The organism is Variovorax jilinensis, from assembly GCF_030316885.1.
In the GTDB taxonomy this organism is placed as follows: domain Bacteria; phylum Pseudomonadota; class Gammaproteobacteria; order Burkholderiales; family Burkholderiaceae_C; genus Variovorax; species Variovorax jilinensis.
Genome location: NZ_JASZYQ010000004.1, coordinates 111,416 through 337,305, shown reverse-complemented (window position 1 = coordinate 337,305; position 225,890 = coordinate 111,416). Strand labels below are relative to the sequence as shown.

The following is a 225,890-nucleotide window of genomic DNA, read 5'->3' as shown; positions in this document are numbered from 1 at the left end:
GGGCATGCGCAGCGCCGAGCGCTATCCGGGCCTGTTCGTCGAAGCCACGCAGTCGACGCCGGTCGGCGGCATCGTCGGTCCGGTGCGCTCGAGCGCCGGCTTCCACATCCTCAAGCTGCTCGCCAAGTCGCAGCCTGGCACAACCGACGCGGTGGTGCAGCAGTTCCAGGTGCGCCACATCCTGCTGCGCAACGATCCCAAGCGCACCACTGCCGAGGCCGTCGCCCAGCTGACCGAATACAAGAAGCGCATCCAGGCCGGCAACGCCGACTTCGCGGGGCTGGCGCGCGACAACTCCCAGGACGGCAGCGCCAAGCAGGGCGGCGACCTCGGCTGGTCGCGTCCCGGCATGTTCGTGCCTGAGTTCGAGGAAGCCGTGGAGCGGCTCGGGCCCGGCGAGATCAGCGACCCGGTGGTGTCACGCTTCGGCGTCCACCTGATCCAGGTCACGGGCCGGCGCGAGGCCCCGCTGAGCCAGGCCGAACAGCGCGAAGCCGCGCGCGCCGTGCTGCGCGAGAAACGGGTCGAACAAGCCACCGATACCTGGTCCCAGGAAGTGCGCACCCGCGCCTACGTCGAATACCGCGAGGCGCCGCAGTTCTGAGCATGACGGGCGAGACGCCTTGAAGCACATCGCGCGCAAGCGTTTCGGCCAGCACTTCCTGACCGACGGCGGCATCATCGACGCCATCGTGCGCGAGATCGCGCCCAAGCCCGGCGATGCGATGGTCGAGATCGGTCCTGGCCTCGCGGCGCTCACGCAGCCGCTGGTCGAGCGACTCGGCCGGCTGACCGTGATCGAGCTCGACCGCGACCTGGCCCAGCGCCTGCGCGGCCACGGTCAGCTCGACGTGATCGAATCCGACGTGCTCAAGGTCGATTTCGCCGCCCTGGCAACCCAGGCCACCGGCCCGCTGCGCATCGTCGGCAACCTGCCCTACAACATCTCGACCCCGATCCTGTTCCATCTGCTGGGCTTTGCGCACCTCGTGGCCGACCAGCACTTCATGCTGCAGAAGGAAGTGATCGACCGCATGGTCGCCAGGCCGGCGACCTCCGACTACAGCCGGCTCAGCGTCATGCTGCAGTGGCGCTATGCCATGGACAACGTGCTGTTCGTGCCGCCCGAGAGCTTCGATCCGCCGCCGCGGGTCGACAGCGCCGTCGTGCGCATGGTGCCGTTGGCCGAGCCGCCGGTGGTCGATGCCGCGCGCCTCGGCGAGATCGTGCAGGTGGCCTTCAGCCAGCGCCGCAAGCTGCTGCGCCACACGCTCGGCAAATGGCTCGACGAGCACGCATTCGCAGGCAGCTTCGACACGCAGCGCCGCGCCGAGGAGGTGCCGGTGGCCGAATACGTAGCCCTCGCCCAATCCGTCCCGCAATAAAAAAAAGCCCGCCAAAGGCAGGGCTTCGTTCGTGAAACACCGAGGAACCGGCTTCGCCGGGCCTCAGGTGTTGCCCCCGGCAGGGGGTGGGCGGCTACGCGAAGTGAGCCAACCTGGGGGCGAGCCTATGCCGCCGCGAGCCAGTAGCCGGCGTTGAAGGGGCTGCTCATGCGCAGCGCCAGCGGCGACACATCGACCAGTTTGTCGGTCGGCATCTTTTCGGCTGCCGGATCGGCGTTCGGGACTTCGATGCCGGCGGCCGGCGTGGCGATGTCCTGCTGAGCCTCGTTCGCCCGTTCTGCTTGGCTGGTGTGTGCAGAACGGGCTACAGAAAAGAATAGAAGCACCGGAACGGTATCTTCCTGTCTCCCCAGTAGTCGGAAGCGTCGCGGAAGATGTCGAGCAGTTGCTCGCGGGCTTCCTTGTCGAACTTCGCATTCGCCGGGATCTGTTCGAGCACGATGACGAAACCGGGTTGCGGACCCGACTTGTGCAGCGGGTCGGTCATGCAGTCGTACAGCGCATCGAAGTTCTTGCCGAAGTGCTGCGGAAAGGTGAACTGCTGGGCGATCAGGTCGAGCACGTCCTGCTTGCTCTGGGCGTTGCCCAGGTTCGCGTAGAGGAAGTGCTGACCGGCTGCGTGCGCCGCCTCCTGCAGGTCATTCACGCGGAAGGCGCGAATCGACTGCACGATGTTGGGTCGTACGGCACGAAGGGATAAGGTCATCTCCGCTGGTCTTTCCATGGTTGTCGTCATCATTTCTTCGGTGCGCCGGGGGGCGCTGCTCCAATCCGTCTGCTCGCTGCGGCTCATGGCACGATGCGCCTGAAACTCGCGTAGTGATCCGCCGTATACCAGCACGCGGACGGGGTGCTTGCTTCGCCTCCGCAGACGATGCGCTTCGCGCCCCGGTCGCGCGAACCGGGCGTATCGACCGTGTACTCTCGATAGTGGCCTCGCCGTTCCGGAGGCAGCAGGCGTTCGCGGTTGCCGAACACCGAGCCGTCTTTTCCATGCCGGAATGGACCACCGTTCAAAATGGCCCCGTAGGTTCGCTGGCCCTGAATTGGAAGTTCGGCCAACGCGACCGTTTCCTGCGCCGGTTTGCCGGCACGTGCACCGAACCATTCGCGAGCCTGGACTCCAGTCGCCAGAGCCGCAAGCAGGGCGCCGGTCAGCGCTAACTTGGAAGCATGGGACGAGATCGAGGCGTAAGCCGCCATGGGGCACCAGAAGGAAAAAGCGGGGGACCGAACTGCGTGCCTCCCGAGGTTTTCTTTCGAAATTCCTGGGGTTAACCCGCAAATTCAAGCCCGCAAGTGTGCACCAGGGGCGCGCAAATAGCAAGCACCTGCTCAATCTTTGAGCAGGTGAGAGGGTCAAGCATCGCCAAAGAAGTTAGCGATTGCTTTCCTTGCCTTGCTTATCTTTCGGCGTTTGCGTCTGCGACTGTGAGAGCCGTCATATTCACGATCCGGCGCACCGTGGCGCTCGGCGTAAGGATGTGCACCGGTTTGGCCGCTCCGAGCAGCACGGGGCCGATCGCGATGTTGCCGCCCGCAGCCGTCTTGAGCAGGTTGTAGGAGATATTGGCAGCGTCGATGTTCGGGAACACCAGCAGGTTGGCATTGCCCGCCAGCGCGCTGTGCGGCATCACCTGAGCCCGCTGCTTGCCGTCGAGCGCCACGTCGCCGTGCATCTCGCCATCGACCTCCAGCCAGGGTGCCTGTTCGCGCAGCAGATCGAGGGTGCGTCGCATCTTGATCGCGCTGGGCTCGTTGCTGCTGCCAAAGTTCGAATGCGACAGCAGGGCCGCCTTGGGCTTGAGGCCGAAACGCATCATTTCCTCGGCCGCCATGGTCGTGATCTCGGTCAGTTCCTCGGGCGTCGGGTCGTAGTTGACGTGCGTGTCGACCAGGAACACCTGGCGATCCGGCAGCAACAGGCCGTTCATGCAGGCGTAGATCGGCACGTCCTGCGGCGTGCTCGGGCAGCCACCGGGGCGTCGGCCGATGACCTGGTCGATGTAGTGCAGGTGGATTGCGGTCGTGCCCCAGGTGCCGCAGATCAGGCCGTCGACGTCGCCCTTGTGCAGCAGCATCGCGCCGATCAGCGTGAGCCGCCGGCGCATCTCGATCTTGGCCGTCTGGACCGTGGTGCCCTTGCGCTCGGTCATGCGGTGATAGGTCTGCCAGAAGTCGCGGTAGCGATGGTCCTGCTCGACGTTGACGATGTCGTAGTCGAGTTCCTCCTTGAGCCGCAGGCCGAATTTCTCGATGCGCTGCGCGATGACCGACGGGCGCCCGATCAGGGTCGGCCGGGCGATGCCTTCGTCGACCACGATCTGGGCCGCGCGCAGCACGCGCTCCTCTTCGCCTTCGCTGTAGGCGACGCGCTTCTTCGGTGCCCGTTTCGCGGCATCGAAGATGGGCTTCATCATCGTGCCCGAGGTGTAGACGAAGGTCTGCAGCTTGTCGCGGTAGGCGTCGAGATCGGTGATCGGACGCAGCGCGACGCCGCTCTCGGCCGCCGCCTTGGCGACCGCGGGCGCGATCTTCATCATGAGCCGCGGATCGAAGGGCTTCGGGATCAGGTATTCGGGCCCGAAGCTGAGCTTCTCGCCCGCATAGGCCGCGGCCACGCGCTCGCTCTGCTCGGCCTGCGCGAGTTCGGCGATGGCATGCACCGCCGCCACTTCCATCTCGTCGGTGATGGTGGTGGCACCGCAGTCGAGCGCGCCGCGGAAGATGTAGGGGAAGCACAGGACGTTGTTGACCTGGTTCGGATAGTCGGTGCGGCCGGTGGCCATGACGACGTCGTCGCGCACTGCATGCGCATCCTCGGGCGCGATCTCGGGGCTCGGATTGGCGAGCGCGAAGATCACGGGCCTGGCCGCCATCTTGGCGACCATCGCCGGCTTCAGCACGCCGCCGGCCGACAGGCCCAGGAACACGTCGGCGCCTTCGATGATGTCGTTCAGCGTGCGCGCCTCGGTCGGCTGCATGTACTGGCGCTTGTCGTCGTCCATCAGCTCGGTGCGGCCTTCGTAGACCACGCCGGCAAGGTCGGTCACATAGACGTTCTCGCGCTTCAGGCCGACCTTGAGCAGCAGGTTCAGGCAGGCCAGCGCCGCAGCGCCGGCACCCGAAGTGACGAGCTTGACCGCCCCGATGTCCTTGCCGACCACCTTGAGGCCGTTGAGCATGGCCGCGGCCACCGTGATGGCGGTGCCGTGCTGATCGTCGTGGAAGACGGGGATCTTCATGCGCTTGCGCAGTTCGCGCTCGACGTAGAAGCAATCGGGGGCCTTGATGTCCTCGAGGTTGATGGCACCGAAGGTGGGTTCGAGCGCGGCGATCACCTCGACCAGCTTGACCGGATCCTTCTCGTCGATCTCGATGTCGAAGACGTCGACGCCCGCGAACTTCTTGAACAGCACGCCCTTGCCTTCCATCACCGGCTTGGAGGCCAGCGGCCCGATGTCGCCGAGGCCGAGCACCGCGGTGCCGTTGGTGATGACGCCGACCAGGTTGCCGCGCGCGGTGTACTTGAAGGCGTTGACCGGGTCCTTGACGATCTCCTCGCAGGGTGCGGCGACGCCGGGCGAATAGGCCAGGGCGAGATCGCGCTGGTTGACCATCTGCTTGGTGGCGGCGATCGAGATCTTGCCCGGCACCGGATGCTCGTGGTACTCGAGCGCCGCGCGGCGGAGTTCGGCGCGCTTGTCTTCGGGCGTGGGGATCTGCGAAGTCGAATCGGACATTGGGCCAGGCCTCCTGTAACGCTTCTTGTAAAGGGCGCCGATTGTAGACCCCGGTCGCACAGTGCCCGTGCACGCGGCCGGGGCCCGTCGGGCGGTACGGATCTCTTTTTGCGTCGAGTTGCCGACGGCTGTTCCTATCTCTTCTTTCTCCTATTCAAATTAGTAGTAGTAGTAGGCATCGGCCGTTTCTGTGGACTGTGGCCTTAAGCGCTTGTGTGACAAGGACTTGCGTCATCCCGATGGCTGTGCGCAGTCCTGCTTCGGTGCTGTCGCGCGCAGGCGAACAACTTCCGAGACGTCGCACGAGCTGTGGATAACTGCACTCTTGTGCCGGAACTGTCCCCAGGGTTGTGCTTTGACAGGGACGAAAAAACCGGTCATTGCGTCGCGGACCCTGTGGCAATATCCCGGCCACACCAACACCCGGCGAGGAGCGACCATGGCGCTGATGGATTTCATCAAGAAGCAGTTCATCGACATCATCCAGTGGACCGAGACCGATGACGGCACGTTGGCCTGGCGCTTTCCGATGGCGGACATGGAGATCCAGAACGGTGGTTCGCTCACGGTGCGCGAATCGCAGATTGCGCTGTTCGTCAACGAAGGCCAGGTCGCCGATGTGTTCGGCCCGGGCATGTACAAGCTGACGACCCAGACGCTGCCGGTGCTGACCGCGCTGCGGAACTGGGACAAGCTCTTCGAGTCGCCTTTCAAGAGCGATGTCTATTTCTTCAGCACGCGCCAGCAGATCGACCAGAAATGGGGAACGCCGCAGCCGATCACGGTGCGCGACAAGGATTTCGGCGCCGTGCGGCTGCGCGCGTTCGGCAACTACAGCTACCGCGTCGCCGACGCCAGGCTGTTCCAGACCGAGATATCGGGCACGCGCGAGATCTATACCGTGGCCGACCTCGACGGGCAGCTGCGCGGCCTGCTGCTGCAGAACATCAGCAATGCGATCGCCGCGAGCGGCGTGCCATTCCTCGACCTGGCGGCCAACCAGATCCAGTTTGCCGAGGCGCTGGCCACGCAGCTGGTGCCCGAGTTCTCGAAGATCGGGATCAAGCTCGAGAACATCACGGTGCAGAACGTGTCGCTGCCCGAGGAACTGCAGAAGATCCTCGATCAGAAGATCGGCATGGGCATGGTCGGCAACGACATGGGCAAGTTCATGCAGTACCAGACCGCGCAGGCGATTCCGAAGTTCGCCGAGGGCGGAGGCGGTGGCAGCGGCATCGCGGGCGATGCGATGGGTCTCGGCGCCGGCGTCGCGCTGGGCCAGGTGCTGGCGCAGAACCTGTCGCAGGGCCTGCAGGCGCAGCCCGCCGCGGCGCAGCAGCAGCCGACGGTCGCGGTGGTGAATCCGGCCGACGTCATGACCACGCTCGAGAAGCTCGGCGAGCTCAAGTCCAAGGGCATCCTCACGCAGGAAGAGTTCGACGCCAAGAAGGCGGAGTTGCTGAAAAAGCTCGTGTGACGGCGCTGGCCGTGCCATTCAGCGCACCGGCACGCCATGGCTGAGGCCGGCGCCCAGCGCAGCTACCGCGCGCCCTGTCCGGGCTGCGGCGCGCCGGTCGAATTCCGCTCGGCGCAGTCGGCCTACGCGGTCTGTCCCTATTGCCAGAGCACGGTGGCGCGCCAGGGCGAGACGCTGGCGCGCATCGGCAAGATGGCCGAACTGTTCGACGACTTCAGCCCGCTGCAGCTTTTTGCATCGGGCCGGATCGACGACCAGCCCTTCACCCTGGTCGGCCGGCTGCAGTACAGCTATCCCGGCGGACGCTGGACCGAATGGATCGCCGCGCTCGACGGCGAGCGCAGCGGCATCCTGAGCGAGGACAACGGCGCCTACGTCTTCGCGCTGCCGTTCGTGCCGCAACGCCCGGCACCGCCGGCCGGTGAACTGCGGGTTGGCGCCACCACGGCCTTCAACGGCATCGGCTATACGGTGGCGTCGAGCGAGCAGGTGGCGCTGGTGTCGGCGCAGGGCGAACTGCCGCGGCTGCCCGAGCTGGGCCGGCCCTTCGCGGTGGTCGAACTGCGCAACGACCAGGGCGAGGTGCTGAGCCTCGACTACGACACCAGCCCGCCCGGCGCCTGGCTCGGGCGCTCGGTACGGCTCGAGGACCTGCAGCTCACGGGCCTGCGCGACGAATCGGCCAAGGAAGAAAAGGGCCGCAGCTTCAATTGCCCGAACTGCGGCTCTCCGGTGACGGTGAACCTGGCCGACAGCCGGAGCATCACCTGCCCCGCGTGCAACAGCATCATCGATCTCACGCAGGGCATCGGTGGCGAACTGCGCCATGCCGAGCAGCACGAGCCGGTGCGGCCGCTGATCGCGCTCGGCAGCATCGGCCAGCTGCAGGGCGCCGAGTGGCAGGTGGTGGGCTTCCAGCACCGCATGGGCGTGGCGCCGGGCGACGACGAGCATTTCGGCTGGAGCGAATACCTGCTGTTCAACAAGAAGCGCGGCTTCAGCTTCCTGGTCGATGCCGAGGACGGCTGGAGCCTGGTCAAGCCCACCACGGGCGCGCCCACGATGGCCGAGAACGGCCTGCGCGCGAGCTACCTGGGCAAGACCTACCAGCAGCAGTACGCCTACGACGCCGAGACCGACTACGTGGCGGGCGAGTTCTACTGGCAGGTCGAGCGGGGACAGAAGAGCTTCAACCGCGACTTCGCCAACGGTGCGGCGCTGCTGTCGATGGAGCGCACGGCCACCGAGCTGAGCTGGTCGTCGGGCAACCGCATCGACAGCGCCACGGTCGCGGCGGCCTTCAGGCTCGATGCGCGCAAGGACATGTTCAAGCGGAGCGACGTGCTGCCCGTGAGCGCGGCCTCGAGCCTGGGTTGCGGCACCATCGTGCTGATCGTGGTGGTGATCGTCGTGCTGCTGATCATCCTGAGCACCTGCAGCAGCCGGGGCGGCACCGGCGGCTCGCGCAGCTCGGGCGGCTCCTATGGCGGCTATTCGAGTGGCGGCGGCCACAAGTGATGTTTTTTTGCGGAGGTTCTCATCATGGGAATTGAATGGTTGAAGCCCGACGTGATCCTCGGATCGCTGCTCTACGCGGTGATCGGCGTGGCCGTCTTCTGGCTGGCGTTCCTGATCATCGACAAGCTCACGCCCTATGACCTGTGGCAGGAGATCGTCGAGAAGCAGAACATGGCGCTCGGGCTGGTCGTGGCCGCGATGAGCCTGGGCATCTGCATCATCGTCGCCGCGGCCATCCATTGAAGGAGGGGGCGGCCTTGTCCGCGCTTCCCGCCGGGCGCAGCGGCGCGCAGCCGATGGCGGTCGCGCTGCTCGCGAGCGTGTTCGTGGTCGCGGCCTGCGGGCTGGTCTACGAGCTCTGTGCCGCGTCGCTCAGTTCGTACCTGCTGGGCGATTCGGTGCTGCAGTTCAGCACCGTGATCGGCACCTACCTGTTCGCGATGGGCGTCGGCTCCTGGCTGTCGCGCTATTTCGAGCGCCAGCTGCCCGCGCACTTCCTGCGCATCGAGCTGATGGTGGCGCTGATCGGCGGCGCGCTGCCGGCGCTGCTGTTCATCGCCAATGCCTACGTGCCGGGTGCGTTCCGGCTGCTGCTCTACGGGATGGTGCTGGTGGTGGGCACGCTGGTGGGACTCGAGATCCCGCTGGTGATGCGCATCCTGCGGCGCGACGTGGCGCTCAAGGATCTGGTGTCGCAGGTCCTGACCTTCGACTACCTGGGCGCGCTCGCGGTATCGATCGCATTCCCGCTGCTGCTGGTGCCGCAGCTCGGCATGATCCGCACCGGCCTGCTGTTCGGGCTGATGAATGCCGCCGTGGCCGCGTGGGCGCTGTGGATCTTCCGCCACGAGCTGCGGCGCGCAGGCGCACATGCGCTGGCCTGCGCGCTGGTCCTGCTGGTGCTGCTCGCGGCCTTCGTGGGCGCAGACCGCATCACGACGCTGGCCGAGGACCGCTTCTACCAGGACCGCGTGGTCTTCAGCGAAAGCTCGCCCTACCAGCGCATCGTGGTCACGCGCGGCCACGGCGGCCACAGGCTCTATCTCAACGGCAACCTGCAGTTCGCCGAGCGTGACGAGTACCGCTACCACGAGGCACTGGTGCACCCCGTCATGGCGGCCCACGGCGCGCCGCGCCGGGTGGCGGTGCTCGGCGGCGGCGACGGCATGGCGGTGCGCGAGATCCTCAGGTACCCCTCGGTCGAGCGTGTGACGCTGGTCGAGCTCGATCCGAACATGACGCGGCTCTTCGCCAGCCACGAGACGCTGGCAGCGCTCAATGGCCATTCGCTCTCATCCCCGAAGCTGCAGGTCGTCAATGCCGACGCCTTCACCTGGCTGCAGCAGACCGAGGAGGTCTTCGATGTCATCGTGGTCGACTTCCCGGACCCGACCAACTTCGCGATCGGCAAGCTCTACACCAGCGCCTTCTATGCGCTGCTCGAGCAGCGGCTCGCGGCCAGCGGCTACGCGGTGATCCAGACCACCTCGCCGCTGATCGCGCGAAAGAGCTTCTGGACCGTGGTGTCGACCATCGAATCCGTCGGCCTCAAGGCGACGCCCTATCACGCGCATGTGCCGAGCTTCGGCGAATGGGGCTTCATCGTCGCGAGCCGGCGGCCGTTCCGCATGCCCGATGCGCTGCCCGCGGGCCTGCGCTTCCTGACGCTCGAGGGCCTGCCGCCGCTGTTCGATTTCCCGCGCGACATGGCGCGGGTGCCGACCGAGGTGAATCGTCTTTCGAACCAGGTGCTGGTCACGACCTACGAGCAAGAGTGGGGGCGATGAGGCGGCGCGAGTTCCTTGCAGCGCCGGTGGCGGCCACCGCTGCACTGCTCGCCGGCTGCGAGGCCAGGCACGAGATCGCGGGCGGCTTCACGGGCATCGACATGGCACGTGGCCATGCCTTGCGCGATGGGGCGCCGAAGCGCGGCGATGCGTCACCGCCGGTGCAGCGGCGCACCCGGGTCGTGATCGCGGGCGGCGGTGTCGCCGGGCTGGCGGCCGCGCGGGCACTGCGGCTCTCGGGCATCGAGGACTTCGTGCTGCTCGAGCTCGAGGACGAAGCCGGCGGCAACAGCCGCGCCGGCGTGCTGCAGGGGATTGCCTGCCCGCTCGGTGCGCACTACCTGCCCCTGCCCGGAGACTCGGCCCACGAGGTGCAGGACCTGCTCGAGGAACTGGGACTGCGACGGCGGGTGGCCGGCCGCTGGCAATACGACGAGCGGCACCTGTGCCACAGCCCCCAGGAGCGCCTGTTCTTCGAGGGCAGCTGGCAGGAGGGCCTGCTGCCGGTGCAGGGGGTGGCGCCGGCCACGCTGCAGCAGTACCGTCGCTTCGCCGAGCGCGTCGAAGCCCTGCGGCGCGAGGCCCGCTTCGCGATCCCGACACTGCGCGCCGTGCCGGCGCCCACCCTGCTGGCGCTCGATGCCCAGAGCTTCGATGCCTGGCTGCAGCGCGAAGGCTTCGACGATGCGCAGCTGCGCTGGTACCTCGACTACTGCTGCCGCGACGACTACGGCGCCGGCCTCGCGCAGGTCTCGGCCTGGGCCGGCATCCACTACTTCGCGAGCCGGCACGGCTTCCATGCGCCCGGCCATGGCGAACCCGACGGCGAAGGCGTGCTGACCTGGCCCGAGGGCAACGGCTGGCTCACGCGGCGGCTCGCGCAGCCGCTGGGTGATCGGCTGCGTGGCGGGCAGGTCGTGACGCGCATCGCAGAGACCCGCGACGGCGTCGAGGTCGAGGCCTTCGACGGCGCCACGGGCGCCCGGGTGCGCTGGCAGGCCGAGCGCTGCATCGTCGCGCTGCCGGTCTTCATCGCGGCGCGCGTGGTCCAGAACCCGCCCGAGGCGTTGCGCCGCGCCGCGGCCGCGATCGGCTACGCACCCTGGCTGGTCGCCAACGTGCACCTGCGCGCGCCGCTGGCCGACCGGCCCGGTGCCGCGCCGGCCTGGGACAACGTGGTCCATGGCAGTCGGGGACTCGGCTACGTGGATGCCGGCCACCAGTCGCTCGATCCGACGCCGCGCGCGACGGTGCTGAGCTGGTACCGCCCGCTCGGCCCCAGCCAATGGGACGTCGGAGACGGCCGCCGCCGCCTGCTCGACCAGCCCTGGACCACCTGGCGCGACGAGCTGCTGGCCGAATTCGCGGCGCCGCATCCGGACCTGGCCGAGCTCGCGACCCGCATCGACATCACGCGCTACGGCCATGCGATGGCCATTCCCGCGCCGGGATGGCTCGCGCGCACGGGGACGCCCGCCGCGGTGCGCGCGGGCCGCCTGGCCTTCGCCCATGCCGACTGGTCGGGCTATTCGATCTTCGAGGAGGCCTTCACGCGCGGGCACCTCGCGGCGGCTGCGGGCTGAGGCCGAGGCGTGGTCAGGCGCGCATCAGCGCCTCGATCTCGTCGGCATCGACCGGAACGCCGCGCGAGATCAGCTCGCAGCCGTCTGCGGTGACGATCGCGTCGTCCTCGATCCGGATGCCGATGTTGTGGAACTGCTCGGGCACGCCCGGGCCTGGGCGCACGTAGATGCCGGGCTCGATCGTCAGCACCATGCCCGGATGCAGGATGCGGCTCGGCCGGTTCTGGATCAGCTCGTTCGAGAGCGGGTCGCGGCGCTCGCTGACCTCGCCGACCTGCGAAGGCTCCACATAGCTGCCGCAGTCGTGCACGTCCATGCCGAGCCAGTGGCCCGTGCGATGCATGTAGAAGGGGAAGTAGGCCCTCTTCTCGATCACGTCCTCGACGCTGCCCACCTTGTCGGCGTCGAGCAGGCCGAGGTCGAGCATGCCCTGCGAGAGCACGCGCACCGTGGCCTCGTGCGGATCGGTGAAGCGGGCGCCGGCGTGCGTCGCGGCCACCGCGGCGTCCTGGCTGGCCAGCACCAGGTCGTAGAGCGCGCGCTGCGGGCCCGTGAAGCGGCCATTGGCGGGGAAGGTGCGCGTGATGTCGCTGGCGTAGCCGTCGAGCTCGCAGCCGGCGTCGATCAGCACCAGCTCGCCGTCGCGCACCGGTGCCGCGTCGGCGCGGTAGTGCAGCACGCAGGCGTTGGCGCCGGCCGCGACGATCGAGCCGTAGGCCGGGTACTGCGAGCCGCCGAGGCGGAACTCGTGCAGCAGCTCGGCATCGAGGTGGTATTCGCGAACCTCCCGGCCCTCGCGCAGCATGCGGGCGCTCATCTGCATCGCGCGGATGTGGGCGCGGGCGCTGATCTGCGCCGCGCGCCGCATCACGTTCTGCTCGTGCGCGTCCTTGACGAGGCGCATCTCGTCGAGCGGCCCGCAGACGTCGCGCTGCTCGTCGGGACACAGCGCGCCGTAGCGCACGCGTGCGCGCACCGAGGACAGCCAGCCGTCGATGCGCGACTCCAGCCCTTTGTGCGTGGCGAAGGGGTACCAGACCACGCGCTTGTTCTCGAGCAGGCGCGGCAGGCGGGTGTCCAGCTCGTCGATCGAATAGGCGTCGTCGACGCCGAGCGCGGCCGGCGCGGCGTCGGGGCCGAGCCGGTAGCCGTCCCAGATTTCGCGCTCAAGGTCCTTGGGTGCGCAGAACAGGGTCGAGCGTCCGTCACCCGAAAGCACCAGCCAGGCATTCGGCTCGGTGAAGCCGGTCAGGTAGTGGAAGTAGCTGTCGTGCCGGTAAAGGAAGTCGCTGTCCCGGTTGCGCTGCCGCTCCGGCGCGGTCGGAATGATGGCGATGCTATCGGCGCCTATATAAGTGGAAAGAGCTACTCGACGGGAGGCTTGATGATTTGCGGTCATAACGTCACTATTCGATACCGATGTAAGTGAACCCATAGGGAAGCGGAAAACACAAGGAAAGCGTTTGCAAGAAGAGTTGTCACGTAGGACGCATCCCACGTACAAACGCACAACTTGTTATTTTGGAGGTGTTTTTTGTTGAATGTTCCTTATAAATGCCGGATTCTGCTGCTTGTTGCCGCAGCTGCCCTCACTGCGTGTGGGGGTGGAGGCGGCGGAGGCGGCGGCGGCAACCTGGCTGCCCTGGGGGCTGCTGCAGGCGCAGGCACTGGCGCGGCCGGCTCTTCCGGGAGCGCCGACGGTGCCTCCAACCAGGCGCCGGCAACCGGCGGGTCCGGCACCACCACCGCCCCGCCAGTTGCGGGCGACGTGGTCGACACCGGGGGCAGCGTCTCGGTGCCTGGCTACCAGGCCATGGCGACGCAGCTGAACAAGGCGGCGGGCATCGAGTACCGCTATGGCAAGGGGACCGCCGCGGCGGGGACGTCGACGACCTATGCCGGTCCGGCGGCCAACAAATACCCGGCCAGCTCGCGCTTCACCAACATGGTCTGGCAGGTCGGCTCGTACGACGGCAGCAGCGAGGGCGACTACTCCACCACCATGGGCCAGGTGTCCTGGCTACCCGACAACCCGACCCAGTACCTGGGCGTGTCGACGTTCGAATTGCTGGCGCAGCGCAGCAACACCTTCTCGGAGTCGCCGCAGCTCAGCTGGGTGCTCGCCCCCGGTCTGGACGATCCGGCCACGAAGGCCTCGTACCGGTCGCTGATCCCGGCCGGCGTGCAGACCAACCCGGTGGCGATGGGCCGCTGCTACGGGCGCCTGACGTGGTGCGCGCAGACGATCATGGCCTTCCAGAACGGTCTGCTCGCCACCACCGGCAGCAACACGGCCGACAACCGCACCACCGCGCAACTGGGCGCCGGCAAGGTGCCGACCGCGGTGGCCGTCACCAACGGTGGTGAGTTCGCGCTGGTCACGGTGTGGGACACGGTGAACCTCAAGGGCCAGGTCGCGCTGGTCGCTCTGGCCGGCGGCTGCAAGCATTGCCCCCCGGGTGGCTCGTACTGGGGCGAGTGGACCTCGATCGTGCCCGGCCTGCCGAACCTGGGCAACATCGCGTTCATGAAGGTCATCGGCTACGTGGACCTGCCGGACATGATCGCGCCGACCGAGATCTCGGTCACCACCGGGATGGACAACGAGCAACTCCAGCGGGTGTACCCGCCGGGCCGTTGTGCCGATCCCTTCACTTCGCACGAGCAGCTGCCGCTGACCGTCGAGGCCAACCGCCAGACCTTCATGGCCGGGGCCTGCAACTACAACACCAATGCCCACGGCGGGGTGGCGGTGGTGCTGTCGAAGTCGGAGGGGAAGGTCGCGTTCGTGAACCTGAAGCCGCTGTTCGACTACTACCAGTCGATGTACTTCGGCACCAGCGCGAACTTCCAGAAGACCCTGACGGTGGGCCAGGAGCCTGCCCAGTGGCCGCTCACCTTCGAGCAGGCGCCGGCGCAGAAGCCGACCGTGATCAAGACGATCGTGCTTGCCGACAAGAAGCGCCCGACGGCGGTGAAGGCGGCGCTGTATTCGACCCAGCGTGCCTGGGTGGCGACCGAGGACGGCACGCTGCAGATCTACAGCCTGGGCAACTACGCGTCGAATGGTTCGGCGGTGCCGGGCGACATCGCGCTCACGGGCTCGGTGCCGATCGGGAAGAACCCGACGGCGCTGGCCTACGTGAAGCACGATCCCGCCGAGCGAACGGTGACGTTGAACAACAACGTGATCGTGGTCTCGCGCGGCGACAAGAAGATCCAGTGGGTGCACTTCAACGCCGACCGCAACAGCGGCTCGATCCGGCGCGAGTTCCAGGACTCGCGGCTCAAGGATCCGGTGTGGGCCGAGGACGCGGACAACCACGGGACCGAATCGTTCGTGCTGACGGTGGCCGACTACGAGGGCAGGCAGGTGTTGAACTACCGCTATGGGCCAATCACCTTCTTGACCAATACCGGCACCAACAACGCCTGCGCATCGCCTTGCGGCATGGCCCAGTCCTTCGAGTTCGGGGGCGCCTATGCGTTGCCAGGCAAGGCCTACCAGATAACGGGCGCCAACGTGCCCTGACCTGATCGCTCCGGGCAGCGATACGAGACGGCCCGCTTCATGCGGGCCGTTCTTCGTTCAGCGCCGTCAGGCGCTGCGGGGTGCCCACGTCGGTCCAGCGGCCCTCGTAGAGCTCGGCGCCGATGCGGCCCTGCCGCATGGCGGCGCGAAGCAGGGGCGCCAGGGGCGCCTTCTGCCCCGCCGCGTTGCCTGGCGGGATCTCGCAGTCGGGAGCGGAGAACAAGGCCGCACGGTAGAGACCGATGGTCGAGAAGGTGTACTTCACGTCGCCATCGCCGACGCCGTCGGCCAGAGCCAGTGCGGCGGATGAAATGCCGAAATCGCCGTTCGGGTTGTGCGCCGGATTCGGCACCAGCCACAGGTGCGCCAGCAGGCCGCCTGCCACGAAGCGATCGACCGACTGCTGCGTGAACGCGAAGTCCGGTGCGAACACATCGCCTGCCACGACCCAGAACATGTCGCCCAAGGCGGGAAGCGCCCGCACGATGCCGCCAGCGGTTTCGAGGGCGCCGCCGAAGTCGCGCCCTTCGTGCGAGTAGCGGATTGCGGACTGGCCATGACGGGAGCCGAAGCGCGTCTCGATCTGGTCGCCCAGCCACGCAGTGTTGACCACCACCTCCGTGAAGCCGCCGGCCGCGAGCGCCTCCATCGGCCACTGCATCAGAGGCTTTCGGTGCACCTCGAGCAGTGGCTTGGGCGTGTGGTCGGTCAGCGGGCGCATGCGCTCGCCGCGGCCGGCCGCCAGGATCATGGCCTTGACGGGACGGGTCATGGGACTGCGGCCCCGATGCGCCCGCGCTGCAGTTCCTGGTGCTCGGCAGCGCCCGGCATGAACAGTGCCACGAGCGCATCCATCAGCGTTCGCGCGCGCGTCGAGTGATCGGCGCCGAAATTGCACACGTACACGTCCAGCGTGGCGCCGCGCTGCTCGGGCCAGGTGTGGACGCACAGATGCGACTCGGCCAGCAGCACGGTGGCGGTCACGCCGCCGGCGCCGCGCGGCGTGGCGGGAAAGGCATGGCACAGCCGGCCCACCACCTGCAGTCCCGCGGCCCGGGCCTGCGCGGCGCAGGCCGCAGCCAGCGCTTCGGCATCGACCAGCCAGCGGCTGTCGCAGTGGCAATCGTGGAGATCGGCGGTGAGATGGAGGCCGTGCATCGAGCGGCACTCTAGCAGCCCGGGCGCGCCCTTTCCGGGGCCGGGCCGACCCGCCCGTTAAAATGCCGGGTTCCCCCTAACCAGCCCCCAGAAAGCCACAGATGGCCAACCAAGCCTTGATGGCCAACGCGATCCGCGCGTTGGCAATGGATGCCGTTCAACAAGCCAATTCGGGGCATCCCGGCGCGCCCATGGGCATGGCCGACATGGCGGTCGCGCTGTGGGGTGACCATCTGAAGCACAACCCGGCCGATCCGCACTGGTTCGATCGCGACCGTTTCGTGCTGTCGAACGGCCATGCCTCGATGCTGCTTTACTCGGTGCTGCACCTGACGGGCTACGCGCTGCCGATCGAGGAGCTCAAGCACTTCCGCCAGCTCGGCAGCAAGACCGCGGGTCACCCCGAAGTCCATCACACGCCGGGTGTCGAGACCACCACCGGTCCGCTGGGTCAGGGCATCACGAACGCGGTCGGCTTCGCGCTGGCCGAGAAGCTGCTCGCGGCCGAATTCAACCGCAAGGGCCACGAGATCGTCGATCACCACACCTACGCCTTCCTCGGCGACGGCTGCCTGATGGAAGGCATCAGCCACGAAGCGGCTGCGCTGGCCGGCGCCTGGAAGCTCAGCAAGCTGATCGCGCTGTACGACGACAACGGCATCTCCATCGATGGACAGGTCAAGCCCTGGTTCATCGACAACACGGCCGAACGCTTCAAGTCCTACGACTGGAACGTGATCGGCCCGATCGACGGCAACGACGCCAAGGACGTGTCGAAGGCCATCGCCAAGGCGAAGAAGCAGGGCGACAAGCCGACGCTGATCATCTGCAAGACGCAGATCGGCAAGGGCAGCCCGCACCGCGCCGGCACTGCCAAGGCCCACGGCGAACCGCTCGGTGCCGACGAGATCGTGCTCACGCGCGCCGCGCTGAACTGGCCCTACGCGCCCTTCGAGATCCCGGCCGAGGTCTATGCCGACTGGGACGCCAAGGCAGCGGGCGCCAAGGCCGAAGCCGAGTGGGACACGCGCTTCGCCGCCTATGGCCAGGCCTTCCCCGCGCTGGCGGCCGAGTTCACGCGCCGCATGAAGGGCGAACTGCCCAAGGACTTCCACCAGGTCGCCTTCGACACCGTGGTCGCGGCCCACACCAAGGCCGAGACCGTGGCCTCGCGCAAGGCCTCGCAACTGGCGCTCGAAGCCTTCACCGCGGCGCTGCCCGAGATGCTCGGCGGCAGCGCCGACCTGACCGGCTCCAATCTCACCAACACCAAGAGCACGCCCGCACTGCGCTTCGATGCCAAGACCGGCGAGGTCGTCCTGAGCGCACCGGTGGCGCAGCCGCAGCAGGGCGCCGAGGACGAATCGAAGCCCGCCAGCACCACCGATGGCGCGGAGCCGCAGCACGGCAGCATCGGCCGCCACATCAACTACGGCGTGCGCGAGTTCGGCATGGCCGCGATCATGAACGGCATCTCGCTGCACGGCGGCTACATCCCCTACGGCGGCACCTTCCTCACCTTCAGCGACTACAGCCGCAACGCGATCCGCATGGCCGCGCTCATGAAGCAGCGCGTGGTGCATGTGTTCACGCACGATTCCATCGGGCTCGGCGAGGACGGCCCGACGCACCAGTCGATCGAGCACGCGGCCTCGCTGCGCCTGATCCCGAACCTCGACGTCTGGCGGCCCGGCGACACCGCCGAGACCGCGGTGGCCTGGGCCGTCGCGCTGCAGAACGCCGACCGCCCGACCGCGCTGCTGCTGTCGCGCCAGAACATCGCCTATGCACCCAAGAAGGACCTGAGCGACATCAGCAAGGGCGCCTACGTTCTGTCCGAGCCCGAGACCGTGGGCCTCAAGAACAAGAAGGTCAAGGCGGTCATCATCGCCACCGGCTCGGAAGTTCAGCTCGCGCTCAAGGCGCAGGAGCTGCTCGCCGGGAAGAAGATCGGCGTGCGCGTGGTCTCCATGCCCTCCACCACCACCTTCGACCGCCAGGACGTGGCCTACAAGAAGAGCGTGCTTCCCAAGGGCGTGCCGCGCGTCGCGGTCGAGATGGGCTGCACCGCGGGCTGGTGGAAGTACGGCGTCGCCGCGGTGGTCGGCATCGACACCTATGGCGAGTCGGCGCCCGCGCCCGCGCTGTTCAAGCATTTCGGATTCACGGCAGAGAACCTTGCTGCCACGGTCGAAGCGGCGCTCGAGCGCTGAAGTCCCGACCGCGTCGCCTTCCCAGTAGTTTTCAACCATCCAGGAGCATCAAGACATGGCTATCAAACTCGGCATCAACGGCTTCGGTCGCATCGGTCGCAACGTGCTGCGCGCGGCGGTGCAGAACTTCAAGAACGACATCGAGATCGTCGCGATCAACGACCTGCTCGAGCCCGACTACCTGGCCTACATGCTGCAGTACGACTCCGTGCACGGCCGCTTCCAGGGCGAGGTCACGGTCGAAGGCAACACGCTGATCGTCAACGGCAAGAAGATCCGCCTGACGCAGGAGCGTGACCCCTCCAAGCTCAACTGGAGCGACGTCGGCGCCGACATCGTGCTCGAATCGACCGGCCTGTTCCTGACCAAGGAGACGGCGCAGAAGCACATCGACGCCGGCGCGAAGAAGGTGCTGCTGTCGGCTCCGAGCAAGGACGACACGCCGATGTTCGTCTACGGCGTGAACGACAAGAAGTACGCGGGCGAAGCGATCATCAGCAACGCCAGCTGCACCACCAACTGCCTGGCGCCGCTGGCCAAGGTGCTCAACGACAAGTGGGGCATCAAGCGCGGCCTGATGACCACCGTGCATGCCGCCACCGCCACGCAGAAGACGGTCGACGGCCCGAGCAACAAGGACTGGCGCGGCGGCCGCGGCATCCTGGAAAACATCATTCCTTCGAGCACCGGCGCCGCCAAGGCCGTGGGCGTGGTGATCCCCGAGCTCAACAAGAAGCTCACGGGGATGAGCTTCCGGGTGCCGACCTCCGACGTGTCGGTGGTCGACCTCACGGTCGAACTGGTCAAGGAAGCGACCTACAAGGAAATCTGCGCCGAGATGAAGGCCCAGAGCGAAGGCGCGCTCAAGGGCGTGCTGGGCTACACGGAAGACAAGGTGGTGGCCACCGACTTCCGCGGTGACCCGCGCACCTCGATCTTCGACGCCGAGGCCGGCATCGCCCTCGACGGCACCTTCGTGAAGCTCGTGAGCTGGTACGACAACGAATGGGGCTACTCGAACAAGTGCCTCGAGATGGTCCGCGTGATGGCGAAGTAATCGCCGTTTTCGCAACCGTGCATCGAACGCGCCCTCGGGCGCGTTTTTTCATGGGCCCGCGCTTCGCTGCGCGGCATGATGGCGGGCATGGACCCGTTCGATTCCCCGCACCTCGGACCGCTCGTGCTGCGCTTGCTTCCGGGCGATGACCTGCGCGGCGCGCTCGAGGCCGCGGTGGCGGCCCGGGGCCTTGCCGCTTCCTTCGTGCTGGCCGGCATCGGCAGCCTGCGCCCGGCCCGGATCCGGCTGGCCGGCGCCGAGGAGGTGCGGGTCGTCGACGATGACTGCGAACTGCTCACGCTGTCGGGCAGCGTGGGCACCGACGCCTCGCACCTGCACATGAGCGTCGCCGATGCGCAGGGGCGCGTGCTGGGCGGCCACGTGGGCTACGGCAGCATCGTGCGCACGACGGCCGAGGTGGCGCTGCTGCCGTTGCCCGACGTGAGTTTCTCGCGCGAGCACGACCCGGCCACCGGCTGGGCCGAGCTCGTCGTCAGGCCGGTTCCAGCACGTGGATCAGGCGGCTCTCGGTCCAGTCCTTGACCTTGGCGCCGTAGGCCGCCATGTGCGGCGCCGCCGCATGGGCCTGCAGGTCGGCCAGCGTCTCCCACTTCTCGACCACGACGAAGGTGTCTTCGCCGAAGCTGCCGCGCGAGGCCGGCATGCCGGCCGCGTCGATGGTCGCCGTGTATTCGATGCAGCCCTTCTCGGCCAGCACCGCGGGACGGTTGGCGCGGTAGGCCTCGAGGATCTGGGCGCGCTGGCCCGGCTTAGCGGTGATGACGGCGACGACGTGGATCATGAAATGATGTCTCCTTGGGAATGGAGCACCGAATTTAAGAGCAAAGCGGCCGCCCCGCCTGTCGCTTGGGCGCCGGGGCGCCCCTACATCGCCTGCGGCACCTGGACCATCCAGCCGATGCCGAAGCGGTCGGTCAGCATGCCGAAGGCCGGCGACCAGAAGGTCTTGCCGAGCGGCATCGTGACCGAGCCGCCCGCGGCCAGCGCGTCGAACAGGCGCCGCGCGTCGGCCTCGTCGGCCGCCTGCAGCGACAGCGTGAAGCCCTTGAACACGGGCTCGCCCTTGGCAAAGCCGTCGGAAGCCATCACGAGCGATTCGCCGACCGTGAAGGCCGCGTGCATGACCTTCTCCTCCGAGCCCGGGGCGAGCATGCCCGGCGGCGGCGGCTCGGGGCTTTCCTTGTTGCGCATGAGCATGGTCACCTTCGCGCCGATGGCCTGGCGGTAGAAGTCGAGCGCCTCCTCGCAGCGGCCGTCGAAGAACAGATAGGGCTGGATCAGCATGGCATCTCCTTGTCGTGCAGTTCGTGCAATGGGTGGAATTCGGAGGACGGGCGGAAAAGAGATCAGAGCTGGGCCGGAACGGCGCTCATGTCCATGTATGCGAGCTCCCACAGGTGGCCGTCGAGGTCCTGGAAACCGTGCTGGTACATGAAGCCGTGGTCCTGCGCCTTGTTGGGCGTGCTGCCGCCGGCGGCAACGGCCTTGGCGACCTGCGCATCGACCTCGGCCCGGCTCCCGCACGACAGGCACAGCAGCACCTCGGTGGTCCGGGTGGCGTCGGCGATGGGCTTGGGCGTGAAGGTCTTGAAGAAGCTCTCGACCAGCAGCATCACGTAGATGTCGTCGCTGACGATCATGCAGGTGGCATTGCTGTTGGTGAACTGCGGATTGAACTTGTAGCCCAGGTGCGTGAAGAAGGCGACCGAGCGGTCGAGATCTTTCACCGGGAGGTTGACGTAGATCTGCGTGGCCATCGAGGGGTGCTCCTTTGGAAACAAGTTGTGTACAACGTCCACAAGACAATAGCAGAGACAATGGACGCTGTCCACATGAACTCACCGCCGTCGATGAACAGCCCGTCCCCGCCGCGCCCGCGCAGCACCTACCGACACGGCGACCTGCACCGCGCCCTGCTCGATGCCGGCGTCGAACTCGCGCGCCAGGGCGGACCGGACGCCGTGGTGCTGCGGGAGGCCACGCGTCGGGCCGGCGTGGTGCCGAACGCCGCCTACCGGCATTTCGAGAGCCGCGAGGCGCTGCTCGGCGCGGTGCGGGCCGAGGCCCTCGTCGCGGTCGCGCGGGCCATGGAGGCCGAGCTCGACACCGTCGACCCCGGGCTCGACGCCCCGGCCCTGGCGCGTGCCGGCGTGCGCGCGGTCGGCACCGGCTACCTGCGTTTCGCCCAGGCCGAGACCGGCCTGTTCCGAACGGCCTTCTCGCGCCGCGCCGAGACGGCCGGGGCCAATGCCGAAACCGGGGCAGACGGGGGTGCCGCGCTGGAGCGAATCGCGGTGGCTGGCTGCGCCGATGATGCCGATGCCGGCCCGCATCCCTTCGCGCTCCTGGGCGCCGCGCTCGACCGGCTGGTGGAAGCGGGTGTGATGCCGGCGCCCCGGCGCCCGGGCGCGGAGTACCTGGCCTGGTCGGCGGTGCATGGCATGGCGCTGCTGGTGATCGAAGGCCCGCTGCGCGGGCGCCCGCAGCCCGAGATCGACGCGCTCGGGCAGCGCCTGCTCGACATGGTCGAGCAAGGCCTGTGATTTCCCTAGTCGTTCTTGTACTTAAGTACTCAATCCGCTAAGTTCGAACGCCGTCCGGAGCCGACTCGAATGGCGATGCTGATCCTCATGACCCCCACGGGCCTCACCACGCAGCTACCGGTTTCCGAGCCCGGCATGGCGATCGGCCGCGCCGAGCGCAACCACGTGGTGCTGGCCTCGCCGCGGGTCAGCCGCTTCCACGCCCGCCTCGACACCGACGGCCCGCTCGTCATCCTGCGCGACCTCGGCAGCCGCAACGGCACCTTCGTCAACGGCAAGCGCATCGAATCGCAGGTGCTGGTCAATGGCGACAACATCGACATCGCGGGTTACTGGATGCGCTTCCTCGCCCCCGAGCAGGAGATCGTCACGGACGAAGAAATGCGCCTGCTGAGCGAGCGCGGCGGCATCGCCTGAGCCCGCCGGCCCGGTAAACGCGCTGCCTTGGCCTGCGCCGCCGCAGGTCGGTTCCGGCCTTGACATCCGCTGCCACGGCCTGATCTCATCGATCCGGAGCGCCAATCCGCTGCTGCTTTCCGCCCCTGCCCGCCTCCCGTGCTGTCCCACTTCCATCCCGCCGTCGGCCGCTGGTTCGCCGCCGCCTTTCCTCACGGCCCGACCGAGGCCCAGGCCGCGGCCTGGCCCGCAATCGCGGCCGGGCGCAGCACGCTGGTGGCGGCGCCCACGGGATCGGGCAAGACGCTGACCGCCTTCCTGGCCGCCATCGACGGCCTGGTGCGCCAGGGACTGGCGCCCGGCGGGCTGCCCGACGAGACCACGGTGGTCTACGTCTCGCCGCTCAAGGCGCTGTCGAACGACATTGGTCTCAACCTGCAGGCGCCGCTCGCGGGCATCCGGCGCGAACTGGCCGCGCTGGGCCTGCCCGACGTCGACATCCGGACCGCCGTGCGCACCGGCGACACGCCCGCGCACGAGCGCCGCCAGAGCCTTCGCGAGCCGCCCCACATCCTGGTCAGCACGCCCGAGTCGCTGTACGTGCTGCTGGGTTCGGAATCGGGCCGCAGGATGCTCGCCAACGTGCGCACCGTGATCGTCGACGAAATCCACGCCATCGTCGGCAGCAAGCGCGGCAGCCACCTCGCGCTCTCGCTCGAGCGGTTGCAGGCGCTGTGCGGGCGGCCGCTGGTGCGCATCGGCGTCTCGGCGACGCAGAAGCCGATCGACGAGATCGCGCGCTTCCTGGTCGGCGCCGGCGCGGTCACGGGCGGCGTAGCCGATTGCGCGATCGTCGACATCGGCTACGCCAGGCAGCGCGACCTCGCGCTCGAGCTGCCGCCCACGCCGCTGGCGGCCGTGATGTCCAACGCGCAGTGGGAGCAGGTCTATGCGCGCGTGGCGGCGCTGGTGCACGAGCACCGCACCACGCTGCTGTTCGTCAACACGCGCCGGATGGCCGAGCGCGCGGCCCGCCACCTGGGCGAGATCCTCGGCAAGGAGGTGGTCGCGGCGCATCACGGCAGCCTCGCCAAGGAAAGCCGGCTCGAGGCCGAGCGGCGCCTCAAGCGCGGCGAGCTCAAGGTGCTGGTGGCCACGGCTTCGCTCGAGCTGGGACTGGACATCGGCGATGTCGACCTGGTCTGCCAGTTCGGCTCGCCGCGCTCGATCGCCACCTTCCTGCAGCGCGCGGGGCGTTCGGGCCATGCGGTGGGCGGCGTGCCGAAGGCGCGTCTCTTCCCGCAGTCGCGCGACGAGCTGGTCGAATGCGCGGCGCTGCTCGACAGCGTCGGCCGCGGCGAGCTCGATGCGCTGCACGTGCTGCCGGCGCCGCTCGACGTGCTGGCGCAGCAGATCGTCGCCGAGACCGCCTGCCGCGAGTGGGACGAGGACGCCCTGTTCGCGCTGATGCGCCGCGCCTGGCCCTACGCGCAGCTCGGTCGCGAGGATTTCGCCGCTGTGGTGCGCATGCTGTCCGAGGGCTTCACCACGCGCCAGGGCCCGCGTGCAGGCTACGTGCACCGCGATGCGGTCCATCACCTGCTGCGCGAGCGCCGCGGTGCGCGCATGACGGCGCTGACCTCGGGCGGCACCATCCCCGAGACCGGCGACTACACCGTGATGCTCGAGCCGCAGGCGCACAGGATCGGCACGGTCAACGAGGACTTCGCGGTCGAGAGCCTGGCCGGCGACGTCTTCCAGCTCGGCAATGCGAGCTACCGCATCCTGCGCATCGAGCCCGGCCGCGTGCGGGTCGAAGACGCCCAGGGCGCGGCGCCCAACATCCCGTTCTGGCTCGGCGAGGCGCCCGGACGCAGCGACGAGCTGTCGTTCGCCGTGTCGCGGTTGCGCGAGGAGGTCGAGCGGGACGTGACGGCGCGCGGCGTCGATGGCGCAGTCGACGCGCTCGTGCGGCGGCTTTCCCTTTCGCCCGAGGCTGCGCGCCAGCTGGTCGAGCACCTGGCGCGGGCGCTGCGCGTGCTGGGTGCGCTGCCGACGCAGCGGCGCATCGTGCTCGAACGCTTCTTCGATGCTTCCGGCGGCATGCAGCTGGTGATCCATTCGCCCTACGGCAGCCGGCTCAACCGCGCCTGGGGACTGGCGCTGCGCAAGCGCTTCTGCCGCCAGTTCAATTTCGAGCTGCAGGCAGCGGCCACCGAGGACGCGATCGTGCTGTCGCTGTCGACCAGCCACAGCTTTCCGCTCGACGAGGTGATGCGCTATCTGCATTCGAGCAGTGCGCTCGACGTGCTGGTGCAGGCACTGCTCGACGCGCCGCTGTTCGGCGTGCGCTGGCGCTGGAACGCCACCACCGCGCTGGCGTTGCCGCGCTTCACGGGCGGCCGCAAGGTGCCGCCGCAACTGCAGCGCATGAAGTCGGAAGACCTGCTCGCGGCCGTGTTCCCGGACCAGGTCGCCTGCGCCGAGAACCTCGCCGGCGCGCGCGAGATTCCCGACCATCCGCTGGTGGCCCAGACGCTGCAGGACTGCCTCTACGAGGCGATGGATGCCGAAGGCTGGCTGCGGCTGTTGCGCCGGCTCGAGGCCGGCGAGGTCGAGTTCCTCGCGCGCGACCTGCCGGCGCCCTCGCCGCTCGCGGCCGAGGCGCTCGACGCGCGGCCCTATGCCTTCCTCGACGATGCGCCACTCGAGGAGCGCCGCACCCAGGCCGTGCAGAACCGCCGCTATGTCGATCCCGAGAGCGCGGACGACCTCGGCCGCCTCGATGCCGACGCGATCGCGAGCGTGCGCGAGGAGGCCTGGCCGCGTGTGCGCCATGCCGACGAGATGCACGAGGCGATGGCCATGCTCGGCGTCGTCACCGATGCAGAGGCCGCGGCGCATGCAGGCTGGAGCGACTGGCTGGCGCAACTGGCCTCGGCTGGCCGCGCGACGCGGCTGGTGCCCGCACCTGCCGGCACATCGTCGACGCCCAAACCGCCCGGCGCGACCAACCCCGGCCTGTGGGTCATCGCCGAACGTCTCTCGGCGCTGCGGCAACTGCACCCCGCGGCGGCATTGAAACCGCCGATCGAGCCGGTGCCCGATGCGGCGCGGCCGCCCACCGGCCCCGACGATGCGCTGCGCGACCTGCTGCGCGCGCGCCTGGGCGGGCTCGGTCCGGTGACCTCCGATGCGCTCGCCGCGCAGCTGCGGCTGCCGCGAGCGCCGATCGACGCCGCGCTGGCGGCGCTGCAGGCCGAGGGCTCGGTGCTGCAGGGCCGCTTCACGCCCGGCACCGAAGCCATCGAATGGTGCGAGCGGCACCTGCTCGCGCGCATCCATCGCTACACGCTGAAGCGGCTGCGGCGCGAGATCGAGCCCGTGGAGCCGCGCGATTTCGCACGCTTCCTGTTCGAGTGGCAGCACGTGGCACCCGAAAGCCGCGTGAGCGGGCCCGAGGCGCTGGCAGGCATCCTCGCGCAGCTCGAGGGCTACGAGGCGCCCGCCGCGCTCTGGGAGGCCGAGCTGCTGCCTGCGCGGGTGCGTGACTACGCGCCGGCCTGGCTCGACGAGCTCTGCACCGCCGGGCGCACGCTGTGGACGCGACTGCGGCCCGCGGCCGAGGGTGCCGGCCGGGCCGCCGCGACGACCTCGCTGCGCTCGACGCCGATCCTGCTGCTGCCGAGGCGCAACGCTGCGTTCTGGAGCGCGCTGGCGCCGGCACCGGTCGACGACGCCGGCCTCGGCAGCAAGGCGCGCCGGGTCGCCGCTTTCCTGGCCGACCATGGCGCTTCCTTCTTCGACGACATCGCGGGCGGCACGCATCTGCTCGGCACCGAAGTCGAGGACGCGCTGAGCGAACTGGTCATGCGCGGCCGCGCGCATTGCGATTCCTACGCGGGGCTGCGCGCGCTGCTGATCCCGCCGTCGAAGCGAGCGTCGCCCCATGGCCGTCGCCACCGCCGCAGCGCGCTGTTCGGCATCGAGGACGCGGGCCGCTGGTCGCCGGTGCGCGTGCGTGCGCCTGCGGCTGCCGATGGCGCCGAGGCGCCCGCCGCGAACGTGGCCGCCGTTGCAGCCGTTGCCGCCGCCGGCACCGAAGCCGTCGAACAGGTCGCGCGCATCCTGTTGCGCCGCTATGGCGTGGTCTGCTGGCGCCTGATGGAGCGCGAGGCGGCCTGGCTGCCGCCCTGGCGCGAGCTGGTCCGTGTGCTGCGCCGGCTCGAGGCCCGCGGAGAGATTCGTGGCGGCCGCTTCATCGCGGGCGTGGCGGGCGAGCAGTTCGCGCTGCCCGAGGCCATCGGCCTGATGCGCGAGCTGCGGCGACGTCCGCTCGACGGGTCGTTGCTGTGCCTCTCGGCCGCGGATCCGGCCAACCTGCTCGGCACGCTGCTGGTCGGCCCGAGGGTGACGCGCGTCGCGGGCGCGCGCGTGCTGTTCCGCGATGGCCTGCCGATCGCCACCTTGGCCGCGGGCGAGACCACGCTGCTGGAGCCGCTGGCGCCCGAGGCGGCGCAGGCGGCGGCACGGGCGCTGCAGGGCGGATCGTCGCTGCGCCTGCCGGCTGCGGCGGACGATCCGCTCGCGGCCTCCTCCGGCGTGCGGGCCTGACGAGGGCGCCGGCCTCAGGCCATGGCGGCTTCGTGCGCGAGGACCGGCGCTGCAGGCGCGCGCTCCGAAGCATCGGCGATCAGCCCGAACAGGTCCTTCGGGTCCGCCATCCGGGGCACCAGCTGCAGGCGCTCGCCGATGCCGAACTCGAGCGCCGCGGCCTGCAGGAAGCACAAGGTCGAATAGTCCTCGAGCGCGAAGCCGACCGAATCGAAGACCGTGACCTGTGCGGCATCGCGACGCCCCGGATGGTCGCCACGCAGCACGCGCCACAGCTCGGTCGCGGGGGAGTCGGGCGGCAGCTGCTGCAGCTCGCCCTCGATCCGGGTCTGCGGCGCGTACTCGACGAACACCGCAGCATCGCGCAGCACCTGGGCATGCAGTTCGGTCTTGCCGGGGCAGTCGCCGCCGATGGCGTTGAGGTGCATGCCTGCTTCGATCATCTCGGGCGCGAGGATGGTCGCGAGCCGCTTGTCGGCCGTCGCGGTGGTCACGATGTCGGCGCCGCGCACGGCTTCGGCCGTGCTGCCGCAGACGATCGTCTCGAGGCCTTGCGCACGCCATGGCTGCAGGTTGCGCAGCAGCCGGGCCGTGGCGCCGGTGTCGGTGTCGAACAGGCGCAGCGTTCGTATGCCGAGCATCTGGTGGAAGGCCACGGCCTGGAACTCGCTCTGCGCGCCGTTGCCGATCAGCGCCATGCTGCGGCTGTCGCGGCGCGCCAGTGCGCGCGCGGCCAATGCCGAGGTGGCGGCGGTGCGGATCGCGGTCGCCAGGGCCATCTCGGCCAGCAGCAGCGGCGCGCCGGTCGCGACATCGGCCAGCAGGCCGAAGGCCATCACGGTCGGCAGGCCGGACCGCGGATTCGACGGATGCCCGTTGACGTACTTGAATGCATACAGCGTCGGGTCGGCGATCGGCATCAGCTCGATCACGCCGTCCTTCGAATGGCTCGCGATCCGCGCGCACTTGTCGAAGGCCGGCCAGCGCATGAAGTCCTGCCCGATGCGCTGCGCGACCTCCGCGATGCACGCGGCGAGGCCCTTGCGTGCGACCAGGCACGCCACGTCCCGCGCGCCGAGGTGGAGGGTCGATGAGGCTGGGCGGTTCTGCATGGCGGCACCTGCGTGAATGGGGACGAACGATCGGAGCGACCGGCATCTAGTCTGTGCCCGCCGTGCGCCAGTCGGAAGCGCCAACACTGCGGCGAAACGCGGTGGCAACTGTCGAAACGACAGGGCAAACTGGCGATATGGACATCGACGACCTCGACCATCGGCTGATCGCCTTGCTGCGCCGCGATGCCCGCCTGCCGGTCGCGACGCTGGCGCAGAAGCTCGCGGTCTCGCGCGGCACGGTCGGCAATCGCCTGCGCAAGCTCGAGGATGCGGGCGTGATCGTCGGCTACACCGTGCAGCTGCGGCCCGACGCGCGCGCCGACGAGATCCGCGCCTGGATGGGAATCCAGGTCGAGGGCAACCAGACCCGTGGCGTGATCGCGAGCCTGCTCGGCGAGCCCGGCGTCGCCGCCCTGCACGACACCAACGGCCGCTGGGACCTGCTCGCGGAACTGCGCGCAGGCTCGATGGCCGAGCTGTCGCAGGTGCTGGAGCGGATCCGGCTGCTGAAGGGAATCCGGGGCACCGAGACCAGCATCCACCTCGCGACGTACCGGTAGGGCCGGCGCGCTGCGCGCCGCGCCAGCAGAAACCCGCCTCGCTGCCTATGATCGACGGCTGTCCAGCGCCAGGAGCCTCGCACCGCCATGAGCATTCCCACCACCCGCCTCGGCCGCACCGGCCTCACTGTCTCGAAGCTCGCGCTCGGCACCATGACCTTCGGCTTGCAGACCGACGAGGCCGTGTCCCATCGGATCCTCGACTGCGCGGCAGAGGGCGGCATCAACTTCCTCGATACGGCCGACGTCTATCCGCTCGGCGGCACGGTCGAGACAGCGGGCCGCACCGAGGAGATCATCGGCCGCTGGCTGCGCGCCAAGGGTTCGAGCCGGCGCGCCGACTTCATCATCGCGACCAAGGCCGCCAACAAGGTCGGCCCCCACAGCTGGGACCAGGGCAACTCGCGCAAGCACCTGCTCGACGCCATCGACGCCTCGCTCGAGCGGCTGCAGACCGACCACGTCGACCTCTACCAGCTGCACCACGACGATCCCCACACGCCACTCGACGAGAGCCTCGAGGCGCTCGATGTCATCGTGCGCTCGGGGCGCGCGCGCTACATCGGGGTGTCGAACTTCCTCTCGTACCGGCTGGCGCGGGCCATCGGCCGGGCCGAGCTGCGCCGGCTCACGCAGCTGGTCAGCGTGCAGCCGCGCTACAGCCTGCTGTTCCGCGAGATCGAGCGCGAGCTGCTGCCGCTCGCGGCCGAGGAAGGGCTGGGCGTGATCCCCTACAACCCGCTCGCAGGTGGCCTGCTGACCGGCAAGTACAAGGCCGAGGCCAAGCCCGGCGACAACTCACGCTTCACGCTCGGCACGGCCGGCGCCATGTACCAGGACCGCTACTGGAACGACCGCAGCTTTGCCGCCGTGGCGCAGCTGCAGGCGCTGGCCGACGAGGCCGGGGTCGCGCTGTCGACGCTCGCGGTGGCCTGGGTGATGGCGAATCCGCTCATCACGGCGCCGCTGCTCGGCGCCAGTCGCCCCGAGCAGCTCGACGCCACGCTGGCGGCGGCCGAGTACGTGCTCGATGCGGGGCTCAAGGAAAAGCTGGACGCGCTCACGGCGGAGTTCCGCAAGGGCGACGCTCCGAGGTAGGCGTCACCCCCGAGGCGCCTGCGGCGCCTCCCCCTCCAGGGGGCGATACCAGCGGCCCGGCAAAGCCGGTGCCGCGGTATCCCTGGAAGGAAGTCGGTCCGATCAGGCCGGCCGCTTGGGTGCTACGGCTTCGAATGCCTCTGTCTTGCGCCGCGCGTAGCGCTGCGCCAGCACCGCGCAGACCATCAGCTGCATCTGGTGGAACAGCATCAGCGGCAGCACGATGGCGCCGACGGCATGCGTGGCGAACAGCACCTGCGCCATCGGGATGCCGCTGGCCAGGCTCTTCTTGGAGCCGCAGAACACGATCGTGATCTCGTCCTCCTTGTCGAAGCCGAGGGCGCGCGCGCCCCAGGTCGTGAGTACCAGCGCGAGCGCCAGCAGCACGGCACAGACCACCAGCAGGCCGATCAGGGCGCTGATCGGCACCTGCTTCCACAGGCCCTGGATGACGGCCGCGCTGAAGGCCGTGTAGACCACCAGCAGGATCGAGCCGCGATCGACCAGCGTGAGCACCGAGGCGCGGCGCTTGACCCAGGCGCCGATCCATGGGCGCAGCAGGTGGCCCACGATGAAGGGCACCATGAGCTGCAGCACGATGCGGCCGATGGCATCGAACGAGGCGCCCGCTCCGCCCTGCGGCAGCACGATCAGATTGACCAGCGGCGGCGTGATGAAGACCCCCAGCATGGTCGAGGCCGAGGCACTGCACACGGCGGCCGGGATGTTGCCGCGCGCCATCGAAGTGAAGGCGATGGCCGACTGCACGGTGGCCGGCAGCACGCAGAGGAACAGCACGCCCGTATAGAGCTCCGGCGTGACCAGCGGCGACAGCACGGGCTTGAGCGCCAGCCCCAGCAGCGGGAACATCACGAAGGTGGCGCCGAACACCAGCAGATGCAGTCGCCAGTGCGTGATGCCGCCTAGCACCGCCTCGCGCGAGAGCTTGGCGCCATGCAGGAAGAACAGCAGGCCGATCGCCACCGTCGTGAGGCGCTCGAAGAATTGTCCGGTGACGCCGCTTGCCGGCCACAGGCTGGCCAGCACGACCGTGGTGACCAGTGCCAGGGTGAAGTTGTCGGGGAGGTAGCGTGAACGTGCCATGGGCGCTGATTGGACGCCTTCGGCATTCAAAAGAGAAATGGATTTATCTGATAGATATATCATTTCGACGCATGAATGTGAGCCTGCGCCAGCTGCGTGTCTTCCGTGCCATCGCCGAGGGGCGCAACTTCAGCCGCGCGGGCGACGAGGTCGGCCTCAGTCAGCCGGCCGTGAGTCGGGCGGTGATCGAGCTCGAGACCCAGCTCGGCCTCAAGCTGCTCGACCGCACCACTCGCGAGGTGGTGCTGACCGAGGCCGGCCAGTCGCTGGCGCTGCGCCTCGACCGCGTGCTCGACGAGCTCGACCAGGCCCTGGCCGAGGTCCACGGCATGGCTGGTGCGCGGCGCGGAAAGGTGCGGGTGGCGAGCAGCCCGACGCTGTCGGCCAACCTGATGCCGGCCTGCATCGCCGAATGCGCGCGCCGAGAGCCCGAGATCGAACTGGTGCTGCTCGACCGCATCCAGCAGGACGTGCTCGACAGCGTGCGTGCGGGCGAGGTCGACTTCGGCGTCGTGGTCGAGCCGCCCTCGGTCGACGACCTGCATTGCGAGGCCATCCTCGACGATCCCTTCTGCCTCGTGCTGCCGCCCGGCCACCGGCTCGACGGGCGCGCCTCGGTGCGCTGGTCGGCGCTGGACGGCGAGGCCCTGGTGCTGCTCGATCACGCCTCGGGCAGTCGGCGCCTGATCGACGAGGCGCTGGCCGCGCACGGCGCGCGCTGCGTGGTGCGCCAGCAGGTGGGCCACCCGACCACCGTTTTCCGGATGGTCGAGCAGGGCATCGGCATCAGCGTGATGCCGGCCCTCGCGATGCCGCCGGGCGGGCTGGCGCCGCTGGCGATGCGCCCGCTCGTGCCGAGGGTGCAGCGTTCGATCATGCTCGTGCATCGGCGCAACCGGGCGCCCGCGCCGCTGGCGCAGCGGGTCTGGGCGCTGATCGCGGAGATGGCTCAGTCGTAGGAGACGGTCATGATCGAAGCGCCGTCCGGGCGCACGGTCGGAGCCGCGACCGCGAGCCGGCCTCCGGTCGAGCCGAGCAGGCAGCCGCCCGCAGGTGCGCGCTCGACATCGATGCAGCGCAGGTCGACGGGAAATCCGCCCGGACCTTCGGCGTGCACCTGGGCGCTGGGGCTCTGGCCGTGGGGGTCCGAGAACATCACTTCGACGCCCCGCGCCGAGTCTTCATGGCGCACCGGCAACGTCGAAGCAGCCAGAGCGACGCCATGGGGCGAGGCCACGATGCTGCCCTTGAAACGGAGGGTGCCTCGGCTGGCTTCCGCTTCACCGACCGCGGCCACCGAAAGAACCGCGATCAGTGCGCAACCCGCCAGGCGGGCGAGGAGCGGGTGAATTCGTCGTGCATTTCTTTCCATCTCGATTTCCTCATGAAACCGTTGTCGAGGCAGGCCGAAATGGCTCGCCAAACAACGTTCGGCTTCACTTGGACACGATATCGAGAGCAGGAAATCTTTTACTGATCATCGTCAGCGCATTGCGAATTTGCTCGCCCGGCGGCCGACCGAAGGCCTCAACCCTCGATCGACGCCCGCTCGAGCGGCCGGTCCTCGCGCCCGTCCGGGTGGCGCGCGAAACGCGACGGATCGCGCCCGTGCACCGGAGCCTCGTCGGCAAAGGGCCAGCCACCGAACTGGGTGCGGCGGTAGTCGGCCATCGCCTGTGCGATCTCGGCCTGGGTGTTCATCACGAACGGGCCGTACTGGGCGACCGGTTCGCCGATCGGACGGCCCTGCAGCACCAGGAACTCGGCGGTCTCGTCGCCGTTGACGAGCTCGACCGCGGCATCGGCGCGCAGCTCGATCGCGGCGTGCCGGTCGATCGTCTGGCCGGCGACGCCGACCGAGCGGCCCTTGAAGAAGTAGAGGCTGCGCCGCGTGTCCGGCCCGCTGGCGGCCGGCAGCGTCCAGCGCGCGCCGGGCGCCATGCGGAGGGTCCAGATCGCGAGGTCGGCTTCGGGCTGCGAGGCCCAGGAATCCGGCGGTGGCGCGAGCGGGCCGCCCGCACCCGGTTCGCCGTCGATCGGCCCGATCCGACCCGCGACGCTGGCGACCTCGGTCTGGCGGCCTTCGGCATCGGTGGCCGTGAAGTGCGGCATGTCCTCGGACCAGAACATCGTGAAGTGCGGATCGGCCATCTTGCTGCGCGCGGGCAGGTTGAGCCAGATCTGGAACAGCTCGAGCGGATTCGGCGCCGCGGCGTCGAGCAGCGGGAACATTTCGGAATGCACGATGCCCTTGCCGGCGGTCAGCCACTGCACGTCGCCGCCGCCGAAGCGCGCGGTCGCGCCGAGCGAATCCGAGTGGTCGATGAGGCCCTTGCGCACCACGGTCACGGTCTCGAAGCCGCGGTGCGGGTGGCCCGGAAAGCCCGGGACGGTACGGCCGTGGTACATGCTCCAGCCGTCCTTGCGGCTGAAGTCCTGGCCCAGGTCGCGGCCCGCGAGCGGGCTGTCCGGCCCCATCTGCGCGTTGGCGCGCGGATAGGCGTCGTCGTGGTAGACGCAGAACAGGAAGGGGTCGATGGTGGCCCAGGGGAAGCCCAGGGCCTGGATCTGCACGATGGGGCTGGAAGCGTTCATGGTGGTGGCACTTTCGTTGGGGCCCGCGATCGGAGGGCCGATCCGTGACATATGAGGCCTCGGGGCATCAACGCAAGCTTTCGGCCTACACACCGCGGGCGTCACTTTGCTCAGACTCGCGGCTTCGTTCAACCAGAAACTGGATACCCGGGATGGATCGCTCATTCGACGCCGAAGTCGCCACCCTGCGCAGCGTGGCGGCCACCGCGAGCGGAACGCGCCTGCTCGCGCACGAGCGGATCGTGGGCGCGTTCCGCGAACAGCTGCAAGGCGCCGGGCCGGGGCCCAGTGAGGCGGAACTCGAGAGCTTTGCGCGCCTGGTGGTCGTCGAACGCGCGCTGATGAAGGAACTCGGTACGGCCGTCGTGATGGCGGCCCGAAGCGGCGTCAGTGATGGTGACCGTGCTCGCCATGCACATGGCGATGCGCAATCTCTTCCGCGCTAGCGGCACGCACGCCGGTCACGGTCAGGCTGAACTTCAGCGACTTCCCGGCCAGCGGATGGTTGCCGTCGAGCAGCACCTGCGGCCCCTTGATCTTGACCACCGTGAACACGTGGGCCTCGCCCTGGTCGTCGCGCCCCTCGAGCTGGCCGCCGACCTTCACGCCGGGCGGGAACTCGCTCTTCGGGATGGTGCGCAGCAATGCTTCGTCGCGCGCGCCGAAGGCGTCCTCGGGCGCCAGGTGGATGGTGGCCTGGAAGCCCTGCTCCTTGCCTTCGAGCGCTGCCTCGATCTTCGGAAAGGTGTTGTCGTAGCCGCCGTGCAGATAGACCATGGGGCTCTTGCCCTCGTCGAGGAGCTGGTTCGTGACCGCATCGGCCACCTTGAAGCGGAGCGTGACCGCGGTGTCTTTCTGGATTTTCATGGCGACGACGATCCTACACCGCGTCGCCCGGGCCTGTATATTCATCCAGCCCCATGTCCGCCCTTCCCTCGCCCACCCACGGCAGCGATCCGCTCGCGGTCTCTGTGCGCTCGCTGTGCGCCTTCGCGGCCAAGGCCGGTGACCTGGACCTGCGCTTCGTGCCGGTGCCGAGCGCGCAGGAAGGCCAGGCCGGCCACCGCGCCGTACAGGCCCGCCGCAACCTCGACTACGAGAGCGAGGTGTCGCTCTCCACGCGCTTCGGCCGCCTGACGGTGCGCGGCCGCGTCGACGGCTGGGACCCGCGTCGACGCCGCGTCGAGGAGATCAAGACCTTCCGCGGCGACTTCGCGCGCATCAAGGCCAACCATCGCGCGCTGCACTGGGCGCAGGCGCGCAGCTATGCCTGGATGCTGTGCGAGCGCGACGGGCTCGAGAGCGTCGAGGTCGCGCTGGTCTACTACGACCTCGACGAGGAAAAGGAAACGGTGCTCGCGCAGAGCTGGACGTCGGACGAACTGAAGCAGCATTTCGACACCCTCTGCAACGGCTACCTGGCCTGGGCCGAGCAGGAGGCACGCCATCGCAGTGCGGTCGACGCCGCGCTGGCGCTGCTGTCGTTCCCGCACGGCGAGTTCCGGCCCGGCCAGCGGGCGCTCGCGCAGGCGGTCTACCGTTCGGCGATGTCGGGCCGCCCGCTGCTCGCGCAGGCGCCCACGGGCATCGGCAAGACGGTGGCGACCCTGTTCCCCCTGCTCAAGGCGCGGCCCGCGCGGCCGCTGGACAAGATCTTCTTTCTCACCGCCAAGACCTCGGGCCGGGCGGTCGCGCTCGGCGCGCTGCGCGGCCTGGGGCGCGCGCAGGCGCCGCTGCGCGTGCTCGAGCTGGCCGCGCGCGAGAAGGTCTGCGAGAACCCGGGCCGGGCCTGCAACGGCGACGACTGCCCGCTAGCCCGAGGCTTCTACGACCGGTTGCCGGCCGCCCGCAGCGAGGCGGTAGCCGCGGCCTGGCTCGACCGCGAGGCGGTGCGCGGCATCGCGCTCGCGCACGGCGTCTGCCCCTACTTCCTGTCGCAGGAGCTGGTGCGCTGGAGCGATGTCGTGGTGGCCGACTACAACTACTACTTCGACGGCAGCGCCTTCCTCTGGGCCCTCGCGAAGGACGAGGAATGGCGCGTCGCGCTGCTGGTCGACGAGGCCCACAACCTGCTCGAGCGCGCGCGCGGCATGTACTCGGCCGGGCTCGATGCGGGCGCTCTCGACGCCGTGCGCGCGAAGGCGCCGGCCGCCATCCGCAAGGCGCTGGCCGTGCTCGATCGCGAATGGCGCACGCTGCAGCGCGACCAGGTCGCGGCCTATCTGCCGCTCACGCAGATTCCGGAGCGCTTCGCGCGCGCGCTGCAGGATGCGGTCGCGGTCCTGGCCGAGCATTTCGCGGCCCGGCCGGACGAGCCGCCGGGCGCGCTGCAGCAGTGCTTCTTCGATCTGCTGCAGTTCGCCCGGCTGGCCGACAGCTTCGGCCAGCATTCGGTGTTCGAGGCCACGCTCGGCGCCGACGGTGCGCGCGCGCTCGCGATCCGCAACCTGGTGCCGGCGCCGTTCCTGCAGTCGCGCTTCGCCGACGCGGCCTCGGCGGCCTGCTTCTCGGGCACGCTCGCGCCGTTCGACTTCTACCGCGACACGCTGGGCCTGCCTGACGACACGGCCACGCTCGACGTCGGCTCGCCGTTCCACAGCGACCAACTCGCGGTGCGTGTGGCGATGGACCTGTCGACGCGCTTTCGCGATCGCGACCGCTCGCTCGCCGCATTGGTCGACATCGTCGGGGCCCGGTACGCGGAGCGGCCCGGCAACTACCTGGCGTTCTTCGGCAGCTTCGACTACCTGGCCAGCGCCGCGGCCGCGTTTGCGGCGCGGCACCCCGGCGTGCCGGCGTGGTCGCAATCGCGCGGCATGCGCGAGCCCGAGCGCGAGGCCTTCCTCGCGCGCTTCGTGGCGGGCGGCCGGGGCGTGGGCTTCGCGGTGCTCGGCGGTGCCTTCGGCGAGGGCATCGACCTGCCCGGCGACCGGCTCGTGGGTGCCTTCGTTGCCAGCCTCGGACTGCCGCAGCACAACGAGCCCAACGAGGTGATGCGCGAACGCATGGAGGCGCTGTTCGGCGACGGCTATGCGTACACCTACGTCTATCCCGGGCTGCAGAAGGTGGTGCAGGCGGCCGGTCGCGTGATCCGGAGCGAAACCGATGCAGGCGTGCTCTATCTGCTCGACGACCGCTTCGCGCGCCGGGAAATCCGGGCGCTGCTGCCTGCGTGGTGGCGGGTCGAGCCGGTGTTCGCGCTCGCGCCCTCGAACCTTGCCGCCGCCTAGAAGGCGGGCCCGCGCGTGGCCGCGCTGCGGCCGATCTTGCGCAGCCGCGCCGAGAGCTGGACCTGCGTCTCGAGCTCCCGCTGCCACAGCTCGTAGCCGGCGTCGCTCGGATGCAGGCGATCGCGCGCCGAGAGCCGCGCGGGATGGCGCGCGAAGGGATCGTCTGCGCGGGCGAGGTACAGCGACACATGGCGCGCGCCGTTGGCCTGCGCCACCTCGGCGACCAGCGCCTGCAGCCGCCGGGCGCGCCAGCTCATCCACCAGTTCCAGGGCGGCAGCAGGAAGCGCAGGTTGCCGAGGTTGCCGGGTGGCATGAACACCACCAGGTCGGAGCAGACCCGTGCGCGCTGCGCCACCCGTTGCAGCGCCGCGCGCAGGCGGGCGTCGCCGGTCGGCCGCAACGCGTCGGCTGCGCCGCCAAGCACCAGCACGGCGTCGAAGCGCTCGTCGTCGTCGAAGCGTGCCGCCATGTCCTCGAAGCGGGCGCCGGGCGTGGCGCGGTTGACCACCGTGAGCGTGGGATTGGCGCGCGACAGCAGGCCCGGCAGGCTGCATCCGGGGCTGCTGGCGCCACTGCCGGCCGCGGTGCTGTCGCCCACCACCAGCAGGCGTGCGCCCTCCGGGCTGGCCTGGCGCTCGAAGGGATGGCTGCGGTGCGCCAGGCGGCCCGCATGGCGCAGCCGCAGGGCCGCATAGCCCGCGGTGGCGGCCGCGAAGGCGGCCAGGACGCTCAGGCCTGCACAGGCCGTGATGTGCTTTTGCTTCACGCTCGCTCCTCGAGATGTCTCGAGTCTGAAGGTACCGGATCGCGCGCGCCGCAGGAAGCGGCCGAACAGCCAGTGTGCGGCGCGCAGGCCACGGCCGACGCGCGCCGGCCGCCGCTTCCTACCGCTGGGGCCGGTTGGGGGCTCGACAACCGCGATTCATCTTGAAGAAGGAGTACCGCCATGCCAAGAGGTGACAAGTCTTCCTACACCGACAAGCAGAAGCGCACCGCCCGGCACATCGAGCAGGGCTACGAGCAGCGCGGCGTCGGCAAGGGCGAGGCCGAGCGGCGCGCCTGGGCGACCGTGAATGCCGAGACCGGCGGCGGCAAGAAGAGCGGATCGGGCCGTGGCAATGCCGAGAGCCACGCGCCGGCGCACAAGGGTGGCACGCAGGGCGGTGCGGCTTCGGCGTCGCGATCCGCGGCCGAGCGCTCCGCCTCGGCGAAGAAGGCGGCCGCGACGCGCAAGCGCAACGCGGAAGGACGCGGCTGATAGAGGCCCCGGCTTGCGTCAGAATGCGCTGCCCTTCTCCATTTGCAGCGCCCCATGAATCTGGCCGACTCCTTTGCGGACGTGTCCCGCTTCGTCGCGATCCGCCGCGACATCCACGCCCACCCCGAACTGGGCTTCGAGGAGCACCGCACCTCGCAGAAGGTGGCAGCCCTGCTGGAGGAATGGGGCATCGAGGTGCACCGCGGCATCGCGGGCACCGGCCTGGTGGGCGTACTGCGCCGCGGCAACGGCGCGCGCACCATCGGCCTGCGCGCCGACATGGACGCGCTGCCGCTGCACGAGGCCAACGAATTCGCCCACAAGTCCACCCACGCGGGCCGCATGCACGCCTGCGGCCATGACGGCCACACGACGATGCTGCTGGCCGCGGCCTGGCACCTGTCTCAGCCCGGCGTGGCCTTCGACGGCACGGTTCACTTCATCTTCCAGCCGGCCGAGGAGATGGGCAAGGCGGGCGCCAAGAAGATGATCCAGGACGGCCTGTTCGAGCGCTTCCCGTGCGACGCGGTGTTCGCCCTGCACAACTTCCCGGTGGGCGATGTCGGCCGCTTCGCGCTCAACGAAGGCGCGCTCATGGCGTCGAGCAACACCTACAGGATCACGCTGCGCGGCCGCGGCACGCACGCATCGATGCCGCACACCGGCATCGATCCGGTTGCTGCGGTGGTCACGCTCGCGCAGCAGCTGCAGACCCTCGTGCCGCGCACCATCGCCAGCACGGAGCGCGCGCTGCTCGCGGTCACGCAGCTGCAGGGCTCCGACGCGCCCAACGTGATCCCCGACGCGGCCAGCGTCGGTGGCACGGTGCGCACCTTCTCGATCGACGCGCTCGACAAGATCGAGGCCCGGCTGCGCACCGTGGCCGAAGGCGTGGCCGCGGCCCACGAGTGCACGGCCGAGGTGAGCTTCACGCGCGCCTCGCCACCGGTCGTCAACCACCAGGCCGAGGCCCGCTTCGCCGCCGAAGTGATGCGCGAGGTGGTGGGTGCCGACATGGTCACCGACGACTTCCCGGCCGTGATGGGGGCGGAGGACTTCGCCCACATGCTGCTGGCGCGGCCCGGCTGCTATGCCTTCCTGGGCAACGGCGACGGCGACCATCGGCTCGACGGCCACGGCCCGGGGCCGTGCATCATCCACAACACCTCCTTCGACTTCAACGACCAGATCATCCCGATCGGCGCCAGCTACTTCGTGAAGCTCGTGGAGCGCTGGCTGCCGGTGGGCGGTCGCTGAAGCCGCCGACGTCCGACTCCCCGACTCTTCCCCAAACCAGGAAAACCGCAGATGAAGCCCTCGTTCACCCGACGTTCCATGGCCGCCGCGGCCGGCCTGCTGGCGCTCGGCGCCGCGCTGCCGGCGCGGGCGCAGCAGCGCGTGATCCGCATCGTCGTGCCCTTCGGCACCGGCGCCGTGCAGGACACGGTGGCGCGCGCGTTCAACAACGAGCTCGGTGCGGCGCTCGACGCGTCGGTGATCGTCGAGAACCGGGCCGGCGCCGGCGGCACCGTCGGGGCGGCCATCGTCGCCAAGGCGCCGCCCGATGGCAACACGCTGGTGCTCGCGGCCGCCAGCCACCACATCGCGGGCTTCCTCTACGGCAAGCTGCCCTACGACCCGCTGAAGGATTTCGTCGGCGTGGCCAACATCGGCAACGCCGGCTACGTGCTGGCGGTGGCCAGCGACCTGAACGTCGCGAGCGCGGCCGACTTCATCAAGCTGGTGAAGGCCAACCCGGGCAAGTACAACTACGCCTCGGCCGGCAACGGCAGCGCCACCCACCTCGCGATGGCCTCCTTTCTCGCCAAGGCCGGCCTCGAGATGACGCACATCCCGACCAAGTCGACCGGCGAGGCGGTCAACGAGGTGCTCGCGGGCCGGGTGCAGGCGGTGATCTCGTCGAGCATCGGCGTGATGGGCTTCCAGAACGACCCGCGCATGAAGCTGCTGGCCTCCACCGGCGAAGCGCGCAGCCCCTTTTTGCCGGCGCTGCCCACCGTGGCGGAGAGCGGCCTGCCGGGCTACGCCTTCGATTCCTGGATCGGCCTGCTGGCGCCGGCGGGCACGCCGAAGGCGGAGGTCGAGCGCCTCAACGCCGCGACCCACAAGGTCATGGCCGACCCGGCGATCCAGGAGCGTTTCAAGCGCCTGGGGGTCGAGCCGCGCAGCCAGAGTCCCGAGGCCTTCCAGAAGCTGCTGCGGGCTGACTGGGACGCGATGGGCGTGGTGGTGAAGGCGTCGGGCGCGAAGGTCGATTGAGGCGTCGGGCCGCGGCACGGCCGCACCTGCCTATCCGGGCGGGAGCGGCGCGAGGCTGCGCAGGTACAGGTGGAGCGCCTTCATGTCGGTGTCGCTCAGCTGGCCCAGCGAGCCGAACGGCATCACGCGCAACGGCGTCCCGTCGGGCCGCCTGCCACTCCTGAACATCGCCGCAAAGGCCTCGGGGTCGGCATAGGGCGCCATCCCCGAGCGCTCGCCGGGCGTGAGGTTGGCCGCAGCCGGCCAGTCGGGCGGGCCGCCCGGGATCTTGCCGCCCGCGAGCCTCGGGCCGTGGCAGCCCAGGCACATGTTCGCGACATAGGCGCCGTGCGCCAGCGTCACGCCTTCGGGCACCCCCTTCTCGGGCGGCCGCGTGTGGTCGATCTTCGCGGCCGCGTCCTTGATGAGGCCGAAGCCGTAGAGCGCGCGCACCGGCAGCGGCAGCTCGATCACCGGACCGCCGCCCGGCGCCGGCGGCATGTGCCGCAGCCAGGCGACCAGGGCCGCGAGATCGTCGTCGGTGAATCGGTTGTAGTCCTCGCTCGGCATCACCATGAGCGCCCGGCCGCCGCGATCGACGCCGTGGCGGATCGCGCGTTCCCAGTCGGCCGCCGTGTAGCCCGCGACCACGTTGCCGGGCCCCGGGCTGATGTTGGGGCCGGCCAGCCGCATGCCGTTGCCTTCGGCGACGAAGACCCGGCCGCCGCCGCCCGCGCCATGGCAGTCGGCACAGCCGCGCGAGGCGAACAGGTAGCGGCCGCGTTCGATCGCGGCCGGGTCGTCGCGAAAGCCGACGCCCTGGACCGCGACATCGACCGTGCGCCGCATCTTCTGGCGCGCCAGTTGGTCACCCGCGAGCAGCGCAGCCGCGACCAGCGCGACCCCGGCCACCAGCAGCACGGCGATGCGAACCAGCCAGCGGCGGGCGGGGGATGGTGTGGCGGGCATGCGGACTCCTTCTCGGAACGCGGGGCGACGCGGATTGTGACCGCGCCGGGCGCCCGCCGGAAGGCCCGTCAGTCCGCCGCCGGTTCCTCGCCCGCCGGCGCGGGCCAGTTCAGCAGCTCGGCCAGCCGCCGCACGATCCAGCGCGCCTCGGGCGCGGACACGCCGGATTCGGCGCTGCACAGCCCGGCCTGGATGCGCCGCAGGATCTCGTCCTCGGACGGCACCTCGACGTGGTGCAGCAGCTGGGCATGCTGCACCAGGTGGTTCGCGAGGTCCTCGCAGACCTCGTAGCGCGTGCGCACCGTCGCCAGCGGCTCGGACAGCCGGCCGCGGGCATCGGTGTAGACCGCGAAGAACGAGGGCGGGATGTCGATCTGGTAGTCGTCGGACATGGTGTCGGAATCGAGGCGCCCATGAAAAACGCGCCCGCAGGCGCGTCTTCGGCAAGAGGGACGCACGACAGCGCGCCCTCGATGCGGGGAGAGCCGGTCAGCCGCCCTTCTTGGCGCGCTTGCCGGGGTTCTTCTTGCTGCGCGTCGCGGTGCCGCGCTCCAGGCTGACCTTCTGGCCGCCACCCGACTTGGGGACGTTGTAGCCGGCCATCGGAACGGGCTTGGGGGTGGCAATGCGGTCTGCCTCGGTGCGGATTTTCTTGGGCATGGAAAGCTCAGTGGATAAAAAAACGAAGGACGTGATTAGGCCACATCGTCGAGCAGCCGTACCTTGACGGTCTTGCCCTTGACGCGGCCGGTGGAAAGCCGGTGGGCGGCTTCGCGCGCAATGCGCCGCTCGACCGCCACGTAGGTGGAGAATTCGTTGACGTTGATCTTGCCGACCTGCTCCTTGGAGAAGCCGGCTTCGCCGGTCAGCGCGCCCAGCACGTCGCCGGCGCGGATCTTCTCCTTGCGCCCGCCGACGATCTGCAGCGTCGCCATCGGCGGCTGCAGCGGGCCGGCGGCGTCGGGCGTGAGTTCGGCCAGCGGATGCCATTCGGATTCGCGGCCCTGCAGCTGCTCGATCTTGCCGACGCTGCCCATCTCGTCCATCGACGCGAGATTGAGCGCCAGGCCTTCCGCGTCGCCGCGGCCGGTGCGGCCGATGCGGTGGATGTGGACCTCGGAGTCGGGCGTCACGTCGACGTTGATCACCGCCTCCAGGTCGGCGATGTCGAGGCCGCGCGCCGCGACGTCGGTCGCCACCAGCACCGAGCAGCTGCGGTTCGCGAACTGCACCAGCACCTGGTCGCGCTCGCGCTGCTCGAGCTCGCCGAACAGGGCCAGCGCGCTGAAGCCCTGGGCCTGCAGCACCTGAACCAGGTCGCGGCACTGCTGCTTGGTGTTGCAGAACGCCAGCGTGCTCTGCGGGCGGAAGTGGTTCAGCAGCAGGCTCACCGCATGCAGGCGCTCGGTGTTCGTCACCTGGTACCAGCGCTGGCGGATCTTGCCGTGATCGTGCTGGGATTGCACCGTGATCTGCTGCGGGTCCTTCATGAACTGCGCGCTCAGCCTGGCGATGCCTTCGGGGTACGTGGCCGAGAACAGCAGCGTCTGGCGCTCCTTCGGGCACAGCCGCGCGACCTTGGCGATGTCGTCGAAGAACCCCATGTCGAGCATCCGGTCGGCCTCGTCGAGCACCAGCGTGTTGAGCGCCGACAGGTCGAGGCTGCCGCGATCGAGGTGGTCCATGATGCGGCCCGGCGTGCCGACCACGATGTGCGCGCCGTGCTCGAGGCTGGCCAGCTGGCCGCGCAACGCGACGCCGCCGCAGAGCGTGACCACCTTGATGTTCTCTTCGGCCCGCGCCAGGCGGCGGATCTCGGTCGTGACCTGGTCGGCCAGCTCGCGCGTGGGGCACAGAACCATCGCCTGCACCGCGAATCGACGGGCATTGAGGTTGGCCAGCAGCGCCAGCGCGAAGGCGGCGGTCTTGCCGCTGCCGGTCTTGGCCTGGGCGATCAGGTCCCGCCCGAGCAGCGCCACCGGCAGACTGGCCGCCTGGATCGGCGTCATCTGCAGGTAGCCCAGCTGCTTCAGGTTCGCGAGCGCCTGCGGCGAAAGCGCAAGCGTGGCGAAGTCGGTGGCGGAACCGGTCACGTCGCGGGTCAGCGGCGCTGCGAGTTGTTGCCGCCGACCGGCGGCGGGCCGCGACGTTCCAGATGGCGGAACGTGATGCGGCCCTTGGTCAGGTCGTAGGGCGACAGCTCGAGCGACACCTTGTCACCCGCCAGGATGCGGATGTGGTGCTTGCGCATCTTGCCGCCGCTGTAGGCGATGAGCTGATGGCCGTTGTCGAGCGTGACGCGGTAGCGCGAGTCGGGCAGCACTTCGGTCACTGCGCCGTTCATTTCGATCAGTTCTTCCTTGGGCATGAATTACCTTTTGAATGGATTGACGTGATTGGATAGGAAATCGGTGTGCCTGATCAAGCGGCGCAAGGCGCGCGCGAGCTGCTGCGTTCGCGGATGAAGCCCAGGCCCTGGTCGACCGCGTAGCGGACGGCGGCGGCATGGCTCGCGAAACTCGGTGTGAAACGCATCACGCGGTCGTGCGTGCCGCTGCCGCGGCCGGAGCGGATCGAGACCGAAGCCGAGAAGCGGCCGTCGTCGAGATCCTTGATGAGCGGCGAGACAAGGTACTTGCCCACTGCGATGCTGTGTTGAATGATGTCCATCGAAAGCCTTCGCGCCCCGCGACGCCGCGAAACGCTTCATATGAGTTTGAGAAAAACGAGCGCGGGCCGGCCGGAACATGGCGCCCACCGGAGCGGACAGCGCGCTGTTCGCTTCAACAAAGTACGAAGGCAGTGGTGGCAAACATGGGCGCCGGGTCTGGCGCTCCAACACACTGTGGAAGCCGGCTTGACTGGTAGGGCCCGAACCTCTTGGAAGGTCATCAGGCCGGCCGGCAAAAGACGAAAGTGCTTCGTCGTTGAATCGAAACGAACCCCGGATTATATGCGATCTGGCATGACAGTTGCTATTTCGGCTTCATGACACCCCGCGCGACATCGCGGGCTTGAATGCGGGCCGCTTGCGGCGCACCATGTCGACACCATCGTTTCGAGGCGCGCGGCCATGAAAGAAGATTTCCGTTCCGCCATTCGGCCGGTGTTGCCACGCCCGGCCGCCCGCTGGCGCCTCGCGCTGGTGGCTGCGCTGGCGGCCGTGCCGGGTTTCCTGTCCCCCGCCTGGGCCGCGCCTGCCGCAACCGCTGCAACCGCTGCCGCCCCCGCCGCCACGCCCGCCCTCCTCGATGTCGCCGCGGCCGAGGCCCGGGTCCAGGCCTTGCAGCGCGCCGGTGATGCAGTGGTCGCGGTGCAGGTGACGGCCACCGAGGGCGCGACCTCGGCCGAGAACCTGGGCCGGCTGCGCATGGGCTCGGGCGTGGTCATCGGCGAGGACGGCCTGATCCTCACCATCGGCTACCTGCTGCTCGAGGCCGAGACCATCGAGGTGCTGACACCGGACGATCGCCGCCTGCCGGCGCGCCAGGTGGCCTATGACCTCGCCACCGGCTTCGGCCTGATCCGCCCGCTGGTGCCGCTGATCGGCATCGAGCCGGTGCCGCTGGCCGGCGTGGCCGCGCTGACACCGGGCGAACCGCTGCTGGCGGCCTTCGCGGGCCGCGGCGGCACCGAGGTCGGCTTCACGCGCCTGGTGGCCGTGCGGCCCTTCTCGGGCAACTGGGAATACCACATCGACGTCGCCCTGTTCACGAGCCCGCCGATCGCCAACCACAGCGGCGCGCCGCTCTTCAACCGCGACGGCGAGCTGGTCGGCATCGGCAGCCTGCTGGTGCGCGAGGCCGGCGGCCCGAACCGCGCGCTGCCGGGCAACATGTTCGTGCCGGTCGAGCTGCTGCAGCCGGTGCTGGCCGAGATGCAGGCGACCGGGCGCACCCGCGCCAGCGCGCGGCCATGGCTCGGTCTGTCCTCGTTCGAGCGGGACGGCCATGTGCAGATCGTGCGGGTCGACCGCTGGGGCCCCTCGCTCGAGGCCGGACTGCAGCCCGGGGACGTGGTGCTGGCGGTCGACGGTGTCGAGGTCGGCACGCTCGAGGCCTTCTACAAGCAGCTCTGGCGGCGGCCGCTTGCCGACGCCGAGATCGAACTCACGGTGCGGCAGGGCCCCGAGGTGCGACGCATCAAGGTCCATGCGATCGACCGCATGGGGACGCTGCGCAAGCCCGAGGGCATCTAGGGCCCGTGCGGGCCCTATCGGATGCCGAGCATCGCGCGGTTGGCGGCGCTGTCGACGCCGCCGGCCGCGAAATCGTCGAAGGCCCGCTCGGCCACGCGGATGATGTGGCTGGCGATGAATTCCGCGCCTTCGCGCGCGCCGTCCTCGGGATGCTTGATGCAGCATTCCCACTCGAGCACCGCCCAGCCGGGGAAGTCGTAGGCCGCCAGCTTCGAGAAGATGGCGCCGAAGTCGACCTGGCCGTCGCCGAGAGAGCGGAACCGGCCGGCGCGGTCGATCCAGTTCTGGAAGCCGCCGTAGACGCCCTGCTTGCCGGTCGGATTGAACTCGGCATCCTTCACGTGGAAGATCTTGATGCGCTCGTGGTAGTGGTCGATGTAGCTCAGGTAGTCGAGCTGCTGCAGCACGAAGTGGCTCGGGTCGTACAGCAGGCAGGCGCGCGGATGGTTGCCCACGCGCTCGAGGAACATCTCGTAGGTGACGCCGTCGTGCAGGTCCTCGCCCGGGTGGATCTCGTAGCAGACGTCGACGCCGGCATCGTCGAAGGCGTCGAGGATCGGCTTCCAGCGCCGGGCCAGCTCGTCGAAGGCCTCCTGGATCAGGCCTCGCGGGCGGGGCGGCCACGAGTACAGGTAAGGCCATGCCAGGGCCCCCGAGAAGGTGGCGTGCGCGGTCAGCCCCAGGTTCTGCGACGCCCTGGCCGCGTAGCGCAGCTGCTGCACCGCCCATTGCTGGCGTCTTGCGGGGTCGTTGCGCACCTCGGGCGCCGCGAAGCCGTCGAAACCCGCGTCGTAGGCCGGATGCACCGCCACCAGCTGGCCCTGCAGATGGGTCGACAGCTCGGTGATCTCCAGGCCGTGGGCCGCCAGCGTGCCCTTGACCTCGTCGCAATAGGTCCTGCTTTCGGCGGCCTTCTTCAGGTCGAAGACGCGCGCGTCCCAGCTCGGTATCTGCACGCCCTTGTAGCCCAGGCCTGCCGCCCAGCCCGCGATGGCGTCGAGCGAATCGAAGGGCGCCGCGTCGCCCGTGAACTGGGCCAGGAAGATGGCCGGACCCTTGATCGTCTTCATGTGCTGTCTCCGCGTCGTGAGGGAAGGAAGGAAGGCGATGCTATCGCGGCGTGCCGTCCGACGTGGGGGCGCTTCGCGGGCGCAGTGCGCGCGGGCCGCGAAGGCGACACAATGACTTAGCCACTCACCATCGGTGCGATGCGTCGCGCGGAGCTCCCAGCCTCATGTCACAAACCGTTTCCGGACGTCTCAAGATCGGCCTGTCGGCCTGTTTCTCGCACGCCGATCCGGCGCGCTCGCTGTTTACCAACAAGACCCTGCAGTACGTCGAGCAGTCGATCGCGCACTGGCTGATGTCGGCCGGCGCGATGGTGGTGATGGTGCCCTGCCCGACCGGCGCCACCGCGCGCGGCGACACCAAGCTGTCGCACTACGCCGAGTGGCTCGACGGCGTCGTGATGCACGGCGGTGCTGATGTCTGGCCCGGCAGCTATGGCGAGGTGCCGCTCAAGGACGCCTGGGTCGGCGACCGCATCCGCGACCTCTACGACCTGGCGCTGGTGGAAGCCTTCGAGCAGGCCGGCAAGCCGATCTTCGGCGTCTGCCGCGGGCTGCAGCTGATCAACGTGGCCTTCGGCGGCACGCTGTACCAGGACATCGAGGCCCAGCACCCGAACGCGCTGCGCCATCGCGACGCCGTCACCTACGACCAGAACTTCCACGAGGTCAGCATCACGCCGGGCTCGCGGCTGTCGAAGCTCTACCCCGGCATGGAGAGCGCGCGTGTCAACAGCATCCACCACCAGGGCGTGAAAGACCTGGCACCGGGCTTCGAGGTCGATGCGTGGAGCATCCCCGACCGCATTCCCGAGGCGATCCGGCGCAAGGCCGATCGTGGCCGCAGCTACATCGCGGCCACGCAGTGGCATCCGGAGTTCCACACCTACGGCGCCACCGACACGGTCGACGACACCGCCATCCTGCAGGACTTCCTGTGGGCCTGCGCGACCGCCAAGGTCAGCCCCAAGGGGCCGCTGCGCAGCGCGCCGGGGCGCATCCGCAACCGCGCGGCGCGGCTGTTGCGGCAGGCGTTGCTGATGCGCTGAGGCCGGGGTTCGGTTCGGGGCGGCCTCAGCCGCAGCAGCCGAAGTGGCCTTCGCGGTAGAACGGCGCCAGGTCTTCGGCCAGCGCCCGCGCGGTGGCCAGCCAGGCGGCCGGTGCGCCGTTCGCGGCCAGCGCGGCGCGCATGCGGGCCAGCAGCTCGGCGTTCGATGCGGGCTCGTCGATGCCCTGCACGCGACCGCCGTCGACCACGCAGCGCCCGCCCACGAACACCTGCGCGACGTGGGTGCCGCTGGCGCGGGCCAGCAGCAGATCCAGCGGGTCGATGTCCGGGAACAGGGCGTCGTCGTCGAGCGCGTCCCAGTCGAGCACCAGCAGGTCGGCCTGCTCGCCCACCGCGATGCGGCCGCCGCGGGCCTCGCCGCCGCGCACGGCGCGCGGCCCGTGCTGCGCTGCGAAGGCCCACAGCTGCGCGCGGCTCATCGTGGTGTCGAAGCCCCGGCCGCGATGCAGCGCATGGGCCAGCCGCATCTCGCGCAACGCGTCGTCGTCGTCGTCGAAGGCGCCGCCATCGAGCCCCATCGCGATCCGGCAGCCCTGCGCCAGCATCTCGGGCACCGGCGCGATGCCCGACTTGAGGCCGAGGTTGGAACTGGTGTTGACCGCGATCGTCACGCCGCGCTCGGCCAGCAGTGCGAGCTCGTCGGGCCGCGCCCACGCGCAGTGCGCGAGCGTGAGCCGCGGGCTCAGCAGGCCGATGGCGTCGAGGAAGCGCAGCATGCCGCCCGGATGCTCGGCGTCGGCCCACTGGCGCTGGTAGCGGGTCTCGAGGCAGTGCATGTGGATGGGCCGGCCGCTGTCGGCGGAGGCCCGTGCGATCGCCTCGAGCAGCGGCGTGCTGCACCACTGCACCGCGGTCGGCCCGTACTGGACCGTGACCTGATCCCCGAGCCCGGCATCGCGCACCGCATCGGCGACCTCGTCCACCAGCGCGAGCTGCTGCGCCGGCGCCACCGGCCTGACCGCCAGCCGCCCCGCCACAGCTTCGCGGATGCCGGGACGCAGCGCGTTCAGCACCCGCGCGTCATCGGCATAGCCGAGCCCGTGCCGATCGCGCAGCGCGATCGCGAAGCCGATGCGCACGCCGACGTCTTGCGCCGCGCGGGCCACGGCCAGCGCTTCGTCGGCATAGCCCATGCCGCCCTGCACGCGCGTGTAGTGGACCATCAGGTTGGCGACGCCGCGCCGCACCGAGCGCGCGAACGAGGTTGCCGCGCACAGGTACGGGTCCATGCCCGGCAGCACGCCCTGGAACGGCAGCCAGCCTTCGAGCGGCTGGCCGTAGGAGCCCAGCGTCGCGGTGCGGAAGGTGCGCGCGTGGTCGTGCGCATTCGAAAGTGCGGGCAGCACCAGCTGCCGCGGCCCGGGCGCCGCACCGGCCAGCGGCGCGATGGCGCCGATGCGGCCGTCGTCGTCGATCCCGATGCGCACGTCGGCGCGCGCGGCCTCGGAGCCGGGATCGGCGAGCAGCCAGGCGCAGGCCAGCTCGCGGGCGGCTGCCATCAACGGCTCTGGTTGCGCGTGTTCGTGACGCCGGCGTCGATGGTGCCGAACACCGTGACGCCACTGCCGCCGGTGCCGGCAGAGCTGCCGTTGGCACTGTTTGCGCCGCCCGAGGCGCAGCCCGCGAGGAGGCCGAGGCTGCTGGCGAAAAGAATGGCGATCAGCGTCTTCATCGGGATCTCCTTCATGCGCTCAGGTGCTTGCCGACGATGCCGGCGAGCTCGAACATCGTGACCTGGTCCTTGCCGAACACCGGCTTGAGCTTGGCGTCGGCATTGATCGCGCGCTTGTTGGTCGCGTCCTGCAGGCCGTTGGCCTTGATGTAGTCCCACAGCTTCTTGATGACCTCGGTGCGCGGCACGGGATCGGTGCCGATCACCGCGGCCAGCGCGTCGCTGGGCTTGAGGCCCGCGGCGGGCTTGCGCGGCGCCTTGGGCTTGGCCTCGGCCGTCTTCTTGGCCGCCACCTTCTTGGCTGCGGGCGTCTTCTTCGCCGCGGCCTTCTTGGCGGCCGGCGCGGCCTTCGCGAAGGTCTTGCGCGGCGGGAACTTGCTCGCGCGCGGCTCGAACTCGAACGTCACCTTGCCCTCTTCCGCGTTCCAGGCCAGGAAGGCCTTGAACGGCCGGCGCGTGCGCATCGACACGAACTTGTCGAGCAGGTCGGTCTTGCCGGTCGCCAGCAGCTTCTCGACCTGGGCGCGCTCGACCGGCTGCTGCAGGATGATCTTGCCGGTCTTGAAGGTGCAGCTCGGGGTCGGCTGCGCGTTGGTCGGCACCGATTTCTCGCAGACGTAGTTGCTGCCGTGCTCGAACACCGGCGCGCCGCAGATCGGGCACGGTCCCACCGTGTCCTGGTCGCCGAAATCGACGATCTCGCCGGTGTCGGCGTTCTTGTCGTCGCCGAAGTCGAACTCGAGCTTCCAGTTCTTCGCCTCGTCGTCGAATTTCAGCACGATCTCGGAGGTGAAGGGCCAGCCGGCCTTGGAGCGGAAGCCCTCGAGCGGGCCGATGTGCTTGTCGCGCAGCAGCGCCTCGGCCTCGGCCACCTCGAAGGTGCGGCCCGCCGGCGACTTGCCGAACGAGAAGCCGCAGGGTTCCTGGTTCGCCTTGCCGGTGCAGGTGTAGCGGCGGTAGTTCTCCTTCACGACGCCGCCGCAGTTGGGGCACGGCGTGGCGAGCGTCGCGTAGTCGCCGGGCACCGTGTCGCGGTCGTATTCCTTCGCCTTCTTGACGATGTGCTCGGTCATCTCGGCGATCTCGCGCATGAAGGCCTCGCGGCTCAGCTTGCCGTGCTCCATCTGCGCGAGCTTGTATTCCCACTCGCCCGTGAGCTCGGCCTTCGACAGTTCCTCGACGCCGAGGCCGCGCAGCAGCGTCATGAGCTGGAAGGCCTTGGCGGTCGGGATCAGCTCGCGGCCCTCGCGGATCATGTACTTCTCGGCCAGCAGGCCTTCGATCGTGGCCGCGCGCGTGGCGGGGGTGCCGAGGCCCTTCTCCTGCATGGCTTCGCGCAGCTCGTCGTCGTCGATGGTCTTGCCCGCGCCTTCCATGGCGCCGAGCAGCGTGGCTTCGGAGTAGCGCGCCGGCGGTCGGGTCTTGAGTCCCTTGAGGTCGACCGACTCGGCCTTGACCACCTCGCCGGGCCGGACCGGCACCAGGCGCTTGCCGTCCTTGTCCTCTTCCTTCTCGTCGTCCTGTGCTTCCTTGCCCCAGATCGCGAGCCAGCCGGCCTTGACCAGCACCTTGCCGTCGGTGCGGAACGGGTACTTCCGGCCGCCCTGCTCCACCGTGCTGATGCGGGTCGTGACCTGGTATTCGGCACTCGGGAAGAACACCGACATGAAGCGCCGCACGACGAAGTCATAGAGCTTCTGCTCGGCATCCGAGAGGCCGCTGGGCGCCTGCAGCGTCGGGATGATCGCGAAGTGATCGCTGACCTTGGCGTTGTCGAAGATGCGCTTGGAGGGCTTGACGTAGTTGTTGTCCACCGCCTGCTGCGCGAAGGGCGCCAGGTGCTTCATGCCGCTCGTGGCGAGCATCTGCATGGTGTCCTTGACCACCGGCAGGTAGTCCTCGGGCAGCGCGCGCGAATCGGTCCGCGGATAGGTCAGCGCCTTGTGGCGCTCGTAGAGGCTCTGCGCGAGCGCCAGCGTGGTCTTGGCGCTGAAGCCGAAGCGGCCGTTGGCCTCGCGCTGCAGCGAGGTCAGGTCGAACAGCAGCGGCGAGGCGCTGGTCGTGGGCTTGCTTTCCTCGGTGACCGTGGCGGGCTTGCCGCGTGCCGCCTCGGCGATCTCGCGCGCGGCGCGCTCGTTCCAGACGCGGTCGGCGCGCTGCTCGGGATCGGGCACGCCGTCGGGGCCGGGAGGCGGCTTCTTCCAGTCGGGATCGAACCACTTGCCGGGATACTCGCCGGCCTCGGCGGCAAAGCTGCCGTGCACTTCCCAGTAGTCGCGGCTCACGAACTTGCGGATCTTCTCCTCGCGCTCGACCACCACCGACAGCGTCGGCGTCTGCACCCGGCCCACGGTGGTCAGGAAGAAGCCGCCGTCGCGCGAGTTGAAGGCGGTCATGGCGCGCGTGCCGTTGATGCCGACCAGCCAGTCGGCCTCCGAGCGCGAGCGCGCGGCATCGGCCAGGCCCTGCATCTGGGCTTCGGTGCGCAGCGCATCGAAGCCCTCGCGGATCGCCTGCGGCGTCATCGACTGCAGCCACAGCCGCTTCACCGGCTTGCCCAGCGGCGCCTTGCCGCCCGCGTACTGCTCGATCAGGCGGAAGATCAGCTCGCCCTCGCGGCCCGCGTCGCAGGCGTTCACGAGTTGCGTCACGTCCTTGCGCTTGGCCTGCTTCACGACCGCGTTGAGCCGGGTCTTGGTCTTGTCGACCGGCTTGAGGTCGAAGCGCGGCGGAATCACGGGCAGGTTCGCGAAGCTCCACTTGCCGCGCTTGACGTCGAATTCCTCGGGCGCCTGGATCTCGACCAGGTGGCCCACGGCGCTGGTCACGACGTACTTCTCGTTCTCGAAGTGTTCGTCGTGCTTGTCGAACTTGCCTGCCACGGGCGTGAGCGCGCGCACGATGTCCTGCGCCACCGACGGTTTCTCTGCAATCACCAACGTTTTCATCTACCTGTCCTATTCATTCAGTTCACTTGCCCCGCTGCGACTTCGCTGCGCAGCCGCGGCGTGGGGCCCAGGCCGCCGCCGGGCCGCCCCAAGGCGGCCTGCACCCCCTCGGGGGGGCAGCGACCACACGCAGTGAGGGAGCGTGGGGGCTACATCCTTACAATCTGGCGCTTCGCGTGCGTACGCGCACGCGCATGCGTACATATTCAAACTAACAGACTTCGGCGATGCCTTCCAAATCCCCTTCTTCCGGCGGCCGCCGAATCCAGACGCGGCGCTCCAGCGTCCATGGCAACGGCGTCTTTGCCGTGCAGGATATTGCAGAGGGCGAAACGCTCATCGAATACAAGGGCGAGGTCATCAACTGGGAAGAGGCGCTGCGCCGCCATCCGCACGATCCCTCGCAGCCGCATCACACCTTCTACTTCCACATCGACGAAGACCGTGTGATCGACGGCAACGTCAACGGCAACGCGGCGCGCTGGATCAACCACTCGTGCGACCCGAGCTGCGAGGCCGACGAGCAGGGCGGACGCATCTTCATCAAGGCGCTGCGCAACATTGCGGCCGGCGAAGAGCTCAGCTACGACTACGGCCTGGTCATCGACGAGCCCTATACCAAGAAGCTCAAGGCCGACTTCCCGTGCTGGTGCGGCTCCGCCGACTGCCGCGGCACGCTGCTCGCGCCGCCCGACGAAAAGGAAGACAGGAAGTCGAAGAAGGCAAGGAAGAGGAAGGACAAGCAGAAGGCCAAGGACAAGGCCAAGGCCAAGGCCGGCAAGAAGGACAAGTCCGGGTCCGGAAAGAAAAAGAAGAAGGCCGACAAGGCCACAGCCGGCGGGCACTGAAGCCATGGCGGCACCCTGGTTCGAGGACGAGATCGGGCAGAGCCTGGCCGCACTGCTGCCCGGCTTTCGCATCGAGGTTGCAGCCGAGACGGACTCCACCAACACCGAACTGATGCGCCGTGCGCGCGACGGGCTGGACACCCCCGTGCTGCTCGTGGCCGAGCGCCAGACCGCCGGCCGCGGCCGGCTCGGCCGCCCCTGGCAGAGCATGCAGAAAGACGGCGAGCCGGCCTCGCTGACTTTCTCTCTCGGTCTGCCTCTGGCGCCACGCGACTGGTCCGGCCTCTCGCTCGCGGTCGGCGTCAGCGTGGCCGAGAGCCTCGATGCCGGGCGCGCCATCGGTCTCGGCCTCAAATGGCCGAACGACCTCTGGGTGCAAGACCGCAAGCTTGGCGGCATCCTGATCGAGACCGCTCTGCTGCGCCCCGACGTGGTCGAGCGCTATCTCGTGATCGGCATCGGCATCAACGTCGGCCCGCGCGAAGCGGCCGGCCTCGGCACGGCGCCGGCCTGGCTCAAGGAATGGCAGCCCGAGGCCACGCCGGGCCAGGTGCTGCACCTGATCGCGGCGCCGCTGGTGCGCGACGTGCTGCAGTTCGAAGAGCGCGGCTTCGTTCCCTTTGCGGCCCGCTTCGCCGAGCGCGACGTGCTGCGCGGGCGCGAGGTGCGCCTGAGCGACGGCACCGAGGGCCGCTGCGAAGGCGTCGGCTGGGGCGGTGAGCTGCAGGTCGCCACGGCCGACGGCAGCCGCATGATCAGCAGCGCCGAGGTCAGCGTGCGGCCCGCGAGTCCGATTCGATGAGCGCGCGCCGGGTCCTGGTCCTGCTGCTGGTCGTCAATCTCGGCTATTTCGCCTGGTCGCGCGGCGGCCTCGCGATGTTCGGGCTCGAGCCCGCGCGCCTGACCGAGACCGAGCCGCAGCGCCTCCAGCAGCAGGTGCGGCCGCAGATGCTGCGCATCCAGCAGAACCCGCAGCCCAGGCCGTAGGCCTGCCGCTTCGGCGGCCCTACCCCGCTGCACCACCGAGCGGATGCGGCGAGGCGTCGATGCGCACCGTCACCAGCGTGCCCGGCGGCTGCTGGCCCGGATGCGCGTCCTCGAGGCGAACGGTCGCGAAGTGCTGGCGAGCGATCTCGCGCACGATCGGCAGCCCCAGGCCGGAACCGTCGGCCTCGTTGCCGAGCACGCGGTAGAAGGGTTCGAAGACCAGCTCGCGCTCGTGCATCGCGATGCCCGGGCCGTTGTCCTCGACCTGCAGCACCAGCACGTGGCCGAAGCGGTCGACCAGCACCCGCGCCGTGATCACGCCGGGCCGCTCGGGCACCGAGGACGTGTAGTTGAGCGCGTTGTCGACCAGGTTGCGCACCAGTTCCTTCAGCAGGGTCGGATTGCCCTCGAACACCACGCCGGGCGCGCCCGCCTCGGCGCCCTCGTAGCCGAGGTCGATGCGCTTGTCGATCGCGCGCGGCACGGCCTCGCGCACCACCTCGATCGTGAGCCGCGCGAGGTCGCAGGGCTGGCGCCCGATGTTGGCGCCGCTGCCCTCCGCACGTGCCAGCGACAGCAGCTGGTTCACCGTGTGCGTGGCCCGCACGCTGGCGCGCCCGATCTGCTTGAGCGACTGCTTCAGCTCGTCGGCATTGGCGCCCTCTCGCTGCGCGAGGTCGGCCTGCATGCGCAGCCCTGCGAGCGGCGTCTTGAGTTGGTGCGCGGCATCGGCCAGGAAGCGCTTCTGGGTGCCGATCGAATCGTTGAGCTTGTCGAGCAGCTCGTTGACGGACAGCACCAGCGGCACCACCTCGAGCGGCACCGCCGATTCGTCGAGCGGGCTCAGGTCGCCGGGCTTGCGCTCGCGGATGCGCGCCTCCACCACCGACAGCGGCTTGATGCCGCGCACCAGCGCCAGCCAGATCAGCAGCACTGCCAGCGGCAGGATGGCGAACTGCGGCAGCAGCACGCCCTTGATGATCTCGGTCGCCAGCACCGACTGCTTCTCGCGCGTCTCGGCCACCTGCAGCAGCGCGGGTGCGGCGTCGGGCGAACTGCCCGCGACCCAGAGCGAGGCCACGCGCACCTTGTGGCCATGCATCTGGCCGTCGCGCAGGCTCACGATGCCGGGCGTGCTGGGGTCGTCGGCGAGCGGCATCGGAATCTCGGGTTCGCCGCTCAGCAGCGTGCCGTTCCCGTCCAGCAGCTGGTAGTAGACCTGGTCGACATCGTCGCTGCCGAGGATCTCGCGCGCCGGCTGTGGCAGCGCGAGCTTGGTGCGGCCGTTCTCGAGGTCGATCAGCCGCGCCAGCGTCTGGATGTTGGATTCGAGCGCGCGGTCGAAGGGCGCGTTCGCGATGCCCTGCGCCACCAGCCACGTGACGCCGATGCTGACCGGCACCAGCAGCAGCAGCGGCGTGAGCATCCAGTCGAGGATCTCGCCGAACAGGGAGCGCTGGGCGCGCTGGAAGAGCTTGACCAAGCCTGGTGCCGCAGTCGGCGCGCGCGCCTACGAAGGAATCTTCTCGAGGCAGTAGCCGAGGCCGCGCACGGTGGCGATGCGCACCGGTCCCTTCTCGATCTTCTTGCGCAGGCGATGGATGTAGACCTCGATCGCGTTGAGGCTGACCTCCTCGCCCCATTCGCACAGGCGCTCGACCAGCTGGTCCTTGCTGACCAGCCTGCCCGCGCGCTGCAGCAGCACCTCGAGCAGGCCGAGCTCGCGCGCCGACAGCTCGACCATCTTGCCGTCGATGGTCGCCACCCTGCCCGCCTGGTCGTAGACCAGCGGTCCGTGCTTGATCGCGTTGCTGGTGCCACCCATGCCGCGCCGCGTGAGGGCACGCACGCGCGCCTCCAGCTCCTGCAGCGAGAAGGGCTTGGCCATGTAGTCGTCGGCGCCGTAGTCGAGGCCCTTGACGCGTTCCTCGACGCTGTCGGCCGCGGTCAGCACCAGCACCGGCAGCTGCGAGCCGCGCGCGCGCAGGCGCTTCAGGATCTCCAGGCCGTGCAGGTTGGGCAGGCCGAGGTCGAGGATCAGCAGGTCGAATTCGCTGTTGGTCATCAGGGCCGCGTCGGCCTGGTTGCCGGTGGCCACGTGGTCGACCGCCGAGCCCGAGGTGCGCAGGCTGCGCAGCAGCGCATCGGCCAGCACCTGGTCGTCTTCCGCAATCAGTATTCGCATCTTGAGTTCACCCCCAGCCTCGCTCACTTCGTGTAGCTCGGGCGCCCCCTTCCGGGGGCAATCCCAGCGGCCCGGCGGAGTCGGATCCGCGGGGTTTCTGGACTTGTTCGTGACAAGTCGCGTCGGATTCTAGGCTGCGGCGTAGGCTTCCAGACCGATCGTTACCACGGTGGCGATCTCGGCGCCGACGCTGGCGCGGAACTCGTCCTCGGCCTGCGCCACGGCCTGGCGGAAGGCCTCGAGCCACGCCAGGCCGTCGGCCGTGAACAGCACGCGGCGCGCGCGCGCATCGAGCGGGTCGGGCCCGCGCGTGACCAGGCCCCAGGCCTCGCACTGGTCGACCAGCGTGCCCATCGCCTGCTTGGTCATGCCGGCGCGTTCGGCCAGCTCGGTCAGCCGCGAGCCCTCGCGCGCGAGGTGCCGCGTGATGTGGATGTGGGCGGCGCTGACCTGGGCGCGGGCGGCCAGGTTCGACAGCGCCAGTGGCACGTCGGCGTCGTGCGCCATGAGCGCCAGCACGCGCTCGTCGAAGCGGCGCATCGCGTGGCCCAGCAGGCGCCCGAGGTGGGTCTGGCGCCAGGCATCGGAGTGAAGTTCCATCGCGCCATATGGTAAGGCAAACTGACCAAAATGAGGCTTCCGCTTTCGATATCCGCCGCTAAACTACTGTTCAAGCATCCAGCCTGTGATTAAAAGCAGAACATGATGCGGCTTCCGCAACCCATTGATTTTCCAGGAGTTCTCGACATGGACGCACTCGTCAAAGGCACCAGCATCTCGGTCCCCAACAGCGAAAAGGCCAAGGCCCTGCAGGCCGCCCTGGCCCAGATCGAAAAGCAGTTCGGCAAGGGCACGATCATGCGGCTCGGCGAGGGCGAGGCCCTGGAAGACATCCAGGTGGTCTCCACCGGCTCGCTGGGCCTCGATATCGCGCTCGGCGTCGGCGGCCTGCCGCGCGGCCGCGTGATCGAGATCTACGGCCCCGAATCCTCGGGCAAGACCACGCTCACGCTGCAGGTCATCGCCGAGATGCAGCGCCAGGCCGGCACCTGCGCCTTCGTCGACGCCGAACACGCGCTCGACGTGCAGTACGCCCAGAAGCTCGGCGTCAACCTGTCCGACCTCCTGATCAGCCAGCCCGACACCGGCGAGCAGGCGCTCGAGATCGTCGATTCGCTGGTGCGCTCGGGCGCGGTCGACCTGATCGTGGTCGACTCGGTCGCCGCGCTCACGCCCAAGGCCGAAATCGAAGGCGAGATGGGTGATTCGCTGCCCGGCCTGCAGGCCCGCCTGATGAGCCAGGCGCTGCGCAAGCTCACGGCCACGATCAAGAAGACCAACTGCATGGTCATCTTCATCAACCAGATCCGCATGAAGATCGGCGTCATGTTCGGCTCGCCCGAAACCACCACCGGCGGCAACGCGCTGAAGTTCTACGCCTCGGTGCGCCTGGACATCCGCCGCATCGGCACCATCAAGAAGGGCGACGAGGCCATCGGCAACGAGACCAAGGTCAAGGTGGTCAAGAACAAGGTCAGCCCACCCTTCAAGACGGCCGAATTCGACATCCTGTTCGGTGAAGGCATCAGCCGCGAGGGCGAGATCATCGACATGGGCGTCAACGCCAGGATCCTCGACAAGTCCGGCGCCTGGTACGCCTACAACGGCGAGAAGATCGGCCAGGGCCGTGACAACGCACGCGAGTTCCTGCGCGAGAACCCCGAGCTGGCGCGCGAGATCGAGAACAAGGTGCGCGAATCGCTGGGCATTCCGCTGCTGGCCGAATCGGCCGAAGGCGCTGCGGTCGCCGGCGACAAGCCCGAGAAGGCCGACAAGCCCGAAAAGGCGGAGAAGGCCGACAAGGCCGACAAGAAGTAAACGGCGCCCATGGCCTTCGGTGCGCCATCGCTCAAGGGGCGGGCGCTGCGCCTCCTGAGCCAGCGCGAGCATTCCCGCGCCGAGCTCGAGCGCAAGCTCAGGAAGTACGAGGAAGAGCCCGGCACCCTGGCGCGCGCGCTCGACGAACTGGCCGCCAAGGATTTCATCAGCGAGGCGAGGGTGGTGCAGTCCGTGCTGCACCAGCGCGCCGCGCGCATGGGCGCCGCGCGCGTGCGCCAGGAACTGCTGCACAAGGGCATCGCGCCCGAGGCGGTCGCCGAGGCGGTGGCCGGACTGCAGGGCAGCGAATTCGAACGTGCCCTCGAGGTCTGGAAGCGCCGCTTCGGCGCCGCGCCGCAGGATGCGACCGAGCGCGCCCGCCAGGTGCGCTTCCTGATGGCGCGCGGATTTGCCGGCGGCGTGGTGGCCAAGGTCCTGCGCCATCAGCCCGGCGATTGAGCCTCCCACGCCGGCGCCGACCCCAGCCGGCCCGCGACTACAGGTTCAGCATCAGCTTCAGGTTCTGGACCGCGGCGCCGCTGGCGCCCTTGCCCAGGTTGTCGAGCCGTGCGATCACCACCGCGTGACGATGGTCTTCATTGGGGAAGACGCGGATCTCGAGCACGTTGGTGTCGTTCAGTGCGGTCGGCTCGAGCTTGCCGTCTTCCGTCGGCGGCAGCACCTTCACGAACTGCTCGGGCGTGTTGCTCCTGGCGTAGTGGGCCGCGAGCGCGTCGTGCAGCTGGGCGGCGGTCGGGCGGTCGGGCAGGTCGTCGAGGTGCAGCGGCAGCTGCACCAGCATGCCCTGGCGGAAGTTGCCCACCGCGGGGATGAAGACCGGGCGCCGCGTGAGCCCGGTGTATTTCATGATCTCGGGGATGTGCTTGTGCTTGAGGCCGAGTGCGTAGGTCTCGAAGGCCGGTGCGGCGCCTTTTTCGTAGTCCTCGATCATGGTCCGGCCGCCGCCCGAGTAGCCGCTGACCGAGGGCAGGGCGATCGGAAAGCCCGGCGGCAGCAGGCCGGCGTCGACCAGCGGACGCACGATCGCGATCGCGCCGGTGGCATAGCAGCCGGGGTTGGCGACGCGGTCGGCACGGGCCACGGCCTCCTTGTGGCCGGCCGCGAGTTCAGGAAAACCGAACACCCAGCCGGGCGCCGTGCGGTGCGCGGTCGAGGCGTCGATGATCTTGGGGCGCCTGCCTTCGAGCTGGTCGATCAGCGCCACCGATTCGCGCGCCGCATCGTCGTGCAGGCACAGCACCACCAGGTCGACGCCGGCCATCAGCTCGCGCTTGGCGGCCGTGTCCTTGCGCAGCTCGGGCGCGATGCTCACGAGTTCGATCTGCGGCATCGTCTGGAGCCGCTCGCGGATTTGCAAGCCGGTGGTGCCGGCCTCGCCATCGATGAAGACCTTGGGCATGTGGAAGCCTCTTGTGCCTTGGGAGTAAATACGTATTGACCACAAATGCGGGTCTAACGTTGGTGCGGCGCACCATGATACAGTTCCCTGCTGTCCGCCGCCCCCGCCCCTCCAGGCGCCGTGGCCCGTGGACAACATCCAGTTCCCCCGGATTCCTCCCGATTCCTTCTCTTCTCTAAACCTCGTTCGAGAGACACCCTCATGAAGATTCACGAGTACCAAGGCAAGGAAATCCTTGCCAAGTTCGGCGTGCCGGTGCCGCGCGGCATTCCCGCGTACACGGTCCAGGAAGCGGTCGAAGCCGCGCAAAAGCTCGGCGGCCCGGTGTGGGTGGTCAAGGCCCAGATCCACGCGGGCGGCCGCGGCAAGGGCGGCGGCGTCAAGGTCGCCAAGACCATCGACGACGTCAAGAAGCTTGCCGGCGACATCCTCGGCATGCAGCTCAAGACGCACCAGACCGGCCCCGAAGGCCAGAAGGTCCGTCGCCTCTACATCGAGGACGGCGCCGACATCCAGAAGGAATACTACGTCTCGGCCGTCACCGACCGCGCGACGCAGAAGGTCGCCTTCATCGCTTCGAGCGAAGGCGGCATGGACATCGAGGAAGTGGCCCACTCCACGCCCGAGAAGATCGTCACCGAGTTCATCGATCCGCTGACCGGCCTCGGCGACGCCCAGGCCAAGAAGATCGCCGACGCGATCGGCATCCCCGCCGACTCCACCGCCCAGGCCGTGGACGTCTTCAAGAAGCTCTACGCCTGCTACATGGAAACGGACGCCTCGCTGGTCGAGATCAATCCGCTCAACCGCGACAGCAAGGGCAACATCATGGCGCTCGACGCCAAGTTCAACTTCGACAGCAACGCGCTGTACCGCCACCCCGAGATCGTCGCGCTGCGTGACCTCGACGAGGAAGACGCGGCCGAAGTCGAGGCCAGCAAGTTCGACCTCGCCTACATCAGCCTGGACGGCAACATCGGCTGCCTGGTGAACGGCGCCGGCCTGGCCATGGCGACCATGGACACCATCAAGCTGTTCGGCGGCGAGCCGGCCAACTTCCTCGACGTGGGCGGCGGCGCCACCCCCGAGAAGGTGACCGAGGCCTTCAAGATCATGCTGAAGAACAAGAACGTCGAGGCCATCCTCGTCAACATCTTCGGCGGCATCATGAAGTGCGACACCATCGCCACCGGCGTGATCGCGGCCTGCAAGGCCGTGAACCTACAGGTGCCGCTGGTGGTGCGCATGAAGGGCACCAACGAAGTCGAGGGCAAGAAGCTGCTGGCCGACTCGGGCCTGCCGATCATCAGCGCGGACACCATGGCGGAAGCCGCCCAGAAGGTCGTTGCGGCCGTCGCCAAGTAAGGAATCAGTCATGTCGATCTACATCAACAAAGACACCAAGGTCATCACGCAAGGCATCACCGGCAAGACCGGGCAGTTCCACACCGAGAAGTGCCAGGAATACGCGAACGGCAAGAACGCCTTCGTGGCCGGCGTGAACCCGAAGAAGGCCGGCGAGTCGATCTTCAACATCCCGATCTACGGCTCGGTCAAGGAAGCCGCCGCGCAGACCGGCGCCACCGTGTCGGTCATCTACGTGCCGCCGCCCGGCGCCGCCGCCGCCATCTGGGAAGCCGTCGAGGCCGACCTCGACATGGCGATCTGCATCACCGAAGGCATCCCCGTGCGCGACATGCTCGACGTGCGCAACAAGATGCGCGCCAAGGAAGCCGCGGGCGGCAAGAAGACGCTGCTGCTGGGCCCGAACTGCCCCGGCCTCATCACGCCCGACGAGATCAAGATCGGCATCATGCCCGGCCACATCCACCGCAAGGGCCGCATCGGCGTGGTCAGCCGCTCGGGCACGCTCACGTACGAAGCCGTGGCTCAGCTCACCGAGATCGGCCTCGGCCAGTCGACCGCGGTCGGCATCGGCGGCGACCCGATCAACGGCCTGAAGCACATCGACGTCATGAAGGCCTTCAACGAAGACCCCGACACCGATGCCGTGATCATGATCGGCGAGATCGGCGGCCCCGACGAGGCCGAAGCGGCCCGCTGGTGCAAGGCCAACATGAAGAAGCCGATCGTCGGTTTCATCGCCGGCGTCACCGCGCCTCCGGGCAAGCGCATGGGCCACGCCGGCGCGCTGATCTCGGGCGGTGCCGACACGGCCGATGCCAAGCTGGCCATCATGGAAGAAAGCGGCTTCACCGTGACGCGCAACTTCTCGGAACTTGCCAAGCGCCTCAAGGCACTGCTGTAAGAAGTCGCTAAGCTTCCTCTCGCTGGACCACACAAGAAGAAAGCGCCCGCAACCTCGTTGCGGGCGCTTTTTCAATCAAATAACAGTGGAATAAGAGACATGGAATTCCTTCAGACCACGGACTTCTGGATCGGTCTGCTCAAGATCGTCTGGATCAACATCATCCTGTCGGGCGACAACGCGGTCGTCATCGCCATGGCCGCGCGCTCGCTGCCGCCGCACCAGCAGCGCACGGCGGTGCTGTTCGGCTCGGGCGCGGCGGTGGTGCTGCGCATCGTCCTCACGGTGGTGGCGGCCAAGCTGCTGGCCTTGCCTTATCTGCAAATCGTCGGCGGCCTGCTGCTGCTGTGGATCGGCACCCAGCTGCTGCAGGGCGAAGAGGAGGGCGACGGCGAGGACAAGGCCTACGGCAGCATGACGGCCGCCGTGCGGACCATCCTGCTGGCCGACCTCGTGATGAGCCTGGACAACGTCATCGCGGTCGCCGCGGCGGCGCAGGGCAGCATGGTGCTGCTGATCCTCGGCCTGGCCATCAGCATCCCGCTCGTCATCTTCGGCAGCACGCTCATGATCAAGCTCATGGAGCGCTTCCCGATCATCGTCATGCTCGGCGCGGCCCTGATCGGCTGGGTGGCCGGGGAAACGATCGTCAGCGACACCATCCTGCGCGATATGCTCGTGGCCAATCCGTGGCTGCATTACGCAGCGGCGGCGGCAGGTGCGTTGTTCGTCGTGGCGATCGGAAAATGGCTGCAGAAGCGTTCCACCAGCCATTCCGGCGCTCCCGGCTGAACCGCGACACCAACCCTGAACCTCATCCATGGCGAATCCCGGCTCCTCCGTTTCCCTCGACACCGGCGTGCTGACGTGGGATTTCGCCGCGCTGACCGATCCGGGCCGGATCCGCGCCAACAACGAGGACACGATCGCCTTCGAGCCTTCGCTCGGCCTGGTATTGCTGGCCGACGGCATGGGCGGCTACAACGGCGGCGAGGTCGCGAGCGGCATGGCGATCGCGCTGCTGCAGGCTAGTTTCGGCCGCTGGCTCGCGCACGCGGGACCGTACGCGCACCCGAAGGCGATCAAGCGCGCGCTGCAGGCCGGCACCGACGAGGCCAACGCGGCCATCCTCGAGGCCGGTGTCGCGAACGTTCAGCTGCAGGGCATGGGAACCACGCTGGTGCTGTCGGCCTTCGGCTCGCAACGGGCGATCGTGGGGCACATCGGCGACTCCCGCTGCTACCGCCTGCGCGACGAGAAGCTCGAACTGCTCACGCGCGACCATTCGCTCCTGCAGGAGCAGCTGGACGCCGGCGTCATCACGCTGGAGGAGGCGGCGCTGTCGCCGCACCGCAACCTGGTCACGCGCGCGCTGGGCATCGAACGCCAGGTCGAACTCGAGATGCACGAACACGACGTCCGGGCGGACGACCTGTTCCTTCTGTGTTCCGACGGGCTTTCCGAGATGGTGTCCGACGCGCAGATTTTCACGCTTTTGTTACAAGATATCGGCTTGCCTGATAAAGCAACACTTTTGGTTGCAACTGCGAACGACAATGGCGGCCGAGATAACATTTCGGTTGTCTTGGCGCGTGCGGGCCGGCGAAAGTCCGCCGATACGGCCGGATAAACAGGGCTGTGGAAACCAATCTGCAAGGGCCACGACGTGAAAAACAGAACGGGATCGAGGAGCAAGACATGCCGAAACTGATCGTGTCGATCGACGGCGTCGTCATCAAGGACGTCACCCTGGCCAAGGACCGCACCACGCTCGGGCGCCGGCCCTACAACGACATCGTTGTCGACAATCTCGCCATCAGCGGCGAGCACGCCGTGCTGCACATGATCGGCGGCGATGTCTACCTCGAAGACCTCAACAGCACCAACGGCACCTACGTCAACGGCCGCGCCATCAAGAAGCAGGCGCTCGAGCAGAACGACGTGATCGAGGTCGGCAAGTACAAGATCCGGTTCCTGGCGGGCAGCCTGGCCAACACCGAGACCCTCATGCCCTCGCGCGCCCCGGCGCCTCCGCCCTCGGGCCCGATCCCGCTGTCTTCCGCGCCCACGGTGCAATCGCCGCTGGGCGGCGGCACGGCCGGGGCGGCCGTCATGCGGGTGCTGGCAGGCTCGGGCGTCGGCCGCGAGTTGTCGCTGCAGAAGGTGGTCACGACCATCGGCAAGCCCGGCCTCGCGGTCGCCGCGGTCACGCGCCGGCTGCACGGCTACGTGGTGGCCCCGATCGACGGCGAGACCCTGCTCAACGGCGAGCCGCTCGGCAGCGAAGCCGTGGCGCTGCAGGACGGCGACACGCTCGAGCTCGGCGGCACGCGCATGCAGTTCGTCATCGGCTGATCGCACGGCGGCCCTGAAGCCCCTGCGGCGCCTTTCCGCGCGCTGACCCGGATGAACGCCCTGCGACGCCACGGCGCGCGCATCGCCATCACGCTGTTGCCGGTCGCCATCGCGATCGCCCACGTGCTGGGCATCTGGCAACTGCCTTTCATCGAGCGGCTCGACCGCTTCGTCTACGACGTGCGGCTGCGCGCCACCATGCCCGAGACGCTCGATCCGCGCATCGTGATCGTCGACATCGACGATGCCAGCCTCGAGCAGCTGGGCCAGTGGCCCTGGAGCCGCGACCAGCTCGCGCGCCTGACCACCGAGATCATGGAGCGCCAGCAGGCGAGGGTGCTCGGCTTCGACGTGCTGTTCGTCGAAGCCGACCGCAGTTCGGGCCTGGCCGCGCTGCGCCAATGGATCGCCGGCCCGCTGCGCGACCAGCCCGGCCTGGCCGAGAAGGTCGAGCGGCTGGCGCCCGAACTGGACCACGACGGCGCCTTCGCGCGCGCGCTCGCGGGGCGGGACGTGGCGCTCGGCTTCTTCTTCACGCGCAGCGCCGTGCCGCGGTCCATCGGCCAGCTGCCGGCGCCGGTGCTCGCGGCCGGCAGCTTTCCCGACGGCCGCACGTATGCCACCCATTGGAACGGCTTCGCCGGCAGCATTCCGGACCTGGCCCGCGCGGCGCCCCTGAGCGGTTTCCTCAACGTGGTGCTGGACCGCGATCTCGACGGCGTGGTGCGCTCGGTGCCGCTGATCGCGCGCTACCAGGGCGCGGCTGCCGAGCCGGGTTACTACGAATCGCTGGCGCTGGCGGTGCACCGCGTCGCCACCGACCTCCTGCGCGTGGTGCCGGTGTTCGCGCCGCCGGGCCCGCTTCCCGGGGCGCCGCCGCTCGAGGCCCTCATGCTGTCGAACGACAGCGGCAGCGCCCGGCTGCGGATTCCGCTCGACGAGCTGGCGAGCGTGCTGGTGCCCTATCGGGGCGCGGGCGGTCCGGCCGGCGGCTCGTTCCGGTACGTGGCGGCCGCCGACGTGCTGCGCGGGGCGCTCGCGCCCGGCGAACTCAAGGGTCGGATCGTGCTGGTCGGCGCCACCGCGCCGGGCCTGCAGGACCTGCGCGCCACCCCGGTCGGCACCAACTTTCCTGGAGTGGAAGTGCACGCCAACATCATCTCCGGGCTACTGGATTCGCGGATTCCGGGCGTGCCGGACTATGCCGTGGGCTACGAGCTCGTGATGCTCGTGGTGGCCGGGCTGGCGCTGGCCGTCTTCCTGTCGATGAGCCGCGCGCCGCGCGCGGTGGCCGTCACGCTGCTGATCTGCGCCGGGCTGATCGGCCTCAACAGCTGGCTCTACCTGAGCGCCGGCCTGGTGCTGCCGCTGGCCGGGTCGCTGGTCACGGTGGCGCTGGCCTTCGTGCTCAACATGAGCTGGGGCTATTTCGTCGAGGCACGCGCGAGCCGCGGGCTGGCGCGCCTGTTCGGCACCTACGTGCCGCCGCAGCTGGTCAAGGAAATGCTGGCCGACCCGGGCCGCTACAGCATGCGCGCCCAGAACCGCGAGCTCACGGTGATGTTCTGCGACATGCGCGGCTTTACCCGGATGGCCGAGCAGATGGCGCCGGGCGACCTGCAGGATTTCCTCAACACCTTCTTCAGCCGGCTCAGCGAGATCATCAGCGCCCACCGCGGCACGGTCGACAAGTACATGGGCGATTGCGTCATGGCCTTCTGGGGTGCGCCGGTCGAGGCCGACGACCATGCCGAGATGGCGGTGCGCGCTGCCATCGAGATGGTCGCGGCGGTCGAGGCCCTGAACCGCAGCCACGGCCAGCGCGGGCTGCCGCAGGTCAAGGTCGGCATCGGCATCAACACCGGCCTGATGAGCGTGGGCGACATGGGCTCCGCGGTGCGCCGCAGCTACACCGTGGTCGGCGACGCCGTGAACTTGGCCTCGCGGCTCGAGGGGCTGGGCGTGCACTACGGTGTGGAGATCGTCGCCAGCGCCTCGACCCGCGCCGCGGCGCGCAGCCTTGCCTGGCAGGAGCTCGACAGCGTGGGCGTGCAGGGCAAGGCCCGCACGGTGCGCATCTTCACGCCGGTCGGCCCGAAGGAGCAGACGGACCCGCGGACGCTCGACACGCTCCTGCGTTGGGAGGAGGTGCTTGTAGCCTATCGCCGACAAGACTGGTTACAAGCTCAGGCTATGCTGGCGCCCCTGATGGCTGCAGATGCGGAAAAAGTCCTTTACCGGCTGTACGCGCAGCGTTTAGCCTCGATGTCATTGACGCCTGAAGACTCCCAATGGGACGGCGCCACCCGGTTCGATTCCAAGTAGTGGCCCGCGGGCTGGAAAGTCAAAAGGTCTAGCGAAATGCAGGTGCGCGTGTTGGGGTGCTCAGGCGCCATCGCCAAGGACTGCCGCACGACCTCTTTCCTGGTCGACAGCGACCTGCTGGTCGACGCCGGCACCGGCGTCGGCGACCTCAGCCTCGACGAGATGGCCGGCATCGACGACGTGCTGCTCACTCACTCCCACCTCGACCACATCGCGGCACTGCCCCTGATGCTCGACGCCATCGCGAGCCGCCGCACCCGTCCGCTGCGCGTGCATGCGCTGTGCGCCACCATCGAGGCGCTGCGCGCCCATGTGTTCAACAACGTCATCTGGCCCGATTTCTCGAGCATCCCCAGCGTCGATTCGCCTTTCGTGCGCTTTCACAAGGTGGAGGTGGGCCAGCAGTTGCAACTGGGCACCCGCGCCCTCAAGCATGTCGAGGTGCTGCCCGCCGTGCACACCGTTCCGGCCTGCGGCTACGCCGTGCGTTCGGTGGCCGGCACCCGCCACTGGGTCTTCAGCGGCGACACCGAGCGCAACGCGCCCTTCTGGGAGCGCGTGAACCAGATCGACGTCGCCATGCTGGTGATCGAGACCGCCTTCAGCGACCGCGAGCAGGCGCTGGCGCAGCGCAGCCTGCATCTTTCACCCGCCACCCTGGCCGGAGAGCTGGCGCGGATCGCCCCGGGGCGGGACTATCCCATCTACATCACCCACACCAAGCCCGCCGAGACCGGGGAGATCATGAGCCAGATCGGCGGCGTGGTGGATGCGGCCGCGGTCGGCAGCGACGGCGCCCGGCGGCTGGACATTCGGTGGCTGCAGGCGGCGGGCGTGCTCCACATCTGACAGGGTGGGGCAGGGTGGTGACAAAAACGTCACCCCGCGTCGGGGCCGGGCAACAGTTTGTGTCACACGGTGTAACGCGAACGTGAACAAATGCACGAGGAAACGCTGGCACGGAGGCAAAACCAGGGTGGCACAGATGCTGCGGTTACATGAGCGCACCGGGGGCCTTCCTCGGGCCCCTCAACCAACCTGGAGTAAGCAAATGAACCGTCGGAACATCGCACGCAACGTGCAAAAGGGCTTCACCCTCATCGAACTGATGATCGTTGTGGCGATCATTGGTATCTTGGCCGCGATCGCGATTCCGCAGTACCAGACGTACATCGCCAAGTCGCAAGTGGCTCGCGCCATGGGCGAAACCGGCGCTCTGAAGACCGCCTACGAAGACTGCCTGAACAATGGAAAAGAAGCCGCGAATGCTTGCGATCTCGGCGCCACCAGCTCGGGCATCCTCACCTTCACCGCTCCGTTCACCTCGACGGCTGGCACCGCTCTCACCGCTCCCGTCGTGAACACGGCTGCGCTGACCACCACCGGCACGATCGCCGCACGCTTCGATGGCCAAGCGGCTGCGACTCTGAAGGGCGCCAATGCCACGATCACCTGGACCCGTAGTGCAGAAGGCAGCTGGATCTGCACGACGACCGCCGAGGCCAAGTACCGTCCCGCAGGCTGCGGCGCAGCAGCAGGCGGCGGCGGCGGCGGCAGCACCCCGGCCGGTTCCTAAGCCCTCTTGGCTCACACGAAAAGCCGCCTCCGGGCGGCTTTTCTTTTAGCTCAATGATGATCCTGCCGTGGGCGATTGGTGCGAAGCGATAAAGCTCAACATCTGAATCGCATCAGAATTAGTTCCAAACTGCAATCGCATATACAACGCCAATCGCGTCATTTGATGCACTAATGATCGACGAATTTCTATGAGCCGCGACAAGTTAATGCAGGCATCTCTGGCGTTGTTGGCCCTGTGCTTGCCAATGCTCCCGGCAATTGTGGCTGCTCATTTGCTCGGCTTTTATCGGCCTCTCTTCTGGTTGGAGTTTCTTGTTCTCTCGGCGCTTGTTGTTCGTCGAAATGCGTCTCTCTTTTGTGCCGTTCTCGCGCTGATCTGGATTGGTGACTTTCTGTTTGGGTTTGCCCAGATTAATTTGTCGCCAAACTACTCAGACGTGCTGGATCTCCTCACCTACTTGCCCTATGCAAACAAGGGTTGGTTGATCGGGGGCGCGGCGATCATTGTCGGATTGATTGCTTGGGGCGCCCTCTGTGTTTTTGTCTTCAAGCGCGTAGTCAATCGTCAGTTTTTGTTCATATGGTTGGTCCTGATTCTCGGTCTTGCCGTCTCCGTGCCGCGCCTCACGGGTTTTGAGCATGAGCGGCAAAGACTCTATCTGATTCAAGGGCAAAAGCTTGCGGGTTCATGGCTCATGGATACCGCTTTCATGCGCAACTCGCTGGGTTTTTACAATGAAGGCTATGCCCCGGATATTGGTCAGTTTCGACCCATAGCGCCGAGCGACTCGGCCGTCGCGACGCTTCTTAGTGGCAATCCACTTCCAGAGCGCCTTCTCGTCGTCGTCGTCGAATCGTGGGGCATGCCGACGCGAGACGACGAAATGCAGTTCTGGTTTGACATGTGGAAGCAGCCGGGAATCGAGTTGCTGCACCGGGGTGCCGTCAAATACCAGGGCGCCACCATGACTGCTGAATTTCGTGAGCTGTGCGGCTTTGTGCCGCTGAGCCTCAGAATCGACGATGTGCCAAACGGCGCAAACTGCCTTCCGCATAAATTGCGCGAACAGGGCTACCAGACCTCGGCATTTCATGGCGCGTCGGGCAAGATGTATCGCCGCGAAAGATGGTATCCCCAAATCGGTTTCAATAGCACCAAATTCATGTCCGATCTGAATGGGCGAGGTCGATGGTGCCAGAATGTCCCGGGAGTCTGCGACTACAGCATTGCAGACGAAGTCGTCGATTCGGCAACTGGAGAGAAGAAGGCGTTTACTTACTGGATGACATTGAATTCGCACACTCCATACAGTTTGGCAGACCTCAGTGAGCCGTCGGTCAAGGACGAAGTGTGCGGTGCTTTGAAGTTAAAGGAAGAGCGTTGCGATCACTCTGCATTGCTTTTTGATTTCATGCGATCGCTCCAGAAATCGCTTCGCCGCGAATCGGCAAATGGATTGACGGTGCTGCTGGTGGGAGACCACACGCCCAAATTCCTGAAAGGCAATGGACGCGACGAGTTCGAAGAGGATCGCGTTCCGTATTTGATTTTTCGTGTGAAGAATGAAGGCGGTGTCCCTTCACATTGAACGGCGTCAAGAAGTGGCTTTGCATGCCTTCTTGTAAAAATTTTTACCTCCCTCGTTGACGTGCATCGGATTCAAAATGATCAATCAGCGGCTCATCAAAGGTTTTACGCTCATCGAATTGATGATTGTTGTCGCAATCATCGGAATACTTGCGGCGATTGCCGTGCCTCAGTACCAGATCTATATCGGCAGGTCACAGGTCACTCGGGCCATTGCCGAGTCCGGGGCGCTCCGGCCCGCAGTCGAATCGTGCCTCCTCGAGGGCAAGACAGCCGTCGGTTCCGGCGTGGGCGAGTGCGACCCCCTGGCGACGGGCTCGCTTCTGCTGACCGGAAGCTCGCAGACAGGGGCTGTCCTTCCCGCGAATACCGGGGTTCCTCAAGTTCTCAATCCGATGACCGAGACGACGACGATCACGGCAACCTTCGGCGATCAAGCCCTGCATGACCTGAGACTCGCAGGTTCGAACACCGTCACCTGGACGCGCACATCAGACGGCTCCTGGACTTGCTCCAGCACGATCGAGGCGCGCTACGCACGCAGTGACTGCCCCGCGCCGTAACAGGCCATGAGCTGCTGGGGCGAAATCTAAAGAAGTAGCCCATGCATGGAAAACTGCTCATATTGAGAGCCGAGCACCGACGAAAGGGTTGGCGTCGCTGACGAGCGGTTACCACTTTTGGCGCACGGCGGTGACAATTTGTGACGTCCACTGGTAGGACTAAAGGGCATCGAAGTGCAAAAGAACAGATCTCAGCGCCGTCATACAAGCGGTTTCACGTTGGTCGAACTGATGGTCGCGGTGTCCATCATTGCGATCCTCGCGGCTGTCGCAATCCCGAGCTACAGCGACTACGTGCGACGAGGCCAGGTCGTCGAGGCAACGAATGCCTTGTCCGTCATGCGCGCCGACATGGAGCGGCACTTCCAGGACAACCGCACCTACAAGAAGGTCGGAACCTTCGTCCCGGCCTGTTCCACTGATCTCGCTGCTGCCAAGCGCACCTTCGGCAATTTCGTGCTGAGCTGCGATGGCGATGAGGCGCTGGGCGACACCACATACACGATCACCGCAGCCGGCAGCGGGCCAGTGGCGGGTGCTTCCTACACGATCGACCAGAGCAACGTCCGCGCGACCAAGGGCGTGCCCAACGGGTCGGGCTGGACCAGCGAATGCGCAACTTCCTGGATCATCAAGAAGGGGCAGGCGTGCTGACCCAGCCCCGTTCATCAAGGCGGCGCAGAGTCCGCGGCTTCACCATCGTTGAACTGATGGTTACCATCGCTCTCTTGAGCCTGTTGATGGCGGTCGCGGCGCCCTCGCTGTTCGCCTGGGTCCGCAACGCGAAGATCCGGACGGTCGCCGAGGGCCTGCAGAACGGTTTGCGGGTGGCACAGAACGAATCGCTGCGCCGCAGCCGGCAGGTTGTGTTCTCGCTCACCGACAGCAAGCTCGGCCCCACGGCTACCGCGGCCGACGCCAAGGCCGACGGCAACCATTGGGTGATCTTCGCGCTGCCTTCCATGGGCGCCGACGACAGCAGCGACGGCTTCGTCGAGGCCGGCGTGCTCACCGATGTCGCCTCGGGCGTGAAGATCAGCGGCCCGGGCGCCATCTGCTTCAACTCGGTCGGCAGGCTGATCGCCAACGAGGCCCAGACCCTCACGGACGTGACCGGCGGCGAGACCTGCGCCATCGACACGCCTCGCACCTACAACATCTCGCTCGACAGCGACGCCGATCGCAAGATGCGCGTCATCGTGTCTCCGGGTGGCCAGGTTCGCATGTGCGATCCGAACAAGGACATCACCAAGTTTTCGGATGGGTGCCCCCCATGAACAAGACTCAGCAATCAGGCATGCCCGCAAGCGGCCAGCGTGGCGTGGCAATGATCGAGGTGCTCATATCGGTCCTGCTCTTCTCCTTGGGCATCCTCGGGCTCATTGGTTTGCAGGCGCGCGCCGTGAGCCTGTCCGTCGATGCCGAAGACCGGAACCGCGCGGCGCTGCTCGCCAACGAAATCGTGACGCAGATGTGGCTGCACAAGACGGTGTCGTTGGACGAAGACATCACGAAACCTTGGGAGGACCGCGTCAAGGACCCCAAGACTGGCGGGCTGCCCAGTGGAAATCCGACGATCACGGTGACTGGAAAACAGGCTGACATCGAGATCAAGTGGTCGGCGCCGAACCAGGACGGCAAGGAAAGCCAACTGACCACGCGGGTGGTGCTGCCATGAAGAATCGTATGCCTCATCTCGCTTCGCAGCGCGGCCTGACGCTGGTCGAGTTGCTCGTGGCAATGGTCATTGGCCTGGTCGTCACGCTCGCAGTCACCAGCGTGGTCGTCATGGGCGAACAGCACAAGCGCACCACCACCGGCACCAATGACGCCAACCAGTCCGGCAACTACCTGGCCTATGTGTTCGACCGCGCCATTCGCAGTGCGGGCTCGGGCTTCGCCCAGGCCTGGAACCTTGGCGCCTTCGGCTGCACGCTGATCGTCGACAGAAACGGCAAACAGATTCTGCCGCGCGCGGATGCCTTTCCCGCGCCCTTCGCCTCGGTGCCTCAGACGCTCCAACTGGCCCCGTTGCTGATCGATCGCCCCGCCGAAGGCTCCGACGTCGTGATCGCGATGAGCGGCAATGCCGCATCGGGTGACATCGGCAGGCCGATCCGCTCGTCCGCTGGTGCGGACAACGTCCTGCGCATGAGCAACACGATCGGCTTGTCGGAGGGCGACATCGGGATCATCAGCCGCGAAGGCGTCGCGGATTGCCTGATCGAGCAGGTCAAGGGTGACGGCGCCGTCTTTGCCGATGCCGTGGGCAACGAAACCCTGCCGCTGGGTGGCCTCTACTACTCGACCGGCAGCGAGGCGCACTCGTTGACGGACCTGATCGACGGCGGCGGTGCCTACTTCACCACGCTGGGCCGGGCGGGCGCCAACAACGTCCAGTTCCAGATGTTCAGCGTCAACACGAGCCATGCGCTGGTGAGCTACGACCTGATGCTGACTTCGGGTGCGGTTGCGGATCCCGTGGCCGATCTCGACAAGAAGAACCAGCAGATGGTGTCCGACGGCGTGATCGAGATGCGCGCCCTGTACGGAATCGACTCCACCGGCGACGGCGTGTTCGACTCCTGGGTCGCGCCCTCGGGCGAATATGCCATCGACAAGATGATGGCGTCGCCGGCCAAGATGCGCCAGGTGATCGCGGTGCGCGTGGCAATGGTCGTTCGGAGCGGCACCTTCGAAAAGGAACCGATCTCTCCCGAAGGCATCGTGCTGTTCGGCGACCTTGCCGAAGCCCTGCACATCACGGTGCCGATCGATGACACGGGCAAGCACTTCCGCCATCGCGTCGTCGAAACCACGATCCCTCTTCGCAACATGCTGTTGCTTCCCCCATCATGAAGTCTCGTCAATTCGCCTCGCGAGGCCGCGAACGCGGCATCGTCCTGCTGTTCTGCCTGATCGTGCTGGTGATCCTGCTGGCCGGCGGTGTCGCGGTGGTGCGCTCGATGAACAGTTCGCTGTCGAGCGCCGGCAACATCGCCTTCAAGCGCGACCTGGTCAACCAGGGCGAGCAGGCGGTCGCCAAGGTGATGGCGCAGTTCGACGGCACCGGCATCCTTGCGAACGCGGCCGCATCGGCGGCGAACTCGAAGACCAACAACTACAGCGCCGTGACGCTGGAGACCAACGAACGCGGCGTTCCCCTCGCACTGCTGAGCAACAGCAAGTTCGATGCGGTGGGCACCTCGGCCAACGACATCGTCAACGACACGGCCAAGGTGACGATCCGCTACGTGATCGACCGGCTGTGCAATGCCGCGTCGACCTCGGCCACATTGGGCCAGGCGGGCTGTGTGTTTCCACCCTCCGCCAGCGAAGTACGCGGCGGCAGCAGCCAGGAGATGGGGACGCGCATTCCGCCGCCGCCTTCTTCCGTGTATCGCCTCAGCATGCGGGTCACGGGCCCGCGGGACACGCAGGTCTTCCTGCAGACCTCCTTTGCCAAACCAGACTGAACCACAAGCCGGGCTCGCCATGAACAACAACAACTTGCGCAACCTTGCACGCACCGCGCGCACCTGGGTCGCCGCCGGCGGCCTGCTGGCGCTGCAGACCGTCGCGATGGCAGCCACCAACCTGGCGGACGAGCCGGTGTTCGCCACCTCGCAGGTGCCGGGCAACCTGGCGCTCGCGCTGTCGGTGGAATGGCCCACGGCATCGCGCACGGCGCATGTGGGCGACTATTCGCGCAACAGCACGTTCCTGGGCTATTTCGATCCGAACAAGTGCTACGACTACGTCGTGAAGGACCCGGTGGCCAACAGCCGCTTCGAGCCGGTCTCGAAGACCGCCGACCACACCTGCGGTGGCAAGTGGAGCGGCAACTTCCTGAACTGGGCGGCTACGGCCACGATCGACCCGTTTCGCTGGGCAATGACCGGCGGGCGCCGCATCATCGATGGCCCCACCAAGGATGATGTCAGGACCGAAACCGTCCTTCAAAAGGGCTGGCATTCCGGACAGGGCCTTTTCCCCGATCGAACGGTGCCGAACAGCGAGATCGCAGGCGCCACGCCTTTCACCAACGCCAGCAAGCTCAACGTGTCGGTCAACGGCCGCGGCTTCGGCATGCGCCTGTCGACTTCGACAGGGTCGATGAAGGCAGAGTATTTCAACAGCTTCCCCAACCAGACCGGCACGCCGGTCGTCGTCGAAAACGACAACGCGGATCACAGTTGGGGCGAGGCGAGTCCGGCTCCCGGTGTCAATCAGAACTTCTCGTCCCGCTACACCGGCACCTACGTGGCACCGGTCACGGGCACGTACAGCTTCCGCGTCACGGGGGACGACGGTGTCCGCCTGACCGTCAACGGCGTGAGCCTGTTCGGCGAAACGGGATGGAAGGCCCAGGGTGCGACGGCCTACTACGGCACCGCTGACCTGACGGCAGGAACGAACTTCACTGTCCAGATCGATCACTACGACTCCGGCGGCGGCGCCGACATGCGGTTTGCGTGGAGAAGGCCCGGCAGCAACGACTACGTGACCTTCACGGACGACATCGGCAATTCGACCAATTACGACTACGTCATGAGCAACCTGGTCTGCGTTCCGGGTCTGCTCGAGTCCAACTGTGTGAAGTACGGGGACCACTGGAAGCCCGAAGGCCTGATCCAGGAGTATTCGCAGCGCATGCGCTTCAGCGCCTTCGGCTACCTCAACGACGACAACATGTACCGCGACGGCGGCGTCCTGCGGGCACGTCAGAAATTCGTCGGTCCGATGTCCCCGGTGCCGAACAAGCCGAGCGTCGAGAACACCCATGGCGAATGGGATCCGGTGACCGGCGTTCAGATCCAGAATCCCGACACCGCCGATGCCAGCGATGCGGATGAACCTGCAGCCTCGCGGCCGGATGCCAAGCTGACGATCTCGAACAGCGGCGTGATGAACTACCTGAACAAGTTCGGCCAGATCACGCCCGGCAACTACAAGGGCAACGACCCGGTCAGCGAGATGTACTACGCGGCACTGCGGTACTACCGCAACCTCGGCAACGTGCCCGAATGGTCGTCCATGGCGGGCACCGATCGCAATACGCGCAGGAAGTACCTGGACGGTTTCCCGGTTATCCGGAACTGGGACGATCCGATCCAGCATTCCTGCCAGCGCAACTTCGTGCTGGGCATCGGCGACATCTACACCCATGCCGACAAGAACGTTCCCGGCAATGCGAACTTCACGAAGGAACCCGCCGGGCTGCCGCAGAAGATCGTCGACGACAAGGGGGTCAACGCCGTCGACATGACCAACAAGGTCGGCGTCCTGCAGGGTATGGGCGCGGACCTCGGCACGCGCACCAACGTCTCGAGCGGCTGCTGCGACGACAACACGGCCATGATGGCGGGCCTGGCCTTCGACGCCAACACCCGGGACCTGCGTGACGACCTCAAGGGCAAGCAGACCGTGCGCACCTACTGGGTGGACGTGCTGGAACGGGCCTTTGAACCCAACAACCAGTTCTACCTTGCGGCCAAGTACGGCGGCATGCGCATTCCGGAAGACATCGACCCCTACTCGATGAAGCCCGCGGACATCCTGACCAAATGGTGGTCGACCTCCGGCGAGAAGGTCGGTAGCGGCAACACCGAGCGCGATCGCCCTGACAACTACTTCGAAGCGGGTCGTCCCGACACCATGGTGAAGGGCCTGACCGAGGCCTTCAAGAAGATCTCCAACGAGATCAAGGACTACACCACCTCGTTCTCTCTTTCCACGGTGCAGATTTCGTCGCTGGGCGCGTGGTCCTACGCGTCGCAGTACGACTCTGTGGCCTGGACCGGTGTGGTCACTGGCAACAATCTCAAGTTCAATGATGCGGGCGACCCGTTCTCCTCGCAGATCTGGAATACCGACACGACGCTGGGCAACCAGTTCAAGGTCACGCTCGACAAGGACAACAAGGTCGTTGCAAAAGGTTGGGATACGGGGCGCCGCGTCGTTACCTGGAACGGCTCTGCCGGAGCGCCTTTCCGATACGACTCGCTCACCGGTGCGCAGCAGTCGGCGCTCGATACGAGCTACACCACGGGCAACGACGCGTCCAAGTACGTCGAGTACCTGCGCGGCAGCCGGACCGACGAAAGAACCGAGGCCGACGCTTCGAAGTCCTATCGCCTGCGCGCCCAGTTGCTCGGCGACATCGTGAATTCCAAGGTGACCCCGGTCGGGCCGCCCCTCCTGGGCCTTTCGGAAGCCATCAATCCCGGCTATGCGGCATTCAAGAACACTTGGAAGGCGAGGACAACCATGGTCTTCGTCGGTGCCAACGACGGCATGCTGCACGCCTTCAAGGGCACGATGGACGACGCAGACAGCGGCACCGAACTGTTCGCCTATGTGCCCAGCTTCCTGTTCGCGAAGCCCGATGCGGCCGACAAGGACGGCCTGCTGGCCCAGCTCGGCAGCCCCGACTACAACCACCGTTTCTACGTCGATGCCACGCCCTTGTCATTCGACATCGACCTGAACTGGGCCGGCGGCACCTTCAAGACGACAAGCACTGCCGGAAGCTCCAACTGGCGCACGCTGCTGATCGGCGGCCTGGGCAAGGGTGGCAAGGGCTTCTATGCGCTCGACATCACCGACCCGAGCACCATGACTGGCGCCGAAGCCGACGTGGCCAAGAACGTGAAGTGGGAATTCACCGAAGAGACGATGGGCTACAGCTATGGCGCCCCGGTCGTGGTCAAGACGAAGAAGTACGGCTGGGTGGTGGTGTTCACCTCCGGCTACAACAGCAGCGACGGCAAGGGCCACCTGTACATCGTCAACCCCGATACCGGCGCACTGCTGCAGCGCATCGACACGCCGACGGCCGCCGACGGCATGGCGCAGGCGGCGGGCTTCATCGTCGACTTCAGCGACGGCACGGCCGACAGCATCTATGCCGGCGACCTGCAAGGCCAGTTGTGGCGCTTCGACCTGTCGCTGCCCAAGTCGAGTTCGCTCGACTATCCGGCGCCTGAACTGATCGCGACCATGGCGAAGGACGGCGTGGTGCAGCCGATCACGACCCAGCCGCTGATCGAGGTCCAGCCGCTGAGCAAGAAGCGCTTCGTGCTGTTCGGCACCGGCAAGCTGCTGCACACGGACGACCTCGCGCTGACCGACGAGCAGACCTTCTACGCGCTGATGGATGGCAACGGCGAATCGGGCGGCTTCAACAAGTCGACCACCTTGCCGGAGGGCGTGAGCTTCCCCATCACGCGTGACAACCTCACCGAGGTCGACAATCTGAAGCAGGGCGCGGGGCAGCTGCCAGCCAGTTCCATGGGCTGGTACGCCAACCTCGGCTACGACGAGGCCGGCACGACCGCCCTGCGGCTGGTTTCCAACCCCACGTCGTACAGCGGCATCGTGGCCTTTGCGAGCCTGCAGACCGAAGGCGATGCCTGTGCGCCGAGCGGCGTGAGCCAGATTTACGCGCTCGACCTGGCGACCGGCAAGACCGTGCTCATCGACGGCGAGGCCTTCCATGTCAGTGCATCGGCCGTGACCGACCTGAAGTTCCTGAGCGTGGACGGCAAGGTGAAACTGGTCGCCGGCGACGTGGCCGGCGGACTGAAGAACATCGGCGTGACGATCCCCGGCGCCCTGGGCCTGCGGATGCTCAACTGGCGTGAAGTGCCGACGGTGGATTGAGTCGGCAATCTCAAATGACCAAGGGCGCGCAGTTTGTTTGGCGCGCCCTTTGGCTTTGAGACGTCGTGCAAGGATGCGTCGCGGGCGGACGCAGGCCTTTCACACCGTTACGTAGCTCCCCGACTTCCCCCCATGCTTCTCCAGCACACGCACGTCGGTGATCCGCATCCCCCGATCCACCGCCTTGCACATGTCGTAGATCGTCAGAAGGGCCACCTGCACGGCCGTCAGGGCCTCCATCTCGACGCCGGTCGGGCCGACGGTCTCGACGGTGGCGGTGCAGGCCACCTGGGGCACCTCGCCCTCGACCAGCGCGAAGGCCACAGCCACGCGGGTCAGCGCCAGCGGATGGCACAGGGGGATCAGGTCGCTGGTCTTCTTGGCCGCCTGGATGCCCGCGATGCGTGCGATGCCGAGCACGTCGCCCTTCTTGGCGGTGCCTGATTCGATCAGGGCCAGGGTGGAGGCCAGCATCTCGATGCGGCCTGTGGCCACGGCCACGCGGTGGGTGGCGGGCTTGGCCGCGACATCGACCATGTGCGCCTGGCCCTGGGCATCGAAATGGGTGAGTGAACTCATCTGTGAACGTTCCGCGGAGTGCCGCATCATACGGGGCTGAGCCATGGACGAGGAATGCCGCGCTTGACTCCCAGAAAACCCCTCCGCCGCCTGCTGCGCGGCCTCTGCACGGGGCTGCTGATCGCCGCCCAGGTGGCGCTGCCGCTGCGCGCCCAGGCCCAGCAGCTGCCCGGCATGGGCGATGGCGGCGAGATGACCGCCAGCGCCGAACGCGCGCTCGGCGACCAGATCGCGCGCGAGCTCTACCGCGACCCCGACTACACCGACGACCCGGTGCTGGTCGAGTACGTGCAGGACATCTGGCAGCGGCTGCTCGCCGCCGCGCGCGTGCGCGGGGAGCTCACGCCCGAGCTCGACGAGCGCTTCGCCTGGACCATCCTGCTGGGCCGCGACCGCAACATCAACGCCTTCGCGCTGCCGGGCGGCTACCTGGGCCTCAACCTGGGCCTGATCGCGGTCATCGGCAGCCGCGACGAGCTCGCCACCGTGCTGGGCCACGAGCTCTCGCACGTCACTCAGCGTCACATCGCGCGGATGATGACCAAGCAGAGCCAGCAGCTGCCGCTGATGCTGGCCGGCCTGATCCTCGGCGTCATCGCCGCCTCCAAGAGCCGCAACGGCGATGCCGGCCAGGCCGTGATCATGGGCAGCCAGGCCGCTTTCATGCAGAACCAGCTGAGCTTCTCGCGCGACATGGAGCGCGAAGCCGACCGCGTCGGCTTCGGCGTCATGTCGCAGGCCGGCTATGCCCCGCAGGGCGCGGCCGCGATGTTCGAGAAGCTGCAGTACGCCTCGCGCCTCAACGACAACGGCTCCTACCCCTACCTGCGCAGCCACCCGCTCAACTCCGAGCGCATCGCCGACATGCAGTCGCGCTTCCAGCTCCAGCCCGGCACCGCGACCGGCGTGCCGCTGCTGATGGACCAGGCCATGATCTCGGCGCGCGCGCGCGTGCTCACGCGGCCCGGTGTCGACGTGCTGAGGCTCTGGGTCGATTCGGCCAACAGCACCGACATGGCGCGCACCTCGCCCGCGCAGCAGGCCGGCACGCTCTACGCGGCGGCGCTGTCGGCCAGCGAGCTGCGCGACTTCAAGGCTGCGCGCGGGCTGGCGCAGCGGCTCGTCGTGCGCACCGCGGGCGATGCGCCGGCGTCGCGGCTGGCGCGCCTGCTCTCGGCCGAGATCGAGCTGGCGGCCGGTTCCGCGCCGGCCGCCGCAGCGCTGCTCGATCCGAAGACAAGGGAAAGGCCCGAGATGATGCTGTCGGCCCAGGTCGCCGTGGCCACGCGCAACCCGGCGCCGATGATTCCGGTGCTGCGCGACTGGGTGGCGACCCATCCGCGCGATGCCAGCGCCTGGCGCATGCTGGCCAACCTCTATGGCGCGAACAACAACGCGATCAGCGCCGTGCGCGCCGATGCCGAGGCCAATGTGGCGGCGCTCGATCTCCAGGCTGCGCGCGACCGCTTCAAGGCGGCACAGGACCTGGTGCGCAGGAGCATGCAGGGCGATGCCGGCGCGCCGCCGGTCGACCACTACGAGGCCTCGATCGTCGACACGCGGGCCCGCGCGGTCGAAGCCCAGCTCAGGGAACAGCTGGCCGAGCAGAAGCAGCAGAGCCGCTGAAGGAAGAAGGCACCGGCCGGTGCAAAGGAAAAGGGCCCGCGGGCCCTTTCTTTTCGCTACGCGCGCGGCGCCGTCAGGCGGGCTTGCGGGTGAACAGCTCGCCGAGAGCGGCCCCGATCAGCATGCGCAGCACCGAATAGATCAGCGAGCCCACCAGCGCCGCGAGGAAGCTGTTGACGTGGAAGCCCGACATCAGCCCCGAGGCGGCCCAGAACAGCAGGGCGTTGATGATGAACAGGAACAGGCCGAAGGTGACGACGGTCACGGGCAGCGTGAGCACCACCAGCACGGGCCGCACGAACATGTTGAGCAGCCCGATCACGGCCGCCGCGATCAGCGCCGAGGTGTAGCTCGTGACCTGGACGCCGCTGTAGAGATAGGCCACCGCCAGCAGCGCGAGCGCGCTGAGCAGCCACTTGATGAGGAGTCGCATGCGTGGGGAAGTGCTTCGCTACTCGGACAGCTCGTTGGCCAGCACCAGCAGCGCGCCCATGCCCAGCATCGCGCCGGGCAGCGCCCAGCCCGACTGTCCGGCCGGCGCGACGTCGGGCGCCACGGGCTCGAGGTCGACGCCGATCTTCGGACGCCGCGCATCGACCACGCGGGCCGCGCCGTGCTCCAGCTTGAGCCGCTGCGTCAGCTCGGGCAGCGGTCCCTTCGCCAGCACGGTCGTCACCTGCGCACCACCCACCGACAGCAACGGCAGCAGTTGTTCCTGCACCTTGGAGAGCCACTTGGCGCGCCAGTTCTCGCGCGCGCTGTGGCTCACCCACTTGCTGATGCGATGCGTCATGCGCGGCGCGCAGGCCACCAGCACCCACTGGCCCGGGGCCGCCACGCCGGGCTCGGCCGGAGCCCGGGCCAGGAACTCGCGCGCATAGGCCGCGTCGTCCACATACAGAATGACCTTGTCCATGGTTGCTCCTTCTGGGTTGTTTGAATAGGCAGAGGCATCGAGGAAAGATCAGGCCGCGACCGTGTCGGTCGGCTTCGGGCGGCGCGACGCCACCCACTTGCCGATTGCGAGCACCAGCAGTGCACCGATGACGCCGGCGGCATAGCGCACCACGTCGGTCTGCGGCAGCTTCGGCACCCAGTTCCAGGCCGCCGTGTTGGCGATTGCCGGATCGGACACCGCCATCGTGCCGGCGATCCAGCCCAGCAGCATGCCGCCCACGGTGATGATGATCGGGAAGCGGTCCATCAGCTTGATGACCAGCTGGCTGCCCCAGACGATGATCGGGATGCTCACGAGCAGGCCGAAGATGACCAGCGGCATCTGGTGGCCTTCGCCGGCGCCTTGTGCGGCACCTGCGATCGCGATCACGTTGTCGACGCTCATCACGAGGTCGGCCACGATCACGGTCTTGACGGCAGCCCAGAGCTTGTCGCTGGCAGCGATGTTGCCGTGTGCGTCATCGTGCTCGGGCGCCAGCAGCTTGACGCCGATCCACAGCAGCAGGACGGCGCCGGCGAGCTTCAGGAACGGGATCGCGAGCAGGGTGAGCGCGAAGAAGATCAGGATCACGCGCAGGATGATGGCGCCGGCGGTGCCCCACAGGATGCCCTTGGTGCGTTGCGCGGGTGGCAGCTTGCGGCAGGCGAGCGCAATGACCACGGCATTGTCGCCACCCAGCAGGATGTCGATCATGATGATCTGGCCGACCGCGACCCAGAATTCGGGGGCTAGGAATTGTTCCATTCAGTTCTCTCTCATTTCGTTTCACTCCCGCTCGCGTGGATCGGATGAGGCGTTGGACGAGAGAACCTGGTCTCCGGGAGGCTGGCCGCAACGCTTCGATCAAACCCACGAGAGGGCTCACATCGAAGGTCTCGCATGACAGCACGCGGCTGCCCGACAGGCCGGAAGTGTTTTGCTTCGTATTGACGACCTGGCGAACCCACTCCTTCGGAGCAAGCGGGAGCTACTCCCCTTCGTGGGCGCGATTAGAGCATCGCGGCCCGGTCGTGGCAACCTGCGCGCACCGGGCGCTTAAATGAAACGCGTCTGGATGCCGCGTGGATAAAGGAGCCGATGCTTCGAAATTCATAGCGTCCAATTCCCCCAATGTCGTCGGGACATTGGCCGGACTATGATCCCCGGCTCCCTTTTTCTCGCTTTTCATGGCTGCCATTCACATCACGGACATCGAGGCCGCCATCAACTACTGGCGCGAGCGCAAGCCCTCGCCCGACGGCGTCACGCTGGCGCCCGAACTGCGCGCGCTGGCCGAGGTCTATGCGCTGATGGTCTTCCACCACGAGGACGAGGTCGACGAGGTCGGCTTTCCGGCCGAGGCCTGGGAGGCCTGGCTGACCTGGTACCGGAGCACGCCGGACACGCCCTGCATCGCGATCTGCTCCACCAGCCAGGGCGACGACGAATGCAAGGGTTGCGGACGCAGCTTCGACGAGGTGCAGCACTGGCCTGCGATGACGCCGGCCGAGAAGCGCTCGACCTGGCGCCGCATCACCATGGAAGACAGCGCCTGGCGCTTCAACAGGTATGCCGAACGTGTGCGCGAGGCGGTGCAGGCGCAGCCCGCCGAAGCGTCCCCCCCTCCGGACGCCCGGCCGCCGGACGCGGCCCCGGCCGACTGATTGCGTCCTGCGATGCGTCGCCTCGCACAAGCGCCGAATCTCGCGATCGCCACGCTGTGGACGCAGATGCTGCGCGACGACGGCATCGACGCATCGGTGCAGCGCGAGTTTCTCGGCGCCGCGGTCGGCCAGTTGCCGCCGGACCAGTGCCTGCCCGAGATCTGGGTCGAGGACGACGACCAGTTCGCGCTCGCCGAGCGCCTGCTTCACGCCCTGCGCCATCGGCCGCAGCGCCGCTGGTTCTGCAGCTGCGGCGAACTGGTCGAGGGCGGCTTCGAGCAGTGCTGGCAATGCGGCGCGATGGAGCCGCCCGCCGCCGGATGAGGCGCCGCCGCTAACGCAGCCGCACTGGCTCGATGTCGATGCTGTGCGTGCCGTCGCCCAGCATCAGCGTGCCTTCCTGGACCGTGGCCTGCAGCTGCATCGAGCGCTGCGCGAGCGTCGCCAGCGATTGCGAGGCGGCCGTGGGCACCCGGAATACCGAGAGGTTCTGCGGCCGCGTGAGCTTGTTCTGGATGCCGCGCCACCAGATCTCGGCTGCATGGTTGAAGCAGTAGACGATCACCTCGTCGGCCTTGCCGCAGGCCTTGATCACGGGCTTGTCCTCGGGCTGGCCGACTTCGATCCAGAGCTTGACCTCGCCGGTGAAGTCGCGCAGCCAGACGTCGGGCTCGTCGGGGTTCGAGAGGCCGGCGCCGAAGGCCAGCGTGCCGTCGCCGTTGCAAACGTCCTGCAGCTTGTGCGCATTGAGCGCGAGCGCGACCAGCCGGATCATCATCCGTTCGTCGGTCTCGCTCGGATGGCGCGCCAGCGTCAGCGCGTGGTCGGCGTAGTAGTTGTGATCGATGTCGGCGACCGCGAGGTTCGCCTTGAAGATCGTGGACTTGAGTGCCATCAGGCCCGCCGCGCGAGCTCGGCGGCCTTGCCGACGTAGCTCGAAGGCGTCATGGCCAGCAGCCGGTCCTTCTCTTCCTGCGGAATCTCGAGCGAGCGGATCAGTCCGTGCAGCGCCTCGGCCGTGACGGTCTTGCCGCGCGTCACTTCCTTGAGCTGCTCGTAGGCGCCCTGCACGCCGAAGCGGCGCATCACGGTCTGGATCGGCTCTGCCAGCACTTCCCAGGCACCGTCGAGGTCCTCGGACAGCGCTTCCTGGTTGAGCTCGAGCTTGCCGAGGCCGGTCGCGAGGCTCGCGTAGGCCAGCGTGGCGTAGCCGAAGGCGACGCCGATGTTGCGCAGCACGGTGCTGTCGGTGAGGTCGCGCTGCCAGCGGCTGATGGGCAGCTTCTCGCTCAGGTGGCGCAGCACCGCGTTGGCCAGGCCCAGGTTGCCCTCGGCATTCTCGAAATCGATCGGGTTGACCTTGTGCGGCATGGTCGACGAGCCGATCTCGCCGGGCTTGAGCCGCTGCTTGAAGTAGCCCAGGCTCACGTAGCCCCAGATGTCGCGCGAGAAGTCGATCAGGATGGTGTCGGCGCGCGCCACGGCGTCGAACAGCTCGGCCATGTAGTCGTGCGGCTCGATCTGGATGCTGTAGGGCTGGAAGGCCAGGCCCAGGCCCAGCGGCGCCGGTGTCTCGACCACCTTGCGGCTGAAGGCTTCCCAGTCGAAGTCGGGCCAGGCCGCCAGGTGGGCGTTGTAGTTGCCGACCGCGCCGTTCATCTTGGCGAGCAGCGCCACGCCGGCGATCTGCTCGCGCGCCTTGGCCAGCCGCACCGCGACGTTGGCCAGCTCCTTGCCGACCGTGGTCGGGCTCGCGGTCTGGCCGTGGGTGCGCGACAGCATGCTCACGTCGGCGAACTTGGCGGCCATCTCGCGCAGCGTGGCGATCAGTCCGTCGATGGCGGGCAGCATGACCTTGTCGCGCGCGGCCTGAATCTGCAGCGCATGGCTGGTGTTGTTGATGTCCTCGCTGGTACAGGCGAAATGCACGAACTCCGAGGCGGCCAGCAGTTCCGGCCGGGCCTCGAACTTGGACTTGATCCAGTATTCGACTGCCTTCACGTCGTGGTTGGTGGTCTTCTCGATCTGCTTGATCGCCACCGCGTCGGCCTCCGAGAAGTTGGAGACCAGGCCTAGCAGGTACTTGCGGGCGCCGCCCGTGAGTGGCTTGAATTCGGCGAAGCCGCAGTCCGACAGCGCGATGAACCAGGCCACCTCGACCTGCACGCGCCGGTGCATGTAACCCTGTTCGCTCATCAGCGGACGCAGCGCCGAGAGCTTGGCCGCATAGCGGCCGTCGAGGGGGGAAAGGGCGGAGACTGTGGAGAAACTCATGGCCGAATTTTAGGTTGTGGACCGAATCGGGCAATTTCGCGCAGGCGCATGGCGTCTGCCCGCAACGGCAGAATGCGCGTGTTCCCCTAGAATCAAAGCGCTACAACGAAGACCCTGATGGGGGGAATGCCCGCATGAAACTGATCGGATCGGCTACCAGTCCTTACGTGCGCAAGGTGCGCGTGGTCATGGCCGAGAAGCGGCTCGACTACCAGTTCGTGATCGAAGACGTCTGGTCTGACGACACCACGATTTCCGCCTCCAATCCGCTGGGCAAGGTGCCCTGCCTGATCATGGACGGCAGCGAAGCCATGTTCGACTCTCGCGTCATCGTCGAATACCTCGACACCCTGTCGCCGGTCGGCAAACTGATTCCGCAGCAGAGCCGGGAGCGCGCCGAGGTCAAGACCTGGGAAGCGCTGGCCGATGGCGTGATGGACGCTGGCCTGCTGCTGCGCATGGAAGCCACCTGGCGCCACCGCGCCGACAGCGAGCGCAGCCAGGCCTGGATGGACCGCCAGTTGGGCAAGGTCAGGGCCGGCATCGCCGCCATGGCCAAGGGCCTGGCTGACAAGCCCTTCTGCAGCGGCATCCACCTGAGCCTGTCCGACATCGCGGTCGGCTGCGCCCTCGGCTGGGTCGACTTCCGCTTCCCCGAGATCGACTGGCGCGCCGACCACGCCAACCTCACGAAGCTGTTCGACAAGCTGATGCTGCGTCCTAGCTTCGCAGATACCAAGCCCTGATCCTGCTCGACAGTCACCCAGCAAAAAGCCCCGCATGCGGGGCTTTTTTTGGCGTCGAAGTCCCTGGTCCGATCTCCGGCCGCCGAAGGCAGGCCCGTTCGCGGGATACCGCGGAACCGGCTTCGCCGGGCCGCTGGTATCGCCCCCGGTAGGGGTGGGAGGGCTACACGAAGTGAGCCCGACCTGGGGGCGAGTGGAAAAATGTTACGAGGCGCCCCGACGCGAAGGAGGGAGGGAGGGAGGAGGAGAAGAATCGCCTCGGGATTTCAACCTGGCGGCAGGCGCCTGGAAGACCTCGCAACATGAAAACCTTCCGGGCCTTCGTGCCCGGTGTCGGTATGAGCGCAGGCCTCGCGGCGCGGTTCCATTTGAAGAAGTAAGCGTTTGTGACGGGGGCTAGTTCGTGCGGGTAGCGGCCGGTGAGGCGCCCGGCGAGGCCGCCACCGGCGCCGCGCCGAGCTGTTTCTCGAGTTCGCGCACGAAGGCGCGATCGTCCGGCGCGGTCATGCTCGAGTACGAATCCACCACCTTGCCGTCGCGGCCGATCAGGTACTTGTAGAAATTCCATTTCGGCGCCGTGCCGGAAATCTGCGCCAATTGTCGAAACAACGGATTGGCGTCGGGTCCGCGCACCGAGGATTTGGCGAACATCGGGAATTTCACGCCGAAGGTGCTTTCGCAGAATTCCGCGATCTCCTTGTTCGAGCCCGCCTCCTGCGCGAAATCGTTCGAGGGAAAACCGAGCACCACGAGCCCGCGCGAGCGGTATTTGGTGTCGAGTGCCTCGAGGCCCTTGTACTGCGGCGTGAAGCCGCAAAAGCTCGCGGTATTGACCACCAGCACCACCTTGCCCGCGTACTGGCACAGGGCCTGCGGCTTCTCGTCCTGCAGCCGCGGAAAGCTGTGCTGGAGGATCGCCGGGCAGCCGGGGGTGGCCGCCGCGGCTGGCGGGGCGGCCGTGCCCTGCGCCGCCGCACCCATGGCCAGGAGGCCCGAGATCACCAGCGCGGGTGCGAAAAGCACTGTGAAGCGGAAGGGCATAGGCATCGCGGATTTCCCAATGAAAAGGGTGCAGGATTTGAGACTCTCGCTGCACGCAAATCCTGCATCATCGCGCGTCGTTCACGGGCCTGTAGTGCGAGCCGACTAAAATCCCGGGGCTTACGAAAGACATTGATGCTCTATCCGGAACTCTTCAGACAACTCGAATCTGTCCGCTGGGACATGGACAAGGATATTCCCTGGCAGTCTTTCGACGCAAGCAAGCTCACCGACGAGCAGGCGCAGACCATCAAGATGAATGCGATCACCGAGTGGGCGGCGCTGCCGGCCACCGAGATGTTCCTGCGCGACAACCGGCATGACAGCGACTTCTCGGCCTTCATGTCGATCTGGTTCTTCGAGGAGCAGAAGCACTCGCTGGTGCTGATGGAATACCTCAAGCGCTTCAGCCCCCAGCATGCGCCGACCGAGGCCGAACTGCACGAGGTGCGCTTCGACTTCGACCCGGCGCCGCCGCTCGAGACGCTGATGCTGCACTTCTGCGGCGAGATCCGTCTCAACCACTGGTACCGCCGTGCGGCCGAGTGGCATACCGAGCCGGTCATCAAGCACATCTACACCACGCTGAGCCAGGACGAGGCCCGCCACGGCGGCGCCTACCTGCGCTACATGAAGCGCGCCATGGAGAAGTTCGGTGACGAGGCCCGCTCGGCCTTCACCAAGGTGGGCGTGCTGATGGCCAGCGCGCGCCGCACCGCGCAGGCGCTGCATCCGACCAACCTGCACGTCAACAAGGCGCTGTTCCCGAACGACACGATCCAGAGCCGCGTGCCCGATCCCGATTGGCTCGAGCACTGGCTCGACAAGCAGATCAAGTTCGATGCCACCTGGGAGACCAAGGTCGGCGAGCGCATCCTGCACAACCTGAGCCTGCTGATGAACCGCAGCTTCAAGACCGTGCAGGAGCTCAACCGCTACCGCAAGGAACTGGCTGCCTCGCTGGGCCCGGCGCCCGCCTACCAGGGCGCCTGAGGGCCCCTCGCGTCCATTCGTGCAGGCCCTTCGCTCGCCCGGCCTCTTTGCCTGACGGCGCGTCTCAGCGCCGCTCGACGATCACGGGCGCGAGCCTGAGCCCGTTGCGGAACTGCTCGGCCGAATCGCGCGCCTGCTCGCGCGAGGCATAGGGCCCCGATTGCACGCGATGCGTGCCGCCTTCGCTGAACACATTGAGGCTGCCGGCCAGCGGCGGCATCGCGCTCGCCACCTGCTGCTGGAAGCGCTGCGCGCCTTCGGCCTGGCTGAAGGCGCCGATCTGGACCCAGAAGCCCGGCGTGGCGGATTGCATCGCGACGCCTGAGCGCGGCGCGGGTGGGGCCGCCGCGGGCGTCTGCGTCGACGAGAGGGGCTGCGCCGGGGCCGACGCCGCCGGTGACACCGGCGCCAAAGGCGCCATCGGTGGCAGCGCCGTGATCTGCATGGCGTCGAAGCGCGAACTCGCGACCACCGGCGAGGTCAGGGTGGAGGGCACCACCACCGCGCCGGCCGCGGCTTCAGGGCCCGCCGTCGCCGCCGGCACCTGTGCTGCCGCAACCACCGGCACCTCGCCACGCCGCCAGGCGCCCGTTCGGATGTCCTCGTTGGTGATGCGCTCGATCTCCACCGGCCCGACGCCGCGCAGCAGGTCGAGCTTGAGCGCAGCGGTGTAGCTGAGGTCGATGACGCGGTCGTCGTGGAAGGGGCCGCGGTCGTTCACGCGCACGATCGCCTCGCGCCCGTTGGCGGGATTGCGCACCCGCACGTAGCTCGGCAGCGGCAGCGTCTTGTGCGCGGCCGTCATCGCGTACATGTCGTAGGGCTCGCCGCTCGCGGTGGGCTGGCCATGGAACTTGGTGCCGTACCACGAGGCCAGGCCGCTTTCGCGCAGGGGCCGGTCGTCGGTGATCGGCGTGTAGGAGCGGCCCAGCACCACGTAGGGCTTGCTGGTGCCGCCGCTGCTGCGCAGCGTTTCGATGCGTGGCTCGGCATCGGGCACCTGGCTCAGGTTCGAGGGTGGATTGGCAGCGGCGCCGTCGCGACCACCGCGCGGGCCGCTGGCGCAGCCGGACAGCACCAGCAGCGCCGCGCAGACCGCGCTGCCGAGTGCCACGAGTGCCGGGCTGCCGTCGCGATGGCCGGGTTCAGCCAAACACGGCCTTCCACAGCGCGAGCATCGCCTCGCGTTCAGCGACCAGCGAGCCCATCGGCACCTGCGTCGGCTCCTCGTTGAGGCGCGCGCGATGCTGCACGCGGCGCAGTTCGCGGTACGCCGAGGCCGCGGCCTGGCCGACGCCCGCGGGCAGCAATCCGGCCGCCTCGGCCCGCAGCAGCAGCGCGATGTTGCCCACGTTGGGCACCAGTTCCGGATGGGCGCCCGAGGCCGACAGCACGAGAAACTGCACCGCGAATTCCGCATCCACCATGCCGCCCGCGCTGTGCTTGACGTCGAACAGCCCGGTCTTCACCGGGTGGGCGGCGCTGACCTTCTCGCGCATCGCGACGATCTCGGCCCTGAGCGCCTCGCGGTCGCGCGGCGCGGTGATCACGGCGCCGCGGATGCGATCGAAGCGCTCGGCCAGTGCCGGGGCGCCGAGCACGCAGCGTGCGCGCGTCATGGCCTGGTGTTCCCAGGTCCAGGCGGTGTTGCTGCCGCGGCCGAGCTGGTACTTCTCGTAGGCCTCGAAGCTGGTCGTCAGCAGGCCCGAATTGCCGTTGGGACGCAGCGCGGTGTCGATCTCGAACAGGTCGCCCTCGCGGGTCTTGACCGTCAGCCAGTTGATCAGCTTGCGCACGTAGGCGGCGTAGACCTCGCCGGCGCGCTCGTCCTCGTCGTCGTAGACGAACACGATGTCGAGGTCGCTGCCGTAGCCGAGCTCCTTGCCGCCCAGCTTGCCGTAGCCGATGACCGCGAACTGCGGCGCCTCGCGGTGCCGGTTGCGCAGATGCGGCCAGCACCAGCGCGCGGTCACGCGCAGCACGGCGTCTGCCAATGCACTGAGATCGTCGGCCACCTGCTCGACCGTGATGCGGCCGTCGACGTCGCGCGCCAGCGTGCGGAACAGCTCGGCATGGTGCGCATGGCGCAGCAGGTTCAGCAGCCGTTCCTCGTCGGCCTCGCCGGTGCGGGTCAGCGAGCGATGGCGATCCTCGAGCTCGCGTTCGAACTCGGCGGCGACGAAGCGGCCCGACAGCATCTCGTCGCTGGCCAGTTCGTCGATCACGCCCGGGTGCTGCATGAGGTAGCGCGCGGGCCACTTGGCCGAGCCGAGCAGGCGCAGCAGGCGTTCCTGGACCGCGGGCCGCTCGACCAGCAGCGCGATGTAGCTCTCGCGGCGCAGCAGCGGCTCGATCCAGTCGGCCCAGCGCAGCGCGGCATCGACGTGGCGTGCCACCTGACCCGGTCCGTCGCCGTCGGGCTCGCGCAGCCACTGGCCGGTGCGTTGCACGAGCTGGCGCAAGCGGGCACGGGTCTCGTCGCGCAGCGCCAGCACGCGCGGGTTGCCGGACCACTCCCGCATGCGCGCGGCGAACGGTGCCGGCAGCTGGTCGAGCAGGTCGGCCATGTCGATCTGTGGCACCTGTACGGACGTTCCCTTGCAGCCCGTGCAGGCCTTCTTGCCGCCGAGCAGCTTGTCGAACTCCTGGGCCACGAACTCGCGGTGAGTGTCGAGCTGGGCGAGGAAAGCGCAGCAGTCGGGGAAGCCGAGCGTGAGCGCGATCCAGCGCAGATCGTCGTCGTTGACCGGCAGCACGTGGGTCTGCTGGTCGTCCAGGTACTGGATGCGGTGCTCGACCCGGCGCAGGAATTCGTAGGCCGCGGCCAGCGCGTCGGCCGCTTCCTGCGGCATCAGGTTGGCGCGCGCCAGCCGCTGCAGCGCGTCGAGCGTGGGCCGCGTGCGCAGTTCGGGAAACTGGCCGCCGCGCACGACCTGCAGCAGCTGCACCGTGAATTCGATCTCGCGGATGCCGCCGCGCGACAGCTTGACGTCGTTGGCGCGCTCGGGCCGGCCGGCGCTGCGGCGCGCCGCCTGCTCGCGGATCTGGCGGTGCAGCGTGCGCAGCGAATCGAACACGCTGTAGTCGAGGTAGCGGCGGAACACGAAGGGCAGCACCACGCCGCGCAGCGCCTGCGCGCTGCCGTCGGCCACCACCGACGCGGGCGCCACCACGCGGCTCTTGAGCCAGGCGAAGCGTTCCCATTCGCGGCCCTGGACCTGGAAATACTCCTCGAGCGCGTCGAGCGAGACGACGCTGGGACCCGAGTTGCCGTTGGGCCGCAGCGCGAGGTCGACCCGGAACACGAATCCGTGCTCGGTGGTGTCGCCCACCAGCGCGTAGATGCGCTTCACCACGCGCGAGAAGAAGTCCTGGTTGGCGAGCCGCGAGCGCCCCTCGGCGTTGCCGGCGGTTTCGCCGTCGTGGTCGTAGAGGTAGATCAGGTCGATGTCGCTCGAGACATTGAGCTCGCGCGCGCCGAACTTGCCCATGCCGACGATCCAGAGCTGGGCCCGGCGACCATCGGCCGCCAGCGGGGCGCCGTGCGTGGCCTCGAGCTCGGCGCAGGCCTCGCGGCAGGCGACGTCGAGCGCGAATTCGGCCAGCTCGGTGACCGCGCAGGTGACGACGGCGAGCGATGCCTGGTGGTCGCAGTCGAGCGTGATCAGCCGCTCCATGACCAGCTGGCGAACGATGCGAAGCGCGTCGGCGATGTTGTCCCCACGCGCGCGCAGGGATTGGTAGGCCTCGGCCATCTGCGCCCGGCGCGGTTCGCCTTCGGCCAGCAGCGCGAGCTCGCCGGCATAGCGGCGGCGCAGCCTCTGCACGAAGCGCGAGGAGGCCGACAGCGGCGATGAATCGGAGGGCGGCGTCGGCCGGTGCGCCGGAGTACCGGCACCAGGGACGCCCGGGTGGGAGCTGGCGGTCATAATTCCTGACACAGCGCGATCCTCAATGAACGACACGACGTCTTCCCCTTCACGTCTGCTCAAGATCACCGCTGCAACGGCACGCTGGTTGTTGGGTTTGCTGATCGGTGCATGGCTGTTGCTTGCGCTGTCAGTCGTTGTCCTACACGTCTGGATTGTGCCGCGAATCGGCGACTACCGTGGCGCGCTCGAGGCGCAGGCCTCGCGAGTCATCGGGGTGCCCGTGCGCATCGGCGCCATCGAGGCGCGTTCGAGCGGCCTTTTTCCGACCATCGAGCTGCACGACGTGGTCCTGCTCGACGAGCGCGACCAGGAATCGCTGCGCCTGCAGCGCGTGGTGGCCAGCGTGTCGCCGCGCTCGATCTGGAACCTGAGCTTCGAGCAGCTCTACGTCGAGCGGCCGCAGGTCGAGGTGCGGCGCGACGCGCTCGGCCGGATCCGTGTCGCCGGCCTCGACATGTCGAACGACACCAGCGGCGGCGGCGACGGCGCCGACTGGTTCTTTGCCCAGCGCGAAGTGGTGGTCGAGGGCGGCACGGTGCGCTGGAGCGACGACTGGCGCAAGACCGAACCCCTGCTGCTGACCGACGTGCAGTTCGTGGCCCGCAACGGCGGCCGCAGCCATGCGATGCGACTGGACGCCACGCCGCCCGCGGGCTGGGGCCAGCGCCTCACGCTGATGGGCGAGTTCCGCCAGCCGCTGCTGTCGGTGCGCAGCGGCAACTGGCGCAGCTGGCGAGGCCAGATCTTCGCCAACCTGCCCTATATCGACATCCGGCGCCTGGGGCGCTACGTCGACATCGATGCCCGGATCGTCGAAGGCGCGGGCGGGCTCAGGGCCTGGGCCGATGTCGATGACGGCGTCATCACGGGCGGCGTGGCCGACCTGGCGCTGAACTCGGTCGACGCGGTGCTCGGCAAGGATCTCGAACCGCTGGTGCTGCGCGACCTGACCGGCCGCCTGAGCCTGAAGCGCAGCGACACCCTGCTCGAGTTCGCCACCACGGGCCTGCAGTTCCAGACCGCCGACCGGCTGCGCTGGCCCGGTGGCAACCTGTGGTTCCAGCATGTCCCGGCCAAGGGTCGCGCGCCGGAGCGCAGCGCGCTGCGCGCCGACCGGCTCGATCTCGCTGCGCTGGCGCTGATCGCCGACCGGCTGCCGCTCGGCGCCACCACGCGCCGTCTGATCGACGCCTACAAGCCGCGCGGCCTGGTCGAGCACATCGACGCCAGCTGGCAGGGTTCCGGCGGCGAACCGGTCAGCTACCAGCTCAAGGGCCGCGCGAGCGCATTCAGCATCGCGGCGCAGCCCGGGGAGCCAGTGCCGGTACCGGCCCAGTCGCAAACGCAGGCGCAGGCGCAGGCGCACCCAACGCACGCGTCGCACGCTTCCCAGGAGCCTGTCGGAACGCCCGGCGTCAGCGGCGCGACGATCGACTTCGACGCCAGCCAGGCAGGTGGCAGCGCCACGGTCGCGATCGCGAGCGGCGCGCTCGACCTGCCGGGCATCTTCGAGCAACCGGTGGTACCGATGGAACGTCTTTCGACCCAGGTGCAGTGGAAGCTCGACGGCCCGGCGGTGCAGGTGCAGGTCTCGAAGCTGCGCTTCGCGAACGCGGATGCCGAGGGCGAGGCCGATGCCATCTGGCACACCAGCGATCCCGCCACCTCGCCGTCCAAGGACCGCTACCCGGGCGTGCTCGACCTGCAGGGCCGGCTCACGCGGGCCGACGGCACGCGCGTCTGGCGCTACCTGCCGCTGCACATCCCCAAGGACACACGCGACTACGTGCGCGACGCGGTCACCAAGGGCACGGCCAGCATGGTCGACTTCAGGGTCCGCGGCGACCTGTGGGACATGCCGTTCACGGACCCGAAGCAGGGCGAATTCCGCATCGCCGCCAGGGTCGCCGACGTCAGCTATGCCTACGTGCCGCCGACGCCCGGCGACACCCACGCCTGGCCCGGGCTCACGGGCCTGTCGGGCGAACTGGTGTTCCAGGGCGCCGGCATGCAGGTGCGCAACGCGCGCGGCCGGATCGCGGGCACGCAGACGATCGAGGTCTCCAAGGCCGAGGCGCAGATCGCCGACATGTCGCACCACGCGCCCGTGCTCAAGCTCGATGCGCAGGCCAAGGGTCCGCTCGGCGAATTGCTGCGCGTCGGGGCGCCGCTCGCGGGCGAGCTCGGCAGCACGCTCGCCGGCATGCGCGCCAGCGGCAATGCCGACTACAAGCTGCGGCTCGAGTTGCCGCTCTCGGCCATGGACAAGACCAAGGTGCAGGCCAGCATCGCGCTGGCCGACAACGAGCTGCAGCTGGCGGCGGCGGCACCCGCGCTCACGCAGGCGCGCGGCACGCTGAGCTTCACCGAGAACGGCTTCGCGCTGGCCGGCGTGCAGGCGCGCGCCCTGGGCGGCGCGCTGCGCGTCGAGGGCAGCGGTGGCTTCAGCGACAAGCAGCCCCTCGACGTCCGCGTGCAGGGCACCGCGAGCGCCGACGGCCTGCGTGCGGCGCGCGAGGTCGACTGGCTCGCGCGGCTGGCCAGGAACGCGAGCGGGAGCACGCCCTACGCCGCCAGTTTCACGGCCCGCGACGGCGCCTCGGAGTTCCTTCTCACCAGCAGCCTGCAGGGGCTGGGCCTGCAGCTGCCCGCGCCTGCAGCCAAGGCGCCCGAGGATCTGATGCCGCTGCGGATCGAGAAGAAGGTGGTGCTGCGCGAAGCCCGCGGCGGTGCGGCGCCGGTCGTCAACGACCAGATCTCGGTCGAGCTCGGCAAGGTCGGGTCGGCCGTCTACGTGCGCGACATCTCGGGGCGCGAGGCCAGGGTGCTGCGCGGCGCGATCGGCATCGGGCTCGGGCCCGGCGAGTCGGCACCGCCGCCCGAGCGCGGCGTGCTCGCGAACCTGCGCTTCCAGCGGCTCGACATCGGCGCCTGGGAGGCGCTGTTCAATTCCACCGCCGGCAAGCCGGTCGAGGCCACGGGCCCGGCACCGGTGGCGACCGCGGCCGACAGCACCGACGATGCCATGGCCTACCTGCCGACGCTGATCGCGCTGCGGGCCCAGGCGCTGTCCTTCGGCGGCCGCACGCTCAACGACGTCGTGCTGGGCGGCACGCGCGACGGCCCGGTGTGGCGCGCGAACGTCGATGCCACCGAACTCAGCGGCTACGTCGAATACCGCCACACGCAGGCCGGCCGGCTCTATGCGCGGCTCGCCCGGCTCAAGATCGCGCGCAGCGAGACCAGCGCGGTCGAGTCCCTGCTCGACGAGCAGCCGAGCACCCTGCCCGCGCTCGACATCGTGGTGGACGACTTCGAGCTGCTGGGCCACCGCCTGGGCCGCGCCGAGATCGATGCCGTCAACCGTGGCGGCGTTGGGCGCGAATGGCGCCTCGGCAAGCTGACCTTCACCAACCCCGACGCCAGCTTCAGCGCCCAGGGCAGCTGGGCGGCCCCACCCGGCGGCCCCGCGAGCGGCGGACGCGAGAACCGGCGCACGAACATGGACTTCAAGCTCGACATCGTCGATGCCGGCAACCTGCTCAGCCGCATGGGCATGAAGGACGTGGTGCGGCGCGGGCGGGGCCGGCTCGAGGGCCAGGTCGACTGGACCGGTTCGCCGTTCTCCATCGACTATCCGAGCCTCGGCGGCCAGTTGCAGATCGACGTCGAGTCGGGTCAGTTCCTGAAGGCCGATCCCGGCATCGCCAAGCTGCTCGGCGTGCTGAGCCTGCAGGCCCTGCCGCGCCGGCTCACGCTCGACTTCCGCGACATCTTCAGCGCCGGCTTCGCCTTCGACTTCCTGCGCGGCGACGCCAGCATCGTGAAGGGCGTGGCCAGCACCAACAACCTGCAGATGAAGGGCGTCAACGCGGCGGTGCTGATGGACGGCTCGGCCGACATCGCGCGCGAGACCCAGAACATCCGCGTGGTGGTGGTGCCCGAGATCAGCGCCGGCACCGCGGCGCTGGTCGCCACCGCGATCAATCCCGCGATCGGCCTCGGCACCTTCCTGGCGCAGATGATCCTGAGCCGGCCGCTGATCGCCGCCGCGACGCAGGAGTTCCAGATCGACGGCACCTGGACCGATCCGAAGATCACCCGCGTGCCACGGCGCGCGCCGCCGGCCTCGCAGGCCGCGCCCGCCGAGACGCAGCCGGCCCCGAGATAGACAATCAGGTCCCCAGCAAGGAGACGAATGCCATGAAAGTCGCAGCCATCCAGATGGTGTCGGCGGTCGCCCGCGAGGCCAACCTGGCGCGCGCGCACGACCTGCTGGCCGAGGCGGCCGCCGCGGACGCCGAGCTGGCCGTGCTGCCCGAGTACTTCTGCATGATGGGCCGGCGCGACACCGACAAGCTGGCGCTGCGCGAGAACGCCGACGCCGGCACCGTGCAGAGCTTCCTGGCCGATGCGGCGCGCGAATTCGGCCTCTGGATCGTCGGCGGCACGCTGCCGATCGAGACCGACGACGAACTGCACGTCTTCAACAGCTCGCTGGTCTACGGCCCCGAGGGCCAGCGCGTTGCGCGCTACGACAAGATCCACCTGTTCTCGTTCGACAACGGCCGCGAGCGCTACGACGAGGCGCGCGTGATCGCGCCGGGGACGCAGCCGGTCTGCTTCGACCTGCCCTCGCGCGACGGCCATCGCTGGCGCATCGGCCTGAGCGTCTGCTACGACCTTCGCTTTCCCGAGCTGTACCTTGCGCTGGCGCGCGACGGCGCCGAATTGCTGCTGGTGCCGAGCGCCTTCACCCACCCCACGGGCGCGGCGCACTGGGAGGTGCTGCTGCGCGCCCGCGCGATCGAGAACCTGGCCTGGGTGGTGGCGCCCGCGCAGGGCGGCACGCACGAGAACGGCCGCCGCACCTGGGGCCAGTCGATGGTGGTCGATCCCTGGGGCAACGTGGTCGCGCAGCAGGCCAGCGAGGAAGGCGTGGTGGCGTTCGAGCTCGATCTGGCGCGGCTCGAGAGCGCGCGCAGCCAGCTGCCCGCGCTGGGCCACGCCGTGATCCGAGCCTGATCGGTGTCCGCTCCTGCCTTGCCCGTCGCCCGCGTGCTGCGTCCCGCCTTCGCGCGGCTGCGGCTGCTGCGCTCGGCCTGGCGGCGCTGGCAGCTGTGGCTGCTGCTCGCGATGCTGGTGCTGGCGCTGCTGGTGACGGTGGTCTGGCTGGCCGGGCGGCACGAGGTCGAGCAGACGCAGAGCGTGCTCGACCGCGACACTGCCGATGCCGTCTCCGACCTGCGCGACGGCATGCAGCGCAATGTGCAGACGCTGCGGGCCTCGCTGGCCGGTGGCGTCGATCGCGAGCAGTGGGAGAACCGCGCCGCGGCGCTGCTGCGCGACCACCGCGAGTGGCTTCGCCTCGAATGGCGCGATGCGGCGCTGAAGCCGATCGGGATGGTCGATTCGCCCTACCGCCGGCGGATCTTCGAGCCGGACGACCGCGGCCCGGGCCAGCCCGATGTCGAGCAGGCCTGCGCCAGCGCGCGCAAGCTCGGCACGCCGGCCTATTCGCCGAGCCACTACGTGCCCGTGATCCAGGGAACCGGCCTGGAGGTCATGGAGGTCTGCGTGCCGGTCGAGGGCGGCGGCTACCTGGTGGCCGCCTATTCGCTGCGCGACATCCTCGGCGAACTGCTGGCGCCGATGCTCAGCCGCGGCCAGGAGGTCGCCTTCACCGAGGCCGACGGCACGCGCCTGGTGGCGATCGGCGCGCCGCGGCGCATCGGCACGCGGGTCTTCAGCGCACAGCAGCTGATCGACCTGCCGGGCGCCACGCTGATGCTGCGGGTCGACGGCTGGCGCGCCGTGCCCGACCTGTTCCCCAACATGCTGACCGCGCTGGTCACGGCGATCTCGATCGCGCTGGTCTCGGTGCTGGTGCTGCTCGCGCGCGATACCCGCCGCCGCCAGCGCGCCGAAGGCGACCTCGCCGACGCACTGGCCTTCCGCAAGGCGATGGAGGACTCGGTCATCACCGGCCTGCGGGCGCGCGACCTGCAGGGCCGCATCACCTACGTCAACCCGGCCTTCTGCGAGATGGTCGGCTTCAGCGCCGAAGAGCTGATGGGCAGCAGCGATGTCGACGTGCCCTACTGGCCGACCGAGCTGGCGCACGAATACCAGCGCCGGCAGGCCGCACGGCTGGCCGGCGGCACGCCGCCGCGCGAAGGCTTCGAATCGGTCTTCATGCGCAAGGACGGCAGCCGCTTCCCGGTGCTGATCTTCGAGGCGCCGCTGATCAACGCTCTGGGCTCGCAGACCGGCTGGATGAGCGCCTCGATCGACATCAGCGAGCAGCGTCGCGTCGAGGAACTGTCGCGCGCCAGCCAGGAGCGGCTGCAGGCCAGCGCACGCCTGGCCACCGTCGGCGAGATGGCCTCGCTGCTGAGCCACGAGCTGACCCAGCCGCTGGCCGCGATCGCCAGCTATGCGAGCGGTTCGCTGAACCTGCTGCACGCCGAGGGCGCGACCCGCGCCCGCGAGCACGAGGAGGTCGCGATGGCGGTGCGCCGCATCGCCGAACAGGCCGACCGCGCCGGCCAGGTGATCCGCAGCGTGCACGACTTCGTTCGCCGGCGCGACCGCACGCGCGAGGCGGTCGCGCCGCAGGCGCTGGTCGAGGCGGTACTGCCGCTGGTACGGCTGCAGGCGCGCAAGCTCGGTGTTCGCATCGAGCTGGCGCTCGAAGATGCACTGCCGGCCGTGGTCTGCGATCGCACGCTGGTCGAGCAGGTGCTGCTCAATCTCGCGCGCAACGGCATGCAGGCCATGGACACGCCCGGCCCCGGCGAGCGCGTGCTGCGGCTGCGCGTGGCGCGTGCCGCGAGCGCGGGCGGTGCAGCCGGCGGCGGCCCGGATGCGCGCCGCTGGCTCGAGTTCTCGGTCGCCGACCTGGGCTGCGGCATCAGCGAGGAGGTCGCCGCGCGGCTGTTCACCCCCTTCTTCACGACCCGTGCCGACGGCATGGGTCTGGGCCTGAGCCTGTGCCGTACCGTGGTCGAGCAGCACGGCGGCGTGCTGATGTACGAGCCGCATCGTCCGCGCGGCACCGTGTTCCGATTCACCCTGCCCACGGCCTGATGCCGTCGAACATCCTCATTCCATGCAACCCCTGATCGACGCCCTGATCTTCATCGTCGACGACGATGCCAGCGTGCGTGAGGCGCTGGCCTGGCTGCTGCGCTCGCGCCGCCTCGTGAGCGAGCATTTCGCCAGCGCCGAGGCCTTCGAGGCGCGGCTGGCCGAGGAGCCGCTGCGCGACCAGCCGCACTGCCTGCTGCTCGACGTGCGCATGCCGGGCACCAGCGGCCTGGTGCTGTTCGACCGTCTGGCCGAACGCGGCCTGCTCGATGCCATGCCGGTGATCTTCCTGACCGGCCATGCCGACGTGCCGACCGCGGTCGATGCGGTCAAGCGCGGCGCCTTCGATTTCTGCGAGAAACCCTTCTCGGACAACGCGCTGGTCGATCGGATCGAGCACGCGCTCGGCGCTTCGCTGCGCGCGGTCGAGGCCCGGCAGGCGCGCGCGCTGATCAAGCGCCGCATCGACGAACTCACCGAGCGCGAGCGCGACGTCATGCGCTGCGTGGTCGAGGGGCTGCCCAACAAGCTGATCGCCGATCAGCTCGCGATCAGCGTGCGCACCGTGGAGGTCCACCGCGCGCGCGTGTTCGAGAAGATGGAAGTGAAGTCGGCGGTGGAACTCGCCAACCTGCTGCGCGGGGTCTGAAGCGCTGCCGTCGGCAGCGACCCCCACACGCAGTGGAGGAACGGGGGGCCTGTGACTAGCCTTGCGGACGCTCGCCGACGTAGATCTCGACGCGCCGGTTCTGGCCGCGGCCAGCCGCCGTGCTGTTGTCGGCGATCGGTTCGCGCGAGCCGCGGCCCTCGATGCGGATCGAGGCCGCCGGCACGCCGCGCGCCACCAGATAGTCGCGCGTGCTGGCAGCGCGCTCGATCGACAGCGGGTTGTTGATCGCGTCGGTTCCGGTGTTGTCGGTGTGGCCGATGATGCGGACGTCGGCATTCGGGTTGTTGCGCAGGCCGCTCGCGAACTGGTCGAGGATCGGCGAGAAGTTGGGCTTGATCGCCGAGCGGCCGGTGTCGAACGAGATGTCGCTCGGGATCGCGAGCTTGAGCTCGTTGTTGGCCGTCTGCGTGACGGCCACACCGGTGCCGCGGGTGGCGGCTTCCATCTGCTTCTTCTGGTTTTCCATGCGCTGCGACCACAGGTAGCCGCCAGCCGCGCCGGCCAGTGCGCCCACGGCCGCACCGGTGCCGATGGCGCTGCGGTTGCCGCCGGTGGCGGAGCCGATCGCTGCGCCCGCGAGCGCGCCGACGCCGGCGCCGATGCCGGTGGTCTTCTGGGTCTGGCTCATGTCGGCGCAACCCGAGAGGACGATGGCGGCGGCGCTGGTGGCGAGGACGAATTTCTTCATTGGGATCTCCTTCTCGAGTGCTGAACTGGAACGCTCGATTATTGCGAGCGCTGGCGAGGCCCCGCGGCGCAGCGGCGTTTCCGCGTGTAACGCCGTCAGGGCATGCAGCGCCCGAAAGTACCGTGAGACGGGGAGGTGGTGCTATCGCTTCGATAGCAGGTGGGCGCTTGGCCGACAGCCGGATGGGCCTTCGAACTACGCGCCGCGGTCGCGCTTCGGCAATTCGGCGGACGGGTCGTCCGCATCGGGTTCATCGTGCAGCTCGCCGCCCTTGCGACCCGAGAACATGGTCCACCAGACGATCAGCACGAACAGGATTCCGGCGCCCAGGGCTTCGAGCAAAATCAGACTCATGAACAAAGGACTCCGGTGGCTGGCGGGACTCGCGATCGTAGCAACGCTCGCGGGTTGCAGCTTCAGCACGCGCCAGCCCGACCTGCCGCCCCCGCCCGCGACGCCCGCTCCGGCGCCGCCGCGCGACCTCGGCCCGTTGACCGGCTCGCTCGCGCATCCAAAGAGCCGCTGGACACCGGTCGCCTGGTCCGAGCTGCCGGGCTTCAACGACGACGCCCTGCACGAGGGCTGGGTGGCGATGGTCACGAACTGCCAGCGGCCGAACGCAGCCTTCGTGCCGCTGTGCCGCGAGGTTCGCCAGCTCGCGCTGGCCGATGCCGACCAGCAGCGCGAATGGATGATGCAGCGGCTGCAGCCGTTCCGCGTCGAATCGCCCGCCGGCCCGGTCGAGGGCAAGCTCACGAGCTACTACGAGCCGGTGTTCGACGCCTCGCGCCGCCCGACCGCCACCCACACGGTGCCGCTCTACCAGACGCCCGCCGGCCTGGTCGCCAAGCGCCCCTGGTTCACGCGGCAGGAGATCGACACGCTGCCGCAGGCGCAGGCCGCGCTGCGCGGTCGCGAGATCGCCTGGCTGGCCGATCCGATCGACGTGCTGATGCTGCACATCCAGGGGTCGGGGCGGCTGCGCATCACCGAGGCCGACGGGTCGCAGCGCATGGTGCGCGTCGCCTTCGCCGCCACCAACGAGCAGCCCTACCGCAGCGTGCAGCAGTGGCTGGTGAACCAGGGCGCGACCAAGGTCAGCCTCTGGCCCGAGGACACCAAGCTGTGGGTGGCGCAGAACCCACAGCGCGTGTCGCAACTGCTGTGGAGCAATCCGCGCTACGTGTTCTTCCGCGAGGAGCCGCTCAACGAGGTCGACGCGGCCTCGGGCCCGGTGGGCGCGCAGGGCGTGCCGCTCACGGCCGGACGCTCGATCGCGGTCGACCGCGACAGCATTCCCTACGGCACCCCGGTCTGGCTGGCCTCGCCGGGCCCCACGCTTCCGCTGGCCAGGCTGGTGGTGGCGCAGGACACCGGCAGCGCGATCGTCGGCGCGGTGCGCGCCGACTATTTCGCCGGTACCGGCGCCGACGCAGGCCGCGTGGCGGCGCGCGTGAACCAGCCGCTGCGCCTCTGGGCGCTCTGGCCCAAGTAGGGCCGCTTGCCCGTCTCAGCCCGCGATCTTCACGATGTAGAGGGTCAGGCCGGTGACGATCGCGATGTGCAGAAGGAACTCCACTCGCCGACCCCGCGGTGCGATCGCGAGCGCGCCGCCTGCGATGAGCAGGGTCAGGGAACCGAACATGAGATCGAAGGAGACGTTCACCGGGGACGGGGCGTGAGCGCCGGCACACCGGCTTTCGAGGCGCGGATTATCCATGAGGCCGCGGCCGCTTCGGCGCGCCTATGATCCATCGATTCCGGAGGCATCGAATGGGCAATCCCGACACAGGTCTGATCGGCCTCGGCGCCATGGGCGCGGGCATCGCGGCCACCTTGCGCTCGCGTGGGCACGCGATGCACGTCTGCGACGCCCGACCGGGCGCGGCGGCGCGTTTCGCCGAAGGCGGCGGCGTCGCACTCGACACGCCGGCGCAGGTGGCGGCGGCCTGCGACGTCGTGGTCTCGGTGGTGGTCAACGCGGAGCAGACCGAGGCCGTGCTGTTCGGCCCGGATGGCGCGGCGGCGGCCATGAAGCCCGGCAGCGTTTTCGTGATGTGCTCGACCGTCGACCCCAATGTCTCGATCGCCTTCGAGGAGCGCCTGCTGGCCGCCGGCATCCACTACGTCGATGCGCCGATCTCGGGCGGTGCCGCCAAGGCCGCGAGCGGCCAGATGACCGTGATGAGCTCGGCCCGGCCCGAGGCCTATGCGCGCGCCGATGCGGTGCTCGATGCGATGGCCGGCAAGGTCTACCGGCTCGGCGACCGCGCCGGCGCCGGCAGCAAGGTGAAGATCATCAACCAGCTGCTGGCCGGCGTGCACATCGCGGCGGCGGCCGAGGCGATGGCGCTCGGCCTGCGCGAGGGCGTTGCGCCCGAGGCGCTGTACGAGGTCATCACGCACAGCGCCGGCAACAGCTGGATGTTCGAGAACCGGATGGCGCACGTGCTGGCCGGCGACTACACGCCGCTGTCGGCGGTCGACATCTTCGTCAAGGACCTGGGCCTGGTGCTCGACACCGCACGCGCCACGAAGTTTCCGCTGCCACTGGCCTCGACCGCGCACCAGATGTTCATGCAGGCCTCGAGCGCGGGCTTCGCGAAGGAGGACGACAGCGCGGTGATCAAGATCTTCCCGGGCATCCGCCTGCCCGGTGCCGGCCCGACCGAGTCCTGAACTCATCTCCACCCATCACCACCGACCATGCCCCGCTTCGCTGCCAACCTCTCGATGCTCTATCCAGAGCTCGATTTCCTCGACCGCTTCGAGGCCGCCGCGCGTGACGGCTTCCGCGCGGTCGAATTCCTGTTCCCCTATGCCTATGACAAGTCGGAACTGGTCGCGCGGCTGTCGGCCAACGGCCTGCAGCAGGTGCTATTCAACGCACCGCCGGGCGATTGGGAGGCCGGCGAGCGCGGCCTGGCCAGCCTGCCCGGGCGCGAGGCCGAATTCCGCAGCGGCGTGCAGCGCGCGATCGACTACGCGGTGGCGCTCGACTGCCCGCGCATCCACGTGATGGCCGGGCTGGTGCCCTCGGGCGTCGAGCGCGAGACGCTGCGCCCGACCTATGTCGCGAACCTGCACTGGGCCGCGGTCGAGGCCGCCAAGGCCGGGCGCGACCTGCTGATCGAGCCGATCAACACGCGCGACATTCCGGGCTTCTTCCTGAACCGGCAGGCCGAGGCGCACGCGATCGTCGAGGAGGTCGGCGCGCTGAACCTGCAGGTGCAGATGGATCTCTACCACTGCCAGATCGTCGAGGGCGACGTGGCGATGAAGATCCGGCAGTACCTGCCCACCGGCCGGGTCGGCCATCTGCAGATCGCGGGCGTGCCGGATCGCAACGAACCCGACATCGGCGAACTCGACTACGGCTACCTGTTCGAGGTCATCGACGAGGTGTCGGCACAGTGCGGCTGGAAGGGATGGATCGGCTGCGAATACCGGCCGCGGCGCGGCGCGGTGGCGAACGGTTCGTCCGACGGGCTGGGCTGGCTGCGCAGCCTGCCGAAGAAAAGCTGAAGGCTGGCGGCGAGGCGGCGAGGTGGCCGCTCAGGCAGCCACGGGCGCCGGAGAGGCCGGGCGCGGATCGCGCCGTTCCTCGTCCACCAGGAACACCGGCAGCAGGCCGGCGTCGGGCGTGAGGGCGATGCGCACGCGGTGCGGGCCCTGGCCGTGCTCGCGCGCACCTTCGAGCCAGGAACCCTTGCAGCTCGACGGCAGGCTGCGCCAGCGCGCCAGCGTCATGTGCTGGAAGCCGCGGCCCGGGTAGTTGTGCAGCTCGAGCGGCGTGGCATTGGCCGCGATGTCCATGAAGGTCTTCATGGCCGGGAAGTCTAGGAACGGGGTCGGCGGTCGTCCTTGAGAAAACTCTGGAAACGGGTAGGTTCCAGCCGCTCTCAGCGCTTCACGATGTAGCGCGTGACCACCGGCAGCGCCTCGCCCAGGTGGAAGGCCAGCCTCCGCTCCCGCAGCGCCATGTCGGCCGCGGTCGCACGGTGGAAGCGGCGCAGATGCTCGGTCCACGTCTCGTCGACGATCTGCTCCAGGTAGCGGCCGGGCTCCGTGATGTCGTGCAGCAGTTCCCAGCCGATCGCGCCCTGGCTCAGGCGCGCGCGCCGGGTCTGGTGCATGACGAGGTGGAAGGCCGCGGCGCGCGCGGGGTCGATCAGGTATTCCACCGTGATCACGACACGGCCGCTTTCCTCGGGAACGCTGGCCGGCGGGCCGGCGGCCCAGCCATGCTCGGCCGGGCGGGTGTCGTCGTCCTCGCCCATGCCGTCGGTCACGAAGCGCAGTGCCAGCCACATGCCGACGACGCCGGTCGCGGCCGCGATGCCGAGGCTGACGTAGATCGAGCTGAGTTCGGCGACCTGCCCCCAGAGTGCGGCGCCCAGCGCGCTGGCACCCATGATCGCCATCTGGTAGGTCGACATGCCGCGTGCACGCACCCAGTCGGGCAGGGCGAGCTGGGCCGAGACCGACAGCGAATTGGCGACCGTGATCCAGGCCATGCCGCCCAGGAACATCGCCGGCACCGCGACCCAGGCGTTGGGCGCCACTGCCATGGTCGCGGTCGCGGCGGATTGCAACAGCGCACCGCGCAGCACCAGCTGGTCGCGTTCCAGCGCCTGGCGCAGGCGCGGCAGGAACAGCACGGCCACGATCGCGCCCGAGCCCATCGCGGCCAGCAGCAGCGTGAAGGTGCCGGCGCCGCCGCCCTTGAGGTTGCGCGCGAGCAGCGGCAGCAGCGCGAGCAGCGCGGTGGAATGCAGGAAGAAGATCGAGATCCGCGTCAGCACCGCACGCATGCGCTGCGACTGCCGGACGAACTGCACGCCGACCCGCATCGCGCTGATCAGCCGTTCGCGCCCGAGCGGATTGGGCGTGTGCTCGCGCCGCCAGCGCAGCACCACGAAGCCGGAGGCCACGCACAGCACCGCGTTCAGCGCGAACACCCAGACGGTGCCCGCGCTCGCGATCAGCGTACCGGCCACGAGCGGGCCGACGATGCGCGATGCGTTCATCGCGATGCCATTGAGGCCCAGCGCGGCCGGCAGGTGGGTGCGCGGCACCAGCTCGGGCACGATGGCCGAGAACACCGGCCAGCGCAGCGCCAGGCCGATGCCGTTGGCGAAGGTGAGGGCCAGCAGCAGCGGTGCGCTCATGACGTCGAGCACCACTGCGGCGCACAGCAGCACGGCCGAGCCCGCGAGCCAGAACTGGGTCGCGACCAGCCAGCGCCGGCGGTCCAGGATGTCGGCCAGCGCGCCGCTCGGCAGGCCGAGCAGGAACACAGGCAGCGTGGAGGCCGACTGCACCAGCGCCACCCAGATCGGCGAACTGGTGAGCGAGGTCATCATCCAGGCCGCCGCGACATCGCTCATCCACATGCAGATGTTGGCAATCAGCCAGGTGCTCCACAGCATGCGGAACACCGCGATCTTCAGCGGTTCGAGCGGGCCGACGCGCGGCGGCAGCGCGGGCGGCGGGGCGGTGGAGGCTTCCTGGGGCGAGATCGGCATCGCTGCCTATTGTCTTCGGCCCGGGCGAGTCGGTGTCCCGGCAGCGCGCCGCGGCGCCAGGTGTTCGAGCGGCAATGCACGGCTGGCCTTGACCTCGCCGAGCGAGAAGCTGGTGTGCAGGTCCTTCACGTTCGGCAGGCTCATGAGGTGCTGCAGCGCGAAGCGCGAGAAGCCGTCCAGGTCCTGCGCCACGACCTGGAGCTCGAAGGTGCCGGTGCCGCTGATGTAGTGGCAGGCCACCACCTCGGGCAGGCGACGGATCGCGTCCTCGAGCTTGCGCGTGGCGTCGACGCTCACGCGCTCGGTGTCGACCCGCACGAAAGCCAGCACGCCGAGCCCGATCTTGTGGCGGTCGATCTCGGCGTGGTAGCCCTTGATGTAGCCGGCTTCCTCGAGCGCGCGCACGCGGCGCCAGCAGGGCGCGGCGGACAGGCCCACGCGCTGCGACAGCTCGGCGTTGGTGAGCCGGCCGTCCGCCTGAAGTTCTTGCAGGATTGCGAGGTCGAACTTGTCAATACTTTCCATTGATCGCCATTCTAGGCAAGAACCTTTCAAGAACACGGCGAGAACGCACATAGAACGCAAACACCTGTCGAGACAGCAGGCATACACTTTGCGTCATGATGGCCGAGGGGCTGCCGACCCGGCCTCCCCGCAAGCCACGCCCACAAGGCCAGCCCACTGGAGACACGATGAACGCCCCGCTTCCCGAGCACATCCGCCGCGCCCTCGAGACCGTTACGCTCGACGACAAGTACTCCCTCGACTACGGCCGCGCCTTCATGAGCGGTGTGCAGGCGCTGGTCAAGCTGCCGATGCTGCAGCGCCTGCGCGACCGGCAGCACGGCAAGAACACGGCGGGCTTCATCAGCGGCTACCGGGGCTCGCCGCTCGGCGGCTACGACCAGGCGCTGTGGAAGGCCAGCAAGTTCCTGAAGGAACAGAACATCGTCTTCCAGCCCGGCGTCAACGAGGAACTGGCGGCCACCGCGCTGTGGGGCACGCAGCAGCTGGGCTTCTCGCCGGCCGGCACCAACAAGTTCGACGGCGTCTTCGGCATCTGGTACGGCAAGGGCCCGGGCGTGGACCGCTGCTCCGATGTGTTCAAGCACGCCAACATGGCGGGCACCACCGAATTCGGCGGCGTGATCGCGGTGGCCGGCGACGACCACATCTCCAAGAGCTCGACCGCCGCCCACCAGAGCGACCACATCTTCAAGGCCTGCGGCACGCCGGTGTTCTTCCCGGCCAACGTGCAGGAGATCCTCGACCTCGGCATCCACGCGTTCGCGCTGAGCCGCTTCTCGGGTGTCTGGTCGGGCATGAAGACGATCCAGGAGATCGTCGAGTCGAGCGCCACCGCGATGATCGACCCCGAGCGCGTCGAGATCGTCATCCCCACCGACTTCCAGATGCCGCCCGGCGGCCTGCACATCCGCTGGCCCGACCACGCGCTCGAGCAGGAAGCGCGGCTCATGCACTACAAGTGGTATGCCGCGCTGGCGTACATCCGCGCCAACCGCCTGAACCACAACGTGATCGAGGGCCCCAGCGACCGCTTCGGCATCATGGCCAGCGGCAAGGCCTTCAACGACACGCGGCAGGCGCTGATCGACCTCGGCCTCGACGACGCGGCCTGCCGCCAGCTGGGCATCCGGCTGCACAAGGTGGCGGTCGTGTGGCCGCTCGAGGCTCAGCTCACGCGCGACTTCGCCACCGGCCTGCAGGAAATCCTGGTGGTCGAGGAAAAGCGCCAGGTCATCGAATACCAGCTCAAGGAAGAGCTCTACAACTGGCGTTCCGACGTGCGGCCCAACGTGGTCGGCAAGTTCGACGAAGGCGAGGTGCACGAGGCCGAGGGCTATTCGGGCGGCGAATGGTCGATGCCGAACCCGACCGCGAACACGCTGCTGCGCGCCAATGCCGACCTGAATCCGGCGCTGATCGCCAAGGCGATCGCCCAGCGCCTCAGGAAGACCGGCATCCTGGCCGCGGCCGGCAGCGACATGGCCGCGCGCATCGAGGCGCAGCTTGCCATCCTCGAGGCCAAGGAGCGCGCGATGGCGGCGCCGCCCGTGGTCGGCGTCTCCGACGCCGCGCGCCAACCCTGGTTCTGCTCGGGCTGTCCGCACAACACCAGTACGGTCGTGCCCGAGGGCTCGCGCGCGCTCGGCGGCATCGGCTGCCACTTCATGGCGACCTGGATGGACCGCTCGACCATCGGCTTCACGCAGATGGGCGGCGAGGGCGTGCCGTGGGTCGGCCAGCAGCCGTTCACCACCGACCAGCACATCTTTGCCAACCTCGGCGACGGCACCTACTTCCACAGCGGGCTGCTGGCGATCCGCCAGAGCATCGCCGCCGGCGTCAACATCACCTACAAGATCCTCTACAACGACGCGGTCGCGATGACCGGCGGCCAGCAGGTCGGCGAGCGGCCCGAGGGCCACTCGGTGCTGCAGATCGCCGAGAGCCTGCATGCCGAGGGCGCGGTCAAGGTGGTGGTGGTGACCGACGAGCCCGAGAAATACGAAGGCGTCAGCGTGCCCGGCGAGAACGTCGAGGTGCGACATCGCGACGAACTCGACGAGATCCAGCGGGAGTTTCGCGAGATCAAGGGCACGACCGCGATCATCTACGACCAGACCTGCGCCACCGAGAAGCGGCGCCGGCGCAAGCGGGGCACGGCGGTCGATCCGGCCAAGCGCGTGGTCATCAACGAACTGGTCTGCGAAGGCTGCGGCGACTGCAGCGTGAAGAGCAACTGCCTGTCGGTGGAGCCGCTCGAGACCGAGTTCGGCCGCAAGCGCACCATCAACCAGAGCACCTGCAACAAGGACATGAGCTGCCTCAAGGGCTTCTGCCCCAGCTTCGTGACGGTCGAAGGCGGCCAGCTCAAGAAGAAGGCGAAGAACAAGGGCTCGACCCCGGCCGAGCTCGGCGCGCTGGCCGAGCCCTCGCTGCCGGCGCTGGCCGGCGACCATGTCTGGGGCATCGTGGTCGCGGGCGTCGGCGGCACCGGCGTCATCACGATCGGCCAGCTGCTCGGCATGGCGGCCCACATCGAGGGCAAGGGCATCGTCACGCAGGACGCGGCGGGCCTGGCCCAGAAGGGCGGCGCTACGTGGAGCCACGTGCTGATCGGCGACACCCAGGACGCGATCCGCACCACGCGCGTCGGCACCGCGGCGGCCGACCTGATCCTTGCCTGCGATCCGCTGGTCGCGGTCAACGCCGAAACCATGGCCCGCATGCGCGAGGGCCGCACCCACGTGGCGCTCAACAGCCACAGCACCCCGACGGCCGCCTTCGTGCGCAACGCCAACTGGCAGAACCCGCAGGAAGCCTGCGCGGCCGAGATTGCGCGCGCGGTCGGCATCGACGGGGTCGGTGCCTTCGACGCCGACGCGGCGGCGACCACGCTCATGGGCGACACCATCTATGTCAATCCGATGATCCTCGGCTACGCCTGGCAGAAGGGCTGGGTGCCGCTCGCGCACGAGTCGCTGATGCGCGCGATCGAGCTCAACGCGGTGGCTGTCGAGAACAACAAGACCGCCTTCGAGTGGGGCCGCCAGGCCGCGGCGCGGCCGGCCGAGGTGCAAAAGCGCGTCCAGCCGGGCCAGGTGATCGAGTTCAGGAAGCGCGAGAACCTCGAGCACCTGGTGGCGCGCCGCGCCGAGTTCCTCACCGCCTACCAGAACGCCGCCTACGCGAACGACTACAAGGCCTTCGTCGCCAGGGTGCAGCAGGCCGAATCGGCGCTCGGCAAGAGCAGTCTTTCCGAAGCCGTGGCGCGCTACCTGTTCAAGCTGATGGCCTACAAGGACGAGTACGAGGTGGCCCGCCTGCACACCGATCGCAGCTTCCTCGACCGGGTCGAAGGCATGTTCGAGGGTGACTTCAAGCTCAACTACCACCTGGCACCGCCGATCATCGCCAAGCAGAACGCCAAGGGCGAGCTGCAGAAGCAGAAGTTCGGACCGGCGATGCTGACCGGCTTCCGCGTGCTCGCGAAGCTCAAGGGATTGCGCGGCACCGCACTCGACATCTTCGGGCGCACCGAGGAGCGCCGCACCGAGCGCGCGCTGATCGGCGAATACCGCGCCAGCATCGAGGAGGTGCTGGCCGGCCTGAACGCCGCCAACCACGCGACCGCACTCGAGATCGCGGGCCTGCCCGAGCAGATCCGCGGCTACGGCCACGTCAAGGAGCGCAACCTGAAGGCCGCGCGCGGGCGCTGGGCCGAGCTCATGGCGCGCTGGCGCGATCCCCAGGCGGCGCGCGCCGCGGCCTGAATCGCACCCGGCCGCCGGGCCGGGCGCCATGAGGCGCGGCCGGGCGAGGGCCCGGAAAACCCCAAGATCGCCCACGGAATAGGGCGTTTCGCCGCCGAATACAATGCCCGGTGCTGTGCGCGGGCGAGGCCCCGTGCTGCGTGGCCGCTGGGTGCGGCCGACGGAGCCGCCGGGACCTTCGAATCGACGATGGCCGGCGCTCCTCCTCTCATTTCCCTTTGCCGGAGACTTCCTTGTTTATTTCCTCTGCTTTCGCTCAAACCGCGCCCGCCGCCGGCGGTGGCGACATGATGTCCTCGCTCGGCAGCATGCTGCCGCTGGTGCTGATGTTCGTGGTGCTGTACTTCGTGATGATCCGGCCCCAGATGAAGCGCCAGAAGGAAGCCCGCGCCATGATCGAGGCGCTCGCCAAGGGCGACGAAGTCGCGACCGCGGGTGGCGTGCTCGGCAAGATCACGCAGATCGGCGAACAGTACCTGACGGTCGAGATCGCCAAGGGCGTCGAAGTCCAGATCCAGCGCAGCGCCGTGGTCCAGGTGCTGCCCAAGGGTGCGATCAAGTAAATAGCGGCGACATGCGCGGGAGCCCCAGGCGCCCGCGCCCTTGAGGTGAATCGATGAACCGTTATCCGGTTTGGAAGTACGCGATCATCGTGATCGTGCTGCTCGTGGGGCTGATCTATGCCCTCCCCAATTTCTTCGGCGAGGCGCCTGCGGTGCAGGTGTCGTCGGCCAAGTCGACCATCAAGGTCGATGCGGGCACCGAGGCCCGCGTGGCGGAGGCGCTCAAGGCGGCCGGGCTCGTGCCCGACCTGCTGACGCTCGACGCCACTTCGGTGCGGGCCCGTTTCGCCACGCCCGACGAGCAGCTCAAGGCGCGCGACGTGCTGCAGCGGGCGCTGGTGCCCGACCCGAGCGATCCGCCGTACACGGTGGCGCTCAACCTCGTCTCCCGTTCGCCGGCCTGGCTCACGGCGCTGCACGCGTACCCGATGTACCTGGGCCTCGACCTGCGCGGCGGCGTCGACTTCCTGCTGCAGGTCGACATGAAGGGCGCGATCGACAAGCGCGCCGAATCCTTCGCGAGCGACCTGCGCACCGGCCTGCGCGACAAGAACGTGCGCGGCAGTGCGGTCAGCCGCAACGGCCAGACCATCGAGATGCGCTTCCGCGACGCGGCCGGCCTGGACGCCGCCAAGCGCTTGGTGCAGGACCAGTTCGCCGACCTGAGCGTGGTCGAAAGCCAGGAAGGCAGCGAATTCAAGCTGGTCGCCTCGATCAAGCCAGAGGCCGTGCGCCGGCTGCAGGACGCAGCCCTGAAGCAGAACATCACCACCCTGCACAACCGGATCAACGAACTCGGCGTGGCCGAGCCGGTGATCCAGCAGCAGGGCCTGGACCGCATCGTGGTGCAGTTGCCCGGCGTGCAGGACACGGCCAAGGCCAAGGACATCCTGGGCCGCACCGCGACCCTCGAGATGCGCATGGTCGACGAGAGCGCCGAGGGCCGCGCGGCCGAACTCGGCACCGGTCCGGTGCCCTTCGGCTCGGAGAAATTCCTCGACCGCCAGGGCCGTCCGGTGATCGTCAAGAAGCAGGTGCTGGTCACCGGCGAGAACCTCACCGACGCCCAGCCCGGCTTCGATTCGCAGACCCAGCAACCCAAGGTCGACCTGACGATGGACGCCAAGGGCGGCCGCATCATGCGCGACGTCAGCCGCGAGAATTTCCGCAAGCGCATGGCGATGCTGATCTTCGAGAAGGGCAAGGGCGAGGTGCTGACCGCGCCGTCGATCAACGGCGAGCTCGGCAACCGCTTCCAGATCTCGGGCTCGATGAGCGTGGTCGAGGCCAACGACCTCGCGCTGCTGCTGCGCGCCGGCTCGCTGGCGGCGCCGATGGAAATCATCCAGGAACGCACCATCGGCCCCAGCCTGGGCGCCGACAACATCAAGAAGGGCTTCAACAGCGTGATGTACGGCTTCGCCGCGATCATGGTGTTCATGTGCATTTACTACGCGCTGTTCGGCCTCTTCTCGTCGATCGCGCTGGCGGTCAACCTGCTGCTGCTGGTGGCCATCCTGTCGATGCTGCAGGCCACGCTTACGCTGCCCGGCATCGCGGCCATGGCACTGGCCATCGGCGTCGCGATCGACTCCAACGTGCTGATCAACGAGCGCATCCGCGAGGAACTGCGCGCGGGCGCCTCGCCGCAGGCGGCGATCCACGCCGGCTACGAACGAGCCTGGGGCACCATCCTGGACTCCAACGTCACGACGCTGATCGCGGGCGTGGCGCTGCTGGCCTTCGGTTCGGGCCCCATCCGCGGCTTCGCGGTGGTGCACTGCATCGGCATCGTGACCTCGATGTTCTCGGCCGTGTTCTTCTCGCGCGGCCTCGTGAACTTCTGGTACGGCAGCAAGAAGAAGCTCAAGTCGGTGTCGATCGGCACCGTCTGGAAGCCCGACACCACGGCCGTGGCCGAAGCGAAATAAGGGGCACGCGCCATGGAATTCTTCCGGATCCACAAGACGATCCCGTTCATGCGCCATGCGCTGGTGCTGAACGCGGTCTCCTTCATCACCTTCGCACTGGCGGTGTTCTTCCTCTTCCACCGCGGGCTCCACCTGTCGGTGGAATTCACCGGCGGCACCGTGATGGAAGTCGCTTCGCAGCAGTCGGTCGACGTCGGCCGGGTGCGCGAGACGATCGCCAAGCTCGGCTACCAGGACGTGCAGGTGCAGAACTTCGGCACCTCGCGCGACGTCCAGATCCGCCTGCCGGTGCAGAAGGGCCAGACCTCCGCCCAGCAGAGCGAGCAGGTCATGGCCGCGCTCAAGGCGGTCGACCCCAGCGTCACCCTGCGCGGCAACGAATTCGTCGGGCCGCAGGTCGGCGAGGAACTCACGACCAACGGCCTCAAGGCGCTCGGCATGGTGGTGATCGGCATCATGATCTACCTGGCGTTCCGCTTCGAATGGAAGTTCGCGCTGGCCACGGTGCTGGCCAACCTGCACGACGTGGTGATCATCCTGGGCTTCTTCGCCTTCTTCCAGTGGGAGTTCTCGCTGGCGGTGCTGGCGGCGGTGCTCGCGGTGCTGGGCTATTCGGTCAACGAGTCGGTGGTCATCTTCGACCGCGTGCGCGAGACCTTCCGGCGCTATCGCAAGCTCAGTACCCAGGAAGTGATCGACAGCGCGATCACCTCGACCATCAGCCGGACCATCATCACCCACGGCTCGACCCAGCTGGTGGTGCTGTCGATGTTCTTCTTCGGCGGCCCGACCCTGCACAACTTCGCGCTGGCCCTGACCATCGGCATCTGCTTCGGCATCTATTCGTCGGCCTTCGTGGCGGCGTCGATCGCGATGTGGCTGGGCGTGAAGCGCGAGGACCTGGTCAAGGCGCCGGTCAAGCGCGACGGCGATCCCAACGACCCGAACGCGGGCGCGACGGTGTGAAGCGGTAGGGGTTGCCGAGTAAGCAAGATGGCCCCTTGTGCGGTTACGCTTCCCGATGCAAGCTCGCGCTTGCCCCCAACAAACAACAAGCCGTCCTGACCATCCATGACCACGCGGTCCCACGCAGCCTCCCTCCAGCTCTCCCGCGAGGCGCGTGAGCGCTTCGTCGCCGCCACCGAGCCTCTGATCGCGCCGATCGTCCAGTCGATACGCGAGCGGCTTGCGGCGCTGGCGGGCCAGACCGGCAATGCGCGCGAGATGCAGGAGCACCGCGACAACATGCTGGCCTTCCAGGCCCAGGGCGCCAACTGGGGCGCGCAGGCGCAGGCCGCCTGGCGCAAGGCCCTGGCCAGCAGCACGGCCGAAGGCCCGACCAGCTCCAATTCGCTGTCGCGGCTCGAGCTGATCGGCGACGAGGTGGTCGAGACCAGCATCCTGTCGTCCCGGCTGGCCCAGGCGATCCAGGACAAGTCCAGCTTCGAGCTCAACGACCTGCGGCTGCGCATCCAGCACCTCGACGGCACCACCGAACTGGCCTCCAAGGACATCCTCAAGCCCGAGGCGCTGGCCAAGATCCTGGTCGACCAGTGGCTGGCCACCGGCCTGAGCCGCGGACTCTGGACCAAGGTCCAGGACCAGGTGCAGCAGCAATTGGTCGACGGCGCCGTCAAGGCCTACAAGGACGTCAACGCCTTCCTGGTCGCCAAGGACGTGATGCCCGAGATCGACCTCAAGAGCTTCGTGCGCCGCACCGGCAACGCCAGCTCGGGCAGCGCCCCGCTCGGCGGCCATGGTGGCCAGGGCGGCGCAGGTGCGCAGCAGGCCCAGGCGGGCGCCCAGCACGGCGGCGGCTTCGGCGTCCCGCCCGGCAGCTTCGCACCGGCGGCGATCGGCGTCGGTCGCGGTCCAGGGCCGGGTCAGGCCGGCGGCGACACCCTGATCGCCACCGGCGGCTCGCCGTTGCTGCTGGCTCGCCAGCGCGCCCAGGGCGTGCTGCAGAACCTCAAGCGCTTCGTGACCGCGCGCATCGGCGGCGACTTCTCGCAGTCGCGCGGCGACGGCGGCGGTGCTGGCGGCGCGGGCATGGGCCCGGGCGGCGGCGGTGGCGCGTCTGGCGGAGGCGGCGTCCGCGCGGTCGCGCCGGCCTTCGCCGCGGCCATCGCCGATGCCGAGGCCGGCTACCAGGTCGCGGCCTCGCACTACGTGGTCGGCGACGAAGCCACGGCCATCCACCAGGCCTCGGCCGATCTGCGCCGGCGCACCACCGAACTCAAGAAGAAGGCGCCCACCACCGCCGACAAGGCGACGGTGGAGATCGTCGCCCTGATGTTCCAGGCCATCCTGGCCGAGGAGCGCATCCCGTTCTCGGCCCGCGTGTGGTTCGCGCGGCTGCAGATGCCGGTGCTGCGCGTCGCCATCGCCGAGCCCGAATTCTTCGGCACCCTGCAGCATCCGGCACGCATGCTGATCGACCGCATGGGCTCGTGCGTGATGGGCTTCGATGCCGCCGCCATCTCGGGCAGTGCGCTCGAGGGCGAGATCCGCCGCGTGGTGCAGGTGATCGAGCAGTATCCCGAAACCGGCCAGCGCGTCTTCAAGCTCGTGTTCGACGAATTCGTCGCCTTCCTCAACAAGTACCTGACGCAGAGCGACAGCACCCAGCGCGTGATGAGCGTGGCGCAGCAGGTCGAGCAGAAGGAGACGATGGCGATCCAGTACACCATCGAGTTGCGCAAGATGCTCAACGACATGCCGGTGCGCGAGGAGATCCGCGAGTTCCTGTTCAAGGTCTGGGCCGAGGTGCTCGCGATCGCCGCGCTGCGCTACGGCGGCCAGGACGAGCAGACCGTGACCCTCAAGCGTGCCGCCTCCGAGCTGGTCTGGGCCGCGAGCGCCAAGCCCAACCGCAACGACCGCACCCGCGTCATCCAGGACCTGCCCAAGCTGCTGCAGCGCCTCCGCCAGGGCATGACCCTGCTGGGCATCGTCGGCGAGCCGCAGGAAGCGCACATCAAGACCATCGGCGCCACCTTGTCCGATGCCTTCCTGTCGAAGACCGAGGCGATTCCGCCGGCCAAGATCGAGGCCATGGCGCAGCGTCTGGCCAATCTCGAGGACTTCGTCTCCGACGAGGGCACGACCGACCTGCCGCTCGACGCCGCCAGCATCGAGCTGCTGCTGGGCGTCGACGCCGCGTCGATCGAGGTGGTGCCCGATACCGGCACCAAGGTCGGCGAGGACATGCTGGCCTGGGCGCACGAGCTGCAGGTCGGAACCTGGTTCATGCTCGACCACAACGACCGCGTGAGCCAGGTGCAGTTCGTCTGGCGCAGCGACCGCAAGCAGCTGCACCTGTTCGCCTCGAGCGACGGCCGCAGCTTCCTGATCCAGGTCGGCCGCCTGGCCTCCTACCTGCAGGCCGGCCTGCTGGTGCCGGCCGAGGAAGAGACGCTCACGGTGCGCGCCACGCGCGAGGCGCTGGCCAAGCTCGACGCCAATCCCGAGCGGCTGCTGAACTAGCGGCGCGGGCCGCTGGCTAGTGCGCGACCCGCCCGGTCGTGTCGTCGCAGAGCTCGTCGAGCACCAGGGCGTCGGGCTCGACGCCGGTGCTCCAGTGCACCATCAGCACGATGATCTTGAGCTCGTCGAGCGCGAGCGGTTCGCCGGGCGTGGCCATGGCGCGTTCGACCACCACCTCGCGCATGGCGCCGGCCAGCACGCCCGAAGATTCGAGGAAGCTGATGAACCCGAGGCACTCGGCGCCGATGTGTTCCTGCTCGGCCGAGGAATAGACGCGCATGGCGTCGCTCGACTGCGCGATGGCGGCATCGGCCGGCGCGAGCTCGCCTACCGTGGCGCTGCTGCCGTCGCCGTGCCGCGTGAGCTGCACGCCCTGCGTGGCAAGGCTCAGGCCGTCGAGCCAGTGAAGCGCCTGGCGGATCTCGTCTGCATCGAAGCCCTGCGCGCTGAGCTTGCGCCCCAGCTGCTCGAGTTCGGGGCAGGCGTCGCCGCGCCAGTAGTTTTCGTAGACATACACGAGCACTTCGAACATGAGTTCAATATAGCCTAGGAATGGTCTTGCGCGCGCCGGCTCATGCAAGCCCGATGCGCTGGAACAGGCCGCCGGGCAGGCGCGCCACGCTGCCGTCGAGTTCGAGCTCGAGCAGCCGCGCCTGCAGCAGCGCGGCGGCGATGCCGGTGCGCGCGCACAGGGCGTCGATGCTCACCGGGTCGAAGCCGATCGCCTGCAGCAGTTGCGATTCGCTCGCCGTATCTGGCGCCGTCTCGGATGCAGAGGTCGAAGGCGGCGTGCGCACGACCTGCAGTTCCTCGAGCACGTCGTCGACCGTCTCGACCAGCTTGGCGCCCTCGCGGATCAGCGCATGGCAACCGCGCGACTGCGGAGCATGGATGGAGCCCGGGATGGCGAACACCTCGCGCCCCTGTTCCGCTGCCAGGCGCGCGGTGATCAGCGAGCCCGAACGCAGCGCGGCCTCGATCACCAGCGTGCCGTGCGAGAGTCCCGAAATGATCCGGTTGCGCTGCGGGAAGTTTTGGGCGAGCGGCGGCGTTCCGAGCGGGTATTCGCTGACGATCAGGCCGCGCTCGGCGATACGGTGCGCCAGCTCGCGATGGCGCGCGGGGTAGACACGGTCGAGGCCGGTGCCGATCACCGCCACGGTGGCGAGTGCATCGGCGGCGGCGCCCTCCAGCGCGCCTTCGTGGGCCGCGCCGTCGATGCCGAGCGCGAGGCCCGAGACGATCGGAATGCCCGCCTCGGCCAGCGCGCGTGCGAAGGCGCGCGCGTTCTGCAGGCCCTGGGCGGTCGGGTTGCGGCTGCCGACGATCGCGAGCGCCTGCGCGGTCGCCCCGAGGTCGAGGGCCGGCGATCCGAGCACGTAGAGCATCAACGGCGGATCGGCGGTCTCGAGCAGCGCTGCCGGATAGCCGGCATCTCCGAGCGTGAGGATGCGGCGGGTGCCGCCATGGCTTTCGTGGCCGGCCAGCCACTGCGAGGTCCGGGCGAGCTGGTCGGCGAAACCGGGCGGTTCGTCTTGCAGCGCCTTGGCCTGTGCAGACGTGGCGATCTGCCGCAAGGCCGGCGTCGACTGCCGGAAGATGTCGTCAGGCAGGCCGAAGGCCGAGAGCAGGCGGCGTGCCAGCGCGTCGCCGATGCCGCGTGTCAGCGAGAGGCGAAGCCAGCTCGCAAGTTCGTCTCGTTCCAAGCCCGGCAACGCGCCATCAGGGGTTGACCAGCAGGTCGCCCACGCGCGGGGTGTCGTTGATCTCGAGCACCAGCGCGTAGGAAGCCTTCTCGAAGGGGCGGAAGACCATCAGCAGGCCGATGCGTTCGTTCGGCAGCTTGAGCACCGCCTTGCCGGTGTTGTCCGGGGCGCCGGCACGGTCGACGATGGTTTCGCCGTTCTTCAGGATGGCCAGCACATGGCCCGATTCGATGCCGTCGCGCGTGCCCTTGTTGATCACCACGACCTGGTTCTGCGCCGCGAACTGCACCGCATTGCCGTACACCGAGACGATGCGGCCGTCGATGATCTGCTCGGGTGCGCGCGGCGCGTAGCTCAGCAGCTGGCGCGGCGGCTCGGGCAGCAGGCGGTCGCCGGCACGCATTTCCTCGCGCGCGGCGACGATGTCGATGGTCGCGGGGACCACGCTCGCGACTTCCTTGCCCTTGTCGAGCTCGGTCTGGATCGACTGGCTGCGCTTGAGCTGGGCCTTGCCGAGGTAGGCCGCTTCGTAGCCGAGCAGTTCGCCCGTGGCGGGGTCCTTGAGCGGTGTGGCATTGCGGAAGACACGGAAGGTCTTGATCGGGCCGGCGGCCTCGATCAGCGGCGAGTTGGCGTCGCCCAGCGCGTAGGCACGGTCGCCGCGCGCCAGAAGCACGCGGCTGTCGTTCCCGGCGACGATGTGGGGCGCGAACTTCAGCGTGTCTTCGTCGACGATGATCGGCTCGCTCAGGAAGGGCTCGATCAGGCTCGGATTGAGGGTCGGCAGGGCCATGCCGGACATCGATTCGTAACGCGTGCGCGGCGACAGCTTGATGGTGCCGTCCGAGGCACCGCCACGTCGCGTGGTCAGCCGCGCGCGGCCGCCGGTCTTGTCGAGGTACAGGACCTGGCCCGGGTAGATGCGGTGGGGATTGGCGATCTCGTCGATGTTCATGCCCCACAGCTCGGGCCAGCGCCAGGGGCTGCGCAGGAACAGCCGCGAGATGGCCCACAGCGTGTCGCCGGGTTTGACCGTGTATTCGTCGGGCGCGTTGGGCGCCAGTTCGCTGACCGGAATGCCGGCCTGCGCGGTCTGCTGTGCAACGGCGCGCTGCTGCGGCGTGATCGGGTAACTCTGAGCGAAAGCGGTCGTGGCGCCACAGCCCCAGACGGCCGCGGCCGCCAGGGTGGCCAGAAGGCTGGGTCGCGGGCTTTCGTTGATTCGGAGTTTGGTCATGTTCATGGTGTGCACACACTGCGCCACGCAGGATGTACGAATCCTCACAATTTGCTACGAATTTTGCGCTGAAGGCCTTGATTGGGCAATGAATTCAGCCGGTCCGCGGGCGCGCCGTCGCGGAAATGGCGAAAATAGCGACAACTTTTCCTCGCTTTCATGGCTAAAAGAACCATTTTGAGTTACCCCGACCCGCGCCTGCACACGGTGGCCAAGCCCGTGCAGGGTGTGGACGCGCGCATCAAGACCCTGGTGGCCGACATGCTCGAGACCATGTACGACGCCGCCGGCATCGGACTGGCTGCGACCCAGGTCGACGTCCACGAACGGCTGGTCGTGATCGATACCTCCGAGGAGCGCAACGCGCCGCTGGTCCTGATCAACCCCGAGATCGTCTGGGCCAGCGACGAGAAGGTGCTGAACGAGGAAGGCTGCCTCTCGGTGCCCGGCATCTACGACGGCGTCGAGCGCTCGACCTCGGTGCGCGTGACCGCGCTGGACGCCGACGGCAACCCGCAGACCATCGAGGCCGAGGGCCTGCTCGCGGTCTGCATCCAGCACGAGCTGGATCACCTGCTCGGCAAGGTGTTCGTCGAGTACCTGTCGCCGCTCAAGCGCAACCGCATCAAGAGCAAGCTGCTCAAGCAGCAGCGCGAGGACCAGAAGATCGACTCGCGCGAGGGCCGTCGTTGAAAGCGCGTCGCCTCTGGCCCTTCTCGTTTCTGCTGGCGCTTGCGCTCACGGGCTGCGCGCTCGACCCGACCCGGTTGCCGCTCGACAGCACGCGCGAACAGGCCGTCCAGCGACTCGGCACCCCGACCGCCACCTATCCGATGCCTGCGGGCGGCGAACGGCTGCAGTATTCGCGCGCGCCGTCCGGCTTCGCGGTCAACAATGTCGACCTCGACGCGGCAGGGCGGGTGGTCTCGATCCGCCAGGAGCTCGAGGACGGCATGTTCGACATCACGGTCAAGCCCGGCGTCTGGAAGACCGAGGATGTGCTGCGCAGCTACGGCCGGCCGTTCGAGAAATCGCGTGTCACCTCCTTCGACGGCGAGGTCTGGGCCTGGCGCTACAAGGCGATGAACAGCCCCAGGCTGTTCTATATCTACATCGCGCCCGACGGCGTGGTCGACCATTACCACACGGCCGACGACGAGCGGCTCCTGATGACCGACCAATGAGCCTTTCATGAGAGTCGCGTTCGCGGGCACGCCCGAATTTGCCCGGGTCGCGCTGGAGGCCATCGCGGCGGCCGGTTTCGAGATCGTCCTGGTGCTGACCCAGCCCGACCGCCCGGCCGGGCGCGGCATGAAGCTGCAGGCGTCTGCGGTCAAGCAGTTGGCGCTCGCTCGCGGCTGGACGCTGGCGCAGCCGCGCAGCCTGCGGCTGGACGGCAAGTTTCCTGACGAGGCCGCGGCCGCGCGCGAGGCGATCGAGGCGGCTCGGGCCGATGTCATGGTGGTGGCGGCCTACGGGCTGATCCTGCCCCAGTGGGTGCTCGATGCGCCGCGGCTGGGCTGCCTGAACATCCATGCCAGCCTGCTGCCGCGCTGGCGCGGCGCGGCGCCGATCCATCGCGCGATCGAGGCCGGCGACCCGCGCACCGGCGTCACGATCATGCAGATGGACGCCGGCCTCGACACCGGCGCCATGCTGCTCAGCGAGGCGCTGGACATCGGCGACGACAGCACGGCGCTGCTGCACGACCGGCTGGCCTCGATGGGTGGCCGGCTGATCGTCGAGGCGCTTCGGCGCGCCGAGGCCGGGAGTCTGAAGGCCGAGCCGCAGCCGGACGAGGGCGTCACGTACGCCCGCAAGGTCGAGAAGTCCGAGGCCCAGATCGACTGGTCGGAGGATGCGGCGGCAATCGTGCGCCGGGTCCGGGCCTTCGACCCGTTTCCGGGCGCCGGCAGCGTGCTCGGCGGCGAGACGCTCAAGGTCTGGGGTGCGAGGGTCGGGTCCGGGGCGGCGGCTTCGGCGCAGGCGCCGGGCACGGTGCTCGCGGTGAGCGGCTCGGGGATCGAGGTGGCGGCGAAGGACGGCAGCGTGGTGCTCACGGAACTGCAGCGCGCCGGTGGCAAGCGGCTCCCGGTGGGCGATTTCCTGCGCGGCTTCGAGGTCCGGCCGGGCCTGCGCTTCGGCTGACGCGCACCGATGTTCCTTTCGTCGTCCGTTCGCCGCCAGCCGGAATTCCGCGAGGGCATCCGCGACATGTCGGCCGTGGCCGTCGGCATTGGCGCCTGGGGCCTGATGACCGGTGTCGCCATGGTCAAGTCGGGCATGAGCGTGATCGAGGCGGTCGCCATGACGCTGCTCGTGTACGCGGGAAGCTCACAGCTCGCGGCCATTCCGCTGCTGATCGCGGGCGCGCCGGCCTGGGTGATCCTGGCCACCGGTTTCTGCGTCAATCTGCGCTTCGTGGTCTTCAGCCTGCATCTGCGGCCCTACCTCATGCACATGCCGCGCTGGCGCCGCATGCTGCACGGCTACCTGACGGCCGACATGAGCTACGCCTTCTTCACGCGCAAGTACACGCAGCCGCCGGCCACGCGGGCCGAGGAGCAGGCGCAGGAGGCCTACCTGACCGGCAACTACTTCGTCACCTGGGTCGCCTGGATGGGCCTGAGCCTGCTCGGCATCGCGCTCGCCAACCTGATTCCGCAGAGCTGGGGCCTGGGCTTCGCGGGGGTGCTGAGCCTGGTGGCGGTGGTCTGCTCGATGGCGACCACGCGGCTGCGGATGCTGGCGGTGCTGATCGCCTCGGCCACCGCGGTCGCGGCCTATGCGCTGCCGCTCAAGCTCAACATCGTGACCGCCATCGGTGCCGCGGTGCTTCTGTGCTTCTGGCTCGAGAAGCAGTTCGGCCTCGACCCGACCGCGGAGGACGACCGTTGAGCGGCATCTTCCAGGGCACCGATCTCTGGACGCTGGTCGTGATCGTCGGCCTGGCCGGAGTGACCGTGCTCACGCGCTGCTTCTTCTTCATCCTCGACCGGCCCTGGGGCCTGCCGGAGTGGGCGCACCGGGCGCTGCACTACGCGCCGGCAGCCGCCCTGGCGGCCGTGATCGCGCCCGAGATCCTCATGACGCAGGGGCAGCTGATCTCGACGCTGCACGACGCGCGCCTCTACGGCGCCGCAGCCGGTGCCGCGTTCTACTTCTGGCGCGGTGGCGTCCTGGGCACGATGCTGGCGGGCATGGCGGTGTACCTGCCGCTGCATCTGGGCCTGGGCTGGTAGCACGCGGCGGCGGGTGTTGCCCCGCGCCCGTGCGGGGCCGAAGCTGGCGAAACCTACAATGGCCGCTGCCCGCCGAGGCACCTCCTTCTTCGCTCTACACCGTCCATCCATGAACGTCCTCCGATTCACCGATCTCTGTGCGCAAGGCAAAGTCGCCGGCCAGCGCGTCTTCATCCGTGCCGACCTCAACGTGCCGCAGGACGACAGCGGGCGCATCACCGAGGACACGCGCATCCGCGCCTCGGTGCCCTGCATCCGCCAGGCGCTCGACGCGGGCGCGGCCGTGATGGTCACCTCGCACCTGGGCCGCCCCACCGAAGGCCAGTTCAAGCCCGAGGATTCGCTGGCGCCGGTCGCCGCGCGACTGGGCGAGCTGCTGGGCCGCGAGGTGCCGCTGGTGGCCGACTGGGTCGATGGCGTGCAGGTGGCACCGGGCCAGGTCGTGCTGCTCGAGAACTGCCGCCTCAACAAGGGCGAGAAGAAGAACGACGAGGCGCTGGCCCGCAAGCTGGCCGCGCTGACCGACATCTACGTCAACGACGCCTTCGGCACCGCCCACCGCGCCGAGGCGACCACCTACGGCATCGCGCAGTACGCCAGGCTGGCTTGCGCCGGCCCGCTGCTGGCGGCCGAGATCGACGCCATCACCAAGGCGCTCGCACAGCCGCAGCGCCCGCTGGTGGCGATCGTCGCGGGCTCCAAGGTGAGTACCAAGCTGACTATCCTCGAGAGCCTGGCGGCCAAGGTCGACCAGCTGATCGTGGGCGGCGGCATCGCGAACACCTTCATGCTGGCCTCGGGCCTCGGCATCGGCAAGTCGCTGGCCGAGCCGGACCTGGTCGACCAGGCCCGGGCGGTGATCGAGGCCATGCGCGCGCGCGGCGCCGCGGTGCCGATCCCGGTCGACGTGGTCACGGCCAAGACCTTTGCGGCCGATGCGCCGGCCACCGTCAAGGACGCCGATGCGGTGGCCGACGACGAGCTGATCCTCGACATCGGTCCGAAGACCGCGGCCCAGCTGGCCGCGCAGCTGCGCGAGGCCGGCACCATCGTCTGGAACGGCCCGGTCGGCGTGTTCGAGTTCGACGCCTTCTCGCACGGCACCGAGACGATTGCGCGCGCCATCGCCGACAGCCCGGCGTTCTCGATCGCGGGCGGCGGCGACACGCTGGCCGCGATCGCCAAGTACGGCATCGAGCAGCAGGTCGGCTACATCTCGACCGGCGGTGGCGCCTTCCTCGAGATCCTCGAGGGCAAGACCCTGCCGGCTTTCGAGATCCTGGCGAAGCGCGCCGCGGCTTGAGGCCGGCCGGCTCGGGCCGGTCTGCGGGCCTCTTCCGCTTGTCACACAAAGTGTATACAGTCCGGAATACAAACAGGAGACTGAAATGAGCACGCCCCGCCTGCCCCGTCATGCCACCAAGATCGTCGCCACGCTCGGCCCGGCCTCGAACACGCCCGAGCTGCTCGAGCAGATGATCCTCAACAAGGTCAGCGTGGTGCGGCTCAACTTCAGCCACGGCACGGCGCAGGACCACATTGCGCGGGCCGCCATGGTGCGCGAGGCGGCGCGCCGCAGCGGCCGGGAGGTCGCGATCATGGCCGACCTGCAGGGCCCGAAGATCCGCGTGGGCAAGTTTGCCGAGGGCAAGGTCTGGCTCGAGCCGGGCGCGAAGTTCGTGCTCGACGCCTCGCGCACCGAGCCCGGCAACGTCGATGCCGTCGGCCTCGACTACAAGGACCTGCCGCGCGACGTCAAGGCCGGCGACAGCCTGCTGCTCAACGACGGCCTGATCGTGCTCACGGTCGACGCGGTCAGGGGCGATGCGGTTTACACCACGGTGCGCCTGGGCGGCGAGCTGTCGAACAACAAGGGCATCAACAAGCAGGGCGGCGGCCTCACGGCACCGGCCCTCACCGCCAAGGACATGGAGGACATCAAGACCGCGATGAGCTTCCAGGCGGACTACGTGGCCGTGAGCTTCCCGAAGAACGCCACCGACATGGAAATGGCGCGCCAACTGTGCAACGTGGCGGCGGCCGAGTTCGGCCACAAGCCCGGCATGATCGCCAAGATCGAGCGCGCCGAAGCCATCCCCAAGCTCGAGGAGATCCTGCGCTCGAGCGACGGCATCATGGTGGCGCGCGGCGACCTGGCGGTCGAGGTCGGCAATGCCGCGGTGCCGGCGCTGCAGAAGAAGATGATCCGGATGGCGCGCGAGATGGACAAGGTGGTCATCACCGCGACCCAGATGATGGAGTCGATGATCACCAACCCGGTGCCCACGCGGGCCGAGGTCAGCGACGTCGCCAACGCGGTGCTCGACGGCACCGACGCCGTGATGCTCTCGGCCGAGACCGCCTCGGGCCGCTATCCGCTCGAGACGGTGCAGGAGATGAGCCGCATCTGCGAAGCCGCCGAGGCCGCCGAGGACCTGCAGCTCGACGCCGACTTCAGCGGCAAGAGCTACACCCGCATCGACCAGTCGATCGCCATGGGCGCGCTGTTCACGGCCCACCACCTGGGTGCCAAGGCCATCGTCGCGCTGACCGAGTCGGGCTCGACGCCGCTCTGGATGAGCCGGCATCGTGCCCACATCCCGATGTACGCGCTGACCTCGCGCCTCGCAACGCAGCGCAAGATGGCGTTGTATCGCAACGTGCGGCCGCTGCTGATGGACTCCGAGAGCGACCGCGACAACGCGCTGGCGCAGGCCGAGGCCCACCTCAAGAAGCGCGGCATCGTGCAGACCGGCGACGTCTACGCGATCACCTGCGGCGAGCCCATGGGGGCGCCGGGCGGCACCAACATGCTCAAGATCTGCAAGGTGTCCTAGCCTGCCGGCGGGACGCCCCACTGCATGGGGCATGGGCATCGGCGTCGTCCTACGGAGCCCCTCGGTAGAATCCAGGGCGTTCTTTAGTCTTCATCCCTAGATTCCCGCGAGGTATTTCCATGGCACTCGTCTCGATGCGCGAACTGCTCGACCATGCCGCCGCCAATGGCTACGGCATCCCGGCTTTCAACGTCAACAACCTCGAACAGGTGCAGGCCGTGATGGAGGCCGCCAAGGAAGTCGGCGCTCCCGTCATCCTGCAAGCCAGCGCCGGCGCCCGCAAGTACGCGGGCGAAGCCTTCATCAAGCACCTGATCCAGGCCGCCATCGAGGCCTATCCGACCGTGCCGCTCGTGATGCACCAGGACCACGGCCAGAGCCCGGACGTGTGCCGCGGCGCGATCGACCTCGGTTTCAGCTCGGTGATGATGGACGGCTCGCTCGAGGCCGACGGCAAGACCATCGCCAGCTACGACTACAACGTCGACGTCACGAAGAAGGTCGCCGAGATGGCGCACAAGGTCGGCGTCACGGTCGAGGGCGAACTGGGCTGCCTCGGTTCGCTCGAGACCATGAAGGGCGACAAGGAAGACGGCCACGGCACCGACGACACGATGACCCGCGAGCAGCTGCTGACCGACCCTGAGCAGGCTGCCGACTTTGTCAAGCGGACCCAGATCGACGCGCTGGCGATCGCCATCGGCACGAGCCATGGCGCCTACAAGTTCACGCGCGAGCCCACCGGCGACATCCTCGCGATCGACCGCATCAAGGAAATCCACCGCCGCATCCCCAATACCCACCTGGTGATGCACGGCTCGTCGAGCGTGCCGCAGGAGCTGCTGGCCATCATTCGCCAGTACGGCGGCAACATGAAGGAAACCTACGGCGTGCCCGTGAAGGAAATCCAGGAAGCCATCAAGCACGGCGTGCGCAAGATCAACATCGACACCGACATCCGCCTCGCGATGACCGGCGCGGTGCGCAAGTTCCTGGCCGAGAACCCCGAGAAGTTCGATGCCCGCGAATGGCTCAAGCCGGCCCGCGAGGCAGCCCGCCTGATCTGCAAGCAGCGCTACCTCGAGTTCGGCTGCGAAGGCCAGGGCCCGAAGATCAAGGGCGACACGCTGCAGGTCGTCGCCGCCAGGTACGCCAAGGGCGAGCTCGCGCAGGAAGTCAGGTAGCCAGGGCCCTCCGCCAGGTCGCGCGCACTGCGTGTCGCGCTCCCACCCCCTCTCCGGGGGCAACCCCTGCGGCCCGGCAAAGCCGGTTTCGCGGGGTTTCACGAACGGGCCTGGCTGCGCCGGCCGATTGGTTTGCCGCGGCGCGAGCCGCGCGCACAATCTGCGAAGTCTTCCGCACCGTCTCACCTTCATCCGCCATGACCACCGTCCATACCTCCTCCATCCAGAGCCTGCCGCTGCTCGCGCGCGGCAAGGTGCGCGACAACTACGCCGTCGGCGACGACCGCATCCTGATGGTGGCGAGCGATCGCCTGTCGGCCTTCGACGTGATCATGGGCGAGCCGATCCCGGGCAAGGGCGTGATCCTCACGCAGATGGCGCTCTGGTGGTTCGACCGCCTGGGCCACCTGTGCCCCAACCACCTGACCGGCGATGCGCCGGAGAGCGTGGTCACGCCCGACGAGGTGGCGCAGGTGGAAGGCCGCTCGATGCTGGTCAAGCGCCTCAAGCCGATCCCGGTCGAGGCCGTGGTGCGGGGCTACCTGGCCGGCAGCGGCTGGAAGGAATACCAGGAAGGCCGCGCCGTCTGCGGCGTGCCGCTGCCCGAGGGCCTGACCAACGCCAGCAAGCTGCCGCGGCCGATCTTCACGCCCGCGGCCAAGGCCGCCGCCGGTGCCCACGACGAGAACATCAGCTACGACAAGGTGGTCGAGGTGGTGGGCCCCAAGCTCGCGCAGCAGATCCGCGAGACCAGCATCGCGATCTACGAGGCGGCCGCCGCGATCGCGCTCGGCAAGGGCATGATCATCGCGGACACCAAGTTCGAGTTCGGGCTCGACGAAGCCGGCACGCTGGTGCTGATGGACGAGGTGCTGACGCCCGACAGCTCGCGCTACTGGCCGGTCGAGGGCTACGAGGCAGCGCTCGCCACGGGTGCCAATCCGCCGAGCTACGACAAGCAGTTCGTGCGCGACTGGCTCGAGGCCACGAAGATCAACGGCAAGCCCTGGGACAAGACCCCGCCGGCGCCGCGCCTGCCGGCCGAGGTGATCGAGAAGACCGCCGCCAAGTACCGCGAGGCGCTCGAGCGTCTGACGGGCTGAGCGCCCGCGGCCCCGGCCGCGGAATGTGAATACATCACAAAAGCGGCGGCAATAGGTCACGGCACGCGGCGGCCGTCCTCTTCCAGACTCTGCGCATCCCCTTAGATGAGGAGAGTCGCATGAAAACCGCAGCCGAATTCCAGTTTCGCGTGCGCGAGGATGCCGCCGCTGCCGCTGCCGCTGCCGCTGCCGCTGCCGCTGCCGCCGTCCCCGCGGTCACGGCGGTGCCGCCCGATGCGGTGCAGGCTGGCATGCTGGCGCGGGTGCTCGAGGAGATCGACCACGGCCTGATCCTGCTCGACCTCACGGGCCGCATCCTGCACGCCAACTACCCGGCCCGGCGCGAACTGGCCGCCGGCCGTGCACTGCGCAACGCCGACGGCATGCTGTGCGCAGCGGACGGTGTGGCGCAATCCAGGATCCGCCATTCGCTGGCCGAGGCCGAGCGCGACTGCCGCAGCATCGTCGAGCTCGACCCGGGCGCCGACGCGCTGTCGCTGGCCTTCGTGCCGCTCGCGGCGGTGCATGGCGGCTCGACGATCGACACCGTGCTGGTCATCTGCAGCCGCCGTGCCGGCTGCGAGATGCTCACGATGCAGATGTTCGCGCGCGCGCGCCATCTGACGCGGGCCGAGCAGAACGTGCTGGCCCGGCTGTGCGCGGGGCACGGCGCCGAGGAAATCGCCTGCCTCGAGGGCGTGCGCATGTCCACCGTGCGCACCCACATCAAGAACGTGCGGCAGAAGACCGGCAGCGCCAGCATCCGCGAGGTGGTGCACCGCGTCTCGCGCCTGCCCCAGATCGTGTCGGTGCTGCGGCTCGTGGACTAGCGCACCGTCGCGCAACGGGAATTCGGGCTCATTCGGGGCTGTCACGCAGGCGAGGGTTGTCAGGGAGCGCAAAGGCGTCAGGATGTCGGGAGAGGCTGAGAGAAGGCAGAAGTAAACGGAAGAAGACGCGAGAGGGAGCGGTCCCCCGGGCTGTGCGCAGCCCCGGGGGCCGCTTATATTCGCGCCATGCCGCCGAAGCCCGCCGCGTCCGATGAGCCATCTGCCGCGCTGCCGCCGGCGCTGCAACTGCTTGCCGAGCGAGGCGTACAGCGCCGCTACCGCACCCGGGCGATGCTGATCGAGGAGGGCGATACCGGGGGCGCCGTCTACATCGTGCTCGCCGGCCGGCTGCGCGCCTTCCTGTCCGACACGCGCGGCCGCGAGGTCACGCTGGCGCTCCATGGTCCGGGCGAATACGTGGGCGAGATGTCACTCGATGGCGGCCCGCGTTCGGCCAGCGTGCAGGCCGTGGAGCCCACGCTGTGCGCCGTCGTCACCCGCGAGACCATGCTGCAGTACGTGGCCGAGCACCCCGATTTCGCCTTCGCGCTGATCGTGCGCCTGATCCGTCGCGCGCGGCTGGCGACCGAGAGCGCCCGCAGCATGGCGCTGCTCGACGTCTATGCACGCCTGCGGCGGCTGCTCGAGTCACGTTCGGCGATGGCGGCCGAGGGCGGCGCACGGCGGCTGGCCGAGCGGCTCACGCACCAGGCCATGGCCAGCGAGATCGGCTGTTCGCGTGAGATGGTGAGCCGGCTGCTCAAGGATCTGGAGCAGGGCGGCTACATCTCGGTCGACCGGCGCCAGATCGTGATCGAGCGCGAGCTGCCGGCGCGCTGGTAGCGCACTTATCGCCCGTGGAGGGCTCTCAGCGCGTGGTGCTGAGCGTGGCCACCGTGCGGCCGCCTGCATCGAGCAGCGCGAGCCGCGTCGGGCTTTGCATGCGGTAGCTCGTGGTGGCCTGCAGGGCGGCGAAGAACTGCGCCTCCTTGGTGCCGAGCGCGGGATCGGCGCAGGCCATGCGGGTCGAGGCCAGCTGGCTCAGCTTGAGCGTGCTGCCGCTGCGCTCGAAGGTGCCCGACAGCCGGTTGCAGCCGCCCGAACCGTTCACGCGGCCGTTGCGGCGATCGAACTGGACCGTCGGGTCGCGCTGCGGGTCGCCGCTCGGGGCGACCGGCTCGCCGCCGAGCTGGTCGAGGCGCCAGACCGGACCTTCGATCGGCTCGTCGAGGTTGATGCCGCTGCCGCAGCCGGCCAGCAGGGCCGCGGCAAGCAGGGTGGCCGAGAGGAAGGGGATGGCGGCAGGGCTGGAACGCATGGCCTGTCTGTCCTTGTGCAACGAAATGAAATTCGCACCATCGTATGCGACGGCGCCCGGCCCGCCAACGCTCAGCTCAGGACCACGCTGCTGAGTCGGCGGCGGTAGCTGGCCACGGTCGGGTCGTCCGGCGGGATCTGGCCGTCGGCCACCTTGATCTTCGGCGGCTCGATGATGTCGAGAATCGCGATGTAGGTCTTGCGCGCCAGATCCTCGTTCCAGGTCTTGTCGCGCATGAGGATGTCGAGCAGCTCGTCCATCGCATCGGTCCAGCGCTGGGCGCCCATCAGCAGGCGGGCGCGGTCGAAGCGGGCCTCGAAGTCGCGCTTGTTGGCCGCGATGCGTGCTTCCGCATCGGCCAGCGACGGCGCGGCGCCCGCGGGGGGTGCCGCGAAGTCGATCGCGCCCATCCAGCGCTGCAGCGAATCGAAGCGGCGCACCAGCGCGGTCTTGGCGATGACGGGTGCGAACGCCACCTTGGCATCGTCGGTGCGGCCTTCCTGCAGCAGCAGCTTGACGTAGTCGAAGCGCGCGTCGTCGTTGGCCGGGTCGGTGGCGACCGCGTGCTGCAGCTTCTCGAGCGCGCCCTCGGTGTCGCCCTCGGCCAGCGCCGCCTGGGCCGATTCCTCCTCGGCCAGGGCCTCTGCCTCGTCGGCGCCGGGCACGTGCTTGTCGAGGAAGGTGCGGATCTCGGCCGCCGGAATGGCGCCGACGAAGCCGTCCACCGGCTGGCCGTCCTTGAACATGACGCAGAACGGGATGCTGCGCACGCCGAACATCTGGCTCAGCTGCTGCGAGATCTGCGGCACCGCGTCGGCATCGAGCTTGGCCAGCGTGAAGCGGCCGGCGTATTCGGTCTCGAGCTTTTCGAGCACCGGACCGAGCTGCTTGCAGGGCCCGCACCACTCGGCCCAGATGTCGAGCAGGACCGGTGTGGTCATGGAGCCATCGATCAGCTCCGACTGGAAATTTTCGAGGGTGATGTCGATCATCGCGGGAAGGTGAGGGTGAAACGTAAAATTCGAACCATGAAGCAAGCAATTCAGGTCGGCGTGGTGATGGGCTCGAACTCCGACTGGGAGACGATGCGCAATGCGGTCGAGATTCTCCAGCAATTCGACATCACCCACGAAGCCCGGGTGGTCTCGGCCCACCGGATGCCCGACGAACTGTTCGCCTACGCCGAGAGCGCCGCGCCGCGCGGTCTGGCCGCGATCATCGCAGGCGCCGGCGGCGCCGCCCACCTGCCCGGCATGCTGGCGGCCAAGACCACGGTGCCGGTGCTCGGCGTGCCGGTGGCGAGCCGCCACCTGCAGGGCGTGGATTCTCTCTACAGCATCGTCCAGATGCCCAAGGGGGTGCCGGTGGCGACCTTTGCCATCGGCAACGCGGGTGCCGCCAATGCGGCCCTGTTCGCGGTGGCGATGCTGGCCGTGGGCGATCCGGCGCTGCGCGCACGGCTCGACGAGTTCCGGCGCCAGCAGACCCGCGCCGCCGAAGCCATGACGCTGCCACCGGGCGAGGCGCCCGCGGTGTCGCCGTTCTCGCCGCAGGGCGGAGGCGCGCTGTGAGCGTCGTGCTGCCAGGCGCCACGCTCGGCGTCGTCGGCGGCGGCCAGCTCGGGCGCATGTTCGTGCACGCGGCCCAGTCCATGGGCTACTTCACGGCGGTGCTCGACCCCGACGCCGACAGCCCGGCCGGCCGCGTGAGCCATCACCACATCCATACCGACTACGCCGACGTCGACGGGCTGGCGCGCCTGGCCGGCCTGGCCGATGCCGTGACCACCGAGTTCGAGAACGTGCCGGCGCCCTCGCTGGAGCATCTCGCGGTGGCGCGCCCGGTGGCGCCGGCCGCGCAGGCGGTCGCCATCGCGCAGGACCGGATCCGCGAGAAGGCGCATTTCGTGGCCTGTGGCGTCGAATGCGCGCCCTATGCCGTGATCGAGAGCGAGGCCCAGCTGGCCGCAGTGCCGGCCGACCTGCTCCCGGGCATCCTCAAGACCGCACGCCTGGGCTACGACGGCAAGGGCCAGCGCCGCGTGTCCACGCGCGCCGAGCTCGAATCCGCCTGGGCCGATGCCTCCGGCGTGCCCTGCGTGCTCGAGAAGCTGCTCGGCCTCGACTTCGAATGCTCGGTGATCGTCGCGCGCGGCGCCGACGGCCAGATGGTCAACTTCCCGGCCCAGCGCAACCTGCACCGCGACGGCATCCTGGCCGTCACCGAGGTCCACCCGCGCAGCATGCCCGAGGCCACGGCGCGCCGCGCCGTCTCGGCGGCCCGCTCGGTGGCCGAGGGGCTGGGCTACGTCGGCGTGCTGTGCGTGGAATTCTTCGTGCTCGGCGACGGCCGGCTGGTCGTCAACGAGATGGCGCCCCGCCCGCACAACAGCGGCCACTGGACGCTGGACGGCAGCGACGTGTCGCAGTTCGAGCTGCAGGTGCGCACCCTGGCCGGCCTGCCGCTCAATCCGCCGCGCCAGCACAGCGTGGCGATCATGCTCAACCTGCTGGGCGACCTGTGGTTCGTCGACGGCGACACGCCCGAGCCACCGCGCTGGGCCGACGTGCTCGCGCTGCCCGGCACCCACCTGCACCTCTACGGCAAGACGGAGGCGCGGCGCGGCCGCAAGATGGGCCACCTGAACATCACGGGCGAGGACATCGACGCGGTGCGCAGCACGGCCGATTTCGCGGCCGCGCTGCTCGGGCTGCCGATCCCGCTGTCCGAGTAGCCGCCGCGTCATGATCCTCGACGGCACATCGCCCGCGGCCATCGACCAGGCGGCACGGACCCTGCGCGACGGCGGCCTGGTGGCCTTCCCGACCGAGACGGTCTACGGCCTTGGCGCCGACGCATCGAGCGACGCTGCGGTGGCCGGCATCTTCGCGGCCAAGGGCCGTCCCAGCGACCATCCGCTGATCGTCCACGTGGCCGCCGGCGCGCGAGGCACCGAGGCCCTGGCCCATTTCGCGCGGCCGTTGCCGGACTTCGCCCAGAAGCTGGTGCGGGCCTTCTGGCCCGGCCCGCTGACGCTGATCGTCGAACGCCAGCCCGGCGTGGCGGCGGCCTCGGCCGGAGGCCAGGACACCATCGGCCTGCGCTGCCCCGCGCATCCGGTGGCCCAGGCCCTGCTCGCGGCCTGTGCCGGGCTCGGCGTGCACGGTCTCTCGGGGCCGAGCGCGAACCGCTTCGGCCGCGTGAGCCCCACCACCGCGGCCCACGTGCAGGAGGAATTCGGCGACGAACTGCTCGTGCTCGACGGCGGCGCCTGCGAAGTCGGCATCGAGTCGACCATCGTCGACTGCAGCCGCGGCGCGCCGGTGCTGCTGCGCCCCGGCGCGATCACGCGCAACCAGATCGAGGCCGCGGGCGGCGAGCCGCTGCGCAGCAAGGAAGTGCTGGGCGCGCCCGACCCGCGTGCCTCGGGCACGCTCGAGGCCCACTACGCGCCGAGCGCCAAGGTTCGCCTGATGGATGCGAAGGCGTTGCAGACCGGGCTCGACGTGCTCGGCGCCAATGCCGCGAACATCGCCGTCTGGTCGCGTACCGTGCTCAGCAGCCGTTCGCAGCGCATCGTCCAGCGTCGCATGCCCGACGATGCCGCGGCCGCTGCGCAGCAGTTGTTCGCGGTGCTGCGGGATTTCGACGCCCAGGGCGTCAAGCTGATCTGGGTCGAGATGCCGCCGGCCGACGCCGCCTGGGAAGGCGTGCGCGACCGGCTCACGCGGGCCGCGGCGGCCTGACTGCGCGGTTCAGGCCGGCGGCGGGCCGCCGGCAGCGAGGTCCGTACTTCAACCGCCGGCTGCCAGGACGCCCGCAAAGAAGCCGCGCGCCGCCGCCATGCAGAAGGGCGGAACCAGCGTGCCGTGGTAGGCCTGCACCACCGCCTGCGCCTGTTGCGTCGGGTCGGTGCCGGCGGCGTTCGCGGTGTTGATCTTGGCCTGCGCGAAGCCGGCCCGGGCGGTCGAATAGGCATCGGTGGCGGCGACGTCCTCGAGATCGACCACCGTGAGCGCGCTCGCCGGCATGCCGCGGGCGCGGTAGTAGCCCGAAGTGGCACGGGTGCTCGCGAAGTTGACCGTCGGATCGTTGGCGCCGCCGCACATCAGCATCGGCCGCGTCGGCAGCCAGCTGCGCTGGTCGTTCGCGACTGCCGCCTTGCGGAAGCCCAGCAGCGGCTGGCAGCCGAGCGGCGAGGTGGTCGAGAGCGACGCGGCGCTCACGGGCAGCGCGTTGCCCGGGCAGGGATTGGCCTGGATGTCGTTGAAGGCCTGCGTGAGGTAGCTCTGGCGCACCAGGTTGTTCGGCGCGTAGAACAGTGCCAGCGACGGGCTCACAGGCCCCGGCACCGCGTTCGGCGGATAGAGCGCGAGCGGCGGCAGCTTGCCCGTCGTGTAGAGCGCGGTGGTCGGCGTCAGCGTGGTCGGCAGCAGGGTGTCGATGCCGGTGGCGTACTGGGCTTCGTAGATGTCGCCGGTGGCCGTGTAGACGTTGCCGAACTGCTTCTGCCAGCTGGTCGAGAGCATCGGCGTGAACAGCGTGGCGCCGAGCGCGGGCCAGCCGCTGAAGCTGTAGTCGGCCAGCAGGCTGATCGCACCCGGCGCCGACAGCGGCGCCGAGGCCGTCACGGTCTGCGAGGTGGCCTGCAGCTCGCGGTGCGCGGCCAGCGCGACGTAGCCGCCCTGCGAGTAGCCGGTGACGAACAGCGAGCCGGCGTCCTGGGTCTCGATCAGCGGGAAGGTCCGGCGCGCCGCGGTCAGCGCATCCACCGCGTCCTTGCCCTGCTGGGTGCCGTTGAGATACGGGTGATAGGGCAGCGGCGACTTGTCGTAGCCGGCGTAGTTGGGCGCCACCACGATGTAGCCCTGGGCCGCGAACATCGCCGCCACGATCACGCCTTCGGCCGAGGCCGGCTGGTTCGGATCGGTCCAGCGCGCGATGTTGTAGTCGCGTGCCGCATTGGTCCCGTGGGCATAGAGCACCACCGGGCGCGGTCCGTTGCAGGCCGCATCGGTGCCCGAGGGCACCATGATCGCGGCGGTGGCGGTGGTGGCTTCGTTCTGGCCCCCGACGGTGCGGTATTCGAGGTAGCGCACGTCGACGCCGCACTTCGGGTCGCCCGCCACCTGGCGCAGCGCCTTGCCCTGCGAATTGGCCTGCAGCAGGGTGGAGAACTCGCTGGCCGTGATGCGCTGGATGCGCTCGGGCGGGATCGTGACCACCGAGCCGCGCCCGGTGTCGGCCGTGACCGGCAGGTTGAAGGAAGAGCCGCCGCCTCCGCCACCGCAAGCGGAAAGCAACAGGGCCGTGCCGGCCAGCGCGAACGCCGGGAGTTTGTTCATGAAAGTTGTCTCCTGCGGTGATTTGGACCGGCGCTCATTGTGAAGAGCGGCCCGCGCACACGCAATCGGCATTGACCTACATGACGCGATGAGGTCAGTGGTCGATCGAAGCCCAGTCGACCAGGGCGTCGAAGGCCGGGCGCGCCGCGACGGCGTTGGCGTGGTTCGCGATCGCCACCACCACCCAGCGCCGGCCGCTCGCGCCGTGCACGTACCCGGCCACACCGGCGGCATCGCGCAGCGTGCCGGTCTTCAGGTGCGCCGCGCCGCCCGAGCGCAGTGCGCGCTTGCGCAGGGTGCCGTCGACGCCGCTGGCCGGCAGCGAGGCCACGAGTTCGGGCATCTGCGGCGAGCGCCAGGCCACCTGCAGCATCTTGGCGAGCGCGGCCGCGCTGATGCGCTCGTCGCGCGACAGGCCCGAGCCGTTGTCGAACACGGGCTGGCCCTCGCCGGTGCCGACGCGGTCGTTCCACCACTGGCGGACCGTGGCGCGGGAGGCTTCGAGCGTGCCGCGCTTCTTCTGCTGCAGGCCCAGCGTGAGGAACAGCTGCTGCGCCATCACGTTGTTGCTGTACTTGTTGATGTCGCGGATCACTTCCGACAGCGGCGGCGAACCGGCTTCGAAGGCGGGCCGGAGCGCGGGCGGCACCTGGCCGTCGCGCACGCGGCCCGAGAGCCGGCCGCCCATCTCGCCCCAGAGCCCCGCGATCGCGCGCGCCGCGTAGCCGCGCGGATCGGCATAGGCCACCGACCAGGTCTTCTCGCCGCAGGCCGCCGGATAGCTGCCGGTGAAGGCGAGCCGCGCCGGGTCGCCGAACTCGCCGCCCAGGGTGCTGCGCCAGTCGCCGCATTCGCCGGCCGAAAGCGGCACCGTGGCCGGCATCGCGACGCCGGCCAGCGCGGGCTCGTAGGCAACCTGCGCCACCTGGGCGGCCGGGTTCGGCACGAAGGTCATCACGACCGACTTGAAGTTGATCAGCAGCGCGTCGGGCGCTGCGTTGTAGGGCCGCTGGCCTTCGCCGTCGAAGGCATTGGGGTCGCTCTCGGCGATCTCGAAGGCGCTGCGGTCGAGCACGATGTCGCCACGGATCGACTGGATGCCCAGCCCCTGCACGCGGCGCAGCAGCAGCCACAGGCGTTCGATCACGAGCTTGGGGTCGCCCTGGCCGCGAATGTAGAGATTGCCTTCGAGCACGCCGTCGCGCACCGGGCCGTCGACGTAGACCGCCGTGTTCCAGGTGTAGGCCGGCCCGAGCAGGTCGAGTCCCGCGTAGGTGGTGACCAGCTTCATGATCGAGGCCGGGTTCACGGGCACCTGGGAGCGCCAGGCCAGGCGCGGGGGCCGCACGCCGTCGGCATCGACCACCAGCATCGTCACGGCGTCGCGCGGCACCTTGGCGCGCGCGAGTGCGGCGTCGACCTCGGGCGGCAGGCTCTGCGCCGACGTGACGGTCGGGACGGCGGCGGCTGCAGCCAGCGCGAGCGCGAACAGGGCGGACGCAATGCGCCCGCGGACGCCGCGGAACGGACACGAGGCAGGCGGCACGGGAGACAGGGCGAGGGGCATGCGCGGATTATCCGGGCCGGGGCCCGGCGCCCTGCCGGGCGGCAGCGCGTTGCGCCCGCAAGCTCGATAATCGCCCGATGCCCGCCTCCCGCTTTTCCGACCGCACCGTCGGCATCTTCGCCGCCGTGGTCACCGTGGTGGTGTGGACGGCCTTCATCGTGGTGGCGCGGGCCTCGGCCAGCCGTTCGCTGGCGCCGATGGACATCGCCTTCGCGCGCATCTGTGGCGCCAGCCTGGTGCTGATGCCCTGGGGCGCATGGCTCGTGATGCGCGCACGCGCCGAGGGCCGCGACGCGCCCGGTTCCTTCTTCGGGCTTTCGCCGCTCGGCTTCCGGCTGACCGCGAGCGCCGGCGTGTTCGGCGGCCTGGCCTACGCGCTGCTGGCCTATACCGGCTTCTTCTTCGCCCCCGCCAGCCATGCCTCGGTGCTGCTGCCCGGCAGCCTGCCGCTGTGGACCACGCTGCTCGCGGCGGTGGTCCTGCACGACCGCGTGACACCGCTGCGCGCGCTCGGCCTGGGGCTGATCGTGCTGGGCGACCTGTTCGTGGGCGGCGCCAGCCTGCTGCATGCGCTCGACGGCGGCGAGCTCTGGAAGGGCGACCTGCTGTTCATGGGCGCGGCCTTCTGCTGGGCCTGCTACAGCATCATCGTGCGCCGGCACGGCCTCGACGCGGTGCGCGCGACGATCGCCATCACCGTCTTCGCCTTCATGACCTTCGTGCCGACCTATGCCGTGCTGGCCGCCGCGGGTGCCGTCACCAGCCGGCTCGCCACCGCGCCGCCCGGCGAGATCGCCTTCCAGCTGCTGTTCCAGGGCATCGGCTCGGTGGTGGTCTCGGGCATCGCGTTCACGCGGATGGTCCAGTACTTCGGCCCGGTCCGCACGACCATGATCACGGCGCTGGTGCCGGGCCTGTCGGCACTGGCCGCCGTGATCTTCCTCGGCGAGCCGCTCTACTGGAACCTGCTGGCCGGGTTGCTGCTGGTCACGGCCGGCATCCTGTTCGGCGTCCAGCGCAGCCGTGCGATGCCGGCGGTGGCGCCAGCCGGCGTGGCGGTGGCGGGAGGGCGGCTCGATGGCTAGGCTGCTGGCCTTCGACACCAGCACCGAGGCGATGTCGATCGCGGTGCAGAACGGCGATCGCGTGGTCGAGCACAGCGGCGCAGGCGGCGCGCAGTCCTCCGCCAGCCTCATTCCGCTGATCCAGCAATTGCTGGCCGAGGCCGGCCTGGCGCTGGCCGATCTCGACGCCATCGCCTTCGGCCGCGGGCCGGGCTCCTTCACCGGGCTGCGCACCGCGTGCTCGGTGGCGCAGGGCCTGGGCTACGGCGCCGGCGTCCGGCTGCTGCCGATCGACACGCTGCATGCGGTGGCCGAGGAGGCCCGCCATCGCTTCGGCACCCAGCGCGTGATGGCCGTGCTCGATGCGCGCATGGACCAGGTCTATGCGGCCGGCTACGACTTCGGCATCGATCTCCCGACCAGCGAGGCCGAGCTGCTCGCGCCCGAAGGGCTGGTGCTGCCCGCGGGCTGGGCGCTGGCCGGCAATGCCTTCGCGGCCTACGGCGAGCGCCTGCCGCACGGTTGCGCGCGCCACGAGGTGCTGCCCACCGCCGCCGCCATGCTGCGGCTGGCGCCCGCGCTGCTGGCCGCCGGCCGCACGGTGGCGCCGGCCGAGGCCGGGCCGCTCTACGTGCGCGACAAGGTGGCGCAGACCACCGAGGAACGGGCGGCACTCAAGGCCGGGGCCCTGCTGGCGGCGGAGCCGGAGTCACCGCGATGAGCGCCGTGCTGCAGCAGCCGCGCGAGGCGCGGCTCGAGCCGATCACGATCGATCGCATTCCGGCGGTGTGCGCGGTCGAGCGGAGCGCCTTCAGCCACCCCTGGACGGCCGCCAACTTCACCGATTCGCTGGCCGCCGGCTACCACTGCCAGTGCCTGGTGGTGCCGGCCGCCGACGGCATCGACACCGCGCCTGCGCCGCACGGCGCCCGCGCGCTCTTCAGCCGGGCGCTGGCGCGCGCGCACGCCAGCGAGACGCTGATCGGCTACTTCGTGGCCATGAAGGGCGTCGACGAGGTTCATCTGCTCAACATCACCGTGGCGCCGGCCTTCCAGGGCCAGGGCTGGGCGCCGCTCATGCTCGAGGCGCTCGCCGGCTGGTCGCGCGGCCAGAATGCGCAGTGGCTGTGGCTCGAGGTGCGGGCCAGCAACCTGCGCGCGCTCGCGGTCTACGAGCGCAACGGCTTCCGGCGCGTGGGCATGCGCAAGGGCTACTACCCGGCCGAAGGCGCCACGCGCGAGGACGCGATCGTCATGAGCCTGCGGCTGCAGGAATCGGGCAGCGCCTGGGGCGGGCTCAAATGAGTCGCCGCGACAATCGCCGACATGACTGACGCACTCAACCTCGACGCGCGCCAGCGCGCCATGCTCGACGAGATGGGCATCAAGCTGTTCTGGTGGCGCCAGGCCGAGGCGCAGCCGGGTCCGGCCCTGCCTCTCGAGCCGGCTGTCGAGGCAGCCGGCGTTTCGCCGCCGCGCGCGGAAGTGCGCCCGGTGCCGGTCGTCGCCGCATCGCCCGCCGTCACGGCGCCTGCGCCAGTGCCCGCATCGGCCGAGGCGCCACCCGCCACCCCCCGGACCGCCATCCCCACGCAAGGCGCCGGCGTGCTGGCCGAATCCCCGCGCCGGATCTGCGGCGATGCCTCGGCACCGCGCGAAGGCGGCTGGCTGATCGTCGCCGACATGCCGCCCGGCCTCGACGGCCGCCACGGCGACCCGTTCGAGGGCGACGCCGGCCGGCTGCTTCACAACATGCTCGGCGCGCTCCAGCTGCATGGCGGTGCCGTGCCGGTCTACCTGATGCGCACCCACCGCGGGGTCGCCTCGGGCCAGCCGGGCAGCCCCCGGCCGGCCGAGGCCGCGCTGGCCGACGACGTGGCGGCGCTGGCGCCGCGCGTGCTGCTGGCGCTCGGACCGCTGGCGGCCCAGAGCCTGCTGCAGCTTGCCGAGCCGCTCGGCAAGCTGCGGGGCCGGGTCGTGCCGATTGCGCTCGCCGGGCTGCCGGCGCTGCCGGTCGTGGCCTCCTATCACCCGGCCTACCTGCTGCGCAATCCGGCCGACAAGGGCCGTGCCTGGGCCGATCTCTGCCTGGCCGCCGAGCAGGTGGCGCCCGTGGTGGCCGAGCGGCCGCAGGCGGCCACCTAAAATCGCATCCATGACCTTCCTGGACAAGCTGCGCGCCGCCGAGCGCCAAAACGGCTCGCTGCTGTGCGTCGGACTCGACCCCGAACCGACCAAGTTTCCCGCCTCGCTGAAGAACGACGCCGGCCGGATCTACGACTTCTGCGCCCGCATCGTGGACGCCACCGCCGACCTCGCCATCGCCTTCAAGCCGCAGATCGCCTACTTCGCGGCCCATCGTGCCGAGGCCCAGCTCGAGCAGCTCATGGAGCACCTGCGCCGCAACGCGCCCCAGGTGCCGGTGATCCTCGACGCCAAGCGCGGCGACATCGGTTCCACGGCCGAGCAGTACGCGCGCGAGGCCTTCGAGCGCTACGGCGCCGATGCGGTCACGCTGTCGCCGTTCATGGGCTTCGATTCGGTCGAGCCCTACCTCCGGCACCAGGGCAAGGGCGCCTTCCTGCTCTGCCGCACCAGCAATCCGGGTGGCGCCGACCTGCAGGGGCAGCGCCTCGCCGGCATCGAGGGCGAGCCCTTTTTGTATGAGCATGTTGCAAGGCTGGCCCAGGGCCCCTGGAACCTCAACGGGCAGCTGGGCCTCGTGGTCGGCGCCACCTACCCGGCCGAGATCGAGCGCGTGCGCGCGCTCGCGCCCACGGTGCCGCTGCTGATCCCGGGCGTCGGCGCCCAAGGCGGCGACGCGGTGGCCACGGTGCGCGCCGGGTGGCGAGCCGATGCGCCCATCGTGGTCAACTCATCGCGCGCCATCTGTTACGCCTCTTCGGGGTCGGACTTCGCCGAGGCCGCGCGGCGCGAGGCGATCCGCACGCGCGACGGCCTCGAAGCCGCCAAACCCTAGCGACATTTCGCGGCGTCTGGCGGTTTTTGCCTGTGTCAAGTGACGTAAAAAGTCACATTTCCTCACAGTTGTTGTACTAAGGTCTTCTCTTACAGTCCTCACCGACCGGCCGAACGCCGGGCACGGCATTTGCCTTGAGAAGAGCGGCGCCAACGCGTCGAGGAGTGAGGAATCCATGGTGGAAGACATCGCGACCGGCCGCGTTTCAGCGGCCGACGAGAGCGTGCGCGTGCACGACATCCCCCCGGCGCTGCCCGCGGGACCGACCGCTTCCCCGGCAGCCGTCGGGCGGTCCGAAGCGAAGCTCGCGGCGGCGCTGGCAGCCTCGGCGGCGCTTGCCGCCTGCGGCGGCGGCGGTGGTGGCTCCAACACGGCGGGCCTGGCGGCGCTGGCCGCTGCCGGCTCCGGATCGACGGCTCCGGCTGCCGGATCGCTGACCGCGTTGAACAACACGGCCACCGCGCAAGGCTACGTCTACACGCAGGCCAAGACCGACGACGAGGCGGCGCGCTTCCTGCTGCAGGCGCAGTTCTCGGCCACGGAGGCGGAGATCGCCGCGGTGCGCGCCAAGGGCTACCTGCCGTGGCTGGGCGAGCAGGTCGACATGGCGCCGACGGAGACCGGCTGGAACTGGCTCAACGCCAAGCCCTACGGAACGGCCAACAGCGACCACATGATCTGGAACCAGCTCATGAGCTCGCCCGACGGCTTCCGCAAGCGCATGGCGCTGGTCTTCACCGAGATCTTCGTGGTCTCGCGCAACGACCTCGGCTCGTCCTGGCCCGAGCACATGATGGCCCAGTACTGGGACATGATGGTCGCGGGCGTCACGACCAACTTCCGCAAGCTGCTCGAGGACGTCACGCTGAATCCCGCGATGGGCTTCTACCTCAACACGCGCGACAACCAGAAGGAGAACGCGCAGGGCCGCCAGCCGGACGAGAACTACGGCCGCGAGGTCATGCAGCTCATGACGATCGGCCTCGTCAAGCTCAACCAGGACGGCACGCCGATGCGCGGCGCCGACGGCCTGCCGCTCGACTCCTACACGCAGGACGACGTGACCAACATCGCGCGCGTCTTCACCGGCTACGGCCTCAACATCGCGTCCAGCGAGCAGGGCGGCTTCCAGGTACCGAACCAGACCTATTCGGTCGAGACCAATGCCTGGACCCAGCGCCCGATGGTCCTGACCGAGAACAAGCACTCCACGCTGGAAGCCAAGTTTCTCGGCACGACGGTGCCGGCCGGCACCAAGGGCGCACCGGCGCTGAAGATCGCGCTGGACGCCCTCTTCAACCATCCGAACGTCGGCCCGTTCATCGGCAAGCAGCTGATCCAGCGGCTCGTGACCAGCAACCCGAGCCCGGCCTACGTGGCACGCGTGTCGGCGGTGTTCGCCGACAACGGCGCCGGCGTGCGCGGCGACATGAAGAGCGTGTTCGCGGCCGTTCTGCTCGACAACGAGGCGCGCAGCCCGGCCGGCCTGACTGATCCCGAGTTCGGCCGGCTGCGCGAGCCGATGCTGCGGCTGGCGCAGTGGGCGCGCAGCTTCGGCGTCGCCTCCGCCAAGGGCACCTGGAAGGTGGATGACACCTCCGACCCCGCCGGCCGCCTGGGCCAGAGTCCGCTGCGTTCGCCGTCGGTCTTCAACTTCTTCCGTCCGGGCTACGTGCCGCCGTCGACTGCGCTGGCGGCCGAGGGCAAGTCCGCACCCGAGTTCCAGCTGGTCAACGAGACCAGCGTCGGCGGCTATCTCAACTACCTGCAGAGCGTTCTGGTCAATGGCTACGACAGCAAGGACGTGTTCCCGGCCTATGCGGTCGAGAAGTCGCTGGTGAACGATCCGGCCGCGCTGGTTCGCCGGCTCAACCTGGTCCTGTGCGCGAACCAGCTGTCCGCCCCCACGGTGTCGACGATCACCACGGCGATCTCCACGCCCGCGTTCACGACCACCACCACCGACGCGGCCAAGCTCAATCGGATCTACGCGGCGGTGCTGCTGGTGATGGCCTCCTCCGAATACCTGATCCAGAAATAGGCCCCACCATGCATCTGATCGACCCCAAGGGCCATTCGCGCCGCGCCTTCCTGCAGCGCTCCGGTTCGCTGGCGCTGGCCGGCAGCGCGATGCCGTTCGCGCTCAGCCTGTCGGCCATGAGCGAGGCCGCCGCGCAGACCGCCACCGACTACAAGGCGCTGGTCTGCGTCTTCCTGTTCGGCGGCAACGACTACGCGAACACGCTCGTCACCTACGACGACGCCAGCTACGACAAGTACAGCACCATCCGCGGCGGCGGTGCGGGCCGGACGGCGGGCGGCGTCGCGCTGGCGAAGGCGGCGCTCGATGCCACCAAGCTGGACCCGATCCTTGCCGGCGGCCGCCAGTACGCCCTGCATCCGTCGATGACGAGGATGAAGGGCCTGTTCGATGCCAAGTCGATGGCGGTGCAGATGAACGTCGGGCCGCTGGTGGTGCCGCTCACGCGCGCGCAGTACAACAACAGCAACAAGAAGGTGTTTCCGCAACCGCCCAAGCTGTTCTCGCACAACGACCAGCAGTCGACCTGGCAGTCGTCCTCGCCCGAGGGCTCGACCATCGGCTGGGGCGGCAACGTCGGCGACCTGGTGCTGAACCAGAACGGCAATTCGCTGTTCACCTGCATCTCGGTGGCAGGCAACGCGGTCTTCCTGTCGGGCGACAACACGCTGCAGTACCAGGTCAGCTCCGGCGGTGCGGTGCGCATCAACAGCATCAGCCCGGCCAGCGGAGCGAATCTCTACGGCTCGAGCACGGTCAAGGCCGCGATGCAGGCGCTCAGCCAGCAGACGCGCTCGCACCGTCTGGAGAACGAATACAACAAGGTCACGACCCGCGCGGTGAAGGCCGAGGAAACCGTGACCTCCGCCATCGGTGCGCCCTACGCGACCGGCACATTCACGGCCGGCAACGGCCTCGCGAGCCAGCTCGCCATGGTGGCGCGGCTGATTCGCGGCCGGCAGACGCTCGGCAGCAAGCGCCAGGTGTTCTTCGTGTCGATGGGCGGCTTCGACCTGCACGACAACCTGATCAACAGCCAGGTCGGGCTGATGACCCGCCTCAGCGACGCCCTGGCCGATTTCCAGGCCCAGATGGTGGCGCAGGGGCTGGCCAACAACGTCACGGCCTTCACCGCCTCCGACTTCGGCCGCACGCTGGCCTACAACGGCGACGGCAGCGACCACGGCTGGGGCAGCCACCACTTCGTGGTCGGCGGCGCGGTCAAGGGCGGGGCGCTCTACGGCACGCCGCCGGTGGTGAGCATCAACAACGACTCGAAGCTCGAAGGCTGGGAAGGCCATGTGGGCCAGGGCCGGCTGATTCCGACCACCTCGGTCGACCAGTACGCGGGCACGCTGGCCAAGTGGTTCGGCGTCTCGGACGCCGATCTCGCGGGCATCCTGCCGAACCTCAAGAACTTCGGCGGCAACACCAACGGCATCGACTGGCCCAAGGACGTCGGCTTCATGGCAGCCGCCTGAGGCCCTCCCGCCATCCAGGACCGGCTCGGGGCCTCAGGGCCTTGCGGCTGCCGCTCCAAGCCGCTCCGACACCTGGCCCGCACACGCCCTGAGCGCGCGCGCGACCTCGCCGTCCCAGGCGGTGTCGAAGATGGCGGCCGGGCCGATCGCCGTGAGCGCGAGCACGATCGCGCCCGTGGGATCGAAGACGGGCGCCGACATCGCATTCACGCCCGGCAGGATCTCGCCTTCGGAGCGGCTCAGCCCGTGTGCGCGCACCTCGTGCAACTGGGCCTCGAAGCGCTTCCAGTCGGGCAGGGGCTGCGCCGGCGGCATGCCGCGCTGCGCGGGCGCCACCGCGCCCCTGCGTTCGCGCTCGCGTTCCTCGTCGAGCATCCGCTCCACGACCCCGGCATCGAGGTAAGCGCCGAACAGCCGGCCCGAGGCCGTGTGGGTCAGCGAGAACACGGTGCCGTGGCGCATGTTCACGTGCAGCGGCGCCGGCGACTCGGCGATGCGCACGATGGTGGCGCCGCGGTCGCCCCAGACCGCGATCGCCACCGTGTGGCCGATCTCCCGGGCCAGCTCGGCGATCAGCGGCGTTGCGATGTGGACCGGGTTGGCCTGCTGCAGGCTGATCAGGCCCAGTTGCAAGGCGAGCGGTCCGAGCAGATAGTGGCCGCTGGCGCGGTCCTGCTCGATCAGGCCCAGGCGACCGAAGCTGACCATGTAGGGGTGCGCCTTGGCGGGCGACATGTCGGCCTCGCGCGCGAGGTCCTTGAGCGCCATCGGCCGGCCGTGGTGGACCAGGGCACGCAGCAGCTGCCCGCCCACCTCGATGCTCTGGATGCCGCGTTGGGCCCGGTCGGAGTCAGCCGCCACAGGAGTTCCGTAATTCGTTGATACAGAAGGCATTAGACATTAACTGATCCTGGAATTACACTGCCGTCATTCGTCCCACGCGAATCGATTAACTTTAGACAAATTACCGGAGACCGCGATGAGCCAAGTCAAGAAGTTCGCCAGCCAGGCCGACCTCGAGGAAAAGAAGGTCACCTTCAGCCAGATTTCCGAGCACGCCTGGGCCTACACGGCCGAAGGCGACCCCAACACCGGCATCGTCATCGGCGACGACGCCGTGCTGGTGGCCGACACGCAGGCCACCCCGGCCATGGCGCAGGACGTCATCCGCCGCATCCGCGAGGTGACCGACAAGCCCATCAAGTACGTGGTGCTCACGCATTACCACGCGGTGCGCGTGCTGGGCGCCAGCGCCTATGGCGCACATCAGATTCTGGCCAGCCAGGACACCTACGACCTCATCGTCGAACGCGGCGAGCAGGACAAGGCCAGCGAGATCGGCCGCTTCCCCCGGTTGTTCGCGGGCGTCGAGACCGTGCCGCCCGGCATGACCTGGCCGACCATGACCTTCACCGGCAAGATGACGCTGTGGCTCGGCAAGCTCGAAGTGCAGCTGCTGCAGCTCGGCCGTGGCCACACGAAGGGCGACACGGTCGTCTGGCTGCCCGGCGAGAAGGCCCTGCTGTCGGGCGACCTGGTCGAGTTCGGCGCCACGCCGTATGCGGGCGACGCCTATTTCAAGGACTGGCCGCAGACGCTGGACAACCTCGCCGCGCTCAAGCCCAGGGCGCTGGTGCCGGGCCGCGGCGCCGCGCTGACCACGCCCGAGGACGTCGCCAAGGGACTGACCGAGACGCGCGACTTCATCGCCGACGTTTATGCCAACGTGCAGAAGGGCGTCGCCGCAGGCAAGGACCTGAACGCGATCTACAAGGACACCTTCGCCGCGCTCAAGCCCAAGTACGGCCACTGGGTGATCTTCGACCACTGCATGCCCTTCGACGTGACGCGCTGCTACGACGAGGCGACGAAATACACCGATCCGCGCATCTGGACCGCCGAGCGCGACATCGAGATGTGGAAGGCGCTCGAGAGCTGAGGCCATGCAGGGCTCGTCCGCAACGACCGCCGCGGCGCCGGTCGACTACCAGACGCTGCGCTTCGACTACCGGCACCACCCCGACCAGGACGCGGCCGCGCCCGCGCGCCACCCGGTGGTGGTGGTCGGCGCCGGGCCCGTCGGCCTCGCGCTCGCCATCGATCTCGCGCAGCGCCGGGTGCCGGTGCTGCTGCTCGACAACGACTGCACGCTGTCGACCGGCTCGCGCGCCATCTGCTTCGCCAAGCGCACGCTCGAGGTATTCGACCGCCTGGGCTGCGCCGAACGCATGGTCGCCAAGGGCGTGTCGTGGCAGCGCGGCCGCGTCTTCTTCGGCGAGGAACAGGTCTACGGCTTCGACCTGCTGCCCGAGACCGGCCACGAACGCCCGGCCTTCATCAACCTGCAGCAGTACTACGTCGAGGGCTTCCTGGCCGAACGCGCGGCCGAGCTGCCGCTGATCGACATCCGCTGGAGCAACAAGGTGGTCGGCATCACGCAATCGGCCGACCATGCGCTGCTCGAGATCGAGACGCCCGAGGGCAACTACCGCATCGCGGCCGATCACGTGGCGGCGTGCGACGGATCGCGCTCCAACCTGCGTCAGCTGCTGGGCCAGGAGGCCAAGGGGCGCGTGTTCCGCGACCGCTTCCTGATCGCCGACGTCACGATGGACGCCGATCTGCCGACCGAGCGGCGCTTCTGGTTCGATCCGCCCTTCCATCCGGGCCAGAGCGTGCTGCTGCACAAGCAGGCCGACGGCATGTGGCGCATCGACTTCCAGCTCGGCTGGGACGCCGATCCGGTGGAGGAGCGCAAGCCCGAGCGCATCCTTCCGCGCGTGCGCGCGCTGCTCGACAGCATCGGCCACGCCGGCGTGCGCTTCGACATCGGCTGGGCCAGCGTCTACACCTTCGCCTGCCAGCGCATGGAGAGCTTTCGCCACGGGCGGGTGCTCTTCGCGGGCGATTCGGCCCACGGCGTCTCGCCCTTCGGCGCCCGTGGTGCCAACTCCGGCGTGCAGGACGCCGACAACCTGGCCTGGAAGCTGGCCGCCGTCTGGCGGGGCGAAGCGCCCGAGGCGCTGCTCGACAGCTATGCCGGCGAGCGCGAGTACGCGGCCGACGAGAACATCCGCCATTCGACCCGCGCCACCGACTTCATCACGCCCAAGAGCGAGGTGAGCCGGCTGTTCCGCGACGCGGTGCTCGAGCTCTCGAAGCACCATGCCTTCGCGCGCGCACTGGTCAACAGCGGCCGGCTGTCGGTGCCGGCCACGCTGGCCGATTCGCCCCTTAACACCCCCGACGAGGACGCCTTCGAAGGCCGCATGGTGCCGGGCGCCGCAGCCGCCGATGCGCCCCTGGCCGACGAGGGCGGCCGTGCCGGCTGGCTGCTGCGCGCCCTGTGTCCAGACGGCAACGACGCCGACGAGACCCGCTTCACGGCGCTGGTCTTCGGCGAGGGCGAGCCGGCCGCGCGGAGCCTCGGTGCGCTGCGGGAGTCCGGCCTGCCGCTGCACGTGGTCCGGGTTCCTGTCACCGGCGCCGGAGAACTGGCTGCCAGACGCTACGACGCCAGGCCCGGCACCGTCTACCTGCTGCGCCCCGACCAGCACGTGTGTGCGCGCTGGCGCGATCCCACGCCCGCCGCGCTGCGAGCCGCGCGCGACCGGGCGCTCGCAAGGAAGGCCTGAACACCATGCCGACACTGCTGATCACCACGCCGAACCTCGAGGCGCCCGACGATTTCTACGAGGCGCTGATCGAGACCCACCAGGGCCTCTCGACCGAAGAGAGCCATGCGCTCAACGCACGCCTCGTGCTGCTGCTGGCCAACCACGTCGGCTCGACCGAGGTGCTGCGCCAGGCGCTCGCCGCGGCCCGATCCAACGACAACCCAGGGACCCATCGATGACGACGACCCCCGCAACCTCCGCCGACGCGCGCCGCTACCAGAGCGGCTTCGGCAACGAATACGCGACCGAGGCCGTGCCGGGCGCGCTGCCGCAAGGCCGCAACAGCCCGCAGCGCGCGCCCTTCGACCTCTACCCCGAGCTGATCTCGGGCACCGCCTTCACGGCGCCGCGCCACGCCAACCGCCGCACCTGGATGTACCGGCGCCAGCCCTCGGTGGTGGCGGGCCGCTACCAGGCCTATGCCCAGCCGCACTGGACCACCGGCGGCGCCCGCGAGATCGCTCTGCCGCCCGAGCCGATGCGCTGGGCGCCGATCCCCTTCGAGGGCGACGCGGCCGACGCCGATTTCGTCGACGGCATGCGCACGCTGGCGGCCAACGGCGATGCCGAGGCCCAGAGCGGCATCGCGGCGCATGTCTACCTCGCGGGCCGCTCGATGCAGCGCCGCGCCTTCGTCAACGCCGACGGCGAGATGCTCGTCGTGCCGCAGCAGGGCCGACTCGTGATCACGACCGAGATGGGCGTGCTGGAAGTGAAGCCCGGCGAGATCGCGCTGCTGCCGCGCGGCATGGTGTTCAAGGTCGACCTGCCGGATTCGGAAGCCGGCGCGGGCCCCTCGCGCGGCTATGTCTGCGAGAACTACGGCGCCCAGTTCCGCCTGCCCGAGCTGGGCCCGATCGGCTCCAACGGCCTGGCCAACGCGCGCGACTTCCAGGCGCCCGTGGCGGCCTTCGAGGACGGCGGACCGCATGAATACCGGCTGATCAAGAAGTCGAGCGGGCGCCTGTGGTCGACGCCGACCTCGCATTCGCCGTTCAACGTGGTCGCCTGGCACGGCAACCTCGCGCCCGTGAAGTACGACACCGCGCACTTCATGACCATCGGCTCGATCAGCTTCGACCATCCGGATCCGTCGATCTTCACGGTGCTGACCTCGCCCAGCGACACGCCCGGCACCGCCAACTGCGACTTCGTGATCTTCCCGCCGCGCTGGCTCGTGATGGAAGACACCTTCAGGCCGCCCTGGTACCACCGCAACCTCATGAGCGAGTTCATGGGGCTGGTGTATGGCGAATACGACGCCAAGCCCGGCGGCTTCAAGCCCGGCGGCGCCAGCCTGCACAACTGCATGGTGCCGCACGGGCCCGACGAGGAAGCCTTCGAGAAGGCGAGCCACGGCGAGCTCGCGCCGAGGAAGCTCGACAACACGCTGGCCTTCATGTTCGAGAGCCGCTTCCGTTTCATCCCCACCGCCTACGCGATGCAAAGCCCGGCGCTCGACAACGACTACGCCGACTGCTGGGCCGGCCTCAAAGACCAGTTCAAGCCATGACCACCTCCATCGACGCCACCCACGACCTGAAACTGCGCAGCTGGGTCGCATCCGCCAACGAGGCCGGCTGCGACTTCCCGATCCAGAACCTGCCCTTCGGCCGCTTCAGCCATGGCAACGACGCGAGCCCGCGCATCGGCGTCGCGATCGGCGACCGCATCCTCGACCTGCGCCGCGCGGGCCTGGTCGACAGCGACGACATGAACGCGCTGATGGCTGCCACGCCCGAGAAGCGCCAGTCGCTGCGCGCGCTGATCTCGCGCGGGCTGGCCGAGGGCAGTTCGCGCCAGGGCGAATGGGAGTCGGCGCTGGTCGCGCAGTCGCAGGTCACGATGCACGTGCCCTGCCGCATCGGCGACTACACCGATTTCTATACCAGCGTGCACCACGCGACCACGGTCGGCAAGCAGTTCCGCCCCGACAATCCGCTGCTGCCTAACTACAAGTGGGTGCCGATCGGCTACCACGGCCGCGCCTCGTCGATCGGCGTCAGCGGCCAGCGCTTCAAGCGGCCGCAGGGCCAGACCAAGGCGCCGGGCTCGGACCCGGCCGGGGCGCCCGACTTCGGGCCGTCGAAGCGGCTCGACTACGAGCTCGAGCTGGGCTGGTTCGCGGCCCAGGGCAATGCGCAGGGGGAGCCGATCGGCATCGCCGACGCCGAGGCGCACCTGTTCGGCGTCACGCTCTTCAACGACTGGTCGGCACGCGACATCCAGGGCTGGGAATACCAGCCGCTCGGGCCCTTCCTGTCGAAGAACTTCGCCAGCACGGTCTCGCCCTGGCTGGTCACGACCGAGGCGCTGGCGCCGTTCCGCGCCGCCTTCGAGCGCCCGGTCGAGGACCCGCAGCCGCTGCCGTACCTGGATTCGCAAGCCAACCGCGCGCAGGGCGCCTTCGACATCGAGCTCGAGGTGCTGCTGCAGACCGCGAAGATGCGAGAGGCCGGCGAGGCCCCGGTGCGGCTGTCGCGCACCAACACCCGGCGCGCCGCCTACTGGACGCCCGCGCAGCTGATCGCCCACCACACGGTCAACGGCTGCAACCTGCAGCCCGGCGACCTGCTGGGCTCGGGCACCCTCTCGGGCCCCGAGGCCGGCGAGGCCGGCTCGCTGATGGAGCTGAGCGGCGGCGGCAAGAAACCGATCAGCCTGCCCAACGGCGAGCAGCGCACCTTCCTCGAGGACGGCGACACGCTCGTGATGCGCGGCTGGTGCGAGCGCGCGGGCTCGGTGCGCATCGGGCTCGGTGAGGTCAGCGGGACGGTGCTTCCCGCGGCCTGACAGCTGCTGCGGGGCCGGCGCGGGAGACAATGACGCGCCGGCAAGGCAGCCGACTCTGCCGGCCGATCTTCCGAAGGCCCCATGGAAACTGCCCTGCACCTGCTCGCCGAGCGTCTTTCGCAGACGCTCCAGTTCATCACGATGCTTCTGCTGGCCTTTGGCACCGCGGCGGCCTTGTGGAACCTGCTGCGCGGCCTGTTGGCGGGCCGGACGGCCGCCTCGGTCACGCTCGAGGTCTGGCAGGGGCTCTCGCGCTGGCTGCTGCTGGGCCTCGAGTTCATGCTCGCGGCCGACCTGATCGATACCGCGGTATCGCCCAATTGGGACGACATCGGCAAGCTCGGCGCGATCGCCGCCATCCGCACGCTGCTCGGCTATTTCCTGGGCCGCGACATCGAGCTGGCGCGCCGCATCACGCAGGAGTCCGAGCAGCCGCCCTCGCCCAGCAAGGACGCATGACCCGGGTCGTCGCCGCGCTGGCCCTGCTGGCGGCCTGCGCGCTCGGGCCTGGCGGTGTCCGTGCGCAGCCGCTCGGCATCGTGGGGCCGCGCGTGCAGGAGCACGCCAACGCGGTGCTGGCGCTCATGTCGTTCTCCGCCGTGCCGGACCTCACCTCGAGCAGCCTCTCGATCGACGACCCGGGCCGCGCCAATCCCGGCATCGTGATGTCGCAACTCGGCGGCGGCTTCACGGTGAGCAAGCGCGTGCCGCTCTATCTCGAGGGAGCGATCGCCTACAGCCGCTACGACCCGGTGTTCGTCGCCAGCGACGGGCGCGAGTCGCGCCAGCTGCCGGTGCGCTGGAATTCGGTGAGCGGCACCGCGGGCGTCGGCTGGGACTTCCCGATCACGCCCGAACTCGCGTTCCGGCCGATCTTCAATTTCTCGCTCGGCAAGGTGGCGAGCGACCTGCAGATCGCGCGGGCCTATTTCGCCCACGTCACCGACCGCCAGATCGACTTTCTCGATGGCGGCTCGCTCAACGCCTACGGGCTCGGCGGCGGCGTCATGCTCGACTGGGAGCACTACCGCGACGACTACGAGGTCGATCTCGAACTGCGCTATTCCGACATCGAGCTGCGGTCCTTCGGCGGCAGCAGCGCGGCGGTCGAGGGCCGCGCGTCGGCCCGCACCGCCAACGTCTGGGCCCGCTGGCGCGCGCCGACCGGGCTGCAGGCCTTCGAGCGCCCGCTGCGCTACGTGCTGGAGTTCTCGCACTCGCACTATCTGGGCAGCCAGGCCGACGTGCTGGGCTTCGACCGGCTCACGACCCTGGGCACCGGCCTGGAGGTCGACACCAGCGGGCGCGACATCTTCATCACGCGCGTGCGCGCCGTGCTGCGCTACGTCTTCGGCAACAACGTGTCGGGCGTGTCGCTCGGGCTGGCCGTGAGCTTCTGACGGCGCCTCAGTGCCCGGCCGCGGCGGCGCGCGTGGCCTCGAGGTGCGCGCGGGCCCGCTCGGCCAGCGCCATCTCGCCGGGCGTGCCGGGCGTGTAGCTGTCGACCGGCAGCGTGCGGCCGTGCGAGTCGACCGAGACGAACACCACCAGGCATTCGGTGGTCTTGTGCATCTCGCCGCCTTTCATGTCGCCGCTGCGCACCTCGACCGAGATGTTCATGCTGCTGTTGCCGGTGTAGGCCAGGCGCGCCTCGACCTCGACCAGGTCGCCGATCATGATCGGCCGGTGGAAGCGGATGCTGCCGATGAAGACCGTCACGCAGTAGCGCTTGGACCAGCTCGTGGCGCAGGCGTAGCCGGCCTCGTCGATCCATTTCATGACGGTGCCGCCGTGGACCTTGCCGCCGAAGTTGACGGTGCTGGGCTCGGCGAGGAATCGCAGGGTGATCGACGACATGAAGTGCCTGGGCGAAGAGTGGATGCGTGGGGCGCCCGTGCCGATTATGCGAGCCCGGTGCCGGTTCCGGGCCCGAACAGCTGCGCCATCGTGCGTCGCAGCCAGGCATTGCCGGCGTCGGCATGGAAGCGCTCGTGCCAGTGCTGCTTGACCGCGTAGGCCGGCAGGTCGAAGGGCGGCGCCAGCAGGCGCACCGGCTCCTGGGTGGCGAGCACCTCGCCGAGGATGCGCGGCACGATCACGATCAGCTCGGTACGGGCCACGATCCGCGCCGCGCTCAGGAAGCTCGACAGCCGCACTACCACGCGGCGCTCGATGCCGAGCCGGGCCAGCGTCTTGTCGACGATCGCGTGGCCGGTGCCGGAAGACGAGATCACGGCATGGGCCTCGGCCTCGAAGCGGCGCCGCGTGAGCCGGGCGCCGATGCGCGGATGCGCCTGGGCCGCGAGGCAGACGAAGTCCTGCTTGAACAAAGTCTGCTGGTAGAAGCCGGCATCGAGCTGCGGCATGAAGCCGACCGCGATGTCGACCTCGCCGTCCTCGAGCCGGCGGCCGCTCGCGGTCGAGATGATCTCGGTCTCGAGCTGCACGCCGGGCGCATGCCGCCGCAGGTGATCGATCAGGCCCGGCAGCAGCACCACCTCGCTGATGTCGGTCATGCAGACGCGGAAGTTCCGGCGCGCCTCGGCCGGATCGAAGCCGCCGCGGTTGCCGCGCGCCAGGTCGAGCTGGGCCAGCACCTCGCGCACGTGGCCCACCAGCCGCTCGGCCTGGGGCGTCGGCTGCATGCCCTGCGCGGTGCGCGTGAAGAGCCGGTCGTCGAAGTGCAGCCGCAGCTTGTTGAGCATGGTGCTGGCCGCGGCCTGGCCCAGGCCGAGCCGTTCGGCCGCCTTCGAGACGCTGGCGGTCTTGTAGACCTCGTCGAACACCGCGAGCCATTCGAGATCGAGCCTGGACATGGCCGCATTATCCAAAAACGCAATACCAGGTATTGAGCACCGGTCTTGAACAAATAGTGGTGCGGGCCAACAATCCGCTCCACGGCGCCCGACGCCAGGAGACAACGCCCATGACAACCGCCCAGCAGGCCGCCGGCAGCGCCGAGGCCGAACGCCGCGCCTACTACGACCGCATCCGCCCCCTGAACCTCACGCCGCTGTGGGAGTCGCTGCATGCGCTGGTGCCGCGGGAGCCGCAGACACCCTGCGTGGCGGCGCTGTGGCGCTACGACGAGATCCGGCCCCTGCTCATGGAGTCGGCCGACCTGATCACGGCCGAAGAGGCGGTGCGCCGCGTCCTGGTGCTCGAGAACCCCGCGATCCCCGGCCGCTCCTCGATCACGCAGTCGCTCTATGCGGGCCTGCAGCTCATCATGCCGGGCGAGGTCGCGCCGTCGCACCGGCACGTGCAGTCGGCGCTGCGCTTCATCGTCGATGGCAAGGGCGCCTACACCACGGTTGGCGGCGAGCGCACCACGATGTACCCGGGGGACTTCATCATCACGCCCTCGTGGGCCTGGCACGACCACGGCAACGAGGGAATCGCGGGCGCGAGCGAGCCGGTGGTGTGGCTCGACGGCCTCGACATCCCGATGCTGCGCTTCTTCGACGCCGGCTTCGCCGAGAACGACGACGCCCGCATGCAGCAGGTGGCGCGGCCCGAGGGCCACAGCCTGGCGCGCTTCGGCCACAACATGGTGCCGGTGCGCCACGACCACGTGTCGCCGACATCGCCGATCTTCAACTACCCCTATGCGCGCAGCCGCGATGCACTCGCGCAACTGCAGCGGCAGGAATCGCCCGACGCCTGGCTCGGCCACAAGCTGCGCTACGTCAACCCGCTGACCGGCGGCTCCCCGATGCCGACCATCGCGACGAACCTGCAGCTGCTGCCCGCGGGCTTCGCGGGCCGCACGCATCGCGCCACCGACGGCGCGGTCTACAGCGTGGTCGAGGGCCACGGCACGGCCGAGATCGGCGGCGAGCGCTTCGCCTTCGGTCCGCGCGACACCTTCGTCGTGCCCTCGTGGGCGCCGCTGCGGCTCGAGGCGACCGCCGAGACCGTGCTGTTCAGCTTTTCCGATCGCCCGGTGCAGCAGGCCATGGGCGTGCTGCGCGAAGCCTTTCTCGACTGAAGCGCGCACCGCTTCAGTCCGCAACCTCTCGTTGGGCCGCGAACCGCGGCAGGAGCCCACATGTCTTTCGTCTTTCCTCCCCCCGCCGCCGTCGGCCTCGCCATCGAGGGCTCGGACGACCTGTTTCCGGTGCGCCGCGTCTACTGCGTCGGCCGCAACTACGCAGCCCATGCGCGCGAGATGGGCTTCGATCCCGACCGCGAGCCGCCGTTCTTCTTCTGCAAGCCCGGCGACGACGCCTCCGTGGTGCCGGTGCCGGCCGGTCGCACGGCGGCGATTCCCTATCCAGCGCTGACCGCCAGCTACCACTACGAGGCCGAGCTGGTGGTGGCGATCGGCGAGGGCGGGCGCGACATCGCGGTCGAGGACGCGGTGCGCCACATCCACGGCTACGCGGTCGGCCTCGACATGACGCGGCGCGACCTGCAGATGAAGATGCGCGAGCAGGGCCGGCCCTGGGAGATCGGCAAGGCCTTCGACTTCTCGGCGCCGGTCGGCCCCCTGCGTCTGCGCGGGGCGAGCGGCGAGATGAAGGCGGGCGCCATCACGCTGGAGGTCGACGGCGAGCTGCGGCAGAAGAGCGACATCCGCCAGCTGATCTGGTCGGTCGGCGAGGTGATCGCGAACCTGTCGACGCTGTTCGCGCTGCAGCCCGGCGACCTGGTGTTCACGGGCACGCCCGAGGGCGTGGGCGCGGTGCAGCGAGGCCAGACCCTGACGGTGCGCATCGACGGCCTGGCGCCGATCGCGGTGCGGGTCGAGTGAGCGCAGGAGGCGTCGGCATGGAACACCAGCTCGATGGCGCGCGGCCCCGCGTGCTGCTCGTCGGCGGCGGCATCGGCGGCATGGCCGCGGCGCTCGCGCTCGCGCGGCTCGGCATCGGCATCGACCTGCTCGAGCAGAGCGCGACCCTCGGCGAGATCGGCGCCGGACTGCAGCTCGGCCCGAACGCCTTCGCGGCGCTCTATGCGCTGGGCGTCGGCGACGCTGTGCGGCGCTGCGCGGTCTTCACCGACCGGCTCGTGATGATGGACGCGGTCGATTGCCGGGAGATCGCCTCGGTGCCGGTCGGCGACGCCTTTCGCGCGCGCTTCGGCAATCCCTATGCGGTGAGCCATCGCGCCGACCTGCACGGCGCGATCCACGAGGCCGTGAAGCAGCATCCGCTGATCCGCTTCCACACGTCGGCGCAGGTCGAGTCGCTCGACATCGGCGCGCGCGGCGTCACGGCGGCCACGCGCGACGGCCGGCGCTTCGCGGCCGATGCGATCGTCGGCTGCGACGGCGTCAGGTCGGTGGTGCGGGCGAAGCTCATCGGGGACGCGCCGCGCGTCTCGGGCCACGTGGTCTACCGCGCCGTGGTGCCGGCCGCCGAGATGCCGCCGGAGCTGCGCTGGAATGCACCCGTGGTCTGGGCCGGTCCCGACTGCCACCTGGTGCACTACCCGCTGCGCCATGGGGAGCAATACAACCTGGTCGTCACCTTCCACAGCCGCGAGCGCGAGGAGTGGGGTGTGAGCGACGGCAGCAAGGAAGAGGTGCTCTCGTACTTCGAGGGTGTTCATGCGCGGCCGCGGCAGCTGCTCGACCGGCCCGATTCGTGGCGCCGCTGGAGCACCGTCGACCGCGATCCGGTCGCGAACTGGAGCGAAGGCCCGGCCACGCTGCTCGGCGACGCCGCCCATCCGATGATGCAGTACCTCGCGCAGGGCGCCTGCATGGCGCTCGAGGACGCGGTGACGCTCGGCGCCGCGGTCGAGGCCTGCGACTTCGACCTGCCGGCGGCCTTTCGCCTCTATGCCTCGGCCCGCGTGGCGCGCACCGCCCGAGTGGTGCTGTCGGTGCGCGAGATGGGGCGGCTCTATCACGCGAAGGGCGTCGAGCGCCTGGTGCGCAACAGCCTGTGGCCGGACCGCACGCCCGAGCGCTTCCATGATGCCGTCGAATGGCTCTACGGCTGGCAACCGGCGCGCTGCCTGGATGCCGCGGCCGACGCGGCGCGCTGACCCCTGCTTCCCCTGAAGATCAATTCCCCGGAGACAGCACTCTCATGACATCGCTCCTCTCGCTGCTCGCCACCGGCACCGCCGCGGCCCTGCTGTCCACTGCTGCCGCGGCCCAGGCGCCGGCCGCCGATTTCCCGAGCCGACCGGTGACCATCGTCACGCCGTTCGCGGCCGGCAGCGGGCCGGACGCGGTGCTGCGGCTGGTCTCGGACAAGCTGGGCCGGCTCTGGAACCAGCGCGTGCTGGTCGACAACAAGCCGGGCGGCGGCGGCTTCATCGCGATCGAGCAGGCACGACGCGCAGCACCGGACGGCTACACGCTGCTGCAGCTCGACAGCGAGCACATCGCGGCGCTGCCGCACCTGTACAAGTCGCGCAACTTCGTGCCGCTCGAGCATTTCGATCCGGTGGCGTCGCTGTTCCGCACGCCGTTCCTGGTGGCGGTGCCGACCGACTCGGCCTGGAAGAACATGGCCGACCTGGTCGCGGCCGCCAAGGCCCGGCCGGGCCAGGTCAGCTACGGTTCCTGGGGCGTCGGCAGCCCCGGGCACCTGGGCGGCCAGCAGCTCGAGGCGCTCACGGGCACCCACATGCAGCACGTGCCGTACCGCGAGGTCTCGCAGCTGTTCGCCAACGTCGGCTCGGGCGAAGTGGCCTGGAGCTTCGCGAGCCTGCCTTCGAGCCAGGGCATCTACAAGGCCGGCAAGCTGCGCTACATCGCGATCGCGGCGCCCAGGCGCATCCCGCAGATGCCCGACGTGCCGACCATGGCCGAGGCGGGCGGACCGGCCGGCCTCGAGGTCAATTCCTTCGTCTCGCTGCTGACGCCGAAGGGCGTGCCGGCCGCGATCCGCACGAAGATCAACGCCGACGTCGCCAAGGTCATCGCCGACCCCGAGATCCGCGCCCGCTTCGACACCTTCGCGTTCGAGCCGCTGGCCTGGTCGCCGGAGGAGATCGGCCGCAACGCCGAGGCCAAGTCGAAGACCTACGGCGAGCTGGTGCGCCGCGGCAACATCAGCCTCGAATGAAGGCCGGATACGTCTGGTGACACGTGAGGGCTATCCTTGAGCCCCGTTTTCTTCCCCGCCCCCACCCCATGCATCCCACCAAGAGAGACATCCTGATCGCCGCCGCGTGCGCCCTCGCCGCCGGCACGCTTCCCGTCACCGCGATGGCGCAGCAGCCCGCCGCATGGCCGACCAAGCCGATCCGGCTGGTGGTCGGCTTCCCGGGCGGATCGACCCCGGACATCGCGGCACGCACCATCGCCGAGCCGCTGTCCAAGGCCCTCGGCCAGCCCGTCGTGGTCGACAACAAGCCCGGCGCCTCGGGCAACATCGCGGCCGACATGGTGGCCAAGGCCAACGACGACCACACGCTGGGCATCGTGATCAACGGCAACCTGACCTCGTCGAAGATGCTGTATCCCAAGCTGCCCTACGACCCGGCCAAGGACTTCACCTACCTCTCGCTGATCGCGACCGCGCCGCTGGTGCTGGTGGCGCAGAACAACCTGCCCAGCGGTGCCGCCTTCTTCGATGCCGGCCGCAAGGGCGGCGACGCGTGGAGCTACGGCTCGGTCGGCGTCGGCTCGGTCGGCCACCTGGGCATGGAGCAGCTCAAGACCAGGGTGCCCGGCCTCAAGGCCGTGCACGTGCCCTACCAGGGCAACCCGCAGGTCGTCACGGGCCTGCTCGGCGACCAGGTCCAGATGGCGCTGATCCCGCCCGGCGTGGCGCTGCCGCAGGTGAAGGCCGGCAAGCTCAAGGCGATCGGCCTCACGAGCGGCCGCAGCACGCTGGCGCCCGAAGTGCCCTCGCTCTCGGAAGCCGGCGTGCGCGACTTCAACCTCGAGGTCTGGACCGCGCTGCTCGGCCCGTCCAACCTCTCGAAGACCGCGCAGGAGCGCATCAACCGCGAGCTCGCGGTCATCATGAAATCGCCCGAGGTGCGCCAGAAGCTGTTCGAGCAGGGCTGGCAGGCGGTCGGCACCTCGCCCGACGGCATGCGCGAGCGGGTCAAGGAAGAGGCCGCCATCATGGGCAAGATCATCTCGACCAACGGCATCAAGCTGCAATAGCCCGCCCCCCAGGTTGCCCCGCACTTCGTGTCGGAGCGCCCACCCCCTGCCGGGGGCAACACCAGCGGCCCGGCAGAGCCGGTTCCGCGGTGTTCCCCGAAGGAAATACCCTCTCCTTGGAGAATGACTTGAACTCGACTGTCCACGAACCTGCGCGCGAACTCCCGGTCTTCGGCGACTGGGACGTGGTCGTGGTCGGCGGCGGCCCCGCGGGCATCGCGGCCGCGGTGAGCGCGTCGCGCCACGGCGCGCGCACGCTGCTGGTCGAGCGCTACGGCTTCCTGGGCGGCATGGGGACGGCCGGCGGCGTGACGAACTTTGCCGGCCTCTACGGCCGCCGCGACGGCGAGATGACGCAGCTGGTACACGGCGTGGCCGACGAGCTGCTCGCGCGCATCGACGCGCTGGGCGGCCTCAACAAGCCGCAGGACGGCATGCAGGGCCGCATCCGCGTGCGCTCCTACGACACCTCCGTCTACAAGTGCGCGGCCGACCAGTTGCTGCTGGACGCCGGTGTCGAGCTGCTGTTCCATGCGTTCGCCGCCGCGGTCGTGATGGACGGCGCGCGCATCGCCGCGCTCGTGGTCGAGACCAAGTCCGGGCGGCAGGCGATCCGCGCCAACGCCTTCGTCGATGCCAGCGGCGACGCCGACGTCGCGGCCTTCGCGGGCGTGCCTTTCGCGGTCGGCGACGGCCATGGCAGCGGCCTCTTTCCCTCCACCATGTTCCGCGTCGGCCATGTCGAGGCCGCGCGCGCGCTCGCGGCAGTCGGCGAGTTCAAGGCCATCAACGTCCTCATGCAGCAGGCGCGCGAGCGCGATCCGGATGCCTATCGCTTCCCGCGCGAAGGCGCGATCCTGCGGCCGCAGATCGACCCGCGTGAATGGCGCGCCAACGTGACGCAGATCCGCAATGCCGCAGGCGATGCGATGAACGGCGTCGACGCGCGCGAACTCAGCGCGGGCGAGATCGAGGGCCGGCGCCAGATCGGCGAGTTCTTCCGCTTCCTGAAGGCCGAGGTGCCGGGCTTCGAGCAATCGGCCATCGTGGAGATCGCGCCGCAGGTGGGCATCCGCGAGACCCGCCGCATCGAGGGCCTCTACGCCCTCACGGGCGAGGACATCCTGGCGTCGGCATGTTTCGACGACAGCATCGGCATCAACGCCTGGCCGATGGAGATGCATGCGGCGGGGCGCATCGAGTGGGCCTTCCCGCGCGACCCGCGCCGCACCTTCAACCAGCTGCCCTGGCGCATGCTGGTGCCGCGCGGCGTCGACAACCTGCTGGTGGCCGGCCGTTGCGCTTCGATGACGCACGAAGGCCAGTCGGCCGCGCGCGCGAGCGGCGGCTGCTTCGTCATGGGCCAGGCGGCGGGAACGGCCGCGGCCGGGCTGGCAGACGGCGGGGGCTTCGCCGCGGTCGACGTGTCAGCACTGCAGCGCCGGCTCGCGGCCGACGGCGCCGACCTGGACCGCTGAAGCGCCGGGCGCCGCTGCGCCGCGCCGCCCGCGGGCATTGACAGGCGCGGGACAGCGCCCGCGGCGGCTCTTTGTTATCGTCACAGGCTTCTCGTTTTCCCTGATGCCCCCGATGACCGACCCCGCCACCGCCTCCCGCCTCGTCGACGAACTGGTCGAGCTGATGCGCCTCGAACCGCTCGGCGACGACCGTTTCCGCGCCCAGAGCGAGGACATCGGCACGCCGGCCGTGTTCGGCGGCCAGGTGCTGGGGCAGGCGCTCATGGCGGCCAGCCTGACGGTCGGCGCCGACCGCCCCGCGCATTCGATGCATGCCTACTTCCTGCTGCCCGGCGAGCATGCGCCGATCGACTATTCGGTCGACCGCGTGCGCGACGGCCGCAGCTTCACCACGCGCCACGTGGTCGCGCGCCAGGGCGAGCGCATCATCTTCGAGCTCTCGGCCTCGTTCCAGACCGTCGACGAGGGCATCGAGCACCAGTTTCCGATGCCCGAAGTGGCCGGGCCCGAGGGCCTCGCGAACGAGCGCGAGCAGCGCATTGCGCTCGGCGACCGGCTGCCCGAGCGCTGGCGGGTCAAGGCCACCGCGCCGCACGGCATCGAATACCGGCGCGTCGCGCCCGGCGACCTGCTCGCGCCGGTGCCCGGCGTGGCCGAGGACGCGATCTGGATGCGCGCGATCGCGCCGCTGCCCGACGACCCCAACGTGCATCGCGCGCTGCTGGCCTATGCCTCCGACCACGGCCTGCTCGGCGTCGCGATGCGGCCGCACGGCCTGAGCTTCATGAGCGGGCAGGTGCGCCCCGCGAGCCTCGACCACGCGATGTGGTTCCACCGCGATTTCCGCTTCGACGACTGGCTGCTCTACAGCGTGGACTCGCCGAGCGCGAGCGGCGCGCGCGGCCTGTGCCGCGGCAGCATCTACACGCGCGACGGACGCCTGGTGGCCTCGGCCGCCCAGGAGGGCATGCTGCGCGTGCGGCCCGAGAACATGCCGCGGCGATGAGCGCCGCCCGGCCGCCCGAAGGCGATCGCACCACAGTGCGCAGCACGGAGGATTCGCAATGAGCGTCCTGTTCTCGCCCTTCGCGCTCGGGTCCCTGACCCTGCGCAACCGCATCCTCATCGCGCCGATGTGCCAGTACGCGTGCGTCGATGGTGATGCCGGCGACTGGCACCTGATGCACCTGGGCCAGCTCGCGCTGTCGGGCGCCGGCCTCCTGATCCTCGAGGCCACCGCGGTCGAGGAAGCCGGCCGCATCACGCTCGGCGACCTCTGTCTCTGCAGCGACGCGAACGAAGCCGCACTCGGGCGCGTGCTCCAGGCGCTGCGACGCCACTCGCCCATGCCGATCGGCATCCAGCTCGGGCATGCAGGCCGCAAGGGCGCGAGCCACGTGCCCTGGCAAGGCGGCCAATGCCTGGCGCCGGCCGAGGGCGCATGGCAGACCGTGGCCCCCTCGGCGCTGCCACATGCGCCCGGCGAGCCGCCGCCCGTGGCGCTCGATGCCGAAGGCCTCGCGAGAGTCAAGGCCGCCTTCGTGCGTGCCGCGCAGCGCGCCGATGCGCTAGGCCTGGACCTGATCGAGCTGCATGCGGCGCATGGCTACCTGCTGCACCAGTTCCTGTCGCCGATCGCGAACCGCCGCGAGGACGCCTATGGCGGCACGCTCGCGAACCGAATGCGCTTTCCGCTCGAGGTCTTCGAGGCGGTGCGCGCCGCCGTGCCGCAGCGCATCCCGGTGGGCGTGCGCATCTCGGCCACCGACTGGGTCGACGACGGCTGGGACGTGGCCCAGAGCATTGCCTTCGCCCAGGCGCTCGAAGCGCTGGGATGCAGCTTCGTCCACGTGTCGTCGGGCGGCGTCTCGCCGCAGCAGCGGATTCCTGTCGGCCCCGGCTACCAGGTTCCGCTGGCCGAGCAGCTGAAGGCGGCGGTGGCGATGCCGACCATCGCGGTCGGGCTCGTGACCGAGCCCTCGCAGGCCGAGGCCATCGTCGCGCAGGCCCAGGCCGATCTGGTCGCGCTGGCGCGCGCGATGCTGTTCGAACCGCACTGGCCGTGGCGTGCCGCGGCCGAGCTCGGCGCCCAGGTCGAGGTGCCGCCGCCGTACTGGCGCTCCGAGCCGCGCGAATTCAAGGGCCTGTTCGGCGACGCCCGCATCGGGCAACGCTAGGCCTCTGCCGCTGCGCGTTACTTGAACGGGTTCGCGGTCGCGAACCACAGGCCGATCCCGGTGGCGATGATGAAGGCGCCGTCGGTGACGCCCGCGATCAGGAAGAACAGCGTCTGCAGCGTGTCCTTGAGCTCGGGCTGGCGCGCCGTGCCCTCCAGCAGGCGGGCACCGACGATGCCGATGCCGATGCACGAGCCCACCGCGGCGATGCCGATCAGCAGTGCCACTGCGAGGGGGAGGATGTCGAAGCCGTTCATGGTTGCGCTTTCGTTGGCCTTTCGATTCGGCCTGGTGGCTGCCGGCACCACTCTGGTCCCGGCTCGCCTCCAATGTCGCGCGCGCGCCGTGGCGCGTCGATGACCTCGCAGGTCATGCGCGCAGCGCCCTTCGCTGGCGCCGTGCCTAGGCTGGCAGCAGGCGCCTGAGGTAGCGCCCCGTGTGGCTGGCCTCGTTGGCCGCGATGTCCTCGGGCGTGCCGACGCCCACCACCGTGCCGCCGCCGGCGCCCCCTTCGGGGCCCATGTCGATCAGCCAGTCGGCGGTCTTGATGACGTCGAGGTTGTGCTCGATCACGACGATCGTGTTGCCGGCGTCGCGCAGCTGGTGCAGCACCTTGAGCAGCAGCTCGATGTCGGCGAAGTGCAGGCCGGTGGTCGGCTCGTCGAGGATGTAGAGCGTGCGGCCGGTGTCGCGCTTGCTCAGCTCGAGCGCGAGCTTCACGCGCTGGGCCTCGCCGCCCGACAGCGTGGTCGCCGACTGGCCGAGCTTGATGTAGCTGAGGCCGACGTCGAGCAGGGTGCGCAGCTTGCGCTCGATGGTCGGCACGGCCTTGAGGAAGTCGTGCGCGGTCTCGACCGTCATGTCGAGGATCTGGGCGATGTTGCGGCCCTTGTAGAGCACCTCGAGTGTCTCGCGGTTGTAGCGCTGGCCGTGGCAGACCTCGCAGGGCACGTAGACGTCGGGCAGGAAGTGCATCTCGACCTTGACCACGCCGTCGCCCTGGCAGGCCTCGCAGCGCCCGCCGGCCACATTGAAGCTGAAGCGGCCCGGGCCGTAGCCACGCTCGCGGGCGGTGTTGGTCTCGGCCATCAGCTCGCGGATCGGCGTGAACAGGCCGGTGTAGGTGGCCGGGTTGCTGCGCGGCGTGCGCCCGATCGGCGACTGGTCGACGTTGATCACCTTGTCGAAGTACTCGATGCCCTCGATCGCCTCGTGCGCGGCCGGCTCCTCGTGGGCGCGGTAGAGCGTGCGTGCCACCGCGCTGTAGAGCGTGTCGTTGACCAGCGTCGACTTGCCCGAGCCCGACACGCCGGTCACGCAGGTCAGCAGGCCCACGGGAAAGGCCACGCTCACGTTCTGCAGGTTGTTGCCCGTGGCACCGATGACGCGGATCTCCTGCAGGTCGGACTGCGAAGCCAGGTGCGCGGCCTCGCGTGCGGCGCGCCGCTCGGCCGCGGGGCTGGGCGGAAAGCGCGGCGGCTTCCTGCCATGGAAGGAGGAGGCGGTCGCCACCACCGGCAGCCAGGGCGTGCGGCGGGCAGGGACCTCGATCTTCTTCACGCCCGACAGGTACTGGCCGGTCAGCGAATCCGGGTTGGCCGCGACCTCCGCATAGCTGCCCTGCGCCATCACGCGGCCGCCATGAACGCCGGCGCCCGGGCCCATGTCGATCACGTGGTCGGCGGCGTGGATCATGTCCTCGTCGTGCTCGACCACGATCACGCTGTTGCCGATGTCGCGCAGGTGGCGCAGCGTGGAGATCAGGCGGTCGTTGTCGCGCTGGTGCAGGCCGATGCTGGGCTCGTCGAGCACGTACATCACGCCGGTCAGGCCCGAGCCGATCTGCGACGCCAGCCGGATGCGCTGCGCCTCGCCGCCCGACAGCGTCTCGGCGCTGCGGTCCAGGCTCAGGTAGTTGAGTCCGACGTCGTTGAGGAACTTGAGCCTGAGGCCGATCTCGCGCACCACCTTGTCGGCGATCTCGGCCTTGGCGCCGCGCAGCTGCAACTGCTGGAAATAGCCCAGGCTGTCGCGCAGCGTGGCATGGCTGATCTCGTAGATCGCCATGCGCTTCGGCTCCGGGCCCGAGTCGTCGACCAGGAACACGTTGCGCGCCTCGGGGCGCAGGCGCGTGCCTTCGCAGTCGGGGCAGGGCTGCATGTTGCGGAAGCGGGAGAGGTCCTCGCGCACCATGGTCGAGTCGGTCTCGCGGTAGCGCCGCGCCATGTTCGGGATGATCCCTTCGAACGGGTGCTTGCGGACCAGCTTCTTGCCGGCCTGCTGGCCGCTGTCCATGATGTAGCTGAACTTGATCTCTTCCAGCGCCGAGCCGTGCAGCACGGTCTGCTGCACCGAGGCCGGCAGCTCCTCGAAGGGCTTCTCGACATCGAACTTGTAGTGCCTGGCCACGCTCTCCAACATGCTGAAGTAGTAGCCATTGCGCCGGTCCCAGCCCTTGATCGCGCCGCTCGCGAGGCTCAGCGACGGAAAGGCCACCACCCGTGCCGGATCGAAGAACTCGCGGTGCCCCAGTCCGTCGCAGCTCGGGCAGGCGCCCACCGGCGAATTGAACGAGAACAGCCGCGGCTCGAGCTCGGCCAGCGAGTAGTGGCAGATCGGGCAGGCGAAGCGGGCGTTGAACAGGTGCTCGCGCGCGGGCTTGGGCGCCGGCGCCGATTCGGGCTCGGAGGCCGGCGCGTCCATCTCGAGCGCGATCGCCCGGCCGTCGGCCAGCCGCAGCGCGGCCTCGAAGCTCTCCGCCAGCCGCTGCTGCATGTCGGGGCGCGCACGCAGGCGGTCGATCACCACGTCGATGTCGTGCTTCTCGGTCTTCTTGAGCTTGGGCAGGTCGTTGTATTCGTAGGTCTGGCCGTCGACCCGGAAGCGGATGTAGCCCTGGGCCTGCATCTCTGCGAACAGCTCGACGAACTCACCCTTCTTCTCGCGCGCCACCGGCGCGAGGATCATGAGCCGCGGCTCGTCGGGCAGCGCGATCACCGCATCGACCATCTGGCTCACGGTCTGGGCCTGCAGCGGCAGGTGGTGCTCGGGGCAGAACGGCGTGCCGGCGCGCGCATAGAGCAGGCGCAGGTAGTCGTGGATCTCGGTCACGGTGCCGACGGTCGAGCGCGGGTTGTGGCTGGTGGCCTTCTGCTCGATGCTGATCGCGGGCGACAGGCCCTCGATCATGTCGACATCCGGCTTGTCCATGAGCTGCAGGAACTGCCGCGCATAGGCCGACAGGCTCTCGACGTAGCGGCGCTGACCCTCGGCATACAGCGTGTCGAAGGCCAGGCTCGACTTGCCCGAACCCGACAGGCCGGTGATCACCACCAGCTTGTTGCGCGGGATGTCGAGGTCGATGTTCTTGAGGTTGTGGGTGCGCGCGCCGCGGATGCTGATGCGCTGCTGCGCGAGCACTGCGCCGAGATAGGCGTCTTCGGGTGGGAGATTCACGGGGCGGTCGGTCTGGGGCAACCGGACATGATAAGTCCCCGGCGGTTTCCGGGCAGGGTCCGGGAATCGCCGGCTTCCGGGCCGCGCGATTCGGCCGCGGCGCGGCACGATTCCGACCGGCCGGCGGCGCGCCTGCCGGGGTCGCCATGCGGCACAATCTGCGGTTCTTTTCCTCCTCCTTCATCACTTCATCAGGGGCAGTGCACATGGCATCGGTCAACAAAGTCATCCTCGTCGGCAATCTGGGGCGCGACCCCGAAACCCGCACCTTCCCGAGCGGCGACCAGGTCTGCAACGTGACCCTTGCCACCACAGACAAGTGGAAGGACAAGCAGAGCGGCGAGATGCGCGAAGCCACCGAGTGGCACCGCCTGGTCTTCAACGGCCGCCTGGCCGAGATCGCCGCGCAGTACCTGCGCAAGGGCTCGCAGATCTACGTCGAAGGCCAGATCCGCACGCGCAAGTACAACGACAAGGACGGCGTCGAGAAGTACGCCACCGACATTCGCGTCGACCAGATGCAGATGCTCGGCAGCCGCCAGGGCCAGGGCGGCCCATCGGGCGGCAGCGACGACGACGGCGGATATTCCGGTGGTGGTGGCGGTGGTGGCGGTGGTGGCTACTCGCGACCGCCGGCCGCGGCGCCGCGCGCACCGGCTGCGGCACCGCGCCAGGCGCCGGCCAAGTCGTCGTCGGGCTTCGACGACATGGACGACGACATCCCTTTCTGAGATCCAGCAAGTCCGCCGCCAGCGCCCCATCGGGCGGCCGCGCGGCGGCCATCGCCAGCACCTGGCGTCAGGATCGCATCGGCGCCGACTCTGCCTTAGCCAGTTCCCAGAACCGACTTGCCGGGCCCGACAGTTCCCCGGTGCGGCGCACCAGCATGAACGGTACCCTGACCCCGGCCAGCGGCACGCTGACCAGCTTGCCGGCTGCGGCCAGGCGGGCCGGCAGGTGGTAGTTGGTGCCGAGGGCGCGCTCGGCGCCCTCTGAGGCCAGCGCATCGGGCGTGGTGTCGTCCGCGACCTGGACCAGCCTTGCTCCGGCCTGGCCCAGCGGTCCGAAGATGGTGTCGTACAGCTTGCGATTCAGGTTGCGATTGAAGGTGTAGAGCTGGCGGCCGCTCAGGTCGTCGGGGAGAAGCGCGCTGCGTCCCGCCAGCAGGTCGTCCGCGCGCATCCAGATGTCGACGCCGATCTGGTCGATGAGGATCGTTCGCTCGGCTTCCACATCGGGCGCCATGGCGAACGTGAGATCGAGGTCCTGCGTGCCGAGCCTCTCCAGCAGCGCGGGCGTCCACCCGACGTGGATCTCCACGCCGATCGAACTCTCGGAAGACGCGAACCGGTCGACCAGTCGGGTGCGGCGGGCGATGTCGCTGCTGTAGGGCGGGGCTCCCAGGCGCAGCGACTGCCGGTCCTCGGAGCGCAGGCGTTCGACGGTCCTTTCGACCACGTCGATGGCCCGCGTGATCATCTTCGCGTCGTCGAAGAGCTCGGCGCCGCGCACCGTCAGCTTCAGGCCCTGCGGCCGGCGCTGAAACAGCGCGAAGCCCACCTGCCGCTCCAGCCGCTGCAGGCGCGTCGACAGCCAGGGCTGCGCGACGTTCAGGCGCGTGGCCGCCTGGGTGATCGAGCCCGCCTCCGCAATGGCCACGAACTGGACCAGGAGCTTCGAGTCGAGGGTCGGTCTCACGCGATCTTCCTGTGATTCATGCTGTCCTGATCATACGATTTTCGTATGAAGTTTGGTCTTGGACGGAAGCCGCTCGTCGCCAGATGATCGATCTCCAGGCAATAACGATGCCCAGGAGACAAGACATGAGCGCGAATCCCGCAGCAGCGGATATCCATACGAAAACCGAATTCGATCGCCCGGTCGATCCGGCACCATCCGGCAATGAGGTGCCCGCCACGCTCCGGCCCCTTTCCGGCCTGCGGGTCGTCGATCTGAGCCGAGGCCCCATGGGCGCCGTCGGTCGCTACCTGGCCGGCCTTGGCGCCGACGTGGTGCTCGTCGAGCCGGAAACGACGACGACGCAGGAAGACCTTGCGCAGGTCGCGCAGCACCGGGGCAAGCGCCGGCTGCGGCTCGATGCATCCTCCCGAAGTCTCGAGGCCATGCTGCGCAAGGCGGACATCTGCATCGAGGGCGGATGCGCCGACGGCCATCCCTTTCCGGCGATCAATCGGATCGAGGTGCAGAAAGCCAATCCGGCGATCGTGTGGCTCTCGATCTCGGACTTTGGTCGAACCGGACGGTTCTCCCGCTGGCAGGCGACCGAACCGGTCATTGCCGCACTCTCCGGCGAGCTGTCGCGTTCCGGGCTCCCGGGCAGGAAGCCGCTTGCGCCGCCCGACAACCTCACGCTGTCCTGTGCGGCAGCGCAAGCCGCCTTCGTCACAGTGCTGGCCTACGTCGACCGGCTGCAATCCGGTCGCGGTCAATGGCTCGATTTCTCGATCCTGGATGGCGCCGTGCAGGCCCTCGACCCCGGCTTCGGCATCTCGGGCAGCGCGGCGGCTGGAACCCGCGCCGCCGACCTGCCGCGCGATCGCCCCGCGACCCAGAATCACTACCCGATCATTCCGTGTGCGGACGGGTCGGTGCGCATCTGCGTCCTCGCGCCCCGCCAGTGGAAGAGCATGTTCGCGTGGATGGGCAGCCCGGCGGAGTTCGCCGATCCCCGCTTCGATCTCGTCCAGGTGCGCTTCGGGTCGCCCGACCTGGTGCCGGCGATTGCACGCTTCTTTGGCGACAAGACAGCGCTCGAGCTCGAAGAGGCCGCGCAGCGCCATGGCGTGCCGCTCGCCCGTGTCCTTTCGGCCGACGCCGCCATGTCGACGCCGCAGAACCAGGCGCGCCGCCTGTTCCCCGATGACGGGCTGTTTCCCGACGGCCTGGTCGAGATCGACGGCCTGCGCATGGGGCCCGCAACGACGACCGCCGCGCCCGGCCTGCACTGGGCCGCGGATGCGGGCGCCATCGCGACTGCCACCGCCGGCCCGGCCGGATTCATGCCTCTCGCGGGCCTGCGGGTGCTGGACATGGGCGTGATCGTCGTAGGCGCCGAGACCGGGCGCCTGCTCGCCGATGCCGGGGCCGAGGTGATCAAGATCGAGAGCGCGGCCTTCCCCGACGGGAGCCGCCAGACCCACGACGGCTCGCCGATCTCGCCTTCCTTTGCCGCGGGGCACCGGAACAAGCAGAGCCTGGCGCTCGACCTGCGCCATCCGGACGGCAAGGCGGTCTTCCTGCGCCTGATCGGCGAAGCGGACGTGCTGCTGTCCAACTTCAAGCCGGGCACCCTCGATGCGCTGGGATTCGATCGGGTCACCCTGGAGCGCACCAATCCCCGGCTCGTCAGCGTCGAGAGTTCCGCCTTCGGTTCGAGCGGTCCCTGGAGCCGGCGCATGGGCTACGGACCGCTGGTTCGCGCCGCGACCGGCCTCACGTCGGCATGGTCCTATGCCGACGAGCCCGGCTCGTATTCGGATTCCAGCACGGTCTATCCCGATCATGTGGCCGCCCGCATCGGGGCCCTGTCGGCGCTCGCGTTGCTGGTGCGCCGCGACCGGACATCGCGCGGCGGCAACGCCAGCATCGCGCAGGCCGAGGTGATCTTCGACCACTTCGCCGCCGCCAATGCGGCCCGCACGATGGAGGCGAGGTCTGGGAGCACGCCGAGCCGGACCGAACGCGACGTGCCCTGGGGCATCTTCGCCTGCGCAGGCGACGACGAGTGGTGCACCGTCACCAGCCGCGGCGACGCGGATTGGCGCGGACTGGCGCCCTTGCTCGGGCTTGCCCACGAGACGGCGCTGCGCACCCGTGAAGGGCGACTTGCGCATCGCAGCCGCATCGAGCAGGCGCTGGCCGGCTGGCTTTCGGCCCGCACGCCCGCGAGCGCGATGGAGACGCTGCAGGACGCCGGCATCCCCGCGGGCGCGATGTTGCGCGTGGCCGACATGCCGGAGTTCGCGTACTTCAAGGAGCGGGACTTCTTCCGCACCGAGCGCCATCCCGCCATCCCGGCCGCCTTCCTGGTCGAAGCCCGCCCCGTGCTGGCGCAACGCCTGCCCGATCCGCCGGCCGGGCCCGCACCCCTCGTGGGCGAACACAGCGTGGAGGTCCTCCGGCGCTGGCTCGCCCTGTCGCCCGCCGAGATCGATGCGCTCGTCGATGCCGGCGTGGTTCAACAACTCGGGCATCCCGCTTCGACGCGGCGCCCATCCGGAAAGTGAAGGAACGAATGCAGATCCAGGCAGACAGCCCCTCGGCGCCCGTGCGCGTCGAGATCGGCGAACACATCATGACGATCACCCTGAATCGTCCGGAAGCACGCAACTCCATCAATCTCGCCACGGCAATCTGCGTGGGCGACGCGCTGGAAAAAGCCGAATACGACCCGGCGATTCGCGTGGTGATCATCACCGGCGCAGGCGCGCTCGCGTTCTGCAGCGGGGCCGACCTGAAGGCCCTGTCGCGCGGCGAATCGATCATGCCGGAGGACCCGGAGCGCGCCCCGTGGGGATTCGCCGGCTTCGTCCGGCACGCGATCAGCAAGCCCGTCATTGCCGCCGTCAACGGCGTCGCCGTGGGCGGAGGCACCGAGATCGTCCTGGCCAGCGATCTGGTCATCGCCTCGGACAACGCGAGCTTCGGATTGCCGGAGGTCCGGCGCGGCATCATCGCCGCGGCCGGCGGCGCCTTCCGGATCCTGAAGAGCATGCCGAAGGCCGCGGCGATGGAGATGCTTCTCACAGGCGAGCCGATCGACGCCCAGCGCGCGCTGGCGCTGGGCCTGGTCAACCGCGTGGTCCCGGCTGCACAGCTGCAGGCTGCCGCAAGAGCCCTGGCGACCCGCATTGCCGAGAACGCACCGCTGGCCGTTCAGGCGAGCAAGCGCGTGGCGCTCGGCATCCACTACGGCCTGATCGAGAGCGAGCAGGCTGCCTGGGCGCTCAACCACGAGGAGATCACCGCCCTGCTGCGCTCGGCCGATGCCAAGGAAGGGCCGCTGGCGTTCGCGGAAAGACGCGCGCCCCGGTGGGCCAGCCGCTGATCCCGGAGGCCATCGACATGACCCGCAGAAACACCCCCGTCATCATCGGCGTCGGCCAATCCAGCGACCGCATCGATGGCCCCGACTATCGCGCCTGGTCGGCGAGCGATCTGGCCGCGGCTGCGGCGAGGTCGGCGATCCAGGATGCGCAGGCAGCCGATCCGCAGGCGCTGTATTCGGCCATCGAGGCCATCGCAACCACCCGGACCTTCGAGGACTCGCTCCCCGTGGAGCCCGCCTTCGGCAAGTCGAGCAACTTTCCGAGATCGATCGCCCAGCGCCTGCTGATCGATCCGAGGTGCGCGGTGTGGGCCAAGGCCGGTGGCAACTCGCCGCAGGACCTCGTGGTCGAGTTCGCCGGGCGGATCGCCGCGGGCGAGTTCGAGGTGGTGCTCATCACGGGCGCCGAAGCCATCTCCACGGTCCGCCACGCGCGCGCCAAGGGCCTTGCGCTGGACTTTGCCGAGGACCCCGCAGGTGCGGTGGAAGACCGCGGCCCCGGCATCGAGGAGCTGCTCGATCCCCTGACCCTGCGACACGGCGTGGACAACGCACCCGTGGGCTATGCGCTCGCCGAGAACGCGAGGCGCGCCCGCCTGGGCCTGTCCGTCGAGGACTATGCGCAGGAGATGGGCCGGCTCTTTGCGCCCTTCGCACGCATCGCCCACGGGAATGCGCGGGCTGCATGGCCGGTGCCGGCCTACTCTGCGGAAGAACTGGCGGCCGTCGACGGCCACAACCGCTGGATCGCCACGCCGTATCCCCTGCATCTGGTCGCGCGCGACCAGGTCAATCTCGGCGCAGCAGTTCTGCTGGCGTCCGAGCAGGCAGCCCGGCGCCTGGGCGTTGCGCAAGAGAAATTCGTCTACCTGCATGGTGCGGCGAAGGCGTCCGAGAAGCCGCTGCTGCGGCGGGCCGACCTCGGCGCATCGGAAGCCGCACGCGCGGTGGTCCGCGCGACCCTGCAGCGTGCGGACATCGCGGTCGACGAGGTGTCCTTCTTCGACTTCTACAGCTGCTTTCCGATCGCGGTCTCGAACGTCGCCTGCGACGAGCTCGGGCTCTCGCCCGAGGACCCGCGCCGCCTGACGGTGACGGGCGGTCTGCCGTACTTCGGCGGGCCCGGGAACAACTACTCGATGCATGCCATCGCCGAGATGGTGGAGAAGCTGAGGGCGCAGCCCGGCGCCCGCGGCCTGATCGGCGCCAACGGCGGCAATCTGTCGAAGTACAGCGCGGGCGTCTATTCGACGGCGCCCAGGGCATGGTGGGACTTCGATCTCGAGTCGCTGCAGCGCCTGCTCGACGCGCGCGCCGAGCCGACGGTCCTGGCCGGTTTCGAAGGCCTGGGGACGATCGAGACCTGCTCGGTCCAGCATGTGCGCGGCGTGCCTCTTCATGCGGTCGTCGTCGGCCGGACCGGGGATGGCGCCCGCTTCATCGCGCGCAGCCGGGAAGGGGATGATGCGCTGCTGAGGGCGATGATGGATCGCGATCCCCTCGGCGCTGCCATCGTGGTCACCGCCGAGGGCGACCTCAACCGGTTCGTGCTGCAGTCCTAGCGGCCGCCGCTGTCAGTCCCTGGAGCGCACGGCCCGGGTCCCTGTCGCGCGTGGCTCGGGAGGCGCGCCGCGCCGCCTCAGGCGTCGAAGCTCACGACGCCGTTCGACAGGTCGTACATCGACCCCACGATCCTGATCTGCCCCTTCTTCTCGAGATCCGCGAGGATAGGGCTGCCGCTGCGCAGCGTGTCGATCGTGAGCTGCACGTTCGATTTGGCGACCGCGTCGACGAAGGCCGCGTTCTTGCTCGTGCGCTCGCCCGCGTAGGTCGTGGCGGCGATGGCCGGCTTGATGACGTCGAGCAGGCCCGTGAGGTTTCCGAGCTGCACGTTGTCGATCGCGCCCTTGATCGCGCCGCAGGCCGTGTGGCCCATCACGAGCACGACCTTGGCGCCGGCCGCCGCGCAGGCGAACTCGAGGCTGCCCATCAGGTCCTTGTTGGCTATGTTGCCCGCGATGCGGGCGTTGAAGGTGTCGCCGATGCCGGCATCGAGCAGGATCTCGGCCGGTGCGCGCGAATCGATGCAGCTCAGGATCACCGCGGCCGGGAACTGGCCCGACGCACTCGCGCGCTTCTGCGCCAGCAGGTCGCGCGACTGCATCTTGCCGGCACGGAAGCGCTCGTTGCCCTTCTTCATCTGCGCGATGACCTGGTCCGGCGTGAGCGCATCGCGCTGCGCCTGGGTCAGCGATGCGGCATGGGCGTCGTCGGTGCGAAGCCCGAGGCCGGCCATCACGACCGCGGCGCCCGAGCCCGCGCCTGCGCGCAGCCAGGCGCGCCGGCCCTTGCCCTTTGCGCTCGCCGAAGGGGCAAGGGCGGCCGAAGTGCCCGAAGCGTGGCAGTCGCAGTCGATCGATTTCATGGCGGATCCTTGGTTGGTGGTCGGCCATGATGCGTCCGCCGCCGGCGCAATTCAACGCCGCGAAGTGCGCTGTCCCTGTGCCTTGACAAAGCCACGAGGCGCGTCGATGCTCGGCCGCGGTCATGTGAGATGGCCGCCCGGAACCGCCCCGGCCGGCGTCCATTGAACCTGCATGAGCTCCTCCCAAGACCAGAAACTCTCCCTCGGCGCGCTGATCGCGCTGGTGGTCGGCTCCATGATCGGTTCGGGCATCTTCGCGCTGCCCTCGGCGTTCGGCCGCTCGACCGGCGGCCTCGGCGCCCTGATCGCCTGGGCCATCGCGGGCGCGGGCATGCTGATGCTGGCGCTGGTGTTCCAGACCCTCTCGCGCCGCCGGCCCGACCTCGACACCGGCATCTACGCCTATGCCAAGGCCGGCTTCGGCAACTACCTCGGCTTCGCATCCGCAGTCGGCTACTGGATCGGCTGCTGCCTCGCCGACGTCGCCTGCCTGGTGCTGATCAAGGCCACGCTGGGCCAGTTCTTCCCGGTGTTCGGCGACGGTTCCACCGCGGTGGCGATCGTCTCGGCCTCGGTCATCCTCTGGGGCGTGCACTTCCTCGTGCTGCGCGGCGTCAAGGAGGCGGCGACGCTCAACACCATCGCCACGGTGGCCAAGATCGTGCCGATCTTCGTCTTTCTCGTGGTCGCGGCCATCGGCTTCAAGGCCGACATCTTCGCGTGGAACTTCTGGGGCGGCGAGCCGCAGACCTTCGCGAGCCTGTCGAGCCAGGTCCGCAACACCATGCTTATCACGGTGTTCGTCTTCGTCGGCATCGAGGGCGCGAGCGTGTACTCGCGCCATGCACGCCGGCGCGAGGACGTCGGCACGGCAACGGTACTGGGCTTCATCGGCGTGCTGTGCCTGCTCGTGATGGTGACGATGTTCTCCTACGGCGTTCTGCTGCGCCCCGACCTGCAGGCCTTGCCGACGCCCGCGATGGCCGGCGTGTTCGCGTCGATCGTCGGGCCCTGGGGTCTGGTGTTCATCAGCGTGGGGCTGCTGATCTCGATCCTTGGCAACTACCTCTCGTGGTCGCTGCTGGCGGCCGAGGTGCTGCATTCGGCGGCGAAGAACAAGACCATGCCGACCTTCCTCGCGCGCGAGAACGAGAACCAGGTGCCGGTGGCTGCGCTGTGGCTCACCAACATCGTGATCCAGGTCTTCCTCGTCGTGACGTGGTTTGCCGAGTACGCCTTCACGCTGGCGCTCAAGATGACCAGCTCGATGACGCTGGTTCCCTACCTGCTGGTGGCGGCCTACGGGCTCAAGCTGGCCTGGACCGGCCAGACCTACGAGCGCGAGGGCCGCAGCCGCTTCGGCGACGGCGTGCGCGGCGCGATCGCCACGGTCTATGCCTTCGGCATGCTGTATGCGGGCGGCCCCAAGTACCTGCTGCTGTCGGCGGTTCTCTATGCGCCCGGCACCTTCCTCTACTTCCTTGCCCGCCGCGAGCAGAAGCAGCGCGTCTTCACCGGGCCCGAGATGGTCGTCTTCGGCCTGCTGGTGGCCGCCGCGCTGGCCGCGTTCTGGGGCCTCGTGACCGGCGACATCAGCTTCTAGCGGACGGACCCGATGCCATGAAGCGCGCGCCCATGCCGATCCCCGCATCGACCCTCCGCTGGCTGGGCGTCGTGGCCATCCTCGTGCCGATGGCGTCGCTGCCGGCATTCGCCCAGACCGCCTCCACGACCCAGGCCGTCAACATGCGCGCCGGTCCCGATCGCGCGTTTCCGGTCGTGACCTGGCTGCCGGCCCACACGCCGCTGCGGGTCTTCGGCTGCACCACGCGCTGGCGCTGGTGCGACGTCGCGGCCGGCCGCAGCCGAGGCTGGGTCGATTCGCGCTATCTCTCGAGCGCGGCGCGGCGCGCGCCGATCGTGAGGTTTTCGGTGCCGTCGTACTGGGAGCGCCACTACCGCGGGCGGCCCTGGGACGTGAACCGCAACCAGTGGTCGAACTGGGGCTCGCCCTCGTTCCGGCCACCACCGCCGCCGCCGATCCGTCCGCCCGCCACCCGGCCGCAACCGCCGCAAGCACCGCCGTCCTTCGGTCCGCCACAAGGCGGCCGCGGCCCGGCGGGATGAGCGCCCTTCGTCCTCGTCCTCACAAGGAGTCCCTGCCATGCATCGCTTCGTCTACATCGCGCTGATCGTGATCCTGGCCGGCATCGTCGTGCTGTTCAAGATCCAGAACCTCGAATCGGTGACGGTCTCGTTGTTCTCGATGCGCGTCACGCTGCCGACCTCGGTGATGGTGTTCGCGGTCTATGTGCTGGGCATGCTCACGGGCGGCTTCGTGCTCGGATTGCTGCGATCATGGGCGCACGGCGCCACGCGCCGGCCTTGAAGATTTTTTAATGGAAAGACCTGTATGAGCAATTTCTGGGACCTGATTCAACTTTTGCTGTCGACCTTCGTCCTCATCGTCTACCTGCTGATCCTGTTCCAGATCATCGGCGACCTGTTCCGCGACTCCGAGCTCGGCGGCGGTTCGAAGGTGCTGTGGATCATCGGGCTGGTCATCCTCCCGGGCGTGACCGCGATCATCTACATCGTGACCCGCGGCCGCGGCATGGCCGAGCGCCAGCGCGCGAGCCTGCAGCGTGCCAAGTCCGACACCGACAACTACATCCGCGAGGTGGCGGGCAAGTCGCCGGCCGAACACATCGCCGACGCCAAGGCACTGCTCGATGCCGGCACCATCACGCCCGAGGAGTTCGCCCGGCTGAAGGCCAAGGCACTGGCCTGAAGGAACGGGCGCCCGCGCCCGAATAGCCCTTCGGAGCTTGAAGGCGCGCGATCCGGGCCAAGATAGCGGCCATGATTCCGCTTTCGATCCTCGATCTCTCGCCCGTCACCGAGGGCAGCGACGCCGCCCAGTCCTTTCGCAATTCGCTGTCGCTCGCCCAGCTCGGAGAGCGGCTCGGCTACAAGCGCTACTGGCTGGCCGAGCACCACGGCATGCCGGGCATCGCAAGCGCCGCCACCGCGGTGCTGCTGTCCCACATCGGCGCCGGCACCTCGACGATCCGCATCGGCGCCGGTGGCGTCATGCTGCCCAACCATTCGCCGCTGGTGATCGCCGAGCAGTTCGGCACCCTCGAATCGCTCTATCCGGGCCGCATCGATCTCGGCCTCGGCCGTGCGCCCGGTTCCGACCAGCGCACCGCGCAGGCGCTGCGGCGCGACCTGCAATCCGACGCCGACCAGTTCCCGCAGGACGTGGTCGAGCTCATGGACTTCATGTCGAAGGAGCCGCGCCAGCCGGTGCGCGCGGTGCCGGGCATGGGGCTCGAGGTGCCGGTGTGGATCCTCGGCTCGAGCACCTTCGGCGCCCAGCTCGCAGCCCATCTGGGATTGCCTTACGCCTTCGCCTCGCACTTCGCGCCGCAGCAGCTGATGCAGGCGATCCAGATCTATCGCGAGACATTCAAGCCCTCGGCCCAGCTCGCCAGGCCCTACGTGATGCTGGGCTTCAACGTCTTCGCGGCCGAGACCGACGCGGAGGCCGAATTCCGCGCCACTTCCTGGCAGCAGGCCTTCGTCAACCTGCGCAGCGGCCGGCCCGGTCGTCTGCCGCCGCCGGTGGAGAACTACCGGCAGAAGATCGGCGCCGGCGAGAACGCGCTGCTCGACTCGGTGCTGTCGTGCGCGGCCGTGGGTTCGCCCGACACCGTGCGCGCGGGCATCCAGGCCTTCGCCCTGCGCACCGGCGCGGACGAACTCATGATCACCTCGCAGGTCTTCGACCATGCGGCGCGGCTGCGTTCCTACGAGATTCTCGCCAGCCTGTAGCGCGGACAATGCAGGTCCTATGAACAGGCAGCGCATCGTGGTGGGCTTGAGCGGCGGCGTCGATTCCGCGGTCACGGCGCACCTGCTCAAGCAACAGGGCCACGAAGTGGTCGGCATCTTCATGAAGAACTGGGAGGACGACGACGACAGCGAGTACTGCTTGTCGAACGTCGACTTCATCGATGCCGCGAGCGTGGCCGACGTGCTCGGCATCGAGATCGAGCACGTCAACTTCGCGGCCGACTACAAGGACCGCGTCTTCGCCGAGTTCCTGCGCGAATACGAGGCCGGTCGCACGCCGAACCCCGACGTGCTGTGCAACGCCGAGATCAAGTTCAAGGCCTTCCTCGATCATGCGATGCGCCTGGGCGCCGAGAAGATCGCGACCGGCCACTACGCGCGCGTGCGCCACGACGCGGCGAGCGGGCTGCACCAGTTGCTCAAGGGGCTCGACCCTGCCAAGGACCAGAGCTACTTCCTGCACCGGCTGAACCAGCAGCAATTGTCGAAGACGCTGTTCCCGGTCGGCGAACTGCACAAGACCGAGGTGCGCCGGATCGCCGACGAGATCGGCCTGCCGAACGCGAAGAAGAAGGATTCCACCGGCATCTGCTTCATCGGCGAGCGGCCGTTCCGCGAGTTCCTCAACCGCTACATCTCGAAGGCGCCGGGCCCGATCCGCGACGAGCGCGGACGCCAGATCGGCGAGCACCAGGGCCTGAGCTTCTACACGCTGGGCCAGCGCCAGGGCCTGGGCATCGGCGGCATCAAGGCCCGCGGCGCGCAGCGTGGCGCGGGCGACCATGCGCCATGGTTCGTGGCGCGCAAGGACGTGGCCAGCAACACGCTGTGGGTGGTGCAGGGCCACGACCATCCCTGGCTGTTGTCGCCCGTGCTCGAGGCCGACGATGCGAGCTGGGTCGCGGGCCGCGCACCCGCCGAGGGCGCCTGCGCCGCCAAGACGCGCTACCGCCAGGTCGATGCCGCGTGCCGTCTCGGGGCGGGCGCCAACGGCACCTTCCGGCTCGAGTTCGACCAGCCCCAGTGGGCCGTGACGCCGGGGCAGTCGGCCGTGCTCTACGACGGCGAGATCTGCCTGGGCGGCGGCGTCATATCGCGCGCAGCCTAAAGCTCAGGGCGCGCCGGCCACCGAAGGGTCGACGTGCAGCAGTTCGAGCGGATGGCGCCGTCCCTCGGCATGGTCCTCCACGCATTGCAGCAGCAGCGGACTGCGGTGCCGCTCGACGCTGGCGCGGATCTCCTCGATCGTCATCCAGAGCGTGCGGACGATGCCGTCGTCGAGCGTGCGCGACGCATCGAATTCGCCCAGCGTGCCCGTGAAGGCGAAGCGCAGGTAGGTGACGTCCTCGGACTGCCCCTCGAGCGGCTGCAGGGTGCGGGCCATGTAGATGCCCACGAGCGCGGTCGGCACGAAATGGTGCGCGGTCTCCTCGAGCGTTTCGCGCGCGCAGCCCGCGGCCGGCGATTCGCCGGGGTCCAGGTGGCCGGCCGGGTTGTTGAGCCGCAGGCCGTCGGGGCATTGCTCCTCGACCAGCAGGTAGCGGCCCTGCCGCTCGATCACGGCGGCCACCGTGACATTGGGTTTCCAGCGTGCTGTCATGGGTCTTCAGGGCTCCTGTGGAACGGTGCGGGGCAGCAGCAGCGTGACGACCACCGTGCTGCCGTCGGCGGCCGGTGCGGTCTCGAGGCTTCCGCCGTGGCGCAGCGCCACGCTGCGGACCAGCCGCGACTCTAGCGCCGCCGCTGCAGCGGCTGGCATTGCCTCGAACCAGACGCCCCATCGGGCGCCCTTCTCGTGCGACACGCCGCAGCGCAGGGTCGACCCGGTCGTTGAATGCAGGATGCCCGTGTCCAGCAGCTCGCCGAGCGCGCGCGTCATCAGCCCACGGTCGGCCATGCACGGCGCGTCTGCCTGTGGCGCGATGCAGCGCACGGCCACCCGCCGCTCGCGCGCCGCAGCCCAGGCCGCATCGACCACCAGCTGCAGCGTGGCGCCCAGATCCAGCGGCTCGACGTGCAGTGGCCGCGTCTCGGCCCGCGCGGTGGCGACGAAGCGCTCGCAGCGATCGAGGCCGTCGCGTGCCTCGTGCGCGATGGCGGCCTGCAGGCTGTCGTCCGGAAAGGCGGCCGGCCGCTCGCGCGCCAGCTCGAGCATGCCGAGGATCGCGGCACCCGGCTGGCGGCCGTCGTGCGCGAGGAAGCGCAGCGCCTCGTCGCGCTGCCGCTCGGCCTGCCGCAGCGCCGTGAGATCGGTCACGACCAGCCAGTGGCCGCCGGCGGCGCCGATGCCGTGCGGCAGCGGCAGGCAGCGCAGCAGCAGGCGGCGACCGCATTCATCCTCGGCTTCGCCCGCGATCGGCTCGGACGCTTCCGACAGCCGCAGCGCCTCGCCGCCGTCGCGCCAGCGCAGGCCGAGGCCGTCGAGCAGCGGCTGCACCGGTTGCCCGAGGAGCTCGTCGGGGTGATGCCCCCAAAGGCGCTGCGCAGCCGCATTGGCAGTGGCCAGGCACCCGTGCGAATCGACGCGGAGGATCGCGTCGTCCGGCAGGCGCTGCCCATCGCTGCGCGCGGGAGCATCGCGTGCCGGACCCCAGCCGGCGCTCACTCGATGCGCGTGGAAATCGCGTGCTGCGCGGCGGGCTGGTCGCCCTCGAGCGGTTCCAGCCGGTAGCCGAGGCCGTAGACCGCGGACAGCAGGAATCCGTTCGACGGCTGCAGGTCGAGCTTCACGCGCAGACGCGAGATGTGGGTGTCGAGCGAACGCGAGGGCGTGTCCGTGCCGATGCCCCAGATCGCTTCGCGCAGGTGTTCGCGCGACAGCAGCCGGCCCAGGTTCTGGAACAGGAACAGCGCCAGTTCGTACTCGCGCCGGCTCAGATCGACCAGCCGGCCGTCGATGCGCAGCGTGCGGGTCGAGGGATGGAAGCGATAGGCGCGAAAGCTCAGCGCGCTGTCCTGCCGGGCCGGGTAGGCGCGGCGCAGCAACGCATGCACGCGCGCCTGCAGCTCGCTCACGCGGATCGGTTTGGCCATGAAGTCGTCCGCACCGGCGGCGAGGCCTTCGACCAGGTCCTTTTCCTCGCGCCGGTTGGTCAGGAACAGGATCGGCAGCGAACTGTTGAGGTCCGTGCGTATGGTCTGGCAAAGACTCGGGCCCTCGATGTCGGGCAGGGCCCAGTCGAGGACCAGCAGGTCGTAGGTCTCGCGGTGAAGGTCGCGCAGCAGCGACTTTCCACGGGCGAAGCCATGGCATTCGTGGCCTATGACTTCCATGCTGTGGCGAATCAGCTCGAGCTGATGCGCCTCGTCATCGAGTGCAGCTATTCGCATTTCCTTCCCCCTGAATCTCGTTGTTGCGGGAAGCCGGCGATCTGTGCGCCGGTCATCCCCGGCCACAGTGTACATAGGGCGAAAGGGCATCCGATGCTATGAATTCGATAGCAAGAACGCCTGTCCGGGGCACCCTGGGGACCGGCCCGCAGCTGCCATCCAGGCGACGCGGTCCGGCTGTCATCTTCGGGTAAGCTCGCGCGAATTTCAAAATGCAGCCCTGAGGAGAAGTCCATGCTGATAGGCGTGCCGGTCGAAACTGTGCCAGGCGAAGCCCGAGTCGCCGTCACCCCCGAGACCGCGAAGAAACTCGTGGCCCAGGGCCACGTGGTGCGGGTGCAATCGGGCGCCGGCGTGGCGGCCAGCGTGACCGATGCGGCCTACCAGGCCGCCGGCGCCGAGATCAGCGCCGATGCCGCAGGCGCCTTCGCCGCCGACATCGTGCTCAAGGTGCGCAGCCCCGACGAGCGCGAATGCGCCCTCATGAAGCCCGGCACGGTGCTCATCGGCATGCTCAACCCCTTCGATGCCGCGGGTCTGCAGCGCCTGGCCACGGCCGGGCTCACGGCCTTCGCGCTCGAGGCCGCGCCGCGCACCACGCGCGCGCAGAGCATGGACGTCCTCTCTTCCCAGGCCAACATCGCCGGCTACAAGGCGGTGATGATCGCGGCCGACAAGTACCAGCGCTTCTTCCCGATGCTGATGACCGCGGCCGGCACCGTGAAGGCCGCGCGCGTCGTGATCCTCGGCGTCGGCGTGGCCGGCCTTCAGGCCATCGCCACTGCCAAGCGCCTGGGCGCGGTGATCGAGGCCTCCGACGTGCGCCCCTCGGTCAAGGAACAGATCGAGTCGCTGGGCGGCAAGTTCATCGAGGTGTCCTACGACACCGACGAGGAGAAGGAAGCCGCGGTCGGCGTCGGCGGCTACGCCAAGCCGATGCCGCCGAGCTGGCTGGCGCGCCAGCAGGTGGAAGTGGCCAAGCGCGTCGCGCTCGCCGACATCGTCATCAGCACGGCGCTGATCCCGGGCCGCGCGGCGCCCACGTTGATCACCGAGGACATGGTCAAGTCGATGAAGCCGGGTTCGGTGATCGTCGACATCGCGGCCGGCAAGGGCCCCGATGGCATCGGCGGCAACTGCCCGCTGTCGGAGGCCGACAGGACGGTGGTCAAGCACGGCGTGACCATCGTCGGCGAGACCAACCTGGCGGCGCTGGTGGCGGCCGATGCGTCGTCGCTCTATGCGCGCAACGTGCTGGACTTCCTCAAGCTGATCGTGGCCAAGGAAGGCACGCTCAAGATCGACCTCGAGGACGACATCGTCGCCGCCTGCCGGATGGCGCAGGACGGCCAGGTCACGCGCAAGTAGACGTCAGAAAAGCGAACAGCGAACAAGCGACATCAGCGAGGAGCAGCCATGGACCCCGTATCCCATACCGTCATCAACCTCATCATCTTCGTGCTGGCGATCTACGTCGGCTACCACGTCGTGTGGACCGTCACGCCGGCGCTGCACACGCCGCTGATGGCGGTCACCAACGCGATCTCGGCGATCGTGATCGTGGGCGCGATGCTCGCGGCCGCACTGACCGAGACCACCCTGGGCAAGACCATGGGCGTGCTGGCCGTTGCGCTGGCGGCGGTCAACGTCTTCGGTGGCTTCCTGGTCACGCGGCGCATGCTCGAGATGTTCCGGAAGAAGGACAAGAAGGCCGCGCCCGTGGGTGACAAGGGGAATGCAGCATGAGCATGAATGTCGTCACGCTGCTGTACCTGATCGCCAGCGTCTGCTTCATCCAGGCACTGAAGGGCCTGAGCCATCCCACCACCTCGATCCGCGGCAACGTGTTCGGCATGGTGGGCATGGCGATCGCCGTGCTGACTACCGCGGCGCTGATCGTCACGCTCTCGGGCGGCCGCATGGTCGGCCTGGGCTGGGTGCTGCTGGGCCTGGTGGTCGGCGGCGGCTACGGCGCCTACCGCGCCAAGACGGTCGAGATGACCGCGATGCCCGAGCTCGTGGCCTTCTTCCACAGCATGATCGGCCTGGCCGCCGTCTTCATCGGCGTCGCCGCGGTGGTCGAGCCCTGGGCCTTCGGCATCACGGCGCTGCCGGTGGCGGCCGCGGTCGGCATCCAGACGCCCGAAGGCGCGGTGGTGGTCGACGGCTTCCTGCGCTATCCGATTCCCTACGGCAACCGGCTCGAGCTGTTCCTGGGCGCGGCCATCGGTGCGATCACCTTCAGCGGCTCGGTCATCGCCTTCGGCAAGCTCTCGGGCAAGTACAAGTTCCGCCTGTTCCAGGGCGCGCCGGTGCAGTTCAAGGGCCAGCACATGCTGAACCTGATCCTCGGCCTCGTGACCATCGGCCTGGGCCTGCTGTTCGTCGCCACCGAGAGCTGGACCGCCTTCTTCGCGATGCTGGTGCTGGCCTTCGTGATGGGCGTGCTGATCATCATCCCGATCGGCGGCGCCGACATGCCGGTGGTGGTGTCGATGCTCAACAGCTACTCGGGCTGGGCGGCCGCGGGCATCGGCTTCAGCCTCAACAACGCGATGCTGATCGTGGCCGGTTCGCTGGTGGGCTCCTCGGGCGCGATCCTGAGCTACATCATGTGCAAGGCGATGAACCGCTCGTTCTTCAACGTGATCCTGGGCGGCTTCGGCGGCGAGACGGCCACGGCCGGCGGCGCGGCCAAGGAGCAGCGCCCCGTGAAGAGCGGCAGCGCCGACGACGCCGCCTTCGTGCTCTCCAACGCCGAGACGGTGGTGATCGTGCCGGGCTACGGCCTGGCGGTGGCGCGCGCCCAGCACGCGGTGAAGGAACTGGCCGCCAAGCTCACCGAGCACGGCGTGACGGTGAAGTACGCGATCCATCCGGTGGCCGGTCGCATGCCGGGCCACATGAACGTGCTGCTGGCGGAGGCCGAGGTGCCGTATGACCAGGTGTTCGAGATGGAAGACATCAACGGCGAGTTCGGCCAGGTCGACGTCGCGATCATCCTGGGCGCCAACGACGTCGTGAACCCCGCCGCGCTGCAGAAGGGCACGCCGATCTACGGCATGCCGATCCTCGAGGCCTACAAGGCCAAGACCGTGATCGTCAACAAGCGCTCGATGGCCGCGGGCTACGCGGGCCTGGACAACGAGCTGTTCTACATGGACAAGACCATGATGGTCTTCGGCGACGCCAAGAAGGTGGTCGAGGACATGGCCAAGGCGATCGAGTAGCCCTCGGCGCGCCGCTTTCGAAGACCACGGGCCGCGCAGTGTCGCGGCCCGTGACACGTGCGGCTGTCAAGTTACGATCGCGTCAGAATTTCCCACCCCAAGATTTCGCTTCGGAGACACACAGTGATTGATCGACCCTGGCTCGGCAGCTACCCGCAAGGCGTGCCCGCCGACATCGATGCCTCGCGCTACACCTCGCTGGTCGCGCTGATGGAAGAGAGCTTCACCAAGTACGCCGACCGCACGGCCTACAGCTTCATGGGCAAGGACCTGAGCTACGCCGAGGTCGACCACCAGAGCCGCGCCTTCGCCGCCTACCTGCAGGGCCTGGGCCTCGCCAAGGGCGATCGCGTCGCGATCATGATGCCGAACTGCCCGCAGTACCCGATCGCAGTGGCCGGCACGCTGCGCGCCGGCATGATCGTGGTCAACGTCAACCCGCTCTACACGCCGCGCGAGCTCGAGCACCAGCTCAAGGACTCGGCCACCACCGCGATCGTGCTGATGGAGAACTTCGGCACCACGCTGCAGCAGTGCCTGGCGGCCACGTCGGTGAAGCACATCGTGCTGGCCTCGATGGGCGACCGGCTCGGCCTGCTCAAGGGCGCGCTGGTGAACTACGTGGTGCGCAGCGTCAAGAAGATGGTGCCGGCGTTCACGCTGCCGGGCGCGGTGCGCTTCAACGACGCGCTCGAAAAAGGTGCGACGCGCACGCTGCAGGCGCCCAAGCTCGGTCCCGACGATGTCGCGGTGCTGCAATACACGGGCGGTACCACGGGCGTGTCGAAGGGTGCGGTGCTGCTCAACCGCAACGTGATCGCCAACGTGCTGCAGTCCGAGGCCTGGAACGACCCCGTGATGCAGAAGGTGCCGGCCAGCGAGCAGCCCACCAGCATCTGCGCGCTGCCGCTCTATCACATCTTCGCCTTCACGGTGAACATGATGCTGAGCATGCGCACCGGCGGCAAGCTGATCCTGATCCCGAATCCGCGCGACATCCCCGCGGTGCTCAAGGAGCTCTCGAAGCACACCTTCCACAGCTTCCCGGCGGTCAACACGCTGTTCAACGGCCTCGCCAACCATCCGGACTTCGGCACCGTGAACTGGAGCAACCTCAAGGTCTCGGTCGGCGGCGGCATGGCGGTGCAGGGCGCGGTCGCCAAGCTCTGGCTCGAGAAGACCGGCTGCCCGATCTGCGAGGGCTACGGCCTGTCGGAGACCTCGCCCTCGGTGACCTGCAACCCGACCACCAGCACGGCCTTCACCGGCACCATCGGCGTGCCCTTGCCGAGCACCGAGGTCAAGGTGATCGACGACGACGGCAACGACCTGCCGGCGGGACAGTCGGGCGAGCTCGCGGTGCGCGGGCCGCAGGTGATGGCCGGCTACTGGCAGCGGCCCGACGAGACCGCCAAGGCGATGACGCCCGACGGCTACTTCAAGACCGGCGACATCGCCATCGAGGACGAGCGCGGCTACTTCAAGATCGTGGACCGCAAGAAGGACATGATCGTGGTGTCGGGTTTCAACGTCTATCCGAACGAGATCGAGGACGTGATGGCGCAGCTGCCCGGCGTGCTCGAATGCGCGGCCGTCGGCATCGCGGACGACAAGACCGGCGAGACCGTGAAGCTCGTGATCGTCAAGAAGGACCCCGAGCTCACCGAGGCGCAGGTGAAGGCGCATGCCCGCGCCAACCTCACGGGCTACAAGCAGCCGCGCGTGATCGAGTTCCGCACCGACCTGCCCAAGACGCCGGTCGGGAAGATCCTGCGGCGCGAGCTGCGCGACCAGAAGAAGTAGGCGGCGTCACCCGCAGGTTCTAAGGGTTCGGCCCGGGACGCGTCCCGGCATCGCTCTTGCATATTGGGGATGAATGTTCCGATTCATCCTGACCCGCGCGAGCCTGCTGGTGCCGACCTTCGTCGGCATGACGCTGCTCGCCTTCTTCCTGATCCGGCTGGTGCCCGGCGACCCGATCGAGACCCTGGCCGGCGAGCGCGGCATCGATCCCGTCCGGCATGCGGCACTGCTCAAGGAGTACGGGCTCGACCAGCCGCTGTTCACGCAGTACGGCATCTACATCAGCCGCGTGCTGCATGGTGATCTCGGTAAGTCGGTGATCACGCAGGAGCCGGTGATGAACGAGTTCATGGCGCTGTTTCCGGCCACCGTCGAGCTCGCGCTGTGCGCGATCCTGTTCGCCCTGGTGTTCGGCATCCCGGCCGGCATCATCGCGGCCGTCAAGCGCAACTCGGTGTTCGACCACGGCGTGATGGCGACTTCGCTCACCGGCTACTCGATGCCGATCTTCTGGTGGGGGCTGCTGCTGATCCTGTTCTTCTCGGTCCAGCTGGGCTGGACGCCGGTGTCGGGGCGGATCTCGGTGCACTACTTCATCGAGCCGGTCACGGGCTTCCTGCTGATCGATTCGCTGCTGTCGGACGAGAAGGGCGCCTTCGGCTCGGCCGTGCTGCACCTGATCCTGCCGGCCGTGGTGCTGGGCACCAACACGCTGGCCGTGATCGCGCGCATGACGCGCTCGGCCATGCTCGAGGTGCTGGGCGAGGACTACATCCGCACCGCGCGCGCCAAGGGCCTCGCGCCGCTGCGCGTCATCGGCCTGCATGCGCTGCGCAATGCGCTGATCCCCGTGGTCACGGTGATCGGGCTGCAGGTCGGCGTGCTGTTCACGGGGGCCATCCTGACCGAGACCATCTTCTCGTGGCCCGGCGTCGGCAAGTGGCTGATCGAGGCCATCGGCCGGCGCGACTATCCGGTGCTGCAGGGCGGCATGCTGCTGCTCGGCGTGATCGTGATGACGGTCAACGTGCTGGTCGACGTGGCCTACGGTCTCATCAACCCGAGGATCCGGCGATGAGCGCCGCCGCCGACCTGGCGATCGAGAGGAACGCCGCGCCGCCCGGGCCCTGGCGCGAGTTCTGGGGCGCCTTCTCGGCCAACCGCGGAGCCGTGGCGGGCCTGGCGGTGATCGTGCTGCTGCTCGCGGTGGCGCTGTTCGCACCGTGGATCGCGCCGTATCCGCCGAACCTCACCGACAGCACGGCCTTCCTGCGGCCGCCGGCCTGGGAGCAGGGCGGATCGAGGGCGCATCTGCTCGGCACCGACGCGATCGGCCGCGACATCCTCTCGCGCCTGATCTTCGGCGCCCGGCTGTCGTTGTCGATCGGCGTCGCGGTGGTCGCGATCTCGGCCGCGGTCGGCATCGCGCTGGGCCTGGTGGCGGGCTTCTTCCGCGGCGTGTTCGAGATCGCGATCATGCGGCTCATGGACGTGATCCTGACGCTGCCGAGCCTGCTGCTCGCGATCGTGATCGTCGCCATCCTCGGGCCGGGTCTGACCAATGCGATGCTTGCGGTGGCCATCGTGGTGCTGCCGCACTACGTGCGCATCACGCGCGCCGCGGTCATCTCGGAGGTCTCGCGCGACTACGTGACGGCCGCGCGCGTCAGCGGCGCCGGCACGCTCCGGCTGATGTTCCGCGAGGTGCTGCCCAATTGCGCCGCTCCGCTGATCGTGCAGGCCTCGCTCGGCGTCTCGACCGCCATCCTCGATGCCGCGGCGCTCGGCTTCCTGGGCCTCGGCGCGCAGCCACCATCGCCCGAATGGGGAACCATGCTCGCCGACGCGCGCGAGTTCGTGCTGCGGGCCTGGTGGGTCGTCACCTTCCCGGGCCTCGCGATCCTCGCGGCGGTGCTGGCCTTCAATCTCCTCGGCGACGGGCTGCGCGATGCGCTGGACCCGAAGCTCAAGCGCTGACACGGAGCCATCGGCATGCCGCTTCTCGACATCCGCGACCTCCACGTCGAATTCCCGACCCAGGGCGGCACGCTGCATGCGGTCGATGGCGTCAGCCTTCGGCTCGAGCAGGGCGAGGTGCTGGGCATCGTGGGCGAGTCGGGCTCCGGCAAGAGCGTGACCATGATGGCGCTCATGGGCCTGATCGGCTGGCCCGGCCGCGTGCGCGCGCAGCACCTGCGCTTCGACGGCCACGACCTGCTGGGCATCGGCGACCGCGCGCGGCGCCAGCTGGTCGGCAAGGACGTCGCGATGATCTTCCAGGACCCGACCACCAGCCTGAACCCCTGCTTCACGATCGGCTGGCAGCTCATGGAGACGCTGCGGCTGCATCTGCGCCTCGACAAGCGCGAGGCGAGAAGGCGCGCCACCGAACTGCTGGAGCAGGTAGGCATCCCGGCCGCCTCGACGCGGCTCGATTCCTTCCCGCATCAGCTCTCGGGCGGCATGAACCAGCGCGCGATGATCGCGATGGCGATCGCCTGCAATCCGAAGCTGCTGATTGCAGACGAACCGACCACTGCGCTCGACGTCACGATCCAGGCCCAGATCCTCGATCTGCTGCGCAGCCTGCAGAAGGAGCGCGGCATGGGCCTGGTGCTGATCACGCACAACATGGGCGTGGTGAGCGAGATGGCGCAGCGCGTGGCCGTGATGTATGCGGGCCAGGTGATGGAAGAGCGCGGTGTGGCCGAGCTGTTCGCGGCACCGCAGCATCCCTACACCGCGGCGCTGCTCGCGGCACTGCCCGAGCGCAGCACGGGCGCCGGCCGGCTCGCGACGATCGCGGGCGTGGTGCCAGGCATGCACGACCGGCCCGCCGGCTGCCTGTTCGCGCCCCGCTGCAGCTACGCCACCGCACATTCGCGCGCCGTGCGCCCCGAGCTGCGCGAATGGATGGGCGGCCAGGTGCGCTGCCACTACGCGCTCGGCGATCCGCAGCGCGAGGCGGCACTGGCCGCGGACGGCGCGCGCGTGGTGGAGTTTTCCCGATGAGCGAGCCCGTGGTCGAGGCCCGCGACCTGCAGCGCGTCTACGCGGTGCGCCGCGGCCTGTTCCGCGCCCCGGCGCAGCTGCAGGCGGTGGGCAACATCTCGTTCACGCTCGAGCGCGGCCGCACGCTGGCCGTGGTCGGCGAATCGGGCTGCGGCAAGTCGACGCTCGCGCGCATGGTGGCGCTGATCGAGAAGCCCACTGCGGGCACGCTCACGCTGGTCGGTGCCGACGCGGTGCATCCGCCGCCCTCGCGCCGGCGCGAGCTGCGCCAGGCGGTGCAGCTGGTGTTCCAGAACCCCTACGGCTCGCTCAATCCGCGCAAGAAGATCTCGACCGTGCTCGAGGACCCGCTCGCGATCAACACGGGTCTCGGCAAGGCCGAGCGGGCCGCGAAGGCGCGCGACATGCTCGCGCGCGTCGGCCTGCGGCCCGAGTACGCGAACCGCTATCCGCACATGTTCTCGGGCGGCCAGCGCCAGCGCATCGCGATCGCGCGCGCATTGATGCTCGAGCCGCGCCTGCTGGTGGCCGACGAGCCGGTGTCGGCGCTCGACGTCTCGATCCAGGCCCAGGTGCTGAACCTGCTGGCCGACCTGCAGGCCGAGCTCGGCCTCTCGTACCTGTTCATCTCGCACGATCTCGGCGTGGTGCGCCACATCGCGCACGAGGTGCTCGTGATGTACCTCGGCCACGCAGTCGAGCAGGGGCCCAAGGCGCGCATCTTCGAGCGGCCGCTGCATCCCTACACCCAGGCCCTGCTGGCTTCGACACCGGGTCTCGCGGCCGAGCGCATCGTGCTCAAGGGCGAGCTGCCCTCGCCGCTGGCGCCGCCGTCGGGCTGCGTCTTCAACACCCGCTGCGCCCACGCCACCGACCGCTGCCGCAGCGAGAGGCCGCTGCCGCGCCTGCTCGACGAACGCCGCGTCGCCTGTCATCACGCCGAGAAGTTCCTGTCGCCCGTTGCCCCCACCACCGAAGTTTTTCCGTCCGCGCCCGCGCGGCCTCAACCCTGAAGGAGTCGACCCCATGACCACCACCTCTGCAATCTCGCGCCGCCTTCGCGCGGCCACGCTGCTGGCGCCCGCGGCGCTCGCGCTCGCCTGCGGCGCCGCCTCGGCCAAGACGCTGGTCTATTGCTCCGAAGGCAGCCCCGAGAACTTCTATGCCGCGGTCAACACCACCGGCACCTCCTTCGACGCCACCACGCAGGTCTACAACAACCTGGTCGAGTTCGAGCGCGGCACCACCAAGGTCGTGCCGGGCCTAGCCGAGAGCTGGACCATCTCGCCCGACGGGACCGAATACACCTTCAAGCTGCGCAAGGGTGTGAAGTGGCACAACACGGCCAAGAGCTTCAAGCCGACGCGCGACTTCAACGCCGACGACGTGATCTTCATGATGGAGCGGCAGTGGAAGGAGAACGATCCCTTCTTCAAGGTCACGAGCCCGAACCACTCCTACTTCAACGACATGGGCATGCCCAAGCTGCTGAAGTCCATCGACCGCATCGACGACTACACGGTCAAGTTCGTGCTCAACAAGCCCGAAGCGCCCTTCCTCGCGAACATGGCGATGCCCTACGCGGGCATCCAGTCGAAGGAGTATGCGATCGCGATGCTCAAGGCCGGCACGCCCGAGAAGATCGACCAGGACCCGATCGGCACCGGCCCGTTCTACCTCGTGCAGTATCAGAAGGACGCCATCGTGCGCTTCAAGGCCTTCCCGCAGTACTGGGGCGGCAAGGCCAAGATCGACGACCTGATCTTCGCGATCACGCCCGATGCGTCGGTGCGCTGGGCCAAGCTGCAGAAGGGCGAATGCCACGTGATGCCCTATCCGAACCCGGCCGACCTCGACGCCATCCGCAAGGACCCGAACGTGCAGGTGCTCGAGCAGCCCGGACTCAACGTCGGCTACCTGGCCTACAACACGCAGAAGAAGCCCTTCGACGACGTCCGCGTTCGGAAGGCGCTCAACATGGCGATCAACAAGAAGGCGATCATCGACGGCGTCTACCTCACGACCGGCGTCGCGGCCAAGAACCCGATCCCGCCGACCATGTGGTCCTATAACGACGCGGTCAAGGACGATCCCTACGATCCCGAGGCCGCCAAGAAGCTGCTCGCGCAGGCCGGCTACCCCGACGGCTTCACGACCGACCTGTGGGCCATGCCGGTGCAGCGGCCCTACAACCCCAATGCCAAGCGCATCGCCGAACTGATGCAGGCCGACCTGGCCAAGATCGGCGTCAAGGCCGAGATCAAGACCTTCGAATGGGGCGAGTACCGCAAGCGCATGCAGGCCGGCGAGCACCAGATGGGCATGCTGGGCTGGACCGGCGACAACGGCGACCCCGACAACTTCATGTACACGCTGCTCGGCTGCGCCTCCGCCCAGTCGGCCAGCGGCAGCAACGTGGCGAAGTTCTGCCACCAGCCTTACGAGGAGCTGGTCGTGAAGGCCAAGAACGTGCCCAAGCAGGCCGAGCGCGACGCGCTCTACAAGAAGGCCCAGGTGATCTTCAAGGAGCAGGCGCCGTGGTTCACGATCGCCCATGCGGTGCAGCTCAAGCCGGTGCGCAAGGAAGTGGTCGACTTCAAGCTCAGCCCCTTCGGCCGCCACACCTTCTACGGAGTCGACATCAAGCAATGACGATCGCGATCGTCGCCGCGATGCACGAGGAGCTCAGCGCATTGCTCGCGCAGATGCCCGACGAGCAGCGCGTGCGCGTGGCCGGCCGCGACTTCTGGGTCGGCCACCTGCGCGGGCAGGCGGTGGTGGTCGTGCTCTCGCGCATCGGCAAGGTCGCGGCGGCGCTCACGGCCACGGTGCTGCTCGAGCGCTTCCAGGTGCAGGCGATCGTCTTCACCGGCGTCGCAGGCGGACTCGCGCCGGGCGTGCAGGTGGGCGACGTGGTGGTGGCGACGCGGCTGCTGCAACATGACCTCGATGCCTCGCCCATCTTTCCGAAGTACGAGGTGCCGCTGACCGGCCATGCGCGCTTCGCTGCCGACACCGAGATCAGCGATTCGCTGGCTGCCGTGGCGGTCGGCCTGCTGGCCGATCCGGTCGCCCTGCTGGGACAGAAGGTGGTCGACGACTTCGCACTCGCGACGCCCGCGGTGCACCGCGGACTGCTGATCAGCGGCGACCGGTTCGTCTCGAACGCGGCCGAGAGCGAGACGCTGCGCCGCGCGCTGCCCGATGCGCTGGCAGTGGAAATGGAGGGCGCGGCCGTGGCGCAGGTATGCCACGACTACGGCGTGCCCTTCGCCGCGGTGCGCACCATCTCCGACCGCGCCGACGACGAGGCGCACGGCGACTTCACGCGCTTCGTCGCCGTGGTCGCGAGCCGCTACAGTCTCGCGCTGGTCGACGCCTGGCTGGCGACGCTGACGCCGCCTACTTGAGCCATCCGCGGCGGCGGAAGTACCACATCGGCACCATCGCGCTCGCGATCATCAGCACGACCGCATAGGCGTAGCCGTAGGTCCAGTCGAGCTCCGGCATGATCTTGAAGTTCATGCCGTAGACGCTCGCGATCAGCGTGGGCGGCAGCAGCGCCACGCTCGCGACCGAGAAGATCTTGATGGTCTTGTTCTGGTTGATGTTGATGAAACCGACGGTCGCATCCATCAGGAAGTTGATCTTGTCGAACAGGAAGGCCGTGTGGTTGTCGAGCGATTCGATGTCGCGCAGGATCTGCCGCGCCTCCTCGAACTGCTCGGCATTGAGCATGCGGCTGCGCATCATGAAGCTCACGGCGCGGCGCGTGTCCATCACGTTGCGGCGGATGCGGCCGTTCAGGTCTTCCTGGCGCGCGATCAGGCCGAGCACCTCAGCGGCCAGCTCGTCGCTGACGTTGCCCGACAGCACCTTCTTGCCGGCGATCTCGAGCTCGTCGTAGATGTTCTCGAGCGTGTCGGCCGAGTACTCGGCGTCGGCGTCGAACAGCTTGAGCAGCACGTCCTTGGCGTCCTCGGTCAGCCCCGGTGCGCGGCGCGCGCGCATGCGCACCAGCCGGAACACCGGCACGTCCTCGTCGTGGATCGAGAACAGCACGCCGCGGCTGCGGAGTTCCTCGTTGTGCTGGTTCAGGATGAAGGCCACCCGCACCGAGCGCGGGTCTTCGTCGTCGGCGATCAGGAAGTCGCTGCGCACATGCAGTTCGCCGTTGTCTTCCTCGTAGAAGCGCGCCGATTCCTCGATGTCCTCGTCCATCGCGTCTTCGGGAATGGACAGGCCGTAGTACTGCTTGATCCAGCGCTTCTCCTCGATCGTGGGCGATTCGAGGTCGACCCAGATCGGCTTGAACTTGGACAGCTCCTCGAGCGCCTCGATCTCTTCCTGGACGAGGCGTCCGTTGGCAAGCGTGAAGATGTTGAGCATGGCTCACTTCCTTGAAATGTCTGGCGGTGCGGGCGAGGGGTGGGGCGCTTTCAGCTTCCTCGCCGACGGGGCGTCAGAGGGGAAGTGAAAGCTGCCGAGACGGATCGATTTCCATGTGCGAGTCTCCGGTTGCAGCGAGGCGCGATTATGTCATCTGGCCCTCGCGCGCCCGGGCCACGGACTGGACGGACATCCAGTACAGTTGCGCCGATGCAGCGCGCAGCGACCCCCCATTCCTCCAGCGCCACGAGCCAGTCCGAGCGGCTGGCCGAGGCGCTCGCGCAGCTCAACGAGGATCAGCGCGCGGCGGTGCTGCATGGCGTCGACGCAGCGCTCGACGCGGCCGCGCAGGATACGCGCCCGCTGCTCGTGATCGCGGGCGCCGGCTCGGGCAAGACCAGCACGCTGGCGCACCGCGTCGCGCACCTGATTGCGGGTGGCGCCGATCCGCAGCGCATCCTGCTGCTGACCTTCTCGCGCCGCGCCGCGCAGGAAATGGAGCGCCGCGCCGGCCAGGTGCTGGTGCGCGTGCTCGGCCTGGCTTCGCAGGCAGGCCCCGCGCTGCCCTGGGCCGGCACCTTCCACGGCGTGGGCGCACGGCTCCTGCGCGAATATGCGCCACAGATCGGCCTGGCCCCCAACTTCACGATCCACGATCGCGGCGACGCCGAAGACCTGCTCGGCCTGGTGCGCCACGAACTCGGCTTCTCGTCGACCGAGCGCCGCTTCCCGCAGAAGGGCACCTGCCTCTCGATCTATTCGCGCACGGTCAACACCTGCGCGCCGCTTGCCCAGGTGCTCAAGGAAGCCTTCCCGTGGTGCGCCGAATGGGAGGCCGAGCTCAAGCGGCTGTTCGGCGCGTACGTCGAGGCCAAGCAGCAGCAGCAGGTGCTCGACTACGACGACCTGCTGCTCTACTGGGCGGAGATGGTGGCCGAGCCGGCCCTCGCGGCCCAGGTCGGCCAGCGCTTCGACCACGTGCTGGTCGACGAATACCAGGACACCAACCTGCTGCAGGCAGCCATCCTGCGCGCGCTCAAGCCCGACGGCCGCGGCCTCACGGTGGTGGGCGACGACGCCCAGTCGATCTATTCGTTCCGCGGCGCCACGGTGCGCAACATCCTCGACTTCCCGTCCCAGTTCGGTCAGCCCGCGCGCATCGTCACGCTCGAGCGCAACTACCGCTCGACCCAGCCGATCCTCGATGTCTCCAACGCGGTGATCGCGGCCGCGGCCGAGCGCCATGCCAAGACGCTCTGGACCGACAAGCCCTCGGCCGGCCGGCCGCAGCTGGTGCTGGTGCCTGACGACGCGGGCCAGGCGCGCTGGGTCTGCGACCGCATCCTCGCGCACCGCGAAGGCGGCCTCGCGCTCAAGTCGCAGGCGGTGCTGTTCCGCACCTCGAGCCACAGCGCGGCGCTCGAGCTGGAACTCGCGCGCCGCAACATCCCTTTCGTCAAGTACGGCGGCCTCAAGTTCCTCGAGGCCTCGCATGTCAAGGATCTGCTCGCCGTGCTGCGCTTCGCGCAGAATCCGCGCGGCCGCATGGCGGGCTTTCGCGTCACGCAGATGATCCCGGGGATCGGCCCGGTCACGTCGGCACGGCTGCTCGATGCCATGGCTGAGGCGGCCGATCCCGGCGCCGCACTGCAGGCCTTCGTGCCGCCTGCCGCTGCGCAGGTCGAGTGGGCTCGCTTCGCCCGCATCTATGCGGCGCTGCGTGAACCGGCGCTGGCCTGGCCGGCCGACATGGATCTTGCGCTCGAGTGGTATCTGCCGCACCTCGAGCGGCTGCACGACGACGCCGGCCTTCGTCGCGGCGACGTCGAGCAGCTCGCCCGGCTGGCGGCGGGCTACGGCTCGCGCGAACGCTTCCTGACCGAGCTCACGCTCGATCCGCCCGAGGCCACGAGCGACCGCCCCGGCCCGCCGCTGCTCGACGAGGACTACCTGATCCTCTCGACCATCCATTCGGCCAAGGGCCAGGAATGGACCTCGGTGCACGTGCTCAACGTGGTCGACGGCTGCATCCCGGCCGACGTCGCCCAGGGCGCGCACGAACTCGAGGAAGAAAGACGCCTGCTCTACGTCGCGATGACCCGCGCGCGCGACTACCTGCACCTGCTGGTGCCGCAGCGCTTCTATGTCACGCAGCAGGCGGTGCGCGGCGACCGCCACCTGTATGCGGGCCGCACGCGCTTCATCCCGGCCGTCGACGCCGAGCGCTTCGAGCGCCAGACCTGGCCGCCGGCACCCGAGCGCGCTCCGCACGTCCCGCCGCCGGCCGCGACCATCGACCTGCTGAGCCGCATGCGCGCGGCCTGGCGCTGAGCCGTCTCTATCCCTTTGGACCCGCGGGGTCGCCGGCCCCGAGATCGGCACCTGGGTTTTCGCCCAGTTGATGCGTCACGCCGCGCCCCCTGGGTGATCCGAGCTATCAATTCGATAGCGTGTGAAAAACCGCACTTGAGCGGGCGCAATGCCCTGGCAGCGAGGGATTGCAATTCGATGACAGCATGGGCATAGTGACCCGAGAACCCGCCTTCCCTGCCTCCTCCTTCCCTCCCGTTCCCCTTCTTTCTCCTTCCCTTCTTCTCCCTTCGTTCCTCGCATCCCTTCCCGTTTCCCCGGCTGCCTTCCTCCGCAAGAGGGGGCGGCTATTTCCCCAACCGTCAATTCCAGGAGGTCATTCATGAATTTGACGATCAGCGGTCATCACCTCGACGTCACCCCTGCCTTGCGCAACTACGTTACGAGCAAGCTGGACCGGATCACCCGCCATTTCGACCAGGTGGTCGATGTCAAGGTGATCCTCACGGTGGAAAAGCAGAAGGAGAAGGAACGCCGGCAACGCGCCGAGTGCAACATCCACGTCAAGGGCAGCGACATGTTCGCCGAATCGAGCCACGCTGATCTGTATGCCGCCGTCGACGATCTGGTCGACAAGCTCGACCGTCAGGTCGTGCGCCACAAGGATCGCCTCCAGGACCACCATCACACAGCGCCCAAGCGTGTGATGTAGTTCCGCCTCCGGGCAAATCCTCTTGCGGGCCGCCTCCGGGCGGCTCTTTGCTTTTTGTGGGGTCGGTGCATAATCGCCCCCGCCCCAACATGAACCGCCTCGCGTCCATCCTGCCGCCCGCTCAAGTCCTCGTGAGCGTCGATGCCACCAGCAAGAAGCGTGCTTTCGAAGAAGCCGGGCTGCTGTTCGAGAACCTGCACGGTCTCGGACGTGCCCTGATCACCGACAGCCTGTTCGCGCGCGAGCGCCTCGGTTCCACCGGCCTGGGCCATGGCGTGGCCATCCCCCACGGCCGGATCAAGGGCCTCAAGGCACCCATGGCGGCCGTCTTCCAGCTGGCCAACGCGATCGGCTTCGACGCCCCGGACGAACAGCCCGTGGTGCTGCTGATCTTCCTGCTGGTGCCGGAAGCCGCGACCCAGAAGCACCTGGAGATCCTGTCCGAGATCGCCGAACTGCTCAGCGACGCCAACCTGCGCGAGCAGATCAAATCGAGTTCGGATGCCGCCGCCCTGCATGCCCTGATCGCGGGATGGCAGTCGGCCCAGGTCGCTTGATCTCCCTCGGCGCCCGGCGGTTTCGGAGATGAAGCCGACCGTCATCAGCGCCGACGCGATGTTCGAGGAGTTCCGTGGGTCGCTCCGCTGGGAGTGGCTCGCAGGGCTCGGCGCCTCGGAGCGCCAGTTCGACCCCGACGTCATCAGCCGCGCCCAGTCGGCCGCCGACCTGGTCGGCTACCTCAACTACATCCACCCCTATCGCGTGCAGATCCTCGGCGCCCGCGAGGTCGCCTACCTGACGCGCGGCACGCCCGAGGACTGTGCCCGGCGCATCGCGCGCATCGTCACCCTCGAGCCGCCGATGCTGGTGCTGGCCGACGGCCAGGCAGCGCCCGACGAGCTGCTGTCGATCTGCGAGCGCGCACAGCTGCCGCTGTTCGCGACGCGCGAGTCGTCGGCCTTCGTCATCGATCTGCTGCGTGCCTACCTGTCGAAGCATTTCGCCGAGCGCACGTCGATGCATGGCGTCTTCATGGACATCCTGGGCCTGGGCGTGATGATCACGGGCGAATCGGGCCTGGGCAAGAGCGAGCTCGGGCTCGAGCTGATCTCGCGCGGCAACGGCCTGGTGGCCGACGATGCAGTCGACCTCTACCGCATCAACCAGAACACGCTCGAGGGCCGCTGCCCCGAGCTGCTGCAGAACCTGCTGGAAGTGCGCGGCATCGGCCTGCTCGACATCCGCGCGATCTTCGGCGAGACGGCGGTGCGGCGGAAGATGCGGCTCAAGCTCATCGTCCACCTGGTGCGGCGCGACAGCTTCGAGCGCGACTACGAGCGCATGCCCTCGGCGCCGCTCACGCAGGACGTGCTCGGCATTCCGGTGCGCAAGGTGATCATCCAGGTGGTGGCCGGCCGCAACATCGCGGTGCTGGTCGAGGCCGCGGTGCGCAACTCGATCCTGCAGCTGCGCGGCATCGACACCTATGCGGATTTCGTCGCCCGCCACCACAAGGCGATGGAGAGCTCGCGGGAGGATTGAATCTCCCCCGGGGTGCCTATCTCTTGCTGGCGCACTCGGCGCACAGGCCGTAGAGCGACATGGCGTGGTCCTGAAGAATCCAGCCCTTGTCCTTGGCGATCATCTGCTGGCGGCGTTCGATCTCGGCGTCGTAGAACTCCTCGACCTTGCCGCACGAAGTGCAGACCAGGTGGTCGTGGTGCTTGCCTTCGTTGAGTTCGTAGACCGCCTTGCCGCTCTCGAAGTGGCTGCGTTCCAGGATGCCGGCCTGCTCGAACTGGGTCAGGACCCGGTAGACCGTGGCCAGGCCGATGTCGGAGTGGTCGTTCAGCAGGACGCGGAAGACGTCTTCGGCCGTCATGTGGCGCTGGCTGCCGTTCTGGAAGATCTCGAGGATCTTCAGGCGCGGCAGGGTGGCCTTGAGGCCGGTGTTCTTGAGTTCGTCGATTTTGCCCATGGTGCTCTTCCTGCGCCAGCCTGGCGGGAGGGGCCCGCCGGGGGCCAGCCGCTACAATGATTCGATCATATCGCCCATCCTTTCCCCCATGCCTGCCTATCCACAACGCCGCTCCTGGCCGTTCGCCGGCGTTGCCATCGCCGCGAGCCTGTGCCTGGGCGCCTGCAGCAGCGTCGGTGACAGCGCGCGCGGCGCCCTGAGCACCGTCACGCCCTACAAGGTCGAGGTGGTGCAGGGCAATTTCGTGTCCAAGGAGCAGGTCGAGCAGCTCAAGCCGGGCATGACGCGCCAGCAGGCGCGCGAGATCCTCGGCACCTCGCTCCTGACCGACGTCTTCCACAAGGACCGCTGGGACTACGTCTTCACGATCCGGCGCCAGGGCGTCGAGGCCCAGCAGCGCCGCCTGACCCTGTACTTCAACGGCGAGACGCTCGAGCGCTTCGACGGCGACCCGATGCCGAGCGAGGAGGAGTTCGTCGCCCAACTCGACGGCCGCAAGCGCCGCGGCTCCGTGCCGGTGCTCGAAGCCAGCGACGCCCAGCTCATGAAGTTCGATCCGCCCAAGGCGAAGTCGGGCGATTCCGCCCCGACGCCCGCGCCGGCGCCGGCGCCCCTGCCGGCGGCCTATCCGCCGCTCGAGACAGCGCGCTGAGCGCCCACGGGTCGCGCCGCGCGGCCCGCCCGCATCCCCGTATTCCGCCATCCGAGAGGCCGACCGCGTGACCGACTCCACCGCTTCCACTTCCGCGCTGCGGCGCGTCGCGATCGCCGGCGCTTCCGGGCGCATGGGTCACATGCTGATCGAGGCCGTGCGCAGCGCGCCCGATCTGCAGCTGGCCGGCGCCCTCGACGTCCCGGGCAGCCCGGCGCTCGGCGACGACGCCACCGGCTTCCTGGGCGCCGCGAGCGGCGTGCCGATCGTGTCCGACCTGCGCACCGGCCTGGCCGATGCCCAGGTGCTGATCGACTTCACGCGGCCCGAAGGCACGCTCGCGCATCTCGCCGCCTGCCGCGAGCTCGGCGTCCAGCTGGTGATCGGCACCACCGGCTTCAGCGACGCGCAGAAGGCCGAGATCGCCGCCGCCGCGAAGGACATCGCGATCGTCATGGCGCCCAACATGAGCGTCGGCGTCAACGTCACGCTCAAGCTGCTCGAGATGGCGGCCAAGGCGCTGGCGACCGGCTACGACATCGAGATCATCGAGGCCCACCATCGTCACAAGGTCGATGCACCCTCGGGCACGGCACTCAAGATGGGCGAGGTGATCGCCGACGCGCTGGGCCGCAACCTCGATGACTGCGCGGTCTACGGCCGGGAAGGCGTGACGGGCGAGCGCGACCCCTCCACCATCGGCTTCGCCACCATTCGCGGCGGCGACATCGTGGGCGACCACACGGTGCTGTTCGCGGGCACCGGCGAGCGCATCGAGATCACGCACAAGTCGTCCAGCCGCGTGACCTACGCGCAGGGCAGCCTGCGCGCCGCGCGCTTCCTGGCCGAGCGCCGGAGCGGCCTGTTCGACATGTTCGACGTGCTCGGCCTGCGGTGAGCGTCCTCGAGCTGCTGCGCCACGGCGACGGCGTCAGCCGCTCGGTGGCGGCGTTGCTGCTCGCGATGTCGGTGGCCAGCTGGGTTGTCATCCTCTGGAAGGCCTGGCTGCTGCGCGGCGGCACGCGCGACGTGCTGCGCAGCATCGCGGCCTTCTGGCAGGCCACCTCGCTGGCCGACGCCGAGACCCGGCTGCAGCCCCTCGATCGCGCCGCGCTGGTGGCACCGGCGGTGCGCGCGCTCCGGCAGCTCGGCGAACCTGCGGCCGACGGCAGCCTGGGTGCACGGGTCGAGCGCAGCCAGCGCGCCACGCGCCTGTTGCGCGATGCGCTGCATGCGGCGTTGCGGCGCCTGCAGGCCGGGCAGATCCTGCTCGCGACCGTGGGCGCCACGGCGCCCTTCGTCGGCCTGCTCGGCACGGTCTGGGGCATCTACGGTGCGCTCGTCGGCATCGCGGCCGAGACCGGCGGTTTCACGATCGACAAGGTCGCGGGCCCGGTCGGCGAGGCGCTCATCATGACCGCCTTCGGTCTCGCGGTCGCGATCCCCGCAGTGCTGGCCTACAACGTCTTCGGCCGCGTCGTGGGCCGCATCGAGGCCGAGCTCGAGGGCTTCGCGCACGATCTCCTCGGCATGTTCGGCGAGCCTGACTCGCGCGCCGAGCCGGCGTCGCCGGTCCGCGCCGGGCCCATCGCCTAGCCGCCCCGGAGGCAGTCCCGCATGGCCTTCGGACGCACCTCGCTCGGCGGCAGCACCCCAGGGGGCGGGCGGTCGACCGGGTCCGGCGGCCAGCGCCCGCTGTCCGACATCAACGTCACGCCGCTGGTCGACGTGATGCTCGTGCTGCTCGTGATCTTCATCATCACGGCGCCGCTGATGGCCAGCTCGATCCGGCTCGACCTTCCGCGCACCGATGCCGGCCAGCCCAACGACACGCCGAGGTTCGTCACGCTGGCGGTCGATGCTGCAGGCAAGGTGTTCCTGGACGACCGGCCGGTGACCGCGGACGAACTGGCGGCAGGCCTCGCGAAGGCCGCCGCCGCAAGCCGCGACACCGAAGTCCAGCTGCGTGCCGACCAGACCGTGCCCTACGGCCGCGTGGTCGAGCTCATGGGCATCGCGCACAAGGCCGGGCTGAACCGCATCGGCTTCGTCACCGAGGCGCCGTCGCCACTCAAGCAGTAGCTCTGGATCAGTCCGGCCGGCGCAGCCAGGCCCCTTCGCGAAACACCGCGGAACCGGCTTTGCCGGGCCGCCGGTGTTGCCCCCGGTCGGGGGTGGGCGGCTACACGAAGTGAGCCAACCTGGGGGCGAGCTAAAGAACCACCGGCTTGGTCTTCCAGATCTCGTGCGCGTACTGCGCGATGGTGCGGTCCGACGAGAACTCGCCCATGGCCGCGACGTTGAGGATCGCCATGCGGGTCCAGGCGTCGGCGTCGCGGTAGAGCGCATCGACCTTGGCCTGTGCCTCGACGTAGCTCGCGTAGTCGGCCAGCAGCAGGTAGTGGTCGCCCCAGCTCACGAGGGCATCGAAGATCTGCTGGTAGCGGCCCGGCTCGGCCGGCGAGAACAGGCCGTCGCGGATGCTGTCGAGCGTGCGCTTCAACTCCGGATCGGCATCGTAGAACTGGCGCGGCTGGTAGCCGCTGGCGCGGATGTCCGCCACCTGCGGCGTGGTGTTGCCGAAGATGAAGATGTTCTCGGGCCCGACCGCCTCGCGCATCTCGACGTTGGCGCCGTCGAGCGTGCCGATGGTCAGCGCACCGTTGAGCGCGAACTTCATGTTGCCGGTGCCCGAGGCCTCGGTGCCGGCGGTGGAGATCTGTTCCGACAGGTCGGCCGCCGGCATGATGATCTCGGCCAGGCTCACGCTGTAGTTCGGCAGGAACACCACCTTGAGCAGCTTGCCGACGCGCTCGTCGGCGTTGATCACCTGCGCCACGTCGTTGATCAGGCGGATCACGAGCTTGGCCATCTGGTAGGCCGAGGCCGCCTTGCCCGCGAACACGATCACGCGCGGCACGTGGCCGGCATCGGGCGCCTCGAGGATGCGGTGGTAGCGCGTCACCACGTGCAGCACATTCAGCAGCTGGCGCTTGTATTCGTGCATGCGCTTGACCTGGACGTCGAACAGGGCGTCGGTGTCGATGTCGATGCGCATGTGCTCGTCGATCCAGTTCGCGAGGCGCAGCTTGTTCTCGCGCTTGGCATGGCGGAAGGCGCGCACGAACGCGGGCTGCTGCACCATCGGCTTGAGCACCTGCAGCTGCGTCAGATCGCGCCGCCAGCCGCGGCCGATGCGGGTGTCGAGCAGCGCGGCCAGCGGCGGATTGGCCTGGGCCAGCCAGCGGCGTGGCGTGACGCCGTTGGTCTTGTTGTTGAAGCGTTCGGGAAAGAGCTTGTTGAAGTCCGCGAAGATCGACTGCTTCATGAGCTCGGAGTGCAGCCCCGAGACGCCGTTGACCGAATGGCTCGCGAGCACCGCCACCGAGGCCATGCGCACGCGCCGCTCGCCGGTCTCGTCGATCAGCGACAGGCGCCGCAGCAGTTCGACGTCGTGCGTCGGGTCGGTCACGCTGGCCAGGAAGCGCGCATTCATGTCGAACAGGATCTGCAGGTGGCGCGGCAGGATGCGGCCGAACATCTCGACCGGCCAGGTCTCGAGCGCCTCGTGCATCAGCGTGTGGTTGGTGTAGCTGAAGACCTTCTGGGTGTGGGCCCAGGCGGTGTCCCACGGCAGGCCGTGGTCGTCGATCAGGAGGCGCATCAGCTCGGGCACCGCGAGCACGGGATGGGTGTCGTTGAGATGGATGCTGACCTGCTCGGGCAGCTCGTCGAAGCTCGTGTGGTTGCGCAGGTAGCGGCGCAGCAGATCCTGCACGCTGGCGCTCACGAAGAAGTATTCCTGGTGCAGCCGCAGCTCGCGGCCCGAGGGCGTGGAGTCGTCCGGGTAGAGCACGCGCGAGACGTTCTCCGAGTGGTTCTTGCTCTCGACCGCTTCCATGTAGTTGCCGCGGTTGAAGGCCGAGAGGTCGATCTCCGCGGTGGCCTTGGCCGACCACAGCCGCAGGGTGTTGGTGGCCTGGGTGCCGTAGCCCGGGATGATGGTGTCGTAGGCCATCGCGAGCACGTCGTGGGTATCGACCCAGTTGGCCGCGCCGTAGGGAGCGTTCTGGCCTTCGCGGCGCTGCACGTGGCCGCCGAAGCGCACGCGGAAGGTGACCTCGGGGCGCTGGAATTCCCACGGGTTGCCGCGGGTGAGCCAGTAGTCGGGCGTCTCGATCTGCTGGCCGTCGACGATGCGCTGGCGGAACATGCCGTATTCGTAGCGGATGCCGTAGCCCATGCCCGGTACGCCGAGCGTGGCCATCGAGTCGAGGAAGCAGGCCGCCAGCCGGCCCAGGCCGCCGTTGCCGAGCGCGGCGTCGGGCTCGCGCTCGGCAAGGGCCTGGATGTCGACGCCGAAATCGGCCAGCGCCTGCTTGACGGTGCCCTGCAGCTCGAGCGCCAGCAGCGCGTTGGTGAAGGTGCGCCCGATCAGGAATTCCATCGAGAGGTAGTAGACGCGCTTGAGCTTCTGCGAATAGGTCGCGCGCGTGGTGCCCATCCAGCGCTCGACCAGCTGGTCGCGCACTGCCAGGGCCGTGGCGTGCAGCCAGTCGTCGGGGCTGGCCGCGACCGGGTCCTTGCCGACCGCGTAGATCAGCTTGTTGGCGACCGCGCGCTTGAAGGCCGCGACGTCACGGTCCGGGTGGTCGTACTTGAAGTCTTCGAGGTGGGGGGTCATGGTGATGGGCTTTCGTGGGAGCGCCTCAGGCCAGGGCCTGGGCATAGACATCGAGGTAGTGCGCGGCGGCGGTCTGCCAGTCGGCGGGGCGCCGCATCGCCGCGGTGCGCACCGCGCGCCAGTCGGTGGGCCGGCGGTAGAGCGCGAAGGCACGCCGCAGCGCGCGCTCGTAGTCGGCGGCGTCGAAGCGCTCGAAGGCAAAGCCCGTGGCCAGGCCCGCGGCCATGTCCTCGAGCGTGGCGTCGACCACCGTGTCGGCCAGGCCGCCGACGCGGCGCACCAGCGGCAGGCTGCCGTACTTGAGGCCGTACATCTGGGTCAGTCCGCAGGGCTCGAACAGCGAGGGCACGAGCGTGACGTCGCCGGCGCCGAACAGTCGATGCGCGAGCGGTTCGCTGTAGCCGACCGTGACGCTGACCAATGCGGGTGCGGCGGCCGCGCGCTCGCGGAAGGCGGCCTCGAGCCAGGCGTCACCGCTGCCGAGCAGCGCGAGCTGGCCGCCCTGGGCCAGCAGCGCATCGAGGCCGCCGAGCACCAGGTGCAGGCCCTTCTGCTCGGTCAGGCGGCTCACGACCACGAACAGCGGCGCGTCGGGCAGCGGCGCGAGCCCCAGTTCTTCCTGCAGCGCGGCCTTGTCGCGGGTCTTGCCGACCATGCGGCGCGGTTCGTAGCGGTGGGGCAGGAGGGGGTCGGTGGCCGGGTTCCAGACCTGGTCGTCGACTGCGTTGAGGATGCCCGTCAGCCGCCCTGCGCGGCTGCGCAGCAGGCCGTCGAGGCCGAAGCCCTGCTCGGGCGTCTGGATTTCGCGCGCATAGGTCGGGCTCACGGTGGTCAGGCGGTCGGCGAAGCACAGGCCGCCCTTCATGAACGAGAGCTGGCCGTGGTATTCGAGGCCGTCGATCGAGAACGCGGCCGGCGGCAGACCCAGCTCGCCGAAATGGGCGCCCGCGAACAGCCCCTGGTAAGCCAGGTTGTGGACCGTGAAGACGCTGGCGGCGCGTGCGCCGCGGCCGCCGCGCGGCGCGAAGGCCATGTAGGCGGGCGCGAGCGCCGCATGCCAGTCGTGCGCATGCACCACCTGCGGCTGCCACGCCGGATCGAGCCCCTGGGCCAGCTGCGCCGCCGCCCAGCCCAGCAGCGCGAAGCGCCGGTGGTTGTCGCCGTAGGGCTGGCGATGGGCGTCCTCGTAGGGATTGCCGGGCCGGTCGTAGAGTGCGGGCGCATCGATCAGGTAGGCCGGGATGTCGGGTGCGCCCGCGGTGGCGATGCGGCCGAGCTTCAGCTGCGCGCGCTCGCCCCAGGGCGCGACGATCTCGGCCACCGGTTGCGCGTCGACGATGCCCGCCGCGATTGCCGGGAAGCCGGGGAGCAGCACCCGCGCCTCCTGGCCCGCCGCGAGCAGCGCCAGCGGCAGGGCGCCGGCGATGTCGGCCAGCCCTCCGGTCTTGAGCAGGGGAAAGATCTCGGCGCTGACCTGCAGGATCCTCATGCGAGCCGCTTGAGCATCTCGCGCGTGACCAGCACCACGCCGCCCTCGGTGCGCTCGAAGCGTGCGGCATCGGCCACCGGGTCTTCGCCGATCACCATCTCGTCGGGAATCACGCAGGCGCGGTCGATCACGACCTTGTTGAGCCGGCAGCCGCGGCCGACCTCGACGTCGGGCAGCAGCACCGCCTCGTTGACCTCGCAGAAGGAATGGATGCGCACGCCCGAGAACAGCACCGAGCTGCTGACCTTGGAGCCCGAGACGATGCAGCCGCCCGAGACGATGGTGTTGACCGTCATGCCGTGCCGGCCCTCGCGGTCGAGCACGAACTTGGCCGGCGGCAGCTGCCGCTGGTAGGTCCAGATGGGCCAGTCGGTGTCATAGATGTCGAGCTCGGGGGTGATCGAGGCCAGATCGAGGTTGGCTGCCCAGAATGCATCAATCGTGCCCACGTCGCGCCAGTAGGCCGAGGCGTCGCTGCCGCGCCGGGCCCGCGTGACGCAGGACATGCTGAAGGGATGCGCATGGGCGCGGCCCTCGGCGACTGCGCGGGGAATGATGTCGTGGCCGAAATCGTGGCTCGAATCGGGATTCAGGTTGTCTTCCTCGAGCAGCTGGTAGAGGTACTCGGAATCGAAGACGTAGATGCCCATGCTGGCCAGCGCCACGTCGGGGTTGCCGGGCATCGCGGGCGGGTCGGCCGGCTTCTCGAGGAAGGCGGTGATGCGCCGGTCGTCGTCGATCGCCATGACGCCGAAGGCGGTGGCTTCCATGCGCGGCACCTCGATGCAGCCGACCGTGCAGCCACGACCGCTCGCCACGTGGTCCGTCAGCATGATCGAGTAGTCCATCTTGTAGACATGGTCGCCGGCCAGCACCACGACGTAGTCGTGCGGCGTCGAGCGGGTCTGGATGATGTCGAGGTTCTGGTAGACCGCATCGGCCGTGCCGCGGTACCAGTGCTCGTCGCCGACGCGCTGCTGCGCGGGCAGCACGTCGACCATCTCGTTGAGCTCGGCGCGCAGGAAGCTCCAGCCGCGCTGCAGGTGGCGCATCAGCGAGTGCGACTTGTACTGCGTGACCACCGCCATGCGCCGGATGCCGGAGTTGAGGCAGTTCGACAGCGCGAAGTCGATGATGCGGAACTTGCCGCCGAAGTAGACCGCGGGCTTGGCGCGGCGGTCGGTCAGCTGCTTGAGCCGGGAACCGCGTCCGCCGGCCAGCACCAGCGCGATGGTGCGACGAACGAGCTGGTGAGCCTGCAGCGAGCTTTGCGGGATATCTGCCATCTTGAGCCTCCGATCGTTTTGTGTCCGTGATTCCAGCCTAGCACTCCACCTCATGGAAAAGCGCCGCTTTTTGCCAGCCAGAGGCTGCCGGCCGGCAGCCTCTGCGTCTCGCCGAGCGGCTCGGACGAGGGCGCCGCGCCGTCCGCGGCCTCGCTCGCGAGCCGGCAGGTCCAGCGGCCGGGCGGCAGCCGGAACTCGACTTCGCCAGCCTCGGCGTTCACGAGCAGCAGCCAGCCGGCGGCGGGCTGCTGCGCGTCGAACAAGAGCGCCAGGGCATGGCGGTCGCCGCGCTCCCAGTCGCGCGCCTGCATGTCCTGGCCTTCGGGCGTGAGCCAGCGCAGCGTGGTGCCGCCGGGTTGCGCCGGCTGCTGCGCGGGCCACCAGCGCGTGCTGCGCAGCGGCCCGGCCTCGCGGCGCAGCGCCAGCACGCGCGCGACGAAGCCGGTCAGGCCGGCGTCGCCCTGCGACCAGTCGAGCCAGGTAGTCTCGTTGTCCTGGCAGTAGGCGTTGTTGTTGCCGCGCTGGCTGTGGTCGAGCTCGTCGCCGGCCAGCAGCATCGGCGTGCCCTGGGCCAGCAGCGTGGCGGCCAGCAGCGCGCGCTGCAGGCGGTGCCGCTCGGCCAGCACGGCGGGGTCGTCGGTGTCGCCCTCGACGCCGCAGTTGCGGCTCAGGTTGTGGCCATGGCCGTCGCGGTTGCCTTCGCCGTTGGCGAGGTTGTGGCGCTGGTCGTAGCTCAGCAGGTCGCGCAAGGTGAAGCCGTCGTGCGCGGTGACGAAGTTGACGCTCGCGACCGGGCCCCGCGCGTCATGGTCGAACTCGCGGCTCGATGCCGTGAAGCGATGCGCGAACTCGCCCAGCGGCGCGCTGCGATGCAGCCAGAAGCCGCGCTGCGTGTCGCGGAAGCGGTCGTTCCATTCGAGCCAGCCGGGCGGGAATTCGCCCAGCCGGTAGCCGTCGGGCCCGATGTCCCAGGGCTCGGCGATCAGCAGCGTGCGCGCCAGCACCGGGTCCTGCGCGATGGCCGCCAGCAGCGGCGCGCGCGGGTCGAAGCTGCCGCCGCTGCGGCGCGCGAGGATCGGCGCCAGGTCGAAGCGGAAGCCGTCGACGCCGAGCTCGAGCACCCAGTGGCGCAGGCTGTCCATCACCAGCTGCACGACGCGCGGCTCGGCCAGGTTCAGGCAGTTGCCGCAGCCGGTCCAGTTCTCGTAGAGCGCGCGGTCGTCGGGCCGCAGGTGGTAGTAGAGCGCGTTGTCGATGCCGCGCAGGCTCAGCGTCGGGCCCAGTTCGTCGGTCTCGGCGCTGTGGTTGTAGACCACGTCGATCACCAGCTCCATGCCGCGCGCGTGGATCGCGTCGGTCATGGCGCGGAACTCGCCCGACGGCGTGGTGCCTGGTCGGCCGCTCCAGTAGCGCGCCTCGGGTGCGAACCAGCCGATCGAGCTGTAGCCCCAGTAGTTGTCGAGCCCGAGCGCGAACAGGCGCGCCTCGTCGGCGCGGTGCTGCACCGGCATCAGGCTCAGCGTCGTGACGCCGAGCCGCTGCAGGTGGTCGAGCACGGCCGGCTGCGCGAGGCCGGCATAGCTGCCGCGCAGCTCGGGCGGCACCTGCGGGTGCAGCCGGGTCTGGCCGCGCACGTGCAGCTCGTAGAGCACGCGCTCGCCGGCAGGGATGCGCGGACGCTCCACCTGCGAGGGCGCCAGCGGTGCCGCCACGCGCGCCTTGAGCGCGAGTGCGGCGTTGTCGCGGCGGTCGGGCTGGTCCGGACGCGACGGGTCGTGGCCGAGGAACAGGTCCTCGCCGCCATAGCGGCCGACCACCTCGCGCGCATACGGATCGAGCAGCACCTTGGCCGGGTTGAAGCGCAGCCCCTGGTGCGGCGCCCACGGGCCGTGCACGCGCCAGCCGTAGACCAGTCCGGGCCGCGCGCCCGGCAGCCGCAGGTGCCAGACGCCGTCGGTGCGCTCGGTCAGGCGCAGGCGCTGCTGCTCGTGCAGGCCCCCGGTATCGAACAGGCACAGCTCGACCGCGGTGGCGCTTGGTGCCGCCAGCGCGAAGTCGACGCCTTCGGGACCGGGCGTGGCGCCCAGCGGCCACGGAACGCCGGCCCTCACGCGAGCACCCACATCAGGGTGGCGAGCGGCGGCACCGACATCGCCATGGACTGCGCCTGGCCGTGCCAGGGTTGCGGCTCGGTGTCGCAGGGGCTGTTGCCGACGCCGCTGCCGCCGTAGTCGTGGCCGTCGGTGTTGATGATCTCGCGCCAGCGGCCGGCGGCCGGCATGCCGAGCCGGTAGCCATGGCGCGGCACCGGCGTGAAGTTGCAGACCGCGACCACGCAGCTGCCGTCGCGCGCGCGTCGCACGAAGGCGAACACCGACTGGTCGGCGTCGTTGTGGCACAGCCATTCGAAGCCCTCGGGCTCGCAGTCGAGTTCGTGCAGGGCGGGGAAGTGGCGGTAGACGTTGTTGAGGTCGCGCACCAGGTGCCGCATGCCCTGGTGCAGCGGTTCGCCGAGCAGGTGCCAGTCGAGGCTGCGGTCGGCGTTCCACTCGGCGACCTGCGCGAACTCGTTGCCCATGAACAGCAGCTTCTTGCCCGGGTAGGCCCACAGGTAGCCATAGAGGTTGCGCAGGCCCGCGAACTTCTGCCAGGCGTCGCCGGGCATGCGGCCGATCATCGAACCCTTGCCGTGCACCACCTCGTCGTGCGAGAGCGGCAGCACGAAGTTCTCGCTGAAGGCGTACATGAGGCCGAAGGTCACCTTCTGGTGGTGGTGCTTGCGGTAGACCGGGTTGATTCCGGCATAGGCCAGCGTGTCGTTCATCCAGCCCATGTTCCATTTGTAGTGGAAGCCCAGCCCACCATGCTCGGGCGGCCGCGTGACGCCGGGGAAGCTGGTCGATTCCTCGGCCAGCGTGATGGCGCCGGGCCGCTCGACACCGATCACGCGGTTCATGCGGCGCAGGAAGTCGATCGCCTCGAGGTTCTCGCGTCCGCCCTCCGCGTTCGGCACCCATTCGCCGGGCTTGCGGCTGTAGTCGCGGTAGAGCATCGAGGCCACCGCATCGACCCTGAGGCCGTCGACGCCGTAGCGCTCGAGCCAGTACAGCGCATTGCCGACCAGGTAGTTGCGCACCTCGGCCCGCGCGTAGTTGAAGATCAGCGTCTGCCAGTCGTTGTGGAAGCCCTCGCGCGGGTCGGCGTATTCGTAGAGCGCGGTGCCGTCGAAGCTCGCGAGGCCGTGGGCATCGGTCGGGAAGTGCGCGGGCACCCAGTCGAGGATCACGCCGAGCCCGGCCGCATGCGCGGCCTCGACGAAGGCGCGGAAGTCGCCCGGCGTGCCGAAGCGCGAGGTCGGCGCGTAGAGGCCGATCGGCTGGTAGCCCCAGGAGCCATCGAAGGGGTGCTCGCTGACCGGAAGCAGCTCGATGTGGGTGAAGCCCATGTCGCGCGCATAGGGCACGAGCGTGTCGGCCAGCTCCCGGTAGTCCAGCCATTCGTGGCCGTTCTTGCGCCGCCACGAGCCCAGGTGCACCTCGTAGATGCTGAGCGGCGCGCCGCGCGCGTTGGCTCCGGCGCGCCCGGCCGGCAGCGTGACCGGTGCCGGCAAGGGCTGCACCACGCAGGCGGTGTCGGGCCGGAGGCGCGCCGAGAAGCCGAAGGGATCGGCCTTGCGCAGCACCTGGCCCTGCGACGAGAGAATCTCGAATTCGTAGGCATCGCCGGCCGCCACCTGCGGCGCGAAGATCTCCCAGACGCCGCATTCGCGGCGCAGCCGCATCATGTGGCGACGGCCGTCCCACTGGTTGAAGTCGCCGACCACCGAGACCCGGCGCGCGTTGGGCGCCCAGACCGCGAAGGCCACGCCGCGCACGCCGTCGACCTCGCGCAGGTGGGCGCCCAGCTGTTCGTAGGGGCGCAGGTGGGTGCCCTCGGCGAGGAGCCACACGTCGGTTGCGCCGAGCACCGGCGGGAAGCGATAGGGGTCCTCGAGCGCCGAGCGGTGCGAGCCCCAATCGACCTCGAAGCGGTAGCCGAGCTCGGCCTCGGAGGCCGGGACCAGGGCCTCGAACAGGTCGCTGTCGCCTTGCCGCTCGAGCTGGGCCAGCGGCCAGCCCGAACCCGAGTGCAGCACCGCGACCGTATGCGCGCCCGGCAGCAGGGCGCGCACCCGGAGGCCCTCGTCCGTGCGATGCGGTCCGAGCACGGCGAAGGGGTCGCCATGCTCGGCGCGCATCAGGGCACGGACCTCGGGCTCAGGCAGCATGCAGGGGTTCTCCGAAGAAGACGCCGAAGGGTGGCAGCGACAGTGTGCGCCCTTCCGTCAGCGCGCCCGTGAATAGCGTCTTGGCCACGGGCGCCAGCGCTTCGGGCAGGGTGAAGACCGCCGGCGCATCGGCGAGGTTGAAGACCGCCTGCAGCCGGGCGCCGCCTTCGTCGCTGCGCTCGAAGCACAGCAGCGGCTCCGGCGCGTCGATGAAGCGCATGGCTCCGGTGCGCAGCAGCGGCTGCGTGCGGCGCCAGTGCAGCAGCGCGCGGCTGAAGCTGAGCATCGAGCCGGGGTCGTCGGCCTGCTGGTCGGTGGCCAGAGACAGGTGGGCCTCCGACACCGGCAGCCAGGGCAGGCCGTCGGTGAAGCCGCCGTGGGGCGCGTCGGCGCGCCAGGGCATCGGCGTGCGGCAGCCGTCGCGGCCCTTGAACTCGGGCCAGAAGGCGCGGCCGTAGGGGTCCTGCAGCAGCTCGAACGGCACTTCGGCCTCGGGCAGGCCCAGTTCCTCGCCCTGGTAGATGCTCGCGCTGCCGCGCAGCGACAGCAGCAGCGCGAGCCACAGGCGGTCGCGCCGCGTGTCGGCCGAGCCGGCCGCGTTCCAGCGGCTCGCCACGCGCGGCACGTCGTGGTTCGAGACGGCCCAGCAGCCCCAGCCGTCGGTCTTCTCGAGCGCGCGGTCGAGCACCTCGACCTGGGTGCGCAGATGGCGCGCGCTGTGCTCGCTGGTCAGCAGGCTGAAGCTGTAGGCCAGGTGCAGGCGGCGGTCGCGCTCGGTGTAGCGGGCCATGACCGGCGGCGCGTCCTCGTCGCCGACCTCGCCGAGCGCGACCGCCCCGTAGCGGTCGAGCAACCGGCGCAGTTCCTCGAGGAACAGCAGGTTCTCGGGCTGGCTCTTGTCGTGCAGGTGCTGCTGCATCGCGTAGGGGTTGTCGGCGCGCACCGTGCTCACCTCGCCGCCGTTGGCGGGCGGGTTGTCGCGCAGGCGGGCATCGTGGAACTGGTGGTTGCAGGCATCGAAGCGAAAGCCGTCGACGCCGCGCTCGCACCAGAACTTCACTTCGCCGAGCAGCGCTTCCTGCACCGCCGGGCAATGGAAGTTGAGGTCGGGCTGCTCGGCCAGGAAGCTGTGCAGGTAGTACTGGCGCCGGCGCGAATCCCACTGCCAGGCCGAGCCGCCGAACACCGACAGCCAGTTGTTGGGCGGGGTGCCGTCGGGCTTCGCGTCGGCCCATACGTACCAGTCGGCCATCGGGCCGCTGCGGCTGGCACGGCTGGCGGCAAACCAGGCGTGCTGGTCGGAGGTGTGCGACAGCACCTGGTCGATGATGATTCGGAGGCCCAGCGCGTGGGCGCGCGCGAGCAGCGCGTCGAAGTCCTCGAGGGTGCCGAAGATCGGGTCGACGGCGCGGTAGTCGGAGACGTCGTAGCCGAAGTCCTTCATCGGCGAGCGGAAGAAGGGCGAGATCCAGATCGCATCCACGCCGAGCGCCGCCACGTGGTCCAGGGTGGCCGTGATGCCCGGCAGGTCGCCGATGCCGTCGCCGTTGCTGTCCATGAAGCTGCGCGGGTAGATCTGGTAGATCACCGCGCCCCGCCACCAGTCCTTCTCCACCATGATGCCCCCGGGGTTCCAAAAACGTTCTGGCATGCGAGAAGTGTGCCTCGTCCCCATGTCGGGGTAGTGAAGTGGGCGCAACCTCGGGGCGAGCAACCAGAACCGCGATAATCCGCGTTCCCCCGGCCGCCTGGCGCCGGGACGACTGCCGAGTGCCAAGAGTGCCCATGAACCCCAGCTACAAACCCGCCGACGTCGAGTCCGCCGCCCAGGCCCACTGGACCGCGGCCGACGCCTACCGCGTGACCGAGGACGCGCGCAAGAAGAAATACTACGCGTGCTCGATGCTGCCCTACCCCAGCGGCAAGCTGCACATGGGCCATGTGCGCAACTACACGATCAACGACATGCTCACGCGCTACCTGCGCATGAGCGGCTACAACGTGCTCATGCCCATGGGCTGGGACGCCTTCGGCCTGCCGGCCGAGAACGCGGCACTCAAGAACGGCGTGCCGCCGGCCAAGTGGACCTACGAGAACATCGCCTATATGAAGGGCCAGCTCCAGGCCATGGGCCTGGCGATCGACTGGAGCCGCGAGATCGCCACCTGCGATCCGAGCTACTACAAGTGGAACCAGTGGCTGTTCCTCAAGATGCTCGAGAAGGGCATCGCCTACCGCAAGACCCAGGTCGTCAACTGGGACCCGGTCGACCAGACCGTGCTCGCCAACGAGCAGGTGATCGACGGCAAGGGCTGGCGCACCGGCGCCACGGTCGAGCGGCGCGAGATTCCCGGCTACTACCTCAAGATCAGCGACTACGCCGAAGAGCTGCTCGAGCACACCCAGCACAAGCTGCCGGGATGGCCCGAGCGCGTCAAGCTGATGCAGGAAAACTGGATCGGCAAGAGCGAGGGAGTGCGCTTCGCCTTCACGCACAAGATCAAGGACGACAAGGGCCAGCCGATCCAGGACGGCCGCATGTACGTCTTCACGACCCGTGCCGACACCATCATGGGCGTGACCTTCTGCGCTGTGGCGCCCGAGCATCCGCTGGCTGTCCATGCCGCGAAGAGCGATCCCAGGGTCGCGGCCTTCATCGCCGAGGCCAAGGGCGGCGGCACCACCGAGGCCGAGCTCGCCACGCAGGAAAAGAAGGGCGTGCCCACGGGCCTCACCGTGACCCATCCGGTCACCGACGAGCAGGTGCCGGTCTGGGTGGGCAACTACGTGCTCATGAGCTACGGCGACGGCGCCGTGATGGGCGTGCCTGCGCACGACGAGCGCGACTTCGCCTTCGCCAACAAGTACGGCATCGAGATCATCCAGGTCGTGCTGGTCGACGACGAGCCGCATTTCGACTACCACCGCTGGCAGGACTGGTACGCCGACAAGCAGCGTGGCGTGACCATCAATTCCGACAACTTCAGCGGTATGCACTACGCCGAGGCGGTCAAGGCGGTGGCGCATGCACTGGGCCAGAAGGGCCTGGGCGAGATGCAGACCACCTGGCGCCTGCGCGACTGGGGCGTGAGCCGTCAGCGCTACTGGGGCACGCCGATCCCGATCATCCACTGCGACGAACACGGCGCGGTGCCGGTGCCCGAGAAAGACCTTCCGGTGGTGCTGCCGACCGACTGCGTTCCCGATGGCTCGGGCAACCCGCTCGCCAAGCACGAGGGCTTCCATGCCGGCGTGGTCTGCCCCGTGTGCGGCAAGGCGGCGCGCCGCGAGACCGACACGATGGACACCTTCGTCGACAGCTCGTGGTATTTCATGCGCTACTGCGACCCGAAGAACGACGAGGCCATGGTGGCTGGCGGCGCCGAGTACTGGATGCCGATGGACCAGTACATCGGCGGCATCGAGCACGCGATCCTGCACCTGCTGTACGCGCGCTTCTGGACCAAGGTGATGCGCGACCTCGGCCTCGTGAAGGTCGACGAGCCCTTCGCCAAGCTGCTCACGCAGGGCATGGTGCTCAACCACATCTACTACACGCGCAGCGAGAAGGGCGGCAAGGACTACTTCCCGCCGTCCGAGGTCACGCCGTTGCTCGACGCCCAGGGCCGCATCAGCGGCGGCACCACGGCCGACGGCACCCGGGTCGAGTACGGCGGCGTCGGCAAGATGGGCAAGAGCGAGCGCAACGGCGTCGACCCGCAGGACCTGATCGAGAAGTACGGCGCCGACACCGCGCGGCTCTACACCATGTTCACGGCGCCGCCCGAGGCCACGCTCGAGTGGAACGACGCCGCGGTCGAGGGCAGCTACCGCTTCCTGCGCCGGGTCTGGAATTTCGGCGTCGCCCAGCAGGCCGCCGAGGCGCCCGCGGCCGGCGCGCCGGCCTATGGCAAGGCCGCCAAGGCACTGCGCCACGAAGTCCATACGGTGCTGCGCCAGATCGACTACGACTACCAGCGCATGCAATACAACACCGTGGTGTCGGGCGCCATGAAGCTGCTCAATGCGCTCGAAGGCTTCAAGCCGGCCGCGCCCGACGCGGGCGACCGTGCGGCGCTGCGCGAAGGCTTCGGCATCCTGCTGCGCTGCCTCTACCCGGCCACGCCGCACATCGCGCACGAGCTGTGGCATCAGCTCGGCTACGACAAGGACCAGGGCGGCCTGCTCGACGCGGCCTGGCCGGTGGTCGACGTCGCCGCGCTCGAGCAGGACGAGATCGAGCTCATGCTGCAGATCAACGGCAAGCTGCGCGGCTCGCTGCGCGTTCCGGCCGGGGCGAGCAAGCAGGAGATCGAGAAGTTCGCGCTCGACAGCGAGGCCTTCGTCCAGAACGCCGGCGGCGCGGTCGCCAAGCGCGTGATCGTGGTGCCGGGCCGGCTCGTCAATCTCGTCGTGTGAGCCGCATGGACACCCGTATCCACGCGCCGCGCCGCCGTTTCCTCGCGGCCGGTGCCGGCGCCATTGCCGCGCTCGCGCTCCCGGGCTGCGGCTTCGAGCTGCGCAAGGCACCGGATTTCGCCTTCAAGAGCATCGTCGTGACCGGCAACGGCGCGTTCTCGAACTACCTGCGCAGGCAGCTGCGCGCGGCCGGAACCGTCGAGGTGCTCGCCGCCGACCAGGCCGACAAGGCCGAGGCGGTGCTCGAGCTGCTCGGCGAGAGCCGCAACAACGTGGTGCTCTCGACCACGCCCGACGGCCAGGTGCGCGAGCTGCAACTGATCCTTACGCTTCGCTTCCGGGTGCGCGGCCAGGGCGGACGGGAGCTTCTGGCGCCGACCCAGCTGCAGCAGTCGCGCGACATCACCTACAACGAGACCGCCGCGCTGGCCAAGGAAGGCGAGGCCGAACTGCTCTACCGCGACATGCAGAGCGACATCGCGCAGCAGGTGATGCGCCGCCTGGCCGCGATCAAATGAGCTCACCCGCGGGTTGGCTCACCTGTTCGTCATGCAACTGAGTCCGGCCCAGCTCTCGTCCCACCTCGCGAAGCGGGTTGCGCCGCTCTACGTGGTGCACGGCGACGAGCCCCTGCTGGCGCAGGAAGCCGCCGATGCCATCCGCGCGGCGGCGCGCACCCAGGGCTACACCGAACGCAGTTCGTACACGGTGGCAGGCGCCCATTTCGACTGGAGCGCCGTGCTGGCGGCCGGCGGCTCGCTGAGCCTGTTCGCGGATCGGCAGCTGATCGAGATCCGCATCCCCTCGGGCAAGCCCGGCAAGGACGGCAGCACGGCGCTGCAGCAGATCGCCGAGGCGGCCCAGGGCAACGACAGCACGCTCACGCTCGTGATGCTGCCGCGACTCGACAAGGCCACCCGCAGCAGCGCCTGGTTCGCGGCGCTCGAGCAGCACGGCGTAGGCCTCCAGATCGAGACGGTCGAGCGCGCCGCGCTGCCGCAGTGGATCGCGCAGCGGCTGGCGCTCCAGGGCCAGCGCGTCAAGGCCGGCGAGGAAGGCCAGCGCACGCTGCAGTTCTTCGCCGACCGGGTCGAGGGCAACCTGCTGGCCGCGCACCAGGAGATCCAGAAGCTCGCGCTGCTGCACCCCGAGGGCGAACTGGGCTGGGAAGAGGTCGAGGGCGCGGTCAACAACGTCGCCCGCTACGACGTCTTCAAGCTCTCGGAGGCGGTGCTGGCCGGCAATCCGCAGCGTGTGATGCGCATGCTCGAAGGCCTGCAGGCCGAGGGCGAGGCCGAGGTGCTGGTGCACTACACGCTGGCCGAGGACATCCGCGCGCTCAAGCGTGTGAAGGACGCCATGGCGGCCGGCCGTCCGCTGCCGATGGCGCTGCGCGAGAACCGCATCTGGGGCGCGCGCGAGCGGGCCTTCGAGCGGGTGCTGCCGCGGCTCGACGAGCGCGCGCTGGCGCGCATGCTGCGCGCTGCCCACGTGGTCGACGGCATCGTCAAGGGCCTGAAGCAACCCGACTGGCCGGTCAATGGCTGGCAGGCGCTGCAGCGGCTGGCCTTCATGCTGTGCCGCGCCTGCGCGCCGGCCGGAGCATCCGCCCCGCGGCGTTGATTTTTCGTCGTAGATGCACGCTATTGGTGCATTTTCGGCCCCTGGCCGGCGCCGGCTTTGGCCTTCGCGGCACAATCCGGGGATGAACACCCTGAACGTATCCGAGTATGTACAGACGCTCGGACTGCAGGCCAAGCTGGCCTCAGCACTCATGGCGCGCGCGGATGCCGCCACCAAGAACAAGGCCTTGAAGGCACTGGCACGGCGCCTACGGGCCGCCGGCGAGCCGCTGGCCGAAGCCAACGCCAAGGACCTCGCCCGCGCCGAGGGCGCCGGCCTGTCGGCCCCGATGGTCGACCGCCTCAAGCTCACCCCGAAGATCATCGAGACCGTGGCCCAGGGCTGCGAGCAGCTCGCCGCCATGTCCGACGTCATCGGTGAAGTCATCGGCATGAAGCAGCAGCCCAGCGGCATCCGGGTCGGCCAGATGCGGGTGCCGATCGGCGTCTTCGGCATGATCTACGAGAGCCGCCCCAACGTGACCATCGAGGCCGCGAGCCTGGCGATCAAGAGCGGCAACGCGGCGATCCTGCGCGGCGGCTCCGAGGCCATCGAGTCAAACAAGGCGCTGGCCCTGCTGGTGGCCGAGTCGCTCGAGGAGGCCGGCCTGCCGGTCGACGCGGTGCAGCTGGTCGGCACCACCGACCGCGAGGCCGTGGGCCAGCTGATCGCGATGCCGCAGTTCGTCGACGTGATCATCCCGCGCGGCGGCAAGGGCCTGATCGAGCGCATCAGCCGCGATGCCCGGGTCCCGGTCATCAAGCACCTCGACGGCAACTGCCACGTCTACGTCGACCACACGGCCGAGCCCGACATGGCGCTGCGCATCGTCGACAACGCCAAGACACAGAAGTACAGCCCCTGCAACGCCGCCGAAGGCCTGCTGGTGGCCGACACCGTCGCCGAGGCCTTCCTGCCCGAGATCGGCGCGGTGTTCGCAGCCAAGGGCGTCGAGATGCGCTGCGACCCCGCGGCCGCGCGGATCCTGCGCGCCGATGCGGCCCACCTGCCGAACGCGCGCATCGTCGACGCGGTCGAGTCCGACTGGTCGGAGGAATACCTGGCCGCGGTGATCAGCATCAAGGTGGTCGCGGGCGTGGACGAGGCCATCGCCCACATCAACCGCTATTCGAGCCACCACACCGACGCCATCGTCACGCGCGACCACATGAACGCCCAGCGCTTCCTGCGCGAGGTCGACTCGGCCAGCGTGATGGTGAATGCCAGCACGCGCTTCGCCGACGGCTTCGAGTTCGGCCTCGGCGCCGAGATCGGCATCAGCACCGACAAGTTCCATGCGCGCGGGCCGGTCGGCATCGAGGGACTCACCTCGCTCAAGTACGTGGTGCTGGGCCAGGGCGAAGTCAGGGGCTAAGCGCGGCCGGCCCGGGGGGCCGGGCGCCTTTTTTCCGAGGGTTGTCATTGGGGAGTCCGCCCCAAAATCTACAATCCGCGCTCTAAGCTCAGGCAAAAAACCAACAAGGCCGCCCGCATGGTCCCCCATCTCGTCACTGCCCTGACCGGCCCCATCAACGAACTCGAGCAGCGGGTGCTCGATTCCACGCCCGCCATCGAGCGCTGGTTCCGGCTCGAATGGATGGAGCACACGCCGCCCTTCTACAGCTCGGTCGACATCCGCAATGCCGGCTTCAAGCTGGCACCGGTCGATACCAACCTGTATCCGGGAGGCTGGAACAACCTCACGCAGGAGATGCTGCCGCTGGCGGTGCAGGCGGCCCAGGCGGCGATCGAGAAGATCTGCCCCGAGGCGCGCAACCTGCTGGTGATTCCCGAGAACCATTCGCGCAACACCTTCTACCTGGCCAACGTGGCGCAGCTGGTGCGGATCTTCCACATGGCCGGGCTCAACGTGCGGGTCGGCTCGATCGACCCGGCGATCAAGTCGCCCAAGAAGATCGAACTGCCCAACGGCGAGACGGTCTGCCTCGAGCCCGTGGCCCGCAGCAAGCGCCGGCTCGGGCTCAAGCATTTCGACCCCTGCACCATCCTGCTCAACACCGACCTCGCGGCCGGCACGCCGGGCATCCTGGAAGATCTGCACGAGCAGTACCTGCTGCCGCCGCTGCACGCCGGCTGGTCGGTGCGACGCAAGAGCAACCATTTCCACAGTTACGAAGAGGTGTCCAAGCGCTTCGGCAAGCTGCTCGGCATCGACCCCTGGCTGATCAACCCGATGTACGCCAAGGCCGCCGACGTGAGCTTCGCGACCGGCCAGGGCATCGACGTGCTGACCAGCCATGTCGATGCGCTGCTGTCCAAGGTCCGCCGCAAGTACAAGGAATACGGCATCAACGAGAAGCCGTTCGTGGTGGTCAAGACCGACAACGGCAGCCCGGGCCTGGGCGTGATGACCGTGCGCGACGCCAAGGAGATCGAGGCGCTGGTGCGTCGTCCCCGCCTCGGCCACAAGGGCGCGGTCGGCAAGGAAAGCCCGGAGCCCTGCGACCTGATCGTGCAGGAAGGCGTGCTGACCAACGAGCGCGTGCACAACGGCGTCGCCGAGCCGGTCGTCTACATGATGGACCGCTACGTGGTGGGCGGCTTCTACCGCGTGCATGCCGAGCGCAACCCGGACGAGAACCTCAACCTGCCGGGCGCCAGCTTCGTGCCGCTGGCCTTCTCGGAAAGCGCCCACCTGCCCCAGCCGGGCGCCAAGCCGGGCGCCAGCGCCCCCAACCGCTTCTACATGTACGGCGTCATCGGCCGGCTCGCCATGGTGGCGGCCAGCTACGAGCTCGAGGCGACCGACCCCGATGCCGAAGTCTACGAATGATTTCAGCCTACATCTTGCAGCCCTTCGCGGCGGCGGCAAAATAGCCTTCCCATAACAAAGCCAACGACAGGGGGGAAAGGCGCGTGACGCGGCCCGTTCGGTCCGTCGAGGCGCCGCACGGCGTGCTGCACGCCGACGACCCTTTGCTGCAGCCCCGCACGTGTCCGCTCCCAAATCCTCCTCCGCTGCGCTGATCCTCGCGGCCATCGGCGTCGTCTACGGCGACATCGGCACGAGCGTCCTCTACGCGGTCAAGGAGGTCTTCGGCCACGGCCACGTCCCGTTCACGATCGAGAACGTCTACGGCATCCTGTCGATGTTCTTCTGGACGCTGACGGTGATCGTCTCGCTGAAGTACGTGGTGCTGGTGCTGCGCGCCGACAACGAGGGCGAGGGGGGCCTGGTCGCGATGCTGGCGCTGGCCTCGCAGGCGGTGGTCGACAAGCCGCGCTTGCGGCGGGTGCTGCTGGTGGTCGGCATCTTCGGCACTTCGCTGTTCTACGGCGACGGCGTCATCACGCCGGCGATCTCGGTGCTGTCGGCGGTCGAGGGGCTGGAGGTGGTGTCGCCGCAGTTCCGCCACTACGTGATCCCGATCACCCTGGTCGTGCTGTTCGGGCTCTTCGCGGTGCAGAAGCGCGGCACCGCGGGCATCGGCAAGTTCTTCGGGCCGATCACGCTGGCCTGGTTCCTGGCGATCTCGGTGCTGGGCGTCTCGCAGATCATGAATCATCCCGAGATCCTCAAGGCGCTGAGCCCGCACTACGCGCTGCGCTTCATGTGGGACAACCCGGGCACCAGCTTCATCATCCTGGGCGCCACCGTGCTGTGCGTCACCGGCGCCGAGGCGCTCTACGCCGATCTGGGCCATTTCGGCAAGAGCCCGATCCGCATCGCCTGGTTCTCGGTCGTGATGCCGGCGCTCACGCTCAACTACTTCGGCCAGGGCGCGCTGCTGCTCGAGAACCCGCTGGCCGTGAAGAACCCCTTCTTCATGATGGCGCCCGAATGGGCGCTGCTGCCGCTGGTGCTGCTGGCCACCGCGGCCACGGTGATCGCCTCGCAGGCGCTGATCACGGGCGCCTTCAGCGTCACGCGCCAGGTGATCCAGCTGGGCTTCCTGCCGCGCATGAACATCGAGCACACCAGCGTGCGCACCGCGGGCCAGATCTACATCCCCTTCGTGAACTGGGGGCTGTTCGTGGCGATCGTGCTGGCGGTCGTGATGTTCCGCTCGTCGAGCAACCTCGCGGCCGCCTACGGCATCGCGGTCACGACCGACATGCTGATCACCACGGTGCTGACCTTCTTCGTGATCCGCTACGCCTGGAACTACCCGCTCGCGCTGTGCATTGCGGCCACCGGCGCCTTCTTCGTCGTCGACTTCCTGTTCTTCGCCTCCAACCTGCTCAAGCTGTTCGACGGCGGCTGGTTCCCGCTCCTGATCGGCGGCTCGATCTTCATGCTGATGCTGACCTGGAAGGAAGGCCGGCGCCTGATGGGCGAGACCCAGCTGGCCGAGGCGATCGACCTGCGCGGCTTCCTCGATTCGGTGTTCGTGAGCCCGCCCGCGCGCGTCGACGGCACCGCGGTCTTCCTGACCGCCGAGCCCGGCGTGGTGCCGAATGCGCTGCTGCACAACCTGAAGCACAACAAGGTGCTGCACGACCAGAATCTGTTCGTCACGGTGCGCAACCACGAGGTGCCGTGGATCCCGATGGAAAAGCGCATCGAGATGGAGCCGCTCGGCCACCACTGCTGGCAGGTGGTGGTGCACTACGGCTTCAAGAACGAGATCGACCTGCCGCGTGCGCTCGAGCATGCGCGCCTGCGCGGCTGCCAGCTCGAGCCGATGGCGACCAGCTATTTCCTCTCGCGCGACGTCGTGATCCCGACCCTCGGCAGCGGCATGGCGCCCTGGCGCGAGAAGCTGTTCGCGCAGATGCACCACAACGCGAGCGGCGCGGCGGACTTCCTCGGGCTGCCCAACAACGCGGTGGTCGAGCTCGGCTCGAAGATCGAGATCTAGCTTGTCGACGGCCCGCTTTCTGGACTCGACCGGCGCGGCCCGGCCCTTTCGCGGAACACCGCGGAACCGGCCTTGCCGGGCCGCTGGTGTTGCCCCCGGCAGGGGGTGGCCGCCCGACACGAAGTGCGGGCAACCTGGGGGCGAGCAATAGACATGCGTTTCTTCAAGGACCTGAGCCTCTCGGCCTTCACGGCCGGCTTCGTCGCGGTGCTGGTCGGCTTCACGAGCTCGGTGGCGATCGTGTTCCAGGCCGCGCAGGCCTTCGGCGCCACGCCCGAGATGATCTCGTCGTGGATGTGGGCGTTGGGAATCGGCATGGGGCTGGCCTCGGCGCTGCCCTCGCTGTGGTGGCGCAAGCCCGTGATGATCGCCTGGAGCACACCGGGTGCGGCCGTGCTCGCGGTCGCCGGCGCGGGCTTCTCGATGAACGAGGCGGTCGGTGCCTTCATCGTCTGCGCGCTGCTCATGACGCTCGCGGGCGCCACCGGTTGGTTCGAGCGCGTGATGAACCGGATTCCGATGGCGCTGGCCTCGGCGCTGCTCGCGGGCGTGCTGGCGCGCTTCGGCCTGCAGGCCTTCGTGGCGGCCCAGACCGCGCTGCCGCTGGTGCTGCTGATGCTCGGCTGCTATCTCCTGGGCCGGCGCTTCGCGCCGCGCTATGCGGTGCCGCTGACGCTGCTGGCCGGCATCGTGTTCGTCGCCGCGCGCGGCGAGCTGGCCTGGGGCGCGGTGCACTTCGACCTGGCGCTGCCGCTGTTCACGATGCCGACCTTCAGCTGGCAGGCGGTCGTGAGCCTCGCACTGCCGCTGTTCGTCGTGACGATGGCCTCGCAGAACCTGCCGGGCGTGGCCGCCATCCGCGCCGCCGGCTACGACCTGCCGGTGTCGAAGCTCATCACGATCAGCGGCCTCTTCACGCTGGTCCTGGCGCCCTTCGGCGCCTTCGCGCTCAACCTCAGCGCGATCACCGCCGCGATCTGCATGGGCCGCGAGGCACACGAGGACCCGGCGCGACGCTACACCGCGGCCGTGAGCTGCGGTGCCATCTACGTCGTGATCGGCCTCTTCGGCGCCGCGGTGACCGGCCTGCTCACGGCCTTCCCGAAGGAGCTGGTCGCCACCATCGCGGGCCTGGCGCTGCTCGGCACCATCGGCGGCGGACTGGCCGCCGCGGTGCGCGACGAATCGCACCGCGAGGCCGCGCTGATCACCTTCCTCGTGACGCTCTCGGGCGTCACGCTGCTGGGCATCGGCTCCGCCTTCTGGGGCGTGGTGGCTGGCGCCCTCGCGCTGGCCATCCAGCAACTGGGCCGCAAGAAGGCCGAGCCCGGCAAGGACATCGCACCTGCGTGCAAGATCAAGCAGGAAGAAGCCAAGGCCGCCACCGGAAAGAACAGCAAGTGAACATCCTCTTCGTCGCCGACCCGCTCGAGCAGTTCAAGATCTACAAGGACACCACCTTCTCGATGATGCGCGAGGCGCAGCGCCGCGGCCACGAGATCTCGGCCTGCGAGCCGCGCGATCTCGGCTGGCAGACCGGCCAGCCCGTGACCGGCCAGGTGCGCGACATCCGGCTCACGGGCAATGCCGATGTCTGGTTCACCGAGACGCCGCGCCGGCTGGCGCCGCTGCACGGCTTCGACGCCGTCGTCATGCGCAAGGACCCGCCCTTCGATGCCGAATACATCTATGCCACCCACCTGCTGGGCCAGGCGGAGCGCGAGGGCGCGGCGGTCGTCAACCGGCCGGCGTCGCTGCGCGAGCACCCCGAGAAGCTCGCGGTGATGGAGTTCCAGCAGTTCACGGCGCCGACGCTCGTGACGCGCGATCCGGCGGCGGTGCGCGCCTTCCACGCCGAGCACAGGGACATCATCCTGAAGCCGCTCGACGGCATGGGCGGCATGGGCATCTTCCGCGTGCGCGAGGACGGCCTCAACCTCGGCTCGATCACCGAGACCCTCAACAAGGATGGCGCCGAGACGATCATGGTGCAGCGCTTCGTGCCCGAGATCGCGGCCGGCGACAAGCGCATCCTGATCATCGCGGGCGAGCCGGTGCCCTTCGTGCTGGCCCGCATCCCGCAGGGCAGCGAGGTGCGCGGCAACCTCGCGGCCGGCGGCAAGGGCGTGGCCCAGCCGCTGTCGCCGCGCAACCGCGAGATCGCCGAGGCCGTGGGCAGCGCGCTGGCGCCGCGCGGGCTGCTCCTGATCGGGCTCGACGTGATCGGCGACTACGTTACCGAGATCAACGTCACGAGCCCGACCTGCTTCCAGGAGATCACCGAACAGACCGGCTTCGACGTGCCGGCCATGTTCGTCGATGCGCTGGAGGCGGAAGTGGCGCGGGGGAACTGATGGGTTGGAGACAGGGGAGAAACCGCTGCGCGGTTTCCTGGTCTGTCCCGCAAGGTTTCAGAAGTCCACGCTGGCGTTGAGCACGAAGGTGCGCGGCGCGCCCATCACGAGGTAGTTCGAGCCCGGGTAGCCGCCGGTGGAAGCCCAGTAGGCCTTGTTGAAGACGTTGTCGACGCGTGCGCGCAGCGTGAGCAGGCGGCCGTTGCCGATGTCCATCAGGTAGCGGGCGCCGAGATCGAAGCGGTTCCAGTCGGGCAGCTGCTGCAGGTTGGCTGCGTCGGCGTACTGCTTGGAGGTGTAGATGAAGCGGGCGTTGACGGCCAGGCCGCGCACACCCGGGATGTCCCACTCGGCGCCGAGGTTGAACTGCTGGCGCGGCACGCCGATCACGTCGTTGCCGTCGGTCAGGCCGCCTTCGGTGCGCTTCTGCTCGGCATCGAGCAGCGTCAGGCCGCCCAGCACGCGCAGGCCGCGCACCGGTTCGCCGAACACCGCGAGCTCGAAGCCGCGGTTGCGCTGCTCGCCGTTGTCGCCATAGACGCCGTTGACCACGAAGGACTGCGGCTTGGTGATCTCGAACACGGCCGCGGTCGCGCCGATGCCGGCGTTCTCGTACTTGACGCCGATTTCCTTCTGCTTCGAGACCGCGGGCGCGAACACCTGGCCGGCATTGGCGATCGGCTGGCCCGAGGCGGTGAACGAGGGTGCGACGTCGCCCTTGAGCAGGCCTTCGATGTAGTTGCCGTAGACCGAGATGTCCTTGGTCGCCCTGAACACCACGCCGGCCACCGGCGTGGTCTTGCTCTCGTCGTAGCTGCTGGTCTCGAGGCCCGAGTCGAAGTTGTAGCTGGTCTGCTCGATGGTCTGGCGCCGCGCGCCGATCGTGAGCAGCACCGTGTCCTGCGCGAACGACATCGTGTCGGCGATCGCGAAGCTGGAGGTCTTGGTCTTCTCGGTGACCTGGGGGCGGCTCAGGATGCCACCCGTGTAGAGGTTGGCGGGTGGCGGCAGCGAAGCCACCGGCGCGTAGATGTTGGTGAGGATCGTGCTGCCCGACATGCCGTAGGCGTTGCGTTCCTGATCGTCGTAGGCATTGGCCGAGGCGACCAGGTTGTGGCCGACCGAGCCGGTCCTGAACTTGCCGCGCACGCCGATCTCGCCGGTCGAGACCTTGTCCTCGCGCTCGTTGTCGAAACGATAGGCGCTGGCGCCACCGAAGACGTTGGTCATGGTCAGGTTGGCGACCGAATTCGATTCCTTGCCTTCGCGCATGCCGCCCGCGACCCAGCCGGTCACGTTGTCGTTGAAGTCGACCTCGCCGCGCACGGTGCCGAAGGTGTCGCGTTCCTTGGAGTAGGTCCAGGGCTGGGCGAAGTTGCTCTTGGCGTCGGGCGGCGTCGGGATCGGCAGGCCGAAGCCCGGCGTCACGCTCGGACGGCCCTCGGTGATCGTGTGGTCCTGGTAGCCGACGTCGGCCGACAGCCGGACATTGCGGCTGCGCCAGTCGATGCCGACGCCGACCGCGCCGAGTTCGCGCTTCTCGTCGTCGACGCCGGTGCCGCCGTTGCGGTAGACGCCGTTGAGGCGCACGCCGGTGCTTTCGTCGGGGCCGAAGCGGCGCGCGATGTCGAACGAGCCCGAGCCTTCACCGCCGCTCTGCACGCCGAGGCCGACGCGGGTCAGCGGTTCGTTGGGCGCCCGCTTGGGCACCAGGTTGATCGCGCCGCCGATGCTGCTGCCGCCGGGCGCAGCGCCGTTCAGGAAGGCGTTGGGGCCGAGCAGCACCTCGACGCGCTCGAAGAACTCGGAGGCGATGTACTGGCGCGGCAGCATGCCGTAGAGGCCGTTGTAGGCGATGTCGTCCGAGAACATCGGGAAGCCGCGCACCACGTAGAGCTCCTGGAAGTTGCCGAAGCCGCGGGCCTGGCGGATCGAGGGCGCGTTGAGCAGCACGTCGGCGACGCTCTGGGCCTGCTGGTCCTGGATCAGCTGGTTGGTGTAGGAGGTGATCGAGAACGGCGTGTCCATCAGGCTGGTGGTGCCGAGCAGGCCGACGCGCGCGCCGTTGGCGACCTGGCCGCCCGCGAAAGGCTTGGCCAGGCCCTCGGCCGAGGCGTCGGCGCTGGCCTCGACCGTGACGGTAGCGAGCGTGCCGCCCTGCGCTGCTGCGTCGGCGGCAGGCGCGGTCTGGGCGGCAACCACGAAGGCTTGCAGGGCCAGGGCGCAGGCGAGCGCGACCGGGCGCAGGGGAAGGCGATGAGGGGTCATGGGTCGATTTCTTTTTTCTTGCAAATGAGAACCGTTATTGTCCAGTTGACCGGCCGCACGCTGGTGGTGCGGCACGCCCAATGGTTCGGTTCCGTTGTTTTTGCCTCATACGGCGCCGGCGCTGCAGGGCGCGGCGCGAGGCCCTGCGGGCCGCTTCAGGCCTGCCGGCGGCCGTCGACGAACACGGCCAGTTCGTGCGGGGTAAACGCGGTCCACTGCTCGTTGGTCGTGAGCGGCGAGGTCACCACCACGGCCACCCGGTCGTCCGGCGTCGTGTGCTGGGCGAAATCGATGCTCAGGTCCTCGTCCGACAGCTCCGCGGTCAGGAAGGGATGGCGGCGTTCCACGTACCAGAGATGGGTCGAGGCATGGGCCCACAGCGCCTGCCCGTTGGACAGCATGAAGTTGAAGGTGCCG

The 225,890-nt window shown here is 68.9% G+C and carries 206 protein-coding genes (2 of these 206 running past the window's edge); 133 read left to right on the top strand and 73 right to left on the bottom strand.

The window, feature by feature from the left end:
• Positions 1-604 carry the final stretch of a peptidylprolyl isomerase gene (locus tag QTH87_RS17315; protein ID WP_286610905.1) on the top strand. The gene continues 785 nt to the left of window position 1, outside the view, so the window shows 604 of its 1,389 coding nt (coding positions 786-1,389); its start codon lies beyond the left edge, outside the window; its stop codon occupies positions 602-604.
• Positions 605-623: 19 nt separating this feature from the next.
• The gene (gene rsmA, locus QTH87_RS17310; protein WP_286610902.1) at positions 624-1,385 is read left to right on the top strand and encodes a 16S rRNA (adenine(1518)-N(6)/adenine(1519)-N(6))-dimethyltransferase RsmA; all 762 of its coding nucleotides are present in this window, start codon (positions 624-626) and stop codon (positions 1,383-1,385) included.
• Between the two features lie 125 nt (positions 1,386-1,510).
• Here rsmA and QTH87_RS17305 read toward each other — a convergent pair whose 3' ends face one another.
• From QTH87_RS17305 to QTH87_RS17290, 4 genes are all read right to left on the bottom strand, one after another.
• On the bottom strand, positions 1,511-1,732 hold the full coding sequence (locus tag QTH87_RS17305) for a hypothetical protein (RefSeq protein WP_286610900.1): 222 nt from the start codon (positions 1,730-1,732) through the stop codon (positions 1,511-1,513).
• Positions 1,711-2,145, bottom strand: coding sequence for a barstar family protein (locus QTH87_RS17300; protein ID WP_286611208.1), 435 nt, complete (start codon positions 2,143-2,145; stop codon positions 1,711-1,713). The genes QTH87_RS17305 and QTH87_RS17300 overlap by 22 nt, the downstream gene beginning before the upstream one ends.
• 50 nt (positions 2,146-2,195) lie before the next feature.
• Complete coding sequence (locus tag QTH87_RS17295; protein ID WP_286610899.1) at positions 2,196-2,609, bottom strand: guanyl-specific ribonuclease; 414 nt, start codon at positions 2,607-2,609, stop codon at positions 2,196-2,198.
• A 200-nt stretch (positions 2,610-2,809) separates the two neighbouring features.
• Positions 2,810-5,149 carry an NADP-dependent malic enzyme gene (locus QTH87_RS17290; RefSeq protein WP_286610898.1) on the bottom strand — a complete coding sequence of 780 codons (2,340 nt, stop codon included), beginning with the start codon at positions 5,147-5,149 and terminating at the stop codon, positions 2,810-2,812.
• Between the two features lie 439 nt (positions 5,150-5,588).
• On the opposite strand from QTH87_RS17290, the gene QTH87_RS17285 reads away from it, so the two are divergent.
• From QTH87_RS17285 to QTH87_RS17265, 5 genes are read left to right on the top strand one after another with little or no spacing between them, the layout of a single operon-like run.
• The gene (locus QTH87_RS17285; RefSeq protein WP_286610897.1) at positions 5,589-6,626 is read left to right on the top strand and encodes an SPFH domain-containing protein; all 1,038 of its coding nucleotides are present in this window, start codon (positions 5,589-5,591) and stop codon (positions 6,624-6,626) included.
• 36 nt (positions 6,627-6,662) lie between these two features.
• Positions 6,663-8,144 carry a DUF4178 domain-containing protein gene (locus QTH87_RS17280; protein WP_286610896.1) on the top strand — a complete coding sequence of 494 codons (1,482 nt, stop codon included), beginning with the start codon at positions 6,663-6,665 and terminating at the stop codon, positions 8,142-8,144.
• Between the two features lie 24 nt (positions 8,145-8,168).
• Positions 8,169-8,387, top strand: a complete 219-nt coding sequence (locus QTH87_RS17275) for a DUF350 domain-containing protein (protein WP_286610894.1) — start codon at positions 8,169-8,171, stop codon at positions 8,385-8,387.
• Positions 8,388-8,440: 53 nt separating this feature from the next.
• On the top strand, positions 8,441-9,931 hold the full coding sequence (locus tag QTH87_RS17270) for a polyamine aminopropyltransferase (RefSeq protein WP_286611207.1): 1,491 nt from the start codon (positions 8,441-8,443) through the stop codon (positions 9,929-9,931).
• The gene (locus tag QTH87_RS17265) at positions 9,928-11,514 is read left to right on the top strand and encodes an FAD-dependent oxidoreductase (protein WP_286610891.1); all 1,587 of its coding nucleotides are present in this window, start codon (positions 9,928-9,930) and stop codon (positions 11,512-11,514) included. The genes QTH87_RS17270 and QTH87_RS17265 overlap by 4 nt, the downstream gene beginning before the upstream one ends.
• Positions 11,515-11,527: 13 nt before the next feature.
• Here the strand turns inward: QTH87_RS17265 and QTH87_RS17260 are convergent, their stop codons facing one another.
• On the bottom strand, positions 11,528-12,913 hold the full coding sequence (locus tag QTH87_RS17260; protein WP_286610889.1) for an aminopeptidase P N-terminal domain-containing protein: 1,386 nt from the start codon (positions 12,911-12,913) through the stop codon (positions 11,528-11,530).
• A gap of 369 nt (positions 12,914-13,282) precedes the next feature.
• Between QTH87_RS17260 and QTH87_RS17255 the strand changes: the two genes are divergently transcribed.
• Complete coding sequence (locus QTH87_RS17255) at positions 13,283-15,046, top strand: hypothetical protein (RefSeq protein WP_286610887.1); 1,764 nt, start codon at positions 13,283-13,285, stop codon at positions 15,044-15,046.
• A gap of 37 nt (positions 15,047-15,083) precedes the next feature.
• Here QTH87_RS17255 and QTH87_RS17250 read toward each other — a convergent pair whose 3' ends face one another.
• Together QTH87_RS17250 and QTH87_RS17245 are read right to left on the bottom strand one after the other, a co-directional pair.
• On the bottom strand, positions 15,084-15,797 hold the full coding sequence (locus tag QTH87_RS17250; RefSeq protein WP_286611205.1) for a nucleotidyltransferase family protein: 714 nt from the start codon (positions 15,795-15,797) through the stop codon (positions 15,084-15,086).
• Between the two features lie 17 nt (positions 15,798-15,814).
• The gene (locus tag QTH87_RS17245; protein WP_286610885.1) at positions 15,815-16,204 is read right to left on the bottom strand and encodes an S-adenosylmethionine decarboxylase family protein; all 390 of its coding nucleotides are present in this window, start codon (positions 16,202-16,204) and stop codon (positions 15,815-15,817) included.
• A 101-nt stretch (positions 16,205-16,305) separates the two neighbouring features.
• Between QTH87_RS17245 and QTH87_RS17240 the strand changes: the two genes are divergently transcribed.
• The 3 genes from QTH87_RS17240 to QTH87_RS17230 all read left to right on the top strand — a co-directional run bounded on the left by QTH87_RS17240 (position 16,306) and on the right by QTH87_RS17230 (position 20,017).
• Complete coding sequence (locus QTH87_RS17240) at positions 16,306-18,417, top strand: transketolase family protein (protein ID WP_286610883.1); 2,112 nt, start codon at positions 16,306-16,308, stop codon at positions 18,415-18,417.
• A gap of 55 nt (positions 18,418-18,472) precedes the next feature.
• On the top strand, positions 18,473-19,474 hold the full coding sequence (gene gap / locus QTH87_RS17235) for a type I glyceraldehyde-3-phosphate dehydrogenase (protein WP_286610882.1): 1,002 nt from the start codon (positions 18,473-18,475) through the stop codon (positions 19,472-19,474).
• An 87-nt stretch (positions 19,475-19,561) separates the two neighbouring features.
• Entirely contained in the window at positions 19,562-20,017 is a 456-nt protein-coding gene (locus QTH87_RS17230) for a PPC domain-containing DNA-binding protein (protein WP_444812802.1), read from the top strand.
• Here QTH87_RS17230 and QTH87_RS17225 read toward each other — a convergent pair.
• The 3 genes from QTH87_RS17225 to QTH87_RS17215 all read right to left on the bottom strand — a co-directional run bounded on the left by QTH87_RS17225 (position 19,968) and on the right by QTH87_RS17215 (position 21,252).
• A complete protein-coding gene (locus QTH87_RS17225) occupies positions 19,968-20,276 on the bottom strand; it encodes a putative quinol monooxygenase (protein WP_286610880.1) in 309 nt (102 codons plus the stop codon). The genes QTH87_RS17230 and QTH87_RS17225 overlap by 50 nt on opposite strands.
• An 83-nt stretch (positions 20,277-20,359) precedes the next feature.
• On the bottom strand, positions 20,360-20,779 hold the full coding sequence (locus QTH87_RS17220) for a VOC family protein (protein WP_286610877.1): 420 nt from the start codon (positions 20,777-20,779) through the stop codon (positions 20,360-20,362).
• A 62-nt stretch (positions 20,780-20,841) separates the two neighbouring features.
• Complete coding sequence (locus QTH87_RS17215; protein WP_286610875.1) at positions 20,842-21,252, bottom strand: VOC family protein; 411 nt, start codon at positions 21,250-21,252, stop codon at positions 20,842-20,844.
• Positions 21,253-21,327: 75 nt separating this feature from the next.
• Here QTH87_RS17215 and QTH87_RS17210 point away from each other — a divergent pair, with 75 nt between their 5' ends.
• From QTH87_RS17210 to QTH87_RS17200, 3 genes are all read left to right on the top strand, one after another.
• Positions 21,328-22,038 carry a TetR/AcrR family transcriptional regulator gene (locus tag QTH87_RS17210; RefSeq protein WP_286610873.1) on the top strand — a complete coding sequence of 237 codons (711 nt, stop codon included), beginning with the start codon at positions 21,328-21,330 and terminating at the stop codon, positions 22,036-22,038.
• 69 nt (positions 22,039-22,107) lie between these two features.
• Positions 22,108-22,455 (top strand): FHA domain-containing protein, encoded by a 348-nt coding sequence (locus tag QTH87_RS17205; RefSeq protein WP_286610872.1) that lies wholly within the window; start codon positions 22,108-22,110, stop codon positions 22,453-22,455.
• A gap of 138 nt (positions 22,456-22,593) precedes the next feature.
• Positions 22,594-27,048, top strand: a complete 4,455-nt coding sequence (locus tag QTH87_RS17200; RefSeq protein WP_286610870.1) for a DEAD/DEAH box helicase — start codon at positions 22,594-22,596, stop codon at positions 27,046-27,048.
• Between the two features lie 14 nt (positions 27,049-27,062).
• Here the strand turns inward: QTH87_RS17200 and ocd are convergent, their stop codons facing one another.
• Entirely contained in the window at positions 27,063-28,160 is a 1,098-nt protein-coding gene (gene ocd, locus QTH87_RS17195) for an ornithine cyclodeaminase (RefSeq protein WP_286610869.1), read from the bottom strand.
• A gap of 137 nt (positions 28,161-28,297) precedes the next feature.
• Here ocd and QTH87_RS17190 point away from each other — a divergent pair, with 137 nt between their 5' ends.
• Positions 28,298-28,723: an Lrp/AsnC family transcriptional regulator gene (locus QTH87_RS17190; protein ID WP_444812801.1), complete on the top strand. Its 426-nt coding sequence runs from the start codon at positions 28,298-28,300 to the stop codon at positions 28,721-28,723.
• A gap of 87 nt (positions 28,724-28,810) precedes the next feature.
• Entirely contained in the window at positions 28,811-29,821 is a 1,011-nt protein-coding gene (locus tag QTH87_RS17185) for an aldo/keto reductase (protein ID WP_286610867.1), read from the top strand.
• Between the two features lie 102 nt (positions 29,822-29,923).
• On the opposite strand, the gene QTH87_RS17180 is transcribed toward QTH87_RS17185, so the two are convergent.
• Positions 29,924-30,925: a bile acid:sodium symporter family protein gene (locus QTH87_RS17180; RefSeq protein ID WP_286610866.1), complete on the bottom strand. Its 1,002-nt coding sequence runs from the start codon at positions 30,923-30,925 to the stop codon at positions 29,924-29,926.
• Positions 30,926-30,996: 71 nt separating this feature from the next.
• Here QTH87_RS17180 and QTH87_RS17175 point away from each other — a divergent pair, with 71 nt between their 5' ends.
• Positions 30,997-31,884 (top strand): LysR family transcriptional regulator, encoded by an 888-nt coding sequence (locus QTH87_RS17175; RefSeq protein WP_286610865.1) that lies wholly within the window; start codon positions 30,997-30,999, stop codon positions 31,882-31,884.
• Here QTH87_RS17175 and QTH87_RS17170 read toward each other — a convergent pair.
• The 4 genes from QTH87_RS17170 to QTH87_RS17155 form a co-directional block, all read right to left on the bottom strand.
• Positions 31,875-32,348: a hypothetical protein gene (locus QTH87_RS17170; RefSeq protein WP_286610864.1), complete on the bottom strand. Its 474-nt coding sequence runs from the start codon at positions 32,346-32,348 to the stop codon at positions 31,875-31,877. The two genes, QTH87_RS17175 and QTH87_RS17170, sit on opposite strands and share 10 nt — an antisense overlap.
• 104 nt (positions 32,349-32,452) lie before the next feature.
• Positions 32,453-33,520, bottom strand: a complete 1,068-nt coding sequence (locus tag QTH87_RS17165; protein ID WP_286610863.1) for a pirin family protein — start codon at positions 33,518-33,520, stop codon at positions 32,453-32,455.
• 161 nt (positions 33,521-33,681) lie between these two features.
• Positions 33,682-33,933 (bottom strand): hypothetical protein, encoded by a 252-nt coding sequence (locus QTH87_RS17160; RefSeq protein WP_286610862.1) that lies wholly within the window; start codon positions 33,931-33,933, stop codon positions 33,682-33,684.
• A complete protein-coding gene (locus QTH87_RS17155) occupies positions 33,908-34,387 on the bottom strand; it encodes an FKBP-type peptidyl-prolyl cis-trans isomerase (RefSeq protein WP_286610861.1) in 480 nt (159 codons plus the stop codon). Before QTH87_RS17155 ends, QTH87_RS17160 begins: the two co-directional genes overlap by 26 nt.
• A 53-nt stretch (positions 34,388-34,440) precedes the next feature.
• Here QTH87_RS17155 and QTH87_RS17150 point away from each other — a divergent pair, with 53 nt between their 5' ends.
• Complete coding sequence (locus QTH87_RS17150; protein ID WP_286610860.1) at positions 34,441-36,750, top strand: helicase C-terminal domain-containing protein; 2,310 nt, start codon at positions 34,441-34,443, stop codon at positions 36,748-36,750.
• Here QTH87_RS17150 and QTH87_RS17145 read toward each other — a convergent pair.
• Positions 36,747-37,517: an SGNH/GDSL hydrolase family protein gene (locus QTH87_RS17145; RefSeq protein WP_286610859.1), complete on the bottom strand. Its 771-nt coding sequence runs from the start codon at positions 37,515-37,517 to the stop codon at positions 36,747-36,749. The genes QTH87_RS17150 and QTH87_RS17145 overlap by 4 nt on opposite strands.
• Before the next feature lie 180 nt (positions 37,518-37,697).
• Here QTH87_RS17145 and QTH87_RS17140 point away from each other — a divergent pair, with 180 nt between their 5' ends.
• Genes QTH87_RS17140 through QTH87_RS17130 form a run of 3 tightly spaced genes read left to right on the top strand, consistent with a single transcriptional unit; the run spans position 37,698 to position 40,289 of the window.
• Positions 37,698-38,009, top strand: a complete 312-nt coding sequence (locus tag QTH87_RS17140) for a plasmid stabilization protein (protein WP_286610858.1) — start codon at positions 37,698-37,700, stop codon at positions 38,007-38,009.
• 54 nt (positions 38,010-38,063) lie between these two features.
• Positions 38,064-39,266, top strand: a complete 1,203-nt coding sequence (locus QTH87_RS17135) for a M20 aminoacylase family protein (protein ID WP_286610856.1) — start codon at positions 38,064-38,066, stop codon at positions 39,264-39,266.
• Between the two features lie 51 nt (positions 39,267-39,317).
• A complete protein-coding gene (locus tag QTH87_RS17130; protein ID WP_286610853.1) occupies positions 39,318-40,289 on the top strand; it encodes a tripartite tricarboxylate transporter substrate-binding protein in 972 nt (323 codons plus the stop codon).
• A 30-nt stretch (positions 40,290-40,319) separates the two neighbouring features.
• Here QTH87_RS17130 and QTH87_RS17125 read toward each other — a convergent pair whose 3' ends face one another.
• From QTH87_RS17125 to QTH87_RS17100, 6 genes are all read right to left on the bottom strand, one after another.
• On the bottom strand, positions 40,320-41,237 hold the full coding sequence (locus tag QTH87_RS17125) for a c-type cytochrome (protein WP_286610851.1): 918 nt from the start codon (positions 41,235-41,237) through the stop codon (positions 40,320-40,322).
• A 68-nt stretch (positions 41,238-41,305) separates the two neighbouring features.
• Positions 41,306-41,629 (bottom strand): hypothetical protein, encoded by a 324-nt coding sequence (locus tag QTH87_RS17120; RefSeq protein ID WP_286610849.1) that lies wholly within the window; start codon positions 41,627-41,629, stop codon positions 41,306-41,308.
• A 97-nt stretch (positions 41,630-41,726) separates the two neighbouring features.
• Positions 41,727-41,897, bottom strand: coding sequence for a hypothetical protein (locus QTH87_RS17115; RefSeq protein ID WP_286610847.1), 171 nt, complete (start codon positions 41,895-41,897; stop codon positions 41,727-41,729).
• 35 nt (positions 41,898-41,932) lie between these two features.
• On the bottom strand, positions 41,933-43,330 hold the full coding sequence (dbpA, locus tag QTH87_RS17110) for an ATP-dependent RNA helicase DbpA (protein WP_286610845.1): 1,398 nt from the start codon (positions 43,328-43,330) through the stop codon (positions 41,933-41,935).
• Positions 43,331-43,338: 8 nt separating this feature from the next.
• The gene (gene infA / locus QTH87_RS17105; protein ID WP_286371838.1) at positions 43,339-43,605 is read right to left on the bottom strand and encodes a translation initiation factor IF-1; all 267 of its coding nucleotides are present in this window, start codon (positions 43,603-43,605) and stop codon (positions 43,339-43,341) included.
• A gap of 53 nt (positions 43,606-43,658) precedes the next feature.
• Complete coding sequence (locus QTH87_RS17100; RefSeq protein ID WP_286610843.1) at positions 43,659-43,907, bottom strand: hypothetical protein; 249 nt, start codon at positions 43,905-43,907, stop codon at positions 43,659-43,661.
• A gap of 403 nt (positions 43,908-44,310) precedes the next feature.
• On the opposite strand from QTH87_RS17100, the gene QTH87_RS17095 reads away from it, so the two are divergent.
• Positions 44,311-45,435 carry a S1C family serine protease gene (locus QTH87_RS17095; RefSeq protein ID WP_286610841.1) on the top strand — a complete coding sequence of 375 codons (1,125 nt, stop codon included), beginning with the start codon at positions 44,311-44,313 and terminating at the stop codon, positions 45,433-45,435.
• Between the two features lie 14 nt (positions 45,436-45,449).
• Here QTH87_RS17095 and QTH87_RS17090 read toward each other — a convergent pair whose 3' ends face one another.
• Positions 45,450-46,505, bottom strand: a complete 1,056-nt coding sequence (locus QTH87_RS17090; RefSeq protein WP_286610840.1) for a sugar phosphate isomerase/epimerase family protein — start codon at positions 46,503-46,505, stop codon at positions 45,450-45,452.
• 164 nt (positions 46,506-46,669) lie between these two features.
• Between QTH87_RS17090 and QTH87_RS17085 the strand changes: the two genes are divergently transcribed.
• Complete coding sequence (locus QTH87_RS17085; RefSeq protein WP_286610838.1) at positions 46,670-47,551, top strand: gamma-glutamyl-gamma-aminobutyrate hydrolase family protein; 882 nt, start codon at positions 46,670-46,672, stop codon at positions 47,549-47,551.
• A 25-nt stretch (positions 47,552-47,576) separates the two neighbouring features.
• Here QTH87_RS17085 and QTH87_RS17080 read toward each other — a convergent pair whose 3' ends face one another.
• Genes QTH87_RS17080 through QTH87_RS17070 form a run of 3 tightly spaced genes read right to left on the bottom strand, consistent with a single transcriptional unit; the run spans position 47,577 to position 52,191 of the window.
• A complete protein-coding gene (locus tag QTH87_RS17080; protein WP_286610836.1) occupies positions 47,577-49,070 on the bottom strand; it encodes an amidohydrolase family protein in 1,494 nt (497 codons plus the stop codon).
• Positions 49,070-49,243: a hypothetical protein gene (locus QTH87_RS17075; protein WP_286610835.1), complete on the bottom strand. Its 174-nt coding sequence runs from the start codon at positions 49,241-49,243 to the stop codon at positions 49,070-49,072. The genes QTH87_RS17080 and QTH87_RS17075 overlap by 1 nt, the downstream gene beginning before the upstream one ends.
• Before the next feature lie 11 nt (positions 49,244-49,254).
• A complete protein-coding gene (locus QTH87_RS17070; RefSeq protein WP_286610833.1) occupies positions 49,255-52,191 on the bottom strand; it encodes a DNA topoisomerase III in 2,937 nt (978 codons plus the stop codon).
• Positions 52,192-52,418: 227 nt separating this feature from the next.
• Here QTH87_RS17070 and QTH87_RS17065 point away from each other — a divergent pair, with 227 nt between their 5' ends.
• From QTH87_RS17065 to QTH87_RS17055, 3 genes are read left to right on the top strand one after another with little or no spacing between them, the layout of a single operon-like run.
• Positions 52,419-53,039 (top strand): SET domain-containing protein, encoded by a 621-nt coding sequence (locus tag QTH87_RS17065; RefSeq protein ID WP_286610831.1) that lies wholly within the window; start codon positions 52,419-52,421, stop codon positions 53,037-53,039.
• A 4-nt stretch (positions 53,040-53,043) separates the two neighbouring features.
• Entirely contained in the window at positions 53,044-53,841 is a 798-nt protein-coding gene (locus QTH87_RS17060) for a biotin--[acetyl-CoA-carboxylase] ligase (protein ID WP_286610829.1), read from the top strand.
• The gene (locus QTH87_RS17055; RefSeq protein ID WP_286610828.1) at positions 53,838-54,026 is read left to right on the top strand and encodes a sporulation protein; all 189 of its coding nucleotides are present in this window, start codon (positions 53,838-53,840) and stop codon (positions 54,024-54,026) included. Before QTH87_RS17060 ends, QTH87_RS17055 begins: the two co-directional genes overlap by 4 nt.
• 19 nt (positions 54,027-54,045) lie before the next feature.
• Here the strand turns inward: QTH87_RS17055 and QTH87_RS17050 are convergent, their stop codons facing one another.
• The 3 genes from QTH87_RS17050 to QTH87_RS17040 all read right to left on the bottom strand — a co-directional run bounded on the left by QTH87_RS17050 (position 54,046) and on the right by QTH87_RS17040 (position 56,811).
• Positions 54,046-55,452 (bottom strand): sensor histidine kinase, encoded by a 1,407-nt coding sequence (locus tag QTH87_RS17050; RefSeq protein ID WP_286611201.1) that lies wholly within the window; start codon positions 55,450-55,452, stop codon positions 54,046-54,048.
• Between the two features lie 84 nt (positions 55,453-55,536).
• Entirely contained in the window at positions 55,537-56,211 is a 675-nt protein-coding gene (locus tag QTH87_RS17045; protein WP_286610827.1) for a response regulator, read from the bottom strand.
• A gap of 129 nt (positions 56,212-56,340) precedes the next feature.
• Positions 56,341-56,811, bottom strand: a complete 471-nt coding sequence (locus QTH87_RS17040; protein WP_286610825.1) for a MarR family winged helix-turn-helix transcriptional regulator — start codon at positions 56,809-56,811, stop codon at positions 56,341-56,343.
• A gap of 147 nt (positions 56,812-56,958) precedes the next feature.
• Between QTH87_RS17040 and recA the strand changes: the two genes are divergently transcribed.
• Positions 56,959-58,089 (top strand): recombinase RecA, encoded by a 1,131-nt coding sequence (recA, locus tag QTH87_RS17035; protein ID WP_286610823.1) that lies wholly within the window; start codon positions 56,959-56,961, stop codon positions 58,087-58,089.
• A gap of 9 nt (positions 58,090-58,098) precedes the next feature.
• Positions 58,099-58,548: a recombination regulator RecX gene (gene recX, locus QTH87_RS17030; RefSeq protein ID WP_286610821.1), complete on the top strand. Its 450-nt coding sequence runs from the start codon at positions 58,099-58,101 to the stop codon at positions 58,546-58,548.
• Positions 58,549-58,585: 37 nt separating this feature from the next.
• Here the strand turns inward: recX and argC are convergent, their stop codons facing one another.
• Positions 58,586-59,509 carry an N-acetyl-gamma-glutamyl-phosphate reductase gene (argC, locus tag QTH87_RS17025; RefSeq protein WP_286610819.1) on the bottom strand — a complete coding sequence of 308 codons (924 nt, stop codon included), beginning with the start codon at positions 59,507-59,509 and terminating at the stop codon, positions 58,586-58,588.
• A gap of 201 nt (positions 59,510-59,710) precedes the next feature.
• On the opposite strand from argC, the gene sucC reads away from it, so the two are divergent.
• From sucC to QTH87_RS16945, 16 genes are all read left to right on the top strand, one after another.
• Positions 59,711-60,874: an ADP-forming succinate--CoA ligase subunit beta gene (gene sucC, locus QTH87_RS17020; protein ID WP_286610817.1), complete on the top strand. Its 1,164-nt coding sequence runs from the start codon at positions 59,711-59,713 to the stop codon at positions 60,872-60,874.
• A gap of 10 nt (positions 60,875-60,884) precedes the next feature.
• Positions 60,885-61,778: a succinate--CoA ligase subunit alpha gene (sucD, locus tag QTH87_RS17015; protein ID WP_286610816.1), complete on the top strand. Its 894-nt coding sequence runs from the start codon at positions 60,885-60,887 to the stop codon at positions 61,776-61,778.
• A 99-nt stretch (positions 61,779-61,877) separates the two neighbouring features.
• Positions 61,878-62,570 carry a TerC family protein gene (locus QTH87_RS17010; protein WP_286610814.1) on the top strand — a complete coding sequence of 231 codons (693 nt, stop codon included), beginning with the start codon at positions 61,878-61,880 and terminating at the stop codon, positions 62,568-62,570.
• A 28-nt stretch (positions 62,571-62,598) separates the two neighbouring features.
• On the top strand, positions 62,599-63,408 hold the full coding sequence (locus tag QTH87_RS17005; protein ID WP_286610812.1) for a Stp1/IreP family PP2C-type Ser/Thr phosphatase: 810 nt from the start codon (positions 62,599-62,601) through the stop codon (positions 63,406-63,408).
• A gap of 68 nt (positions 63,409-63,476) precedes the next feature.
• The gene (locus QTH87_RS17000; protein ID WP_286610811.1) at positions 63,477-64,133 is read left to right on the top strand and encodes an FHA domain-containing protein; all 657 of its coding nucleotides are present in this window, start codon (positions 63,477-63,479) and stop codon (positions 64,131-64,133) included.
• A gap of 51 nt (positions 64,134-64,184) precedes the next feature.
• The gene (locus tag QTH87_RS16995) at positions 64,185-66,458 is read left to right on the top strand and encodes a CHASE2 domain-containing protein (RefSeq protein WP_286610810.1); all 2,274 of its coding nucleotides are present in this window, start codon (positions 64,185-64,187) and stop codon (positions 66,456-66,458) included.
• Positions 66,459-66,494: 36 nt separating this feature from the next.
• A complete protein-coding gene (locus QTH87_RS16990) occupies positions 66,495-67,307 on the top strand; it encodes a 3',5'-cyclic-nucleotide phosphodiesterase (protein ID WP_286610809.1) in 813 nt (270 codons plus the stop codon).
• Positions 67,308-67,509: 202 nt separating this feature from the next.
• A complete protein-coding gene (locus QTH87_RS16985) occupies positions 67,510-68,034 on the top strand; it encodes a pilin (protein WP_286610808.1) in 525 nt (174 codons plus the stop codon).
• Positions 68,035-68,224: 190 nt separating this feature from the next.
• Positions 68,225-69,625 (top strand): sulfatase-like hydrolase/transferase, encoded by a 1,401-nt coding sequence (locus QTH87_RS16980; RefSeq protein ID WP_286610807.1) that lies wholly within the window; start codon positions 68,225-68,227, stop codon positions 69,623-69,625.
• 76 nt (positions 69,626-69,701) lie between these two features.
• Positions 69,702-70,187 carry a pilin gene (locus QTH87_RS16975; protein ID WP_286610806.1) on the top strand — a complete coding sequence of 162 codons (486 nt, stop codon included), beginning with the start codon at positions 69,702-69,704 and terminating at the stop codon, positions 70,185-70,187.
• 174 nt (positions 70,188-70,361) lie between these two features.
• Entirely contained in the window at positions 70,362-70,841 is a 480-nt protein-coding gene (locus tag QTH87_RS16970; RefSeq protein WP_286610805.1) for a type IV pilin protein, read from the top strand.
• On the top strand, positions 70,799-71,464 hold the full coding sequence (locus QTH87_RS16965; RefSeq protein WP_286610804.1) for a GspH/FimT family pseudopilin: 666 nt from the start codon (positions 70,799-70,801) through the stop codon (positions 71,462-71,464). Before QTH87_RS16970 ends, QTH87_RS16965 begins: the two co-directional genes overlap by 43 nt.
• The gene (pilV, locus tag QTH87_RS16960) at positions 71,461-71,865 is read left to right on the top strand and encodes a type IV pilus modification protein PilV (RefSeq protein ID WP_286610803.1); all 405 of its coding nucleotides are present in this window, start codon (positions 71,461-71,463) and stop codon (positions 71,863-71,865) included. Before QTH87_RS16965 ends, pilV begins: the two co-directional genes overlap by 4 nt.
• A gap of 8 nt (positions 71,866-71,873) precedes the next feature.
• Positions 71,874-73,046 (top strand): PilW family protein, encoded by a 1,173-nt coding sequence (locus QTH87_RS16955; protein ID WP_286610802.1) that lies wholly within the window; start codon positions 71,874-71,876, stop codon positions 73,044-73,046.
• A complete protein-coding gene (locus QTH87_RS16950) occupies positions 73,043-73,663 on the top strand; it encodes a hypothetical protein (RefSeq protein ID WP_286610801.1) in 621 nt (206 codons plus the stop codon). The genes QTH87_RS16955 and QTH87_RS16950 overlap by 4 nt, the downstream gene beginning before the upstream one ends.
• A gap of 19 nt (positions 73,664-73,682) precedes the next feature.
• A complete protein-coding gene (locus QTH87_RS16945) occupies positions 73,683-77,852 on the top strand; it encodes a PilC/PilY family type IV pilus protein (protein WP_286610800.1) in 4,170 nt (1,389 codons plus the stop codon).
• A gap of 99 nt (positions 77,853-77,951) precedes the next feature.
• Here the strand turns inward: QTH87_RS16945 and moaC are convergent, their stop codons facing one another.
• A complete protein-coding gene (gene moaC / locus QTH87_RS16940; protein ID WP_286610799.1) occupies positions 77,952-78,431 on the bottom strand; it encodes a cyclic pyranopterin monophosphate synthase MoaC in 480 nt (159 codons plus the stop codon).
• A gap of 54 nt (positions 78,432-78,485) precedes the next feature.
• On the opposite strand from moaC, the gene QTH87_RS16935 reads away from it, so the two are divergent.
• Complete coding sequence (locus QTH87_RS16935) at positions 78,486-80,057, top strand: M48 family metalloprotease (RefSeq protein ID WP_286610798.1); 1,572 nt, start codon at positions 78,486-78,488, stop codon at positions 80,055-80,057.
• 73 nt (positions 80,058-80,130) lie between these two features.
• On the opposite strand, the gene QTH87_RS16930 is transcribed toward QTH87_RS16935, so the two are convergent.
• The 3 genes from QTH87_RS16930 to QTH87_RS16920 are packed head-to-tail and all read right to left on the bottom strand — an operon-like array spanning position 80,131 to position 81,759.
• Positions 80,131-80,490, bottom strand: coding sequence for a phage holin family protein (locus QTH87_RS16930; RefSeq protein ID WP_286610797.1), 360 nt, complete (start codon positions 80,488-80,490; stop codon positions 80,131-80,133).
• A gap of 18 nt (positions 80,491-80,508) precedes the next feature.
• The gene (locus tag QTH87_RS16925) at positions 80,509-80,973 is read right to left on the bottom strand and encodes a hypothetical protein (RefSeq protein ID WP_286610795.1); all 465 of its coding nucleotides are present in this window, start codon (positions 80,971-80,973) and stop codon (positions 80,509-80,511) included.
• A gap of 48 nt (positions 80,974-81,021) precedes the next feature.
• A complete protein-coding gene (locus QTH87_RS16920; protein ID WP_286610794.1) occupies positions 81,022-81,759 on the bottom strand; it encodes a TerC family protein in 738 nt (245 codons plus the stop codon).
• Positions 81,760-82,181: 422 nt separating this feature from the next.
• On the opposite strand from QTH87_RS16920, the gene QTH87_RS16915 reads away from it, so the two are divergent.
• Together QTH87_RS16915 and QTH87_RS16910 are read left to right on the top strand one after the other, a co-directional pair.
• A complete protein-coding gene (locus QTH87_RS16915; protein ID WP_286610792.1) occupies positions 82,182-82,658 on the top strand; it encodes a DUF3717 domain-containing protein in 477 nt (158 codons plus the stop codon).
• A 12-nt stretch (positions 82,659-82,670) separates the two neighbouring features.
• On the top strand, positions 82,671-82,982 hold the full coding sequence (locus QTH87_RS16910; RefSeq protein WP_286610790.1) for a putative signal transducing protein: 312 nt from the start codon (positions 82,671-82,673) through the stop codon (positions 82,980-82,982).
• Between the two features lie 10 nt (positions 82,983-82,992).
• On the opposite strand, the gene QTH87_RS16905 is transcribed toward QTH87_RS16910, so the two are convergent.
• The gene (locus tag QTH87_RS16905) at positions 82,993-83,553 is read right to left on the bottom strand and encodes a YaeQ family protein (RefSeq protein WP_286610789.1); all 561 of its coding nucleotides are present in this window, start codon (positions 83,551-83,553) and stop codon (positions 82,993-82,995) included.
• Positions 83,553-84,932, bottom strand: a complete 1,380-nt coding sequence (purB, locus tag QTH87_RS16900; RefSeq protein ID WP_286610788.1) for an adenylosuccinate lyase — start codon at positions 84,930-84,932, stop codon at positions 83,553-83,555. The genes QTH87_RS16905 and purB overlap by 1 nt, the downstream gene beginning before the upstream one ends.
• 134 nt (positions 84,933-85,066) lie before the next feature.
• Here purB and QTH87_RS16895 point away from each other — a divergent pair, with 134 nt between their 5' ends.
• Positions 85,067-85,678: a glutathione S-transferase N-terminal domain-containing protein gene (locus QTH87_RS16895; RefSeq protein ID WP_286610786.1), complete on the top strand. Its 612-nt coding sequence runs from the start codon at positions 85,067-85,069 to the stop codon at positions 85,676-85,678.
• A gap of 396 nt (positions 85,679-86,074) precedes the next feature.
• On the opposite strand, the gene QTH87_RS16890 is transcribed toward QTH87_RS16895, so the two are convergent.
• The gene (locus QTH87_RS16890; RefSeq protein WP_444812800.1) at positions 86,075-86,725 is read right to left on the bottom strand and encodes a glutathione peroxidase; all 651 of its coding nucleotides are present in this window, start codon (positions 86,723-86,725) and stop codon (positions 86,075-86,077) included.
• 129 nt (positions 86,726-86,854) lie between these two features.
• On the opposite strand from QTH87_RS16890, the gene QTH87_RS16885 reads away from it, so the two are divergent.
• Positions 86,855-87,712, top strand: a complete 858-nt coding sequence (locus tag QTH87_RS16885) for a ferritin family protein (protein WP_286610785.1) — start codon at positions 86,855-86,857, stop codon at positions 87,710-87,712.
• A gap of 64 nt (positions 87,713-87,776) precedes the next feature.
• On the opposite strand, the gene QTH87_RS16880 is transcribed toward QTH87_RS16885, so the two are convergent.
• Together QTH87_RS16880 and glnE are read right to left on the bottom strand one after the other, a co-directional pair.
• Positions 87,777-88,865, bottom strand: a complete 1,089-nt coding sequence (locus QTH87_RS16880; RefSeq protein ID WP_286610784.1) for a septal ring lytic transglycosylase RlpA family protein — start codon at positions 88,863-88,865, stop codon at positions 87,777-87,779.
• On the bottom strand, positions 88,858-91,641 hold the full coding sequence (glnE, locus tag QTH87_RS16875) for a bifunctional [glutamate--ammonia ligase]-adenylyl-L-tyrosine phosphorylase/[glutamate--ammonia-ligase] adenylyltransferase (RefSeq protein ID WP_286610783.1): 2,784 nt from the start codon (positions 91,639-91,641) through the stop codon (positions 88,858-88,860). Before glnE ends, QTH87_RS16880 begins: the two co-directional genes overlap by 8 nt.
• A gap of 25 nt (positions 91,642-91,666) precedes the next feature.
• Between glnE and QTH87_RS16870 the strand changes: the two genes are divergently transcribed.
• The 4 genes from QTH87_RS16870 to QTH87_RS16855 all read left to right on the top strand — a co-directional run bounded on the left by QTH87_RS16870 (position 91,667) and on the right by QTH87_RS16855 (position 99,382).
• Positions 91,667-95,815: a YhdP family protein gene (locus QTH87_RS16870; protein WP_286610782.1), complete on the top strand. Its 4,149-nt coding sequence runs from the start codon at positions 91,667-91,669 to the stop codon at positions 95,813-95,815.
• A 32-nt stretch (positions 95,816-95,847) separates the two neighbouring features.
• Positions 95,848-96,669, top strand: a complete 822-nt coding sequence (locus tag QTH87_RS16865; protein ID WP_286610780.1) for a carbon-nitrogen hydrolase family protein — start codon at positions 95,848-95,850, stop codon at positions 96,667-96,669.
• A gap of 111 nt (positions 96,670-96,780) precedes the next feature.
• Positions 96,781-98,733: a two-component system sensor histidine kinase NtrB gene (locus QTH87_RS16860; protein ID WP_286611198.1), complete on the top strand. Its 1,953-nt coding sequence runs from the start codon at positions 96,781-96,783 to the stop codon at positions 98,731-98,733.
• Positions 98,734-98,755: 22 nt separating this feature from the next.
• Positions 98,756-99,382, top strand: coding sequence for a response regulator transcription factor (locus QTH87_RS16855; protein WP_286610778.1), 627 nt, complete (start codon positions 98,756-98,758; stop codon positions 99,380-99,382).
• A gap of 55 nt (positions 99,383-99,437) precedes the next feature.
• Here the strand turns inward: QTH87_RS16855 and QTH87_RS16850 are convergent, their stop codons facing one another.
• Complete coding sequence (locus tag QTH87_RS16850) at positions 99,438-100,091, bottom strand: YiaD family glycine zipper/OmpA-like lipoprotein (protein WP_286610777.1); 654 nt, start codon at positions 100,089-100,091, stop codon at positions 99,438-99,440.
• A 195-nt stretch (positions 100,092-100,286) separates the two neighbouring features.
• Positions 100,287-100,445, bottom strand: a complete 159-nt coding sequence (locus QTH87_RS16845; protein ID WP_286610776.1) for a hypothetical protein — start codon at positions 100,443-100,445, stop codon at positions 100,287-100,289.
• Between QTH87_RS16845 and mltA the strand changes: the two genes are divergently transcribed.
• Positions 100,444-101,586: a murein transglycosylase A gene (mltA, locus tag QTH87_RS16840; RefSeq protein WP_286610775.1), complete on the top strand. Its 1,143-nt coding sequence runs from the start codon at positions 100,444-100,446 to the stop codon at positions 101,584-101,586. The two genes, QTH87_RS16845 and mltA, sit on opposite strands and share 2 nt — an antisense overlap.
• Positions 101,587-101,601: 15 nt before the next feature.
• Here the strand turns inward: mltA and QTH87_RS16835 are convergent, their stop codons facing one another.
• Positions 101,602-101,736 (bottom strand): hypothetical protein, encoded by a 135-nt coding sequence (locus QTH87_RS16835; protein WP_286610773.1) that lies wholly within the window; start codon positions 101,734-101,736, stop codon positions 101,602-101,604.
• 101 nt (positions 101,737-101,837) lie between these two features.
• Here QTH87_RS16835 and ltnD point away from each other — a divergent pair, with 101 nt between their 5' ends.
• Both ltnD and otnI read left to right on the top strand, forming a co-directional pair.
• On the top strand, positions 101,838-102,770 hold the full coding sequence (gene ltnD / locus QTH87_RS16830) for an L-threonate dehydrogenase (protein WP_286610772.1): 933 nt from the start codon (positions 101,838-101,840) through the stop codon (positions 102,768-102,770).
• Between the two features lie 27 nt (positions 102,771-102,797).
• Complete coding sequence (gene otnI, locus QTH87_RS16825; protein ID WP_286610770.1) at positions 102,798-103,616, top strand: 2-oxo-tetronate isomerase; 819 nt, start codon at positions 102,798-102,800, stop codon at positions 103,614-103,616.
• A gap of 30 nt (positions 103,617-103,646) precedes the next feature.
• Here otnI and QTH87_RS16820 read toward each other — a convergent pair whose 3' ends face one another.
• The 3 genes from QTH87_RS16820 to QTH87_RS16810 form a co-directional block, all read right to left on the bottom strand.
• Positions 103,647-103,919, bottom strand: a complete 273-nt coding sequence (locus QTH87_RS16820; RefSeq protein ID WP_286610768.1) for a hypothetical protein — start codon at positions 103,917-103,919, stop codon at positions 103,647-103,649.
• 74 nt (positions 103,920-103,993) lie between these two features.
• Positions 103,994-105,619, bottom strand: a complete 1,626-nt coding sequence (locus QTH87_RS16815) for an MFS transporter (protein ID WP_286610766.1) — start codon at positions 105,617-105,619, stop codon at positions 103,994-103,996.
• A gap of 6 nt (positions 105,620-105,625) precedes the next feature.
• Entirely contained in the window at positions 105,626-106,144 is a 519-nt protein-coding gene (locus QTH87_RS16810; protein WP_286610764.1) for an Lrp/AsnC family transcriptional regulator, read from the bottom strand.
• A 167-nt stretch (positions 106,145-106,311) separates the two neighbouring features.
• Here QTH87_RS16810 and QTH87_RS16805 point away from each other — a divergent pair, with 167 nt between their 5' ends.
• The 5 genes from QTH87_RS16805 (at position 106,312) to QTH87_RS16785 (ending at position 115,897) form a co-directional block, all read left to right on the top strand.
• Positions 106,312-109,917 (top strand): indolepyruvate ferredoxin oxidoreductase family protein, encoded by a 3,606-nt coding sequence (locus QTH87_RS16805; RefSeq protein WP_286610762.1) that lies wholly within the window; start codon positions 106,312-106,314, stop codon positions 109,915-109,917.
• A 233-nt stretch (positions 109,918-110,150) separates the two neighbouring features.
• Positions 110,151-110,480, top strand: coding sequence for a preprotein translocase subunit YajC (gene yajC / locus QTH87_RS16800; RefSeq protein ID WP_286610761.1), 330 nt, complete (start codon positions 110,151-110,153; stop codon positions 110,478-110,480).
• 53 nt (positions 110,481-110,533) lie between these two features.
• Positions 110,534-112,411: a protein translocase subunit SecD gene (gene secD, locus QTH87_RS16795; RefSeq protein WP_286610760.1), complete on the top strand. Its 1,878-nt coding sequence runs from the start codon at positions 110,534-110,536 to the stop codon at positions 112,409-112,411.
• 12 nt (positions 112,412-112,423) lie between these two features.
• Entirely contained in the window at positions 112,424-113,377 is a 954-nt protein-coding gene (gene secF, locus QTH87_RS16790) for a protein translocase subunit SecF (RefSeq protein ID WP_286610758.1), read from the top strand.
• Positions 113,378-113,482: 105 nt separating this feature from the next.
• On the top strand, positions 113,483-115,897 hold the full coding sequence (locus QTH87_RS16785; protein WP_286610756.1) for a DUF1631 family protein: 2,415 nt from the start codon (positions 113,483-113,485) through the stop codon (positions 115,895-115,897).
• Positions 115,898-115,913: 16 nt separating this feature from the next.
• Here QTH87_RS16785 and QTH87_RS16780 read toward each other — a convergent pair whose 3' ends face one another.
• From QTH87_RS16780 to QTH87_RS16770, 3 genes are read right to left on the bottom strand one after another with little or no spacing between them, the layout of a single operon-like run.
• A complete protein-coding gene (locus tag QTH87_RS16780) occupies positions 115,914-116,429 on the bottom strand; it encodes a Smg family protein (protein WP_286610754.1) in 516 nt (171 codons plus the stop codon).
• Between the two features lie 40 nt (positions 116,430-116,469).
• Entirely contained in the window at positions 116,470-117,603 is a 1,134-nt protein-coding gene (gene dprA, locus QTH87_RS16775; RefSeq protein WP_286610753.1) for a DNA-processing protein DprA, read from the bottom strand.
• Between the two features lie 16 nt (positions 117,604-117,619).
• The gene (locus QTH87_RS16770) at positions 117,620-118,840 is read right to left on the bottom strand and encodes a LysM peptidoglycan-binding domain-containing protein (RefSeq protein WP_286610751.1); all 1,221 of its coding nucleotides are present in this window, start codon (positions 118,838-118,840) and stop codon (positions 117,620-117,622) included.
• 159 nt (positions 118,841-118,999) lie between these two features.
• On the opposite strand from QTH87_RS16770, the gene def reads away from it, so the two are divergent.
• From def to QTH87_RS16715, 11 genes are all read left to right on the top strand, one after another.
• Complete coding sequence (gene def, locus QTH87_RS16765; protein WP_286610748.1) at positions 119,000-119,533, top strand: peptide deformylase; 534 nt, start codon at positions 119,000-119,002, stop codon at positions 119,531-119,533.
• On the top strand, positions 119,530-120,024 hold the full coding sequence (locus QTH87_RS16760) for a hypothetical protein (RefSeq protein WP_286610746.1): 495 nt from the start codon (positions 119,530-119,532) through the stop codon (positions 120,022-120,024). The genes def and QTH87_RS16760 overlap by 4 nt, the downstream gene beginning before the upstream one ends.
• 7 nt (positions 120,025-120,031) lie before the next feature.
• Positions 120,032-120,988: a methionyl-tRNA formyltransferase gene (gene fmt / locus QTH87_RS16755; RefSeq protein ID WP_286610745.1), complete on the top strand. Its 957-nt coding sequence runs from the start codon at positions 120,032-120,034 to the stop codon at positions 120,986-120,988.
• A gap of 9 nt (positions 120,989-120,997) precedes the next feature.
• A complete protein-coding gene (locus QTH87_RS16750) occupies positions 120,998-121,738 on the top strand; it encodes an AzlC family ABC transporter permease (protein WP_286610743.1) in 741 nt (246 codons plus the stop codon).
• Positions 121,735-122,082 carry an AzlD domain-containing protein gene (locus QTH87_RS16745; RefSeq protein WP_444812799.1) on the top strand — a complete coding sequence of 116 codons (348 nt, stop codon included), beginning with the start codon at positions 121,735-121,737 and terminating at the stop codon, positions 122,080-122,082. Before QTH87_RS16750 ends, QTH87_RS16745 begins: the two co-directional genes overlap by 4 nt.
• 109 nt (positions 122,083-122,191) lie before the next feature.
• Positions 122,192-123,385, top strand: a complete 1,194-nt coding sequence (locus QTH87_RS16740) for a phosphoglycerate kinase (RefSeq protein WP_286610742.1) — start codon at positions 122,192-122,194, stop codon at positions 123,383-123,385.
• 85 nt (positions 123,386-123,470) lie between these two features.
• Entirely contained in the window at positions 123,471-124,919 is a 1,449-nt protein-coding gene (pyk, locus tag QTH87_RS16735; protein WP_286610740.1) for a pyruvate kinase, read from the top strand.
• A gap of 119 nt (positions 124,920-125,038) precedes the next feature.
• The gene (gene fba, locus QTH87_RS16730) at positions 125,039-126,103 is read left to right on the top strand and encodes a class II fructose-bisphosphate aldolase (RefSeq protein ID WP_286610738.1); all 1,065 of its coding nucleotides are present in this window, start codon (positions 125,039-125,041) and stop codon (positions 126,101-126,103) included.
• A gap of 197 nt (positions 126,104-126,300) precedes the next feature.
• Positions 126,301-127,206: a phosphoribosylaminoimidazolesuccinocarboxamide synthase gene (locus tag QTH87_RS16725; protein ID WP_286610736.1), complete on the top strand. Its 906-nt coding sequence runs from the start codon at positions 126,301-126,303 to the stop codon at positions 127,204-127,206.
• Between the two features lie 119 nt (positions 127,207-127,325).
• Positions 127,326-128,036, top strand: a complete 711-nt coding sequence (locus QTH87_RS16720; RefSeq protein WP_286610733.1) for a helix-turn-helix transcriptional regulator — start codon at positions 127,326-127,328, stop codon at positions 128,034-128,036.
• 186 nt (positions 128,037-128,222) lie between these two features.
• On the top strand, positions 128,223-128,879 hold the full coding sequence (locus tag QTH87_RS16715) for a Crp/Fnr family transcriptional regulator (RefSeq protein ID WP_286610732.1): 657 nt from the start codon (positions 128,223-128,225) through the stop codon (positions 128,877-128,879).
• A gap of 25 nt (positions 128,880-128,904) precedes the next feature.
• Here QTH87_RS16715 and QTH87_RS16710 read toward each other — a convergent pair whose 3' ends face one another.
• On the bottom strand, positions 128,905-129,354 hold the full coding sequence (locus tag QTH87_RS16710) for an META domain-containing protein (protein ID WP_286610730.1): 450 nt from the start codon (positions 129,352-129,354) through the stop codon (positions 128,905-128,907).
• Positions 129,355-129,425: 71 nt separating this feature from the next.
• Entirely contained in the window at positions 129,426-130,346 is a 921-nt protein-coding gene (locus tag QTH87_RS16705) for a tetratricopeptide repeat protein (protein WP_286610728.1), read from the bottom strand.
• A 36-nt stretch (positions 130,347-130,382) separates the two neighbouring features.
• On the opposite strand from QTH87_RS16705, the gene purE reads away from it, so the two are divergent.
• From purE to QTH87_RS16690, 3 genes are read left to right on the top strand one after another with little or no spacing between them, the layout of a single operon-like run.
• A complete protein-coding gene (gene purE / locus QTH87_RS16700) occupies positions 130,383-130,925 on the top strand; it encodes a 5-(carboxyamino)imidazole ribonucleotide mutase (RefSeq protein ID WP_286610726.1) in 543 nt (180 codons plus the stop codon).
• The gene (locus tag QTH87_RS16695) at positions 130,922-132,088 is read left to right on the top strand and encodes a 5-(carboxyamino)imidazole ribonucleotide synthase (protein ID WP_286610724.1); all 1,167 of its coding nucleotides are present in this window, start codon (positions 130,922-130,924) and stop codon (positions 132,086-132,088) included. Before purE ends, QTH87_RS16695 begins: the two co-directional genes overlap by 4 nt.
• 10 nt (positions 132,089-132,098) lie before the next feature.
• Entirely contained in the window at positions 132,099-133,100 is a 1,002-nt protein-coding gene (locus QTH87_RS16690; protein WP_286610722.1) for an L-threonylcarbamoyladenylate synthase, read from the top strand.
• Between the two features lie 48 nt (positions 133,101-133,148).
• Here the strand turns inward: QTH87_RS16690 and QTH87_RS16685 are convergent, their stop codons facing one another.
• Positions 133,149-134,699 (bottom strand): alpha/beta hydrolase family protein, encoded by a 1,551-nt coding sequence (locus tag QTH87_RS16685; protein WP_286610720.1) that lies wholly within the window; start codon positions 134,697-134,699, stop codon positions 133,149-133,151.
• A 94-nt stretch (positions 134,700-134,793) separates the two neighbouring features.
• On the bottom strand, positions 134,794-136,266 hold the full coding sequence (gene dacB, locus QTH87_RS16680; RefSeq protein ID WP_286610718.1) for a D-alanyl-D-alanine carboxypeptidase/D-alanyl-D-alanine endopeptidase: 1,473 nt from the start codon (positions 136,264-136,266) through the stop codon (positions 134,794-134,796).
• A gap of 77 nt (positions 136,267-136,343) precedes the next feature.
• Between dacB and QTH87_RS16675 the strand changes: the two genes are divergently transcribed.
• The 7 genes from QTH87_RS16675 (at position 136,344) to QTH87_RS16645 (ending at position 143,832) form a co-directional block, all read left to right on the top strand.
• Positions 136,344-137,351 carry a DMT family transporter gene (locus QTH87_RS16675; RefSeq protein WP_286610716.1) on the top strand — a complete coding sequence of 336 codons (1,008 nt, stop codon included), beginning with the start codon at positions 136,344-136,346 and terminating at the stop codon, positions 137,349-137,351.
• On the top strand, positions 137,344-138,051 hold the full coding sequence (tsaB, locus tag QTH87_RS16670) for a tRNA (adenosine(37)-N6)-threonylcarbamoyltransferase complex dimerization subunit type 1 TsaB (protein ID WP_286610714.1): 708 nt from the start codon (positions 137,344-137,346) through the stop codon (positions 138,049-138,051). Before QTH87_RS16675 ends, tsaB begins: the two co-directional genes overlap by 8 nt.
• Positions 138,048-138,635 carry a ribosomal protein S18-alanine N-acetyltransferase gene (rimI, locus tag QTH87_RS16665; protein WP_286610712.1) on the top strand — a complete coding sequence of 196 codons (588 nt, stop codon included), beginning with the start codon at positions 138,048-138,050 and terminating at the stop codon, positions 138,633-138,635. The genes tsaB and rimI overlap by 4 nt, the downstream gene beginning before the upstream one ends.
• Before the next feature lie 21 nt (positions 138,636-138,656).
• Complete coding sequence (locus QTH87_RS16660; protein ID WP_286610710.1) at positions 138,657-139,475, top strand: uracil-DNA glycosylase family protein; 819 nt, start codon at positions 138,657-138,659, stop codon at positions 139,473-139,475.
• 10 nt (positions 139,476-139,485) lie between these two features.
• Positions 139,486-140,310 carry an orotidine-5'-phosphate decarboxylase gene (gene pyrF, locus QTH87_RS16655; protein ID WP_286610709.1) on the top strand — a complete coding sequence of 275 codons (825 nt, stop codon included), beginning with the start codon at positions 139,486-139,488 and terminating at the stop codon, positions 140,308-140,310.
• A gap of 175 nt (positions 140,311-140,485) precedes the next feature.
• Positions 140,486-142,351, top strand: coding sequence for a DUF1800 domain-containing protein (locus tag QTH87_RS16650; protein WP_286610707.1), 1,866 nt, complete (start codon positions 140,486-140,488; stop codon positions 142,349-142,351).
• Positions 142,352-142,359: 8 nt separating this feature from the next.
• The gene (locus tag QTH87_RS16645; RefSeq protein ID WP_286610706.1) at positions 142,360-143,832 is read left to right on the top strand and encodes a DUF1501 domain-containing protein; all 1,473 of its coding nucleotides are present in this window, start codon (positions 142,360-142,362) and stop codon (positions 143,830-143,832) included.
• Between the two features lie 33 nt (positions 143,833-143,865).
• Here the strand turns inward: QTH87_RS16645 and QTH87_RS16640 are convergent, their stop codons facing one another.
• The gene (locus QTH87_RS16640) at positions 143,866-144,726 is read right to left on the bottom strand and encodes an IclR family transcriptional regulator (RefSeq protein ID WP_444812798.1); all 861 of its coding nucleotides are present in this window, start codon (positions 144,724-144,726) and stop codon (positions 143,866-143,868) included.
• Positions 144,727-144,811: 85 nt separating this feature from the next.
• Between QTH87_RS16640 and QTH87_RS16635 the strand changes: the two genes are divergently transcribed.
• The 7 genes from QTH87_RS16635 (at position 144,812) to QTH87_RS16605 (ending at position 151,702) form a co-directional block, all read left to right on the top strand.
• Positions 144,812-145,771: an MBL fold metallo-hydrolase gene (locus tag QTH87_RS16635; RefSeq protein ID WP_286610703.1), complete on the top strand. Its 960-nt coding sequence runs from the start codon at positions 144,812-144,814 to the stop codon at positions 145,769-145,771.
• Between the two features lie 4 nt (positions 145,772-145,775).
• The gene (locus QTH87_RS16630; protein WP_286610702.1) at positions 145,776-147,467 is read left to right on the top strand and encodes an FAD-dependent oxidoreductase; all 1,692 of its coding nucleotides are present in this window, start codon (positions 145,776-145,778) and stop codon (positions 147,465-147,467) included.
• A 5-nt stretch (positions 147,468-147,472) separates the two neighbouring features.
• Positions 147,473-147,688, top strand: a complete 216-nt coding sequence (locus QTH87_RS16625) for a DUF2783 domain-containing protein (protein WP_286610700.1) — start codon at positions 147,473-147,475, stop codon at positions 147,686-147,688.
• A complete protein-coding gene (hmgA, locus tag QTH87_RS16620) occupies positions 147,685-149,022 on the top strand; it encodes a homogentisate 1,2-dioxygenase (protein WP_286610699.1) in 1,338 nt (445 codons plus the stop codon). The genes QTH87_RS16625 and hmgA overlap by 4 nt, the downstream gene beginning before the upstream one ends.
• On the top strand, positions 149,019-150,302 hold the full coding sequence (gene fahA, locus QTH87_RS16615) for a fumarylacetoacetase (protein ID WP_286610698.1): 1,284 nt from the start codon (positions 149,019-149,021) through the stop codon (positions 150,300-150,302). The genes hmgA and fahA overlap by 4 nt, the downstream gene beginning before the upstream one ends.
• Positions 150,303-150,383: 81 nt before the next feature.
• A complete protein-coding gene (locus QTH87_RS16610; RefSeq protein WP_286610697.1) occupies positions 150,384-150,761 on the top strand; it encodes a DUF1622 domain-containing protein in 378 nt (125 codons plus the stop codon).
• A complete protein-coding gene (locus QTH87_RS16605; protein ID WP_286610696.1) occupies positions 150,758-151,702 on the top strand; it encodes a hypothetical protein in 945 nt (314 codons plus the stop codon). The genes QTH87_RS16610 and QTH87_RS16605 overlap by 4 nt, the downstream gene beginning before the upstream one ends.
• A 7-nt stretch (positions 151,703-151,709) precedes the next feature.
• Here the strand turns inward: QTH87_RS16605 and QTH87_RS16600 are convergent, their stop codons facing one another.
• A complete protein-coding gene (locus QTH87_RS16600) occupies positions 151,710-152,159 on the bottom strand; it encodes an acyl-CoA thioesterase (RefSeq protein WP_286610694.1) in 450 nt (149 codons plus the stop codon).
• 44 nt (positions 152,160-152,203) lie between these two features.
• Positions 152,204-153,118, bottom strand: a complete 915-nt coding sequence (locus QTH87_RS16595; protein WP_286610692.1) for a LysR family transcriptional regulator — start codon at positions 153,116-153,118, stop codon at positions 152,204-152,206.
• Between the two features lie 110 nt (positions 153,119-153,228).
• On the opposite strand from QTH87_RS16595, the gene gtdA reads away from it, so the two are divergent.
• From gtdA to QTH87_RS16555, 8 genes are all read left to right on the top strand, one after another.
• Complete coding sequence (gtdA, locus tag QTH87_RS16590; RefSeq protein ID WP_286610690.1) at positions 153,229-154,293, top strand: gentisate 1,2-dioxygenase; 1,065 nt, start codon at positions 153,229-153,231, stop codon at positions 154,291-154,293.
• Positions 154,294-154,353: 60 nt separating this feature from the next.
• Positions 154,354-155,058 (top strand): fumarylacetoacetate hydrolase family protein, encoded by a 705-nt coding sequence (locus tag QTH87_RS16585; RefSeq protein ID WP_286610689.1) that lies wholly within the window; start codon positions 154,354-154,356, stop codon positions 155,056-155,058.
• Between the two features lie 17 nt (positions 155,059-155,075).
• Positions 155,076-156,299, top strand: coding sequence for a 3-hydroxybenzoate 6-monooxygenase (locus tag QTH87_RS16580; RefSeq protein WP_286610687.1), 1,224 nt, complete (start codon positions 155,076-155,078; stop codon positions 156,297-156,299).
• Between the two features lie 44 nt (positions 156,300-156,343).
• Positions 156,344-157,330, top strand: a complete 987-nt coding sequence (locus QTH87_RS16575; protein WP_286610686.1) for a Bug family tripartite tricarboxylate transporter substrate binding protein — start codon at positions 156,344-156,346, stop codon at positions 157,328-157,330.
• Positions 157,331-157,398: 68 nt separating this feature from the next.
• Positions 157,399-158,382, top strand: coding sequence for a Bug family tripartite tricarboxylate transporter substrate binding protein (locus QTH87_RS16570; protein WP_286610684.1), 984 nt, complete (start codon positions 157,399-157,401; stop codon positions 158,380-158,382).
• A gap of 128 nt (positions 158,383-158,510) precedes the next feature.
• Complete coding sequence (locus tag QTH87_RS16565; RefSeq protein WP_286610683.1) at positions 158,511-159,860, top strand: FAD-dependent oxidoreductase; 1,350 nt, start codon at positions 158,511-158,513, stop codon at positions 159,858-159,860.
• A gap of 112 nt (positions 159,861-159,972) precedes the next feature.
• Positions 159,973-160,866 (top strand): acyl-CoA thioesterase, encoded by an 894-nt coding sequence (locus tag QTH87_RS16560; RefSeq protein ID WP_286610681.1) that lies wholly within the window; start codon positions 159,973-159,975, stop codon positions 160,864-160,866.
• A gap of 58 nt (positions 160,867-160,924) precedes the next feature.
• Positions 160,925-162,037, top strand: coding sequence for an NADH:flavin oxidoreductase/NADH oxidase (locus QTH87_RS16555; protein ID WP_286610679.1), 1,113 nt, complete (start codon positions 160,925-160,927; stop codon positions 162,035-162,037).
• Positions 162,038-162,054: 17 nt separating this feature from the next.
• Here the strand turns inward: QTH87_RS16555 and atpE are convergent, their stop codons facing one another.
• Together atpE and uvrA are read right to left on the bottom strand one after the other, a co-directional pair.
• Positions 162,055-162,294, bottom strand: coding sequence for a F0F1 ATP synthase subunit C (atpE, locus tag QTH87_RS16550; RefSeq protein WP_286610677.1), 240 nt, complete (start codon positions 162,292-162,294; stop codon positions 162,055-162,057).
• A gap of 145 nt (positions 162,295-162,439) precedes the next feature.
• On the bottom strand, positions 162,440-165,493 hold the full coding sequence (gene uvrA, locus QTH87_RS16545) for an excinuclease ABC subunit UvrA (protein WP_286610675.1): 3,054 nt from the start codon (positions 165,491-165,493) through the stop codon (positions 162,440-162,442).
• Between the two features lie 206 nt (positions 165,494-165,699).
• Between uvrA and ssb the strand changes: the two genes are divergently transcribed.
• The gene (gene ssb, locus QTH87_RS16540; protein WP_286610673.1) at positions 165,700-166,224 is read left to right on the top strand and encodes a single-stranded DNA-binding protein; all 525 of its coding nucleotides are present in this window, start codon (positions 165,700-165,702) and stop codon (positions 166,222-166,224) included.
• A gap of 67 nt (positions 166,225-166,291) precedes the next feature.
• Here ssb and QTH87_RS16535 read toward each other — a convergent pair whose 3' ends face one another.
• Positions 166,292-167,191: a LysR family transcriptional regulator gene (locus tag QTH87_RS16535; protein ID WP_286610672.1), complete on the bottom strand. Its 900-nt coding sequence runs from the start codon at positions 167,189-167,191 to the stop codon at positions 166,292-166,294.
• 11 nt (positions 167,192-167,202) lie between these two features.
• Between QTH87_RS16535 and QTH87_RS16530 the strand changes: the two genes are divergently transcribed.
• The 3 genes from QTH87_RS16530 to QTH87_RS16520 are packed head-to-tail and all read left to right on the top strand — an operon-like array spanning position 167,203 to position 172,123.
• Positions 167,203-169,740 (top strand): CaiB/BaiF CoA-transferase family protein, encoded by a 2,538-nt coding sequence (locus tag QTH87_RS16530; RefSeq protein ID WP_286610670.1) that lies wholly within the window; start codon positions 167,203-167,205, stop codon positions 169,738-169,740.
• Between the two features lie 8 nt (positions 169,741-169,748).
• The gene (locus tag QTH87_RS16525; RefSeq protein ID WP_286610669.1) at positions 169,749-170,561 is read left to right on the top strand and encodes an enoyl-CoA hydratase-related protein; all 813 of its coding nucleotides are present in this window, start codon (positions 169,749-169,751) and stop codon (positions 170,559-170,561) included.
• A gap of 17 nt (positions 170,562-170,578) precedes the next feature.
• Entirely contained in the window at positions 170,579-172,123 is a 1,545-nt protein-coding gene (locus QTH87_RS16520) for an acetyl-CoA acetyltransferase (RefSeq protein ID WP_286610668.1), read from the top strand.
• Positions 172,124-172,200: 77 nt separating this feature from the next.
• On the opposite strand, the gene QTH87_RS16515 is transcribed toward QTH87_RS16520, so the two are convergent.
• Positions 172,201-172,986: a carbonic anhydrase family protein gene (locus QTH87_RS16515; protein ID WP_286610666.1), complete on the bottom strand. Its 786-nt coding sequence runs from the start codon at positions 172,984-172,986 to the stop codon at positions 172,201-172,203.
• A gap of 172 nt (positions 172,987-173,158) precedes the next feature.
• Here QTH87_RS16515 and QTH87_RS16510 point away from each other — a divergent pair, with 172 nt between their 5' ends.
• The 6 genes from QTH87_RS16510 to mnmA all read left to right on the top strand — a co-directional run bounded on the left by QTH87_RS16510 (position 173,159) and on the right by mnmA (position 177,952).
• Positions 173,159-174,589, top strand: coding sequence for a basic amino acid/polyamine antiporter (locus QTH87_RS16510; RefSeq protein ID WP_286610664.1), 1,431 nt, complete (start codon positions 173,159-173,161; stop codon positions 174,587-174,589).
• Positions 174,590-174,606: 17 nt separating this feature from the next.
• Positions 174,607-175,113, top strand: coding sequence for an SH3 domain-containing protein (locus QTH87_RS16505; protein WP_286610663.1), 507 nt, complete (start codon positions 174,607-174,609; stop codon positions 175,111-175,113).
• Positions 175,114-175,150: 37 nt separating this feature from the next.
• Entirely contained in the window at positions 175,151-175,375 is a 225-nt protein-coding gene (locus tag QTH87_RS16500; protein ID WP_286610662.1) for a LapA family protein, read from the top strand.
• 24 nt (positions 175,376-175,399) lie between these two features.
• The gene (locus QTH87_RS16495; RefSeq protein WP_286610660.1) at positions 175,400-175,777 is read left to right on the top strand and encodes an SHOCT domain-containing protein; all 378 of its coding nucleotides are present in this window, start codon (positions 175,400-175,402) and stop codon (positions 175,775-175,777) included.
• Between the two features lie 71 nt (positions 175,778-175,848).
• Positions 175,849-176,823 (top strand): LLM class flavin-dependent oxidoreductase, encoded by a 975-nt coding sequence (locus QTH87_RS16490; RefSeq protein ID WP_286610658.1) that lies wholly within the window; start codon positions 175,849-175,851, stop codon positions 176,821-176,823.
• Positions 176,824-176,842: 19 nt separating this feature from the next.
• Positions 176,843-177,952: a tRNA 2-thiouridine(34) synthase MnmA gene (gene mnmA, locus QTH87_RS16485; RefSeq protein ID WP_286610656.1), complete on the top strand. Its 1,110-nt coding sequence runs from the start codon at positions 176,843-176,845 to the stop codon at positions 177,950-177,952.
• A 3-nt stretch (positions 177,953-177,955) separates the two neighbouring features.
• On the opposite strand, the gene QTH87_RS16480 is transcribed toward mnmA, so the two are convergent.
• Genes QTH87_RS16480 through QTH87_RS16470 form a run of 3 tightly spaced genes read right to left on the bottom strand, consistent with a single transcriptional unit; the run spans position 177,956 to position 180,174 of the window.
• Positions 177,956-178,444 carry an NUDIX hydrolase gene (locus tag QTH87_RS16480; RefSeq protein ID WP_286610655.1) on the bottom strand — a complete coding sequence of 163 codons (489 nt, stop codon included), beginning with the start codon at positions 178,442-178,444 and terminating at the stop codon, positions 177,956-177,958.
• Positions 178,445-178,450: 6 nt separating this feature from the next.
• On the bottom strand, positions 178,451-179,449 hold the full coding sequence (locus tag QTH87_RS16475) for a hypothetical protein (RefSeq protein WP_286610653.1): 999 nt from the start codon (positions 179,447-179,449) through the stop codon (positions 178,451-178,453).
• Complete coding sequence (locus QTH87_RS16470) at positions 179,446-180,174, bottom strand: response regulator transcription factor (protein WP_286610652.1); 729 nt, start codon at positions 180,172-180,174, stop codon at positions 179,446-179,448. Before QTH87_RS16470 ends, QTH87_RS16475 begins: the two co-directional genes overlap by 4 nt.
• 234 nt (positions 180,175-180,408) lie before the next feature.
• Between QTH87_RS16470 and QTH87_RS16465 the strand changes: the two genes are divergently transcribed.
• The 10 genes from QTH87_RS16465 to QTH87_RS16420 all read left to right on the top strand — a co-directional run bounded on the left by QTH87_RS16465 (position 180,409) and on the right by QTH87_RS16420 (position 191,629).
• Complete coding sequence (locus QTH87_RS16465) at positions 180,409-181,542, top strand: Re/Si-specific NAD(P)(+) transhydrogenase subunit alpha (RefSeq protein WP_286610647.1); 1,134 nt, start codon at positions 180,409-180,411, stop codon at positions 181,540-181,542.
• A gap of 48 nt (positions 181,543-181,590) precedes the next feature.
• Positions 181,591-181,920 carry an NAD(P) transhydrogenase subunit alpha part 2 gene (locus QTH87_RS16460; protein ID WP_286610645.1) on the top strand — a complete coding sequence of 110 codons (330 nt, stop codon included), beginning with the start codon at positions 181,591-181,593 and terminating at the stop codon, positions 181,918-181,920.
• A complete protein-coding gene (locus tag QTH87_RS16455; protein ID WP_286610644.1) occupies positions 181,917-183,404 on the top strand; it encodes an NAD(P)(+) transhydrogenase (Re/Si-specific) subunit beta in 1,488 nt (495 codons plus the stop codon). The genes QTH87_RS16460 and QTH87_RS16455 overlap by 4 nt, the downstream gene beginning before the upstream one ends.
• Before the next feature lie 123 nt (positions 183,405-183,527).
• Entirely contained in the window at positions 183,528-185,207 is a 1,680-nt protein-coding gene (locus QTH87_RS16450; protein ID WP_286610643.1) for a long-chain-fatty-acid--CoA ligase, read from the top strand.
• A 73-nt stretch (positions 185,208-185,280) separates the two neighbouring features.
• Positions 185,281-186,285, top strand: coding sequence for an ABC transporter permease subunit (locus QTH87_RS16445; RefSeq protein WP_286610641.1), 1,005 nt, complete (start codon positions 185,281-185,283; stop codon positions 186,283-186,285).
• Positions 186,282-187,184, top strand: a complete 903-nt coding sequence (locus QTH87_RS16440) for an ABC transporter permease subunit (protein WP_286610639.1) — start codon at positions 186,282-186,284, stop codon at positions 187,182-187,184. Before QTH87_RS16445 ends, QTH87_RS16440 begins: the two co-directional genes overlap by 4 nt.
• Positions 187,185-187,199: 15 nt before the next feature.
• On the top strand, positions 187,200-188,219 hold the full coding sequence (locus tag QTH87_RS16435; RefSeq protein WP_286610638.1) for an ABC transporter ATP-binding protein: 1,020 nt from the start codon (positions 187,200-187,202) through the stop codon (positions 188,217-188,219).
• Complete coding sequence (locus QTH87_RS16430) at positions 188,216-189,232, top strand: dipeptide ABC transporter ATP-binding protein (RefSeq protein ID WP_286610637.1); 1,017 nt, start codon at positions 188,216-188,218, stop codon at positions 189,230-189,232. The genes QTH87_RS16435 and QTH87_RS16430 overlap by 4 nt, the downstream gene beginning before the upstream one ends.
• 13 nt (positions 189,233-189,245) lie before the next feature.
• Entirely contained in the window at positions 189,246-190,871 is a 1,626-nt protein-coding gene (locus tag QTH87_RS16425) for an ABC transporter substrate-binding protein (protein ID WP_286610636.1), read from the top strand.
• Complete coding sequence (locus QTH87_RS16420; RefSeq protein WP_286610635.1) at positions 190,868-191,629, top strand: 5'-methylthioadenosine/adenosylhomocysteine nucleosidase; 762 nt, start codon at positions 190,868-190,870, stop codon at positions 191,627-191,629. Before QTH87_RS16425 ends, QTH87_RS16420 begins: the two co-directional genes overlap by 4 nt.
• Here QTH87_RS16420 and corA read toward each other — a convergent pair.
• The gene (gene corA, locus QTH87_RS16415; protein WP_286610633.1) at positions 191,622-192,608 is read right to left on the bottom strand and encodes a magnesium/cobalt transporter CorA; all 987 of its coding nucleotides are present in this window, start codon (positions 192,606-192,608) and stop codon (positions 191,622-191,624) included. The genes QTH87_RS16420 and corA overlap by 8 nt on opposite strands.
• A gap of 210 nt (positions 192,609-192,818) precedes the next feature.
• On the opposite strand from corA, the gene QTH87_RS16410 reads away from it, so the two are divergent.
• The 4 genes from QTH87_RS16410 to hprK all read left to right on the top strand — a co-directional run bounded on the left by QTH87_RS16410 (position 192,819) and on the right by hprK (position 197,172).
• Positions 192,819-194,939 carry an ATP-dependent helicase gene (locus QTH87_RS16410; protein ID WP_286610631.1) on the top strand — a complete coding sequence of 707 codons (2,121 nt, stop codon included), beginning with the start codon at positions 192,819-192,821 and terminating at the stop codon, positions 194,937-194,939.
• A 361-nt stretch (positions 194,940-195,300) separates the two neighbouring features.
• On the top strand, positions 195,301-195,630 hold the full coding sequence (gene hpf / locus QTH87_RS16405) for a ribosome hibernation-promoting factor, HPF/YfiA family (protein ID WP_286610629.1): 330 nt from the start codon (positions 195,301-195,303) through the stop codon (positions 195,628-195,630).
• A gap of 89 nt (positions 195,631-195,719) precedes the next feature.
• Positions 195,720-196,187: a PTS sugar transporter subunit IIA gene (locus QTH87_RS16400; RefSeq protein ID WP_286610627.1), complete on the top strand. Its 468-nt coding sequence runs from the start codon at positions 195,720-195,722 to the stop codon at positions 196,185-196,187.
• Between the two features lie 28 nt (positions 196,188-196,215).
• Complete coding sequence (gene hprK, locus QTH87_RS16395) at positions 196,216-197,172, top strand: HPr(Ser) kinase/phosphatase (protein WP_286610625.1); 957 nt, start codon at positions 196,216-196,218, stop codon at positions 197,170-197,172.
• A 16-nt stretch (positions 197,173-197,188) separates the two neighbouring features.
• On the opposite strand, the gene fur is transcribed toward hprK, so the two are convergent.
• Positions 197,189-197,608 carry a ferric iron uptake transcriptional regulator gene (gene fur / locus QTH87_RS16390; RefSeq protein WP_286610623.1) on the bottom strand — a complete coding sequence of 140 codons (420 nt, stop codon included), beginning with the start codon at positions 197,606-197,608 and terminating at the stop codon, positions 197,189-197,191.
• A gap of 88 nt (positions 197,609-197,696) precedes the next feature.
• Between fur and QTH87_RS16385 the strand changes: the two genes are divergently transcribed.
• The 4 genes from QTH87_RS16385 (at position 197,697) to QTH87_RS16370 (ending at position 200,342) form a co-directional block, all read left to right on the top strand.
• On the top strand, positions 197,697-198,260 hold the full coding sequence (locus tag QTH87_RS16385) for an outer membrane protein assembly factor BamE (protein WP_286610622.1): 564 nt from the start codon (positions 197,697-197,699) through the stop codon (positions 198,258-198,260).
• Between the two features lie 97 nt (positions 198,261-198,357).
• Positions 198,358-199,158: a 4-hydroxy-tetrahydrodipicolinate reductase gene (gene dapB / locus QTH87_RS16380; protein WP_444812809.1), complete on the top strand. Its 801-nt coding sequence runs from the start codon at positions 198,358-198,360 to the stop codon at positions 199,156-199,158.
• Positions 199,155-199,856, top strand: a complete 702-nt coding sequence (locus tag QTH87_RS16375) for a MotA/TolQ/ExbB proton channel family protein (RefSeq protein WP_286610620.1) — start codon at positions 199,155-199,157, stop codon at positions 199,854-199,856. The genes dapB and QTH87_RS16375 overlap by 4 nt, the downstream gene beginning before the upstream one ends.
• A gap of 21 nt (positions 199,857-199,877) precedes the next feature.
• Complete coding sequence (locus tag QTH87_RS16370) at positions 199,878-200,342, top strand: ExbD/TolR family protein (protein ID WP_286610619.1); 465 nt, start codon at positions 199,878-199,880, stop codon at positions 200,340-200,342.
• A 130-nt stretch (positions 200,343-200,472) separates the two neighbouring features.
• Here the strand turns inward: QTH87_RS16370 and QTH87_RS16365 are convergent, their stop codons facing one another.
• The 6 genes from QTH87_RS16365 to QTH87_RS16340 are packed head-to-tail and all read right to left on the bottom strand — an operon-like array spanning position 200,473 to position 211,637.
• Positions 200,473-202,944 (bottom strand): glycogen/starch/alpha-glucan phosphorylase, encoded by a 2,472-nt coding sequence (locus QTH87_RS16365; RefSeq protein WP_286610618.1) that lies wholly within the window; start codon positions 202,942-202,944, stop codon positions 200,473-200,475.
• Between the two features lie 25 nt (positions 202,945-202,969).
• Positions 202,970-204,433 carry a glycogen synthase GlgA gene (glgA, locus tag QTH87_RS16360; protein WP_286610617.1) on the bottom strand — a complete coding sequence of 488 codons (1,464 nt, stop codon included), beginning with the start codon at positions 204,431-204,433 and terminating at the stop codon, positions 202,970-202,972.
• On the bottom strand, positions 204,430-205,719 hold the full coding sequence (gene glgC, locus QTH87_RS16355) for a glucose-1-phosphate adenylyltransferase (RefSeq protein ID WP_286610615.1): 1,290 nt from the start codon (positions 205,717-205,719) through the stop codon (positions 204,430-204,432). Before glgC ends, glgA begins: the two co-directional genes overlap by 4 nt.
• Positions 205,720-205,769: 50 nt before the next feature.
• Positions 205,770-207,830 carry a glycogen debranching protein GlgX gene (gene glgX, locus QTH87_RS16350; protein ID WP_286610613.1) on the bottom strand — a complete coding sequence of 687 codons (2,061 nt, stop codon included), beginning with the start codon at positions 207,828-207,830 and terminating at the stop codon, positions 205,770-205,772.
• Positions 207,827-209,986 (bottom strand): 1,4-alpha-glucan branching protein GlgB, encoded by a 2,160-nt coding sequence (glgB, locus tag QTH87_RS16345; RefSeq protein ID WP_286610612.1) that lies wholly within the window; start codon positions 209,984-209,986, stop codon positions 207,827-207,829. The genes glgX and glgB overlap by 4 nt, the downstream gene beginning before the upstream one ends.
• Positions 209,976-211,637, bottom strand: coding sequence for an alpha-amylase family glycosyl hydrolase (locus QTH87_RS16340; RefSeq protein WP_286610610.1), 1,662 nt, complete (start codon positions 211,635-211,637; stop codon positions 209,976-209,978). The genes glgB and QTH87_RS16340 overlap by 11 nt, the downstream gene beginning before the upstream one ends.
• 134 nt (positions 211,638-211,771) lie before the next feature.
• Here QTH87_RS16340 and leuS point away from each other — a divergent pair, with 134 nt between their 5' ends.
• From leuS to gshB, 8 genes are all read left to right on the top strand, one after another.
• A complete protein-coding gene (gene leuS / locus QTH87_RS16335; protein WP_286610607.1) occupies positions 211,772-214,405 on the top strand; it encodes a leucine--tRNA ligase in 2,634 nt (877 codons plus the stop codon).
• A 5-nt stretch (positions 214,406-214,410) separates the two neighbouring features.
• Positions 214,411-214,923, top strand: a complete 513-nt coding sequence (locus tag QTH87_RS16330; protein WP_286610606.1) for an LPS-assembly lipoprotein LptE — start codon at positions 214,411-214,413, stop codon at positions 214,921-214,923.
• Between the two features lie 31 nt (positions 214,924-214,954).
• Positions 214,955-216,028 carry a DNA polymerase III subunit delta gene (gene holA, locus QTH87_RS16325; RefSeq protein WP_286610604.1) on the top strand — a complete coding sequence of 358 codons (1,074 nt, stop codon included), beginning with the start codon at positions 214,955-214,957 and terminating at the stop codon, positions 216,026-216,028.
• Positions 216,029-216,110: 82 nt separating this feature from the next.
• Entirely contained in the window at positions 216,111-217,403 is a 1,293-nt protein-coding gene (locus QTH87_RS16320; RefSeq protein ID WP_286610602.1) for a glutamate-5-semialdehyde dehydrogenase, read from the top strand.
• Between the two features lie 117 nt (positions 217,404-217,520).
• Positions 217,521-218,822, top strand: a complete 1,302-nt coding sequence (gshA, locus tag QTH87_RS16315) for a glutamate--cysteine ligase (protein WP_286610600.1) — start codon at positions 217,521-217,523, stop codon at positions 218,820-218,822.
• Positions 218,823-218,982: 160 nt separating this feature from the next.
• Positions 218,983-220,851, top strand: coding sequence for a potassium transporter Kup (locus QTH87_RS16310; protein WP_286610598.1), 1,869 nt, complete (start codon positions 218,983-218,985; stop codon positions 220,849-220,851).
• A 153-nt stretch (positions 220,852-221,004) separates the two neighbouring features.
• Positions 221,005-222,255, top strand: coding sequence for a benzoate/H(+) symporter BenE family transporter (locus QTH87_RS16305; protein WP_286610596.1), 1,251 nt, complete (start codon positions 221,005-221,007; stop codon positions 222,253-222,255).
• Positions 222,252-223,205 (top strand): glutathione synthase, encoded by a 954-nt coding sequence (gshB, locus tag QTH87_RS16300; RefSeq protein ID WP_286610594.1) that lies wholly within the window; start codon positions 222,252-222,254, stop codon positions 223,203-223,205. Before QTH87_RS16305 ends, gshB begins: the two co-directional genes overlap by 4 nt.
• A 57-nt stretch (positions 223,206-223,262) precedes the next feature.
• Here the strand turns inward: gshB and QTH87_RS16295 are convergent, their stop codons facing one another.
• Together QTH87_RS16295 and QTH87_RS16290 are read right to left on the bottom strand one after the other, a co-directional pair.
• Positions 223,263-225,473, bottom strand: a complete 2,211-nt coding sequence (locus QTH87_RS16295; RefSeq protein WP_286610592.1) for a TonB-dependent receptor — start codon at positions 225,471-225,473, stop codon at positions 223,263-223,265.
• Between the two features lie 155 nt (positions 225,474-225,628).
• Positions 225,629-225,890, bottom strand: partial view of a class II glutamine amidotransferase gene (locus QTH87_RS16290; protein ID WP_286610591.1) — the final stretch only. It continues 503 nt past the right edge of the window; the window shows 262 of its 765 coding nt (coding positions 504-765); its start codon lies beyond the right edge, outside the window — the gene reads right to left on this strand; it ends in the stop codon at positions 225,629-225,631.

Bases quoted from the DNA above. Each gene is read 5' to 3' on its own strand.
- QTH87_RS17300 (WP_286611208.1), bottom strand. From the start codon at position 2,145: ATGATGACGACAACCATGGAAAGACCAGCGGAGATGACCTTATCCCTT.
- QTH87_RS17295 (WP_286610899.1), bottom strand. From the start codon at position 2,609: ATGGCGGCTTACGCCTCGATCTCGTCCCATGCTTCCAAGTTAGCGCTG.
- QTH87_RS17290 (WP_286610898.1), bottom strand. From the start codon at position 5,149: ATGTCCGATTCGACTTCGCAGATCCCCACGCCCGAAGACAAGCGCGCC.
- QTH87_RS17285 (WP_286610897.1), top strand. From the start codon at position 5,589: ATGGCGCTGATGGATTTCATCAAGAAGCAGTTCATCGACATCATCCAG.
- QTH87_RS17280 (WP_286610896.1), top strand. From the start codon at position 6,663: ATGGCTGAGGCCGGCGCCCAGCGCAGCTACCGCGCGCCCTGTCCGGGC.
- QTH87_RS17275 (WP_286610894.1), top strand. From the start codon at position 8,169: ATGGGAATTGAATGGTTGAAGCCCGACGTGATCCTCGGATCGCTGCTC.
- QTH87_RS17270 (WP_286611207.1), top strand. From the start codon at position 8,441: ATGGCGGTCGCGCTGCTCGCGAGCGTGTTCGTGGTCGCGGCCTGCGGG.
- QTH87_RS17265 (WP_286610891.1), top strand. From the start codon at position 9,928: ATGAGGCGGCGCGAGTTCCTTGCAGCGCCGGTGGCGGCCACCGCTGCA.
- QTH87_RS17260 (WP_286610889.1), bottom strand. From the start codon at position 12,913: ATGACCGCAAATCATCAAGCCTCCCGTCGAGTAGCTCTTTCCACTTAT.
- QTH87_RS17250 (WP_286611205.1), bottom strand. From the start codon at position 15,797: ATGATCCTGGCGGCCGGCCGCGGCGAGCGCATGCGCCCGCTGACCGAC.
- QTH87_RS17245 (WP_286610885.1), bottom strand. From the start codon at position 16,204: ATGCACGGCCTCCATCTCACCGCCGATCTCCACGATTGCCACTGCGAC.
- QTH87_RS17240 (WP_286610883.1), top strand. From the start codon at position 16,306: ATGGCCAACCAAGCCTTGATGGCCAACGCGATCCGCGCGTTGGCAATG.
- gap (WP_286610882.1), top strand. From the start codon at position 18,473: ATGGCTATCAAACTCGGCATCAACGGCTTCGGTCGCATCGGTCGCAAC.
- QTH87_RS17230 (WP_444812802.1), top strand. From the start codon at position 19,562: ATGGACCCGTTCGATTCCCCGCACCTCGGACCGCTCGTGCTGCGCTTG.
- QTH87_RS17225 (WP_286610880.1), bottom strand. From the start codon at position 20,276: ATGATCCACGTCGTCGCCGTCATCACCGCTAAGCCGGGCCAGCGCGCC.
- QTH87_RS17220 (WP_286610877.1), bottom strand. From the start codon at position 20,779: ATGCTGATCCAGCCCTATCTGTTCTTCGACGGCCGCTGCGAGGAGGCG.
- QTH87_RS17215 (WP_286610875.1), bottom strand. From the start codon at position 21,252: ATGGCCACGCAGATCTACGTCAACCTCCCGGTGAAAGATCTCGACCGC.
- QTH87_RS17210 (WP_286610873.1), top strand. From the start codon at position 21,328: ATGAACTCACCGCCGTCGATGAACAGCCCGTCCCCGCCGCGCCCGCGC.
- QTH87_RS17205 (WP_286610872.1), top strand. From the start codon at position 22,108: ATGGCGATGCTGATCCTCATGACCCCCACGGGCCTCACCACGCAGCTA.
- ocd (WP_286610869.1), bottom strand. From the start codon at position 28,160: ATGCAGAACCGCCCAGCCTCATCGACCCTCCACCTCGGCGCGCGGGAC.
- QTH87_RS17190 (WP_444812801.1), top strand. From the start codon at position 28,298: ATGGACATCGACGACCTCGACCATCGGCTGATCGCCTTGCTGCGCCGC.
- QTH87_RS17185 (WP_286610867.1), top strand. From the start codon at position 28,811: ATGAGCATTCCCACCACCCGCCTCGGCCGCACCGGCCTCACTGTCTCG.
- QTH87_RS17180 (WP_286610866.1), bottom strand. From the start codon at position 30,925: ATGGCACGTTCACGCTACCTCCCCGACAACTTCACCCTGGCACTGGTC.
- QTH87_RS17175 (WP_286610865.1), top strand. From the start codon at position 30,997: ATGAATGTGAGCCTGCGCCAGCTGCGTGTCTTCCGTGCCATCGCCGAG.
- QTH87_RS17165 (WP_286610863.1), bottom strand. From the start codon at position 33,520: ATGAACGCTTCCAGCCCCATCGTGCAGATCCAGGCCCTGGGCTTCCCC.
- QTH87_RS17160 (WP_286610862.1), bottom strand. From the start codon at position 33,933: ATGGCGAGCACGGTCACCATCACTGACGCCGCTTCGGGCCGCCATCAC.
- QTH87_RS17155 (WP_286610861.1), bottom strand. From the start codon at position 34,387: ATGAAAATCCAGAAAGACACCGCGGTCACGCTCCGCTTCAAGGTGGCC.
- QTH87_RS17150 (WP_286610860.1), top strand. From the start codon at position 34,441: ATGTCCGCCCTTCCCTCGCCCACCCACGGCAGCGATCCGCTCGCGGTC.
- QTH87_RS17140 (WP_286610858.1), top strand. From the start codon at position 37,698: ATGCCAAGAGGTGACAAGTCTTCCTACACCGACAAGCAGAAGCGCACC.
- QTH87_RS17135 (WP_286610856.1), top strand. From the start codon at position 38,064: ATGAATCTGGCCGACTCCTTTGCGGACGTGTCCCGCTTCGTCGCGATC.
- QTH87_RS17130 (WP_286610853.1), top strand. From the start codon at position 39,318: ATGAAGCCCTCGTTCACCCGACGTTCCATGGCCGCCGCGGCCGGCCTG.
- QTH87_RS17125 (WP_286610851.1), bottom strand. From the start codon at position 41,237: ATGCCCGCCACACCATCCCCCGCCCGCCGCTGGCTGGTTCGCATCGCC.
- QTH87_RS17120 (WP_286610849.1), bottom strand. From the start codon at position 41,629: ATGTCCGACGACTACCAGATCGACATCCCGCCCTCGTTCTTCGCGGTC.
- QTH87_RS17115 (WP_286610847.1), bottom strand. From the start codon at position 41,897: ATGCCCAAGAAAATCCGCACCGAGGCAGACCGCATTGCCACCCCCAAG.
- infA (WP_286371838.1), bottom strand. From the start codon at position 43,605: ATGCCCAAGGAAGAACTGATCGAAATGAACGGCGCAGTGACCGAAGTG.
- QTH87_RS17100 (WP_286610843.1), bottom strand. From the start codon at position 43,907: ATGGACATCATTCAACACAGCATCGCAGTGGGCAAGTACCTTGTCTCG.
- QTH87_RS17095 (WP_286610841.1), top strand. From the start codon at position 44,311: ATGAAAGAAGATTTCCGTTCCGCCATTCGGCCGGTGTTGCCACGCCCG.
- QTH87_RS17090 (WP_286610840.1), bottom strand. From the start codon at position 46,505: ATGAAGACGATCAAGGGTCCGGCCATCTTCCTGGCCCAGTTCACGGGC.
- QTH87_RS17085 (WP_286610838.1), top strand. From the start codon at position 46,670: ATGTCACAAACCGTTTCCGGACGTCTCAAGATCGGCCTGTCGGCCTGT.
- QTH87_RS17080 (WP_286610836.1), bottom strand. From the start codon at position 49,070: ATGGCAGCCGCCCGCGAGCTGGCCTGCGCCTGGCTGCTCGCCGATCCC.
- QTH87_RS17075 (WP_286610835.1), bottom strand. From the start codon at position 49,243: ATGAAGACGCTGATCGCCATTCTTTTCGCCAGCAGCCTCGGCCTCCTC.
- QTH87_RS17070 (WP_286610833.1), bottom strand. From the start codon at position 52,191: ATGAAAACGTTGGTGATTGCAGAGAAACCGTCGGTGGCGCAGGACATC.
- QTH87_RS17065 (WP_286610831.1), top strand. From the start codon at position 52,419: ATGCCTTCCAAATCCCCTTCTTCCGGCGGCCGCCGAATCCAGACGCGG.
- QTH87_RS17060 (WP_286610829.1), top strand. From the start codon at position 53,044: ATGGCGGCACCCTGGTTCGAGGACGAGATCGGGCAGAGCCTGGCCGCA.
- QTH87_RS17055 (WP_286610828.1), top strand. From the start codon at position 53,838: ATGAGCGCGCGCCGGGTCCTGGTCCTGCTGCTGGTCGTCAATCTCGGC.
- QTH87_RS17050 (WP_286611201.1), bottom strand. From the start codon at position 55,452: ATGCTCACGCCGCTGCTGCTGCTGGTGCCGGTCAGCATCGGCGTCACG.
- QTH87_RS17045 (WP_286610827.1), bottom strand. From the start codon at position 56,211: ATGCGAATACTGATTGCGGAAGACGACCAGGTGCTGGCCGATGCGCTG.
- QTH87_RS17040 (WP_286610825.1), bottom strand. From the start codon at position 56,811: ATGGAACTTCACTCCGATGCCTGGCGCCAGACCCACCTCGGGCGCCTG.
- recA (WP_286610823.1), top strand. From the start codon at position 56,959: ATGGACGCACTCGTCAAAGGCACCAGCATCTCGGTCCCCAACAGCGAA.
- recX (WP_286610821.1), top strand. From the start codon at position 58,099: ATGGCCTTCGGTGCGCCATCGCTCAAGGGGCGGGCGCTGCGCCTCCTG.
- argC (WP_286610819.1), bottom strand. From the start codon at position 59,509: ATGCCCAAGGTCTTCATCGATGGCGAGGCCGGCACCACCGGCTTGCAA.
- sucC (WP_286610817.1), top strand. From the start codon at position 59,711: ATGAAGATTCACGAGTACCAAGGCAAGGAAATCCTTGCCAAGTTCGGC.
- sucD (WP_286610816.1), top strand. From the start codon at position 60,885: ATGTCGATCTACATCAACAAAGACACCAAGGTCATCACGCAAGGCATC.
- QTH87_RS17010 (WP_286610814.1), top strand. From the start codon at position 61,878: ATGGAATTCCTTCAGACCACGGACTTCTGGATCGGTCTGCTCAAGATC.
- QTH87_RS17005 (WP_286610812.1), top strand. From the start codon at position 62,599: ATGGCGAATCCCGGCTCCTCCGTTTCCCTCGACACCGGCGTGCTGACG.
- QTH87_RS17000 (WP_286610811.1), top strand. From the start codon at position 63,477: ATGCCGAAACTGATCGTGTCGATCGACGGCGTCGTCATCAAGGACGTC.
- QTH87_RS16995 (WP_286610810.1), top strand. From the start codon at position 64,185: ATGAACGCCCTGCGACGCCACGGCGCGCGCATCGCCATCACGCTGTTG.
- QTH87_RS16990 (WP_286610809.1), top strand. From the start codon at position 66,495: ATGCAGGTGCGCGTGTTGGGGTGCTCAGGCGCCATCGCCAAGGACTGC.
- QTH87_RS16985 (WP_286610808.1), top strand. From the start codon at position 67,510: ATGAACCGTCGGAACATCGCACGCAACGTGCAAAAGGGCTTCACCCTC.
- QTH87_RS16980 (WP_286610807.1), top strand. From the start codon at position 68,225: ATGAGCCGCGACAAGTTAATGCAGGCATCTCTGGCGTTGTTGGCCCTG.
- QTH87_RS16975 (WP_286610806.1), top strand. From the start codon at position 69,702: ATGATCAATCAGCGGCTCATCAAAGGTTTTACGCTCATCGAATTGATG.
- QTH87_RS16965 (WP_286610804.1), top strand. From the start codon at position 70,799: ATGCGCAACTTCCTGGATCATCAAGAAGGGGCAGGCGTGCTGACCCAG.
- pilV (WP_286610803.1), top strand. From the start codon at position 71,461: ATGAACAAGACTCAGCAATCAGGCATGCCCGCAAGCGGCCAGCGTGGC.
- QTH87_RS16955 (WP_286610802.1), top strand. From the start codon at position 71,874: ATGCCTCATCTCGCTTCGCAGCGCGGCCTGACGCTGGTCGAGTTGCTC.
- QTH87_RS16950 (WP_286610801.1), top strand. From the start codon at position 73,043: ATGAAGTCTCGTCAATTCGCCTCGCGAGGCCGCGAACGCGGCATCGTC.
- QTH87_RS16945 (WP_286610800.1), top strand. From the start codon at position 73,683: ATGAACAACAACAACTTGCGCAACCTTGCACGCACCGCGCGCACCTGG.
- moaC (WP_286610799.1), bottom strand. From the start codon at position 78,431: ATGAGTTCACTCACCCATTTCGATGCCCAGGGCCAGGCGCACATGGTC.
- QTH87_RS16935 (WP_286610798.1), top strand. From the start codon at position 78,486: ATGCCGCGCTTGACTCCCAGAAAACCCCTCCGCCGCCTGCTGCGCGGC.
- QTH87_RS16930 (WP_286610797.1), bottom strand. From the start codon at position 80,490: ATGCGACTCCTCATCAAGTGGCTGCTCAGCGCGCTCGCGCTGCTGGCG.
- QTH87_RS16925 (WP_286610795.1), bottom strand. From the start codon at position 80,973: ATGGACAAGGTCATTCTGTATGTGGACGACGCGGCCTATGCGCGCGAG.
- QTH87_RS16920 (WP_286610794.1), bottom strand. From the start codon at position 81,759: ATGGAACAATTCCTAGCCCCCGAATTCTGGGTCGCGGTCGGCCAGATC.
- QTH87_RS16915 (WP_286610792.1), top strand. From the start codon at position 82,182: ATGGCTGCCATTCACATCACGGACATCGAGGCCGCCATCAACTACTGG.
- QTH87_RS16910 (WP_286610790.1), top strand. From the start codon at position 82,671: ATGCGTCGCCTCGCACAAGCGCCGAATCTCGCGATCGCCACGCTGTGG.
- QTH87_RS16905 (WP_286610789.1), bottom strand. From the start codon at position 83,553: ATGGCACTCAAGTCCACGATCTTCAAGGCGAACCTCGCGGTCGCCGAC.
- purB (WP_286610788.1), bottom strand. From the start codon at position 84,932: ATGAGTTTCTCCACAGTCTCCGCCCTTTCCCCCCTCGACGGCCGCTAT.
- QTH87_RS16895 (WP_286610786.1), top strand. From the start codon at position 85,067: ATGAAACTGATCGGATCGGCTACCAGTCCTTACGTGCGCAAGGTGCGC.
- QTH87_RS16890 (WP_444812800.1), bottom strand. From the start codon at position 86,725: ATGCCTATGCCCTTCCGCTTCACAGTGCTTTTCGCACCCGCGCTGGTG.
- QTH87_RS16885 (WP_286610785.1), top strand. From the start codon at position 86,855: ATGCTCTATCCGGAACTCTTCAGACAACTCGAATCTGTCCGCTGGGAC.
- glnE (WP_286610783.1), bottom strand. From the start codon at position 91,641: ATGACCGCCAGCTCCCACCCGGGCGTCCCTGGTGCCGGTACTCCGGCG.
- QTH87_RS16870 (WP_286610782.1), top strand. From the start codon at position 91,667: ATGAACGACACGACGTCTTCCCCTTCACGTCTGCTCAAGATCACCGCT.
- QTH87_RS16865 (WP_286610780.1), top strand. From the start codon at position 95,848: ATGAAAGTCGCAGCCATCCAGATGGTGTCGGCGGTCGCCCGCGAGGCC.
- QTH87_RS16860 (WP_286611198.1), top strand. From the start codon at position 96,781: ATGCTGGTGCTGGCGCTGCTGGTGACGGTGGTCTGGCTGGCCGGGCGG.
- QTH87_RS16855 (WP_286610778.1), top strand. From the start codon at position 98,756: ATGCAACCCCTGATCGACGCCCTGATCTTCATCGTCGACGACGATGCC.
- QTH87_RS16850 (WP_286610777.1), bottom strand. From the start codon at position 100,091: ATGAAGAAATTCGTCCTCGCCACCAGCGCCGCCGCCATCGTCCTCTCG.
- mltA (WP_286610775.1), top strand. From the start codon at position 100,444: ATGAACAAAGGACTCCGGTGGCTGGCGGGACTCGCGATCGTAGCAACG.
- QTH87_RS16845 (WP_286610776.1), bottom strand. From the start codon at position 100,445: ATGAGTCTGATTTTGCTCGAAGCCCTGGGCGCCGGAATCCTGTTCGTG.
- QTH87_RS16835 (WP_286610773.1), bottom strand. From the start codon at position 101,736: ATGTTCGGTTCCCTGACCCTGCTCATCGCAGGCGGCGCGCTCGCGATC.
- ltnD (WP_286610772.1), top strand. From the start codon at position 101,838: ATGATCCATCGATTCCGGAGGCATCGAATGGGCAATCCCGACACAGGT.
- otnI (WP_286610770.1), top strand. From the start codon at position 102,798: ATGCCCCGCTTCGCTGCCAACCTCTCGATGCTCTATCCAGAGCTCGAT.
- QTH87_RS16820 (WP_286610768.1), bottom strand. From the start codon at position 103,919: ATGAAGACCTTCATGGACATCGCGGCCAATGCCACGCCGCTCGAGCTG.
- QTH87_RS16815 (WP_286610766.1), bottom strand. From the start codon at position 105,619: ATGCCGATCTCGCCCCAGGAAGCCTCCACCGCCCCGCCGCCCGCGCTG.
- QTH87_RS16810 (WP_286610764.1), bottom strand. From the start codon at position 106,144: ATGGAAAGTATTGACAAGTTCGACCTCGCAATCCTGCAAGAACTTCAG.
- QTH87_RS16805 (WP_286610762.1), top strand. From the start codon at position 106,312: ATGAACGCCCCGCTTCCCGAGCACATCCGCCGCGCCCTCGAGACCGTT.
- secD (WP_286610760.1), top strand. From the start codon at position 110,534: ATGAACCGTTATCCGGTTTGGAAGTACGCGATCATCGTGATCGTGCTG.
- secF (WP_286610758.1), top strand. From the start codon at position 112,424: ATGGAATTCTTCCGGATCCACAAGACGATCCCGTTCATGCGCCATGCG.
- QTH87_RS16785 (WP_286610756.1), top strand. From the start codon at position 113,483: ATGACCACGCGGTCCCACGCAGCCTCCCTCCAGCTCTCCCGCGAGGCG.
- QTH87_RS16780 (WP_286610754.1), bottom strand. From the start codon at position 116,429: ATGTTCGAAGTGCTCGTGTATGTCTACGAAAACTACTGGCGCGGCGAC.
- QTH87_RS16770 (WP_286610751.1), bottom strand. From the start codon at position 118,840: ATGACCAAACTCCGAATCAACGAAAGCCCGCGACCCAGCCTTCTGGCC.
- def (WP_286610748.1), top strand. From the start codon at position 119,000: ATGGCTAAAAGAACCATTTTGAGTTACCCCGACCCGCGCCTGCACACG.
- fmt (WP_286610745.1), top strand. From the start codon at position 120,032: ATGAGAGTCGCGTTCGCGGGCACGCCCGAATTTGCCCGGGTCGCGCTG.
- QTH87_RS16750 (WP_286610743.1), top strand. From the start codon at position 120,998: ATGTTCCTTTCGTCGTCCGTTCGCCGCCAGCCGGAATTCCGCGAGGGC.
- QTH87_RS16740 (WP_286610742.1), top strand. From the start codon at position 122,192: ATGAACGTCCTCCGATTCACCGATCTCTGTGCGCAAGGCAAAGTCGCC.
- pyk (WP_286610740.1), top strand. From the start codon at position 123,471: ATGAGCACGCCCCGCCTGCCCCGTCATGCCACCAAGATCGTCGCCACG.
- fba (WP_286610738.1), top strand. From the start codon at position 125,039: ATGGCACTCGTCTCGATGCGCGAACTGCTCGACCATGCCGCCGCCAAT.
- QTH87_RS16725 (WP_286610736.1), top strand. From the start codon at position 126,301: ATGACCACCGTCCATACCTCCTCCATCCAGAGCCTGCCGCTGCTCGCG.
- QTH87_RS16720 (WP_286610733.1), top strand. From the start codon at position 127,326: ATGAAAACCGCAGCCGAATTCCAGTTTCGCGTGCGCGAGGATGCCGCC.
- QTH87_RS16715 (WP_286610732.1), top strand. From the start codon at position 128,223: ATGCCGCCGAAGCCCGCCGCGTCCGATGAGCCATCTGCCGCGCTGCCG.
- QTH87_RS16710 (WP_286610730.1), bottom strand. From the start codon at position 129,354: ATGCGTTCCAGCCCTGCCGCCATCCCCTTCCTCTCGGCCACCCTGCTT.
- QTH87_RS16705 (WP_286610728.1), bottom strand. From the start codon at position 130,346: ATGATCGACATCACCCTCGAAAATTTCCAGTCGGAGCTGATCGATGGC.
- purE (WP_286610726.1), top strand. From the start codon at position 130,383: ATGAAGCAAGCAATTCAGGTCGGCGTGGTGATGGGCTCGAACTCCGAC.
- QTH87_RS16690 (WP_286610722.1), top strand. From the start codon at position 132,099: ATGATCCTCGACGGCACATCGCCCGCGGCCATCGACCAGGCGGCACGG.
- QTH87_RS16685 (WP_286610720.1), bottom strand. From the start codon at position 134,699: ATGAACAAACTCCCGGCGTTCGCGCTGGCCGGCACGGCCCTGTTGCTT.
- dacB (WP_286610718.1), bottom strand. From the start codon at position 136,266: ATGCCCCTCGCCCTGTCTCCCGTGCCGCCTGCCTCGTGTCCGTTCCGC.
- QTH87_RS16675 (WP_286610716.1), top strand. From the start codon at position 136,344: ATGCCCGCCTCCCGCTTTTCCGACCGCACCGTCGGCATCTTCGCCGCC.
- tsaB (WP_286610714.1), top strand. From the start codon at position 137,344: ATGGCTAGGCTGCTGGCCTTCGACACCAGCACCGAGGCGATGTCGATC.
- rimI (WP_286610712.1), top strand. From the start codon at position 138,048: ATGAGCGCCGTGCTGCAGCAGCCGCGCGAGGCGCGGCTCGAGCCGATC.
- QTH87_RS16660 (WP_286610710.1), top strand. From the start codon at position 138,657: ATGACTGACGCACTCAACCTCGACGCGCGCCAGCGCGCCATGCTCGAC.
- pyrF (WP_286610709.1), top strand. From the start codon at position 139,486: ATGACCTTCCTGGACAAGCTGCGCGCCGCCGAGCGCCAAAACGGCTCG.
- QTH87_RS16650 (WP_286610707.1), top strand. From the start codon at position 140,486: ATGGTGGAAGACATCGCGACCGGCCGCGTTTCAGCGGCCGACGAGAGC.
- QTH87_RS16645 (WP_286610706.1), top strand. From the start codon at position 142,360: ATGCATCTGATCGACCCCAAGGGCCATTCGCGCCGCGCCTTCCTGCAG.
- QTH87_RS16640 (WP_444812798.1), bottom strand. From the start codon at position 144,726: ATGCCTTCTGTATCAACGAATTACGGAACTCCTGTGGCGGCTGACTCC.
- QTH87_RS16635 (WP_286610703.1), top strand. From the start codon at position 144,812: ATGAGCCAAGTCAAGAAGTTCGCCAGCCAGGCCGACCTCGAGGAAAAG.
- QTH87_RS16630 (WP_286610702.1), top strand. From the start codon at position 145,776: ATGCAGGGCTCGTCCGCAACGACCGCCGCGGCGCCGGTCGACTACCAG.
- QTH87_RS16625 (WP_286610700.1), top strand. From the start codon at position 147,473: ATGCCGACACTGCTGATCACCACGCCGAACCTCGAGGCGCCCGACGAT.
- hmgA (WP_286610699.1), top strand. From the start codon at position 147,685: ATGACGACGACCCCCGCAACCTCCGCCGACGCGCGCCGCTACCAGAGC.
- fahA (WP_286610698.1), top strand. From the start codon at position 149,019: ATGACCACCTCCATCGACGCCACCCACGACCTGAAACTGCGCAGCTGG.
- QTH87_RS16610 (WP_286610697.1), top strand. From the start codon at position 150,384: ATGGAAACTGCCCTGCACCTGCTCGCCGAGCGTCTTTCGCAGACGCTC.
- QTH87_RS16605 (WP_286610696.1), top strand. From the start codon at position 150,758: ATGACCCGGGTCGTCGCCGCGCTGGCCCTGCTGGCGGCCTGCGCGCTC.
- QTH87_RS16600 (WP_286610694.1), bottom strand. From the start codon at position 152,159: ATGTCGTCGATCACCCTGCGATTCCTCGCCGAGCCCAGCACCGTCAAC.
- QTH87_RS16595 (WP_286610692.1), bottom strand. From the start codon at position 153,118: ATGTCCAGGCTCGATCTCGAATGGCTCGCGGTGTTCGACGAGGTCTAC.
- gtdA (WP_286610690.1), top strand. From the start codon at position 153,229: ATGACAACCGCCCAGCAGGCCGCCGGCAGCGCCGAGGCCGAACGCCGC.
- QTH87_RS16585 (WP_286610689.1), top strand. From the start codon at position 154,354: ATGTCTTTCGTCTTTCCTCCCCCCGCCGCCGTCGGCCTCGCCATCGAG.
- QTH87_RS16580 (WP_286610687.1), top strand. From the start codon at position 155,076: ATGGAACACCAGCTCGATGGCGCGCGGCCCCGCGTGCTGCTCGTCGGC.
- QTH87_RS16575 (WP_286610686.1), top strand. From the start codon at position 156,344: ATGACATCGCTCCTCTCGCTGCTCGCCACCGGCACCGCCGCGGCCCTG.
- QTH87_RS16570 (WP_286610684.1), top strand. From the start codon at position 157,399: ATGCATCCCACCAAGAGAGACATCCTGATCGCCGCCGCGTGCGCCCTC.
- QTH87_RS16560 (WP_286610681.1), top strand. From the start codon at position 159,973: ATGACCGACCCCGCCACCGCCTCCCGCCTCGTCGACGAACTGGTCGAG.
- QTH87_RS16555 (WP_286610679.1), top strand. From the start codon at position 160,925: ATGAGCGTCCTGTTCTCGCCCTTCGCGCTCGGGTCCCTGACCCTGCGC.
- atpE (WP_286610677.1), bottom strand. From the start codon at position 162,294: ATGAACGGCTTCGACATCCTCCCCCTCGCAGTGGCACTGCTGATCGGC.
- ssb (WP_286610673.1), top strand. From the start codon at position 165,700: ATGGCATCGGTCAACAAAGTCATCCTCGTCGGCAATCTGGGGCGCGAC.
- QTH87_RS16525 (WP_286610669.1), top strand. From the start codon at position 169,749: ATGCAGATCCAGGCAGACAGCCCCTCGGCGCCCGTGCGCGTCGAGATC.
- QTH87_RS16520 (WP_286610668.1), top strand. From the start codon at position 170,579: ATGACCCGCAGAAACACCCCCGTCATCATCGGCGTCGGCCAATCCAGC.
- QTH87_RS16515 (WP_286610666.1), bottom strand. From the start codon at position 172,986: ATGAAATCGATCGACTGCGACTGCCACGCTTCGGGCACTTCGGCCGCC.
- QTH87_RS16510 (WP_286610664.1), top strand. From the start codon at position 173,159: ATGAGCTCCTCCCAAGACCAGAAACTCTCCCTCGGCGCGCTGATCGCG.
- QTH87_RS16505 (WP_286610663.1), top strand. From the start codon at position 174,607: ATGAAGCGCGCGCCCATGCCGATCCCCGCATCGACCCTCCGCTGGCTG.
- QTH87_RS16500 (WP_286610662.1), top strand. From the start codon at position 175,151: ATGCATCGCTTCGTCTACATCGCGCTGATCGTGATCCTGGCCGGCATC.
- QTH87_RS16495 (WP_286610660.1), top strand. From the start codon at position 175,400: ATGAGCAATTTCTGGGACCTGATTCAACTTTTGCTGTCGACCTTCGTC.
- QTH87_RS16490 (WP_286610658.1), top strand. From the start codon at position 175,849: ATGATTCCGCTTTCGATCCTCGATCTCTCGCCCGTCACCGAGGGCAGC.
- mnmA (WP_286610656.1), top strand. From the start codon at position 176,843: ATGAACAGGCAGCGCATCGTGGTGGGCTTGAGCGGCGGCGTCGATTCC.
- QTH87_RS16480 (WP_286610655.1), bottom strand. From the start codon at position 178,444: ATGACAGCACGCTGGAAACCCAATGTCACGGTGGCCGCCGTGATCGAG.
- QTH87_RS16470 (WP_286610652.1), bottom strand. From the start codon at position 180,174: ATGCGAATAGCTGCACTCGATGACGAGGCGCATCAGCTCGAGCTGATT.
- QTH87_RS16465 (WP_286610647.1), top strand. From the start codon at position 180,409: ATGCTGATAGGCGTGCCGGTCGAAACTGTGCCAGGCGAAGCCCGAGTC.
- QTH87_RS16460 (WP_286610645.1), top strand. From the start codon at position 181,591: ATGGACCCCGTATCCCATACCGTCATCAACCTCATCATCTTCGTGCTG.
- QTH87_RS16455 (WP_286610644.1), top strand. From the start codon at position 181,917: ATGAGCATGAATGTCGTCACGCTGCTGTACCTGATCGCCAGCGTCTGC.
- QTH87_RS16445 (WP_286610641.1), top strand. From the start codon at position 185,281: ATGTTCCGATTCATCCTGACCCGCGCGAGCCTGCTGGTGCCGACCTTC.
- QTH87_RS16440 (WP_286610639.1), top strand. From the start codon at position 186,282: ATGAGCGCCGCCGCCGACCTGGCGATCGAGAGGAACGCCGCGCCGCCC.
- QTH87_RS16435 (WP_286610638.1), top strand. From the start codon at position 187,200: ATGCCGCTTCTCGACATCCGCGACCTCCACGTCGAATTCCCGACCCAG.
- QTH87_RS16430 (WP_286610637.1), top strand. From the start codon at position 188,216: ATGAGCGAGCCCGTGGTCGAGGCCCGCGACCTGCAGCGCGTCTACGCG.
- QTH87_RS16425 (WP_286610636.1), top strand. From the start codon at position 189,246: ATGACCACCACCTCTGCAATCTCGCGCCGCCTTCGCGCGGCCACGCTG.
- QTH87_RS16420 (WP_286610635.1), top strand. From the start codon at position 190,868: ATGACGATCGCGATCGTCGCCGCGATGCACGAGGAGCTCAGCGCATTG.
- corA (WP_286610633.1), bottom strand. From the start codon at position 192,608: ATGCTCAACATCTTCACGCTTGCCAACGGACGCCTCGTCCAGGAAGAG.
- QTH87_RS16410 (WP_286610631.1), top strand. From the start codon at position 192,819: ATGCAGCGCGCAGCGACCCCCCATTCCTCCAGCGCCACGAGCCAGTCC.
- hpf (WP_286610629.1), top strand. From the start codon at position 195,301: ATGAATTTGACGATCAGCGGTCATCACCTCGACGTCACCCCTGCCTTG.
- QTH87_RS16400 (WP_286610627.1), top strand. From the start codon at position 195,720: ATGAACCGCCTCGCGTCCATCCTGCCGCCCGCTCAAGTCCTCGTGAGC.
- hprK (WP_286610625.1), top strand. From the start codon at position 196,216: ATGAAGCCGACCGTCATCAGCGCCGACGCGATGTTCGAGGAGTTCCGT.
- fur (WP_286610623.1), bottom strand. From the start codon at position 197,608: ATGGGCAAAATCGACGAACTCAAGAACACCGGCCTCAAGGCCACCCTG.
- QTH87_RS16385 (WP_286610622.1), top strand. From the start codon at position 197,697: ATGCCTGCCTATCCACAACGCCGCTCCTGGCCGTTCGCCGGCGTTGCC.
- QTH87_RS16370 (WP_286610619.1), top strand. From the start codon at position 199,878: ATGGCCTTCGGACGCACCTCGCTCGGCGGCAGCACCCCAGGGGGCGGG.
- QTH87_RS16365 (WP_286610618.1), bottom strand. From the start codon at position 202,944: ATGACCCCCCACCTCGAAGACTTCAAGTACGACCACCCGGACCGTGAC.
- glgA (WP_286610617.1), bottom strand. From the start codon at position 204,433: ATGAGGATCCTGCAGGTCAGCGCCGAGATCTTTCCCCTGCTCAAGACC.
- glgC (WP_286610615.1), bottom strand. From the start codon at position 205,719: ATGGCAGATATCCCGCAAAGCTCGCTGCAGGCTCACCAGCTCGTTCGT.
- glgB (WP_286610612.1), bottom strand. From the start codon at position 209,986: ATGCTGCCTGAGCCCGAGGTCCGTGCCCTGATGCGCGCCGAGCATGGC.
- QTH87_RS16340 (WP_286610610.1), bottom strand. From the start codon at position 211,637: ATGCCAGAACGTTTTTGGAACCCCGGGGGCATCATGGTGGAGAAGGAC.
- leuS (WP_286610607.1), top strand. From the start codon at position 211,772: ATGAACCCCAGCTACAAACCCGCCGACGTCGAGTCCGCCGCCCAGGCC.
- QTH87_RS16330 (WP_286610606.1), top strand. From the start codon at position 214,411: ATGGACACCCGTATCCACGCGCCGCGCCGCCGTTTCCTCGCGGCCGGT.
- holA (WP_286610604.1), top strand. From the start codon at position 214,955: ATGCAACTGAGTCCGGCCCAGCTCTCGTCCCACCTCGCGAAGCGGGTT.
- QTH87_RS16320 (WP_286610602.1), top strand. From the start codon at position 216,111: ATGAACACCCTGAACGTATCCGAGTATGTACAGACGCTCGGACTGCAG.
- gshA (WP_286610600.1), top strand. From the start codon at position 217,521: ATGGTCCCCCATCTCGTCACTGCCCTGACCGGCCCCATCAACGAACTC.
- QTH87_RS16305 (WP_286610596.1), top strand. From the start codon at position 221,005: ATGCGTTTCTTCAAGGACCTGAGCCTCTCGGCCTTCACGGCCGGCTTC.
- QTH87_RS16295 (WP_286610592.1), bottom strand. From the start codon at position 225,473: ATGACCCCTCATCGCCTTCCCCTGCGCCCGGTCGCGCTCGCCTGCGCC.